Here is a 230686-nt window from a genome sequence, read left to right as displayed (position 1 = left end):
TCGATCCGTTTTATTATGAGCCAAAGAATGCTGAGGTTGATGAAGCATTTGAATCCATGTGTTCTTTACATGATGAACCGATTATTGGAAGTTCATATATTTCGCAATATTTTTTAATGCGTTTTATCCATCAACAGAATATCACAGTTGTTTTGGATGGACAGGGTAGTGATGAATATTTAGCTGGCTACAAACATACTCGATTTGCATTGGGCGGTGATTTGTTGAAGCAAGGCAAATGGCTGAATTATTTCAAATTTGCAAAAGAAATTAATCATTCAGTTGATCGGGTATCGTCGCTATCACTTTTTAAAAAATCTTTTGCTTGTTCCATATTTTCACCGAGTGAATTATTAGCATTAGAGTATAAATACAATTTGCCTTTTCTTCCATTAGAAAAACAGACCGTTATACAATCATCTAGTTATAATAAATCGGCATTTCAGGAACAACTCAAGCTCCAAATGCAAGTCAGTTCACTACCCAATTTACTGCAATTCGAAGATCGAAATTCAATGGCATTTTCTATTGAAAGTCGAGTGCCTTTTCTGGACCACCGACTTGTAGAATTCGCTTTCTCTTTAAATGCTGATGCTAAATACCATGAAGGTGTTTCAAAATATATACTTCGTGAATCACTCAAGCAAGAATTGCCAGATGCCATTTACAACAGAAAAGATAAAAAAGGTTTTGTAACACCCGGAGAATCCACTTGGTTGCGTCAACAATTAGCGCATCATCTAAATTTGGATTATAAAAATCTTGATTTCTTAGATATTGCTAAAGCCAAGAAAATCGTTCAGGACTATCAACATGGAAATGATGCTCAAGCTAAATTGGTTTGGCGTCTGATGGCGATCCATAAATGGTTGGGGAAGGTGAATGGATAATGCAAACATTTGTTAGGTAAAATGAGTATAATTATAAGGATAGTTTTATATTTGTAAATACATCACTCAGAAATAAACTTCATTTAGAATCAAAAATTCTTTCATATTAATTAATATTTTAATATATTAAAATATTTGATTAGTAAGGGATAACAATTAATTCGTTAAAACAATAAACCAATGCATATGAAATCTATTCAAATTAAATTACTGCTTTTAGCTGTTTTTTTTATCTGTAAAGCATTTACGTGTACCAAAAAAGCAGATTGTCATTCTTTTTCTATTCAGGTTACTTATGATGGAGTAGAAGATTTGTCGGTTCAACCAAATGGTGGTACAGCACCAATTAAGTATAATTGGTCCAATGGCTTAGGCAGTGCCACTACTGTTATTATACCCGGTCCGGGAACATATAGTGTTACAGCCACTGATTTCAACCAATGCATGGCGATATTCAATTATACTGTGAAGTAATATTTAAGTAATTAATTTGTTAAATTCCATAACCCAATGTTTTTGGAATTTTTAAGATTTTAATTCATTATTGAATTTCGGGAAACCAAGATAATACGTTAACGCTTAAAGGAAGTTTACAAATTGGATTTAAAATTATAAGTTCTGGTCCAGGGCATACACCAGGTACCATTTATTATTCAATAATTCAAAGCGGTACTCAGCACCAAAGCCAGAACCTTCGATCCAGAATTTTTGATAGAAAGTGGATTTTGATTTTTTATATTCTACTTTATATTTTTTTTTGTCAATGTCATAGATTTTAACTTTCATCATGAGCCAATTTTGTTTGGACCATTTGGTATCACCCGATTCATCAACCATCTTGCCTTGTAATGGAAATTTAATCCGGGACATTTGGAATGATTCATCTTTGTGAAATTTTGTATAGAAGGATTCAAAATCTTCAACGTTTGATTTTTTGTTTATAGATTTTTTACTGGAATGGCATGATACTAAGCTCAAAAGTAGCAAACTAATAAAGAGTGGAAGATATTTCATAAATTTAAGGATGTGGATTATTTGCCACTAAGGTACTATTATATTTAGAACCCATAAGGTATAAATTTTTTTAAATAAAAGTGAATTAACTTATATATTGAGTCACTTTTCGAAAGGAATTTTTATTTTTTATCGATCCATCCATTTATCAAAAATCCCCAAATGAAAATGTATTATTCCATCATATTCAAAGTTTTGAGTTGTTTATGCCTAATTGTATTTTATATTGATATTTCATTTGGACAAACCATTCGTTTGAAAAAATCAGAGGGTTTTATTCAAACCAATGATTATGTTAGATTGCATTATCAAATTTTGGGTGAAGGGAAGGATACCCTTCTGGTGATTCATGGAGGAACTAGTTTCGGTTCTAGTTATCTCATTCCGGATCTTACTCCACTTGCAGCACATCATACCTTGCTGTTTTTTGATCAAGCTGGGGCAGGTTATTCGTCAATCATTGAGGATACAGCAAGATATAACATTCAAAGAACCATTCAAGATATTGAAACCATCCGCAAACATTTTCGAATACAAAAGATCAATTTACTTGGACATTCCACAGGAGGTCTTATTTGTGGGTATTATGCCAGTCTCTACCCAGAGCGCACGCAATCTATGATTTTAATATCTCCATTGCCGCTGTCAGCCTCGTGGATGGCTAATTATAATACAGATAAAAAACATGATAGCACATCATTATTTATTCTAAGGCAAAATCGAAAAAAATACCGGTCATCACCAGTAGATTCTATAAAAGCATGTTGGGATTATTATGCTTTATGGGCGCGAGGTCAATTTCCGACCTATGCTCAAGCCAGAAATGCATGGGGTAATATATGTAATTGTAATCAAGCCAATTTATTAAGTCCGTTTAGTTATTATCTCCTCAAATCAATGGGTAATTGGGATATTGCTAGTCGATTAACAAAAGTAAAATCTCGAGTATTGATATTTGGCGGTGAGAAAGATGAAATTCCTTATGAATCATTTCAACAATGGAGTAACAGTTTTTCTAACAGTAAATTATTGAAATTTAAAGCTTCAGCACATATGCCACACATTGACGAACCTGAAGCGTTTTTTTCTGCCGTAGAACAATTTTTAATCAACAAATGGCCGAATGACACAACCATTGAATATCGAGGTTCAGGGGTCATTTTGCCTATGGATAATAAAGGTACAACATACATTAAATCAAGAGTACAAGTCATTGAAGTTGAAAATGAGTTGGTTCGATTAATCAACAACCAGAAATGGGATAGTGTAGCCAATGTTTATATTTCGGCGGGAGTAATATATCCGCCTGGAGCACCTCCAGTGATGGGACGTGAGGCTATTGCTACTTTTTGGAGGACCGTCTCATTGAGAGGCTTGCATAAACTAGAATTGCAATTAATAGATATCGAACAGTCGGGTGATCTTTTAATTTCTCAGGGTAAATATGTGATGAAGAATGCACAGATGGAAATTCTTGATATCGGTAAATTTATAGCCATTTATCGAAAAGAAAAAAATAAATGGAGACTGCAGACGGATATGTTTAATTCCAATTTAGAAACGAGATCACCTATTGAAATTCCTGATTATTTAATTTTGCCAGAAAATAAATAAAGTCTATTGTTAAAATGAATTGAATCGATTTTATTTAATTATGAATTGATTTATTTCATTTCATTTCATTGTTTTACTCTAAAATAATCTTCTAAATTTATCATTCAGATTCTGACTTTTTATTTCAAAAATGGATAAAGGCTGATATAAGGTAATAATTTGACCTATCTTAGCGCACAAAATAGATAAATGATGATTCGTGAAAATATGAAGTGTAAATTGGTCGGACTATTTTTTTTGATCTTCATAGGATATTCTTATGGTCAAGAAGCCTACAAACAAGCCATGTACGATGCCAATATTAATTTCTATGAAGTTTGTGATATGGCTGAGCAGTATTTCTCAACTATAGATCGGTTTAAAAAAGGTTCGGGATGGAATGAATTCATGCGTTGGAAGAGTGAAAATGAGGGTAAATATTTTCCAGATGGAAATCGTCAGCATGTCGATCCGCTCCTAGGTGCAAAAATATTTCAGTCGTTTAAAAAGAACCAGCCTTATCGTTCAGTTAATCTGGCATGGAAGGATCTGGGACCCTACAGTGCTGATCGGATAACTGAAGGGTACAACCCCGGTATTGGAAGAATAGAATGCTTTGAAGTCAATAGATCCAATACAGATGAAATCTATTTAGGTTCACGAAGTGGCGGATTTTGGAAAACCTTAGATGGCGGAAAGCATTGGTTGAATACCACAGATTTTCTGACTGCAACCGGTGTGAATACTATGGCTGCTGTTCCTGACCGGTTTAATGAAATTTTGATCAATGTTCGAAATGCGGCTAACGGATATTCTCATGGCATTTATCGAAGTATTGATTCAGGACTCAAATGGGAAGCAACAATATTAAATCCATCAAATGGTTTTGGTGGCTTGGGAACTAATGTGGCTGTAAATGTGATTCGATATCATCCATTGATTAAAGATTTGGTTTTTATTGGAACAAACAAAGGACTCTACAGGTCCACTGATAATTTAAAAACTCAGACTTTGTTGCTATCAGGAGCAAATATTACTGAAATAGCATTTCATCCTACGGATTCCAACGCTATGTATTTAATGAATACCACGCCGAGTGTTAAAGGTACAATTACACTTTCGATAAATGCGGGTAAAACATTTTTTCAATCAGCTCCTATGCCAGGATTTGACTTGAGTAAAAATATTGCTGGCTACATTGATGTTACTCCTGCTCAACCCAATAATCTATATTTCGCAAGTACCAATGATAAATTTATTTATAAATCTGTAAACAAAGGATTGGTGTTTGAAAAGATTGGTGCTATGTCAAATAATAGTATCGGGAATTTTGCCATTTCTGATCAAGATACCTTACACATGGTTTCAGGATATTTAAATTTAGAAGGATCAAGTAATGGTGGACTTAATTTTGTTGAAATTAATCGATGGAACACCGTAGAACCTGATGATACCTATACTCATGCTGACTTACGTGCTGCAAAATGTATTGATGGTGTTTTTTATATTGGAACAGATGGCTATTTATCCAGAAGTTACGACAACGGAGCTACATGGGAGCGATTAAATAATGGGACCGGAGTGCGGGAATTTTATAGAATTGGAATCAGCCAATCCGATCGTAACATACATATAGGTGGATCTCAGGATAATGGCACAAGTATACTCGATGAAGAAGGTTGGCTGGAATGGAACGGAGGAGATGGAATGGAAGCTGTAGTGCATCCTTTAGAAAAAAGTATCATGATGGGCAGTTGGCAATATGGATCCAGAGTATTGACACTGGATGGTGGGGAAACTCGTCTTGGATCTTCAAATCCTCAATCGGGAAGTACACAAGCAGATTGGATTGCCCCTTTAGTTATGGATCCATCAGATCATATGAATGTTTACCATTTTTCAGATAGTGTATTTATAAGCAATCGATTTGGAGAAGAAGGAAGTTGGAAATATTTGAGTAATCCAAATATAGGTGTCATTAGACATGCTGCCATTGCAGAAAATAACAGTGACATCATGGTTGTAGCTCAAAATGCAAGATTAAATTTGAGTACTGACAAAGGTTTGACCTGGAAATCTATATTCAATGGTCTTCCTTCATATGCCATTGCAGATGTGATATTCGATCCCAATGTGGATTCGACTATTTTAGTTTGTTTTGAACGATATGAAGCCGATAATAAGAAAATTTATATTTCTCACAATCTTGGGCGTACCTGGACTAACATCACGGCAAATTTGGGAAACATGCCCATTAGAACTTTAGCAATAGATCACACTAGAAACCGAAATATTTATGTAGGTGCAGAGATTGGTTTATTTGTAAAAGCTATGTCTGATACCACCTGGCGATTATACAATGAGCTATTGCCCAATGCAACTGTAAGAGATTTGGAAATTCATAATGGATCTAATACCTTGAAGGCGGCAACCTGGGGCAGAGGATTATGGGAAGTGGACTTAATCGACAGACTATCCTATCCAAAAATTAATACGGTACTTCCTAGCTTTAAACTTACAACTACTGGATTAGTTCCAAGAAATGAACCCATGAAAATAATGGCTGATATAGAATATTCAAAAAATTTAACTCAAGTCTATTTACTGTGGTCCCATGATACTAAATCATTAGATCAGAGAATAGAACTTACATATTCCAATAATTTATGGAATACGATTGCAGCAATTCCACCTAATGCCGTGAATCAACCCGTTTATTTCAAAGTTTATGCCATAGGAGAAGAAAAGGATACCACGGAGACTTATACTTACATGTACAAACAGGGCGCGTGCAAAAGTTCTACAGCTAATGTGAATATTAGGGCTTGCAATTCATATGTAATACAGAATGATACTATCAATACATCAGGAACTTATAAAAGAACTTATCAAGATCAGTATGGATGTGACAGTATAATCAATTACCGAATAACTATAGATCAAGATCCAATCCCTACAGTTATCTATGAGAACAATACTTTAAAAGCAGAAGAAGCTAATGCTAGTTCCTATCAATGGTTGGATTGCAATAATCAATTTGCGATTATTCCTGGTCAGACCCAACGCAATCTCACACTAAATCAATCCGGAAACTATGCTGTTGAAATCAAGAGAAATGCCTGTACTATCATTTCTGATTGTTATCAACTTATAGTGGTTGCTACTAAAGATCAAATCGTTTATGATGATATTACCATTTGGCCCAATCCTAATTCCGGAACTTTTGAAATTCATTCTGGAAATTCACTTGACAAATCCATATTAAAAATTCACTCTATGGAGGGAAAAGAATTATTTATGACCCAACTTCATACACATACAAATGATCTACAGGTGAATTTAAAATCCGGAATCTATTTTCTAACCATAAATACCAATGGGTATCAATATAGAACAAAATTAATGATTCACCAATAACCAAGATGTTGAGTGTATATAAATGGGCATTTATTATAGCCCTCGGATCTTTAATTATAAGTAGTTGTTATTGTTCAAAATCTAAATTGGTTTATGCACAATTGGATTTGCAACAGGTGACTTTACAAAAAATCATTCCGGGTGAACCTAATCAGGAATTCTATTGGCAGATCAAGTGGAATAGTCCTGATACTTTGTTTAATGCTGTATATTATAATGATTATTCCGGACTTATTAATAGATCAAAGGATCATAGTTATTCTGCTTATTTGCATTTAAATCAACATGAAAGGAATTCTAAATTAAAACAACTAATAAAAAAGCATCAACTTATTTTTGAGCACAATAACACTAAAGGAAGTGACTTTTTTATTATGAAAGAATTCACCATATTGGATCCTGTGTATTTACCAGTTGAAGAAATGAAAAATTAAATTAATAAACACAAATTTCAAAATGACCATTTACTTATCTTAAATAAACAATTCAATTTCTTTAAATAAGAGAATCAAATCTATTGGTAAAAAATGGGCTTACAGAATGTAAAATTCAAGATTAATTCAATTAAATATTCAATTCAAAATAATTGTTAAAATGAATTTTATTATCAGGCTTATCTCAATTACGTTTGTGTACTTCACTGTATCATGCACAAGCAATTCGCCAAAGCAAGTCAGCACTGAAGATGTCAAAATGGATACTTCAATTATTGTAAAAGTGGACCCTGAATTAAATGAAGTTGAATTGAAACTCTTTTTATATTCTATCGAAGGTACCTATGGATGGGCAACAAAATCTAACAACATCACTTTTGATTTTTTCACAGATGGCAGATTGCATATACAAGGTCCTGATGCTGAAGCTACGATGTGGCAGGGTAGTTGGAAACTGAAACAAGATCAATTGACCTTGGATCGTGTTGATTTGAATAGATTGGTTACATATAAAATGGCAATATTGGGTGATACTTTATTACTCGATACTACGGTGTATACTCGAATTAGATTGTAATTGAATTTTTAATAAAAGTATTATATTGAAAATTATTTATGGGTATCTGATTATAACGGAACAAAAAATAGAAGGTGCCATAAAAGACCATATCGGGATATAAAAAAATAAGTTGTTGTCAAATTTTTTTCATTCAAAATTAAATAAAACAAACTAACAATTAAAATGAAACCAATTTCTTTTAGTCAAAGAATCCGTTACAAATTTGATCAATTAATGAGCAAGGGACCAATAGCTATGATTGCATTATTGGCCATATTGTCATGCGTTGTTGTGGTCACAGCAGGTGCCGTGTTGGCACTTTTTCAAATTACACCAGAAGGATCTGAGCCTATGAATTTTATTGAAGGAGTCTGGCAAAGTTTAATGCGGACACTGGATTCTGGAACTATGGGCGGAGATGCTGGTTGGGGATTTCGTATTGTAGCCTTTATTGTTACGCTAGGTGGTATTTTTATTATTTCCACTTTAATTGGTGTTTTGTCTAGCGGTATAGAAGGTATGTTGGATGAATTGCGGAAAGGAAAAAGTTTTGTTATCGAATCCAATCATATTCTTATTTTAGGATGGTCCACAAAAATTTTTCCAATACTATCCGAACTGATTCTTGCAAATGAAAATAAGAAAAACGCTTGTATTGTCATTTTAGCAGATAAAGATAAGGTCGAGATGGAAGACGAGATCAGAAATAAAATGGATGACTTTAAAAATACAAAAATAATATGTAGGAGAGGAATCCCAAATGACTTGACGGATTTAGCGATTTCAAATCCATTAGAATCAAAGGCTATCATTGTTTTAGCTATGGATAGTGGTAATTCTGACCCTTTGGTTATTAAAACCATTTTAGCACTTACCAATAGTCCCGATCGACGGTCGACGCCATACCACATTGTCGCCGAAATAAAGGATAAAAAAAATCTGGAAGTGGCAAGAATGGTCGGTAAAGATGAAGTTGAATTAATTTTAACCGATGACATTATAGGAAGGATTATGGTGCAAACTTCCCGACAAAGTGGATTAAGTATTGTTCTTACAGAATTATTGGATTTTAATGGAGATGAAATCTATTTTAAACATGAGAACAGTTTAATTGGAAAAACTTTTGGAGAAGTTATTTTTAATTATGAAGATTCATTGGTCATTGGCCTACAATATAAAAATGAACAGGTTAAAATAAATCCGCCGATGGATTATGTCATTCAACAAGGAGATCAATTGATAGCCATTTCTGAAGATGATGATACGATATCAACAACCACAAATCCAAATTATGCAATCAATGATCTAGCAATAGTTGATATTCATTCAAAACAAATTCAAGCTGAACGGATCTTATTATTGGGTTGGAATGAGCGTGCCGCCATCATTATTCAGGAAATGGATCATTATGTGGGTCCCAATTCATATATGAAAGTAGTATCACATTATGATTATGTCCAAGATACCATAAATAGAATATCTGCAAACCTAAAGAATATTAGCTTGGAATTTCAACACGATGATACCACGTCCCGATCAGTTATCGATGGGTTGGATATAACATCTTTTGATAGTATCCAGTTATTGAGTTATAAAGATGAAATGGAACTTGAAGATGCAGATGCTCATACTTTAATTTCATTATTGCACATACGCCGAATTTCAGAAGAAACCGGAAAAGACATGAAGATCGTAAGCGAAATGTTGAGTTTGAGAAATCGGGAATTAGCTGAAGTTACCAAGGCTGATGATTTTATCGTTAGTGATAATTTGATTAGTCTACTGATGGCGCAGATTTCTGAGAATAAATATTTAATGCGCGTTTTTGAAGATTTATTTTCAGCAACAGGTAGTGAAATCTATTTGAAGCCTATGAGTGAGTATATTAAGGCAGGCGAACAAGTTAATTTTTACACCGTTCTGGAAAGTGCTAAGCGGAAAGGTCAAATTGCTATAGGTTATAGAAAATCTGAATGGGCGCATGATAGTCAACATGCTTATGGCATTGTTTTAAACCCTGCTAAATCGAAGGAATTACAATTTGGCAAAGATGATAGAATAATTGTGTTGGCGGAGGAGTAGGAAGTTGGTCAAATAATATTTGTCTCATCCCTGCTATTGATCTTGTTAGAAAGGCGGCATCAATAGTCTCAACCCCACAACGAATTCAATAGTTGCTACAGTCATTAATTGAGGATTAGCATCTCAGCCGTACATCGAGGGAGAAGCGACCGTAGATACTTGCTTGTGAGTTGTACTTAATTATTTGTAAAATTTGGCGTAATAACCTTATCAAAGGATATCACAGGAAATGAAATGACCTATACCTATGATCCAAAAGGTAGAGTGTTACAAATCAAGGGACCTAAGGATCCAACATATTCATTGAAATTTTCTTACACATTAAACACGAGTAGTAAATCGTTTGCAAAAACGGATCATTACGATGTTCAAAACCCTTCCAATGATTTACAAACAGTAACTATAGTCAATGGACTTGGCCAGCCTGTTCAAATTAAGAAGGATATAATCAAGTATGACAATGGTACTTTTGATGAAGGAGTAAGTATATCAGGTATAGTAACAAAAGATAAATTTGGAAGAGCAATAAAGCAATATCATCCCAAATTTGCTACATCAATGAGTTATGATTTTGATTCGTCTCCAAGCGCTACTGTTACTTCTGAGACAACGTTTGATGAAGTAGATCGCCCATTAACTGTGAAAGATGCGGATAATACAGTCTCTACCATCTCTTACGACATTGCAGATGGAGCACTACATACAGTTACTACAATACCACAAAATGCGAGTACTAATATTGTTAAAGAAAGTTATACTGACTTAGACAAACAAGTGGTTAAACAAAAAGATAATGGTAAGACTACTACTTTTGAGTTTGATGCAGTTGGTCAAATTCTAAATGTATTAGATGAAGATGGCAATACCACATCCAGTGAGTATGATCTTGCAGGTAGGCGGACGCAATGGATCCATCCTGACGCTGGAACAAATACTTATACATATGATAATCTAGGTCAATTAATGACTATGGTGACTCCAAATCTTGCCATTAATAGTGATGAAATAATTTATAAATCAGATGCTTTAGGTAGGATTAAATCGGTCACATATCCTGTTTATGCAAATTCTACACCGAATATCAATAATGTCAAATATGAATATTATCCTGCCACAACAGGAGGCATTGATAATAATAGAGGTAGATTGATGTTGGAACAAGATGCTACAGGATTAAGAAAATATGAATATGGTTCTCAAGGCGAAGTGGTTAAAGACATCAGAACAATAATTGCTCCGGGTCAGGATAATAAAACCTATGTTCACCGATTCCATTATGATACATGGAATCGTATTGATACTCTCATTTATCCTAATAAAGACACCTTGCTTTATAAGTATGATTTAGGTGGTAATTTAAACTTTATGAAAGCTGGAATTCAGGTTTATATAGATAGTATTGGTTACGATGAATTCGAACAAAAAGTATTTTGTAAATATGGCAATAGTACATCACAAACTTATACTTATTCCACAACATTGCGAAGACTTTCCAATTTGGTTTCCAAGGATCACTCTGGTACCAATATGTACAATTTGAGTTACACATTTGATAAGATTGGGAATGTAGATTCAATTCACAATTCAGCTGGTATCATTAATGAAATGGGTGGAACTTATTATCATAAATACACTTATGATAACTTTAACCGCATAGCTACAGCACATGGCAGTTGGACTGGAGATCCAAGCAACACATTGGGAAATAAAGCATCAAACTATACGCTTGAAATGGCCTATGAAAATATGCATAGAATTACAACTAAACAACAGGAACATATACGTGATGCATCTAATGTAGGTGAAAACACTTATGATAATTTATTCAAATATGAAGATGTCAATCATCCTAACGCAGTAACTTCCATAGAAAACCAATCAAACAGCGAGGTCGAGGAATTTAATTATGATGCGAATGGAAATGTATTACTCCATGAATTCGATAATGGAGATACCAAGAATATGTTATGGGATGAAGCGAATATGCTCAAAGCAATAAAAATATCAAATGCCGGAAGCTTCCAACACTACATTTATGATGCTAATGGTGAAAGAACATTGAAGGGATTAGGGCAATATGGCATAATGGATTTAAATGGCTTAAGCCAAACCGTTTCTACTATTGGAAATTATTCACAATATGTAAGTGGATACATGGTTATGGGATCTCATTACATGGTCACGAATCACTATTATTCAGGTACAGAAAGAATCGCCTGTAAATTAGTTGGTTCAGTAGATAGTAGTGTGGATAATAGTCTTGAGTTGTCGGGATCAGAAAAAGCTGGACTTCCTGATAGACAAGCAGAAGATCTAGAATTAGTCAGAACGGAATTTGGATTTGATACATTAATCATTGAAGATACTGATCCTGAGGAAGACGATTGTGAGGGTAATAACGATTGTCCAAATGTACTTTATTTCTTTCATCCTGACCATATAGGTTCAAGCACATTTTTAACGGATGAAGCTGGAAATCCTTATCAATTTATCCTATATTTGCCTTTCGGAGAAGGTATGGCTGAACAGAAAGCTGGGGGCTACTCTACGAAGTATAGGTTCACGGGTAAGGAAGTTGATGAAGAGACTGGACTTTATTACTTTGGTGCGAGATATTATGATCCAAGGATATCTCTATGGTATGGGGTCGATCCGATGACAGAGAAATACCCTGAATGGTCTCCATTTAATTATACTTTAAATAATCCTATTCTTTATACAGATCCTGATGGTAGAGAAGTAATTGTTACTGATGAAGAAGGGACCAAGCATATTTGGACGCCAGGAGCGACTTATGATGCGAAGAAGAGTGCTTTTGTTTCTAAGTCTTTTCAAGCAATGAATGAATTAACCTCTGATCCTAAATTGGCTACTTTGAAAACTCCAAATGCAAATGGGAATGTTATTCTTTCATTTGTAGGAAAAGATAACCCAAATGTTGAGATTTACAATACTGATGGAATTTCAGGAGCAAGTCCTGAAGGAACTCAAATAGGATGGAATCCAAATTTAGGTATAATGGTAGGTGGAGATTTAGGAAACAAAAATGTAAAAGGCGAAGTTTCTCCGACAACTTTACTTGGTCATGAATTTGGACATGCCTTTCTATCACGATTTGATAAAAAATTTGCTGACAAATTGGATGCTATGGATGACAGAATTGGGGTTTTAGGTGGGCAAGGAGTGGATAAAAACGAACATAATGTAGTTCAACCATTAGAAGTTAAGATTGCAAAATCAAGAGGAGAGGGTCAACGAAATGTAATTCGAGAAACAAAATCAGATAAAGCATCAATGCTCAAAAAATATCCAAATGGAAATGGTGATTACTTTACTAAGCGAAAATAAGAGTAGACTTTTTGGTTTTATAATTTTAATAATTATTAGTTTTTATAGTTTAGAATTAAATTCTCAGATTATAGGACTGGATAATGCTAATTGTTCAGGATTATTAAATATAAAAAATCCAAAATTTTATAACAAATATCCTTATATCAAATACTCTGATTTTATTGATAAGTATTTGAATGATTCATTTCCAGATTCAAAAAAATTTGCAGTTTATTCGTGTAAAGACTTAATTAATATTTCATGCAAAAGTTCTAGTCCAATTATTCAATCCTTTGAAGGAAAGATAGGAACTGATCTTTTTCAATTGAAATTATATTTTAGTCATCATAATGAAGTATTGGGGAACGACACTTTGATTAAAGATTTAATGTTTGATCCATTTTTATTTTTTCAATCTAAGAGGAATAAGTATATTTTAGGTGAAATTCCAAATGAAACTAGATTTCATTTGGAAAGACTTGATAGTGTTGTTTTAATTATGCATAAAAGTAAACATATAATATGGGCTTCAAATAAATATGAAATTATTAATATTAATAGAGAATATGAAGTGCCAAATTGCCCAAATATTAAATTACTTTACTCTAAAAATCATAAAAAGCTATTTTTATATTTTGCTTTTAAAAATTTCAATTATCATAATGAATATGAAAATAATTCCTATTATCCAGATACTGATTTTCCTAGTACTCGTTTTAAATTAATAATTGATCCATTTACGGGCAATTCCTCGAATATGTTTATTGGTGGTCAGTGGCTATATTTATATGGGTGGGATAATTGTCCAAATTTTTGGCCTTTTTGAATTTCTTTGTATGAATTTAAAATTGATGTTATTCGTACCCGAATTAGTTCAAGATTTTGCTTGAGAATACAGAGGGTATACATTTGAAAAAAAAGATTTATGAAAAACCCTCGTGTTAAAGCATATTGCAGGCATTAAAAAAGAGTGACCTAAAACTAAAGTATTATATGATATCAATTATGCTCCATGTCCAATAATACAATCAAGATAACTTTAACCGCATAGCCACAACACACGGCAGTTGGACCGGTGATCCAATGAACACATTGGGTAATAAAGCATCAAACTATACGCTTGAGATGGTCAATGAGAATATGCATAGAATTACAACTAAACAACAGGAACATATACGTGATGAATCTAATGTAGGCGAAAACACCTACGATTATTTATTTAAATTTGAAGATGTCAATCATCCTAACGCAGTAACTTCCATAGAAAACCAAACGAATAGTTATATCAAAGAATTCAACTATGATTCAAATGCATATAAAAAATAAATTATTTGAGACATTCAAGATTTAATAAAATCAAAATAAAATTAAATGTAATTATGAAAGATAAATTTATTATACTTTATAATTATTGCTATTCAAATAGAAACAAGTTTGGATGTAAAGCTAGAGGATTAGTAATAAATATAATTGAACAAATCAAAAGAAATTGAGTTGCAACAAGCATCATTTTTTCATTGTTAATTGAGTTTAATTGTAACCTTTCTAGGAATTTATTCCACATGAAATAAAAAACTACCCAAATACAACATTTCAAGTAGGACCAACTTGAGCATAAAAAATACTTCGAAATTCAACTTACAAAGTTTAGATATTAAATAGTTCAATTGCAGAGGTTCCCAAATTGTTAAAAACTTGTTATAGAACGCTATAAAAAATAATATCTTATACTTTACAATTTAATGAATTTTTCTACACAATATTCTTTTCTTAGCTCATCATAAATTTCAATGAAATAAACACCACTTGGAAAATCAATGGTATTTAGTTGGTAAGTGTTTTTATCCTTCAAAATAACAGATGTATATATTTTATGATTAATATCATATACGTTTAAATAACCTTTGGTTAAATTCTCGTTTATATCGATAAAAATTTCTTGATTACACGGATTAGGTCTAATTTGTGCATGTAACTGTTCTAAATGAATAGTCTGAGTCTTAATACGTAAATCTTCTGCATTAATTTTACAAATATATGCCCAACCTCCCAAAACAAAATTCTGGCCAGCAAATATAGAATCAAGGGCTACATAAAAACTTAGCACAATATCATTTTTTGGAGAAGATTTTACAAATAATGGAATAAATGCGAATTTAGAATCCCCCTGATTAATGAGTTCACCCGTTTTTCTGAAATTTCCAAGTGAATCTTCTAAATAAAAATAAATATTATTTTCTTCCACAAATCTGATAACATGCAATTTTTCCTTTAACTGATCAAAATCATTAGTAACAATATGCCCCACGTGTTTTCCATCAAAGACCATTGCTCGCTGATCTTTTACAAGCTTTCCATTTGAATCTAAATAAATATACCCTGCATTTCCTTGTTTAAAGTCCTTTAACCTTGTTAAAGTTTTTAAACGCATTAAGTTTCCAGATTTCTGATATCCTTGAATCGGATCTTGTTTATTTAAACCACCTAAAATGGAGCTTACATTAGTCAAATCAAAGAATTTTCCAGAACCATTGGTATGCCACATATAGTGAGTATACTCTTTTAAAGTATAATTATAAAATTGGACAAAGTAAAAATATTTTAACGAATTAACGGCAACAGGACCTCTTAATACTGGATCATAGGAAGTAGGCTCATAAAACTTAACTGCATATTCCGGCAGAATTCTTGATTGCAAGTTTTCATTCCAAATATAAGGCCAAATAGCATAGTTGTAATTACTATCTTTAGAAATTCCTGATCTGTAAAAAAAAGCAAAGTCTTGCCCTTCCAAATATATTGGAGGAATGGATTGCTGGAAAGAAACGCGATCATGAAAATCTTTATTTGTGTATATCTCTATATCATTACCAAATTCATCAATTACCCTTCTGCTTACATATCCTTTAGGAAAACTTCCTGATCCTTCTTTAATGCTAGCTTCACCAAAAAGTTCTAAATATGGAATCTGAATTCTAAAATCCCAATTATAATTATATCCTGCATTGTAATTCCAAGTATTATAGTTTTTCTGCCAAATACTATCTCCAGTATTTAAGTCGAAACATGCTAAAGTGCTTCCTATTTGTTCTTTAAAGCCTGTATTGTCTAGCAAATAATATATTTTATTATTAAAAATGACATGAGACAATCTTTGATACAATTGATCTTTATCATAAATTATTTCACCATCTAGGGAATTACTGATTTCTGCTACTCGTTTATTCCAACTTACCTTTGTTCCAGAAAAATTAAATGCAGGAGGTATATAGACATTTTGCGAAATAATACATGTTAAATTTATAAATTGAAGTACAAAAATTTTTATCGTTTTCATGGTAAGTAAATTTAGCTAAAATAAAAACTTAAATTATAAAAAGTTAATCCATTTCTTATTTTATCTAGTAATGGATTAACCTTGTATTTTAAAAAAATAAAAATTTTAGAAATCAAAGCTGCATTTATTTCTACATGAAGATATATAGATAGTATTAGGAGGACATGGCCTTCCATAACTTGATACTTGGAATATTCCTTGCTTGATATTGAATTTCATAATGTTTTACTTATTCAATGTATCCCGATTATTTAATACTATTTCTTTGATAGACTTGCCATCGATCATCACATCTTTAAGTACAGCCTCACCTGCTTTTATATTCACCAATCCATAAGTAATCAGGTTGGTATCCCGTAAGGATTCCAGATAGAGTCTTTCAGCATCGCTTGCTTTGGATTCTTCCATGTAATACCGATCGAAGGGATAAGATATCGTCAAATAATTATCTTCATTTTCCATTTTAGTAACATTAGACACTTTAGCTTTTACATAATCTTGCTGATCCATTGGCATCTCTTTAGATACTGAACTAATTTTTGCATAACCGTTTTCATCGGTTGTTAATGTAACAAAAATGATTTCATTGACTGCCCATTCTTCTGGATTGTAGATTTGGAATCTATTTTCACGGTAACTGAGCGTAATGTATTTACCCCGGAAAGGATCAGTAGGATCAATGGGTGTCGTTATGAATTTATATTCAGTTCCTTTTGCAATGATGGCTTCGGCATTATAAATCATACTCGCAGGAACAACTAATTGCACTGCTACCATGAGTATGAAGCCTAGCGTGATCCATTTATTTTGATTCATGTGATTTTCTTTTTTTAAGCATTAAATAATTGGTTATAAAAAATCCAACACCAAGTAATATAAATAATATTCCTTTGGTTACAAAGTCTAAATTTAAATCAACAAACTTGCAGCCGATTAATACCATAATGATAAGTAATCCAAAATTCAATACTCCCAAGTGTCCCATTTTGGATCCGTTTCTAATGGTAATGACTCCAATAATGAGGATCAAAATATTAATCAACAATACAGATAAATAAGACACGAAGCCTAGTATAAAGAGAAGAATGAATAGAATGAATGTGATTTCAAATGGATTGATATCACGCATTGTTTTATTTCTTTTTTCTATGTAAAGTAAACCTAATGCAATGATTGATATAATTAAGGAGACTATGAATTCTACAGAGCCTAAAATTTGATGTATGGATATATTCTTGGTTCGTAATTGTTCCCAGTACCAATCATAACTTAAAACAAATAATATCGAAATGGTGCCTAGGGCTCCAAGAATAAGATATCCGTTATTTCTTATTTTTTGATTTTTGAAATAGTCTAGATGTCCAATGATTGAAAACAAACTATAAAGGCTCATGTAGGCAACAAAGATTAGTTCTTCTGTTTGATATGCAATAGTTCCTAAAGTTATGGTGAGTGAAAGGGGAACCAACCAATGATGGTAATGTGTGAAGTTGCTATCAGGATTGTTTTTAGAAATGGAATAATAATGTGGCAGTGCTGCAATAAGTAACAACCAATATAAATAGGATTCATGGTTTGGATAAGACCAGTAGCAAGTTTCAGCAGCATAATAGGTAATGCCACACAGATATAATTGGGAAACTAGAGATGAACGCATAACATAGATAATAGGTAAGCCAAGCACCATCCATGTTAAAAGAAATAGACTTAAATTGCCATGCATATTATAAATCTGACCAACTAGGGAAATGCTGGAACCAATGGCAAAGAATAGAAAAGTTGAAGATGCTTCGCGCCAGGTTATATTGCCTGGTTTTTTAAATAACGCATACCCACAGAATCCTTGACCAATGATCAATGGAATAAAGGCAAAACAAGTTTTGACGCCACGAGATAAATCATCCCAATTATGTGCAACAATCATAATGATACCCAACCCAACCAGAAGCGCGCCTAGTATTCCAAAAGCAATGTTCAGTTTGTTTTTAGATTGGTCTTTTTTATGCTGGTAAAATTCGAGAATTTTGTTGGCTGTTTCATCAGAGATGATGCCAGCTTCAATAAGTTCAGTTAGATCTTTGATCATAAATCATACAAGTTAAATGAATAAAACTTATTTTTTAATATTAACAAATCCTAAGCTATAATACAGTGATCTTAAGAACCTTTTGAAATGACCAGGATATTGTTAAAATCAAATTTACAACATATTGAAACTATTTTAATCAATTTGTCTTAGGTTATTTATGGATTTGGCCTACTCGTAAAAATAATGGAAAAGTAACTTTTCTGTATTGTTCCAAACCCCATGTTTTTTCAAGTTCATTTTGAATGAGTGAAAGTGGGTTGTCACCAGTTGAATTTTTATAATGTTTTACTGCGGACCATGTTTCTAGATATCCTATGAATTGATCGAGTGTCCAATCAAAGCACATGTTTAATTTGGGGGCAATCCTTTCTTCAAAAGGGAAGGGTATTGTTTGGTATTGATGGTCAATAAATTTTCGCTCTTCATCCCAATATTCACCAATTCTATTTATATAAAAATCGTAAATGATTTGGTCAATTTCGGGAGAAATATTCAGCACGCCATAACCTATGACTGCAATCATTGCATTGGGTTTTGCTGTTCTGAATACTTCTTGATAAAATTTGTCAAAATCAAACCAGTGGATGGCTTGAGCAACCGTAATTAAATCAAAGGTGTTTGGTTCGAAATTGGTTTTTTCTGCTGCTTGTTGGGAGTAATATATGTTTTTACATTCTGGTGCATTATTCAGTTGATTTAAACTGATGTCAGTGGCATAGACTTCTTTGAATGAGGAGGCTAATGATATTGCTATCTGTCCATTTCCGGTGCCACAATCCCATGCCTTGTTTTTTTGAATGGGTAATTGATTTAAATATTCAAATAGAGCATCAGGATAAGTTGGCCTGAATTTAGCATATTGATCAGATTGTTTTGAAAAGAGGTCTTTCATGATTTTAAAAATTGTCTAACTATTTATTATTTTCAGGAGATGTTGTCCAAAGCAAACTTAATTAGTGTTTAAAATATTATTTTGGAAGCTTATATTTTTTTCTTTATTTTTAATTCTCGTTTTTATTACTAACTTTTTGTTTCCAATATTTTTGAACAGTGCAAGGAATTTTTATTTGCATTGTATTTTTTATATTAATGATTAATATGGGAACTCATATTAAATTCTACTTTTTATTGTATAATTAATTTACGGGATATTACGGTATTGTAATTTTCTAGTTTTAGTATATAGCAAGCTTTTGGAAAGGTAGACAGATTTAATTCAATCGAATTTTGATTTAAAACGATATTCGTTTCAAATAATAGATTGCCAAATAAAGAATACATACTTAATGTATAAGATTCATTATTCAACTTATTACTTGAAACTAATTTGAATATTCCGGAATGAGATGGATTGGGAATAACTTGTACATCGACTGGTGAAAAAATCAAATCTTCTTGATTGGTTTTAACAATATATTCGTCGGCTCCAATGTCTACCCCAGTTCCAAGTGGTCTTTTGTTTTGGTCTATATCATCTGTTATGTAAGGCATTAGATCTATCCCCTGGTCTACCACATTTGAAAGACTGGTAGCCAGATGCAAATCTCCTTGAGAAGTATTGACAAACCAATTTGCTTGAGCGTTACTTAAGTTATTTGAAACAGTTCCGGAGGCACCATCTCTGGCTCGAATTGATTTATTGGTTAAATTATTTTTGATGTCAACATTTGTTGTTCCTGTAAATCGATATTCTATGGCATTTTGATAAGATACGAAAATGGTATTGTTATAGACTTTTGTATTGGGGGAATTTTCTAAGCCAATGCCAACATCTGAAAAATTTCCGCCGCCATCATTGTAAATCATATTATTGCGAATAAGTCCGCCTTGACTTGGGCTATTACCTAATCCAAATCCAATGCCCCGATCACAATTTATAATCCAATTTCGTTCGATCAGATTGTCCGATGATTGATTCCAGAAATGAATCGCATGTTCTGCAACTGAACCCGATGGACTTTTAATATTTTTAAACATATTATCTCGTACGATCCAATTTGTTCCTTTGTGAATGTCTAAGCCTCCAGTATAATAATTGGGTCCAATCCCATTAGGATATTCAAACAAGGAACATTGCACAATAGCAGAATCAATGTAGTTTGCATCAGTTGCGCCCTTCAACATTTGTTCATAGGTATTTTTAAAATGTACATTATGAACCAATAAATGATGACCACTGACTTGAATTCCATGATCACCACAATCTTGAATGGTTAAATCCGCTATAGTAATATGATTTCCTGCAATGCCCAATACATTTTCAGTTGTACTTGTTGGTTTCATTCCGCCACCACTCAATATAACCTGATCTCTTTTTCCTGATACACTTCTAATGACAATATTATTTCCAGTAATGTATGGATAGGATGTTGTTGAAGCGATTTGATAATATCCATCTTCAATGAGAATGGTCATGTTGCCGCCAGTAGCATTGGCTTGATTGATAGCATTTCTTATTGCTGAAACAGTAGATACAGTTATGGTTTTTCCAATCGTTGAATTACAAGATGAAACTATATTTTTTTGAACTTCTTGAATGGTACAACCACAAGTCTGTGCATAAATTGGTACCGAATGTGGAAAGATACATAATCCAATTAAACAAATGAAGTGTTTAATTATTGAATTATTATTGGTATTGTGCATTTGCCTAGGATTGTTTATAATTTTAAAATTATTTAAAAACTAATGAAAAAATGTAACTATTCAGGTTACAATAAAAACGGTTTGTTTTTGTCATCATTTTTGCAAAATCAGGCAAAAATACCGCCAAAAACAATTTACATTTTATACCTACGACGGATTTTATCCGTCGCAAAAAATTGATCGTCCCTCCGGGACTTGTAACTGACTTGTAAGTGAAAAACATTTATAATTAACGATTAACAATTGCATAGATCATGATATCATTATTTTCATTTTATTACATTGTTTATCTATAAATTAATCTTTTATACATCGGACCGAAAGTCCATCTACTTTATAGTCTTCATTTTCTAACAAAAATCCGATATTGAAATCCAGATAATGATATCGAGCATAACTGATGTCAGATCCTGTTTCTGATCCCCACCAATAGCCATTGTAGCTAAGGTTGAAAAATGCACCTGTGCTGGAACGGAAGCCTCCGGGCAAACCGGTAAAGCCTGTTTCATTTGTTGCGGCAGTATTTGGACTTTGCCAATGAGTAAAATTTTTTTCTTTTAATTTTCCACCAGCTAGGCTTTCTTCTCCTAAGAATGCCTCTAAAATATTCCATTCTGCTTCAGAAGGAATATGCCATCCCGTAGGACATAATTGACCTGAATGAACCGCATGCCAGTTGTATAATTTACCATATGTTGCGCTATTTGCTGGGTTGTTATCATAATCGCAATAAGCTGCAGTAGATAAATTATACCATGCTGTTGGATCTGTGATATTTGGTATGGCATCTCCATTGCGGTAAGTAGTTGTTTTTAAATTTTCCGACATCCATATTTGGTTTCCTATTTTGATGGTGTTATATTTATTTCCATCTTGGTCGGTAACAATATCATTTGAATTTTCTTCATTTTTGGAACAAGCAATAAAGATAATAATAATGGCGCCTAATGAAATGAATTTAAAAATTGATTTAGCAATAATAGTTTTCATGATGGTTTATTTATTATTGTTGACGATTAATATAAAATATTTTCTTTGATTAATTATTTTTCATAAATAAATGACTCATATTTAAATTATTATTGTTCTACAAAATTCAAAGTTTTAATATCTTGATTTTCTAAAATAATTTGATCTTTTCCATAAATTCCAGCTTTGAACATGGCATCACCTAACACTTCAGATGTAATAGCGCCTTGTGGGTAAATACTTTTTATTATTGGATATAGTGTTCGCATAATTCGATATGAAAAATTGGGTTCAAGTCTTTTTTCAACAGGATAAATATAAGCTGGTCTGAAAATATACCAATGTTTAAATTGTTTTTGGATTAAATAATTTTCAGCCATGCCTTTATAACGAGCAAAAGAAAGGCGACTCTTTTCATTTAGGTCAGCTCCAGCCCCACTCAGAAAACAAAAGTTTGCATTGGGGCTTTGTTCTTTTATAACATCAATAAATGCTTTAGCATAATCTACGGTAATCATCTTAAACTGATCGTCTGGTACAGATCCGGTATACACACCGATACAAAAATAAGCTGCATCAAAATCTTTAAGTTGTTCTTGTTTATCAGAATAATTTGTAAAATCCTGCAATATGATTTCTTTTAATTTGTGATGCGATATTCCTAATGGTTTTCTTACTAGTGAAACTATTTCACTAATGGAATCAGATTCAAGTGCTTTTCTCAATACAAGGCCACCTATCATTCCAGAGGCACCAATAAGAATTATTTTTTTCTTAATCATTCTGAAAATCTTTTTTTAAAGTTTAACAAACGTTTTAATCATAGGGCCATATTTAAGAAAATATAAACCTGCTTTCAAGTCACTAACATTGATATCGATATTATTTAATTGATTTAGATAAGGTTTTTTAGAGATTACTAATTGTCCTAATTGATTATAAATATGAGTTGTTAAATCATTTATATTATAATTCGTACTCATTGTGATAACAGATGTGGCAGGATTTGGAACAATATCTAAATAATGTTGAATAACATGGTCAACATCCACTGGATTACCGATGATATTACCAATACTTATTGAAGCGCCATGACTTGTATTGAAATAACTCCCACTAGCAGATGTAGTCAATTTAACTGCTTTAACTTGGTAAAAGTTATTTCCATTGTTTGGAAAGCTATCTGTGAAATTTAGGGCTAATTGTGGATTTATATTTAACGGTAAGTACGTTCCAAATTGGTATTCTGAATGGTAAATATAATATCCCAAAATACCTGGTTCAATGCTAGGTAACCAATTCAACGTTACCATAGTATTATTTGAAATTGGGGTGGCAGTAACGTTTGAAGGTGGTGCTATCATATGAAGGCGAAGTGTAGGATCACCCATTAGTGCAATGTGTATGGCATTTGCTGCATCATTGTAGGTATAAGTGTTTAAGTTGTTTTGAGTTAGTTGTGCACTATATCCAACCGGCTCGCCCAAAGCCATAGAATGATTTTGCCAGTGTGGACGACCGCTCCAAGCATTGGTTAGACCATTTTCTTTGGCTGCAAGTGGTGCTCTCAGTAAATTATTTTTATTGTCCCAATCACCAAAATTACTACCAAATATCATATTGAAAATAGCTCCTTTGTGACGCAAAAAACTATCTGTAGAACATACTCTTCCACAATCTGTGTATGTTCCTCCACCGGCACCATATGCAAATAATAAATTTTGTGCATCACAATGTTGTAATAAATCCCCTTGAATGATTTGTTGTGGCCCGAACATAGCCGCAAAATTTCGCCATGCCTGACTACCATAGGCTCCTTGAGTGACGGCAAAGCGATCATCGATAACACCTTTTTCTATTGTCTTGGTTATTTTAAATCTAAAGTCATGTGCTTTTTTTATATATTGTTTTGTCAATTCAACTTCTGATAAAGGAAAGGCAGGAAGGTTGGAAAGATCAATGCGCCCCATTAAATAATTAACTTTTGCTGGCGTTCTGGTTTGATCCAATTTGCCATCACCAGGAATATTTTTGTTTTCGATTCTTGTGGCATCAATATTTGTTATAGTATCTGTCCATTGATCATAATCTACTGCATAATAAACATCTGCTGGCCAGCATCCGCTATGCTCTACATGCCCATCAGGTGGAAATCTAAAATGCTCTATTTTTCCAAAATTTCCAGAATAAGGAACAGGAATATGTCCTAATAGTATTAAAGCATTTATTCCGCCAACTTCAAGATCTATTCTTTTTATTTCGCGTTTTACTTTTTGAATGGAATCTGTTTTGGATACTTGAGTTGTAATCACTTCCCAACCATCGGCATTGATATCTGCCATTAAACTTTTTATTTCGTTAGGTATTGCTGAAGCCAATCCTGCTTCTACTACAATTAAGGCTTTCCCGCGAGAATGAACTACAGGAACTTCAATGCCACTCAGCAAGTAACTTATTCCTAATAAAGTGGTCCCATTTAATTTCTGAATATTGTATTCATAGTTCTCGCCAATTTTTACTTGAGTGTCTGTCCATATCGTATCGGTTCCTAGGGTGGATCCTAAAATGTTACCCCAACTTTGATCTGTTTTTTCCTTGCGATAAATATTGTAAGCTGTAACTCCAGTTGCTATTTTGGGCCATCGAATAGAAATGGAAGGTGGAGATGTATTAACCACAACCCTTGTTTGTACAGTATAATCACTATTGGTTTGAGCTTGTAAATGTAACATCAAGAAGGCAGCCAAAACAATGTTTAACAAGACGATCTTTTTCATGATATATTTTGGTTTAACGTAATTAATAGAAAACATTCCTAATCCAGAACTTTTAGATCACTATAATTACAATAATCAAACTTACAATAATTTATTTGAATCAAACAACATTTTATTTGGTACAATGTGTTGATATATGAAATGTAATGAATGCTAAGGTTGACGTTTTGTATTAAAATTTATTGTTGTTTTAACACCTTCTGGACATAGCTTGAATGAATCATTTGAATATATAAATAATACATTCCATCAGGCAGATTTGCAATAGAAAATTCATTTTTAACATGTTCTTGTAGGCGTGTGCCATAGAGGTTATAAATGGTGATTGTCTTTAATTTTTGTTCACCTAAATTGACATTTATATATCCTGTAGTAGGATTTGGAGAAATGGCGCATTTGTTGTTCGTGGTTGGTGTTTTAACATCTGTTGTTTTACAATTTGTTTGTAATATTTTATATCCTGTGTAATTGGAATGGGGTGGTGTAACAGGAGACCATATATATCCAATATGAACTTTATGATTGTAGAAGTCTAATCCCCATGTACCGTAATCGTCATCAGGCGTACCATATGTTTGGCATGTTTGAGGATGTTGAGGATCACTAACGTCAATGGCTACAAGATCGGATTTTCCAGCTGCAATATATATGATATTACAATCAGGATCAAAAGCCAATTCATTTGCATGACCTGCTGAATTAGACCACATGTTAAAATCATTAGTAGCCTCAGTCCAGGAATTGGGATGCCACCAACCAAGTTGAACAATGGACTTAGGATTTGTTATATCTAAAATTTCCATTCCATAATAATCAATACTTACAAATGCCCAATGATTATGTATCACTATATTATTGTATGCGGTTGCTTTGTCAATTAAAGCAGGGAAACAATATTGATTGATTTGAATGGGTGCATTAGCATCGGAAATGTCTATAATTCTCAGGCCGCCTCTATCAAAACATACATATGCAAAATGACCTTGAAGTGCTATTCCACGAGCATTATAAAGTGATGTACTTCCTGTTTTGGAATGAGGAAAATGTTGATCTAGTATTAACTTACTCTTGAATTGAATTTTATTTTTATTACTAATATCCAAAATGATGAGTCCATTTTGATTTGCAGCTAAATATGCGTAAGGACCCTGGATAGCTACAGCCCCAGATCCTCCTGTCAATCCTGGGTAAATATAATAGTCCATAATTTGTGGAGAAGATGGATTAGTAACATCTATTATGGCAAGTCCAGCCATTTCAGTGGTATCCCAAATATTCCCCAAGCACACATACAACCATATACTATCCTGATATAAATTAATGACATCCAAATTACCTAATTTGGATTTTGGAATGGTTGAAAGGAGTGTTGGATTTCCAGCATCGTTATTATTATAAATTTTTAAACCTCCTGATACACTGGCTACATATTCAAAGGGTCGGTTCAATTTATCGGCTTCAGGTGTTGTGCTAATTCCAAAAAAAGGATTGGTAAAGATAGAATCTGTAACTTGCAGTTGTTTCCAATCCGTACATTGTGCTTGTAGTGAAATTATAATCATATTTATTCCTGCTGCACAAATTAAAAACAATACTATTTTTTTATTCATTGATCTTTGATTGCAAAGTATAATTTAATATTGTAAGTAAAAGTACTTTCAACTTAGAATTGAAATATTGTAAATATATTATTTAGCCTTCCAATTATATTTAATGACAAAGATACTAGTAATGATGAATGGTAAGGTAGAAATGATTATTTTAAAATTGGTTGTCAGAAGACCAATAAAGAAAAGAAGGAGTAGAAATATACTCAAACATGTCAACCCAATGAGACTTAAGATTCTACTTGGTCTTTTTTGAAAGAGTGTATATAAAATAATCAGTTGACCCAACAGGGGAACCAGTATTAATGGATGGGTAAATCCTTCGGCATGATCTCTGGCTTTTAAAAACAATTCAGCTTCAATCTGGAATATAAAGGAATGCTGATTATTGCCCCATTCGAGATATCCAAAGAATGAAGACAATAACAAGACGGCATTTAAAATTTTTTTTATTAGTTCTGAAACCATCTAATAAGATTAATTTTTAAAGTTGATAAAAGGGGAAAATAAGATCTTGTATGTTTTAAATATTAAGTATCTAAATAAGTTTCTTGAATTATAATTAGATTTTGAAAAATAAATAAAGCCACCTCAATCATTTAAGTACAATAATGATTAAGGTAGCTTTATGTTTTAATTGAATTAAGTATGGTATATTTTATTGCTCTAAATTATTTTAATTTAAGTATGTTTTTCAACTAAAAATTAAAATTTAAATAAGCATTTAAGTTATGCTCCTTTAATCATTCCCATCACCCAGGCAATAATACCTCCAGTTAGTGCATAATAAACTGCACTTACAAGGATATCAACAAAAATGGGAGTCAGACTTGCATACATGGTACTCATGGAATAAAAACTGAAATCTATCGAAGCGGCAAAAAGTAATCCAACGATTGCTCCAATTTTTGCTCCGGCCATCATTCCTGAGGTATTGGACCAACTTAAAATTGTGGCCACCAATAACCCTGAAGCTAAACTAGAAACGATCATGGCCCACATAATCATATCAGTCATAGGTTTCGCCGCACATTGGTTGGTATTGGCAGCATAATAATCCGCGAGAAGGACGCCATAGATGAGCCACCCAAGGAGGAAAAAGGCTACCCCGCCAATCAGGCCTCCAATTAAAGTTTTGTTGTTTGTCATTTTGTTTGTTTTTAAAAAGTTGTTCCTACTCGTAAGGCTTTTCGGAAACGCCCCGTTTTTTAAAGTGGTTTCCGGACTCCACTAGACCTTATATAATTGATATTATAATTTGATCAGGTAAATACTTCAGACAAGCTTTAAATTGGTAAAATTCAATTCAATCTTGTCTTATTATATGACAATACAATAACTAACCGGTTTTTTGTGCGGGAAATGGTTGTGGGATGACTATTTATATCTTACCTGTTTACAAATTTAAACAAAAGAAATGGTGCAATGCAAGTTTTTTGGCATAAATATTTTAAATATTTTAAAGGGATAATTTTAGAAGTCCATAAATAGAACAGATATTGAAAAGAATTCAATATTTGGATAGCATTATCAATTCAAAGAATTCATTTCATTTACTAGAGTATAAAGTGAATGAATTTATAACAGGATCCATATAATTAGAAATGATTCAAATGGATTGATTGAATAAAAGTTTTTCTGAAGTTTTATTTTTTGATCATCCATGGAGGATTGGATTGAATGACATGATGATAAACCGGACAGTCTATAATATGTGAGCCATCAAGATATCCTGTACTCATTAAAAACTCGTTTACAATTTCCCCACCGGTAAATTTAAAGGTCTTTTTAAATATCTTCACCCAGGCTTCTTTTGTTAAGGGATGATGTTCATCCAGCCAATTCTTGAATGAACCAAAATCTTTTTGCAATTGCAATACGACTCCTGCATTGTAAATGGTAGCATCTATTTTCAATCGATTCCGGATTATTCCGGCATCATTTAAAAGCCGAGATCTATCTTTTTCGCCATAGGAAGCGACTTTCTTAATATTGAATTGATGAAATGCCTTTTTAAAGTGTACCTGCTTGTTTAGGATAGTGGTCCAACTCAATCCTGCCTGATTAATCTCTAAAATGAGTCTTTCAAATAGTTCGTCGTCATTATCTATTGGAAATCCATAAGAAGTATCATGATAGATTTTGTGGACATTTGTAGGTTCTAAATGTTTGACTACATCGCAATATGATTTTGGTTTTTCCATGGTTTTTAATTTTTAATAATACAGTTTATCCATTCAGTACTTTCAAAAAGCAAAAGCTGTTTTCAACATTGATATATGGCCCATAATTAGGAATTTTAGTATAATTGTTTTTTTCATATAATCGAATGGCCTCTGGTTGATTTATTCCAGTTTCCAACATGCATTTTATGTAATGCAGTTCTTGACACCATTGTTCCAATGCTTTTAAGATCAAGGAAGCTAAGCCTTGATTTCTGTAATTTGGCCTTACAAACATTCTTTTGATTTCCATAGTATCCTGATCATATTCTTTGATAGCACCGCAAGCTATCGGTAGTTCTTGATTATAGGCTACTAAGACATATTTTATGTTATCTGATTTATTATACTGTGCATAAAAGGTATGATCATCCCCATCACGTAATTTGAGTTCTTTGTCTAATTCGATAACTAATAATTTAAAATCTTCATGATGATTATCGGTTCGAATCAAATGGATCATTATTATTATTTTTTATATTGTAAAGTGATGAATTTATTGGTTTAAGGATTCATGTTTAGTATTATTCTATATTAAGCTCATTTATTTATATTCACAGTATAAAGCGCTCAGCTGTGGCAACTAAATTTCCTAACATATGCATCGTTATCGGAGTGTAAATGGATTTTGTTAAATGTCTGGAATAGCCATATAATATCGCATCTGTAAGACTTTGAATTATACCAATATGTGATGATAAAGTATTGTCATATGCGAAATTATGAAGTAGAACAAAAATTACAGCCTGTGAAAAAATGGCCATGTGGATGTTTAATTTTATTTTTTTTAAAAAATTAAGCAATACTCCCCTAAAAATAAGCTCTTCCACTATAGGAGCAAATACCAATGCACCCGTTATTCTAATTATGGAAGGGATGAGTGTATGGTTCCAAGAGTTGATTTCTAGAATCCCAAACCGATATAAAGCAAATTCTGAACCTACTATAAAGATTAAAAATCCGGTAATCCAAAGTAAATATGTTTTTAAGGATGCAGGTTTGTGAAGGTCTATTTCTGATTTGGATATTTTGTTTCGATGGATGGCAATGACTAGAAAGATCAATGCAATCATAAAGGGAAATACACGTAATAGAGCTGATTTTATTTCTGGATTCATATATTATAGTTGCAAATTGTATTGAATTATTGTTCCGATGTGCGTAATATCTTTAAGGATTCATAAAAAATTAGTTTCATTATTGCCAGCACAAAATAGTTATATTTTTTCTAAAAATTAGAAATGAAAATGTTCCAATTGTTATTAAAAATAGGGTATAAGATATTGAGCATATGATTAATCTAAGTTTTAGAATAGGATCATTTTATAACCGGTCTTCGGATAATTTGAAAATGAAATGTTCAATTTGTCTGCGATGTCTAAGAATATGTACTATAGCATGTTCCATTAATTGTTCTATGTCGTATTGTTGTCCCCATTTAACATTAATTTTTTTCAATGGGTCATGTTCTTCAATGACAACATTGGGATGCGATTTAAAACATTGTACACAATATTCAAACATTGCATTTAAGGCTTCAATATAAGGATTAATGGTTTCAAATATTTTTGGTTCTGGTCTGGTACTGTGGATCCCAATGAAATGTTCAATGTACACGGTATAAGAATATCCTGAAGCAATGACATGGGTGAGGATCGTTTGAATGGATCTACAATCCTGATCTTGAGTTTCATGATCTACTATTTTACAAAGTTGTTGATCAGATATATTTTGAATAACAAAAATAAGTTCCCGAATTGATTTTTGATATTCGTCCAGTAAAGCTTGGGTTGCTCTATTCATTCAATTATTTTTTATTATTGCATTTTTATAATTAATATTTATATAAGCTAGCTTAGTTATCCTTGTTTATACTTTTTGTAAAATGAATTTTTATCTCATTTTATTAATATCCTAGGTTTTCATCTTGCAATTATAATTTAAGCATTTTTCATTTCCAATTCTTCAATTTTCTTGACATGGATATTGATTTTTATCAATGGCATGATGATCCAGGCTAAAGCTAACATCACGCCAAATGAACATATGGTATACTCCCAACTCAACAAATTTTTTAAAGGGCCTAGTAGTTTTGCGCCTACAATTCTGCCCAGGTTTGCTATAGTCATGTACAATGTGAATTGACTTGCGGAAATTTTCTTCCAACAAAATTCCATGGCGCATGCAAATAATCCAATACTTGTAAATACATATAAAATTTGGTAGATAACCATGAAGCTGCTGATGACCCAATAATTTTTCCAATACATATTTAAAAATGGAAATACTGTGGTTAACATGATGAGAATAAAAAAATACACATTCAACATCCTGATTTTACCAAATTTGTCGATTAATATACCACCGATCAACATACCGCCTATACCACCGATGAGACTGGCTGTGGCAAAAAATTGAGAGTATTCTAAATTGGTCCAACCCAATGCTTGCACTGTAAATACTGGAAGTAAAGTGGCTATAAAATTAAAAGAAATTTGGGTGATGAACAACACACAAGCCATGAGTATACTATTGCGCAATAGGAATACACTAAACAGAGATTTAAAAATTTCAGTCCAGTTGGTTATTTGCATTTTTTCATTTTCTAAGGAAGTAGAACCTTTACTCCATGGAAGTAATTTTTCACCTGGTCTTTCACGTAGAAATAATGGTACAAACATGATAGCAAAAACCGCAACAGACAACATGAGGATAGCCTGTGAATATCCAAATTTATTAAGTAACCAGCTACCCAATGCTAAAGAGCCTGATATACCTACTATTTTTGCGCCCCACATAAATCCATTAGCTCTGGCTTGTTGGTTAATGGGTACAATATCAATAGCCATACCATCAGTTGCCACGTCCTGAAAAGCACCAAAAAATCCTACTGCAAATCCTGCCACCATAAATAAATTTAAGTTATTCAAAGGGTCTGGCACAAAGGCCATTGCAATAAAGCTTAAAATTAATCCCAACTGACCAAACAGTACCCATGGTCTTCGACGGCCCATTGGCAGATAACTAAACCTATCCATTAATGGTGCGACAATGATCTTAAAACTCCAAGGAAGTCCTACAGCTGCAACGAATCCGCCAATTTCTCCGGGGGTCTTACCATTCATGGCCATCCAAGCGGGAATCCCAAAAAATGCCATTCCTTCAGGAATTCCTTGGGCAACATATAAGGCAATAAAATTAAAATATCTTAAGATGGTGTGCTCTGATAATGCGGGTAAATTTTTGGAATGGGAATCATTTGATTTCATAAGATATTTTAGTGGAGAAGAGATTTAATAGGCTATATAAATGATATTTCAATAATCGTATAAATGTAAACCATTCATCTAAGAAAGCTAGTTATTATTCTTGGATTTTCTCATAAAGTATGCAACATTTAAGCCTCTCATTATTTAACAACTTAGGATGCTCAAATTCTCCAAGCTTTTTCATCCCAATTTTTTTCATGACATGTTCTGATTTTGTATTTATTTTTGGTGCAATGGCATAAATTTTTGGTATATTTAAATCATCCAAACCATATGCTAAACATTTTTTTGCACCTTCTGTAGCATAAGCTTTATTCCAGTATTTAATGCTTAGTCGCCAACCTATATCTACGCAAGGTGTAAAATCCGATTCAAAGTTTTGTTCTGAAAGACCAATAAAACCTATGAATTCATGGGTTGATAAAAGATCAACAGCGAAATAACAAAATTTTTTTTCAAGAAATTGGGTTTGCATCCGTTGTATAAAACTAATGGTATCTATCTCATGTATTAGGTTTGGAAAAAATTCCATAACCCTTTTATCCTGATTGATCTCAATCATTATAGGAACGTCACTTTCATTCCAATTTCTGAATCCTAATCTTTCGGATCTGAATAAGTATGAGTTATTGATATCCATCAATATTGAATACTGGATTGAACATATATAAACGATTCACAGATCTATGATCAATACTCAACAATAGATCCATGAATGTGTAGAATATCAGATATTTTTAATTGTTTTTCAGCATTAACTTACAAGCTAAATAACCCATCGGTAAATATGCGAAAATTAGATCTACAAGTGTAAACCAAATGGGAGAAGGGAGCATAATAATATTTATGATTCCACCAAGCAAGAACCATGCGCTTACAATCATGGCTAATCTCATCTTTTGAGTTGCGGCTAAACCTGCAGTAACCATTGCACCTAATAAAGTTCCAAGAGCGTGAGCTAAAAAAGGCATAAGAAAATGTTTGGGTTCCATGAGTGGCATAGCTGCTTTTAAGCCTTCCATCGTTTTAAGATCAGCGCCTTCAGGTGGAGGTATAACGGAACTGCTTAACATGATGATTCCCATGTTTAAAGCACCACCTATGATAACACCGGCGACTACTGCTAGAATGTTTTTGACTGTTGGATTCATATCGTTTGGTTTTGTTAGTTAGCTTATTATCTTAAATTTAATATCAATTAGAAGAATTTAGTGAACGCATTCACAATTGATTTTCAAAGTTAAAACAATTATTTTATTGGCTAAATATTTTTTAAAATGTATGGGTAAGTGCTATTCCAAAGTGGTTTCCATAGTAATTTGGCAGGACCATTGTTGAATGTAAATATTTTTTAGATTTGAATACATAATGATCTAAATATGGAAATATCCAATATGCCATTTTTGTACTCAGCATTCCAATACCTGCTCCCATAGCTACATCAGACAACCAATGACGAGCATTATAAATTCTAAACATTCCGGTACCCGTCGCAACAATATAGCCTGAGATTCCATACCATATGGATACATCCCTATATTCATGCCACAAGAATTCTGCTCCTGCAAAAGCAGTTGCGGTATGTCCGGAGGGGAAGGAATTATTTGAACTGCTATCTGGTCTTGTAATGTTTGTAGTGGATTTTAAAATACGAACACTTGTTGTCATCAATAAATAGGAACTTGCCAAAATAATACTTCTGTCCAAAAGATTATTCTTACCCTTTATTCCAATTGCATTGAATGCATAGACAGAAATGGCTGGCGCAAATTGGGAAAAATCATCAATGGTTATTCTTTTATCAATATGTTCACTCAGTTCATTTCGAATTTCGGTATTGATTAATTTTAAGTAATCACTTTCTAAAGCAATAACACCATAGGACATTAATGCTGCAGGTATAATGAATTGTTTAGTTATGTAGCTTATTTTCTATACGTTTGTATTTTGTACAGTATCCTTATTCGTACTGTTTTGAGAATTTACAAGATGAAGATTTACTAAAAAAAATAAAAGTAAAGAAATGTATTTAAAAAGATTCACAAGCTTTGATTCATTGTATTCATTGTTTTTAATTCAGTATTTTTTCAAGGATCATTTTTTCAGGATCATTTTTATTTTGTATCCATGCAAATGATTTTGTTGATCGCAACTTTGTTCATATAAATTACATATTACCATGGTCCACATCTTTGATAAATTGGATGACCCCGTTCATAAAAACTTGTTGATCATCCCACATCGATAAGTGACTTCCATTTGGACAATATAAATATCGACCACGTTTCACCATTTTACTTTGTTCCTCCATGGCTTTAGGATCCATTGTGTCGTATTGTGCACCGATCATTAAGGTAGGAACTTTTATTTCGTTAAGTCGATGTTTGATATCCCACTTTTCAAGACGACCACTAATACCAAATTCACTAGGACCCTGCATTAAAGTGTAGATATTTCCATTGATGTGTTTTATACTTCTATTAAGTCCATCAGGCCATTCTTGTAAGCGACAGATATGTTCATGATAAAAATTTGGAATGAGCAATTCCATGAATCTTGGATTATTAAAATCCTTTTTTGACTCAATAGCTCTTATTTCTTGAAGCACTTCTGGTTTCATTTGATTGGCAAGAACATCATTGGCATATTTTCCATATTCAGTAGAACTGGCTACCATGTTAGATATTAAAAGTCCTTTTAAATGTTGTTGATATTTCAAAGCATATTCCATTCCGAGTATGCCACCCCATGAATTACCTAGTAAGTAAAAATTGGAACTATCGGCCCCAATAGCTTGGCGCACTTGTTCCACTTCATCTACAAAACGTTCTGTTGTCCAGAGACTACTATCGGTTGGTTGATCGCTATAGTATGATCCCAATTGATCATATTCATAAAATTCAAAGCCTTCCCTTTGGAAAAAGGTCTCAAAACATTCCATGTATTCATGGGTCATTCCCGGGCCGCCATGCAACAATAATATTTTTATTTTAGGATTTTTACCAAAGCGTTTAGTCCATACTTTGAATTCACCAACAGGTGTTTTTATGGGAATCATTTTTACACCGGCAGATTCTATGGAATCGTTGTAGTTAAAATATTCTAATACAGATGTATGGGTTGGTATTACTTTTTCTTGGCAACCCAAGTGAAGGTAAATAATACCTATTAATAGGAAGAGACGCATAAGTTTGGAATTGAAATATTTATTTTTTTTAATGGAGAACTATTTGGATATGATATATCTATAAACGTAGTACAATAGCTTTAAAGAATTAGGTACCGAATCGTGTATTGATTATTTTTAATTTTTAAATTGATTATATGGTCAATTCAAAAAAAATTAGTCTTTTGCGAATGCTTAATATGGAATACATTTATTTTATTAAGCATTTAACAAAGCTGCTATATCTAATTTTTTCATTTTAAGCATGGCTTGCATGGCTATTGGGCCATGATCTTTGTCGTTCATAATTTCAGCTATATTATTTGGAATGATTTGCCATGATACGCCGAATTTGTCTTTGCACCAACCGCACATACTTTCGAATCCACCATCTGAAGTAAATTGATTCCAGAAAAAATCAATTTCATCCTGGTTTTGACAATTCACAACTAAAGAAACGCCTTCATTAAATGTATAATTATGCTCATTAGGTCCTTCCATGGCTACCATAGGATATCCATCTAGTTTGAATTCCGCGTAAGATAACTTACCGGCAAATGGAGATCCTTCAGGATAATAATTTTTACTATCTATCGAAGAATGCTTAAACAAGCTGGTATAAAAATCTAATCCTTCTTGTGCTCTACCTAATTGGTCAGCTGTAAATAACATAGCTGGCATCATGCGATCTTCAGTGCCCTTCATGATTTGCCAGGTGAAGCCGTATTTATCTTGAATCCAACCATAGAGTTCGCTCCACGGGTATGGGTTCAAAGGCATTAATACGGTACCACCTTCTGATAATTGATCCCATATTCTTTTACATTCTTCTTGAGTAGTGCAATGGATAAACATAGATATTGATGGATTCATTTTAAACACAGGTCCTCCATTAAGGCCCATTATTTTTTTTCCATTGAGCTCGAATAGAGCCACCATTGGATTTTCGGTCAGTATCCTTGAATGATTGAAGATTGAACAGTAAAAAGTAGCTGCTTCATGGGCTTTCCCATCAAACCACAGACAAGGATAGATTTCATTAGTCATCTTTGTATTTTTTTGCAATATAAAAGTTTCTTTTGGCAATTGTCATTTAAATGATTAGGTCAAAATATTTTTTTAGTTTAATTCGTAATTGATTTCCGTTCCCGTAATTTGTAATTGATCTTTCGTAATTGAATTATTTTCCCCAAAATCATCCCCTCGAAGCAACAAATTTACGTAACTTGGAGTCCTATGAGTGGTATGGATGAAAAAGCCTTGGTTCGGGACTGTCTCGCAGGAGACGAGTTGGCCTGTAAGCGGCTTTTTGATCAGTATTCACCCACGATGATGTCCTTGTGCAGGCGGTATGCTACCGAACAAATGGAAGCTGAAGATTGCCTACAGGAGGGCTTTATTAGGGTTTTTAAGTATTTGCATACCTGGAAGGACGAAGGACAACTGGGTGGGTGGATCCGACAAATTATGGTCAATGTATGCCTAAAACAGTTGGCTGATCTTAAAAAGCTGAAATTGTCCAGCGGGTATGATGAAGTGATTGAAGTGGCAGTAGATCCGGGGCCCATGCACAGTATGGATTATGAAAGGTTGTCAGAATTGATACTGACCTTACCACAAGGGTATAGAACGGTATTCAATTTAAGTGTTATAGAAGGGTATAGTTATACAGAAATTGCGACTATGCTTGAAATTAAGGAGGTGACTTGTCGATCACAATTGATGAAAGCAAAGAACTTCCTGGCTAATAAAATAAAAACAATGTATCCTGAAATGAGTATATAGTATGCAGAAAGATTGGTTAGATAATATCAGGGAATACGAAAGTAACAAAAAATCCACAGTTTCTCCTCGAGTTTGGGAAGCTGTGAAACCGCATATTCCTAAGAAAAAAGATCAAAACCGATGGCCATTTATATTCCTATTTGGTGGAATTGGAGTAGTGGGCGCCTTGGCTTTGGCCTTTTACGTGTATACTCCGAAAAGCCTTGAATTAAGCGAAAGCAATAAAACGGCAACATTTAATCAAAGTGTATCGACTAATAATATTTCTGAATCCAATGTAAGTGAGCCAAACATTGTATCTGCTCCAGCATCTCAAAAACATAATGAGCGCAATAGCTTAAATACTGAAAAAGCAAGCACACAATCCGTAGTTCGAAATATAAATACAACAAACCATACCAAGGCTAAAGTATCGGCTTCTGACCAATCTGCAAGTTCAAGTATAGCAGCAGCAACTGCTGAACCTTTGCTAAATGAACGGATAACTGAAACCCAAAATGCTGATTTGACGATGGATGATTTGAATCGCTCGCAAGCCATATATGAATTATTAGCTCCGAAGAATCTTCCACCGCTTAATCATGAACCAAGTGAAGTGAAGAAACCTGATCCAAAAGTGAATTGCTATCAATTCTTAAAAAAGAAACACTTTAGTTTATATCTGGAACCCTACGTAGGCCCTGGGTTGAATATGTATCAATTGACTGCGAAATCATCAGAGAATAATGCATATGCTGGTGCAAGATCTAAGTCGGAGACAGCGCAACTATCTGGTTTGGCGGGTTTAAGATTGGCTTTGCAATATCAAGCTCTAGTTTTAAAGCTTGGCATCCAATATCAATTAATAAATGAAAAGTTTACCTATACTAAAAATGGTGAAGTAAGGGTCACCGAAATCTATGAATACCCGGGTGGGCCGCTCTTGAGAACAGATACCATGGTGGGTTTACGAATCATAGAACACCATAATTACAGACATTTATTAAATCTTCCCATATCCTTGGGCTATATTAAGCATGGTAAATTATTAGATATAGGTGCTTCTGTAGGAACTGGATTGAATGTATTTGCCCAACATTCCGGACAATATTTAAACGATACTTTGGCACCAGTAAAATACAATAATATTGTTTCCAATACGAACCAAGGATTTAAACAATCTTTAGGTGGCTTTGTTACTTTGGACATTAATGTATCTAAAAAAATATTTAAGCGAAGCGAATTATTTATAGAGCCGGGATTGATTTATTATTTCAATTCGTTTACAATTGATTCAGATCCATTAAAACAAAAATATTTCTCCCCCCATATCAAATTCGGATTAAAGGTGCCTTTACTTTTCTAACGTTTGGTTCATTAATTTTTTTTCTTTTAATCAGAATTTAACATGAGTGTATTTAATTTTTTTAGTCGACTAACTTATTTGTCAATGAGCCCTATTGTTCATGGTTTAATTATTATTTCGTTCGTTTTTTCAATGAATACCTATTCACTCAAGGGACAAACACCTGTATTTGAATATGTAAAGGCTATGGGAGGCCCTTCTACTGATATTGGTTCATCGGTTTCTTTGGATGCTAGGGGTAATCTATATACGGCAGGATCATTTGAAGAAACAGTAGATTTTGATGCCGGACCCTTGAGTTATGTACTAAAATCAAATGGTGCCAGGGATATTTTTATCACCAAAATGGATTCTAAAGGTGAACTTATTTGGGCAAAAAATATAGGAGGTGACAAGTCAGACGATGGTCGGTATATGTCTACAGATGTATCCGGGAACATATATATTGCCGGGACTTTTCAAGGTACCGTAGATTTTGATCCGGGACCGGGTTTATTTCCGTTAACCAGTCAGAACAAGGATGATTTATTTATCTTGAAATTAAATGCTGATGGCAATTTTCTGTGGGCTTATCAGTTTAATGCTTCGACTTATATTGATATCAATGCTTTAGTCCTCGATGCCCAAAATAATGTATACCTGACTGGTTACTTCAATGAGCGGATTGATTTTGATTTTGGATCCTCAGAATATTATTTAAGTCCATTCGGACAAGAGGATATTTTTATTTTGAAAATGAATGCGTCAGCTGAGTTTTTATGGGCCCGACAATTGGGTGGGAAGTCCTTTGAATTGGTTAATGATTTAACTATAGATATTGAAGGAAATGTCATAACCACAGGACAATTTACGGGTACTACAGATTTTGATCCCGGACCAGATACATTCCAATTGACTACTAATGGGATAGCGGATGTATTTATTTCTAAAATAAATCCTTCCGGGAATTTTGTTTGGGCAAAAAGCATTGGAGGCTTGGCAGAAGAAAGCGGAAGAACACTTGTAACGGACCCCATGGGAAATATTTATTTGGCTGGCGAATTTCATGGACCTGTTGATTTTGATCCGGGATCAGGTACTAGAATCTTGACCCCAAAGGGAAGTAAAGATTTGTTTTTGCTTAAACTTACCGATGAAGGTAATTACATCTGGGCTCAACAGATAGGAAACAGTACTGCCAGATCTTCTGATGTTACCCTTGATAAAAAAAATGATCTATACCTTACAGGAATCATTGAAGGAATCACAGATCTAGATCCGGGAACAGGGATTTATGAATTAGGAGCGCCCAATACCTTCAGCATTTTTACCCTCAAATTAGATAAAAATGGAATATTTAATTGGGCCTATTCTATTGAAGCCAATCCTTCTGATGTTGGATTTCAAATATTGGTCGATCCTACATTAAATGTTTATCTGATGAGTTCTTTCACCGGGTATGTTGATTTTGATCCTGGGTCTGGAGTAGAAAACATAAGTACCAATGGATTTAACGATATCTTTTTGCATAAAATGAGTCAGCAGATCACAGCAACTAATGACTTTAGCACAATCAAGAAGTTATTCTCTTATCCTAACCCGATAAGCCAAACATTAGAAGTTAATCTTGAGTCTGAAGATACGCAATTGGACATTTTTAATGAATTGGGAACCGTTGTTCACTCGCATTATTATGAAAATAAGGGGATCTATCAAATCGATATGTCTAAATTTGTCAATGGCAACTACTTTATAATGGTCAAAGAAGGCAAGAAAGCCAAGGGTATGATTAAAATTGTTAAACATTGATTGTATAAAGGTCAGGTAAATAACCATTTATTTTAAAAAATTGAGCATACAAAGCAACAATAAACTATAAAATGATATCAATCAAGTATTAAGAAAGCACATAAATAAATAAAAATGCAACAATTATCTCGATTTATATTTTTAGCATCCTTGATGTTAACTGCTTGTAATAATATAGATGATTTTATACCATTTGAAAAAGCCAATACGATCCAATCCGAGCATCCTCTTTATAATAAAGGATTAGCTGAATTGCAACTCACACCTCTTGTATTGGAGTTTAATTCTGGAGATGCATTTGAATATGTTTTTGAAGATCTTTCAAAAATCAATATTCCGGCTAATGTTTTTGCCTATGACGGAAAGCCATTGCCCAATAAAAAAATTCAACTTAAAGTAACCAGAGTTAAGAATAAGTCAGACATGAGTAAGATGGGTCTGACTACCTATTCCAAAGGTCGTCTGATATCTTCCGGAGGCATGTTTTATTTAGAAGCTACATGGGAGGGTAAACCTTTGAATTTAATAGTTGGAAAACATTATGAACTAAGAATTGCTGAACCTAATCCTATTGAGGAAATGGAATTATTTTATGGCGAAGTCAACCAAGATACTCCTCTGGATTGGATTGAAGCGGATAATAATCCGAATAGTACCTCAAATGTAGGCACCGGAGAGTGGAGGGCTGGCAATCTAGCTACTTATGGCTATGTCTGTTTTCCAGAAAGACTGAAATGGATCAATTGTGATTATTTTGTAAATTTCACTGGTACTTTCGTAACACCATGTATTCAGGTGCTTAGCGATCCAAAAAATGATTCGATATCAACCAATATATTTTGTGTATTTAAAAATTTCAATGCGGTAACCAGTGTTAGTTTGGCGGCTACATCTGCGAATATGTATTGCTTCAATAAAGTACCGGCAGAACAAGAAGTTACCTATATCGTCATTGGTAAAGGAAAAAAAGATTTTTATATAGGACAAGTTCGTTCCAAAACTGCTGTAGGAAGTGCTATTGATGTTAAAATAGAACCTACAAGTCTTGAAAACGTTACAGCAATATTGAATAAACTCTAGCTTATTTTATTAGAAGGGAATAGATTCAGAACTCCTTTACCAACGTAAACTAGAAAAAAATTTAAAAAATTAATCTGGTTGTTTAACATTTTTACATAGTTTTAATTCTCGTTCATATTTTTAACCTTTTGTTCTTTTTTCATGAAAAATGATTGAGTGATCTTGCCTTAGCAAGAAATTTGTGATCCAAAATCACAAATTAACGAATGAACCGAAGCCTGTATCAGGCTGAGGGAAATCAAAAATTATTCATTCTCCATGCCTAAATAATTGGCTTCGAAGACTACACCAATTATTTAGGTTCACTTCACCAAAAGACATTCTGATGTCTTTTGGTTCGTTCATCCTTTAAGGCCGGTCCAAATTTCTATGACTACTTAATTATTTGCCCTTCCTCGAATGCATTTTGACAATTTGCTAGGCGAATGATCTTTTAATCAAGTGCAGGGTTAAGAGTCTGAATCTACTGCGATTATATTTTTACCAAAGTTTTCAATACCAATCCAGTTTCTGATTTTGCTTGCATTTGAAATAATCCAGATTGGATATGTTTGATGTTGATTTGTTGTGATGTAGCAGGAAGTATAATTTTATGACCTAGTACATCCGTTAGAATAATTTTTGAATCTACAGGTATAAAATTCAATTGTATCATATCACCAGCAGGATTAGGATAAACATTGAATGTAGTGTTATCCCCAGAATGCGATCCAGAACTTAGACTGTAGTCAAACACAAAATAACCCGGGCTTATACTGGTTGAAAATTGATTTACAAGTTCATATTGTCGGTCATAAATAAATACTTGGCCATAAGAGAAGAAATCTGTTTCACCACCATACAAGTATCCCGATTTAGGATCATAAGTTAGTCCATAAAAACTCTTACCAAAATCCTTTAATGTTTTGGTTTGATCATCAGTGAGACTATAACTGCCTACTACGGTCTTACCACTTTCCTGATAGATAATAGCTTGGTCTACCAATGCTGAAGTACCGCATAGGGAACTCACACCTGGTAAATTGGTAGTAGTAACATTTTGGGTTTGGTCGATTGTAATTTTAGATATTGAACTTCCTGTGTAATTTTTATTATTCAAACTATACAATGTGTTATTGGCCACCATTAGATTCTCCGGATTTTTTCCATCGATTCCTAATTCAATGGTTGATTCTAAACTTAAAGTTTTGAGATCAATGACCAGTAATTTTCCAACTTCTTCACCGAACACGAAACCATTATTTACGGCTACATACGCTTTATCATTATGGATACTAATATTTTCCGTGGTGAAAGGCTGAATAGATGAAGGTATGCTAAAAGCAACACTTAAATCTGATTTATTTAAAATTTGAACATATGAATCCAAGGTCTTATTATATTCTCCTTTGGTGACGATCACATAGTCCTGATAGAATTCTACCTTACGTACGCCTTCTACAATTTTTGATCTAATAAGCTTGTTGTCGCTAAGTTGATATTGATTTAAATATTGATCAGCAGTCACCCAAAATGTCGAACCATCTAATTTAATATCAGATGCAAATCGTGCATTTGGAATGTCAAATAAGGTCGTATATTGTTTACTTGTTGGATCGTATGAACCAACGGAAACCGGAACAATGATTTTATTGTTTACAAAATCGAAAGAACCTTCATTAAGTATGAGTACTTGTTTTAACGATTGTGCGTAAGTGCAATAGATAAACGAAAAAAACAAAACAACACTTGTAGTTAATAATTTCATATTCATTTTATTTAAATAGTTATTGTAAAAATTTAACTGGATATTTAGCATCACAGTTTCCTTTTCTAATTTTTTCTAATTTTCTTTGAATTAATTGTCGTCGGACGGGTTTGATTTTCTCAACGAATAATATACCTTCGATATGATCATATTCATGTTGAATGACACGTGCATTCATTTCATCAAAAACCATTTCATGTGCATTAAACTGTTCATCCAGATATTTGATTCTTAGATGAGTGGTGCGTTCTACCTCGGCATGAATGTTGGGAATGGAGAGACATCCTTCTTCAAAAGGCCATTCCGGTCCATATTCTTCAATAATGGTAGGATTGATAAACACCATTTTGATACCTTTTTCAGGATTTTTTTCTTCATAATAGGGCATCGTATCTACGATAAATAATCGAATTCCAAGACCGACCTGTGGAGCAGCTAGACCAACGCCTTTAGCGAAATACATAGTTTCCCACATATTGGTGATGACATCTTTGAGATTAGGATAATCCTTAGTTATTGGACTTGCTTTTTGTTTAAGCACGGGATATCCATACAAGTAAATGGGTAAAACCATTCAAATAGGCTTTTAATAATAGAAATTGTTCATTTAAACACAAATGTAAAGCATTGGTTGGTATTAATTATACCTTTTTACTTATCATTGCAGATGGGAATCTTGTCTGTTCTGGGAGCTTTATTTATGGGTTTGCTTTTGGGCCTGTTAGGTGCAGGCGGAGGTATCCTGACCGTACCCATATTGGTATACTGGGTTGGGGTCGATGGTTATACTGCGAGTGCTTATTCTTTATTTGTGGTTTTTGTTACTGCTTTTGTTGGAGCGGTAAGTCATATCATTAGAAAAACGATATTAATTCAAGCCTTATTCAAATTCGGAATACCATCTTTGGTAAGTGTATTTATAAGCAGAGCATTTATATTACCATTAATTCCAAATACCATTTTTTCTTTTGGTGATTGGGAATTTACCAAAAATCACTTAATTCTTTTTCTATTAAGCTTGGTGATGATTTGGTCTTCGGTTAGTATGATTCGATCTCAACCTGCCACATCCGATGGGAAAAAAGTGAGTAGCCTGAGAATCATAATGGCCGGTCTTGTAGTAGGATTGATTACAGGTGTTTTGGGCGCTGGTGGTGGTTTCGTGTTAATTCCTACGATGGTTAAATTATTGAATATTTCTATAAAACAAGCCATAGGTACCTCGTTAAGTATCATTTGTATCAATACCGGAATAGGTTTTTTTATATATTCCCGAACAGCACACGATATTGATTGGCATTTATTGAGTTGGTTTACCGCTTTGGCCATTTTGGGTATCCTCTTAGGTGGATATTTAGCAAAATGGGTACCTGATCAAAAATTAAAACCTATTTTTGGTTGGTTTGTCTTAACAGTGGGTATCTTTATATTCGTAAAAGAATTATTTTTGCAATAGAATTGTTAAAGTATAAATGCTTATTTAACATTAAATACAGTTGATTATGAAATGGATTTTATTTTTAATATTAGGCGGTGTATGCTTATATTTATTTTTTAATATGACAAATGTAACTGCACAGAATAAACCAGTAAATATGAAAGAATTATTAGCAAAAAAACCAGGAAAAGTTATTGACGTAAGAACCTTGGATGAGTATAATCAAGGGCACTATAAGGATGCTATTCATTTAGATTGGAATAATGGTGACTTTGAAAAAGCTTTACCAACATTTAAAAGTGATGAAACCTATTATTTATATTGTGCCAGTGGCGGAAGAAGTGGCAGAGCTGCAGCATTATTGCAACAAAAAGGTATTAAGAATGTCACCAATCTTGGTGGGTACAGTAATTTAAAATAAGGATGCATATTGAGCAATTGTATACAAAATGTTTAGCTCAGGGTGCCTATTTTATTTCAAGTGATGGTGAAGCAGCCATTATTGATCCATTGCGCGAGATAGAACCCTATTTAAATTTATTGAATAAAAATAAGGTCAAGCTCAAATATATTTTTGAAACGCATTTTCATGCGGATTTTGTTTCAGGTCATTTAGATTTATCAAAAAAAACCGGAGCACAAATTATTTATGGACCCACTGCACGTCCAGCATTCGATTGTCATATTGCGGCAGATAACGAGTATTTTTCTATCGGAAAACTCAAACTAAAAGTATTGCATACACCGGGACATACTATGGAATCTGTGTGTTACCTGTTGTTTGATGAATCCGGGCATGAGGTTTGTTTATTTTCTGGAGATACGCTGTTTTTAGGTGATGTCGGTCGCCCTGATCTGGCTCAGGCGGGTAGTGGATATTCACAGGAAGAATTGGCCGGTATACTGTATGATTCTATTTATCAGAAATTATTACCCCTTCCGGATCATATATTGATCTATCCGGCACATGGTGCAGGATCTTCTTGTGGAAAAAACATGATGCAGGAGACTGTGGATACCCTGAAACATCAGAAAGCAGTCAACTATGCATTGAATCAGAAAAGTAAATCAGATTTTATTCGGGAAGTTTTGGATGGTCTTGGTTCGCCACCACCATACTTTGAAATGAATGTAGCTCTGAATAAAAATGGGTATGAGGCCTATGACGAATTGCATCGTAAAAAAATGAAAGCCCTGGATATTATCGAATTTAGCGAACTACAAAAGCACAATGATGTGATTATCTTGGATACGCGAAGTGCAGATGAATTTTGTAAAGGATTTATCTTAGGTTCCATTAATATCGGCTTAGATGGGCAATTTGCTCCCTGGGTAGGAAGTATTTTAGCTAATGTAACTCAGAAAATTATTTTAATAACATGTAATGGTAGAGAAGAAGAAAGTATTCTAAGACTTGCCAGAGTAGGATTTGATCAGGTGCTCGGATATTTACAAGGCGGATTCCAAACATGGAATGATGCAGGTCAAAGTATTGAAACCATCCACAGAATTAATGCTTCATCTTTCGAACGTGAATACAATCAGGAAGATTCTAAGATCATAGATATTCGAAAAGAATCAGAATACAACAAGTCACATGTAGTTCATGCAGATTTCAAAACTTTAGATGAAATACCTCAATGGTTAGATACACTTAATGATTCGCAGCATCAATATATTTATTGCGGAGGTGGTTATCGTAGTATGATTGCCGCATCTATGATGAAAGCTAAAGGATTGCATAATTTTACAGAAATAGAAGGTGGTTTCGGTGCCATTGCAAAAACAAATATTCCTATATTTTATATAGCTTGATTTGTTTACTAAATTTTCCAAATTAACATAACGAAACCTATGAATTCATCCTGGAACAATGTCATTGAGAAAAAAGACGCAAAGAAAGATGTTGAAAAAGCTATCTTAGTTGGCATTATACTTCCAAATCAATCTGAAGCACTCATCAAAGAACACCTGGATGAATTGGAATTTCTAGCCTTGACCGCTGGTGCGAAAGTCATCAAACGATTCGTTCAGAAATTAAATGGACCTCATTCCAGTACTTACATTGGTAAGGGTAAGGTAGAAGAAATTGTGGAATATATGGAACATTTTCCTGCGGACATGGTCATATTTGACGATGATCTAAGTGGAAAACAACAAAATATATTAGAGGAAGCATTAAAGGTCAAAATTATAGACCGGAGCTTTATAATTCTGGATATTTTCGCGAGTCGCGCACAATCTGCCCAAGCCAGAACTCAAGTTGAATTAGCCCAACTTCAATACATCTATCCAAGATTGAGGGGAATGTGGTCGCATTTGGAACGACAACGAGGTGGAATCGGGATGCGCGGACCCGGTGAGCAAGAAATTGAAACAGATCGCCGGATCGTTAAAGAAAAAATTGCTTTCCTAAAAAAGAAATTAGAAAAAATTGATTTACAAAATGTAACTCAACGAAAAAACCGCGATGAAATGATTCGCGTTTCATTGATTGGTTATACGAATGTTGGTAAATCTACCTTGATGAATTTATTGAGTAAATCAGATGTGTTTGCCGAGAATAAATTGTTTGCCACATTAGATACCACAGTCAGGAAAGTAGTGATAAATGCCATGCCATTTTTACTTTCAGATACGGTAGGATTTATTCGCAAGCTTCCACATCATTTGATTGAAAGTTTTAAATCTACGCTGGATGAAGTTCGTGAAAGCGATTTGTTATTGCATGTTATTGATGTGTCGCACCCACAATATGTTGATCAAATCAATACCGTGTTGGAAACACTAAAAAGTATTGGCGTGAATGATAAACCGATGATCATGGTATTGAATAAAATAGATTCGTATCGTGAATTGTATTTCGATGACTTATTGGATCAACGCACTAAAAAAGAAATCGAACAAGAACTCATCACTAACCTTCAAATCAAATTCAGTTATCCCATTCAGATTATTTCTGCTAAGTCTAATGAAAATATCGATGCATTAACTAAGCTTCTAAAGGAACATGTAGCGAAATTGTATATGATTCGATATCCTTATAAAACTAAACAATGGTAATTGCAACTTTTCATTAAATCTTTAAATCATGAACTGGATAGATAAATATGGTGAATTATTAGCTAGTTATTCTTTGTATTTAAAGCCGGGAGAATTGGTGTTTGTAAGAGCCACAACATTAGCAGAGTCTTTGGTGAAATCTTTTTATAAACACGCCACAAAACTGGGAGCAATTGTTGAAGTGGAATGGATATTCGAAGGCCAACAAGATATACTTCTGGAATATGGAAATGAAGATCAATTGAAATATGTGAATCCGCGTAGTTTAGCATTGATCCAGGAATGTAATGCTTATATACTCATACGCGCACCATTCCAATCCAATAAGGATATGGCCGAGACTGATCCCAATAAAGTTCAGTTGTTGACAGAAGCAAATGCTGCCTTTAGTAAAATATATTTTGAGCGATTGGGTAATGGAAGTTTGAAGCGGAGTCTATGTCAGTTTCCAACCCAACAAGGAGCTGATCAGGCCAACATGAGTTTAGATGAGTATGCGACATTTATTCAAAAAGCTTGTTTTTTGGATCGTGAGCAACCGGCTGAGCATTGGTTGGATATTAGCAAAATGCAACAAGGGATTGTTGATTATTTAAATCCTTGTAAGGTGATGCGGTATGAGCACCAAAATTGGAGCATTGAATTTGGTGTAGAAGGAAGAACCTGGATCAATTCAGATGGGAAGTCCAATATGCCATCAGGTGAGGTATTCACGAGTCCTATTGAAGATTCAGTTAACGGTACGATTTATTTTGATTACCCTACATTAATGTTTGGCAAAGACGTTCAGGGTATAACTTTAGAAGTTAAGGACGGTGTGATTCAATCCTGGAGTGCCAACATAGGTCAGGAAGTACTAGATCAGGTTTTTGCTATAGAGGGTACCACGGTTTTTGGTGAAGCTGCCATTGGTACCAATCCGAATATTCAACAAGCGACAAAAAATATATTGTTTGATGAAAAGATTGGTGGAACTGTTCACATGGCTGTAGGACAATCTTATTATCAATGTGGTGGAAAAAACAAGTCAACCATTCATTGGGATTTAATTACGAATATGAAGAATGGTGGTAGTATTTTTGCTGATGGAAAAAAGATTTATGAGAACGGACAATTTTTAATACATTAATCCATCATATGAACCTTAAATTAATTATACTGCTCATTATATGCTCTAATTATCTTATTGCTCAAGGTGGTTTTGCAAATACTTATGTACTGAAATTTAACGATCGGATGGATATCAATTATTGGCCTAATTATATATCAGCATTAACTATCAGTCAGGACAAAATTTACACCTTTATTAAGGCAACTGATACTTCAAATTTTAATGGAAATAATATTTATGGAACGGGCTTTGGTGTCTTTGACCTCAATGGCAAGTTATTGAGTTACGATTATATTCCATATCAAGGGGAGCATAACTATTTCTATCCTGAGGATATGATCACGTATGATTATAGAACCTTTTACACATCGATATATCTAAAACCTAATCATGATGCCATTCTCAAATACAATGCTGAATCAGGAGTTACTCAATTTTTTTCTATTTACAATTCATTATGTCATGATGATACTTGTTCTATTAGATTTGGAGATATGGCCCAAGATGTCAATGGTCATTTGATCATTGCTTATGATATACGCGTTCCTGTGCCTAGTGATCCATTTGCTAATCAAGTTCAACTTGTCAAAATGGATACTTCTGGACACATAATATGGACTAAAATATTAGGCGGAATTACGAAAGATTATGCAAGCAATAGTTGTGAATCAGTCAGCGTCGATAATGAGGGTAATTATTATGTCGGCGTCAAGTATACAGATTATTTTAAATTCTTTGAAACGATATTATATAAATTGGATTCCAATGGAAATATTCTTGGTAAATATACTTCTGTCTATAAACTAATGACTGGCAATGTATTCGATATGGTACATAATGAAGATGGGTCCATTAGTTTATTATCCCAATGGTGTAAGAATGATTCGAAATTTGCATATGTTGACATTCAAGCACCAGCAATTACTATATTGAATAAGGATTTAAGCTTAAGAAAAACATTTCTAATTGGAGATTATTTACATTCAAGTTTAAATGCTGAAAAGCTTTTAAAAGCTAATCATTCAACCGATTTAGTAGCTATTTTTAATCGCTTTTATAATTTTAATTATTTGAAATATGATAGCTTGACAAACCATTTAGATACCATTAAGTCTTCTGCTCTGAAGGCAACTTTTGTAAGAGTAAATCTGAATGGTGATAGTATTTGGCAAAGAAAATACACAGTTCGAGAAGGAAAAGTGAATCATTGGACTGATGCAGAGGAAAGTCACGTTTATGACCTTAAAGCCCTTCCAGATGGAACCGGTTATATTATGGGTGGATATTCTTATCGCGATAATGCATATGAAGTACTAGGAGAAGCTTATTACGCTCCATTGCTTATAAGGGTAGATAATGACGGATGTATCATTCCTGGATGCAATCTTGTTAACTCAAATAAAGATGTGATTCATCCACAGATATCATATAGGGTATGGCCTAGTCCATTTAGTGATAATATAACAATCCAACATGATGCTAATCAAGTATTGTTTTACAAAATATATGACCTCACAGGTAAATTAATGTGTGATTATGTATTATCAGAAAAAGGTGAAAATTTAATTATTAGAGCTGGTCATTGGCCTGCAAATTTATATATTCTTCACGTGTCTGATGAATTGGGTAATTTGAGTATAAAGAATCTTGTGAAACCATAATGAAATAGCACAAGATTAAATATCATGCTTGAGCAAGTATTTATTGTACTACAAACTTAATTGCCCATCATTTTTGCACGCTTGATATATTTTTGCTAATTTCTATAAGATCGTATTTTCAAATACTGAATATTGATCAATTCTCAATTCTTCTTTACAATCTCGCTTTCTGGATACTTATCCGTTGAATGCTGCGATACTCATTTGATCTGAACTTATGGCGGTGCTTTTGAATTCGAGTAATGAAGTTTGAAGAGCTTTCGTTGTGAAGATGGGTGAACAAACAGAAGAATATTCAATGACAATATAAGATCTTCATTTGATATCAACCAAGGATTTGTACTTTAAAGATTGGACAAGATATCTTGGATCGGGGGTTTGTTAGGCTAGGGATACTGAATATTTGGTGCAGTCATATTTTTTATGAAAACAAATAATTATTTATTTTAAAAAACATCTAAAGGCAAACCTACGGTTCTACAATTATTTTTTGTTTTGCAGTTTCATATTTAGTTTTAATCGTTAAGTAGTACACTCCACCAGTAGAAAGATTTTCAATCTTTTTATTAAAAGTATGTTTGCCGGCAGGTAAATTTCTAAATATTTTTTCTTCTAGTTTTTTTCCATCATGATTGAGTAAAATCATTTTTACATCAGATGATTGAATCAATTGATATTCTATGATCATATGGCCATCATTTGGGTTAGGATAAACCATGAGTTTTAATGTGCCTGTGCTATGTTTATTGATATTATCTATGGCAGAAGTTTTATTTTTAATGAGATTAACTTTAAACAACTGACTGCTTGCTGAGCTTAGGTCACCTTCATTCGCCCAAAAAATATTTGCCGCAGTACTACTAATGCCACCAAAAATATATCCCAGTTGGGTAGTGTCATCTAGTAAATCATCCAATTTAATAACACCATTCGGATAAGTTGACAACTGTTCATTCGGAATAAACTCTGATCCTGCACCCAGTAAAGTAGGCATTTCAATTGGTAATTTATATTCTGCCATAGATCCATTAGCGTCTCTGGTAACTCTGGCGATGGTTTTGACAAAGGGAACATTATTGTCTTGAACTAATGTGCCGAGACTATCATAGTATTGGGCAATGCCTCCAAAAAAAAGATTATGCATTTCATGCTTGCCTGCGGCATACAATGGAATTTTAGCACAATGATAGTGATTATAATATTGGGTAAAATTCCGATTAGGCTGATAAGTTACACTATCAATATTTACACAATTCAGATATGGCAAATCTGCTTTAGTTTGAAAAACACCGGAAAAAGCAGTTAGACCTTCACCTCCATCCGGAAATATTTGGGGCACTACATTGAAATCTCGTCTGTGTAATTGAGCGGTATCAGTAATACTTGGTAAATGTTGAATATTTATTTTATCGCCATTATCATTGAGTATAAATTTTCGAATCTGGTTCGAATATTCTTGAGTAAAACCTGGTCCATGATCAGGACCCATAGGATTGTATAAACCCATAAATTTTTGACCACCTACCAAATAAAAGGTGTTGTTTATTTTTTCGAGTTGACCTCCGGTTACCTGAAACTGTGGGTCAATGATCTGTCTAAAATGTGGTGTTATCGATGAATGATTGATGACAGCTTGTATTACAGAAGCTACATCAATTGCTGTAAGTCGACTGTATGTAAAATGATCGTCGAACGTAGGACTGTATCCATAGCCTCCAATAAGATACAAATATTTTCCTTCCTGATAAAACTCCATATTGGTGGATGAGAGTTGATCTTGTAATTCTGTAGAAAGTGAAGTCAATGGAGATGTCCATTTTTGTTTTGTGAACGGATCAATGACAATAAGTTGGGTATTATGGCCTGCTTGATCAAATGATGCAAAGGGTTGTCGGCGATGCAAGCCATCCAATCGTCCACCCACTAAAAGCCACTTGCCATTGTGTTGACCAAATGCAAAAGATTGAAGTCCACCAAGTCCTTCGATGTTTATGGGTTCCAGTGAAATACGGAAGGGAGCTGTTTGTGAATAAACATTCTTGGAAATAAAACTTACTAGAATTAGAATAAGAAAATTGGTTATATTATTCATCATGATGTATTGTAATTCAAAGATCGGTATATTTTATACAACTATTATGTTACTTGTGTTACAGAATGTCTATTATATTATTTTTAATGCATAATATAATTGATTTAAGTAAAAATAGATAAAGATTTTTATTCGTGTTATTTCTAAAGTTTATATACTATGTTAGTGATAGATATATTCATAATAATACTGCTTGATTTAATATGAGAACTTTTTGTTTTTATTCATGTTATCATTTCAGAATGGACAGTGTTCTATTTATTTTACCAATTAAATCTTATACCTATAAAAAAATATCAATGAAAAATGTAAGTGTGTTATTCATCATTTTTAGCATGTGTTTTGGAATTGTACAAGCACAGGCGCCTTATAAAGTCCCTGAATTGGGTTATAGTTACAATGCCCTCGAACCCTTTATTGATGCACAGACTATGGAAATTCATGTGACTAAACATCATGCTGCGTATGTGAATAATTTGAATAATGCCTTAAAAGGTACTGATGCAGAAAATATGTCTTTAACGGATATATTAAAGAATACTTCTAAGTACAGTGCGGCTATTCGAAACAATGCTGGAGGACATTACAATCACAGTTTATTTTGGACCATACTTACGCCCAATAAAGGAACTAAACCTTCAGAAAGATTTGAAAAAGCCATTAAGGAATCTTTTGTGTCCGTAGATAGTTTAAAGACCTTATTAAACAAAGCTGCATCGACCCGTTTCGGATCAGGATGGGCTTGGTTGTATATTACACCCGATAACAAATTGGCAGTTTGTTCCACGCCTAATCAGGATAATCCATTAATGGACATTGCCGATAATAAGGGTATCCCCATTTTGGGTATAGATGTTTGGGAGCATGCTTATTATTTGAAGTATCAGAACAAGCGCGGAGATTATTTAAATGCTATATGGAATGTCATGAATTGGGATGAGGTCAGCACCAGATATGAGAATGTAGTTCCTAAGCCTAAAGGTAAATTTGATGATTGGCCGGAATTAAAATCTTTTCATGGAGTAATGTCTGAGACCTTTCATCCCAGTGAAACCGGAGATTTAAAACCAATCCGAGCAAGGAGTGCAGAAATGGCTGTAAAAGCTAAAGCTTTGTCTCTTTCTAAAATTCCAGCTGCATTCAATAATAAAGAGGTTCAAGTTGCTATAGCTCAATTAAAAACCGATAGTGATAAGTTGAATAAATTGATTAAAAAGAAAGGGAATGATAAATCTGTAACGGCTGCGCTCAGTGCATTACATGACACCTTTCATATGATCGTAGAACATTGTCATTAGTATCTACCTTTGATTGCAAACAAGTGATTTATTTATAGTTGAAATAAAACTATTGGATTGATCTAAATGAATTAATTTAGATGTGTGAATGGATATTATGGAGAACAAACATTTTGACTTAGGTAAAGTAATTGATCAAGCCATTAATGATGCTTTAAGCAAAAGAGGTGTCGTGAATATCCTTATTGCCGGACGCACTGGTGTAGGAAAAAGTACATTAGTCAATGCCATATTCCAAGGGAATTTGGCTACTACCGGACAAGGTAAGCCTGTTACTCAGAATACCAGAGAAATATCTAAGGAAGGCATTCCTGTCAATCTATTCGATACACGAGGCTTGGAACTGGAACATTTTAAAGCCACCATGAATGAATTGGAGGATTTGGTCAAAACCAAACGCAATGATGTTAATCCGCAGAACCATATTCATGCAGCGTGGATTTGTATTTCAGAAAACTCTCGTAGGGTAGAGGATGCTGAAATTGCTCTTTGTGAATTACTTGCACAATACATGCCGGTTGTTATCGTATTGACCAAATGCAGTTCGGATAATGGTTTTAGAAATATTGTACAAAGTCTTTTACCAAAAGCTAAAAATGTCGTTCGCGTCAATTCTATTCCTGAAACATTGGATGATGGACATGTATTAAAACCCTTTGGTTTAGTAGAATTAGTAGACCTTACCATGGAAGTTGTTCCTGAAGGTCAGCAAGCTGCTTTTGCGGCATCACAGAAGGTCAGTGTACAACAAAAAAAAACTAAATCCCACAAGGTAGTAGCTGGAGCGGCAACAGCAGCTATGACGGTTGGCGCGAGCCCTATTCCTTTTTCAGATGCATTTTTGTTGGTTCCTATACAAGTTGGTATGTTAGCAGGAATCACAAGTGTATTTGGTCTTGATTTAAAAAAATCTTTTTTAACTACACTGGTGTCATCTACGATAACAGGTGCTGGTGCTACGATTATCGGCAGATCTATAGTTACCAATCTCATGAAGCTGGTCCCGGGTATCGGAACGATTGCAGGCTCTGTAATTTCAGCTGGAACGGCATCTGCCATTACGGTGGCATTTGGAGAGGCCTATATTGCGACATTAGCACAATTGTTTAGTGTTAAAGATGCTGTTGATATTACCGGAGAAGATATCATTAAAGAATTTAAAATTAGGTATAAGTAACAAATCCAAGTTATCCAGTCGGTAAAACATTCATACTTATTTATTTTGTTTTGGCTACTTGATAAACACTAACTAAATTAGTGATTCATATATTATTTTAGTTGTTTTTATCTTCTCTTAAAGTTTTAAATACACGTTTATAGGTTAAACATTTTGTTCTTTTTTCATGAAAAAAAAGAACCAAAAATTCTAGGCTGTAAGGTCTAAGCCTAAAATGATTTCATGAAACCTAAATTCAAAAAACTCGCTTTTGGCCTTCTGTCTTTTACTTGGCTTTACACTTGCCCAGCTCGCATTTATGTCCATTTTTTTGTTTTATGTTGAGCTCATACAGTTTTGAATTTTTAACGGTTTCATTCCATCATTTTTTAACGGCTTATCCCTTAAGGCCGATCCAAATTTCTATTCCTACATTTGTAGAAAATCAATAATATGAATTTGAGTCTGGAATTATTTGTATGTTTAATATTAATACCAATTGATAAGAATTTTTTACATATATTGTGACTGCTATCAAGATTTGTATTTGAATAATAAATCCTTTTATATGTTTAAATTTTTTTACTATGATCTGTTGGGAATAACCATGTTGTTATTGTACAATTGTTTCAATTTATTTAGAATGCCAACGGGCTCAAAGGACGCTAGTTTAAATACCAAACTAACATTTGGAGGTATCACGATAGCATGTATACTCATTTCAGGATTGGTCTGGTATTTATCTAATAATAATCATCAGCGCTGGGCCAATATCACCTTGGGAGGATTTTATGGAATCATCATTTTATTTACCATCTATGCTGCGATGAATGTGCGGTGGAATTGAAATAAGGACTATAGTCTATACATAATGTAAGCTTAATGAAATGGCATTTGATTTATATCATTTGACCCATTTTAGGGATTGTCGAATATGGTTGTTTTGTAATTCTATAATATAAATTCCTTGTGGTAAATGTTCAAAAGGTCGAAGTGATATTTTATTTTCACCTACATGTATTGTTGACATAAACGATATTTCATTTCCACTTAGATGTATTACTTTGATGTTGATGTTGGAATCATTATTCGAAATTAAGTTTAACCAAGATTCATCATTGGACTCATTCGAATTTATGTAAATGTTAGAATAAAATGAATTACTTTCATTATGAGTCCCTCCGGTTAGATATTCCAGCAATATTTTTACTTTTCTTATATTTTCTTTATAAACGATTATTTGGGGAATAACTACTAAAAGATCTGCTTGAAGCTGAGATAATCCACTTTGTAAAACATTGCCGTTGTTTAAATCTATGACTCTCCATTCTAAGGTTCTGCCAGGAAAGGGTAGGAATTTTTGAGGTTTTCTGACTGCTAAATCTGCAGTTAATGAATTTTCAGGTGAATTATCATTCTGGAAAACGGCATTAGATTCAAGCCAAGCATCAACAGACCATTTATCATTTATATCTAATATGTTGTTTTGATCCCAACGATGATATCCACCCCAGCATCCCCAATCATCACCTACACCTTTAGGACCCGTACCAGGTGTTCCATCACCTGGATCATTATTTTTGGGATCTAAATGGTGATTAAAAAACGCTGGAAAAGATTGATTGCTGCGTATAAAAGTTTCTTCATATGAAATATCGTCTACGTGGGTTTGTAAATCAGGTGTATTCCCATTATGCCAATGATCATTGTGTTCAGGACCCGTCTCAATTCCATGCGCTCGTTCTCCCCAATATATTTGTGTTCCCCAGCCTAATGAATCTGAAGCGTAAAATTGTTTCACCACATAGTCATCCCATTTTGAACCACTATCAATATCATTTTTTGCATGAAAGACACGGAGTAAGGGTAGATCTCGTTGTGTAGCATTTCGATCTGTAATGTTCATTACATCTGTATAAGCTATATTTTTTCCATCTCTGTTGTATAAGTTTGTCGGAAAATGTAAAGCAGTAGGTCCAAATAAAATATCTATACCTGATGGTGGATCATCTTCAATAAATCCATTGTCAAAAATGGTAGCTGAAGCAAAATGATCCGGATAGGTTTTAGCAATAGCTGTTGCACCTTTTGAACCAAGACTATGGCCATTTATATTTATTCTATAAGGGTCTACATGCAATCTTCGGATCATCCATTCATCAACCCAGATGTATTTTCTTTGCGTATAATTAATTACAGTATCGACACTATTGGGTGCATTATTTTTTGAAAAGGGATCATAGTTTTTGCGCCAACCAAAATGATGGCTTGCAAATTCAAAACTTGCTAGATAAGAAAGTATATAACCAAATACATCATCATTATGAGTTACCAGTAGGCCCTCTTTTGGATTAATGTTTACTATTTTTTTTCCACCTGGAACATTTCCTCCTGGTCCACATTCACCACCATTCAACCAAATACTGCATGGTATGGGTTTAGTGGTATCCACTTTATTAGAAGCACTCACTAAAAACATTGAGGGCATTCCATTTTTAGCTTCGTTTGCCATAACAGGAAAATCTGGTCTGGCTTCCCAATAATTTTGGCGTCCATCGGCCCACAGGTAATAAGCGAAGGTCGTGTATCCAGGTTCAGTACTGTATGTTTTTTGTACATGACATTCGACAGGATCTTTAATTGGATCATAATTGAAGTCAATGGCTTTCTGAGTAATATGTTGATTGGGTAAAATATTAGTTTGTCCCCATGGAACTACAGCAAAAAATAATGATCCTTTTTGGTGGGGAGTAAATACAAATAGACCCTCATTGTTTTTAAGTTGGTATATGCCTCCCGAACCATTCGGAATGCGATAAGTAGCCATTGGATCTACATAATATTTTAATGCTCCAGGTAAATATTCTTCTTTGAATAATCGCCCAATTAAGTTTGCATTATTGATATTTGAAAAAGTTGAGGGACTTGCATAGATCGCAAATGTTTCTGGAAGGGAATCTTTTATTTCCCAAACGATCCAAACCTGACCTTGTGCATACCAAGCTTTGATTTGTGTTTGTGCAACCAAATCAGTCTTAACATCAATAAATAATAAACAAAAAAGAATAAAAATGATGTTGTTTTTGTGAAGCCATGAATTCATAAACGAAGATGTTTGGTTTAATGAAATAAATCAAATGGTTGAATTTCACTATTTGATACTCATCATTCGATCTTCCTGAAAATTTTGAAAATAGATAACAAATGTACACAAAATTAAATGTATTGGATTATCCTCCACTCACCCTTAAGGGTGAAATTCATAAAGACTGAACTTATATAAGTCTTTACAATATCAATGTTGGTTCTACTTTATTGAAAGTGTATATACCTTGTTTTTAATTTACTTTAAACCAACCTGTAATACTCATTCTTTGCCTGGTTTGGTAACTTGGCTTTAGCCAACAAAACAAAGAGACAAGCAACTGCATAAAGACCCAATTCAAAAAATTTAGTGCAATTTGTGGTATGCACATAGTGAGATAGCATATTCCAAATGTTTAATTTACTTTAAACCAACCTGTAATACTCATTCGCGGAACATGGGTCAACAAAACTTCGTGAACCAATTCATTGCTTTTGAAGAAAACACTCTTGCCATTAATGGGTGCAATGGATTGGATATGATCTGTGTGATGAATACATAATTCACCACCGTCTGAAACTTGCCAATCCGTATTTAGGTACATGATCATGGAATAAACGCGTCGGCTATCATTTTGAAATTGGTCGAGATGTTTTTTGTAGAATGAACCCGATTCATACAGTGCATAATGGAATTCATAGCCCGTAATTCCTGTATAACATGTGCTGTTTAGATATAAGACAAATTCATCGATCAGATCAAAAAAAAGATTTTCATGGATATTTTGATGTGATCGATCGAGCCAATAAATTTTATCTTTCCTGATGAGTAGATCATGATCGACGATCGTATTGTTTCCAATCCCGGCGGATAGTAGCTGATTGGTTGAATGGAGTCTCATCAAATTTTCTTTAAGTGAAGCGGCTAGGGAAACACCTATAAAAGAATTCGATATCCCAACTTTGTCTTCAAGGTAGGAATCAATTAGGGTATCAAAATTGAATTGTAAAATGGGATCGATATTTTTTTATTAGCTAAACAGGCTAATAACACAGTAAGATAGGTATTCATATCAACAATGTTTCATTTAATTCTTTTCAAGGTAGTTTAAGACCAATGGTGGGAGATGTTCAAAGATAAGATTGTAATTTTTATTAACCGTTTATTTAGTCCATTGATAGTATTAAATTATCTATAGTTTTTTATGATTCCATTGAAGTGATACAGAAAAACCAGTACGGGCAATATGCCACATATTCAGCTTGTTTTTTGACCCATTTGTCGTTTTTTGACCCTGTAGATGTTCAATTTTTAAGTATGGATTAAGAAATCTTTTTGAATAAGCCATCACATGATGCAATTTAATGAGGTGTGAACAGCTAACTTGTAAAGAGGAAATTAGCCTTCTCGTCTCGTCAAGAACGAGACGAGATTATTCGTGGATAATTCGTGAATTAGTCGTGGAATAGTCCTGGGATAATAGTGGAATTGGTCTTGTCAGATCTTGTCTCAGCACTTCAAAATAGATCCGAGACGAGATCCTTTAGATGAAGTATTGCTTCCAATTTTAGGTCAAAATCATACGTTCGTTTAAAAGTTCCCTGCGTTGGTACGAAAGGTCTTGACAATTACAAGTTAATATTTGATCTTTGGCTTAAGCTATTAAAGGATTAGAATTGAACATTAAAATACTTGAAATCCAATAAAGAATAGAATTTTAATCGTTTTTTAAAGAGCATAAATATATTATTTCTCGAAATTAAGTAAGGAATTAATAAAGAAATGTCCTTTTAAATTATAAAAATGATATAAATACTATATTGAAGGAAAACATTTATAAGACCGAAGATAGGAAATATGATCAAAAACCTAACTAGATAAAAAAGAACCTGTATATGGTGTAATTTAAAATTCGCTACTTTACTTATTTATAAAATGTTAAACTAACGGTGTTCAAAACCAGAAAGTGACACCTTAAACAAAATGAGTATGGCCCAAATCTGAACGGGTTAGTCAAGATAACACCTAACATAAATTTAAATTTATGAACACATTAAAGTATTTTTTTTTATTTTTGTCTATTGTGACTACATTACTTTTTTATTCTTGTAAGAAGGAATCATTAGATTTTAGTCAAAGTTTAAATCTTGACAATCGAACTGATGATCCAAATGAAGAGATTTCTCGTATTGGGAACCCCGAAGATACAATACCTTCGATTACCACTCTGGGAAATGTAAGAGTTAACCCTTATACTGTGCAGGTAATGACTCAAGCTTGGAATAATCTCTACCCTAACATGCAAAGAGCAAGTTTAAATCCAACTCACTTATATGTTAAATTCTCACCTCAGAATCCACAAGATTTAAATCTGTTAGATCAAACTGGACTCATGTTATTTGATTTTCCATTAGATAGAGAAGTTATCGAAATGGGAGATTATTATATCCAACCTGGAAAAGAAAGTCCAACAAGTATTCCTGATTTGTGGGCAGTTGTTTCTCCAGATTTTACTTCACCAATTTCAGGATTTCAAATTATTAGTTCCTTAGTCATTATCCCAATGAATACGCTGTTAGTAAAGGAAGCTTTTAGAATTACTGGAAATCCATACGATATCGGGGATAATCCTGAGTACATTAAGGATGACAACTGTTGTCCGGAATGTCCTAATTATCCAGAATGCTTAATTAATGTAACAATACCTTGTGGTGCTGAAGTAAATTGCCCACATGGAGATCCAGGTGGTGGGACTGGGGGAGGTGATCCAAATCCACATCCTGATGAAGTCCAATTCTGTAATTGTTGGGTATATAAAGAGCAGCTCAAACCAGGAGGTTGTGTAAGAGTTCAAGATATTCAGCATGAACAATTTGAAGGTGTTGAAGATGTAAAAGTTGTAATCTGGGATGGATGGTTCGGTGTATGGGATACTCAAACTGATGTAAATGGTTGTTGGAAAATAAATAATAAGCAATATGGTAAGACATGGATGTGGGTGAGATGGAAATCAGATATTACCAGAATCAGGGGCGCGCGGCAAGGGTTTTGGAGATTTTTTTACGATTGGCAATTCACAATGACCCATTATGTAGGAGCATTAAGAGGTCCAAAAGTGAATAATATCAGGGTAGAATATCCTATATGGACGGATCGAGGTTCTGCTGCCCATCTTCATTGGGGAGCTTCTACGGTTAATAATGCGCTTCATGATTTTCATCGGTATGCTGCTACATTGGGAATCAATACACCACCTTGGTTAGATATTAATGTTGCAAGAAATAGACGAGATGGGATATCCCTAATGAATACCTATCTGGGGAATGGTAATATTATTGCTGCTATTGGAAATTCCGGGTTTTTCCAAGATGCTTTACATGATATAATTCATCTACCTCCTAGTTCAGGGTTATTTTTACCAGACGTTCAGATTGGGATTGATTTTCGTAATTCTGATATTCTTAAAAGATTATCCTATCATGAATTAGCACATGCATCGCATTTTACCTTAGCCGGAGATAATTTTTGGTTAAATCTGATCAGACAAGAAGCACACAATGGGTCTATTCCTCCTTTTGATGATACATACAAGGACAATGGTGGTATTCATCAAGGACATATAACAATATCAGAATCATGGGCTGCTCACATTGAAAATACTTTCGCCCATTTAACATACTCTGGAAAAAATTCCAGTTGGAGAGGTAGAAACTGGAACGATTTTATTGAAGAAACAAGATTAAATCATCAAAACAATGGAATCCCAGAGGGTCTTTATCATGATCTGAAAGATGGCATTCGTCCAAATGAATCTGCTTGTGATTTAGAAGGTAATGCTTGTGGCCCTATTGATGACCAAGTAGAAGGTTTTAATGAAAATCAAATGTTTAATTTTTTAGATGGAGATACAGATTCTCCAAATAAATTTATTCTGAAATTTATTTACACTTATGCAAATGGAAACATAGATTTGGAGACCAGAATTGTTAACTTAGCCAATAGTTATTAATTAATAATTAGGAGGAAGTGACAAAAAGTTTGCTTCCTCCACATTTATTTTTGAATTATGAAAGAAAATAATTTTCCTTTAATCTGTCTTCTATTTTTCATTCTTTTATCTGGTATAAACTGCTTTGATAGAGATGATTGTCCAGATGACTTTCATGTTCCTGCGCAAATTATACCTTATCAATTAGAATATAAGGTGGGTGATACTATTCGTATGGTTTCAAAATTTCACAGAATGGTCCTCGACAAATCTACTGGTCGACAGTTTGATATGAATAACATTAATTGGCACCCAAATACTGTTGTTGATTTATTGGACACTATTGGATTTAGTAAAATAACGAACTATTTTAAGTTTATAAGTAATTCAAATTATAAGGAATATATTTTATCAAAAGGTTATAGCTTACTTGAGGGAGAATACACTTACAAGCAAGATACATATTACTTAGAATTTATTTTAATTCCTAAATATGCTGGAAATTATTTTTTATCACAAAAATGTGGCATAGGCCCTGGTGATAACAACCAATCTTTCCCAGGATTTTGCAGAAGGGTAGGATATTATGTGAGGGTTAATATGAATGCTGGAAAGAACGGCAATATTCAGCTACTCAAAGAGAGCAAGGATACTTTATATAATACAATAGATGCAAATTCACCAAATTGGCTTTTTTATGATAAAGGTGGATTTTGTTTTCGTGTAGTACCATAGCTTAATCTATTAAATCTATCAATACAATATTTATGAAAGCAAATACTATAGTACGGAATTTTCAAATAATTGACTTTTCCAAAATGCAATTTCTAAAAAAATGAATCAGATAAAGTTTTTATTAGTTTGTATTATATTTGTAACAACAATCAGTATGCAATGTAATGAAGAGTGTCCTCAAAGATTTCATGTGCCTGCGGAAATCATTCCATATCAATTAGAATACCATATTGGAGACACAATTAGATTTGTTTCTAAATTTGAAAAAAATGTTCATGAAATTCACACTGATATGAATTATGATATGAGTAAAATAGATTTTATACCAAACACTGTTATAGATTTCCTTGATACAATCGGTAGGAGTAAGATTTCAGACTATTTTATATTTTACAGTTATTCTCCAAATTATAAAGAATATATTTTATCGAAAGGGCAAAGCTTACTAGAAGGTCAATATGCTTTCCTTAATGATTCATTTACATTAGAATATATTTTAATTCCTAAATATCCTGGAAATTACTTTCTAACTCAAAAATGTGGAATTTGGGAAAATTTTCCAGGGAGATGCAGGCATGTTTATTATACTGTTGGTGTAGATATGAATTCAGGAAAGAATGGCAATATAGAGTTACTAAAAGAAAGTGAGGATACTTTATACAATAAAATAGATGCAAATTCACCAAATTGGCTTTTTTATGATAAAGGTGGATTTTGTTTTCGTGTAGTACCATAAGTTATTGCTATAACATTTGTTTTTACTGTAATTAGGAAGGTAACTGTCATGAGACTGAACATTCATTATTTTGGTCTTTCAAAGACAATGCAGGATTAATTATTTTAAGATTTCGCTGATAGCGTTTTCAATTACTGAGTAAATACGATTAGGTATCTTATTTTTTGCGTATTTTGCACCTTATTAACTAGCTTTTAAGGTGCAAAATTTATTTATTTTTATAACGGTATATATTCATGTCATAGGATTGGGTATCAATATTTTAATAATTCCTGATTTTGTAGATCCAAATGAATTTGCTTTCGATGAATGTAATTGCGGAATTGAATTTATTGAGGAAGGCTATTTTTTAATGATTTGAAAGCAAACATTAAATTTGACCTATAAATGTTTATTAATTTTTATAAATATGCCATAAAGCTATGCATTGAAGCAAAATATTTTTTTCTTGTTGCCAATAATGTGTTTATTATTTGAATGATTGATAAATAAAATTATAAAAGTATGCATTATAAATTAAAATGATTATCTTAGTGCATCATATTAAATAATAATAACTACTAAATTATGTTTCAAAAATTTCTAAATGTTGGTTGGGTTGTGATCTCATTAATATTGATTGTAAGTAGCTGTAATCCTGATGATCCGAAGCTTTTACCTTATGGTAAGGTATTTCATTTTAATCAAATTAAAATGATCAATAGTAATTTATTTCTTATTGAAGAGAATCACGCTTTTAGAAATATAGATCGATATGAAGGATCTTATAAAGAAGTAACAGATTCATTCATACTTGGTTTTATCAAATTACTATTTACTGATGTTGAACATATTGAATCATTTGAGTTTATTCAAAATGATTCATTGCGAGTTGGTTTTGGGATAACAAATACTTCTTTAGAATATGGAAATATTCCGATTACAATTGGCAGCAATAATAGAATTAATATTCAAGGCAATCCAGATATTTACATAGAGTGGGACAATGTCCAAGAAGTGATTAAAATTTGTCAGGAAACTATTTTTTACATTAAATATTTAGGAGTATTGGAGAAATATATTACATCAGATTGTGTCGATAGGAACCCTAACACAAGAATGGCTAGTTTAATTAATTTAAATAGCTATTCGAAGAGTGATAGTGTAGGATTGTACTATTCTGATGTTATATTTAAATAGAGGGTATTAAACTATAATGACGATTTAACCACATTATAATCTTTGTGCAGTATTTATTATTATGTGTAATCATAATGGCAATATTGTTATATTTTGTTCGTTGTGATTTGATTCAATCAAGTATTAATTATCAATTTATATGCGCTATATTTTTTGCCTGGGGCTGGTCTTGATTTATTATTTACCCTCAAATGCCCAACGGTATACTATTCATGGTACAGTAAGCGATTTAAGTTCAGGTGAATCGTTGCTTTCGGCTACTGTGTATGATCTAAATTCCCTTGAAGGGACCAATAGCAATGTTTATGGATTTTATTCATTATCTCTAAAGCCTGCAACAGTTAGAATTCGTGTTACATGTCTTGGCTATCTGGACGAAATTTTATCATTTGAATTAACAAAAGATACTACCCTAAACGTAAAGTTGGCTCAGGGCTTGGAATTGAAAGAAGTAGAAGTAACAGCAAGTCGAATCGAAAGGATAGATCAAACCACCAGAATGAGTACTATTGATGTGCCCATTGACCAAATCAAGAAGTTACCCGCTTTATTTGGTGAGGTGGATATTCTAAAGTCGCTCCAACTATTGCCAGGTGTAAGTGGTGGCAGTGAAGGCACAGCAGGATTATATGTAAGGGGAGGAAGTCCGGATCAAAATTTAATTTTATTAGATGGCGTACCGGTATATAATGTTTATCATTTAGGTGGGATATTTTCAGTCTTTAATGCAGATGCTTTAAAAAATGTTAGTTTAACGAAAGGAGGTTTCCCGGCTAGATTTGGTGGTCGCTTGTCATCTGTTTTAGAAATTGGAATGAAAGAAGGAAATGATAATAAATTTCATGGTGAAGGCGGTTTAGGAATCCTTTCATCTAGATTAACTCTTGAAGGTCCTATAATAAAGAATAAAGCTTCTTTCATGATTTCTGGTAGGAGAACATATCTTGATGTAATTGCCAAGCCATTGATCAAAAGAGCTGCAGAGCCTGGAGAGGAGATTGACTTGGGGATGCATTTTTACGACCTGAATGCAAAGGTAAATTATACTATTAATTCTAAACATCGATTGTTTGGTAGTGTCTATTCCGGAGAAGATCTTTTTTCATTGGGAATAAAGGATGTAGAACATGGGAATGATTATTCAAAAACAAAAGCTGGGGTAGATTGGGGAAATATTACTTCGGCATTGAGGTGGAATTATATTCTTTCTCCGAAATGGTTTGCGAATACAACTTTAACTTATAGCCGATATCGTTTTAACTTTCGGGCCTCATTGGAAGAAAAGACCAATAATCAAATTGAAAGTTTTTCTGCGCTGTACTTTAGCGGAATTGAAGATCTGGGAGCAAAATTAGATATGGATTATGTGTATTCACCTAACCACTGGTTTAAATTTGGAGGCCAGATTATAAATCATAAATATTCTCCGGGAGCCACCCAATTTAAATCCGATATTAGTTCAAATATTGATACAACTTTTGGCAGTCCAAACATAAGTAGTCTTGAAAGTGCATTATACTTTGAGGACGATATAAGAATGGGTGCATTAGGAATTAATGCCGGAATTCACGCCAGTTCCTTTTCGGTTCAGCATAAATTATTTACTTCATTACAACCCAGATTTTCTGCGAGATATTTGTTAGGCGGAGGATATACTGCAAAATTGAGTTTTGCTACAATGACTCAATATATAAATTTATTGACAAATGAAGGTTCAGGCCTTCCTTCAGATTTATGGGTACCTAGTACCAAAAGAATCGTTCCACAAAATTCAAGTCAACTCGCCGCAGGTTTGGTCAAAATTTTTGGGAATGATTACGAATGTAGTGTGGAAGCCTATTATAAAAAAATGAATAATGTATTATCTTATAAGGAAGGAGCAAGCTTTATTGGTATAAGTACAAATTGGGAAGATAAAGTATTACAAGGCAAAGGTGAAGCTTATGGTTTCGAGTTTTTTGTACAAAAAAAGAAAGGCAAATTTAATGGGTGGATCGGGTATACTTTATCATGGAACGATAGAAATTTTGATGATATTAATGGCGGAAAGACATTTAGATTCAAATATGACAGACGACATGATTTTGAATTGGTGGCCTCTTACCAGATTTCAAAAAAATGGCATGTCTCAGGATCCTGGCAATATGCAACTGGAAATGCAATCACACTTCCTATTTTAAAGTACAATGGAATTTATCCTTTTGCTCAATATGTTGACGAGATTCATATACAAGGCGAAAAAAATGCATACACCATGCCGCCATATCATCGTCTTGACCTCAGTTTTGAATACAAGCGATTTCATAAACGATATGAATCAGGTTTAGTTTTTGGAGTGTACAATGCTTATGCAAGGGCCAATCCATTTTATATTACTACAGATCGTGAATACATTGATGGTCAATATAGAGATGTTTTTAAACAGGTGGCGCTATTACCCCTGATTCCTAATATTTCTTATCAATTTAAATTTTAACTATGAATTTTAAATTATTTAGGGTATATCATTTGTTCATTGTATTACTCATTTTTACTTCATGCGATGGTTTTTTTTATAAAACAATTGAAGTGGAAATCGACGAATTCCCGCCTGGGTATGCAGTGACTTGTCTTTGGACGAACGAATCAAAAGTTCAGCAGGGATACATTTCAAAAACGGTAGGTATTTTAAAACCTGTTATCCCACTTTCTGACAAAGTAGATTTTTATCTAGTCAGCAACTTAAATAGAAATTGGAATGTCCAAACTCAGGACGGAATTGACTATAATGGTTCGCCAATATCAGCTGGTGAAATATTATCTATCCGGGTAAAAATAAATGGCGCAACAGATTTAGAAAGCACACAAACAATGCCTGATTCAATTCAAATTATCGAAGCCAGTTTAAAGCAAGCCAATAGATCATTAGGTTCAAATTTTGATAAACCTGATATTGTCAAAATAAAAATTAAAGATAATCCCAATGAAAAAAACTACTATGGGTTTAATGTTTTGTATATTGTAGAAGAGAATGGAAGTATTGATACCTTGATGAATTCAATTGGATCAAGTGATCCTGCTTTTGATATAGACTTTTCCTCATTCGCATTATTTAAAGATGAATTATTCAATGGCAAAGAATATACTTTAAGTTTAGAAGTTTTTCCAAGTAGGTGGGGTAGCACCCAGAACGTAGTAGGATTAATTATTGAAGCACATCATTTTTCAAGAGATGCTTATTTATATCTTAGTTCATTGGCTCGATCTTATTATTCAGATGGCAACCCATTTGCTGAACCCATAATTGTTCACCAAAATATTAAAAATGGGTATGGCATTTTTGGCTTAGCCAACGTAAATAGGTACTTTCAAAAGATATAGAGGATTTGTCTATTATGGGTAAGAATTATTTTGTTAATTGGTCCAACCGTTTAAATGTTTTAATTACATTTTTGCAACCCAGTCATTCAATATAAAAAATATTATTGGGATGGAGTAAAGCAATAAGCTTTTTCTTAAATCCAAATATTTTCTAAATGCGAGTAAGGAAATGGGTATAATGATGTTGGAAAAAACATAGAATATAAAAAGTAGCCAAGTATTTTCAATATTTGGGAGGGGTATGTGGTAATACCTTAGAAATATTATTTTTTCCATTAAATTAAAAAATAGCAATAATCCAATAATTGCAATGATCCATTTATTATATTTTAGCAAATTTGTATAAATGTAGTTCTGATAATTTATGGATATTAACAGAAGTATCACTTGAAGGAGACAAAGGAGAGGTAAGCCATGAGTTAAGATGTATTGAGTTATGTCTCCACTAGTATGCCAGCCGCTAGTAATTTCCCAGAATTTGATCATATGAGAAAATTCAAAACAAATTTTTTTATGTTTATTATATTAATACCTATAAATTTGATTTATATTTATTTGGATCATAAAATTTATTAAGCCTAGTTGTTAATTAGTATTTTGCCTTCAGCAATAAACATATTTTTTTCAAAGAGTTGAATGTGATAAATTCCAGAAGATAATTGGTCGCGTTGAATTGTTAAGGTCTTGCCAGAAATATTTTTTATAGTTTTAACTTTTATCCCGTACATATTGTAAAATATCAAAGTGCCATTTTCTAAAGTATGTTTAAGATCAATGGATGATGTAGAATGAAATGGATTAGGAGCTGCACAAAGTTCTAATAATTGTTTGCTTTCTTCATTTAATCCAGTTATTGTATTGTTAAGGCGTAATACAAAAATATCATAGCTTGACGGACTACTTGGTGGTGTTTGATTTCCAGATAATACTATTTTTCCGTCATTTTGTAAAGCTAATGAAGTGGGGTTCAACACTAGTGAATTATTAAATAAAGCAGCAGTTCCATTTACGCCAAAACTACTGTCTATAGTTCCACTATTATTAAATCTTTGGAGAAATAAAACAAAGTTAGGACTGATAAAACTTACTCCTGAAACTAGAATTTTTCCATCTTTTTGAATCGTCATTGAGCGTAGAAGAGTATTCTGCTTAGGACTAACTAAAGTCTTGATAATGCCATTTGTTCCAAAAGTACTGTCAATGCTTCCATTGCTGTTAATCCTGAGCAATGCAATATATAAAGGTTCTGATTCATTTTCAGAATTGCCAGCAATTACTATATATCCATCAGTTTGTACTTTTATTGTATAGTCTGCATCCCGTTTAGTTCCTATACTTGTTGACAATATTCCATTTATACCAAAACTACTATCTAAATTTCCATCAGTCCTGAATCGCATTATTAAAATGGTTGATTTATTATTAACCATATCTACTCCTGAAATTATTATTTTTCTATCAATTTGTAAATCGACGGAATAGGCCAAACTGTATGCTCGAATATTTGTTATTAAAATTCCATTAGTGCCAAAACTTGAATCTAAACTACCATTGCTGTTGTATCGATTTAATACAATCCAGTTAAATTGACTATCTCTCGCCGAGCCGACCGTTATAATTTTTTCATCACTCTGAGTGATTATTGTTGACAAATAGCTTGAAATAATATTTTTTTGAAATTTTGGAATTACAGTTCCGTAAATCCCAAAGCTACTATCTATTTTGCCATTACTTAAATAGCGTTCTAAATTTGAATTTTCTAAACCAACAATAATTTTACCATCTTTTTGTAAATTAACAGCTTTGGTAATTTGATTTGGGGAATTAATACTTTTAAGGAATATGCCTCCAACGCCAAAACTGTTATCAAGAGTTCCGTTTGGATTATAGCGAGACATAGCAAAATCAGGGGAACTACCATTAGTTGAAGTGCCTCCAACAACTAAGATTTTTCCATCTGGTTGAATGACCATTCCATTTGCAATGTCGGTTCTTTTTCCGTAATTCGTTATAACAAAGCCATCAACACCAAAGCTTAAATCCAGAGTTCCGCTTTGAGCATTGGCGTGAGAAATATAAAATGTAGCAACTGATATGCTATACACTGCAAATAATATATTAAGTTTGTAATTCATTGTATTAATATTTAACTATTTACGCTTCGAAGGACAATGCCCTGTCAATTTTATTTTTTAAATACTTAATGTGAAAATTTATTTCTATTTATTAATTGATTTTATTTATTTTGAAATTTATCTAAATTTAATTCAAAAATATTAAATGTCTTACTTATTATTGTATTTATTTAATTCTGTTTTTAGACCATCAATATATTCAGTATATTTTCCTTCTTGTTGTGCCATTTGTATAGCCATGTTTTGATATTTAAGAGCTTTCTTCTGATGGCCTAATTTGAATAATAAATGTGCATATGTATCTAATTTTTCAGAAGTCGAATTCAATTTTAGAGAAAATTTTGACCATGTAAGTGCATCTTTCAATTCATGATTGTTCTTAGAATATTTATAGTATGACCAAGATATTTCATTTAAATTTTTAGCTACTCTTTCATTATATTTATTGGTTTCATTTTCTATTAATATCGGTTTGTTGTTCAAATATTGTTGTTCTTTAGCTAATTTTTCTGAATCTGAATAGGATGGAATCGATTTTATAATTTTTAGATTTTCATCTAAAATTAAATTTATAAATTGTTTAAGTTTTTTATTGTATGATTGGTATAATAATGACGCAAATTCATTTCCATATTTAATTATATTAGAGGTATCTGAAATACTAAGATAGTAATTGAATCTATCTTCTAAATTATTTTCTTTAAGAAGTATTTGATTATTGGCTGGGTCTAATTTCGACCATTGAGGATACTTTTCTGCTTGGCTTTTCATTAATTTATTGGTATGTTCTTCAAACAAAAAAGTTGCTTTTTCGAACTCTGATTTGTCTGTATTGGATTTTGCCCTTTCTAAAATTGAGCCAATTAGTGCTACTTTGTAATAATCCCAACTTTCATCATTAGGCTTGTTTGATTCTAAAAAATAGGGAACCATAGCATCTGTTGTTTTAAAATCCTGATTTAAATTGTTCTTTGCAAATTCAGAATTTAATTCGACTTTTCTTAATGCATATTGATTATAATATTCAACTGATTTAATATTTAGTTCATTCCTTAATGTTATCAATTGAAATAGTTCATGATCTGAAATGTTATTTTTCTTAAATTTATCTTCTAATGTTAATCTTATTCTTAGGTCTTCTTTTTTTGATTGTATTGTATCTAAGAGTGATAATAAATTTTCAATTTTGAATTCGAAAGAAATTGAATTTTTAAAATCAATAAGGCTACTGTCAGGTGTAAATAGGATCAAGTTTGGAGTGTAATTACAAAAAAATTGAGAATAGAATAATATATCACTGTTTTGATTGGATTCATTATTTAAATGGTAAACTATAAAATTTGATTTAATGTAGTTTATAATTGAGGTATCCTTGAGAAGTGAATCTAATATATAATCATCAGAACTATAAGAATGATTTTCATTCCCATTAATTGATACTTGATTATATCGGATTATAAGTAGATTTTTATTTTGTATTCGCGATTGCTCAAAGGCTTTATCTAAGTTGTCTTCGTAATTGATTTGACCAAAAAGTAAGAAATTAGGCCAAATAGCCAATAATAAAAATAGTGATATGAGGTGGTTTAGCATAACATTTGAAAATTTGATTTAGGCTTACCTAATATAAAGAATGGCAAAATACAAATATTATTTTATTATTTCAATTCTGTATATGATATAATTAGAATTTTGACTAAATGGATGAATAGAAACCAATTTATAACTATACATTTATTGGTATAATTTACTTTAAAAGTTATTCTTCACATAAGTGTATTTAAATGTTTATATTTTTTTGGTAGATCATTTAATATCATTTTTTCGAATGCTTGATTGAAGTCGAGGCTGGTTTCAGATTCATGGCCACTAGTTATATATACGTATCACTTGAAGGACACAAAGGACAGGTAAAGAATTAGTTTAAATGTATTTAGTGTTGTGTCCACCAGAATGCCAGTCGCTGCTTAATTCCCAGAAGTTAATGCGCATTATATTGTAAATTATGAAATTTTAAAGTGTAATTTAGGTGTAAAATACAAAAAATGATTGTACTAATTATGTTTTAAGATACATATCTGGGGTCATAATATTGATTTTTGCTTTTTTAAAATCTTTGAGATTTCTGGTTAAAAGTGTAGATATTCTTGCTTGAATACATGTATAATATTGGATGGCATCTTCAAAATCTACAAAGTCAGATGTAAGTGCTAGTTCAATTACTTTACCAGTGACTGGAAGAACTTTGACTAGTGTTTTGAATTTGGAAAGAATAATTCTTACATCACGTATTTTGTAAGTAGATTTCAAAAATATAGTCTAGATTTGCAAAAGTTAATGCTGAGACATGTAATTGAATTGTACCCTTGTCAGCTTGAGAGAAAAGTAGTTGTGCCGCGTTAGAATACGGCATACGATTAGCAAGCTTGTCCAGACAAGCATCAGTATCAATGAAAAACTTGGACATGATTATGTGTATTTTTTAGTTAAGTGATCCCTGTACACTTTTTTCGAGTCAAGTTTTTTTGTTAAAATAATGCAACCCGTTAAAGATTTGACTAATGGAGTTATTTCATCCTGTGGCGTTTGACTTGATTCGGTAATTTTTTCAAGATAACTTTCAATGACCTGCGAAAGGCTGATTTTCTTTTTTTGTGCGTATCGTTTCGCTTTTATTATTACTTGTTTATCAAGCTTAAGTGTTAGTTTGGTATCCATGTTTTATTAACATACGTACTCATTTATTATATTTATACGTACAAATATAGGATCATTTTATTTAATTACTAACATATAGTTATAATTTTCCAAATGTTCATATTTTAGGAAAAATTGTGAAGCAAACTTCTGTTAATAATTAATTGCTTTTAGAAATTAATGATACATACCAAAACTTGTTTAAAAATACCAATTTCTTATTTTTTTTGTCCAACAAATCGTATCACAGAGCCTATTCCATTGTGAAACAGTCCTTCCTGTAATTCTATTTCCTTTTCTTCCAAGGTAATAATATGATACAAATCAAAATCGGATTGTATTTCGTCCATTGAAAACAATTGGTCTATATCTCTGGGCCCACCTACTTTTTCATTTTTTTGTATATAGTCAAGATGTTTTTTACTAAAAGCTTCGAAAATAATGATGCCATCTTTTTTTAAGTATGAGCTGAGTGTTTTGTGATACTTAGATTTGATGTCGGCAGGAAAGTGAGCATAGATTAGGGCGATCACATCAAATTGTTCGTTATGATAATTCATGTTTTCCAATAAGCCCACTTGGTAATCGATACTTACGTTGCAGGATTCTGCGAGTCGCATAGCTTTGTTTTTTCCTTCCATACTAATGTCAAAGGCAACAGTATGCCAACCTAATGAAGCTGCAAATACTGCATTTCGACCTTCACCTTCTGCAGGAAAGAGTATAGTGCCTACAGGTAATTTTGTGATTTCTTCTTTGAAAAACAGATTGGGAGATGTTCCATAAGCAAAGTCATGGCTACTATATCTTTCATTCCAGCGATCGGTCCAAGTGTCATTCATCAATTAAATGATTTTACTATTTTGTAATTATTCATATCTCAATAAGAACGGAATGTTTTTGTCATCATTTTTGCAAAATCAAGCAAAAATGCCGCCAAAAACAATAACTATTAATTTTTAGCGACGGATTTTATCCGTCGCTAAAAATTGATCGCCCCTACAGGGCTTTAACCAGTATTGGTAATTTATTTTTTTTATATGTTGGTTATACATATTGCTATTCATTCAATGGTAGATGTTTATATTTTTTTGGTATATCATTTAATATCAATTTTTCAAATGCTTGATGCAGGTCAATTCTAATTTCTGATTCATGAGCAGTAGTTAAATATAAATATCCTTTGAATGCTGTAATCGATAAAGTTTCAGATGCAAGAACAACGCCCCTATATCCAAGTATTGAAACTTGTTCAACATTCGTGTTGGATATAGGAGCGCAGTCTGCAATGGTTAATAATTTATCGACCAAGGATGATTTTGGAATCCATTGGGGATCTGGTCTGCCTGAGAAAATTAGCAGCGAACAATGCCATTTATTATTTGATCTTAGTATGTCCATGAAGTACTTGCATAAAGGTACAAAATTGAGTGTACATACCTCTATTGGCTGATCTTGGATCTAAAATAAAATGTCCTGCATTGTCTAATAAAGTTGCTTTTGTTCCGCCAGGTTTGTGACTCCATTTACCATCTTTGCCTTTTCGGTACCAATGGTAATCAAATCCCGGGGCAATAACCAGTGCTACCAAATGACCAGTACTTGGACATGCGTTATTGGCCAGTGGCGTATCAATTAAAGCATCGGCAACTGCTCCCATCTTGGCACTACGTTGACCTGCTGCTACAGTGCAACCGGATAAAGAAGTGTATTGTAATCCTGCTGCTCTGCCCGGTTGTGCGAAAGTGTCTGTCCGATAATTGGTAGCATAATTGTAACAGTTGTTTCCGCTTTGTCGCGGTCCGGCATCATTCCACCAAGCAATGTCTGGTAAAGGTGCACATTGACATGGATTGACTGGTGGAAAGAGGACAGGTGGGATAACAAGCGCTCTCAAAATAGCATCATTGAAATCTTTGAATTGTGACATTTCTGAAAGCAACATGGTTTTAAAATCTTTTTTATTTCCAGTGCCTTTGAATTTAGAAATAGCATCTATGATGCTTGATTCAAATGTTTCTGAATCGGCATCTGCATGTTGATCTCCTGAGAATAGTTGGTCCGGCGTGATTCTAAAGTGATCTGGAAAATCAGTTGCAGCACCATCTAATTGATCCACGATAATACCTCTATAGCCTAAGTGTTCAGGCTCTTTTTGTGTAGTATTGTCAGTTAATGAGGCATTGAGTTGAATTTGTTGGAGCAATTTTTTAGCTTCACTTCCTTCAATAATTCGAAATGGGTTGGGTCGACCACTAAAGATGTCGATGGTTACTTTAAGTTTCATAATATGATTTTTTAAAAATGAATAAATTATGGTTTAAGAAAAAATACTGTTTAATTCAAAAGGATTTCTAAATCTGTTATCAATCTCATAATTCCTTGCTTTTGCAAACTATAAAGGGTTGAAAAATTATCTTGGTTATATGACATTCTGCTAACTTTTAATTTTCGTATTGTTTAAAAACTTTTTGTTCTTTTTTCATGAAAAATGATTGAGTGATCTTGCATCAGCAAGAAATTTGTGATCCAAAATCACAAATTAACGAATGAACCGAAGCCTGTATCAGGCTGAGAGAAACCAAAAATTATTCATTCTCCATGCCTAAATAATAGGCTACGAGGACTTCGCCAATTATTTAGGTTCACTTCACTAAAACATCTCGTCGGTATGACGAGATCTTTTAGTTCGTTCATCTTAAGGCCGACTCGAATTTCTATAACTACTTATGCTTATATATTTTTACTCGATTTTAATTTACTAATTTGGGCAATGGATGATCATATATTCTTGAACAGGGCAATAAGTTCTGAACTTACAGCCTTAATGAAATGCAATAAAAGGATTAACTAAATCAGAAATAAATCTTAGTTGGATTTGTGATATTGAATCTTGCTTTGATGCTCATCAATGATTGTAATATCTTGTTTGTCTTTTGAAAATTTAATTCCATATGCTATGATTTTATCATTCGCACATGAAATTAATATTTTCGATTTTCCTTTGAATTCAAAAGTGCCAACATCCCAAATATAGAAGATTGATTCAGGTTTGTCAATAGCATGGAATAGTCCATTTTCTGTAAAGCTAATTTTCTCCGGATAGTTATGTTCGGATGTTTCATTAGAAGTTTTGGTCCAAACTCCGACTATTGATTTTATATGTGTAGTACTCATAAGAATTTCTTTAAGTGGCATGTTATTTAGAGGTGCAGTACAACTTTATACTGCACCCAAAATGTAACTTTTCAGGTCACAATAAGTACGTTATATTTTTGTCATCATTTTTGCAAAATCAGGCAAAAATGTTACCAAAAACATTATCTATTTACTTTTAGCTACGGATTTTATCCGTCGCAACAAATGGGTCGCCCCTACTGGGCTTAGACCTGAATAGTTACACCAAAATAACACTAATTTTAACAAACAAAACGATAATTATTTCTAAACTTTTATTTTGCATCAAGTATCGAGTTCACTGATTTTTTTGCAGGAGCTTCTAAATCTTTGAACAGTATTTTTGCTTTCGATACTTCTGTTTTGGACATTACCGTATCTGTAGTTATCATTTCAGCTGCTTTCTTAAGATCAGCTTTGCGTTTGAAGTAAGGCTTTGCAATTCGCTTAGATTCAGAATATGAAAAATGTGGCCTTAAAGTTTTGTTTTTCAAAGCTACATGCAGCGCTTCAACACCATCTTTTAAATGATCACCACCAAATGCAAGCGTTAATAAAAGATCTGGTGTAGATAAAGTTTTCATAGCAGCAATAGCATGCGCTTCATCGACTACAGGAGTAACCATTACCGTAGCACTTGATTTGATTTCTACTGGAAATCCATCAACATCCCAATGCAAAATAACCTGAATGGTATACATGCCGGCATTTGGAAATAAGGCACCTTCTTTACCTCTTAATAGAGTAAGATCTGATTGGATTGATTTTCCAACTTTTAAAATTTCCAGTTGCTCATCATCCATACAAATAATTATTGGAGAAAAAGTTCTTACCTGTCCATTGGATCCAACAACAGTTCCTTTAATATTTCCGCCTTTTAATGTTAAGTTTGAAGGAAGTAATAGATCCTGATCCATTCCATTTTTTAATTCAATATGAACACGAACTGGTGCACCTAATGGAATGGTTTCTAATAAGGGTGTAACCGTAAATTGAAGGCCATCTAAATTGAATGACTCATCTAATGGAGAAATCAATGGATTGGACATGCTCGCTGCTCCGAACGCTGTTCCACCTGGACGAACATGTATATCAGGATAATGGCGCAATCTTCTTTTGTCATCATCTGCGTATGAAAAAATAACATTATTCGGAAATGGATTCGCCGGAGGGGTTGCACTAGCAGCAATTACATCTGTGGTATTCATAAATCCATTATTAACCGTATTATGTAGTAAGCCCATGGCATGTCCTATCTCATGCACTGCGGTTCTGAAAAATGTTTTTGCTGAAGCACCAGAGCGTTGACCTGCCACCAATCCCCATTCAGCTGTGTTTGGAATGGTCCAGTGGCTGGCTATTCCGATACCTTCACGTGGGATATTGTTGGAATCGGTTCCACCATTATCATACATGATGCCTCTTGGGGTCGAATCTAAATTTTTGACAGATAAGATGTGATATCGCCATTCTTTGTCGAGATTTGCTGCATCCCTTTTAGCTAACATGGCTGTGTGCATTTCTGCATCAGACCAAGAATTTCCGCTGGCTTGTGCTACATTAGTGCTGCTGCAATAAGTGTGTACATCCCAACCCACTTCATTAAAGACCGTTGTCCAATCAACACCTGCAGCATTATTCAGAGGTGCTTCCGATCCACTCACCGTATCTATTTCTACGATGGCTTTTCTCAAATAATTGGAAATCCAACCCATTTTTAATCTTCCGACTACATTTCCTGCTGTGTTTTTTACATCGCCCTCTAAATAATTTTTAGGTGAAGGATATCCCGGAGGTGCGGTCATCCATACCATTTTTGCAGTGAAGGATCCTTCTTTAACCCAAGTGTTTGGAGCTGTATATTTATACAATTCGTATCCCAGATTAAATGAATTTAACGCAGTGGCGAATTCAAGAATGGACGTGATTCTTATATAATAAGTGTATTGATTTCTAGGCAGAATGGGAATGCCCTGAGCAGGATTAGGGGCAGAACCTAAACCAATGATAGGAGGTTGAGGAAAAGGGCGAGGGATAATTCGAACAGGTCTGTTATACAAATCACCACTTGCTGTTTTGCCATTGGTGTGTCCCTCCACTCGAATTGTTCCATCAAAGGCTTTGAGGGGATTGTTCAATGGTTTGTAGTTAACCAAATAACATCCGGCTTTTAAGGATTTAAAAACAAACTGAATAGGTGGACCTATAACCGGATCCAGTTGAGGTAGGCCATCTGCCAATTCGGAAGTGACGGAATTGGCATCAGTGGAGTTAACTGGTTCGGGGAGTGGCGGAAATACATCATTTCCGTCCAAGGAAACATGAGAGTCATTACACATATGAAATAGTTTTTAAAATGAATAAAAAATAATATTGCAAAGATGTCGCTACAAGGGTACTGGCTTCAAGAGGTTAAAGCCCTTATTATAATGATGAAATTCCTATGGTTTGAACAGGGAAATTGGTAAAGTAGTGGGGGTGTTTTTCCCCTTATTAGATGGAAAAATAAACTATGAACACTTATGTTGATTAATTTTAACCGTCAAATACGATAACTAACCAACTAAATCAAATTTTATGATGAAATCAACTTTTCTTAATTATGTATTTTATGTAATGTCGGGGTTTGTGGTCTTAACATTTATGGGATGTCCAGCTAATCCTTGTCCTCCTCTTCCTGTTGTTCAAAACGTACCATTGATTCCAGCAATGGATGTGGCCAAAATGGTATACAACTATAAAATGGAACGCATCAATGTAATCAATGGTAGAAATAGGGTTACACACGACACTAATTTTATAGATTCAAGATCTATTACTTTTAATGCAGACAGTGTGGTGAATTTTATTTCTTATATTAATAAAAAAATTATCGAAAATAATTTGGACATCAAACTCAAAGGCATTCGATGCATATATACAGTATATCCTCAAACACCTATCGGCGTTGCTGAATCAAGCTATATGCAACAAATTAGTCTAGATAAAAGAGGTTACCATGCATTAATTATAGCACCTACTTATATTGATAAGGCTGGTGTAGAGCAAGAATTTGATGTAAATTATTTTGACCCTCAAACACATAAGCCAAAACCTATTGATTTTAGCAATCCAGACATACTTACTCGTAGTTTAAGTTTTTTGAATATGGGTGGATTATGTCCTCCTGGATGCCAAACAGCACCAGTGATGTTCAAAACTATAGATAGTCTGGGAATTGGAGGTCAATTAAATCAATAGTCAATTGAATCTAGTGCTGCAGGAATTCATATTTGTATTGCAATTTTTAGTTGTATTGGTGTTTTATTATTTTAGGAGAACACTGATAGCAAATCAACATATTTTATTGTTGTATATTGCGCTATTTACATTTATTGAAGATTTTGGAGGACATGTATTAACTCGATATCAATTAATTAATAATAAGGCTTATTATAGTATACTTTCAACTGTAATTTTGTTTTTGTATTTTTATTTTTATTATCAACAAATTAAGAATGCCGCATATAAAAGAATCATCTTATATGCGGCCATTTTTTTGGGTATCTTCTCGGTTTTCAATATCATTTTTATTCAGCGAATATTCGAACAATTCACATCTTATAATTTTTGTATTGGATCGGTAATCATGTGTGTAATTATTTGTATGTATGTCATCGAAACCATGAAAAGTGATCTGATAATCGATTTAAAAAAGAATTTATTATTCTGGGTTTCTATTGGATTATTTTTTTATTATTTAATGAATATTCCTGTGATGGCAGGTTTTAATCATTTGGTTGAATCAGATAGTATTACCCTTAGAATAGTATATAAAGTGATCACTTATGTTGTATTATATATTCAGTACATTCTATTTATTATTGGTGCTATATGGATGAAGAAGACATAGTATTTGGAATTATATTGTCGTGCAGTGTTTTTTGTGCTTTAACGGTGGTTTTGGTTTTATTTTATTTGTACTACCAAAAAAATAAAAATAAATTTATCAAGGATAAGGAAGATGCAGAACTAAGACATAAAAATGCACTCATGCAATCTGAATTGGAGATCCAAGAACAAACCTTAAAGCACATCGGATACGAATTACACGATAACATTGGACAATTGATTACGGTAGCCAAAATTCACTCCAATGCTTTAACAAAATTACATCCGACAGAGCATAGCCTTCAAGCTTACGATGCTATCTCTCAGGCATTGGAAGAACTGCGTGCACTGTCAAAAGTATTGGATCATAGCCAATGGATACAGGAATCCTTTGAGCATATTTTATTAAGAGATCGAAGAAGGATCAATCAGTTGGGATCCATGGAATGCATCGTTTCAAAGGAAGGAGAAGAGCCGATTATAGATAGTAATATTAAAATTATCATTTATAGAATGATTCAGGAGATTATCACCAATGCAATTAAACACAGTCAATGCAGTGTATTAAACATCCAAATGATTTTCAAACCAGACCTTATTTGTTTTCATATTTCTGACAATGGAATTGGATTTGATATGAATGAAGTAAACAATAATCCAAATTCAGGATCTGGATTATTGCATATATTACAACGAATTAAAGTCATCGGTGGCTCCATTGACATCGTATCTAATCCTGAACAAGGAACTTTATTTAAAATTACATATCCAATTCATTAATTATGGCTTATCAAATTATTTTAGTTGACGATCACATCATATTGGCAAAAGCTATTCAATCTATTATTGAAAAGGATGATGCGTTCCATGTTACCCATGTATTAAAAAATGGGCGTGAGTTGATAGACTTATTGCCAGGCTTGGATGTGAAACCAGATCTCATATTATTGGATATCAACATGCCGGTCATGAATGGTATGGAAGTGGCCAAAGTTCTGCAACAACAATATCCAGAGCTTAAATTCTTAACGCTCACCATGAATGATGAAGAAATATCCATTATTAAAATGTTTAATCTTGGTGCCAAGGGATACTTGCTAAAAGATGCTGATCCCGAAGAATTAATGTTTGCCATGACCAGTATATTAAATAAAGGATTCTACTATTCTGATTTTATAGCCAGTGTCCTCATGAAAAACATCTCTGGAAAATCCGAATCATCAGATCCGAAGGTTTCAACTATTGTACTCAAGGATAGAGAACTGGAATTTTTGAAACACTGCTGTAGTGAAATGACTTATAAGGAGATTGCTGATGTGATGTTTCTGAGTCCTAAAACTATAGATGGGTATCGCGAGCATTTGTTTCAAAAATTAAATGTCAAGTCCAGGGTAGGATTAGTGCTTTATTCTTTTAGAAAGAATTTATTCAAGATTGGGTAAGATGGATCTTAGAAATGGTGAGTTAGTATTTTGTTTGAATTATTTTCTTAAGAATCAGAATTACCTGCCCAACATAACTAAATAATTGGTAAATCAGTCATTTTGGTTGTTTGGCATTATGTTATAGTTTTAAAACTTGTTTTTATGGACAACTTTTTGTTCTTTTTTCATGAAAAAAAAGAACCAAAAATTCTAGGCTGTAAGGTCTAAGCCTAAAATGATTCCATTAAACCTAAATTCAAAAAACTCGCCTTTTGCCTTCTTTCTTTTGCTTGGCATCACACTTGCTCACCTCGCTTTCCTGTTCTTTTGTTTTGTATACTGTTGAGCTCATACAGTTTTGAATTTTTAACGGTTTAATTCCATCATTTTTTAACGGCTTATCCCTTAAGGCCGATCCAAATTTCTATGACTACTATTTATAATCAAATATTAATTGAAATTAATTTAGGGATAGCTCAATAGATGTCCAAGTGATCTTGAACAGAGCAAGGAACTCTGATTATATACATCAAAGCATCCAAAGCAGGGGCTTATTGGCCCCTGATCGGAATGAATTAACCACAGTTAAAAGATGTAAGCTTAGCGAAATACGTTTGGGAATATGGCTATGTTCTGGTAGTACATTAGACTGAGTATGGTTAATTTGATGTATTATTTTTATCGATTCTACTTGTATCTATGAGCTAAAATCAAATTAATTTCGACACCATTTTAAATTTAATGGGTTATAATTTGTTGATGTAAAAGTAATGGCAACTGATAAATTATAAAAGGGGAAAAACACCCTTTTTATATATTCCTATTATAATGCTGATCAATTTTTATTTTTAAAACTTCATGATGCTATTATCTGGTTTTTGTAAATGGAATTGTAACATGTTCTAATCCATTTTCAATGCGTAACCAATAGTAACCTGACGAAAGAAATTCAACATCCCAATTCAAGTTAATGTCTTTTCCAAATGCTTGTTTGGTTGCTAATTTTATGCCATTAATGTCTGTAATAGAGAGTTGAAGTTTTTGTATTTCATCAAATGTTAGTTTTAAATTGAAGTGATTATTGGTTGGATTTGGAAAGAGTTTGTATGAAGTAAGATGTTGTAATTCATGAATTGGGGTATTTAAATTAACTGTACCACAATATGTCATGGTACAATTCATACAATCGCTTACTGTAAGACAATATGTTCCAGACGACAAGTTGGAAAGTTCAGATGTGGTTTCACCTGTTTCCCACAGGTAGGTATATGGAGCACATCCTCCAATTGGTATTATTTTTATGGATCCATTGGATTGACCTGCATTGGCATGTGTTATTTCTGACTCAATATGAATAGATGAGGTATCATTTACTATAGTGGTGATGACACCAGCACTCAAATTATAATAACTACCACTCCCTGTAGTTTTTAATGCAGAACACCTAACCATATAATGGATCAGACCTTTTTCAACACAAGCATCAATAAATGAAGTGTCATCTACTGCTTGTATATTGAGTAAATGATACACACTGTCGGAAGCATATTTTCTATATATAAAAAATCCAGTTGCTGCTTTTGGCGCTACCCAATCTAATCTTATTTGAAGGCCTTCTTGTCTTGCTTTGAAATGCTCTACTGGAGGCAACACATGCATCCGAATAGTCGGGTCACCCATAAGCGCCGTAGAAACATATCCTCCATAATATCGAGGAGTATAAAGACCTCTATTATTCATAGTAAGTTGTGTAGAATAGCCTATAGTTTCTCCTAGAGCCATGTGTTGGAAAAACCAATTTGGTCTATTGCCCCATGTACTGGCTAAGCATGTTTTTGATGCAATTGCACCACGTAAGAAATTATTTGGATAATCCCAATCCCCAAAATAGGAACCAAACAACATTGTGAAAATGGATAGCAGAGAATCTGTCGTAAAATTTGTAGTACTTGAAATGTCAGAGGCACTTTCAGGACCACCACCACCACAGCCATACGACCAGAGAAATGACTGCTTGGAAAGTGTCTGTCTGTATTGTAAATCTTTTACATTTGAAATTCCAAACATAGCTGCGAAATTCTTCCACCCAGATTGTCCTAATCCTTCTTCACTAGAAGGAAAATTATTATCCACAAGACCTTGTTCCATCATTTGCATTTTTCCAATTCGCCAAGCATGGTTTTTATCTAAATAACGTCTAAGCAGTTGTTCTTCTGATTCAGAAAATTTATTCATATTGCTAAAATCTACCCTTCCAATTTGTAATTGAACTTTTGATGGAAAAAAATTATTATCAAATTTTCCATCTCCAGGGATATTATCATTTCTTGAACTTGCTGCTGCTGTCGTTTTGACCGTTTGGTCAGTCCATAGGCCATCTATAGTGCCATAATATCCATCACAAGGCCATGCACCACGATGATCGCTATTATGTCCATCAGGAGCAATTTCGCCTGAATAGGGCACGGGTATTCGACCTAATAAGAATAATGTCTGATGGGTATCAGGATTTTTTTTAGCCCAATCAAGTATGCCATTTTTTACTTGATCAACAGCATCATTCTTATCTACAAAAACAGTGTCAGGAATCCAACCATCGTAAAGTAAATCATCCAATAAACGAGAAATTTCAAATGCAAGTGTATTTTTATAAGTGCGATCTATTACAACCAAACAAGCACCCCTATGATGTGTTGGAGGAATTTTAATACCTGAATAAATATTGCCTGCACCAAAGTTTTGACCGCCTTCGCCAGTTGGAAATGCAGGTAAGCTTTTCAGTACTTGATATTCATAACCAATACCTTGTTGTATTGAAGTATCTGTCCATGAAGTACTTTTAGAATTTAGATAAACTAGGCTATCACCCCAAACTTGATCAAGTATGGATTTTCTCCATATAGTGTATCCGCCATTAGCAGTATCTAGGACCCAGCTTAATTTAATTTGTGCTGGGCTATCTTGTACTACAGCTTGCATAATTACAGATTGTCTGGCATCATATATATTCTGTGCAATAATAGATGATTCGATACAACAAATAAGGAAAAATATAACTCCAATTAATTTCATGTTCAAAGTCATTAATTTGTTTATAAATTGATATTTAAAAATTATTGTAATATTTATTATTCTTAGATAATCTACGTTCATAAAAACTCATTTTTATTCATACGATTCATAAATTCCTTCTAGGAAATCAGCCATTTTTATGATGCCAAATTTTCAGAAATATATTGTCATTAGTAATCTATTTTGGATAGCGTTGTTGTCCAAAATCAATTGATGACCTATTGAATGATTCATGTTTCAATATTGTAATCTAAGATTGTCTGATTTTGTTGCTTTGCTTATTAGATATTTTTTATCTACCCAAAAAAGGATCATTTAAGCAGTTTGATATACTAGCTGAAATAAAACTTGCAATAAAGTGTCGTTTTCTATTATTGATACAAATAAGGTGCTTCAGAATATGCTAATTGCCTTATGTTTTTCAATACTCTTTTCATATAAATGCGCCAGAATATTTTGGTAAAAAGCCAATTTAGGGGATAGAGTATTGCAACATCGGAATGCATGGTATAGGTATATTTTATTAAGATTTTATTTGGTTCAAGTTCAGTTGTCTGCCATTCTCCGACAAATTTTGAAAAACCTAACATCCATGCTGTAAAATTACTGACTTCAATGCGCCAGTATTTATTTTCAATGCGTTCGATTACTTGATCACTTGATGCTTCTCCTCCTTTAAATGTGAAGGACTTTGCCGCATAAACTTTTTTACCAAATCCAGGTTTTCCCCAATTTGCATCTTCTGTGCAATGAGTTACTTTTGGCATGATTCCAAAGCCGGTATGAACTTTTGAGACATCACAGAGCATAGGAGTTTTGAAGGCGCGTTCTAATGAACAATTGAAGATGGTTTTTACGGTGACTTGAGTGGTCATACGGGATGTATTAAAGTAAAAAAAGATTTATAGTATAACTTAAGTTTCGCATATTTATTGATTTGTATAATTAGTGGGAATCCAGTACCAAAGTAAGCGAACCCATCCCCAGCCCTAATATTCGCTAACACGATCCTTCACTTAAAGTGTTGCCACACTTTATCCATCTCTTAACAAGAATGAGATGGAATCGTTCAGTCATCTTGAAAAGGGAAGGGAGCCTAATCTAATTTTATAAATAATTTCCAATTTTAACATGCTAAAATTAATTCAAATAATAAGATGTGGTAAATGAATTATTAGAAGTATGGTGACGCAGGTAAAACATACAAGGATGTTTCTTTATTAAAAATTTAATATTTATAGTATAAATACATGAAATGTAAAATGGTTCAAATGGATATCAATTCTAATTTCGAATTATTTATGGAATATGAATGTAATTCAAATAGGTTTCATAATTGACATATACCAAATGTTTTAAAGGATCATTTATTAATAACAAATGATCCTTTAAATTTTTTATTACTTATAGTGTGAAATGAATCTTTAAATCACATCATTTCTAGACATGGTTTATACTGGAGGCTTTTCATCAAAACTTACCATCCAATTGATTCCAAATTTGTCGGTGAGCATGCCAAAGTATGAACCCCAAAAAGTCTTGGCTAATGGCATTGTGATCTGCCCGTCTAGGGATAATCCGTTAAATAATTGATCGGCTTCCTGAGTACTTTCAGTATTTACAGAAATCGAAAAATTGTTCCCCATAGAAAAATGGGATGACCATTCACCTCCCGTATCGCTACCCATCAACATCGTTTCTTTACTAACAGGTAGTGAAATATGCATAATTTTTTCACCGTCTTCAACACTCATTGGCGGCATGCCTTCTTGAGATGGCATCTCATTGAATTTTCCAACATAAGGAAAATCTCCACCGAAAACTGATTTGTAAAAATTAAATGCTTCCAGGCAATTGCCATTAAATGTAAGATAAATGTTTACTGTAGCCATATTAGTTTATTTTTTATAGTTGAGAATTTTTTTTTATTCATTTAATGCTTTCGTAAAGCTTGGTCTATAAATACAATTCAAACTTTTTTAACATGGATTACCATGTATTGTATTTTGAACGAATATATTGTATGGATTCATTAATCAGCTTTTTAAGAACCCCTTGATCAATATCAGATAATTTATTGATATAGATACAAACTTTTCCCATTTTGAAAGTACCCAGATCATTCAATAAATATTCGTGTTCCGGAAGTCCTGAATAAACGTATAGGGAAATAGCAGCTTTACGTGGAGAAAAACCGATTAATGGGGCATCACCTTCATGCCCGCTTTTGTATTTGTAGTGATAGGATCCAAAACCAATGATACTGGGTCCCCACATTTTGGGTTCGAACCCTGTAAGGGATTGCATGAATTCTATCAATTCATAACTATCTTTTCTTTTCTGTTCTTTGTCGACGAATGAATTAATAAATTCAATTACGCTGTTGTTGGTTTCTGATGTTTTATTGGTTGCCATTTATCCAAATATTATGAGCGTACTCAGGTGGACCTATTACATAAAAATTTATAATCTAATGGTATAAATTCGTTCAACAGGCTTATAACCAGATACATGGGTAAAGATAATTAAAATCTTTTATTTGTTATTTAGTTCATCATTTTTTAACATTAGGTAGATAACACTAAAAGATCAATTTAAATGATCAATGATAAAGATTTAAGCTAAGTTCATATAAACCAAACTTTGATCCTACTGGTATTGTGATAATGAATCATTTTTGAATGGTATGGAGATAATTTATATTCAAAAAAAGTATCTGCTATATTTTTTAATTGACTTCATCATCATGGATGATCTACATTATTATAATCTGAATTGTTTGGGTTTAATCTCAAGACTGGCGTTTTCCACTAATTCAATGATTCTCTTTTGTCTGGTTTCAGGTCGTTTGGCAAGTTTTATCCATTGCAACATACTTTTTCTTACCGACTTACTTAAGCTGAGAAAATATTCCTTTGAACCTTCGCGAGTATTGAACTCCTTTTCAAGGTCTTCGGAAATTTCTAGTTTTTCAACATCATCCAAAATATTCCAAGTTCCATTTTGTTGGGCAATCATTATGCTTTCATAACCGTCAGGCATAAGCAGTCCTTCTTGTTTTAATCGTTCAATTTTTTCTTTGTTGATTTTAGACCATACACTCGTTGGTTTGCGTTTGGTGAAAAATTGAATAAATTTATCACTTTCAAGTGATTTTCTGGTGCTATCAATCCATCCGAAACAAAGTGCTTCGTCGACCGCATCACTCCAAGAAACGGATGGCATATTTGATTTTTTATTATAATGAACAAGCCAAATGGATTTTTTTTTATTATGATTTTCTAATAGCCATTGTCGCCATTCTTGTCTGTTAGTCGGATAAAATGTTTCTATTTCTTTTTTCTGCATATTTATTGAAATAAATTCTGTAATCATTAAAAGAAACTTACCGATCTATTTTTCTATGAGCGTAGTCCTTTCAATTATTTGAGCAAGTGAGATATTGAATTATAGTCAACCACAGTACTTAAAATAATGCATTATAAGTAAGTTTTCAAACCCTTAGAGATGCTCTGAATCCTCTTGCAGCATAGTAAGATTCTGCTCCGTTATGATACATAAAGATGGTATCATATCGTCGATCACAAAAAATGGCACCACCAAGTTCTCTAATCTTTTTTGGTGTTTTTACCCAGCTCGAAGTTTTTCTATCGAATGGACCTAATTCCTGTAAGGTTCGATATTGGTCTTCTGTTAGAAGTTCAATACCCATTTCTGTTGCCATTTCTACAGCACTATTTTTGGGTTTATTTTCTTTTCTGGATTGTAATGCATCATCATCATAACATAGACTCCTTCGACCGCTGGGGCTTTCCGCTGCGCAGTCATAAAAAATAAATTCACCTGTTTTTTTATCAAAATCTACAACATCTGGTTCACCGCCTGTTCGTTCCATTTCATACAGGGACCACATTTTTTGAGAATTGGCTTCTAATTTTGTTTGAACCTTAGACCATTCTAGTCCTTTATGACGATCGGTGTTTTTTAAAAAGCGTTCATTTAGAGTAGTAAGTAATTCTTTACTTAATTTAGATGACAATTCTTGTTTTTTCATTTATGCTTGAGGTTAAGGTTAGATCTAATCTTTAAAAATTATAATTGCATCATTGGTTTAAGAATATAAATGGGAATCAAATATTTGCGTTATAGATATTATTTTTTTTCGTAAACCTAATACATAGACTTGGTTTTTAATTTTATACCAAGTTTAATTGTTGTTCCTGTTTTTTAAAGTAATATCAATCATTTGTCTTAGAACTGTAAGATCGATATCGTCAAGTTTATTGATGTAAAGACATCCAACTCCGGTTTTATGTTTACCAAGTTTGGTAAGTGATTCGGCGTGCTCCTTGATACCTACACTAATATATAAAGAAAGGTTTGCCTTACGCGGTGAGAAACCAATGAGTAACCAATCGACTTCCCTTCCGGTTGCAGGACTTTTGTATCTTCTATTGCCAAATCCAATGATGCTGCTGCCCCATAATTTAGGCTCTTCACCACTTGCATTTTTAAATAATTCTATGAGTTTAAAACTGTCTTTGCGTTGTTGGTCATTCGCTAATTTATTTATAAAATCTTCAACACTGGCACTGGTTGGTTTGGTTTTAATCTCAACAAGTTTGGATTTTTTTTCAGCCATAGTTTAGATTTTATTATTAATTAGATATAAATCATTATTGAAAGAAACTAGGATCTAAGCAAAGGTAATATGTCAACCTTTAAATTTCTATACTAATACTAGGAGATAAAATATTAATTTTATTTAATAAATGATTTACAGTTTTTTTAGTCCAATTATATCCATTCATCAATCTGTAGGTTCTAGTTGGAAAATTATTTCTACGGCTGTTCCGAAGACGCTCGCCATTTTTAGTGCTAAAAGGGTAGAAGGTACAAACCTTCCCGTTTCAATAGCATTTATGGCTTGTCTTGAAACACCAATATGTGTTGCCAGATCTGCTTGGGTCCAGTTTTTCTTAGCTCGTTCCACTTTAATCGTGTTTTTCATGATCAACAAGGTATTTGCGTTTTGACATAAATAAACCGATGAAATAGAATGTTGCAAAAAGTGGTACTATATGCCTGTAACTCCAATCTTCTTTGTTTAAGGTTATAAAAAGATCTAAGAGCCCTAAGGTCATTAGTAACATCAAACCTAATGAAAAGGCGATGATTACTGCTTCCATTTGAATTTTTATTTGCACTTCATCCATAAAGAAAATGCTCCTGTAATATTTGTAAATGAAAACAGAAAAGGCCAGAATGGTTACAAAAGTCAGCACCAGTCCGACTTCAACGGGAAGATTGAACGATTTGAGAGTTAAAATGCTGCAAGTGTAACTTGCGATCCACAAAATGGCATAAACTAAAACCCGCTGGTTTATATGATTTCTACGAAGATCCATAAATTGATGTTTTAAAGTAAAATACAAAGATATGTAAGATTTACAAAATGTCAAGTAAAATTTACATTAAATCATGTAAAATTGTCATAATTTATTGAAAATCAAGTATAAATTTTTTTATAAAAAATTGGTTTACAAGTATATTTGAGCTGTTGTAACAAGTTTTATTACTTTAAAAATCACTCATGAATTAAGTATTGATACCATACTAAACATTAAGTAAATGGTTTGATTGAAGGATAAACCCCATTCCTTTATTTTTTAATAAAAGTAAAGAATGATTAAAATCGTAGTCTGTACTCCAGGTTTGTAATGAAACTTCTTGTTAATCCATCAGGTCTTGTATCTCTAACAATAAATGGAATTCCTGCATTAAATTGGATGGAATGTTTTGAATTGAGCTGATAATCAAGGTACAGATTTCCATTCAAGGTTAAACCTTGAGATCCAATAATTTCTCTTTCCACACCGCTTGTGTCTGTAAAATGATCATTTGAAAGGTGATAAATGGGTAAGACGCCAGGTGTCAAATGTAAATTCTTAATTAATTTAATTTTATATGAAAGTCTACACAATAGGTCTCCATTCCGTTTATATTTATTGGTCGTTTGAAATGTTCTCAAAATTGAATTTATGGACTGGTTTTCAGCAATGAATTCATTTTTGTTTTGGTTTAATGGTTGCTGTAATGCCAAACCAAATTGTACATTTTTTATTTCAAATCCAATTCCAACCAACAAATCTAAAGTGCCCAAACTAGATTGATAATCCATAGGCAGTGTCTTTTTGGAACTAATAAAGCTCTTACTTATTAATGGTATTTTTAATCCTAGGGTGAATTTTAAAAGATCAATGAACTTGTAGTTTCCTGATAAAAATAAATCACTGATTCCAAAGGCGTTTATTCCATTTCCATGTTGAGATAAGGTGGTGAGTTTGGCTCCAAAACCTAATTGTTGAGTTAATTGCCTTTGGTATTCTATATAATTTCCCCAAACTGTAATGGAGTGGTCAGCCTTTCCATAATATAAACCTATAGTGAATTGATTATTAGTGCTCGAATCGCTGTTTGAATTGGAAGGTTTAAAGCTTGCTATGGTACACATTCCAGCATCACTGCAACCTTGACCATAGGTATTAATGCTGTTTAAGCTTATTGTAAGTACTATCGCGATTAAAATTATTCTTAACATATATTATAAATTATTTAGGATTACCATTTCTATATATTCAACATAAATTAAGTCTAATATCGTAACCGTATTTAATTAGGAATAGACCATGTGAAAATAATGTAAATTATTATATTTTTAACCGATTCTTAGAATTGGTTTATTTCATCAATGAAAAGATAGTAAAATTTAAATACCATACATACTGCAAAAGTTAATGAATGATTAGCCATGTATGCTTTCTGATAATTAGCTTTTGTTTTTAAACGTCAAACCTGCTTCAGTTAAAGCAACTCTTAATTTTGGAATAGTGGTTTTTCCTATGCCATGAAGTTCCATGATTTCTTCCACGGTATAGCTTGAAAGTTGTTGTAAGGTCGTAATACCATTATTTTCTAATGCTCTTCTTGCAGGGGCCGCAAGTAATCCAAAAAAATGGTCTTTGGGTTTTCGTTTTACTTCGCAGATAGGACAAACAGGACAGTCGCTGGTTTTATAATATTGGTGTCCGTTTTTACAATTTCTTAAAGTTTTAATAGTGCCCAAAATGTGAATTTATAGATTTAATGATCACCTGTATATTTAAAATAAAGTTTTTTCCAACCTACTATAGACCCGATGATATATGAAATATGGATGGCTATTTTAAAAATTGGTGCTGGAATACTGGTTGGTCTAGTTATACTCTGTGCATTCATTTTCTTTGTGAAATAACACATTTTTGGAATATTAACAGTGCCATTTTTGGAAGTATCTCCATCAATAAGTAATCCACCAAAACATTGGAAAAACTTATAGTTGTCAAGTCCTGGTTTATATTCTACGATACTTTCTAATCGTTCAGGTTTGTTATTGTAGGCAAGATGCGGCGTACCTTTGGGGACAATAATGGATTCTCCTGCGGGGACAATATGTTCTTTGCCTTCAATGAGTATTCGCATTTCACCTTTCTTGATATGAAATATTTCATCTTGATTGAGATGGATGTGTTCAAATGGGACATAGCCTTCTGGTTCAACTAACCACTCAATAGTAAAAGCCTCTTTATTGTAAGAAAGGCATCGGAATGTTTCCCGTGCAATTTGATTGGTGAACCCGTCATAAACATTGACTGCCATATGACTTAACTTTTAATTGGTTTACTAATAAATATTCAATTCAAAACATAGTCAGTATCTATCCGACTACCAATTTGAAATCGCATAGGTATAAGACCTGCTAATTCATATCAAAAATATATAATCATTTTCAATACCTAAAATTTTTTATATAGTATTTTGGTTTTTTGTAACAAAATCAATTGGGCTTGATTCATTGATGCATATAAATAAGTTCAGTTTTGAAATAAAGTAGTAACGTTCAATTCTATTTAACTCAAATCGGAACAAAAGATCACAGCCATAAGTTAATCCCAAAACCAATATGGTTTTAACATGATTGATATTGCCTATTATGCCGATCTAAAAAGACCTAAAATTAGGCCGACTTACAAATGGAGAGAAGCTCCATGGAATAGATATCAGGATAATGATGAGCCCTATGGTAAACCAAATGGCTATAGTCTTAAATTTGTCCTGGTCCGTAGATTTTCGTTTAGCTATTACAGATCCAATTGTAATTAACACTATGGCCACGACCATCATGATGCTGTGTTCCATTCCGAAAAATCGAATTTCTTTTTGATGAACGGCATCTTTAAAGTTTTTCATAAAATAATCCATTGGCGGGCTGACAAAGTATAACCAAAGGCCAATCATGAGTTGTACATGCGCGATGGTAGCAGTCCAGTGTCGAATAGCATTGTCTTGGCTCAAAAATGGTTTTTTCAAGATCCAGCCTTTGTAAGCCTGGAATATTGCAATGACTAAGCTGATGAGTACAAGCCATCGAAAGATGGAATGTAGTGCTAATACTGTGGTATACATTTTGTGTGTGATTTAGAATTTAGAAAAAACATATGTTTCTGGTTATCGATTGAAATACCTTGAATATCCCTTCTTCAGGAAAAGAAATACACTAATATATCCGCAAAGTAACAAAAATTCTAATTTATATTCAAGTTTAGGATAGGTTCAATAATTTGTGATGTGACTTATAATATTTGATGCGTCGAAAGACTTTGAATGATGCAAGATCGAACAATTTTATAATTCGCGGTGTGTGGTTTATTAAAATATTTATATCATGAGCAAATGATACAACGCTAAACGGATTTTTACGTTCATGATTTTAAATATATTTATTAAGTCTTTATTTCAAAAGATTTGGAAAATCCATTTTTGATGATCTAATTTAATGTGAAATAGAGAACTATTGTAAGTTAAATTTTTGAAATGTGATTCCATTAAACTTGCAAATTCCGTTTTCATCTGTTCCGAACCAGAGTTGACCGTTTTTATCTTTATAAATCGTATTCACCGCGTTACTGGACAATCCATCCTTCATAGTATAATGAGTTAGGTTAGTTCCATCATATTTCCAAGCGCCAGCGTCTACAGTTCCAATCCACAGGTTTCCAAAGTCATCTTCATTTATAGAATAAATCCGAGCTAAGGTGTTTGTGTTCGAAGCCCCGGAAACTTTAAATTCATAATTCATTAGTTGTTTTTCTTCTGTAACATTTGTTAAGGTTTTTCCATCAAAACGAAATAATCCGGCGCCATTGTTTCCAAACCAAATGTTTCCTCGTCGATCTTCGAATATGCTAAGTACAGCAGAACCACTCAGACCTTTTTCAGTAAACCATGTAAAAGATTTGCCATTATAACGTAATACACCTTGAGCTTGTGTTCCTAACCAAACATTGCCTTTTTTGTCTTTGAGTATGCTGTAAACTGCAAATCGACTGAGCACAAAGGGTGACGTAAGTGATTGATCAGAAATGGATTTGGTTTCAGCTAAAGGTAAATATACGAATGATGTGTCATGATAATGATAAACGCCACCACCGGCATAAAACCATAAATCTTTCTGAACAATTTTACAATCTTTTTTAAAGTTTTTACTGAATTGCAATCGCTCTTTGTTTGTATAGGAAGTAAAAGTTTTACCATTAAATTTACTGACACCGAAAATACCTGTGCCAAACCAAATATTTCCAAATTGATCTTCTTGGATACTTAAAATTTGATTATTGGATAGTCCATCCTTCTCAGTAAATTGATTTAATTGTATACCATCAAAACGGTAGACACCTGCTCCATTAGTTCCAAACCAAAATATTCCCTTGTTGTCCTGGAAAATACTTCGTATATTTTGGTCTAGTGAAGTTGTTGATAAAGGATTTAAAAAATCACTTCTATGTTCTTTAAAGGGAAATGTAATTTCATTAGTAACAGTATTATTTGTTTTTTCTATTGTAGTATGTCGATTGCATCTTATTAGATATAATGATACGACTAGAATTGCAAAATATTTCATAAATAGTAGAAAGGTTGGAGTATTTTTCAAAATTTATATGAATTTGTAAAAGTGTAATAATTAAACTTATCAATCATTCATAAGGTTAACTACGGTATATTTATTTGGAGTGGGCATGGTATGACGATAACCATATGCTTAGTTAGGACGGATAAATAGGTTTTTACCATTATATTTTTTAAGATTTAAGGAAGTTAATTCCCAATTCGTTTTATAAATATTAGATTTATTGTATAAAGAAAAACCATATTGATCAGATTAATTTTCTTTTGGAAAGAATATGTAATCCGATACCACTTAAAATTCCCTGTATTATAAAAATTATGCCATCAAAGATCAAGAAAAAATTGGGATCTTCTAATTTCAATTCTAAATAACCAAATATTAGCCACAAAGTACTCATTATACCGCTAATAGTCAAACCAAATTTTATACCGACAACTATAGATTCGCCCGCATGTTTGAGTTGTGGGAACAAATAGCATAACAATATGGCTCTTAAAGAATCACTAATCATTCCAAGGACCATTTCTTGATTTGAAAATGTGGATACAGAAATGGGTGTAGTATTATTTTTCAAATGCTGTAGAAATTGGAAACAAGTATCTACCAAAACCACACTGATTAATAACAATAAAGTGATGATAACTGAACTTAAGATAAATTTAAGTGCATTCATTTTATCCCTTGTTACTGTTTGGGTATCCAATTAAGTAAGTTATATTCATACCCAATTTATTTCTAACCTTGCCTGATTTCCATATATAGTTATGATCTTCTACCTGTTTTGCGAACCCCAACAATTCGTTAGGGTTATATAAACGCAAGATAGAAACGCATCCATCCCACACTGTAGTTAATGGAATTAGGGGAATGATGTATGTAAAAAATAATCTTGATAATTTAAAGGGTTTAAAAAATGGCGTAAATAATATAAATGCAATAGGATGGAAGATGACAATGCCGAATATGGTAAATATATTCTTATCACCTCCATCAAAAAAACATATTCCTGCATTATGCTCAACTGAATTTTTTAAAATTTTAATAATGGTGTCGGGATCAAAATGATGTATGGCAGAGAACATAGTACGGAGTCCTTTGAGATCTTTTGGAACATTTTTAGCATCAATGGAATCATCTAAGAAATCAATTTGATTATTGTTTTTTTCTTTTAAATGTTTGTAGGCGTTAGTATTTGGAAATTTATCTGTAAGTGTTATCGTGATGGGCTCTTTTGTATTTTTTTGAAGTTCCTTATTGATTTGTTCAATAGCCCCACCGCCTCCTGAACACAAATCAATTATATGATGTTCCTTGATTTCGCAAAGGGTCTCAGAAATTAAAGGAATAATGGGTTTATAAAATTCAACAGCGTTCAAAAAATATCGAAGGTAATCCGTTCCGCCTTCTCTTATAGAATTCGGAAACCATTTTAAGTCTTCAAATTCAAATAAGTGATATCTCATTTTCTACTTGAGTTTTCTTTATTAAACTATTTTAACAAATATCAATATTTAATTTCCTCAATTTTAGCAAAAAATTATCTGGACCAAGAGGGATTTTTAACTAACCATGTATTTATTAGAAATACAATTCCTATTATTAAGTATTGACCATTGGTTTACTTTTCTCAAGGCAGGTACTATTTAGCTTTCATTTTATTACCCTTAGCGTCGTGAGTAAGCTCGGCTAGTCCTAGTTTTTCCATTAATGGTGGTATATACATTCCAAAACGTCCGCGAAGTCCTTTTTTAAGTCCATACCAACCTCCTGCAGGATTGTTTTCAGAGCGTCCCCATGCTTCTACAGTTCCTTCTTTGGCAGGTTTTTGTTCATCAGCACTGCCAAGTTCCATCCAATCCCCGTGTTTTTTTAACATGTTATGTAAATCATCCAGGCAGTTTATGTTGTAATGTAGGACCGTTTTGCCTACGGTACAGACTAGGATGTCCTTACCATCTTTTTGGTCCACGTGCATAGTATATTCACTGGTTAATGGCGGTGTTTTTAATAACATAGGTGATTCTTTGCTTCCGATTTTGTACTTCATTTTTATTTGTTTAGTTGATTATTTGTTAAATGCTATATTGCAGATCAAAGTTAACCATTCCTGAAACTTTTATGCTTCCTAATTAAAAAATTTTAGATGTGCTTTAAAAAAACCAAACTAAATAATTCATCTAAAACTTTTAGCACTATATCTGAAACTAAAATTGTTGAATTCAATTTTTGTAATATCAGTGGGGTTGTACTAAAAATAATTTAAAAATGGATGTTGAAAATAATGTAGATGAAAGTGATATATGGACCACACTTATAAAAAATTAGGATTCATTTGTCTTGATACGGGAAGTTTTTTTAATCGAATTCGAATGATTTAAGAAATGGGTAGCAATATTTAAAGGACGCATACTGTAGCGTTTTTTATGACGATGACCTCCGCTTTTGTTTAGGATATTTATTAAAAGTTTAATGGTGTCAACAATGTAATCTCCTTTGTTTAGCATTACGCATTCTGCTTTCGCAGCGTGGGCTGCATCAGTAATTTCGCTTCTAGTGGCAAAGCCAGATTTGCTATAAGTTTCTAAAACTTGAGTAGCCCAAATAACAGGAGCATGCGCAGCCTCACAAATCCATAGAATTTCGTCTTGAATTTCACTTAGTCTTTCAAAACCTATTTCGACAGCAAGGTCACCCCGAGCTATCATGACTCCAAATGATTCTTCTGTCATGGCTTCAAGTAATAAAGATGGTAAATTGATAACAGCTTCAGGGGTTTCGATTTTTAAAATCAGTTTTGGATTATTGTTGTATTTCTTAAGTTTATTTTTGATTAATTTAACATCTTTAGCGGTTCTAAGAAAACTACATCCTACAAGGTCTGCATTTTTAGCGATAAATGGAATTACTTTTAGGTCGACTTTAGTAAGTGCCTCTAAATTAATTTGGGTGTCAGGCAGATTTAGGCCTTTCTCTTTTTTAATAAATGGTTTCTTTGAAGAAATTCTTGTGATTTTTAGATGGTTACTTCCATTTTTATTGATTACTATTCCTTCAATTTTTCCATCATCTATAATAATTCTTTCACCATCTTTTAAATGTGTAAAAACCCCGTGTTCAAAACATGATATTACCTCTTGATTGCGTTCAATTTCTTCTCCGGATTCAACCAATAAAATTTCCTGCCCTATGGTTACTTTTAATTTACCTTTATCTTTGCCTTTGCCTGGCAAATCAACACGCATTTTAGGTCCTGCGATATCCATGTATATTTTGCATGCACGGCCGCTTTTATCAGATGCATTGTGTACTGCTTCAATCAAAGACCTCCAGTTTTTTTCATTCCCATGTGCACAATTAATTCGAGCCACATTCATGCCGGCCTCCATCAGGCTTCTTATCAATTGAGCATTATTTTCAAACGAGGTATCCAGCGTGACCATTATATGAGGGATAGAAGGATCTTTTTTAAATCCAAACAACTCGGTTGCGAATTTATTTAAAGTATTTTGAGCACCATAATAATCGATTTGTGAAATATCCTTTTCCTTTAGAGTGGCACCTAGAATCTCTCTAATGGATTGTATTTGTTTTAAAATATGACTTTCCGAACTTGCTAAGCTTGATAATCCAGCCTGATGTAATTTATCCTGTAATACGCGAATGTCCTCATTTCGCAGAGCTAGATATTGAATTAGGTTTGTGGCACTTTTTTGTTGTGTTTCATGCAGTGAACTGACGAGCTTTTTGTGATTTAAACCGGCATCGATAAGTTTCTTTTCGATTGCATGCATTTCAGCGTCAAGCCATTTTTTGTTTTCCATGATATGTTTAATAATCTGCAAACTTAATGGAATCTGTCTGTTATTTATTAGATAAAGATCGTATGATAATAAATTTAACAATAAGTTTATATTGGAATATTTAGGGTTACATTTTTTGCTATATTATATACTAATCCAATCAATTCCATGGGTGTATCATTTTAAAAAATAGTAGTGTACTAGAGCGTTTCAGTGGTTCATTTGCGAAATCTGACCAGATATGACAACTTATTTAAAGGTTGTGGCCAACCAATAAATGACACCTTGGAGTAGCAATATTCTTAGGATTTACAGTTAAGAGATTAAGGTGAGCCCACTCAAATTAGCCAGATTGCTTTTCAAGAATGCATAAGTTAGTTTATCCACCTTACAATCAATAAACCTCACCCGATTGAATTTCTTGTTGTTTTTAAAAAAGGTATTGATCAATGTAGCATTTTGGAACTTAACATTATAGAAAGTGCAATGTTCAAAAAAGCATCCTTCTATAATTCCATCAAAAACAACATCCTGGAGCTGCATCTCAACAAAAGTGGTACTTTTCCAAATAGCTTTAGTAATATTGTTTTCTCCAAAATTACTTAGTTTAAATGTGCTTTTAGTAAAGTCGGATTCAGAGAAATCACATTTACCAATATTACATTTTGTAAATTCAGTTTCTTTGAGCGAACATTTATTAAATTTAGTATTATCCAAATTAGAATTTTGAAATTGGCAATTGCTGATATCTGAGTCAGAAAAGTCACACCGATCTATATTATTGCTGTTTAATACTATTCCTGACATCTGTGAGCCGATAAATAAGCATCTTTGGATATTGGATGAACTGAATTTATCACGTAAGTTATTTAAACCTGAAAAATCACTATCCAACAGGTTTAACCTTGACATATCCCAGCTTTGTTTTTTATCAACTTTAGTATCTGATATCTTTTGACCGAAAGATTCTGACCCTGTTGATTTGTTGATTGAGAACTCATTGTGCATGTCTACTTTTTCTGACGATGGAAAGCGTTCAGAAAAATAGTTTAGATCCACTCCAAGGATTTCTGCTACACGATTTAATGTTGTGATATCCGGCAAAGATTCGCCGCGTTCCCATTTGCCGACTGCTTGTGAACTAATAGATATCTGCTGAGCAAGCTCGGCTTGTGAAAGATTAGCCTTCTTCCTAGCTTCGGTCATTTTATTACCAATTGATTTTGAATGAAACATATTGTAAGTTTTTGTTGATGCAAAGTTATCATGCCCTAGCAGCTTTGGCTAAAAAAAGCAGCTACTATTCGTTGTATACACACTACAATGAGTTGTTTTTTGACAACTTATGGTTGTTTTATGGATTTAAAGGGCATAAAACCTCAGTTAAAAAGTTGAAATTGTTATGGCGTAAATCTACTGGTATAAAATAAACAGAAAGTATACAATTAGGAGATAGTAAGCGATATTTTATCTTTGATTTGGTTTTATATTTTCGTATTGCCTAAGTTTCATTGCGAATTCATGACTATTAATGGGTTTAGAATAATGAATTGAGCTGGCTGGATATTTATCCAAAAGATGTTTAGGACGGGTTGGTCTTTTTTCAAAACCCCCGCCACAGTTTGGGCAAACATTATTTAGAATATGATCAACACAATCTCTACAAAAGGTACATTCAAAAGTACAAATCATGGCATTCGAACTATCGTTTGGCAAGGACTTCTTACAATGTTCACATATCGGCTTTATTTCCAACATCAGTATTAATATTAGCTGTACATTTATTAATGAAGATCTTTTTTAAAATAACGCCCTATTTATTGGATCATTTATGCCAAATAATGTATACATATTATCATTGATCTTTTGAATTTAGTTTGGCATTTTAAAAGCTGTATTGAATAGGCTGTTTGGTTTCAAATAGATATGGTCTTTTTTCAAATCTATTATAATATTAAATCGTTTAAGTAGGGCATTTCCAAAATAATTTATGGGCGCTGAACTTGGACCTTCATATCCAAGTATGGAACAAGGTATATGTTTAAGTTCAAATGTATTAACGGATAGCTTAGGTACGGATACCATGATGGTCTCGTATTTTTTGCCAGCACCATCACTAAAAGACGATTTTTTAACCACTTCTAAGGTATTCGGAAATTCTTGATTCTTCATCCAGGTTGGATGAATCACCATAGTGAGATCGGATCCGGTATCAAACAAAAAATCACCTATATATTTTTTGTTATTCAATTCAATAGCTGATTCAATACAAAATAAGGATTGAATGAATTTAATCTTGGATTTTTTATATCCTTTCATCTTTTTGGGCAAGGTGTTGTGAATGACGATAAATTTATTATCATAGTCAATTTCAATAATTTTTTCATCAAAAACGCGCCATCCAAATCTCCCATCCATACCATGTGATGCTTGATTTGCCGTTTGTATATTAGGCAAATTCCAAACAAGACTCCCTAATTTGAGTTGATTAATTCTTTGCGATTTATATCTACCTAATGTTTCTCTAGTTAATCGAAAATCAAGTGTTCCGATATCAAAATGTAAATTTATGGTGTCTGTACTATTTATTATGCCCTTGACATGAATGGCATCGAATTGGTTAAGCGTAAACGAGATAGTGTCTGATCTATTTTCAGAAGGTATCATGGAGTTTTTTATTGATTTGGAACTTACTATTCTTGTATAACAGGTATCATTTCCATTTAAAAGTATAATAAAATCAAAACTACCCCCGGGTTTAATTTTAACTTTTATAGAATCGATATCTGTATAAAAAACCACCCATTTGGATTTAGATGACCGATCTGCTATATAAATATCAGGTTTAGTCTCCGGTGACAATGACCAAGCATTTTGATCCAAAAATCCTCCATCATTAATGGATACATTTTTTGAATGAGCTTTAATTATGGGCAAGGTTTGTTGTCCAAAAGTTGATATTGAATTGAATATACTTACTAAGAGGAACACTTTTTTCATACTTAGAAAATTTAGTTTCTTTTAACATGAAGATAACTTGACAGAATATAAGTAATCATTTTTATTTTTTTATACTTTCTAAAAAATTACTTTCATACATTGATATTGTTTTTAAAATGTCTGGATCGTTTTTAAATTTTTGTTGTAATAATACGTAAACTTCTTTAGATTGTTCTAGTTTTAGCAGATCGATAAGTTGTACATTTTGGAAGATGTCATTGAGATCGTTGTCTTGTAATGATTTTTGGAATCGGTCAAAGATAATGGGGTAGGCTAATTCCGCTTTACCGAGTGCAACTAATGTGTTAATTGCAGTAAAAGGATAATCCCAGACTGGTGTTGCAAGGTACCAACGGGGGGATTGATTGTCCTTAATACATTCTATAATAAAATCTACTGTACTGGTATCTCCCAATTGTTCCAAACCATTTAATGAACTGATTCGACTTTGATTTTTCCAGGATGGCTTTTTGTCTAAGGCAATAAGTATTTCTTTAGCTTTAATGCTTTTGGTTTTGCCTAAGGCAATTGCAGCCGCATTAATCACTCTATCGCTGTTATCATACAGCGCCTTTTGATATATGTCAACATAGGTTTCATTTTTAGTGTTTCCTAGCATATTAATTGCTGAGGCTTTCAACCATGACTTTTCAGAAATGATTAGGTTTAGAAGCATAGTGGTAGTATAATCATCGTAAGGTAGGGTCAATATTTTGCGTAAGGAGACTAGAGCATATTGTCTGTAACGCCAATAACCATTTGATGTAATTTCTTGTTGAAATGCATGAATTATTTTATTTTTTGTCATTGGACTAGTGCTGGTATCCTGAGCTATCGCAACCAACTGGTCTAATGCTTTTTGTTTGGCTACTATATCATGACTTTGTGACAATTGATATAAATATTCGTGTGTCGATTGAAGGTATACCGTCTCACATATCCAGTTTTCTTCAAAATTGAAATTGACGAAATCCGGAGCTTTTGATAATGTAAAGTAGTATATATTCTCTTTCTTAGGTTGGATTTGAATGGGCATTATATTATGATCAATTTCAATATCCATTTTACCTTGAAAGAAATCTGCTTGCTCATATTCAGTGCTGCTATCTTTATTTTGAAGTTGATTTACAATTAATTTCAATTCTTTTTTTGAGGTGTTGTATTGTTTAGTTACTTTAAATCTTGGCAAACCCATTTTGTAAATCCATTGATCAAAAAACCATTGATAGGATTTGCCAGTGGTTTGTTCAATTGCTTGTTGAAAATCTTTAGTATTAATTTGTTTGTTCGCATTTGATTTTACAAAAAGCTGAACAGATTTCCACCAGTCGCTTTCTCCAATTTCTTTTTGTAACATCCGTAATACCAAGGAACCTTTATAATTGTTATCATTATCATTTGGTAAGTTTATTGGATCTTTTATATTCTGAGTAACCAATGGATGTTTATTTTTGGCGTTCCAATTGGCAAGAGCATTATTTTTTTCAAAGGGGAGGTAATAACTTAAATATTCTGTTTTGGAATTGTCTTTTATAGTAAACAATCCGGCAAAATACGGTCCAAAAGCTTTGTTGAGCCAAATATCATCCCAGGACTTGGGCATTAATAAATTCCCGAACCATTGATTTGTTAATGCTTGTACTGCAACACCATCCCACAAATATTTAAAATCTTTATGAACACCATAATCATCAATATAATTATCAGATATTATAGAAGCTCTATGTTGGCCAATTAATCCAGGAAATGGGTAGTCCTGTACGACTACTTGAGTGTAATGTGGATAAGGATATTTATAGGCTGTTTTTTCTTCTATAAATTGCATCATTTCAGGGAGTAGTTCGGTAGTAGCTTTTACTGCTTCAAATTCTTGAGGATATCCATAATTATGTATAGCAATTCCATTTGAATTTTGAAGCACGTCAACATATTCTCCCACCACTAATGATACTAAATAATTGGGAAATGGCATTTTTGAATTATAGTGATAAGTTCTCGTACTGTCTTTGTTTTCAATAGTTTCGATAAGATTTCCGTTGCTGATAACCATTAAAGGTTTTTCTACTGTAGCAATAAGTTCTATAGTATGAATATCAGCAATATCTTCATTACATGGAAACCAATATTTATTATAGTTGGGTTCACCACTACTCCATATTTGTTTGCGCTTGGTGGGTGAAGTGGAAGTTGGTTGCTGAAAGCGTAATCCTTTGCCAAAGCTTCCCCAAATGGAATTCGGATCAGCTTTGTTTTCGTACATAGTCTGATAATGGATGGTTAATTGAATGAAAGTATTGGGGGTATAGAATTGGTCTAGAGTTATTTCTAAATTATCATTTGTATCTCCACCAAGATAGTTGAATTTTAATGGTTTGTTAGTTATTAGGATGGAATTAATATTTAAATATCCTGCGTCTAAGAGTATTTTATCTGTTGTATGTAAAACAGAGAATGTAAGATCTGCTGTACCAATAGTTTGTCTTTTTTGCCAATCAAATTTTAGATTCAAGGTCAGATGTTTGGTATCTATATTTTGGGCTAATAGTATATTGGAAAGTAATACAAGTAAGATAAATTTTAAATTTATTTTTTTCATTTGTTATTTTTTAGGATTATAGTTTTTGTTTGGAATACGGTTGTTTATTTAATTTTTTAATTCTATTTTAATATCGCTGAATTGGTAGTCAATGATTTGATTTAATATTTTAATTAAGGAGAAGTCTTTTTCAGCGTTCAAAATGTCTTTTTTAGTTTTTGATTTTATTCGTTACGTACCTAAATATATTTAAGGATTATGTTTATTTCTTAACGATTTATTGATATTTGGTTAATTGTGATTTATTTATTTTATTTAATAATACTACTAAAATTGGGCCCCTGAATTGGATGGAGTGGAAGTTAGTATTACTGAATGTACTATTTTTTAACAAATGGAGTATCCTATTCATTAAGCAAAATTATCAAAATCAAAAAGATATATGCAGTCAAGAAAAGGACATATTGGGCCAAATATTGATACAACATACTGAATCATAATTTGTGCTAATTCAGTACAACTAGTTTTTTACAGAACTTGTATTGCAATAAGACAATTCTATATGCTATTCGTGCAGTGTGAAGCACACTCAGCTAAAATTTGTAACTTGACAATAAAGCAAACGTTGTAGAGACCTACACCTATTTATGGACTTAGATTTTTTAAGGATATAGATTAATGCTAAAATCAATCCAGTAGTTTGTAAATATATTCTTCAATTTCAGCTTGTCTGGCGTTGGCAAATCCGTGATCCTTTCCAATTTTTATAAAGCCGCATTTTTCTAAAACCTTTTGGGAGGCGTAATTATCGAATGCAACGCGACCTTTGATTGGTCTGGTATGTTCATTTTTCAAAAAGTCGTTCAACGCTAATGTTGCTATGCCTTTTCCCCAGAATTTTCTATCAATCCAATAGGTGATCTCGGCCTCATCTTCCAAGACAAATTTGGCTATACTGCCCACGATCTGATCATTGAAATTTATTGTTCTCATATTTATGTAAGGGTCAGCTATATGTTTTGTGAATTTTTCAATGTAAGCATTTTTATCAGATGGATCTTTCGGTGTAAATGCCGCTAAATAAATAGCTTCTTCGTTAAGCTGAAATTCAAACAATACGTAGAGATCTTCTTTTACAGTTTTGGTCAAAGTAATATTTGGGTTGGTCATGGTCTGGAAGTGTTGTAAGCTTTACTACTTATGTTATTTTTTCGTTCACAAAAGTATGTCGGGATCATTTAATTTTCATAACTTATTTTTCTGTCAACAGGTCTGAAATACCAAGATATAATAATAAAGATGGTTTGAAACAATGGTCCGAAAATAGCTTTTCCGGCATCTCCAATGGCTAAATGAGATAGTAAAGGCTCTGGTTATTAAAAAATAAGAATCCGGTGTATGCATATCCTTTGATAGATTCATTTAATTACAAATTTCAATATGCTTTTCGTAACATGTCAGCATAAGCATTGGGCAGTATACTAGCTTCTACAGCTTTTGCTGCTTTCTCTACATCATAGGCTACACGAATAAATTCAACTTGAATACTGTTTTTATCAAATTTACTGCTGTTGTCATTGATTGTGATCAAAACATAGCAAGCTCTGGGATCTCCATCTTTTGGTTTGCCAATTGAACCTAAATTGATAGCATGGCGAAATGCTTTTTGTCCCTCTATATCATATTCAAATATTCGGTGATAAGGTTTGTGCGTATGACCAAAAAACAACAGATCTGCATTCGAATGTTCAAATATACGGAGCATACTCTTTTGATCTCGGTCTTCAAATAGATATTCATTTATTTTTCGGGGACTTCCATGAACCATCAATAAAAATAATGACGCATTGTTAAGTTGATATTCCACTTGTAGATGTGCCGGAAGTGTTCTCAGGTATTGTCGTTCATCAGGTTTAATCAACTGATTGGTCAGTGCAATGGATTGAGCACCCATTTCTTTTTCTTCATTTGTTTTATAGGCGCAACCACAATCATCTGATGATCTACCAACACCAAAATCGTAATTTCCTGCAATCGTTGGTATACCTCTTTTTCTAATTTCTTGGATGACTTCATTGGGCCAAACATTATAACCAACCAGATCACCCAAACAAAAAACGGAATCGGGTTTTGTAGATTCAAGATCTTTAAAGAAAGCTTCTAATGCTGGAAGATTGGAATGTATGTCACTGAATAATGCAATTTTCATAGTATTGGATTGTCTTTTTGATTTAGAAATTTCCATATTGGAATGGCTAAAGCGGCGCCCAATATTGTTGCAGTAAGGTAAACCCACAAATGTTCCATATGGCCACTGACTATGGCCGGTGCTAATGATCTTGCAGGGTTCATACTCGCTCCACTAACAGGTCCTGCAAACATGGCTTCTAACAAAACAGTTGAGCCGATCGCAAGCCCTGCAAACATTCCTTGTTCTTTACTTCCTGTAGCTACATGGATGATGACAAGCATGAGAAAGAAAGTGAGAATACATTCCAATATGAAAGATTGCAAGGGTGTTCCCGAAGGGATGGTTGCTCCTAAAAATTCATTTGTAGGGAATAAATAGTTGAGCACAAAACTTGCGAGAAAAGCACCAGCTAATTGACTGATAATGTATGGTGTAACTTGTTTCGCTTTAAACTTTTTAGCCAATGTAAATGCAATGGTCACTGCTGGGTTTAAATGAGCACCCGAAATATGCCCTAATGCGTATATCATCGCCATAACAATAAGTCCGAAGGTAATGGCGATACCAACGTGGGTAATGGCGCCTGAAGATTGTTGGTTAATAATGATAGCACCAGTTCCACAAAACACCAACGCAAAAGTTCCTAAAATTTCAGCGATATATCTTTTCATAATTTGGTGTTATAAATTTCTAATAAACGGATTGGAAGATGTTTGTTATATCTGTTCATATATTTTCAAGATCAGTTTTTTCATAGGCATATTACTAACAATGCTAGTAAAAATGCATTAACATTTTTGAACTCAATAATCTGTATTTTTCAATAAAATCAAATGTTCTGTTGGTTTCAAATTGACCATCGACCTTAATTTCTACATCGTCTTTCTTTGGATTCTTAGATGGAAGGCTAATCTTATTGTAGCGTGAAACGTCGTTTTTCAATGAACTTTTTTTTTGCAATGAACTGTTAGCTGACCATTCAAAGTTTGATATAAATAAATCGCCAGTGAATCGATACCTATCTACTTTAATTATAGTACGATGCAACGGGTAGCAGGCAGATGATTCTATGGCGTGGAATAAATGTTCAGTTGAAGTAGTTCTTAGATAATTGTTCATTGTGAATAATTTCATATTACATTAATCAGGAGGATTAACAACATTTTTTATTCTTCTTGACTAATGTTGTGGAAATCATTGCGAAATAACTTTCTAGTTTGGTAATAGCTTTTTCGTCGATACAATAACAAATCGTATTTCCTTCTATGTCCCCTTTAATAAGTCCTGCATTTTTGAGTTCTTTCAAATGTTGTGAAACGGTGGGTTGTGCCAGAGGCAATTCGTTAACAATATCACCACAAATACAAGTATCTACTTTAAGTAAATAGTCCATAATAGCAACTCTTGCCGGATGCCCGAAAGCTTTGGTAAGTGTAGAAATTTCGTTTTGTTTGTCTGAGAAATGATCAGTTTTGGTAGCACCCATGTTCTTATATTTAGATTGCAATATTACGATAAAGATTTTATATGCACAAATTATTTTTTTGAATGGTGAATAACAACCCAGTGCTTTCGACTTTGGTTAATGGAACACAGCGATAGTAAATAGACAGATACCCGATAGTTTGAGGGTCTTGGATAAACTTAAAGGGCTATTGTAGTTCCAAATTATTTGCTGTAGACACCAGTTTAACATTTGTATCCATGAGTTATGCCTTACTCATGTTCTTTAAACGTAGCGTATTTACTATAGTACATAAAGAACAAGGGTTTAATAGATTCATTTCAAATAAGACTAACATAAGAATTCCATCAAGACATTGAAAATGAATGGTCTTCTTGACATTCTCAATATTTTATTATCCAGTTAAAGGTTTCAATTATTCGTGATCTGTTTTTCAAAATATGATTTGAGCAGAAGTCTTCTAATGCTTATAAGTGGTAAGGATTTTAGAGTACTTTAGAATTGCATTGGTATCATGCTATGTTTAGATAATATTAAATGTACCAAAACATACTACTTATGTAATAACTATCTTATGGTCATATGTAATTTAAGCTAAACGGTTCGTAAAATTTTTTCCATTTTCCTTCCTTTCGCTAGTTCATCTACTAGTTTATCTAAATATCTTACTTGTTTGGTAATTGGATTTTCCAGATCTTCTATTCTATAACCACAAATAAGTCCTGTTATGAGGTGGGCATTTTTATTCAATGTTGCTTTCTTGAAGAATGTTTCAAAAGTAGCTTTTTCCGCTATGAGTTCTTCCATTTTCTTAAGATCATAACCAGTCAACCATTCTATTACCTGATGCAATTCATCTTTTGTTCTTCCTTTGCTTTCAATTTTTTTAATGTAGAGTGGATAAACCGATGCAAAAGTTAATTTTGCGATTCGTGCATTATGCTCTGCTGTTACTTCCATATTATTTTAATTTTTCTAATTTCCCTTTTCTTTTTACTAAATTTTTGTAATCCCATTGTATATCTCTGGACTTCTTCAGCCAGCGTTTTAAGTCTTGTACATCAATTTCTGAAACCCTGTTGTAAAAAACAGAAGCATCTTTAAATTTCTTGCCTTTCACATTTAAATGTTCTTCATCAAAGTCAGCGCCGCTCCAAAACATGAGTCTAATTCCTGACTTTTGTTTACTATAACCAACTATTGGATTGCCTTCTAAAAACCAGACAGGATGGGCATGCCAAATTTTACTATCTGCAAGTGTCAACTCTTGGTCGATTGTATCAGCCAGTACGCTGCAAATGTTGTTGTCTTCTATAGATTGGTCCTGGTTATATTTTTTTATATCTTCGTTCATTTCTAAAACGATTTGTAATATTTATATTTTCTTAATTTATCTCCATCCATGAACAGAATACAGGCAATTACTATTATCAATTTCAAAATCTCAAAGTCAAATTTACAATAACAATTCATGTGAAAATAATTGATGAAGGACTATATTTAATAATGACTTCATTTACAATATTGCCTTTTTCAAATAAAATCGTAGAGTGAATGTGCACAATCAATATCTGGAACAATTATTTAAAATACTATATTATTTTTTCAAGTTTTTCTCATAAATATTGATCCAATCATTTACGCTCATTTTTTTCATTAATTCTCCTATGAGTTGGTATGGAATATCATCAAATTTCTTAAATCGAATACAGCTTTTTCCCATATCAAGTTTTTGCTTAGTATGTTTGGGAAATTCATTTACGAACCAATTCAATAATTTGGGATCTGAATAAATTCCCATGTGATAAAAATTTATAGAATTCTTTTGGGAAGCAAGTCCAGCGAATGGCAATGGTTCGCTGGGTTTGCAGTGGTACCCGGCGGGATAAAGTGAATGAGGAATAACATAACCTAATCCACCATAACTAATAGCTGCTTCAAACCCTTTGGGTAGGTTTTTTACAATAACATCGTGTAGTTTGTTAAATGGCTCTACTCTGTCTTGCGGTAAATTGATGAGAATTTCTTCTACTGTTTTGCCTTCAGCTTTCATATTTAATTGATTTTTGTTTGTGTTTTTTTATCCTCGATTATGATATTATTTATTTCGAACTATTAAATGACACATCAAATGAAGTGGATTTATTCTAAGGATTGGGGATTAAATAGTTTTAGCTTTTTTAATGCTGGTCAAAAGTAAAATTTATTGGTCAAAATTACAACTACTATAATTAAATTTATATTATATTTTGTGTTCACTTTTTCTCAATAGTTATAAATAAATAGTCGCCTAATTCATCGATGTATTGGTTTTTAACTGATTCAAACGATTGACTATCTATGTCATTTTTAAGTTGTGATAAACCTTGATTTACTTCTTCTTTGTTCGCCAGTGATGTAAACGATGATATTCCATTGCGAATTAATGGGTCAAAATACCGGTCTGGATTATTTTTACCTACATATAAAAAACAATCTTTAAGGTCGTCTTGGATCAAGTATTTTTCAATATGCGTTATTACAAGTCCTGTTTGACTAATGACTTCTTGTATTGTTGCAAGTGATGGCATTTGAGATATGGAAGAAAGTAGCATTTTAGGAAAATAGTGATTAAGCCAATAGGTCTTCATTTGTTCAGGTGTAGATGTAAACAAAATAATTTTACCATTGTCCTTGAGTACTCTGTTTAGCTCAGTAAACGCTTGTCTGAGGTCTGACCAGTGATGTATAGTCAGGGTGGCAATAATCCCGTCGAAAACCATGTCATCTGTTGGTATGTGTTCAGCAGTTCCTATAAGCCAATGGATTTGTTGATTTCGACTATTGGCTTCGGCAAGCATTTTTGCTGATGGATCCACTCCGGTACATTTTAAACCTTTATCAGCTAAGGCAATGGTATAATTTCCCGTTCCACAACCAATATCAAGATAGTGTCCTTCTCTATTTGGCTGTAAAAAATGAAGAAGTCTTCCAGATAAATAAGGGTCAGCTTGTCTCGTTGAATTATACCCTGTTCCTATCCTGTCATATTTTATATCCATTTGGGTCGTTCATTAAAAGTGATGAATAGGAAGAAGGGAAAAAAGCGAAAAAGAAAGTTTTTACGGACACAATAATACTTTTAACTTTCAATGGGTTTCTGTATTTATTTATTTTAAATCAAGTAATTAACATAACTAAACTTTCCGACATAAAGCACGATAGTTCTTAGTTGATTTAACATTTGTGTGGAATTATTAAGATGTTTATTAAAAAAAATATTCTTGATTACTGCTGGTATTTTTGATTGGGCACATTAAACATCCACCGAATTCCAAATCTGTCCAGACAAACGCCCCAGTAGCCCCAGAATTCATCATGTGGTGGAACGCAATCAGTGCCACCTTGTGACAGTGCATTGTAGATTCTGTCGGCATCCTCTTTTGTGTCGGGTTCTAAACTAATGGTTGTGTTGTTGCCTATAATTAATTTATGACCCATGCTTTCCAGCATGTCTGTACCCATGATGTTAATCCCGCCTAAAATTGGAAGAGATACATGCATTACCATCTTTTTTTCAGCTTCGGAAAGTTGAGGCATGCCTTCTTGGTGGGGCATATCTCCCATTCGCATAATAGGTGCAGCCCAATCTGTTTTGAAAACTGATTTGTAACAGTTGAATGCTTCTTCAGCATTACCTTGAAAGTTCAGGTAGATGTTTGTCTTTGCCATTTGATTTTTATGTTAAATTGTTATTGAGCTTGCAAATGTAAAATTTTTGGTCAGTTCATTTATAATAAAATGTTGTCTTTTTTTATTCAATTTGAGTATAAATATTATTTAAATATAATTCAGGTTATTTTAACTTCTGTTACACAATTTATTATTTAATTATCCTTTCATACCCGGTATATGGCCTTAACTCCATAATGTCAAATTGAATCTTACCGGATTTTACCAAGGGCAAAGTTTCAAGAAGGGTTAGTGCTGATTCCTTATCCGAAGTTTCCAATATTAAAATGGCATTTTTGTTTTCTGTAAAATATATTTCTCTTAATGAATCTGAAAGATATAATTGAAATATATGTTGAGCCTCGACCTTTAATAGATCATCTAAATCATTCCAATCAACGCCTTTCGATTCTTTTTCAATGGCAAGTATTTTCATTGTATTATATTTTTTTTATTTTAAGATATAATGTGTAGGATTTTTATACCAATTTATCATATTTCAATGAAGATCTTTCAAATCATTCCAGGTTAATTTCTCCTGTTAAATACAATTTTGCTTTACCTCCAATCAAACATCTGTCATTATTGAATTCACAGTTGAGTTGCCCACCTCGTTCCGACAATTGAAGTGCAATAAATTTGGTTTTCCCTAGTTTTTTTGCCCAAATGGGTAATAATGAAGTATGCGCAGAACCTGTTACAGGGTCTTCATTGATCCCTGATTGGGGCGCAAAGAAACGAGATACAAAATCTACTTGATCACCCTCCGAAGTAACAATGAGTCCTCTTGCATTAAGTTTAGAGATTTCTGTTAAATTGGGTATGAGATTTTTTAACACCTTTTCGTTATCAATAATAGCAATGTAATCTGTTTTCCCTTTGTACACCGCTGTGGGTTTTATTCCAATACAATACTCTATGGTATGTTGCATACCATTGATAAATTCCAAATCATCTGTTGGAAAATCCAAATACAGCATGTCTTCCATTTTCGTTACACTTAACCATCCACTTCTCGGAGCATAAAATCGGATTGTTGATTCAGTATAGCCGAGTAAATTAAATAGTACAAATGCTGAAGCCAGTGTAGCATGTCCACATAAATCAACTTCGGTTGTTGGTGTAAACCATCTGATTTCAAAGTCTTTTCCAATTGGAACAATAAAAGCCGTTTCAGCTAAATTGTTTTCATGAGCAATCGATTGCATTAAATCATCAGGCAGCCATTGTTCCAGAATACAAACTGCTGCAGGATTTCCTGAAAACAATTTATCTGTAAATGTATCAATTTGAAATATTTTTAGGTTTTGCATATTTGGTCTTGTCATCTGAAAATCATATTAATTTCTTCTGTAAGCAGGTTGACTTTTGAATTAGAAAACACTCCACTTGCATCAAAGTTTAATGAAACATAAAAATTTAAGTCAACCATGATTAGCATAATATGTATTGTCTATGATTTTGTCCTTCAATTTTTTAGTAAATGAAACAAAAGCATCCAAATTATATTTTGTGAAGACAATTCCTACAGATACCTTTTTAGCCCCTCCTATTTTTTATAAACTATTCGCAGAATCCATTCACTAAATTGAGATTGTCCGAACATTAAAGTTAGCGTCCAGCTTTTTAGGAAGAAAGTCAATCTGCATCAATGAAATGAAAAATCTAAGCATTTTGAGTAAAAAAACATTAAGCATCATTCGAAATGGAATAAGCTGATCTAAAAATCGAAGTACAAAGATCAAAAGACTTTATTCTCTTGATTATTTCTACTATTATTAGCTGCTTTTATAGCCAGGAATGATCAGCCGTTTATCAAACTGAGTTCCTCAAGAATTTTATACACGATATCAATCCTTGAATTGTCAAAAAGTATGGCTCGATTAACATCATTTAAAGCCTTGCTGTCCATTTGAACACAATTTGAGAAATAACAAACTTGACTTTTCGTTTCAATATAAAATATGTTGCTTATCCAAACATTTCATCATAGTTTTTCTTATTCATTTTTTTGATCTTCATTGAAATGTATGATATCGATTTATGTTTTTGAAATCTACTTTTTTAGTTGTAGCTATTTTTCATTGTTTATTAGCTCCCAAACATTATTGTTGTAATTGGCTTTAGTTATTCCTGTTAATTTTTCAAGGGTTTGATAATATTTTTCGTTACCTTTCTCAAAAGGTCCGACATTTAATAATTCCCAAACTCCTGAAAAACCTTTTTCCTTTTCTATTTTCTTAACCAATAAAGCATTTACAATATAGTCGGCTGGATTAGTATAATTTCCTGTTTTGAATGTAACAGGATTTTCTTTAATATCAGTCCAGTCTATACTTTTATTATTTGCTATTTGTTCTTTAAAAGCTTTAAAAATTTCTTTCCAACTCAGACCCCAACTTCCACCATATAAATAAGCACAACCCTCGTCAACCGGTTTGTTGACCTTGCTTCTTGGAATGACTAAACTTAATCTATCATGAAATAAATCGTGTGGATCAAAAACATCGAAGTTTGAATTATTATTGCCGAAGACAATGAGTTTTCTGTTGCCATAAGATGAACTCCAAACACTTTCACGCCTTCCATTGTAATCAGCTTTGTATTCCACTCCAATTAGTTTTTCAAGTTCTATAAGATTGTCGCAACAATAATAGTCTATTATTTTATTTGTTGATTTCAGTTTTCTATCAAATGTTGAAGTCAACTTATAGAATTCATTTACTTTGTCATTATTGATGGTGTTTTTATAATGAAAAATATTATTCCCAACTTTTTTGGTTTTCCAATTTTTTGTATTTTTCAAAAGTGGTGAAGAAAAGGTGAACGAATTACTAGTCTTGTGAGCAATGAACTCAAAACTAGCTCTTAGTAAGGCTGTATTTTCATTTATTCCAATATAGGATATCTGGATCAAATAGGTATAGTCTTTGAGTAAAACAATATTCGTCAAATAGGGTTTGTAGAAATAATCATCTTTGAATTTACCACTTTTTTCAATTCCATTAATTTCGTCAAGCTGAATAAAAGTTTCTATTTTTTCATGTTCAAAAATAAATTTATTATCTTCATTTGGTTTTTGTGCTGCAAGTAAGAAGTCGTTAAGTGAAGTAATCAATGCTTTACTTTCAATACTGTCAATAGGCAGAACAATATTTGGATTGATCCGTAAGCTGTTAATTTGTGCTTCTGCAAAAAGACTTATAAATAGCAGACTTGTTGTAATGTATAATTTCATATTCTCTTATTTTCAATTTTTTATAATCAGTTTGGATGTTTAAACATTTGAACCATAGCTATTTTTAACTATTTCCAGTTTGAGTTTTAAGTTATCGGTTTTTCTTTAAACTACTAATGTCCTATAGTATTACTAAATAGCAATTTAATTTTAATTTCTGATATGTTGTACATCCAATGTTGTCGGATCATATTTATTTTTTTTGTACCAATTCATCATTTCTTCTTTATAGCTTTCTTCACTTGTAGAGTCCGTAATTAAGTTTTGGTAACTCATTTTCTTTATGTCTAAACAATATTGAGTTAATATCCAATCATTGTAATATACTTTTGGTGTAATGGTGTTATCTTCAAAAGTTAGTTCCCATGAATTTACATCAGTTTGATTTTGACGATCAATATTGTTGATGAGGCTTTTTTGATTTGAATTTTGTCTTGAAATGTATTCCGCATAACCTTCCCATTTCCAATTTGGAATATCTGCTATGGGATTTGACTTAATCAGTCCTAATCGATCATACTGTATACAATGCATCATTTCATGTGCTATTAGTTGGATTAAATTCCAATGGTATCCGTTTAACTGTACAAAGTTCTCTTTGCATTTCATTTTACCATAGATTACTACTTTATTATAAAATCCCCATGCAAATGCTTGTCCTTGAATAGCTTTTATAATACTTGGGTATGACGAGCCATCATTTAAGCATATATCAAGTTTGAGATTATTATTATAAAACTCACTTCTTGTTAAAAGCATTGCTGCTGAATCAAGTGACGAGAATAATAGTGCATCAATGGGTTTATTATGGAAAATGGTAAATTTATTATGAGTCGTTTTGTTGGCGTATGTTAGGATTGGATTTAAAATAATGATCAGTAAAAGTCCTGCTAGGAGTAATGATGTTGCTGTAAGTCTAAATGTCCATTTTTTAATTTGTCGTTTCATATTCTTTTTTGTTTTAATTTGATTTCCAACCCAAATGGAAGTAAATTGCATCAAACAAATATAACAATAAAATATGATCTTTTATTGCTTATATTACTCTGTTTTTTGTTTCAGGAAGAATTTGGCAACGAGTGTCATTCATACACCAATATTGTTGGCATTTCTTACAATATTATTAGGAGGAGTCTTTTTTTTCCAGTATTATTAAGTAGTCGATGTAAATATTCAATCCAAATTCTAGAATTAGTTTTTAACTTTAATTAATTTCACTAATTCTTTGAAACATATCGTTTCATCATTATTTTCGCATTTCATTTCTATCAAATTAATGTTTATATTTTTTGTTTATTAATAAATCTAAATTTACTTTGAAAGAAAGTCCAATTGGTATTATGTGTTGCTTCATTTTTATTTCTGATTTATTGATCATATCTATTATTTCGGTATTCACAATAAATGATTTATGGACCTGAATGAAATAATCTGGAAGGATATTCAGTACTTCAGAAATGCTGTAGCGTGCCAGTATTTTGGAATTTTGAAGATTGAAGGTAATATAGTTTCCATCTTTTTCAAGATATAGTATTTCGTGTGGGTTGACTCGATGTATCTGCTGGCCACTTTTAACAAATAGGTTTTTTGGTATAATAAGATCTTCATGGTCTTGATTTGCTTTTCGAATCGCCCTAGCAAATCTTTCGAAGCTTATAGGTTTTAGTAAGTAATCCACAGCTTCAATATCGTAGCTCTCAGCGGCATATTCAGAATATGCCGTTGTGAATATTATTTTTGAATTTGTTTTCAGTGATTTAGCAAATGCAAGTCCTGATAAATGGGGCATATTGATATCAAGTAGTATTAAATCTACCGGATTGGATTCAACAAAGGCTAGTGCAGTAATACCATTGCGAAAAGTTCCAGCAATTTCTATATTTTCGAAGCGCAATATATAGCCTCGTAGCAAATCGATGGCTTTAGGTTCATCATCAACGATTACTACTTTCATCATTTGTCGTTATTTTTAATTCTACAATAAAGAAATCACTTTTTTTAATGTTTAATTCATGCTTATCTGGATATACAATATTAAGTTGCTCTTTTATTGTGTTAATCCCAGTACCATTTTTATTTTGCCAAATCTGATTTTGTAACATACGATTACTAATTCTAAAGAATACCTGATTGTGGATTTGAAGGTCAAAAAGTATTTCAATGGATGATTTTGCTTCGGGAATGGTTCCATATTTAAAAGCATTCTCGACAAATGGTAAAAACAGTCCTGGTTCTACTTTTTGTGAGGTATGTGCTCCTTCTATATTTATGATGCAATGCACTTCGTTTGAGTCATATCGAAGTTGTTGTAAACCAACATAATTACGAATGAATTCAATTTCATTTGCTACGGTTACAGTATTCTCTTTAGATTCGTCCACTACATACCTGAGTAATCCGGATAGTTTATGGATGGCATTAACCAGTTGTGGTGATTGTTTATGATCGACTAAAGCAAGTAGATTGTTCAATGCATTAAATAGAAAGTGTGGTTGCAATTGTCGGCGTAATAATGTCAATCTATATTGATTTTTCTCAGCTATCAAAATTTGTGTTCTATTTTCATTGATTACAAATAATTTTGATAATGCGTAAAGTGTAGAAATGGCCATGTAAAAAATGAATATTGAAATTCCTAAAATGATTGATACTTTAAGTGAATTTTTTGGAAAAATTAGCCATTGACTTGTGAAATAACCACCTATAAAAAAGATGAAAAGGGTTATTGATATTGCTATATACTTTAGTTTCTGCACATTTCGTTGCAAATGAACCAAAATGAAAACATTTAAATAAAAGAGAATGGCATTAAACAAGATGCAAACCAGTAAGGATTTAATCAAATCGGGATTACGGTTCACATATTGCGTTTCCTCTCCGTTGATCATATAAACTTCATGGGATTGAACAGAAAGACTAGATACGAGGAGCCAGCCGGACAATAACCAAAAAATGATATTGACTATAATTTCGAAGTATTTGATTTTCATTTGTCAAATTTAAGAGATTTATTTTATTTATTACGGGTGTGTTATGAAATACTGGTTTTGTGGTATAAACACCAAATAGTTGATAAGTTATTGATGTAAACGTACATTTGTAACAATTCAAATGGTTTTTGTACCATTTTTGATTTAATAGCATTAGGTAGGTATAATTTTGCTTTCTATAAAATGAATAGTATATGAAACACATTATGTTTTTTATTTTTATTGTGGTATTCTTGAATGCTGCATGTTTGGGTCAAAATGGAAAAAGCATGGGGTCCATAATAAAAGTAGATACTTCCAAAATATCCTCTAAAATGGATAGCTATATTAAGGGGTATACTGATCTTGACCTATTTTCCGGAGTCGTTATCATTGCATATGATGGAAAGCCAATTTACCATAAGCCATTTGGCCTGGCTGACCGGGAAAGGAACATTCGCGTAACACCTAACACAAAATTTCTAATTGGAAGTATGAACAAAACATTTACTCAGGTAGTCATACTGCAATTGGTCAGTGAGGGCAGACTTAGATTGAGTGATAAGCTAGTGGATCATATTGCAGGATTTCAACAACCTGATGCTATGAAAATTACTGTTGAGCATTTGTTGAATCATCGATCAGGTTTTGGAGATTATTTTGGTCCCGAGTATTTTAATCTTCCTTATGATAAGAAAAATATTCAAGGTATAATGGAACTACTTAAAGATCGAACCCTTGATTTTACACCTGGTGCCGGGGAACAGTATTCGAATGCAGGATACATATTGCTTGGGGCTATTATAGAAAAGGTGACAGGCCAATCCTATTCAAAGAATGTAAATGATAGGATACTTCGTAAGCTCAATTTGAAGGATATTTATACAGAGCATATTGATGCAATTCCTGATAAATCTATTGGCTATCTGAAAACCATAAATGGCGTTGAAGACAATATGGAGTTTATTACGGAACCAAGGAGTGATGGTGGTTTTTGGGCAACTGCCTCTAATATTTTGATTTTTTACAGAAATTTTTTTTATGGGAATACTTTATTGAGTGAAAAAATGAAGGAGCCATTGGAATTTTTTAAACGACTCAATCAGGTTCCGCCTGGTAAAGCTATAGGTATGGCAGGAGGAATGAACGGGATTAATACGATATATAGCGAAATGCCGAATGAAAAAATCAGCATTGTTGTAATGGCGAATATGGATGAACCTGTTGCTGAAAAAATAGCCAGCGGAATCAAACAATTAATCACATGTCAAACGCCTGATCCGGTTGCAATACCTGTGAAACTAGCTGTGTACAATGAATATAAATCAAATGGTTTCCAGTCACTAAAAGATAATTTTGAATCGCTAACATCCAATTTCAATCATCAGGAACCTAAAGATGCAATTTTGAATATGCTTGGATATGATTTACTCCTAAGTGGTCATTTAAAAGAGGCACTTGAACTGTTTAAACTAAATACTGAACTATTTCCTAATATAGCTAACTGTTGGGACAGCTATGGAGAGGCATTACTCAAGGGTGGAAATGAAAAAGCAGCTTTAGCTGCTTATGAGAAGGCGTTGAGTATCAATCCAAATATCCATTCTTCACAGAAGGCAGTCAAAATGTTGACGAAATGAGAAGGTGATTCACACCATAAGACAAAAGTTGTTTGTCTAAATTAATCAACTTTAAATACTCAACTTAAATTTTTAGAAATATCTTCTTTCGGATTTTGATTGTTTAGTAGTTTTACTGAATGGCTTTGAATATAAAAGAGTCAATGGTTATCTATAAATCAACAAATCCAAAGTTGTCAAATTTAAATTGAAATGAGAATTTGGTTATTGATTGTCGTTAGTTAAGAGATGTCAAATCAAGAATTTTTACATTAGCTAAGGTAGGTATTTTTTTATTATAATTTTTTTTCATCTAATTTTCTTTCGGTTAAGATTGTATATATGACTTAAAGTTGTATGTTGACTTTATTCATCTCATACTTCTGTTCCTTTAATTAGCATTGATGTCTTTATGGATTGTTCCTTTAAATGTAAAATATTTTTTCGTTCCTCGTCTTTCATAAAGTTGTCAAAGTCTTGTTGAGTTTCAAATTCTATGAGATGAATTTCATAGGGCTGATCCATATGAGTTTCTATGAAGTTGCTTGCTGTAGGTCTAACTCTCAATAGAAGCCTCCCGTTATATTTTAAGATAATCGGAATGGCTACGCTTTCAAATTCTTCAAAAACATTTTCCTGGCCTTCAATAATGTAGATGAGTTGAGTTATATATATCATTGTTTTATTAATTTGTCTAATTCGCTAATAAAATTTTTAAGTTCTGCTGATGTTTTTATGTTTAATAAATTGCTTTCGGAATCAAACTTAGCTTTTACACCTTTAATTAGCAAAGTCGTTTCCGAATTGAATTTCGCCATTACGGTCTTCATAATGAGTTGCAATTCTTCATATCCTTTTTCTCCATTAGCTGATGCGGTAATCAGACCACATGGTTTGTCTTCAAATATGGTAGTTGCAATACACCATTCTAATGCATTTTTTAGGCCGCTCGGAATACTAAATACATATTCTGGGGTGCAAATGATAATACCATCAGCGTGTTCAATTTTGTTTCTGAATTCTAGTATTTGTTTGGGAGGATTGTTGGCGGAAAGTTCGGGATCAAAATGAGGAAGTAATTTTAAATCATTGAATATTGTCAAATTAAATGTATCACCACTTAAAATTTCAATTTTTTCAACAAGTTTTAGGTTTGTCGAATTAGCACTCGCACTTCCAATAATGGCAAAAATATTTTTCTTAGCACTCATTTATAAGTTGTTATAGTTTTATATGGACTACACCATGCACAAAAGAAGGATGTAAAATTACCATTTATTTTATATCTTCTCCATTTCAATATTTTTGAAAAGATGATTGTGTTGTTTTTTAAAAATGCGGTGTATAATAGATTGAATAGGAAATGGTGATTGAATTTGAATATTTTCTTCAACAACTGTAAAGTCACTGTAGGCCTTTAATACAAATGTCATTTCAATTTTTGTAAATTTCAGAATAGTAGCACGCATTATTACAATTTTTTCAAAAGGTTTACTTTCAATGGTTACAGGATAAGTAAATGAACAGGGAATAAATAAAAATTTTAATGTCTCATGGATTATATAACTGTCATTGCCGTTAGAATCAATTTGAGTAATAATGGGATGTACCTTTAAAAATTTTTGCATATCAGTAAGATATTCATAAATAAAGGCAGATGTTTTTTGAATTGTAAATGATAGTTCAATGGGCATATATATGATATTTATTTATATATTGAATATTATATTTTCATCATACTATGAGCGTTACTTATAATGACCTATTATCACAAGTAAAAGCGGGATTGCTTTAAGATAACAATATGAAGAAATAGGATCAACTCAACTTCTCCAATCGAAGAATGGGTCTTTGCTATCCGTTAATACCAACTCAAGCTGCGTAATTCTAGGTCCTATGACTGATCATGCTCCTAGGTTCGTTAAAATATTCATTGAATGATCAAGTAACCAGTTATGGTAAACATTTCATAGAGTTGCTTGTCTTCATGTCTTATGCTTGGAGCGATTTTTGAAAATGCAACGAAATGTTAGTTGTATGCTGTTTTGTATCATTGCATTACTGTTCAATTATTCAACAATAAACAATTTATAAATCGCAAGTATAATGATTGAAAATGTTATAGTTTCTAAAATCAAGGCAACTTTTTTCATCCGGTGTTTATTTTCTTCCTTCATTTTTTATTTAATTTATTTGTGAGTTTGGATATGTATATCCAGTTTTTATTTCTTTTGTCTTAATGGGTCTAATTTCAATTTTCGCAGAAAGAAAACTCACAAATTCCGGATTGGACTTTGAGATTTTTATACCAGCTGCAAGATCGTCTGCCAACATGAGATAATAGCCGACTTGAGTGACCAAATCAGTTGCAATGTCATTTTGAGCCCAACCTGTTTCCGTTTTTATCCTTGACATGTTATATTGAATAAACGTTTTTATTGTGAAGTTCCATCCATTTGGAAGGGTCTGCGATGTCTGTCCAACCGAATTGATGGTACAGCCCATGTGCATCACCTGTGAGTAGTATCCAACGTCTTAGACCTTGTAGTTGCGGATAGTTCATAACGGTTTCTATTAACCACTTAGATAATCCTTGGCTCCTGTATACTTCTAAAATATAAACATCACCTAAATAGGCGACGGTTGCATAGTCTGTGATTATTCTCGCAAACCCAATTTGTCTGTTATCATCATAAACTCCAAAGCATAATGAATTTTCAATGGAAGTTTGTACTTTTTCTTTTGGAATATTTTTACACCAGTAAGCCTTGGTGGATAAAAATTCGTGAATGGCATCAAGATCTAGTTTTGTTTTGTCCGTTGATATACTAAATTCATCTTTGTAAATATTGAGGTCTACCATTGTTTATGTTTCATGTTTTGAAAGTATGGGTCAGCTGACACAAGGTAAAATTGATGTTGACATCTAAAACCAAGTTATTGGAATTTGAATTTACTGGCATCTAATATCGAAGATATTCCTTTATTATTTTCTATATGCGATATTTCGATCTTTAGTTGGGAAGCTGTTAAGAAGCTCATGGCTTTCATTTTTTTATTTTTATTATCGACTTGTATTGAATGTTATATCTATGCCTTAATGTTAACTGTTTGAATTTTGTGTTTTCAGATTTTCAAGGAGTAGTCTAATGCCTTCTTTGGGTGTTGTAGCTGTAATTCCAAATCGTTTTTCAAATTTGGTGCTGTCGAAAATATAATCTTGTTCATATTGATAGATCATCTCTGGAAACTCTCTCATAATTGGAATAAACCATCCAAGTATTTTAATCAACCAAACGGGTACAGTTTGAATCTTAGCTTCGACTTTTATTTCATTTGCAATTAATTGGATCCATTGCAGATTTGTTAATTTTTCTTTTGTAGTAGGAACATGCTATACTTGATTATATGCATCATTTGTATTTCCGAGTAAAGCAGTTGCCTTTGCGGCATCAGGTGTAAATGTATAAGTATGAATTTTGTTGACATTGCCAAATGCCTGTGCCTTTTTCCCTTTCATAAAATTATCAATTACCATCATATTGAGCGCACTGTTTTTATTGTCAGGTCCATAAAAGTCAGCAGATCTGGCTATAAGTGCAGTAAGATTATTGTTCTCCACTTCATTCATAATCATGTCGTGCAGTTGCTGTCTTACCGCCCCTTTTTTGCTGGGTGCAAGGATAGATGAAGTTTCAGTCATATGTGGAATTGCTGATTTATCATACATATAGACATTATCAAAAAAAACAAGTTTAACATGGTGGAGTTTACATGCATTAATTACTGTTTCCATAAACGTTGGCCAGGTTTTTTGCCAAACACTTAATTTATACTCGAATCCAATAACGACATATACGACCTCACTTCCTGATATGGCCTTTTCGATTTGACTTTGGTCATTTAAGTCAATTGGATAAAGCTCATCAGTTTCATTTACTTTTTTTGGATTTCTACTTACCAATCTAATTTTATTGGTATATTTTTTTAATTCTTTGGCTAATGGGATTCCAATGGCTCCGCCTGATCCTAAAATGGTTTGCATATTGATTATTTATTATTAATTTATAGTTGATATTTTTAAATGCTTGCTGGTTCTTCAATAGAAAGTTTATGTTTTCAAAAGGATACAATGTATAGCTTGAATCATATTTGTTCTTAAAATTTTATGGTTAGCATCTGTGAATCTTTGATTTAGAGTCTCGTTTATCAAGTGAAAAGTCCTGACTTTGAAGTTTTTAAATCTTGAAAGACGTTCATTTATTTTCTAATAATTATGGGCTTGGTTAAGCCTACATACTCGCTAAGATACAAAACTAGCTAGTTTTAATCTTGATTTAGGTATTTTTTTTACTTTAGAAGTGGAATTCAATAGAAGATATTGTATGTATTTTTTGAAAACTCAATTTGTAGAAGTAAGACATCATATAATACTACCAAACACAACTAAATCTAAATAGCACTTCATATCATTTTCATTTGGCAAGGATAATAGACATGAAATAATGACTTTTAAAAATAATTTTACTAATTTCAAATTTGATCCCTCTCAATGTTCTCATAATATTATCAACTCATTGATCCGCATTTTATTTTTTCCAGTTATGGCCCTCCAATTCAAATAATTAATTCAATGATTACTTTAACCAAAATAGCCTAATGATTTGATCCCAGTAATTGACAAATCTAATTTCAAGACATAGTTTACATAAACTTCATTCAAAAACTTTATATTTCAGTGCTGGCACTAAATTAAATCGGAAGAGAACTTATTATATATCTTTTAAATTAGTACTAGTGTTATGTTTTTAGTTGAATCTTATTTATTTTATTTAAGAGCTGAATCGCTTTTTTCTTGCTGTCATTTCTACTGTTTTGTGTAGCTCGATTTATAAAATCAATGGCTTCTTTGTTGTTCATTATATCAGAAATACATGATTTGAATACTTCCAGAACTTTTCCAATGGCAATGTTTTTACACTCGTTTGTATCAAAGATGTCCTGGTCTACTAACAACAATTCCTTGAATATTTTCTTTTTGAATTGAGGTTTGTTCTGAGCAATAAGACCAAGTGCAAATGTGGTGTGGTTGCAAGTAATAAGTTGACCACTATGAAGTAGTTTGACCAATCGTTGGATACAGTTGGCAATTTTGTTTTTTTGATCAACGGAAGATAAATAACCCATAAGATCTATACCAGTCCACTTCAGTATATTATTTTGTTCATTCAATAAGGTAAGTAGTAAGTCAAGATGTTTGTAAAGTTGTTGGGGATTTTCTGACCCAATATTGATCAACTCTTTTGCAAATCCATATTTTATTCTAGGGTCTGATGATTTTAATTTGTCAAAATCAATTGTACTTGTCATTTTTCTAATTTTGATTTCGTTGGTTCTGATGTTTTGTATTGTTATGTTTTTGATTGATAATTGACAGCTACTTGAAGGGAGGGACTTTTATAATAAGCTTTATTTTTTTTAGAAATCTAAGCTTTTATTAAACATTAATGCTGACTTTAGAACACGAAATCTCAGGGTTTGGTTTCTTTTGCTATGTATTATTTGTCTAATTATAGTCAGTTGTTTTTAATTTTTATTTTCTATTTGTCTCTTGCTGTTAGTACAAGATCAACAATGTCATGTGATAAATTTTCGTCTTGATATTTTCTTTCCATATCAATTGATTTGTCTGCTAGTTTAACAGCTTTTAATGCATATTTTACTGCTATCAATGAATGGTCAGCCATATGTGCGGTAGCAACTGCATGTCCTATTGAACGTGCTATTGCAATTTCAATTTGATCTTTCGATTCTTGTGCTACTTCAATTGCGTTTAATGATGCTTGTCTTGCTTGACCAACAGAAGCATTGTCTTTTGTCCAGTTTCTTGCAATTTCAAGTGCATATTTCAACCGTTTGTCAATGGTTTTGGTGTAGTATAGTAAAATATGTTCAACACATTTACAAGCCCATAGTATTAAATGTTTATGCTGCTCTTTTGTCAAAGATCCTCCTCGATGTTCTGCTATAAATCGTTTGTCTCTCATCTAATTATTTTCAGATATTTTATAGTTATGTTTTGTCTTTTTGCAATGACCATTAACATTTTATAGCTCTACGATAGTTGCGATTTCGAATGACAAATCGATCTGCCTGCATGGATTTTGAGCGGAAGTACAAAGAAACATTCAAGTATGAAAATCCATTTTTTACCACACGCATAATTGACATTTCTCTTTATTAGGTTGTCAAGGATTGAATTTTTCAAAAGTATTTCCATTAAATTTAAATGTTCCATTTTCTGGTGTTCCTAGCCATAGATAGCCTTGATTGTCTTTGTACATCGAAACCAACTGAACATCTTTGTTGTCATCTTTAACTGTATAATTTGTAATCGTTTTGCCGTCATATTTATATACACCTTTGTCCCAAGTCGTCAACCAAATAGTTCCATCATGGTCTTCTAAAATGTGGGAATAATATATGTATTCTTCTCCATCAAAAATTTGAGTATTTCCAATACCTTTTATTTTATGATATTGAAGTCTGTCGCTTTTTATTGTTTTTTCAAAATCGAACTTATACTTATGCCATGTGTTACACAACCAAAAATCGCCTTTTCTATCTTCAAAAATAGAGCGTATACCAAAAGTTCCACCATTGCTTGAAACTATTGTTAAATCCTCTTCATACATCCATTTTATGGATTGTCCATCATATCGGCAAGCACCAAAAACAGAAGTGCCAAACCACATGGATCCTTTTCGGTCTTTGTAAATGCAATAAACTTCGTAAGGACTAAAAAATGGATTAATTCCTCGATTTGTAATTTCATCGTGTAAGTAGTGTTTTGGAAATTCTAATTGATAGAGAATTTTTCCGTCATAGCGATAAGGACCGTGTTCTCCTCTTTTACCCAAAATATGAAACCACAAATCACTTTTTTCTAATTTCCATTCTTTGCTTTTTGTTGGTTGTAAAGTAGAGATTTTTTGACCATCAAATTTATTGATACCACCCAGCGTTGAAAAATAAATATTGCCAAATTGGTCTTCTTGAATTTGTCTTATACTGTCGTTGGCAAGTCCATCTTTGATAGTGAAATTAACTATAGTTTTTCCATCATAACGATATACTCCTTCGCCATTACTACCAAACCAATAGTTATTCCGCTTGTCTTGATACACATACCATAAATGATCACCAAGTTTCTTTACGGTATCGCCTAGTGCAATGTTTTTACTTAATACCTGGACTTTAGAATCACTATTTTTTGTATACCCAATACAGGATGCCAATATGGTCAGGATGCTAAAAAATATGCTTATTTTTATTTTCATTGTTTTTCATTCAAGGTTTTCACTATTGCCATTGTGTTACTCATTATTGTTTTGGTTTAGGCTATTCTGAATCCATAAAATGTCTGTCTCCATCAAAGTTTATTCATTGTTCAAAAGTTTATAATATCACTGCCTGTACATTAATTCAAAAACTCGTTTTAAAGGCCAAGCTTTTTTTAAAGTACTTCAGGGTTAGCAATATTTGTAGGTTTGCCATTGATATATTTCATAACGTTTTCAAATGCTTTCCCAAAATATAATTCATATCCGTTTTGTTCTACGTAGCCCAAGTGAGGTGTACAAACCACATTGGACATTTTAAGAAATTCAAAGTTTTTGTCATATATGGGTTCGTCTTCAAAAACGTCAAGACCGGCAAAAATAGGTCTGCCCATGATTAAACATTTCAATAGCTTCCCTTTTTCAATAAGCTCGGCTCTTGCTGTGTTTATTAATGTTGAATTTTCTTTCATGGATAACAAATCACTTTCTTTAACTATTCCAAAGGTTGTTTCATTCAGACGAAGGTGTAAAGTAATAATGTCTGCTGTTTTGAAGAACATTTCTTTTGACTCAGCCCTTTCAAAGCCATCTGCAACTGCCATCGCTCTTGATGGTTCACTTCCCCAAATAAGTACTTTAGCTCCAAAGACTTTGCCATATTGAGCAATCTTTTGTCCAATTTTTCCATAACCCCAAATCCCCAGAGTCTTTCCATGAATGGTCGAACCGATGTTAATCTGCCAGTTTCCATTCTTCATTCCTTCGATGGCTTGTGGTATTTGTCTGACCGTATTCATTAGCAAAGCCCAGGTCAATTCTGCCGGTGCAATGGGAGAGCCAATCCCTTCTGCAACTGCAACTTTATATTTCGTGCAATCCTCCAAATTTAAGTGATTTGAAATCTTCCCGGTCTGACTTATTAGTTTAAGTCTTGGAAGTAACGAAAGTAATGTCCCGTCAACTGCTGTGCGCTCCCTAGTCAATACAAGAATGTCTGTGTTGTGTAATTGTTGTGCTAATCTATTAATATCTTTTTCGGTAGTATTTATTATTTGTACATCCTGATTATTCAATAAAGCAAAACACTTTAATTTTGAAATAATATTTTGGTAGTCGTCTAAAATTGTTATGGTCATTTGTAAATGTTTTAAATAGTGAGCTTAATCATCAGGTCACTCTGACGATCTTGTTATTGAAGTTAAACTACCCAATCATAAATATTCGAAGACTATTAATACGCTTGCTTTTTCAAAAAAAAATTGAAAGAAAAAAGTTTTGAATAGAATAGGGTGAAGCTTCAATGTTGATCGGACTCCCTTGATTTTTTACTGGAACGCTATTTTCTCAACTTGGTATTTTTGGAGGTTCTTATAATAAGCCAACATTTCCTTTCTCCTTGTTTCCGCCTCTTTTTCAGAATAATAATAGTTTAAATCTGCAGTACAGCCTGAAGTATTTTTGCATTGCGTTTTTACCAATTGAGACCACTCCAAAGTTTTTTCTTTAATCAATTGTTCATCTTCATCTATCTTTATAATATCTGTGTAAAGTATATAATTTATTGTAGAATCTGGTGGTGTCCTTTTATGAGAAAGACAAAAGTAATAAACAGTATTATTAGACGTAGCTAAATCCTTGCTGCCAGCAAAGGTAAATAGCGTTAATAATGAAAATAATGCCAGAAGTTTCATATTGCAGCGTTTTAAATTAAATGCAAGATAATTAAAATATATATCCGTAATATAGCCTAGCTTAATTAATTTTTTTTGACAAGGATGGGTAAGCAATTATCTAAAAAGCCGATTTCGAAAAACTTACTTGCCAATCCTTTATCAATTTTAGAAGGCACCTGGCAGAAGGTTTAGCCAATGTTAAACCCATGGTAGCAGCTTGGGCTAACCAGCTGTCATCATTTCTGTTTGAGTAACCATGCGATTAACTCGTCATTATTTACTATGCTCCATGAATGAGGATGCCTGTTATTGCGAGGTTTTCTGAAACCTTTATTTTGGGTTGTAATCAATGCAGCTTTTTGGTTTCCAAGCCTGTTGAGTTCGTTTATCATTGCTGAACATTCTGTAGCGTTGATTTTAGTAAAGTCCGTTCCACGTTCTTTCAACCACCATTGAATATCCGGCTCTGTATATATTCTCAATGGTATATGGATTATCTTTTTAATGGCTGTTTGAGTGGTGTCAGAAAATGAGTAAGGTGAAAGTTTATAATATGCCGAAAGGTTTGTTGTGGGACTTCCTCCTGTTTCTTTTTCCAGTCTACCTATCATATACACATCCTCTTGGTTCACTTCAGTGCTTTTTGAGAGTCTTATATTTCTTGTTGCGGAATGATAAAATCTTTCAAAATCGAGTGGTGGGTCAATAGCAAAAACTGCTGTTGGTTGAATGGTCGAATGTTCAGCAAATTTTATCACACAACTCCCACCAATCGAAAATCCACCAACATATAATTTGAGATCTTTAAGCTTGTGTTTAGTATTTACATCTTTTATCATGTTAATTAAAGATTGTTGGCTTAAACTGTCCACACCAAACGAGAAAGTGCCATCTTGAAAAGTCGGAATTATGGTCAATATTCCATGTTGTGCTAACTTTTTTGGTAGCTCAGTCTGAAGTAAAACGTTTTCTACGGTTTCTCCAAAACCTGGAACAAGGAATAAATAGCCTTGCCAAGGTTGTATTGGTGGATATATTATCGTGTAACAGTTTTTTGTTGAGTCTGATTGGTCAAGAAAAATGTGATCCATTTTTGGGCTAGCTACTTTCTGTCCAACGCAATTCATCCCAAAAAGTGACAACGTCAGAATGATTATAATTAGTCTATTCATAAATGTCTAATCTTGATTGAAGTTGTTTTGTTTTACGCTTGAAGGTATGGATAAAGGACTATATGTTAGGATGAATTTTTAGTACTTAATTTTATAAGAAACCGAAAATTTAAATAACGTAAAAAGTGACAATCGTTGCACTATGTCACGCTCGAGGCATAACCTTCGTAGTTGAATGTTTTTTATTGTGGTATTGTTTCCACAAGGATTGCATTTCCTGCCTTGTCATAATAGGTACAGGTCATCTGGTCCATACTTATAGCCCATTTTTCAATGCCAAATGTAGCACACATTTTGATGAAGGTTAAGAAATCGGTTTTACCTTGTTGATGAGCTTTTAATTCCGTAATAAATTCTTCACCCTTTGCAGTGTCTCCAATGAATAAAGGTTCATACTTTACAGGAACTTTTGCTGTATAATCGTTGGCGCCATGATAATCAATGTGTCCGTCCGTTACATAGGCTTCGTAATGGGTAACACCTAATGATTTGATTTCTTTGATGTAAGAAGGGAAGTCAGCACCAGATTTTACTTTACTGTGAGCTGTTTTGATTTGTTCTACTGTAAACATTTTTTTGATTTTTAATAGTTAACGATTTTATGAATTCCATACAATCATATAATTTAGCCTCACGTTTATTATGTTTGAATTTAAACTTATATTATGCATGGTTATTTCAATACGATGCAAAGATACTCTTCCCAAAAACCCTGTCATTGTAAAAAATCGTTGTACTAGAGGAATCGTTTAAAGTTTTCGGGTGTGTCTCCTGTGAATTGTTTGAAGTCTTTGATGAAATGAGCTTGATCAAAGAAATGGTTTTCATAACAAATTTCAGACAGTGATTTCGTTTCATTCATATGGTCAAGAACCGAATTGAAACGCACAATGGAAGCAAATTTTTTGGCAGTTGTTCCTACTACTTTTCTAAACCGCTTTTCAAATGGACTTGGACTGATAAATAGTTTTTTGTTCAGTTCTTTTACTCGGATTGTTCCTTTACTTTGATATATCAGCTTAATTGCTTCAACAATGAGTTGGTCCGTTTGAATATTTTTCAACTGGGTCAGTAGAAACTGTTCAACTATTTTTATTCGGTGCTTGTCTGTGGAAGCTATCGCTAATTTTTCCTGTACTTCATGCACTTTGATTTTGTCAAAAATGTCGTCAAGGGAAAGATTTAAATTAAAAAGTTCGTAGGCAGGGTTTGAAGAAAAATGTGTAAATCCGATTTCGGTAAAATAAACCAAAACGGTTCCGATGTCAACCGAATTTTTGAACATGTTATAGCTGTCAGCAATTCCAGTAATACCTGCCGATGTGAGTTTGTTTTCTTTATTGTTTTTTATGGTAGCTAGTTGTCCTTTATACTGAAAACCAATAACAAGCCCTGGTGATGGTAATACTTTGTATTCACTTTCTATCTCATTCTCGGATACCACATAATATTTGATGTAGTCCTTTAATTGGTCTGTTGGAAAATATTTGTCAAATTTCATGGCTGTCTATCAGTAATGACCGAACGCTAAAATTGCTTAGATCGATTTCGGGTATTGCGTTCGGACTGGTTTTGGTGACCTGTCTTATTTGAATCAACTTTTACAACAGTACGATAAGTACAAAATGTTAAAAGATTATACCTCATCCTGTCTATTACAAAATCTGTAATGACAGTCCATAGTTTTCTTTTGATGGTTACTAGCATTATTTTTTTTCAGGTTTTTTGTTCAGAAATTTTTCAATCATAGGAACTGCAAGCTCACTTTCTTTAAAGTCAGGTGTTAGTGTAGTTATTTCACCAATATATTGTCCATGCCCTCCTGGAATGATCGCCAATTCAGAATTCGCTATTTGTCTATGAAGTTCAAGTGCATGTTCTGGATTAATGACATCTTTGTCGCCAATAATAATTAAAGTAGGTGCATTTATCTTTTTGATGGGTTCGTCTGGAATGTCTTTAAAATTGACCATACGTTTTGCATCTCTGTCGTGCATTATTTGTAATCCATTTGTGTCTGCTGCAACACGTTTATAAGCTGCTTTTAGTTGTTCAGGCATATTTTCCAATTTGGCTTGCGACATAAAACCCCAAAACCAATCAGGAACTCCGCTGCGCTTGGCAAGTGGAGAAGCTAAAATCATTTTGTCAATGATTTCCGCATGTCTAATGGCAATTTGCAAAGTTGTTGTCCCGCCGTTGCTAAAACCCAAAAAGTCAGCTTTATCTATGTTTAAGTTTTTAAGAAGCGTTGCAATATCATCCGCATCCTGTTCAAAACTTAGGTCTGCATTTCGGTCGTTAGTCCGTCCGTGAGCTTGTGATTCAACAGCAATGACCTTTCTGTTTTTTGAAAGCAATGGAATGAGTTTCTCAAAACTACTTTGTATGGTTGAACCGCCACCGTGAATTAATACGATTGGTTTTCCTTCTCCATAAATTTCATAATACATGTTAAGTCCGTTCACTTCAGAATATCCGCTTTTCATTTCTATTTTTTCTGTTGTAGAATTGGACAAATGGGTTGTAGGTTCTTTTTTATTATCGTTGCATGCTATCCAAGTCAAGATGGACAGTGTGAAGGAGATTATGTTTCTTTTCATTGTGATCCTAGTTTATGATGGTGTTGTTGTTTTCCAATGAGAGTCAAGTTTGAAGTTTTGTAAAGTATGTGAATTTAAAGTACATCTATTCGATTCTGTAAATAGGTGCTCCCGAATTTCAATGGTCAAATTTAGTATATAAGCAACACGATGCTTTTCAAATCTTACAGGTGCGTGATTTTTATTTTTTTATCAGTTTATATTTTATATGCGTTGTCAAGTCTGATGGAATAACTTCTGTTATTTGTAAGTCATATTTGTCTTTATCAATACCTTCAAATAATCGGATGCCACTTCCTAAAAAAACTGGAGCTATGTGAATAAAAAATTCATCCACTAGTCCGGCATTTAGAAATTGTTGAATAATGTTGGCGCCGCCTTGAATTCTAATATCCCTTCCATTTGCAGATTGTCTCGCCTTATCCAAAGCACTTTCTATTCCATCATTGATAAAATAAAAAGTTGTTGAGCCTTTTTGAACCCAGGGTTCTCTTTTAGTGTGTGTTAATACATATACGTCAGCTTTGTATAGATCATTTGGCCAACTGGCTTCGCCTTCCTCAAACATGCGTTTGCCCATAATGTATGCTCCCGTTCTTGCTATGGTCTCTCTAATGTATTTTCCGTCAGCACTGTCTTCTTTTCCTCCTTCCAATCCCAGGTGATCCCAAAATGCTTTCTGATTAAACATCCATGAATGAATTTGTCCTGAAACGCCTCCCATAGGATTTTTAGGGCCTCTGTTGTTGCCTGCGAAAAAACCATCCAGTGATATTCCACTATCAAAGATTATTTTACTCATAATGATCTCTCTTTTATTTTTTGTTTACTTGTTTAAATTGAAACACGAACATAACAATACCCGATACTTTTTGGGACTTATTCCTATGTAGGAATTGAAGAACCAAAAACTCGGTAAATATACAAAAGATCAATAAAAATATAGGTTAGAATTGCTACAAAGTCTGCAAAGCTTATGGCCCGTATTTAATGTTGTGATACCAAGCTGCCATGTTAGAATTTTTTAGATACATTGTATTCAATTTCGGTGATATTGAATTTTGCATAACTATAAGCTCCCTGTTCTAATCTCCTTAAAACATCAAAAGATGTTGGTACCCGAATATGGTTCATGGACTTATAATTAGAAGTTTTTATGACCCAGGTCTCTAAACCATCCTCGCCCATATATCTTTTTGTTTCCATCTCTCTTATTTCACCCATTTCGTTAACGGTGACAATGAAAAATAAAGAAAGGCCATTATTATCATAGTATTAAATTTATTAAAGTTGCATGAAATCACAATATTAAATTCTTACAGCACAAAATTGCAACTTCAAAACATAATTTATTTTTTACAAATCAATAAATAAGTAGGATAATATACACTTAATTTATATTTTATTCCTACTTAGTTATTTATAAAATATCAAACAGAAAGTTGGTTGACAGATTCAACTACCGGTTTGGGGTTTGTATTAGTGGCGGTATGTAACCATTAACCATTAACCATTAACCATTAACCATTAACCATTAACCATTAACCATTAACCATTAACCATTAACCATTAACCATTAACCATTAACCATTAACCATTAACCATTAACCATTAACCATTGACCATTATACATTCCATGCCCGTGGCATCTTTAGCCAATAATTGCGGCTTATTTTAGTTCTGAAAGAATGATCTTTTTCTGCTTCAGCGTATTCTGCATGGCCTTATCTCTAACTTTTGGGTCTTCGCTGTTTATTAGGTCGAAATATTCAACAGGCACCACTTGCCAGGACAAACCATATTTGTCTTTGCACCAACCACAAGAGCTTTCTTGTCCACCATTAGCAGTTAATGCACTCCAATAATAGTCTACTTCTGCTTGGTCTTTGCAATTGATAACAAATGAAACAGATTCATTAAACTTGAAGTAAGGGCCTGCAGCTAAAATATTAAATTCTATCCCATTTATTTCCATAATGGCAGTTTCAAAGTCTCCTCCTCCTGCTTCTGGTGGATTTTTATATTTGCGATGGTCTTTAAGTTTACCATCTTTGAAAATAGAAAGGTAATAATCTACTACTGCTTTCGCATCTGTTGTTTCAACCCAAAGTGAGGGTGTTATTTTTTGAGTTATCTTATGGTTGAGGGTATTGCTTGTGTCCTTTTTTGCAGAGTTTTGGTTGATTAACTTGTCAGAACTATTGGATGAACTTGAATTGGAACATGCTGTTGTTAGACTAATAACAATCATTCCAAGAACTATTAATTGATTCATTTTTATATTTTTTGAAATGTTTAAAAGGTTTGATTATTGGTTAAAGTTATCACTAATAATGGTTATACCAGCCTTTACATTGAAGTAACACTGCCAAATATTTACCGCCAAAATTAAAAATTAATTTGTCATTACCAGAAAAAATTAAATGAAAATGATTCTGGCTGACTGGCGGTGTTGATGATGTGCCATGTTGCAACCATTAATGCGGAGCACTAAACTCCGTCTATTGCAAATATGCTAGTGAAAGCTGTGTCTATTTTCAATTTCTTACCAGTATTTGTATTAAGCACTTTCGTCAAACATAATTTCTTCTGAACTACCTATTTTATATAATGGTTTCTCAATAGGTAATGTAAAATAAAAAGATGAACCTTCACCTTCAATACTTTCTACCCATATTTCACCGCCGTTTTTTTCTAAAAATCCTTTTACTAATAATAATCCAATTCCTGCACCCTTATCCTTTTTTCTTGTTTCAGTAAGAGTTTTTATTTGTGGCGTAAAAAGTTTAGCCATTATTTCTTTAGACATTCCAATTCCAGTATCCTTAATCTGAACAATAATTTTGTCGTCTTTGCTTTTTGCTGAAACTGTTATTTTACCTCCTTTTTCCAAGTGTTTTATAGCATTTGAAACGATGTTTTGAATTATGGAAATTAACATTTTACCATCTGCAAATACTGATGTATTCTCTTCAATTTCGTTATGAAGATTTATTGTGTTTATTGAAGCAGTTTCATTTAATGTTTCAAAAACTTTATTAATGTATTCTGTTAGATTTATTTTTGTCGGTGAAAATACCTCCGCTGCATATTTGATTCTTGCCCATTCAACCAAATAGTCTAACATCTCTAGTTCATCAGTTGATGATTTATAGAGTAAGTCAAGCATTTCCTGAACAGCATCAGGCTTCATTTTATGAAAATTTTCTTTCAAATATTTTGTGGTGCCAATAATAGCGGATAATGGACTTCTTAAGTCGTGTGAAAGTATTGCCAGAACACTCTCCTTATGTGTATTAAGTTCTTCTAGTTCTCTTACATATTTTTTTATTGCATCTTCCGATTGTTTCCTATCTGTTAAGTCACGTAAAATTTTAACGTAGCCCAATAACTCTCCTTCTAAACCGATAAGTGGAAAAACTAAACCGTAGGCGTAAAACAGGCTCTTGTCTTTAGCAATGTGCCATCTATTATCGGTTGCTCTGCCTTCTTTTAAAGCTGTTTCAATTTCTTTTTTTGGAACACCTTTTTTCAAATCCTCGTCCGTAAATATTAAATCGAAAGGCTCTCCAATATCTTCCTCCGTTTCGTAACCAAATATTTTTGTAGAGCCAGAACTCCAACTATTTATGATGAATTCTTTGTCTAACGTAAAAATCGAATAGTCCTGTAAGCTGTCAATGATTTGGCTATAAAATTCAGCAGTTGGTATATATTTATTTTTAAGAATTTTTGGCTTGTCTTGTTTATCTTCCAATGTTTTGTTTTAATTTTTTTTTTTAAAATATTATGGTTATGCGTCTATCGTCACTGCATATATCGATTTTAAGATTGATGCAGGTAGTCTATTTTAGTTGGGTATTGCATTTGCCTACATGCCCCCAAATTTACGACATTTTTCGAAATGAACACCGAATTGGTCTTTTTGAATCAAACTCTTGTTATTGGGCGTTACATTTTTTGCGCTTAGGAGGTCCTCAGGCGATTTAATAAGTTGGCAGCAAGTTTATTCAAAATCATCGATGCAACAATTCTAAGTAGATTTCCGTTCGCCGAAATGGTCGTCAACAGGATGTACTAAGCCTGTTCAGATTATTGAGTTCCTTATTTCTTTTCGTTCAATAGCTTTTCAAGTTTTAGTTTGGTCTCAGGAATGAACTTCAGGGACAACGTTTTTTTGAAACTTTCTATAGCATTTAATGGTTCCCCTTTTGCCAGATACAAATCTCCCAATCCATCATAACAATTAGCTGTTTCGGGGTAGTTTGAAATATTTAATTTAAACAATGCTTCTGCCTTAATAAATTGTTTTTGACTCATCATATAGTATCCAAGACCATTAACCTGATTTTCATCTGGTGTAATGAGATAGCCTATTCGCTCAGAGACCTCATGATAGTGTGTTATGAATAAAGAATCCAATTTAAAATTCGGATCTTCTAATTCACTATTATAAATTTTAAGTTTGTAATAATCAAAGATAAAACGAAGGGCATCATACTCACCGATCAATCGAACCGAACTGTGATCATCATTTTCATAATATTTATGTTGGAATCGCAATTGATTTGTTTTGTTTTTGAAAATATCTTTGATGAATTCGAGATTGCTGCGAATGAGTTCAGTACCCTCAGTAGTATCTTTTTGAACTTCAAGCGTATCCATGCCTCTTTCCAATCGGTTTGCCAATGCCATGAACAAAGTTTTCCCGTTATAATTTTTGTTTGCTAAAATCATCTTTGCTTCGGTTACGATGTGTTGATTGTTCCACCATAATGCACCATCAAGAGAGACATAGGCATTGAATAATTCTGGATTATACATTAAAGTATTCACAACCGTGAGTCCGCCAACGGAATGACCTATGAAAATCTTATAGGAAGCTGTTGGATAATTGGATTCGATGTATGGCATCAATTCTTTTTCGACATAGAGCATGAATTTTTCGCCTTTACCGACAATACCGGGAGTTTCCTTATCTGTGCCAAAAGTGAGATCCGTCATTCTGGAAGGATGAAGGATGCCGACTACAATCATCGGCGGACAGAGCCCAGTCTTACTCATGAATTCAGTTATACTAACGATATCATTAAAATTTTCATCTCCATCTAATAAATAAATGACCGGATATGGCTCATTGCCGGTATTTCCTCCATTGCTGTTTGGAATATGAATCCAAACTTTACGCTCTTGATTTAATATTTTTGATACGAAGCTTTTTTCAAATCCAATGGTAAAAGGCTTATTTTCCTGTGCTATGGCACTAAAAGAGGATGTTAATAAGATAAAAGAATAAAAATATGTTTTCATAGAATGTTTAAAATGTGCTTTAAAATATTGCTTGATGCCTTCCTCAGGTGTCATTATTACTGGTTTCATGAATCAAAGGAATCGTATTATTCTTGTATTCGAAGAAATATTATTCTAGCAGACCTGATTTATTGAATATATGTTACAATAGATGTGGGTCAGTTTGGGAATTGCCTTGAATATCCTGTCACTCGAAAGTGAATGGATTTAAGCTTGTGAGTTGTGTATAAACAATTTGAGATTGATTTAGACCGTTCATTTTAGATTGTTTTTGCTTTTAAGCATATGAAGTTAAAATTTACTACTTTCTTTCAAGATGAGACCGAATTGGTTTGTTTCAATCAACCATTTGTTTTTTAAGGTTAATTATATTTTTGATTAAAAAACTATCTACTTTAAGTACCTGAAGCCACGAATAAGGCATAATAACTAAATCAGTTTCTAACTCAAAACAAATTAAGCCATTCCTATAAAAATCAAGTTCATATTTGGGGATAAACTTATTAAATGCTTTTATATCTGTTGTATCCAGTATTTTGAGATTTTGAATGCTTTGAATGATGGTGTCAATTTGACCCTTCTGTGTTATCATTCTTATTTCATTATTACTAATATAGTTTACATACTTGCCTTTAAATTCTTCATTTATAACTGGTTTTAATTTAGTTATTCTAAATGAATCTACACTCACTAGGTCAGAATTATCTATAAGTCTTTCTGAGATTTTGAGATTAATTCTTTCCGAATCATTAATTAATTTGAGCAATTTATTTTTGATTTCTACAATATCACTACTATTTGATTCAGATCCATAATAGTTAAACCTCTTAACTAAAGTATCTTTGTAAAAAATACTTAAATTGGATTTTGAAGCATGTGTTATTATTATTCCTTCAAGTTCAAAGGTATCTGACAGTATGGTTTGAACATGTTCATTGATTAATTTAAATATTTGTTTTGATATTGAAGTTTGGGCATAATATTTGGGCCCGTATTCACATCCCATATAAGCATCACATTCACCACGTTCTAATTGTAATATTATTATTGAATCGTTAGTTACAAATAGTTGAATATACGAACTATCTGTATAAGTTGAAAGATGGATTTCATCAAATGATTTATTCGCTTTTTTACAACTTGTAAATATAAGTGTAAATAATATAATTATTTTTAATATAGCTTTAATATCACATAACGGAGAGGTACTTGCGACGTGCCGCCACTTGCACCAAAACCAAAAGTAAGAAATATTTTCATTAAAAGCCAATAGTGAAAATTTATGAAATTTGGCGGTTTGTTCGCAAGTATAATGTTAATGGCTGTTTGTATTAATATATTTAATATAATATTCGCTATTCTTAAATTTATTGACCTTATACGATTTTTTAATTTCACTAACTAGATCAATTTCATAATTCTTATTCAAAGTTGTACTTTCCTCATCAACAAGATTAAAATCCGCTTTAAAGTATTCCCAATAATCTTCGACAACAAATTTTGAAGGCACACTATAATAATTTTTCAATACTTTAATATTAATAGCAATAGTATTTCCATCTGGGCTAAAAAAATGCGTAGCTTCTATTTTTAAAGAATCTAATAATTGAATTTCTTTAATCAAAAGTGTGTTTTGCCAAACAAAATCAATAAATTTATAATATATCAGAATAGCATTTTCTGGAACATATAGATATGATAATGTTATAAATGTGTCAACTAAATTTGACTTATACATAGTAGTTATTTCTTTTTGTGTTGAATTCTCAGCAAAGGATAATTTATACATTGTATCAATTAAAAATACTTGAAATTTAATGGCTTCAATATTACCAGAATCAGCTAATACTTTGCAGGATATGTTTTGGTTAGAATTGTCTTGCCCAATTAAGTTTGGTGCAATCATTACTAATATTATCTTTAAAATATACTTGTATTTTTTCATTCTTTAAAAATTATATAATTGACATTAACATTTCGCTTACGAAATACAATCTGTGAGTTTCGTGAACATATCTTATATATTTTGGTGATTAAATGATTCATTTTTAAATATTTAATTATCAATTGTGTTAATGATTTTTTTTGATAACATTAATAAAGTATCGATAGGTTTCTTAGATTTATAAAGATACATGACCTAATAAATGTTGTATTTCACTAAGATCAGTCCCTTGCTCCAATCCTTGCGAAACACAACTATGGTGAAGGGTGTGAACTTTTGCATGAGGATTCACTTTTGTATCTTCTACTTTATTACGAAATAGCTATTGAACGAACCTCTCAATATATGTTCCACAACCCTGACCTTTGAATATCCATCACATAGGTTTGTAAATATCTATATAATCCATTAATATAAGGATATTTTTTTCTGATAAAATGGTCTTGTACTAAAATAGCTATACAGGTTAACAAATAAATCCTAAAATTTCTATACCAATTCAATAACGAGGCAGCGAAATTCAAAGATTAACACCCTTCAAAAGAACTGCATCAGTTTGTCGTTCAGGTCCACTTGAAATCAATCATTATATAAGTCCACATGAAAGAATCATTTTATAATTCACCGCTCCCAAAATCACCAAAACTTCTATTTTCTTTCATGATAATCCAAAAAGTTCCGTAGTTTTATCAATTGAATTTTTAATAACACGATTATGTTAAGACCCTTATTATTGTTGATTATTACTAGTGCTCTAAGCATTCTGGGAGGTAATATTAACGCTCAGGAATTAGCCATTGGATTGCGAACAGGCTTAAGTCTTGCTTCCTTTCATTCGAAGAATAATATCGATCTGGATTTAGAATACACCAAGGGGTTTTCTATTGGAATTCCCCTCTTGTATAAGTGGAGTGATATGTGGTCGTTTCAGACTGAACTTTCATGGATCCAGAAAGGAGCACACCTGACTAGTTTTAATCAGACGGAATATTATGATGAGACTTACCATCTCAATTACGTAGAATGGCCCCTCATGGTTAGGGTCCAGTTTGGTGCCCTGAATCCCCATTTCTTTGCATTTGGAGGATGGTATACGGCTTATGGTTTTGGAGGTAGATATCAACTGAATAGTTTGATCAATGGTAATTATACATCTGTGGATGAAAAGCTTGACTTTAAAGAAGATTATTTGGAGACTCTGGATTATGGTATTCACGGTGGGGTGGGCGTATGCTTTGAATTCGATCGTGGTCAGTTTTTTATCGACGGCCGTGGTCAACGAGGTTTGGTTAATCTGAATAAAGATAAACTCCAGCCCTTTTTATCCAACAAAGCATTGAGTCTTCACTTGGGATATTTGATTTATCTGAATCATTGATTCCGATTTTCGTTAACACTCTATTTGATTTATAAGACACTTATTGTAAGTACTTTTGCGCTGCCAAATTCATACCCATGGAAGCTATTCGTATCAACTCAGCACTCATTTCTGTTTACAATAAAGATGGCCTCGAACCCATCGTTCGTTTAATGCATGAATTAGGTATTGTTATTTATTCCACAGGAGGCACACAATCCTTTATAGAACAATTGGGAGTTCCGGTCATCGGGGTAGAAACCATAACAGATTATCCATCCATTCTAGGCGGTCGGGTGAAGACCCTGCACCCCAAAATATTCGGTGGGATATTGGCCATGCGGACAGATGAACACCTCAGTCAGTTGGTACATTATCATATTCCATTAATTGATCTGGTCTTGGTGGATTTATATCCATTCGAAGAGACCTTGAGAAATACCGATGAAGATGCCGAAATTATAGAGAAAATCGACATCGGTGGGATTTCCCTCATTCGTGCAGCAGCAAAAAACTTTAACGATATCGTCGTAATTGCTGCTAAAGAAATGTACGGAGATTTGACCACCATACTTCAAAATAATGGTATCAGTCAGTTAGCACACCGCAAGGAATTAGCCCGTCAGGCATTTCGGGTCAGCAGTTCTTACGATCACGCCATCTTTAATTATTTTGGTGGCGAGAAAAGTCAAGTACCCTTGCGTTACGGTGAAAATCCACACCAGAAAGCTTGGTTTGAAGGTGACTTAAAAGAGGTATTCGATATTTTACAAGGTAAAGAATTATCATACAATAATATTCTCGATGTTGATGCGGCATTGTTGGTTATGGAGGAATTTTATCAGGGAGATCCATGCTTTGCGGTATTGAAGCATACTAATGTATGCGGACTTGCGGTTAGAAGTGAATTAATTACAGCGTGGAAAGATGCACTGGCAGGGGATCCCATTTCAGCATTCGGTGGTATATTGATTTGTAATAAAATCTTGGATCTGAATACGGCTAAAGAAATCGATGGTTTATTCTATGAAGTATTAATCGCACCGGATTTCGAACCAGAAGCGATACAGTTGTTAAGCGCCAAGAAAAACAGAATTCTCCTGAGATTAAAACAATTACCGCTTCGAAAAATATCTTCCAGGACAGCCATTAATGGTATCTTACATCAGGAAATGGATCAGATGGCATTGGATATGGATCACATCAAAGTAGTGACTCATTTAGTTCCGACAGAAGACCAAAAACGAGATTTGATTTTTGCAGAACGCATCGTTAAGCATCTTAAATCAAATGCCATCACGCTCATTAAAAATAGCCAATTAATAGGTATGGGTTGTGGTCAGACTTCGCGCATCGATGCAGCCATCCAGGCCATTGATAAATCACGTAAGATGGGCTTCGATCCTGCCGGTAGTGTTATGGCCTCAGAAGCTTTCTTCCCATTTCCGGATTGTGTAGAAATAGCTGCTGCGGCAGGCATTAAAGCGATTATCCAGCCAGGAGGTTCGGTCAATGATGGTAAGAGTATTACCAAGGCTGATGAACTTCAGGTGGCCATGGTATTATCTGGTATCAGACATTTTAAACATTAAGTTTTATTTTGAATCTGGTTATAGATATAGGTAATTCAAGGATTAAGTGCGCACTGTTCGAGCACCATGAACTCTTATCATTACACAGGTTTTTACATACAGAATTAGATCAGCTTGAATTGTGGTTGGCCTCAATTCAATACGATCGCAGCTTACTATCTACAGTAGTTTCAACACAGGATGAACGTGTCAGACGCATCATATCTTTAACTCAGCCCTTGATTTTAGATTCAAGTCTTCCATTGCCCATCCATATCAACTATCATTCATCAGACACCCTTGGTCCGGATCGTATAGCTGCAGCTTGTGGTGCGGCACATTTATATCCCGAATCGAATGTATTGATCATCAATGCCGGCACCTGCATTACTTATGATAAGCTTACGGTCGATGGTGGATTTGAAGGTGGCAATATTGCTCCTGGGATGCACATGCGTTGGCAGGCCATGCATCAATTTACGTCCAGGCTTCCTTTGGTAGATGAGCACCAATGGTCATCAGACCATATCTTTGGACAAAACACCAGAGATGCATTACAACAAGGTGTGATTCGGGGAATTACATTTGAAATAAATGCATACATGGATCACCTCTTATCAAAATACAGTTCATTAAAATGCGTTATAGCTGGTGGTGATGCGGTTTTTTTGGGAAATCAAATAAAAAGAACCATTTTTACAGCACCAAATTTGGTCTTGACAGGCCTTAATCAAATTCTTATCAAACAATGAGGTATATTAGTTTATGTTTTTTTTCGGTTTTGATCTTATCCAAAACCTTTGCACAAAATATTGAATTTTCACCCTTGTCTAGATTTGGAATAGGAGACCTAACAAGAAATGAATCTCCTTTTTCTTCACAAATCGGACATGCAGGAATAGCATATAGTAGTGAAGAAGATTTTAATTTTATCAATGCCGCATCTTTAGGTTTTTTAAAAATTACCGATGCTGAGATTGGTTTTAATGGTAAGTATAAGGACGTACAAGATTATAAGAATCACAGAGCCTATGACTGGTCCGGGAATTTGAATCATATCCAATTGGGCATACCACTTCGCAATACCATTAATGAATTATTAGATCGCAAAGAATACAAAAGATCCTATGGTCTGAGTTTTGGTTTAAGTCCATATACATCGACCGGTTATCATTATGTGGTTTCTGATAGCTCAGTAAGTTTTGGAAAGACTTCAAGGACCTTAGACGGGAGTGGGGGAATTAATAAGTTTACCCTTGGATTCGGATATCGATACAAAAATTTAGGAGTGGGTATCAATTTGGGATACCTATTCGGCAATACTCGTTTCGAACAAGTCTATTCCTTCGATGATTTGACGGAGAGTGCCACCAATTATTTAGACGACCAATATCATGCTACAGGTGTAAATGCCGGACTTGGTTTTCTTTATAAAAAAGTGCTCAATACTGTTCAAATGAAAAAAGAAAAATCAGCCCGCGAAAAAGTACTACAATTCGGATTACAGGTTGGTGTACCTTCTAAGTTGAATTATAAAAACAATTCCCTACACCGTACCAAATTAAATCTAACCTCGAGTGATATAGACACCATTCTATTAATCACCGATCAAAAAAGTACTGCGGATCTTCCGCTTACCATTCAAGCAGGTGTGTATTACAACCACAAAGAAAAATCAGCCTTATTCGGAGATGTATTATTTGAGAATTGGGACGCTGTTGATTTATATGAAAATGCCAAAGGCACCTTAGCTAATGTAATCGGATTATCCATAGGTGGATGGATACGTCCGGATGCTACAGGATATGGTAAATTTCTGAAACGAAATCAATATCGTTTGGGCGCATTCTACCGATCAGGATATCTAACCAACAACGACAAAAATCTTAACAACATAGGAATTACGTTCGGGGTAGGCATGCCTTTTGTGTTCCAACGTCAGACCGCCATGGTACACCTTGGATTTGAAATAGGTAAAACCACCCTAGACCAATTCATCAAAGAAAATTATTTCAAAATCAATCTTGGATTTAGATTGAACGACAATGAATGGTTCCTTAAACGCAGATATAATTAGTCTGCAGTATTTTTTTCAAACACAATTCGTTAATCGTTCTGATTATTAACTTTGGCTTATAGCATTTCAGATTGAAATGGTTTAAACTAAGTTATATGGGACAATCACTTGTAAAAAATTATTTACACATCGTTTTTAGTACAAAACATAGGCTGCCTAACATACAAGCTCCTTTCGATAAAGAACTTTATGCATATATTGGGGGACTGTGCAATGCGTTGGAATCACATGTAATTATAGTCGGAGGTTATGTTGATCATATTCATATACTCTGTATGTTATCAAAAAAAATAGCGCTCATAAAACTTGTGGAAAAAATAAAATCCCATTCATCTAAATGGATGAAAACAAAAGACGTATCCTTGAAAAACTTTTATTGGCAAGATGGGTATGGCGCTTTCTCAGTAAATCCAAGAGATATTGATATCGTAAAAACTTACATTAAAAATCAACATGAACACCACAAAAACCAAACATTTCAAGAAGAATACAGACTATATCTTGAAAAAAATACTATTGAGTATGATGAACGATATATATGGGATTAAATATTGTATGGTATAGCCCTGAAGGGGCGTAGTATATCAGCGATGGGTGTTAGCCCATCAGCGATGGGTGTTAGCCCATCAGCGATGGGTGTTAGCCCATCAACAATGGGCGTTAGCCAATAGCATATTTACAAATTAATACCCCCACGACCCTATAATCGCCCCCATAATCGCCGCCGTCACCACAAAATAACCGGCATCGATAAGAAATAACCGGAACGATTTTCGCGCAAATAAATAATTGATCCCAATGCTAGTGCCTACGAATCCAGCACCGATATATATCCCATGTTTTATACCATCTGCCATACCGGATTTATCGGAAGTGATCATATTAAGGGATAATAAAACACAAAACATAAATGTAAGACCCAATGCAGAACCATATACTTGAGCCATGTTGGATTGCTTTAGGGTTTCATCACTAAGCCCATTTTCACGTTGCCAGGTTTTTCCAAACAGAGCTGGACCATACCAGAAATAACCCACAACAAATGCTGATAACGATGCGATAATGATGGCCAACCAATTCAAATGTCCCATTTTTTTTTATTTTATAGTTTCGATAAAATTGTCAACAAATCTAATACATTTTTTATGAATTGAATTGTTTGGTAACTTGGCTTTAGCCAACAAAACAAAAGTCCCAGTAGGGGAATGAAGACCTAATACACCATAAATAAGATATGAGACTACTGAGTGCCATGTTTAATTATGACACTACGGTTCCTATTTTTTTACCCTGAATGATTCCGATCAGATTCGATTCATCATTAATATTGAATACAATGATAGGGATATTATTTTCTTTACATATAGTGAATGCAGTCATGTCCATAACTTTGAGATCCATTCCGATGACTTGATCAAAACTCAGCACATCGAATTTTTTAGCATTGGGATTTTTCTCGGGATCGTGATCATAAATGCCTTCCACACGGGTTCCTTTGAGTATAGCATCCGCATTAATTTCACTGGCGCGAAGAGCGGCAGCGGAATCTGTCGTAAAATATGGATTTCCGGTTCCTGCAGAAAAAATCAGAACCCGTCCTTTTTCTAAATGGCGTATCGCTCTGCGTCTGATGTAGGGTTCTGCGATCTGGCGCATTTCTATAGCTGAAATGAGTCGGGTGAATACTCCTGCTGATTCCAATGCACTTTGTAATGCCATGCCATTGATCACGGTAGCTAGCATCCCCATATAATCACCTTGTACTCTTTCGATACTGGAATTCTTACCATTCATCCCTCGAAAAATATTTCCACCTCCGATGACTACTGCTACTTCAATACCTTCTGCGACGATATTTTTTATTTGATTGGCATAATTGACGAGCATCTCAGGATCTATTCCAAATTGTTGTTCACCCATCAACGATTCACCGCTAAGTTTTAATAAGATACGTTTGAATTTAAGCATGGATTGATATTTTATAATATGGAAAACTAAGATGTGGAATGAAAATCAAATATATGAGCAAAAAAAAAGCGAATGATAAATCATCCGCTTTTTCTTTCTAATTTTTTTTATCCTAACATAACGTGTTTGAACCCTGTTATGGTTAAATCTTTATCCTTCGATTTTAGATAACTACTAATCGTGTGACTTCCGTCTTTTACAAACTGCTGATTCAATAAAGTGCTGTCTTTGTAGAAACGCTCTAATTTACCCATTGCAATTTTTTCCAACATAGCTTCAGGTTTACCTTCAGCTCGTGCTTGTTCCATTCCGATTTCGATCTCCTTAGCAATAACAGTAGAATCTACTTGATCTTTATCTAAAGCTACAGGTTTCATTGCAGCTACTTGCATAGCAGCATCTCGACCAGCTTCTGTGAATTCTTCTCCACGTTTATTCAAGCCTATCAATACACCGGCTTTATTGCCCATATGAATATAGAATTCCACCTGAGGGGCTTCTAATCTTTCATAGTTAGCTACTTCTATTTTCTCTCCGATGGCAGCAACTAAATCGGTGGTTTTATCTCCGATGGTTACATTCCCTTCGAATGTTTGATTTTTAAGATCTTCCAAAGTAGCAGGGAATGTATTCAATGCTATTTCAGCGATTTTTTTAGCGTTATTGATAAAATCTTCATTCTTAGAAACAAAATCTGTTTCTGAAGAAAGTTTGATAACGATACCTTTTGTTTTGTCGGCATTAACCATAGCGATAACAGCACCTTCTTTGGCATCGCGATCAGCTCTTTTTATGGATAATTTCTGTCCTCTCTTGCGCAATACTTCTATGGCTTTTTCAAAATCGCCTTCAGCTTCTGTTAATGCTGCTTTACAATCCATCATGCCTGCACCTGTAGCGTCTCTAAGGTTTTTTACATCTGTAGCAGATAATGTAACACTCATTTAAATTTATTTTTATGTATAAAAAAAGTACCCGGTTAATTAATTTTCAGGAACAGCTTCTGCGCCTCTTTCTGCAAGACCTTCTTTGATGGCTTCTGCTATATATGCTGTAATTAAAGCAATAGATTTAGAAGAATCATCATTGGAAGGAATAGGGAAGTCCACTTTATTTGGATCCGAATTGGTATCCACCATAGCGAATGTTCTTACACCTAATTTTTCTGCTTCCTGAATAGCAAGATGTTCATGCATAATGTCAACAACGAATATCGCTGATGGCAATCTGTTTAAGTTAGCGATACCACCTAATACGCGATCCATTTTGGTGCGTTCACGACTTAAAGTTAATCGTTCTTTTTTAGTGATATTGGTAACGTTCACATCGGTAAGCATTCTTTCGATGTTGTTCATTTTTTTAACAGAACGACGGATCGTAGTAAAGTTGGTCATCATTCCTCCCAACCAACGATCGGTTACGAAAGGCATGTTGACACTTTGAGCGATCGTTGATACGATATCTCTGGCTTGTTTTTTAGTAGCTACGAACATGATCTTCTTACCAGACTTGGCGATCTGTTTGATAGCTTGGCCAGCTTTCTCAAGACTATCGGAAGTACGATTTAAGTCTATTAAGTGAACGCCTTTATGTTCTTTGAAGATGAAAGGACGCATTTTTGGATTCCACTTTTTCTTTAAGTGACCAAAATGAACGCCTGCATCTAACATTTGATTATATGATGGTTTTTCCATGATTTCTTGATTAATGTGGTAATGAAATTAACGCTTGCTAAATTGAGAAGAACGACGGGCTTTACGCTTACCGAATTTCTTACGTTCTACTTCTCGGGAATCTCTGGTTAAGAATTTTTTCTCTTTCAAAGGTCCTCTGAAATCTACGTTGATTTTACATAGAGCTCTGGAAATCGCCATTCGTATAGCTTCTGCTTGTCCTTTAAGACCGCCTCCGTCAACAGAGATTTTAACATTGTATCCAGCACCACCTTCGACAGTCATCATAGGGTCTAGTACTTTTTGTGCGATATCTTTAATTGGAAAGTATTCTGCCAATTGTCGGTTATTGATTAACACGGTTGGAGTGTCGCCACTGGATTTGGTAAGATATACACGAGCTACTGCCGCTTTACGTCTTCCTACTGCATTGATTATTTCCATAGGGGATTATAGATTTATAACTTCAGGCTTTTGAGCTTGATGAAAGTGCTCAGAACCTGCGTAAACAAATAATTTTTTATACATAGCATCACCTAATTTATTCTTAGGCAACATCTTTCTAACAGCGGTCTCAACAACTCTGGTTGGGATACGTGCTAATAACTCACGAGGTGTAGCTGATTTCTGACCTCCAGGATAACCGCTATAGGTTAAATAAGTCTTGTCATCTAATTTTTTGCCGGTAAAACGTACTTTTTCGGCATTGATAACAATGATATAATCCCCACAATCCACATGAGGCGTATAATCCGGACGGTGTTTGCCACGTAATATACTGGCTATATGTGATGACATGCGACCTAACACCAGGTTCTCCGCATCGATCACGAACCACTTGCGAACCACATCCTCAGGACGTGTGTGGCTTGTTCTGTAACTTAACGTATTCAATGGTAATAATTTTAAATGTTTTAAAACTGCTTTTTTATAAAGCGGGGCAAAGGTAAGTCAAGTACGGTCTTATTTTCAAATTTATTTTCATCTTTTTTTTATAAAAGCTTGAAAAAGAGGCCTTTTATGGACAAAATAAATTTATTGTGCGCCGGTAAAGCGCTAAAATAATGATCCATTACCCTTATTTATTTGGTTTTGGAGCACGAAAGTCAGTACTTTTAAAATTTTAGTTCAAAAATGGATGCATTCAATAAAAATCGTCTAGATTTGAGCTAATTAATCCTGAACAAGCAACCAATCCGCCACAATGGGTCATAAATCCTCATATTTCTTTTATTTTGTTGGTGGCTTGTTTATACTGTTAGTTGGTCCCCATTTGTTTGCCGACGGGATGTTTTTAGATGGAGTCACCTATGCGGCCATATCTAATAATCTGGCAGAAGGTCTGGGTAGCTTTTGGAAATTGTATTATACAGCAACCCTTTACCCTGAATTTTATGAACATCCGCCCCTGGCCTTATGGCTTGAAGGTTATTTGCATTTTGTCTTTGGTTCGAGTATTTACGTAGAACGCTGTTTTTCTTTTTTTACAGCCATTCTAACTGGATTAATGATCGTCCTGATATGGAGACAATTGGGACAAGCCTGGACTTTGGCGTGGGTGCCCTTATTGTTATGGTTGCTATTTCCTAAAGTGTCATGGTCGTATTCCAATAATATGCTCGAAAACACGATGAGTGTATTTTTGTGTGCTTCAGTATTTTTTTATTTGAAAAGTTTAACGGAAAGAAGAGCCTTATATATTTTACTGGCCAGTTTCGCTTTGATTTTTGGGTTTCTTTCCAAGGGTTTGGTAGCTTTTTTTATTCTAAGTGCACCCCTGTGGTTTTGGGCTATTATGCATAAGGAAACCTGGTCCCGGGCTTTCATCGATATAGGTGCTATTTTTATGGGGTTTGTTGGTTTTCTGGCCTTACTGTTTTGGATTGTTCCCGATTCGCTAAATGGTCTGGGCATGTATTTCCAGTTTCAGGTATTGCATAGTCTATCTGATGTGATTACGGTGAATAACAGGTTTCGAATTATCAAAGATTTTTTTAATGAATCCATTATCAATTTTGTAATACTTATCATCGGTATCGGTGTTTTTTATATCAAGTCAAAAACGCTTCTTGTATTTAAGCCATACCTCAGAACGGCTGTGGCATTTATTGCGCTGGGTTTATCCGGTGTGATTCCCATAATGATCAGTATGAAACAGAGCAGTTATTACATTGTCCCTGCTTTTCCATTTTTCGCTATGGGTTATTCCATATTGCTCGTTCCTGTAGCATCCCAAGTTTATAAATACATCATGGATCGCGAGGCATTTACAAGAGCATTGCGCATTATTGCGCTATCGCTATGCATAGGTGCTCTTGGTTTTACCGTATACAAAAGCCAAACTTTTGGTCGAGATGAGGCGAAGCTAACGATGATTTACCAGTTTTCTAAAAGCATTCCACCGAGAACTATAATTGATATGGAACCCGAGTTAAAAGAAGACTGGGGCCTCCATGCCTACTTTATGAGATACGGTTCTGTTAGTCTTGATGCGAAATCATTTCCACAGCGTACTTTTTATTTGTGTCGAAATTCAGAGGCCATGACAGATTCGACATACCTGCAGGTGGATGAATCCAACGGGTATTCCTTGTTTAAACGGCAGTAAAATTTGTAGCATTATAATTATTTATTTCATTTCATGGAATAATCATTGAAGTTATTTTAATAATTTACAAAATATTTTTATCTTTGAATGGTCGATATCATTTATTTTTTAATCTAATACTTAACCCTTATGAAAAATGTCTTAAAAATCTTATTACCCATTCTTGCATTATTCACTTTATCTCAATGCAACAAGGATGATAAAAACGAAAATGTACCCACCACAGTTGGATCCATTACTTGTAAAGTGGATGGTAAAGCTTGGAATTCCAAAGTTGCATCAGGATTAAATGCTTTTGGAATTTATCTCTTGAGTGGAACTTCTAGTGATGGAACCATTGTAGGAGTATCATTCCAAGGAACACAAATTGGAACTTATGATTTAATAAGTTTTGCATCAGATGATGGTACCTACTTAGTGCCGTCTACCGGCAAAAGCTATAGTACCCAAATTCAAACAGATAAGAATGTCAATAAATTAATTATAACCCAAATTGACTCGGTAAATCAAACCATAAGTGGAACCTTTCAATTTTATGCAACTGAAGATTCTGATGATAAAGACAAAGTGCATATCACAGAAGGTGTCATCAATAAAATATTTTATGTAAAATAAGACTTGCAGATTTAATTGAAGTTACATGTGAGCTGAGTTTATTTATTCATAGCAGCATTGAAAACTTATAGTAATACGTGCTATTAAATTTTGTTTAGATATTGACAAAAATAATATTTGTAATTTTAAATATTATTTTTGGCTTAAAGTTTTAACACATTAAATTGTTAGAATTTAATTTCAATTTTATTTGCAGGTATCAGTGATGCACTTTTTTATTTCTATCCAATTTTGATTATAAGGTGAATGCCCTTGAATGTCTGGATCGTTTTCTGCATCTTCAAAATACAAGATACTACGTGATAAGATATATAATTGATGTGCATCATATTTTTGGATAAACCATTGAAGTAATGTTCTCCAACTATATTTTTTTAATAAAACATAAACATCAAAAAAATCTTTCTTTTTACCTATGCCACAAACAGTATGTAATTTCATCGCCGCTATATCCGCGATACTATAATAGTTAACTCCATCCATGGTTTTAAAGGGCTCTAAAAGTCTTGCTGGATCATGAATAAAATCACACTTTATTTGGTTAATAAATCCAAAAAGCATTCTGCTGTTGTTCTCAGTATATTGAAATTGATATACTTGACTTGTTTCTAAAATAATTTCTAACTCTTTTACATTAAATTCATAAGGACAAAAGAAATCTAGATCTACTGATGTTCTGTGTCCTATTTGCAATGCCAATGAAGTTCCACAAGCCAGACCGAAATTGTTTTTAATAAATGACGTTTTAATAATTTCTTGCAGAAGATTGTATGTGGTCTTATCAACTGTAGTAAGGTGAAGCATTCAATTCAGTTATAGGTATATTATAAAAATGACTGCAAAAATGCACGGTTTTAGGGTCCAGCACTTTGCTTTTTTTCAATGCTGCAATGATTTCTTCTTTACTATATAATTGTTGTAAATAATAGAAATCTTCCAGTAAACCTCTACTGATAACTCGTTCAATAATGAAATTTTTGTGTAATTCAGTGTCTATTTTTTCAATAGAATAATCCCAAAACAAAAACAATGAAAATCTTCCCGCTTTAACTTTTTAGATAGAATTTCTTTGGATAAAAATTGATAATAACTTGTCATTGTTATTCTTTATGAATGGCAAAGATATCCCATTTTTAATTAATTCATCATAATTTAATATTAAGAAAGATTCATGTTAATTATAATTATTAACAAGTATAACTGAATCTATTTTAATAAGAAAAACAGGCTTTCATCTGTCTGTAAAATACACCTAAAATAAATGTGTTAAAATTTTATGAATACAATCTTTTTTAATAGCATATGGAATAAAATAGTCACTTCAACTTTTGATTACATTTAAAATTAAATAAATTATTTTCTTTTTATCCAATCTAATGGTAGAGTCTGACAATTTCTATTCATTGTAGTTTTATAGCAATAAAATTCTGCCATAGATTCGATTACACAGGAAGAGAAAGTTTCCATGTAAAAATATACCCCAACCATAAGATTGAGTATAATTTTGAATTTATCCTAGAATTATTAATGTAGCCTTTAGCCTAAGCAAATTGGTCTTTGATACTCTAATATCTTAAGTACTATGCCTTCTTAACCAAGCCGATAATAACCAAAACCAACAAGGCACCACACACTGAAGTAATGATCGTTCCAACAATTCCAGAAGCAAGATGAATGTTCAAAACACCGAACAACCATGACCCAACAAAAGCACCGATAATGCCTAATACAATATTGCCCAAGAGACCAAATCCGAAACCATCTTTGATTTGTCCGGCAATCCAACCCGAAACAGCACCAATCAAAAGCGTAACAACTAATGTAGTAACATCCATAATTTTTGGTTTTAATGTTTAAGAATGGATAAATATAATACTAATTTTTAATTAATGGTAATAAATATGATTGTAAGTTCAAGTTAATTCAATTCAATTGCCTTGGAGTAATTGGTAGATTGAAGACCTTAAGACTTTATGAGTTTCAGCATTTCTATCAATTCATTTTCATCTACCAGCTCCTCTTGGCCAAGCGCCAGTGTGCTTGAATGTTGAATGGATTTTTGTTTTAAGGATGCATGCACCCTTTGAGCTCCGGTATCATTGATGATGGCTTGTACGTTTTTGGTATGGATTCCACATCCAGGCATGATCCTAATTTTATCTTCATACGTGTCTATTAATTGTTTGAGCATCTCTCTCCCTTCCCATGCCGTTTTATGTTGACCTGAGGTCAGCAATCGATCTATTTTTAATTCCATTAAGTGATTTAGACTATGAAATGGATCAGCAACCATATCAAATGCTCTATGAAAACATAAGGTAATGCCCATTGAATTTGCAATGATTTCTTCCATAAATGCAACATCAATTTCATTGGTATCAGTAAGCGCACCAACAACTAAAGCATCTGCACCCAGATCAATGGCTACACGAATGTCTTCGAGCATTAATTGTTTCTCCATTGGGTTGTACACAAAATGTCCCAAACGAGGTCTGATGAGTATGGCCAATTCTTTTCCGAAGATTTTTCGCGCGCATTTTATATGGGAATAAGAAGGTGTAATGCCACCATGATTTAAGTCCTGACATAATTCAATAGCATCAACAGCATGATGATCCGCTATTTCTACAGATCTGATATCCGCAGCACACAATTCAAAAAGGATCTTTTTTTTCATAAGAATAAAAAAGGCTGCCTCGAAATCAGCAGCCATTATTTTTTAGATATAACTTAAATTACTATTTGAATTTGTGATATCGTTTAGCAACAGTTTCCCAATTAATTACATTGAAAAATCCATTGATATAATCGGGTCTTCTATTCTGATACAATAGATAATAAGCATGTTCCCATACATCTATACCCAGTACAGGCATCCCGCCACAGCCAACATTTGGCATTAGCGTATTGTCCTGATTGGGTGTAGAGCAGATCTCTAGTTTTCCACCCGGATGTACACACAACCATGCCCAGCCTGATCCGAAACGGGTAGTCGCAGCTGCTGCAAATTTTTCTTTGAAAGTAGCAAAAGAACCGAATGTTTCTTCAATGGCTTCTGCTAATTCACCGGAAGGTTCGCCACCACCATGGGGAGACATCAATTCCCAAAACAAACAGTGATTGTAATAACCTCCTCCGTTATTTCTAACCAGCATATTATTCATGTCCAATTGGCTCAGTAGGTCTTCAATGGACATGTTATCCAATGGTGTATCTTTTATCGCATTGTTCAAATTATTGGTATAGGCAGCATGGTGTTTTCCGTGATGGATTTCCATAGTGCGGGAATCTATATGAGGTTCCAAAGCATTTACGGGATAAGTTAACTCAGGTAATACAAATGGCATATTATGTGTTTTTAGTTAAAATACACAACACCAACTTAAAGGTTTAGTTCTAAATTGTGATTTATATTTGATTAAAATTTTGTCTCCTTCTATTGGTGTCGATCAATCCTTTATCTGACTAGAGTTAAATCACCATGCGCTTTCACAACTTCATCATCCAGAAATAAACCTTCAGCATACCAAACATATACTCCAGGAAGGGCTAATTGAGATTGTATGGTTCCATCCCATCCTGAAAAGGGGTCACTAGGTACTAAGTCTTTTTTATCAAAAACCAAACCACCCCAACGATCATAAATTTGTAAGCGCTTGATGGATTTAAGGGAACTGGTTCCAAAAATAGTAAAAGCATCATTAATATGATCCCCGTTCGGTGAAAAAACATTGGGAGCAAATATCCGTTTGTCTTTAATAACGATGACCGTAATGTAGGCTTCAGTACTGCAACCATCTTTGGAATAAACGGTCACTTTGTAGGTTGTATTATTAACGGGAGATGCCGTGGGATTAGCACAAGTATCGCAAGATAAGTGATCAGCCTTAACCCAAACTATTCGATCCAGATTTGTTGTGGTTTTAAAGAATAATACGGTACTGTCTCCGAGTTGTATTTCTCGTTCCAGATCCATAGTAATGCTTGGGATAATAGCCGCAATTAATTCAATAGAGTCGTATACTTCACATCCATTTTCATCTCGAAGTGTAAATTGGTATTTTCCTTCACCCAATGAATTGTATGTACGCACAGAATCTTTATTCACACCATCTAAAAAAATAGCATAGGGTTGAACCCCACCTGATAAAGATTCGATTTGGATACTCCCGGTTTCTGGTCCTGAACAATTGGGTGGTAGGCTTTTTAAGGAAAGTTTTAAAGGTTTGGGCTCAATCAACTCAATGTGGTCTTTTATGTCACAGCCATTATCGTCTGTAATCGTTATATCATAAATACCGGTTGAAAGATTTTGAATGGAATTGGTCACACTCCCATTAGACCATTGGTAATGATAGTTTCCTTGACCTCCGTTCGTTAGTGCTATAATCTGACCGGATTGATCTCCGGCACATTTTATTTGATAACCTTGGTAATCCTTGGATACCAATTTGCTTTGTAATATTGGGGGCTCATTGACTACAGCTTGGATCAATTTAATATTTCCGAAATTATCTTCTATTTTTATAGAGTATAGTCCGGCGGTAAGATTTTTAATCGTGTCGGATTGATTTAACTGGAGTAAATTTCCAGATCCCAGATAATTAGAATCATCAATTTTTTCGATGGTATAATGAAATGGCGGTGTTCCGTTATTGACCGAGATAATAATACTACCATTGGATTCACCAAAACATCTGATGGGGATGATTTGGGGTGTACTTTGAAGATTGCATTGTATCATGTTTATGTTAATCTTCAAAAGACTGTCGCATCCAAGAAAGTTATTTAAATGATGCTCATAAAGTCCACTGGTGGTATATATTTTATTGGCTAATCGCAAGGTATCTCCTTGACAAAGGTTGATAGAAAACGTAGTTGTATCCAAAGGATTTACCTTCAATTCTAGATTAACAGTGCTGTCACATCCATTGTCAGCAAGCAAGTGGATGTTATAAATTCCGGTTTTGCAAAAATTAAAAGTATCCACAGAATAACAATCACCGGAACATATATTGGGCTGTAATAAGGTTTTTTTAGTGGGAAGGACTTGGATGGTTTTGCAAGTGGGCAGAGCTTCACTACATGCATTGGAGGCTACCACGCACAATTGAAATTCACCACTGCTATTTGCTGCAATGCTCACTGAATCTCCGGAACCATAATATTTACCATCTATAGTCCAGGTGTAAATAATAGCCCCAGATACACCTTCACGTTTAAACGTATAGGTTCCTCCCTGACACACATTAAAGTCACCAAATATATCACCACTTACTGTTAATGGTGCAACTTTGGTTGAGCCTTTGGTAACGTGTACATAATAATCGCACATGTCAGCCATATTCCCATCGATCACGAAGTAATAATGTTGACCTACAATCAGCGGGACCGTATTTTTAAATATCCTAGTAGTATTTTCTCTTACGTCTCCATCACATTCTGAAACCAATTGAAAGGTTTTACAATCATTGCTTTTGTAAATTCCAATTTCAAGCCCAGCACCACTATTGCAATTGGAAACTGTAACCTCCAAAGTTAAATCAACAGTACCTGCTATAAAGGCTATCCACTGAATATTATGGACAGTTCCGGTACAAAATCCCGGAGGTGCCACTCCTTTTAGAAAACTGGAGTTGCGCCCTGTGAATCCATCGATATCACAAATAATACAAGCTTCTTGACAGGTCGGCGTCATCAATGCCGGATTACCACAAATCATAGGCTGACCAATACACGAGAAAGAAAATAATAAGAGAAAGGGAAGCTGTGTCCAGAAATTGTGGTTTTTCATGATGGCGTATAAAGATAGTCCAATGTACGAATTTTTACGAATTAGGGTTGCTTCAACTGGCAATAGATTAAAATAGGATGTCCATCCAGACATTTGATCCAATGATTTTATGCAAGCTCAGGTCAAATTCTTTAAAGTCTTTTCACTAAGGCTAAACATTCTTTTTAGATTGATGTTTGCCCAATATGAAAATATTATTTCATTATTTAAAACCTTATCAGGGTTTAATATTCATTACCTTAATACTTGCCGCGATCAATACAGGTTTCTCATTGTGTGATCCTATTATTTTTGGAAAAATTATAAATCTCGCCAACCAACATGCGACTAATCCTGGAGGTTCCTCTTCAGATAGCTTTTTTTATGCCTTTTCATGGTCGTCACCTGGTGTCATTTTTTTGTTGTTGTGTTCTGTTTCGGTTGCGATGATCAGTCGTATCGCTAAGAACTTTCAAGATTATTTTTTGAATGTGGTGGTGCAGAAATTTGGTGCACGGGTATTTACGGATGGATTACAACATGCCATGAAATTGCCCTACGCTGAATTTGAAGATCAAAGAAGCGGTGAGACTTTAAGCGTTTTACAAAAAGTTCGTACAGATGTAGAGAAATTAATTAATAATTTTATCAATATACTTTTTGGTGTATTGGTAGGTATCATTTTTGTCATGACCTATGCTTCTTTGTACATACATTGGAGCATACCGATTGCGTATTTTTTTGGGATGTTATTATTAACATTTATAACTAATGTTTTAAGCAAAAAAATTAAGCGAATTCAAAAAATTATTGTTGGTCAAACAACAGCGCTGGCAGGTAGTACGACAGAATCACTTCGCAATATTGAGTTGGTAAAAAGTTTAGGCTTGACGACTCAGGAAGTCGAGCGATTGAATAAGAATACGTACAAAATATTAGGTTTGGAATTGACCAAAGTGAAGCGCCTTCGAAGCATAAGTTTTATCCAAGGCACTGTAGTCAATACTTTAAGGCAAGTGATTATGTTTGTTCTGATGTATTTGATTTTTAAAGACCACATGAATGCGGGTCAGTTAGTCACGATGCAGATTTTTTCCTTTTTTGTATTTGGGCCATTACAGGAAATTGGCAATGTCATTTTATCTTATCGGGAAGCGGAAGCATCACTGAATAATTTCCACCTTTTAATGCAAAAAACCCCTGAATCTATGCCGCTTTTACCCGTGCATTTAGGTGAGATCAAAACATTACAATTTAAAAATGTAGCTTTTCAACATAGAAGTTCCAGTCATAAAGCCATCGATGGAATTAGTTTTGATGTAAAACAAGGTGAGACCGTAGCTTTTGTTGGTCCGTCAGGAAGCGGTAAATCTACCCTGATGAAACTGTTAGTAGGATTGTACCGACCCTTGGAAGGAAGTATATCTTTTAACGGAACGGATGAGCATTTAATCAACTTTGAAGAATTGCGCAATCAAATTGGATTTGTAACTCAGGATACTCAATTATTCTCTGGCACCATTCGCGAAAATTTACTTTTTGTTAATCCACAAGCCACAGATGCTGATTTAATGGATGTTTTGAATAAAGCGAGTTGCACCAATCTCATTCAACGAGCCGACAAAGGATTGGACGCTATGATCGGCGAGGGCGGGTTGAAATTATCAGGTGGTGAAAAACAACGATTGTCGATAGCTAGAGCATTATTGCGCAAACCCAATATATTGATTTTCGATGAGGCTACTTCTTCGTTGGATTCATTAACTGAAGAAGAAGTGAGTTCTACAATTAGAGAAATATCTTCATTGAAAGAGCAAATAACAATTCTAATTGCGCACCGATTGAGCACTGTAATGCACGCAGATCGAATATTTGTTTTAGAAAAAGGCAAAGTTGTGGAATCCAATAATCATGATCAATTACTTGTCGAAAAAGGTTTGTACTATGCCATGTGGCGTCAGCAAATAGGAGAGCGAAGAGTGTGACATTTTTGTAATTTGATATTTTTCAACTTGTTTATGAAAAATTTAGCTTAAGATGACTGTAATAAAAGTAAAATCAACTATTGATTTGATAGGGGAGTGCTTAGTTCATGTTCCAAGCTTTTAGCAAATTTATCTATAAGGTTTAATGAAATTTAAAATGTTAAATTTTTGAAATAGCCTAGGATTTATATACCAATTGTTAATAAATGATCTATTTTATCCTTACATTTGTCATTCATTGAAATTAAATACTTGTATAAATATGAAGAAATTTTACGTACTCCTAAGTTTTGTATTAATGGTTCTAGGACTGCATGCGCAGGACATAACCATTACCACTCAAAGATTAGAAAACAATCCGGAACTTGGACTCAAGTTCAGAAAATGTGAAGAATACCATGTCGACATTGCTTCCGTTCAGGCGGCAATTCAGCAAATCAACAAACCTGTAATTAAGTTTGAACTTGCCCTTTCAGATCGCAAGGTAACTATGGATTTTATTGAATATAATTTAATTAAACCAACAGCTAGGTTGAGAACCAACCTTCATCCAAACAGTCCTTCCGAAGTAATTAATCCATCGATCAGAACCTTTAGAGGTAATGTGTTAGACGCTAATGGTGGTTTTGCATCAATGACCATTGCTGATCAATATATCTTAATCGTTTACCAAATAGGAAAAGATGTGTTTTATCTGGAACCAACTGTGATTGGGGGCCAAACCAATTTAGATGGTAATCTTATGCTTTATAAAACTTCAGATGTTATCATATCAGAAGGTTTTAAATGCGCATCAGAACAATCCAGTCAATTCAAAAAAGAAAATGTTCCAACACAAAATGTAGACATTGCTTCTCGAAATGGTACTTGTTTTGAATTATCAATTTCCTTAGCGTGTGATTTTCGTTTTGTAAATCAACAAGGTGGAGTACCTGGGGCTCAGGCTTCAATGATTGCTTATTTGAATTTGGTATTGACAGATTGGGAGACTGTTGATCTTGGAACTGATTACTATTTTTTGCTTTCAGATATGTTTGTTCCGATGGATATTGCTTCAGATCCATTTTCTGCATCAACAGATTTTAATTCTATGTTATCCACTTTTCAATCAGTAGCACCTACCATTTTTACAGGACCTTTTAATGTAGCAACAGCATGGACGAATAGATTTGCCGGTTTAGGTGAAGCTTTTTTGTCTTCAGTTTGCATGGCTAATCCATTTAACGTTTCTTCAAGCTTTTATGGTGCAGCAGCCATTGCTCGAAACTCTCAATCCCATAATTTAGGCCATAATTTTTCTGCTGCGCATTCATCTGGTGGATATATAATGGATGCAGGCCCAACAGGTTCAATAGATTGGGACCTTAACGCTGAAAGAGCAATTGCAACTTATTCATTTTTACAAGCAGGGTGTTTAATTGAATGTAAATCTGTAAATCCTTTGCCGGATATTAAATTTATGGCTAAACCGGATTCTTTTGGTTGCGTGCCATTAACCGTACAGTTTAAGAACCTTACCACAGGTGGAACTATGTACAAATGGGAATTTCCCGGCGGTACACCGGCCACATCCACAGACGTCGACCCTATTGTAGTTTACACTAAAGCTGGGAATTATGATGTGACCCTTGAAGCTAAAAATCCAAGATGTTCTAGCAAATTAACTGTTTTACAATACATACATGCCAACGATGTTCCGGACCCCAATTTTATTTATGGTGATCCATTCAGAGATTGCGTTTTCGAATTTTTTGATCAGTCATTACGTGGCGAGGTGTGGAGATGGAATTTCGGAGATGGTAGTCCAATCGAAGAAGGTGAATATGTTACTCATGAATATACCAAAGAAGGTTTTTATGATGTAACGTTGACGGTAACTAATGCATGCGGCACCAAGTCGATTGTTAAGAAAATAAGATGCGCTAAAGTCCCAACTGCGGATTTTACTGCTGACACCACTTGGGGTTGCGCTTCTAAAACCATCCATTTCAAGGATCTTTCCAGTAGTAATGTACTCAATTGGACTTGGAGTTTTCCAGGTGGAACACCTAATGGATCAGCTGTTAAAAATCCTATAGTTACCTATACTCAACCAGGAGTGTATAAAGTTAAATTGACGGTCAATGGATCAGTATATAATGCTACTGAAACTAAAGAAATGTACATCACCATTGATAGTTTACCGATTGCAGATTTCTTAGTTAATATTAATGGTTTTGATGTTGATTTCACAAATCAATCCACTAATGCTCTTTCCCATACATGGAACTTTGGGGATGGAAGTAGTCTTAGTTCTGAAGCCAATCCGAAACATACTTATAAAGATGGAATTTATGATGTGACCTATACTGCTACAAACGCTTGTGGAAATACTGTCATTAAGAAATCAATCACCATTGTAATTAGACCAATCGCAAGTTTTAAAACTAAAACACAGACCGGTTGTGTTCCATTTACAGTAAATTTTGAAAATACGTCTACGATAACAGCTACTGATTTTATTTGGACTTTTCCTGGAGGAACGCCTTCCACAAGTACGGATAAAAACCCTGTAGTAGTATATAACACTGTTGGTAAATTTGATGTTAAATTGGTAGCAAAAAATTCACTTTCAGCCGATTCTCTTACCAGTTCAGAGTTTATAAAAGTTGAAGATAGACCCATCTCAGATTTCCAAAACAATGTCACTGGATTTGTTTGCTTTTTTACAGATAAAAGTATCAAAGCATCTAAATATTATTGGGAATTCGGTGACGGAAAGACCAGTACCTTGCCTTCACCAAGTCACAACTATGGTGTTGAAGGTGAGTTCGTTGTAAAATTAATTACTGAAAACTTTTGCGGCTTTGATACTTTAGAAAGAAGAGTTGCAATCTATTTGATTCCTAAAGTTAATTTTACTTCAGATGTTTTCAAAGGATGTGCACCGTTTAATGTGAATTTTCAGAATACCTCTTCCATAGATGTTAATGACTGGGATTGGCAATTTGAAGGTGGAACACCAAATGTTTCAAAAGATGCGAATCCATCTGTAACCTTCAAAAAACAAGGAAAATATACCGTTAAGCTTACGGTGAAGAACAATAACGGAACAAATTCAACTACTAAAATCAAGTATATTGAAGTTGTATCTCCGGTACTTTGCCCTGATAGACCAAATAAGAAGAAATTAAAAATACCCAATAATGGATTGTCTTCAGAGGAAGATCAATTATGGAATAGAATAAATGATAGTGAATCAACGATCATTTTTCCTAATCCTACGGATAATCTAATCAATATCAAGGGTTCAGGTCTTCAATCTTATGAATTGGTAGATTTTTCGGGAAAACAAATGAGTACGGGTTTGTTGACTGAAGGATTGAATGCCGTGGACGTTAAAAATATTGATGCCGGGGTGTATTTATTAAAAATCGTTAGTCAAAACGAAAGAACTGCTACTAAAGTTATTATTGCTAAATAATGTTGATAATTTTAACATAATATACTAATATATATAATATTATAAATTAGTATATTATGTTATAAGTTAAAATAATATTTACCTTATTATGTTTTTAAATAATTTGTTACCTTTAAACCTTTATAAAAAATAGTTAAAATTTAAATATGAAAAGATTAGGAACACTGTTATTAATGAGTGTATTAGTTGGTTTTCAGCTTAGCGCACAGGCTGTTTTGTGGGGTGGACCAAATGACCCAAATTCTACTTTTGCAAATGGCCTAGGAGCTTGGACAACAATAGAATTAGGTTCTTCAGCAGGTAAAGCACTTTGGACATATTCGGCATCCGGTACAAGTAAGGGTTATTATTCAGATTTGTCAGGAAGCATTATTTCTCCGAGTTCTGCAGATGGTGCAGCGATATTTGATTCTGATTTTTTAGATAATGGTGGTATTGCAGACAATGACGGTAATGGATCAGCACCAGCACCACACAAAGGTGCTTTAGTGAGTCCGGTTATTGATTGCTCTACATTTAGCAGTGTATCTCTTGCTTTTTACCAATATTATCAGAATTACACTTCTACATGTACTATAGAGGTGACTTCTGATGAAGGAAAAACCTGGACTTCATTTCCGGTTAATGAAGAAGTACGTTATGGTACGGGTACTTTTAGAAACAATAAGAGAGTGGTAGACATCACTTCTGCAGCAGCTCTTAAATCCAAAATGCAATTCCGATTTGTTTTTGAAGGAGATGGATATTTTTGGACAATTGATGATGTAACTTTAATTGAGCTACCGGATAATGATTTAGCGTTAATTACCCCATACTATTTCCCATTTACTTATGCGCAACCTAAATCACAAATTTGTAATGATGAGTTCAAATTTTCAACTACGGTTAGTAATTTAGGAAAATCAGCTCAAAAAAATGCATTATTCAAAGTTGAAATTCTGGATAAAGATAGAACTACCGTTTTGTTTACTGATGAAACGCAAGTAGCTAACATGGATCCTACTGATGATAATATCACCATTAAGACCAACAAGACTTTTATCCCAAATAATTTGGATTTTGGTAAGTATTACATTCGTTGGACTTTCAATGGTGGAAACACTCCTGATTATAATCCAAATGATAACGTAAGAACGGATTCATTTGAAATTACAGTAAATAGCTATAGTCGTGAACCAGGCATTCGCACAGGTGTAAGAGCTAATGAAAGAACAGCATTTGTAGTTGCCAGTCAATATAGAACTCCAAATTGTTGGACGAACAATGACAGATTTAAAGTGACCAATGTAGAAATGGCTTTTGCAGTAGGAAGAAAAGCAAGCATTAATGGTTATACTACCAATATTGGGTTTTATAAAATCAAGGATGAAGTGAGCCCTAATTTTTTAAATTTTGATAGAGAAAAAGGATTAGCCAGTACTTCAATAGAAGCTATAGCAAATCAAGCCTTTACCGGAACCAATGAGTCTTCATTTACCTTGTTTCAAGTTCCTTTGAAAAATGATCAGGGAACTGATATAGAACTTGCTGCAAATACCAGATATTTTTTAACATGTTCACATCCTGAAGAACCAAGTGATGATCCGGATAGTTGGCATTTTCACGCTGCTAGCTTAGAGAAAAATTATGAAGGACATCCTTTTGCTGTTCCTGTAATCGATAATGAAGGATATTGGTTAGAGTCTTGGCCTGATGGTGATGCACCAGTATTAAGATTGTCTATTGGTGTAATAACCAAAACTGATGATCATCCGTTAGATGAATCTGTGTTAAACATATCACCTAATCCAGTTCAGAATAATGAAGTAAAATTTAATGTAAAATTTGGAAAAGCTACTGATGCCAATATTACATTATTCGATATGAATGGTAAAGTATTGAATTTCGAACCTCACAAGAGTGTTTTGAATCAAACAATATCACTTTCTACTTTGAATTTGGCGTCAGGTGAATATTTTATCAGAGTTTCTACACAAGAAGGAACAAAAACAAAAATGTTCAGTGTGATTAAGTAAATTCTTGATACTTTGTATTTGAAAAATAAAAAAGCTTACCTCATTCAGGTAAGCTTTTTTATTATAAATAAATTGAATAGAAATAGAGATTAACTTTGAAAATGATTAAGTTTTAATTGAGTGGTTCTTAATAATATTTCATGGGTATAGTACGCTCGCAAAGTTTGCGCTCTTCCATATTGATTTACTTTGGAATGCTTATTGGGTATCTTAACCTGATCATTCTGATGCCGCGTTTTTTTACACCGGAACAAATAGGAATGACCAGAACCATCATTGTCATTTCATATGTGTTAACTATATTTTCAGATTTAGGAGCCACTCCAATCATGTATCGTTTCTTTCCAATCTACTCCAAAAGAAACGCTACGGATTTTTTATTCATCGTTTTATTGTTGCCCATGGCAGGATTTTTTCTGACTACAGGGATTACATTTATTTTTCAGGATGTTGTATTCTTTAGCATTTTTGAGAAATGTCCACCCTTTAAAGAATATTTATTTTTAATTTATTTAACTACATTTTTTACTTTAATTACAGGCCTGGGAACCAATTATTGCGCCTTGCATTTAAAAACGATCATTCCTCGATCTGTAGCAGAAATATTACCAAGGTTAGGAAATACGATCTTGATTTTATTATTTGCGTTTAATTTCATTTCCTTTAATACTTATTTTATACTTTTTGCCATGTTGGTCGGAATGGCTGCATTGTTTATTTGGGGATATGTGATATATATCCAGCAATTCAAGTTTGAATTTAAATTGAGCCCGATCACAAAAAGGGTCTATAAAAAAATGTTGATTTTTGGTTTTGTAGGTATACTTGGAAATTCTTTTTCGACCATAGTAAATTACATTGATACTTTAATGCTGGCAGGTATTAATGGCCAACAGGATGTGGCCATCTTTAATATAGGATATTACATCATTAGTATTATTTCAGTGCCTTATCTGTCTATAATGGCTGTTGTCACGCCTTTACTTGCTAAGGCCATTCGGTTTAAAAGATGGCACGAAGTCTTAAAATATTATCAACAGACTTCATTGAATAATATGATCATCGGCTCATTCATATTTGTTTTATTACTCATTAGTTTTGATGATCTGCTTCAGTTGTTGCCTGAGAATCAAGGATATGATAAAGCTATTTATATTGTTCTGTTCTTGGGTATCGGACGAATTATTGATATGATGACAGGTTGTAATTCTGAGATCATAGCTTATTCAAAATACTATTGGTTCAGTTTATATAGTTTGTTGATCGTGTCTGTCTTTTGTATTTTTTCAAACTATTTTTTTATCCTGCATTACGGAATTAAAGGTGTGGCCGTATCTGCATTTATAAGTTTGATCTTATTCAATGCAAGCCGTTTTATTTATATTTATGCAAAATTAAAAATTCAGCCATTTACGAATTCCACAGGTTATGCCATTGGGATCATATTGGTATCTTCAGGTCTGACCTATTGGTTAACACGTTTTATTAATGTTCACATAGAGGACCATAGTTTTGTATCTGCTGCTATAAATGTTACCATTAAAAGTTTACTATGGATGGTTCTGTTTTTACCACCCATCTTACTGTTTAATGTTTCAGAAGATATTAATAAATTTTATAATATGATTTGTGCTAGATTAACCGGTCTTATCCGATCTGTTAAACTTGGTTCATAATTTTAGAAATCAAAACTTATGCCTTGAGCCAGAGTTAGTTTCTTGCTATAACTAATGGTATTTGTTTGTCGTCTCATGTATGCTTTCCAGGCATCGGAACCTGATTCTCTACCGCCACCAGTTTCTTTTTCTCCTCCGAATGCGCCTCCAATTTCTGCACCGGAAGTTCCAATATTGACATTGGCAATACCGCAGTCAGAACCTGAGGCTGAAAGAAACATTTCCGCATCGCGCATATGTTCAGTCATTATAGCGGAAGACAAACCTTGAGGTACACTATTTTGGATAGATATAGCTTCATCTAAGTTGGTGTATGTCATCAAATATAATATGGGTGCAAAAGTCTCATGATGAACTATGGGTAAATCATGCGCAACTTCAGCAATACATGGTTTAACATAACATCCACTTGTATACTCTGGACCATCTAACACACCACCTTCTATAATAAATCGACCGCCTTGTTGTTTTATAGCCTCAATACTATTGAGATATAATTGAACTGCATGTTGATCAATAAGTGGCCCTAAGTGAGAAGTAGCAAGCAAGGGATTCCCAATGTTTAATTGTTGGTAAGCCTTAGATAAAACTAGTTTTACTTCATGGTATATCGAATGATGTATAATTAATCTGCGTGTAGAAGTGCATCGCTGTCCTGCAGTACCAACTGCACCAAATACGATAGCTGGTAAGACCAATTTAAGATCTGCACTGGGTGTAATAATAATAGCATTGTTACCACCAAGTTCTAATATTGATTTTCCAAAACGATTGGCTACTTCTACACCAATAGCTCGACCCATTTTAGTGGACCCAGTAGCAGATATCAGTGGAATTCGGGTATCCTTGGTCAGCCATTCACCAACGTGAAAATCTCCATTTACCAAGCTGCATAATCCGTCTGGAAGCTCATTGGCTTTTAGGATTCGATTGACTATTTTTTGAACTGCGATAGAACAAAGTGGTGTTTTTTCAGAAGGTTTCCATAGGACAACATTACCGCAAACCCAAGCCAGGGCAGCATTCCATGCCCAGACGGCAACAGGAAAATTGAATGCAGATATGATCCCTACAATTCCAAGTGGATGCCATTGTTCATACATTCTGTGTTCAGGTCTTTCTGAGTGCATCGTCAAGCCATATAACTGCCTGCTGAGTCCTACAGCATAATCACAGATATCAATCATTTCTTGAACTTCGCCAAGTCCCTCTTGAAGACTCTTGCCCATTTCATAAGAGACCAATTGACCAAGATGTTCTTTGTGCTTTCTGAGCTCATCTCCTAATTGTCTGACAAAATCTCCACGTTTTGGTGCAGGTATATTCCTCCATACTGAAAAGGCTTCTTGTGATCTGTTGATTATGTTATCATAATCTGAATGTTGACAAATGCCAACATGTCCAATGATTTTCCCATCAACAGGAGACATTGAAGTAATAAAATCAGTAGGGTGGTATGAAGTTGTACCACTCCAAGCTCCCGAATTTTTATTATCTAATTCGAGTTTGGACCATAATTCTTGCATGTTAATATTATTGGATGATGACTTTATGAACTTCCCTATGACCTGATTGGGTATAATATTTAAGACAATAAACCCCACTGTTTAAATTCGATACATCTATTCGATATTCATTTGATGAACCTTGACAATTTGCTCTTACACTTTTACCATCAAGTGTTTCTAATTGTAATCGGGTACAATCAATGGATCCACGGGTATGAATAAAAATTTGATGTCTTGCAGGTTGAGGATATAAACTAATAATTTCAGTATTTAAATCTGAGCTATTTGTCAACGATGTTGAGAATACCTTAATGTCATCTATGTAGAATCCATCATGTGGGAATTCGCTCTGATTGGTATTCATAATAATTTGAAGATAAATACTCTTCCCTTTATATTTATCTAAATTGATCCATTCTGAGACCCATTGTTTTTGAAGTCCAGTATAAACAGGATTATTTAAATCTTGAAAAGCGCCTCCTGCTACCGAATATTTTCCACAAACAGGATCAAAATTATCTCCATCAGCAGATACTTGAATTTGGGCAAAATCTCCTTCAATGTCCAAATCCCAGGCCGCATTAAAACTTAAGTATGCATTTTTAGCACGGGTCAAGTCGATTGGAAATACCGTTTTTAATTTGTATTTTCTATTTGGAATTAAATTAGAGCCGGGGCTATCAGTATAGGAACTGGGTGAAGATGTAAAATTTTTATTTGATAAAACAAATGGATTATTGCTTGGGGCATACCATTGATTGATATTTTCACATGATTCAGACCAAATAGGTTTGCCAACATATAATTTTTTTACAACCAAAGTTTTGGAAAAATTGCCGGTGGTAATTTTGAATGACAATTCGATACTGTCTCCAATATTTGGAGTCGAATTGAAGTGATAATTGATGTCCGTCATTTTAGAGCTGCCGGCATCTACATACATATCTATCGGATTGGTGTCAAAAACCAATCCTGAAAAATTAGATGTACAAAGTATATTGATAGTGGCATTTTCTATACCTGAACGTTTGACTAATAAATTCAAGGTGCCTGCATCCGTATTGAGGTTAGTGGGTGAGAAATCTTCTAGGTCAGCATATGCCCCTGCATTCCAGGCTGCCATGACATTCATGAATTGAGTTGATTTGTTCAATGGTAAAATATCAACTCTATTCGGCCAAAAAGAAGGACCAACCTCAGGTGTAAAAGCAAAAATTTTATTTTTTGTTTTAGTGTCACCATACATCCAATCATCAGAGACACCGTTTACCTCATAATTTAAAGTATTAAATGATGTACCTACAGTGAAATGATTATGTTGTGTAAATAATTGAGCTAATGCATTAAACTGTGAAGAATCTTGTGTGGATACGTTTGAGTAACCCCAAGGTATAATAAGTAGATTTCCGAATGTATGGTAATTCAATGCAATTTTAAATTCATGTTGTTCACACAAATATTTTATAGCTCTGGTTTCTACTTCTGAAAAAGAGCTTTCACCTCTAAATACATCAGAGGTTCCATTATTGGATGAGCCATTATTGTTAAATCCCCATTGGTATCCGTAATTTCTGTTAAGATCACTTCCTATCCCATCAAAATTAGGATTTCTGTTTTTTCTCCAATAACCTTCACCATCAGGATTGGTTTGCTCATTATATTCATATCCATCAGGATTTATACAAGGCACGAAATACAATGCTCTTGAATCTACCAGTGTTCGAATTTCAGGGTTGTATTCATAATTTTCTAATAAGTACCACATATAATACAACAACTGAGACATACTAAGTGGTTCTCGAGCGTGGTGCAATCCTGTGTACAAGATCTCCGGTTCGTCTTCTTCTAAAACATTCGGATTATCAGATATTTTTATAACATCAATTGTATGATTATTGAAAGTCCTGAAATTTCCAATCGGTTTTCTCTCGGAAATTAATTTAGGATATAATTCATGCATTAAGTCCAGGTTTTCATTCATTTCCTGAAGGGTTGGAAATCCCCCCATGGATCCATATGGATAATTTAATGGAAGTGGATAATTAGGTGTATTGGATATTTTAGGATCACAGGATACCGGAGATTGTCTTGGAGAAAGTATTTGGTCCAGAATAATTTCAGTTTGGAATCCTTGGGAGCTTAATTTTTCTAATTCTTCGTGACTAAAAATACCAGTAAAACTAACACCCGGAATATAAGTACCATGATCAAAGGCAATTCCTGTTTTTTGAAGGTCTTGTATCGTTTTTCCGTTAAGGTTTATTTTAGTTTTGTGGTTGTGGGATTGACTATTTATGAAAAAAGGAAATAATAGAAATAGGAAAAACCAGCTTGACTGAGACCTCATAAAAATATTTTACTTTTGCGACGGCAAATATAGTCATTTGTCCGATATAATAAAGTGAATTTAAAATCATATTACAAAAATATTACATGTGAAGCGGGTTGTGATGAAGCTGGTCGTGGATGTCTTGCCGGACCCGTAGTCGCAGCAGCAGTCATACTAAATCCAGGTCGACCAATTCTAAGGCTCAATGATAGTAAGCAACTCAATGAACAACAGCGGGATGCATTAAGACCTGAAATTGAAGATAAGGCGCTTTCTTATGCAGTTCAATTCATTGGACCTGGAGAAATAGATCTCATTAATATTTTGCAGGCTAGTTTAAGGGCTATGTTGTTAAGTGTAAGTCAACTATCCTGTTTACCTGCCCTGGTTTTGGTAGATGGCAATAAAACCATACCTCATCTAGAAATACCGCAAGTGGCAATTATCAAAGGAGACGCCCTGTATCAAAGTATAGCAGCTGCTTCAATTTTAGCCAAAACCTATCGTGATGAATTTATGAATACAATTCATCATGAATTTCCTTGGTATAATTGGAAAAAAAATAAGGGTTATCCCACTGCTGAACACAGATCTGCAATATTAATGCATGGATTTACCCAACACCACCGGATGACGTTTAAAATTAAAAACCCTAATCCTACCTTAAATTTGTTTTCATGAAAAAAATAATTATTGCTTACCCGGTGCAAGATTTGACTGTTGCACGTTATTTAGCTGCTCGGGATTTGGATTATATTGGAATTGATTTGGATAGCAGAGATGTTGTTCAAAATGAATATTTTATCAATCAATTGCGCAATTGGATTGAAGGCCCTAAGCTCATTGGATTCACAGAACATTTAGAGACCTTGCACAATCAATCTTACAGCATATTAGATGACATTTTTATCAAACCTTCTTTCTTGATATCCGGACCAAACCAAATTGATCTTGTAGATCATGAAGAAAATCCGTTTATTTTTAGGAAAACAAAAGAACAATTTGATCAATTGAGTGATGTGCAGAAAAAAGTAGCAATTGTTCTTGTTAAAGATGCATATCATCTTCATGAAATTAATGGAAATCTTGGATGGATGGTAGATCCCGGACACGAGGAAATCACTGGTATTTGTGATTTTGATGCCCTTGATGCATTGTTAGATGATTTAAATTAAACTTGAAACTCTAGTTTAACGTGAATTTCAGTAGTTATTACACCATTACTCAAATCATGTAATGAATTAACCTTTCTTGTTTAAATAATTTTCATTGAAATAAGCCTGATATTCTTTTACGGATTTGAGCCTGAGAATTTCTCTGTAATTATTTTGCGTTACAGCAAAAATTTCATAGTTAGTTATATTCGGAATAAATTCATTGGATTTACGTTGAACTCCATTGTAATACTTCATAGCTTGATTTCGATTGTCAAATTTTCTAATCAGTATAAGGCTGGTGTTTTTTTCAACATCAAATTCAAGGCTGGACATTTTTAAATTTTCCGGTTTATGGTATTTTTGGTGATAATCAGAAATGGCAATTTTTGCCTTATCGGTTTGCTTAGCTGGTGGATCGAATAATAAAACAAAAACAAAATGTACGTTTTCGTCTTCCATTTTGAATTGTGCTTTTTCGATTTCTTGACTGGTAACTGTAATAAAAGCATCTTGATCACCTTTTAAAAATCGAATCATTTCCTTGGCTTTGATTTCTTCTGGAGTCCCCGGGAACTGCGCTACAACGTCTTTGAGTGCATTAATATATACATCTTTATTTTGGTTGTTGTATACCGAGCAAAAAGCATTGAGCAAAGCTACCTTAGGCATTAATGGATGTCCTGGAGGCATTTTTGTTTTAATAATTTGCAATTCGGTAAAAGCCTGTTCATATTGATGATTGTTGTACGATTGATAAGCTTTTTGGTAACCATCTGCAATGACATCAACAGACACACTTAAGGCTTTTACATAATTCGTATCACTTAGCGACTTTGCGTAATTCGTTTCAGGAAACTCGCGAATGATTTTATCTGTATAGGATGCAGCGCATCCAGGATCATTGAGATCTAAGCAATTTAAATATAAATAATACAATACATCTGGTTTGCGCTCAGTCTTGGGATAACGTTCTAAAAGATCCGTGTGAGTTGTTTTGGATTTTTGAAAGTTTTCCAATTTTTCTCTATACAATACGCCTAATTGAAACATTGCCGATTGAATTTTGCCATGGGCTTCAGCAAGTTTTTTAGGATCATCGGGTATGTCTTTGAGTATATTGGCTAAGTCAGCTTCAAGTGAATCTTTTGTTTCCTCAGTGGTTTCTTCAGTAGCGGCTATATCAAAATTGAAAGAAGTTTTATTAGACCTCCTCCAATGGTCTTCTAAGGTTCGTTGGCCCCAATTTTGTTCGAATTCACCACGTCCTCGATTTAAAGTTCGTTGGTCATAAGCAAAAAAGTTACTCGCTTTTGGATTACCTGAATTTGGAGCATTGCCATTTCGGGTATCCTGAAAAGCATCAAATTTGTTATTCACTCCGTCAGCTCCAAAAGGCTGAAACTGATTAAATTCCATGGCTTGACGGTCGATTTGTGGTTTTACAAGTTTAGCCTTGGCTTCATTTTTTATTTGAATAGCTAATGCTCTGCGTTCTTTTACCGATAGCGATCCAATTTTAATTAATGAATCTTGCAAAGTAATGATTTCAATTTGTTTGGCTATATCATCCAAATTGTTCTTCATTTTGCTTACCAGCGATTTTCTTTCATCATTTTTTGGAAGTGATTGTAAAGTGCTGTCGTAATAATATTTTGATTTCAAATAATTTTGATTTTCAAAATTTATTTCTGCTAATAACAGATAAGATGAAGCTTTTTGATTTGGTTTTGCGGATGGATCCCAAAGTGAAGCATTGAGGTAATCAATTGTTTCAGGAAGCTTTTTTTCTTTATAATAGATCTGAGCAATTGTAAAATTAATTTCAGAAACATAATCAGTATTCTTGGAATCTTTTTTTAATTTATTGAGTTGACTGATGACATCCTCTAATGGTGTACCTGATTGAGCTTTATTTAATAATAGATTCATTTTTGCATGCAAATTCATATCATAGCTTGGTCTCAATTTAGTGCATTGAGTAAAGTACTCATCTGATGCAATTGGCCTACTGTTTTGTTGGTATAACTGTCCTAAAATGTAGGCATACCTGGCTTTAGTTTTTTTCGGTTTGGTATATTGAGTCGCTAAAATTAATGCTTCTATCGCTTGATCGAATTTTTTTTGACGAACGAAATTATTGGCTAATGTAGCATACAAATCGCCATATATTGATTTCGGTGTATTGGGATCTTTCGCGATATTTCTTAGAAGTTGTTCTGATTCATAATACTTTGCGCGTTCTGTTAAATTTTTTGCAGCCCAAATCGTGGCTTCCCAAAAAGCTGGAGTATGTGGAAAAAGTTTTGAGCCGACATTATTTAATTTAGGTTCTTTATCTTTTCTATCAACACTTGGTAAAGGTTCCGATATGGTTTCTATAGTTTCTGTTGGTTTGTTTGGAGTCTTATGATTTTTTTTATCTTTGAGTGCTTGTTTTTTAGCTTTTTCTCTGGCTTTTATTTTATCCTGAGCTTTTTTCTTAGCTGCCTCTTTAGCTTTTTTTTCTGCTTTCTTTTTATCCTCGCTCGTTTTCTTTTTGTCTTTAATTAAAGTCTTTTTTGACTTGTCTTTATTAAAAAGATTGTTGGGTGTGAATTCATCTAATACATATTTAAACGAACTTTCTGCAGTTTCATAGTCTTTTTTTAAGTATTGCGATTTACAAAGTAACAAATAGCAATCATCAGCCCATCGGCTCTTTTTGTGAAGGGTTATATCAATAGAGGCTTTTTGGATGATTTTATCTAAATTACTTTTTTCAGCATCTACATTTTCAACGGCATTGTATGGAAAGATGGGCAACAATTGTGCATAATTGTCTTTATGATTTTGGTTTAATCTTAAAATAGTCTCTCCAAGAAGTTCGTTGGCATTAAAGTAACCATTATATTTGGCCGTAGTGTTGTGATAGAATTTACTTAAACGAGAACTTTCGCCCTTTTTTTTGTGACTAACACAGGATATTAAGGCAATTAGTCCAATAATTAGAGTAAAGATGTATTTTTGAGATATTTTCATGTAATTCAGATCATTCAATATTAATAAAGACAGTATATAACCGATTTTGGGGCAAATTTATTTTAAAAATAGCAATAATAATAATGGTATTTGACTGGAAAAAGCTTAAAAAACAAATATTAGATCACTTGGCGAAGCGATTTTTGTTTATTCTTCGCAATGAGGATACTTTTGAGGAATTGGGTAGCTACAAAGTTACTTTATTGAATATCTATGTTTTAGCTAGTTCAATCGTCGTTTTTGTAGGAATATTATTGTTTTTATTAATCATCCTGACACCGTTTAAAAAATATATCCCAGGGTATGGAGATGTGAAGAATCAAAGTGAATATATCGTTCTGGAAAGGAAAATTGAGTCTTTGGAAAATGAAGTTCGATCTCAGGATACCTATATGGCAAGTATCAGACGCATGTTAACCGGAAATCCTGAATCCATCCAGGAAGCTACCAAGGATGTGAATATTAGACAAGAGGTGGCCAATCCGGTACAAAAAATTAAGGAAGATTCACTACTAAGAATTGCCTTTGAGACCAATAATAATAGTTCAAATCAAAAAGCCATACTTCCCAACCGCAACATCAGTATTCGTAAAGAACCCAATTTTGCTATGGCATTAAATGAAATCAATTTTGTAACACCCCTTCGAGGCACCTTAGGTGCTGCATATAAACCGGAAAAGGAGCATTATGGAATTGATGTCATTGCTCCCGCCAATTCTCCGATCAAAGCGACCCTAGCGGGATCTATTATTCAATCAGATTGGAGTGTTGAGAATGGCCATACCATTGCAATACAACACAATAATAATATTGTATCTATATATAAGCACAATTCGGCTTTGTTGAAAAGATTTGGGGCACATGTTAAAGCTGGAGAAGTGATCGCTATAATAGGTAATACTGGAACTTTAACGGAAGGCCCGCACCTCCATTTTGAGTTATGGTATAATGGATCATCGGTTAATCCGGTTAATTATGTCCGGTTTTAGATCCAAATTATACTTAGCTATACAAAGATTCAACCACTGAATCAGAAAAACCTTTATTTTAATTTTGTGTGATTTCATATTTGAACTTTAACTTTCAAATGTTCTATCCAATTTGTTCCAGGGTTCAATAGAATATTGCGATTCAGGGCCTAAAAGTGAACGAAATTTTTTAATTTTTTTATTGTCAAAATACATTAAATTTATTTTTAATGTATTTCATATTTGTTTGAAAATCAATACAATAAATATAATATTATTATTTTAATTATTTTTAAAAACAGGCTTGTTGGCACCAAATTTGCTTGTGGAGTACTAGTTAACTCCAATTCCATGAAACAATTTAAGTATACCATACTCATTTTTTTTGCATTATGTAGTATGTTGAGGGCTCAGATAACGGGTATCGTTTTTAGAGATTATAATGCCAATGGACTAAGAGATTCTACAGCAGAGTATTTTGAACCAGGTGAAAAGAACGTTGAAGTTCGTTTGACCGATCGGACCGGGGCAATTCTTTTAACAACATCTAACGCAAAAGGGTATTTTACATTAAATCCTTCAATTTCACAACCTTACAGAATAGAATTTAATTATTCTAAGGTCTTCGATTATGATGGCGCTGTGAATACTGTTGGAGTGGGGTCTAAATCCTCTGTTCAGTTTATTTATCAGAATAAGGAGTTCGTATCTTTTGGAGTGAATTATCCTCAGGATTATACTAAGAATCCTGAATTATTTGCACCGTGTTATGTCATTGGTAATCCTCAGGACCCTACTGCCATAAACAAAGATTTTGACGCATTCGTAAATTGGGATTATAACAATGGAGGTCAGAACTACAATAATATTGTACCTCTAGCACAAGGAGGAACAGCTAACAATCTAACTAAATTAGCAACTGGAAAACAAATCGGTGCATGTTGGGGTGTAGCCCACCAAAAAAACACAGATATCGTTTTTACGACAGCTATTTTGAAACGTCATGCAGGTATTGGACCTAAAGGATATGGGGGACTATATTTAATCCAAGGAAAAAAAGACAGTATCATTTTTTCAATGGATCTCAATACCATAGGGATTCCAAGTGGATCCTTTTTGAGTAATACAGCCAGGCATCTACCAACGAGTTTTCCATTATTATCCGCTGATTCGTTAGCATTTAGTCATATTGGTAAGATTGGTTATGGTGGTATAGATATTAGTGAAGATGGAAAAACGCTTTATTTGATCAGTTTGTATACTAAGAAATTATATTCTATTTTTATTAATAATCCATTTGAGCAACCTGATATCAATGATGTAGATTCATTTGCCATTCCTGATCCAAATTGTAACCGTGGTACATATAGACCCTGGGCCGTAAAAATGCATCGGGGCAAACTTTATGTTGGTGTAGTTTGTGATGGTTCTGGATTAAATGCCACCACTGCAGATCTTAATGCAAATGTTTATGAATTTGATCCGGCAGTCAAGACTTTTTCAAATGTATTGAGTTTTAGTTTGGATTATAAATCCTATGGTATAAAAGCAAGTTTTTTACCTTGGGTTGATACATGGGATCCTCTATGGCAACAAAGTAATTTTGGATACTGTGATCATGCCCAGGCTATTTTGAGCGACATCGAATTTGATGGTGATGATCATATGGTCGTAGGAATCATGGATAGATTAGGAATGCAAGGTGGATTTAATCAAGAAAATACTTCGGGACATCCTGCCTACTCTGTAATATCATTAGGTGACGTTTTGCGAAGTACCTATAATTCTGTAACACATAAATATGAAATCGAACAAAATGCATCTGATGGTGTCATACAAACAGATGGTAGAAACACTGGATTTGGACCTGATGGAGGTGAATACTATCACGGTGATAATGCCTTAGATATAAATGGTGCTACTTTAGAGGCAGAAAGTGCTAACGGTGCTTTGGCCTATAGTCCTGGATACGGCAATATGATTACATCAGCTATGGCACCCTATGGTTTTTTTAGTAATGGTGTATTGCATTTGGATAATAAAAATGGTAATTGGAATAAGCGTTTTCAAATCATTCCTCCAGATTTTACACTTTTTTTAGGAAAGTCAAATGGACTGGGAGACTTGAAAGTGCGATCTAAACCCGCACCTATTGAAATTGGAAATTATGTGTGGAAAGATCTCAACAGAAATGGTATTCAAGATCCTATTGAACCACCACTAGCAAACATATCGATACAATTGCTAAAAAATAATACAGTTATAGCATCAGCAATTACCAATAAAAATGGTAACTATATTTTTTCAAACGATAACAATCCCTCACAGAATGATTACCCGAATGCTTTTATTTATGGGATTAAGGATTTAAATGAGAGTGATACATTTAGCATCAGAATACCTAATTATGTCAGTCAAATGTCCAATGGAGCCTACCTGGTAAAAATGGCAGTTTCTCCTTATTTACATCTTCCAAAAATTGACAATAACGGGACGATTATAATTGGTAATGATATCGTCTCAACATTTCAAACCAATCTCAATGGATCCAATGATCATTCATTTGATTTTGGATTTTATTCATTGATTGATGGGCATTTTGAAAATCCTGTTTTGAATGTGGGCTCTTGTGATGCCATAACGAACAGTTTTAATTTAAGTCTTTCAATAAATGCCGTCAATGGTCCTATAGGAGATATTATCGTGGAATTGTCAACAGGTGAAAAAAGAAGATTCGCAGCAGTACCCGATGGCCCTATTCAAGTTGTTTTAAACAATATAGAAACCAAAGGCACACAAAACGTTAATATTAAAATTTATTATGTCAATGATCCATCAGTATTATTGCAAATTAATGACGCATTTAATCAACCAGCACCGTGTTGTATGAATGATTTTAGTATTTGCGGAAATAGAGAATCACAAGTTGAGTTTAATGCGGTTCCTAATCTCGTTTATTATGCATGGTATGATTCAACCACTCATACGCTTCAAGGGAATTTACAAAAACTAATTTTGGATAAAACATCCTTAGGGTTACAAGATTCCTATGAAGCCTATTATTTTATTGGAGTAAATGTTAACGGAGATACAATAAGACAATACTGTTATTTTAAACTTAAAGTCATTGACTGTTGTGCATTGAGTGTCAACCAATTTTTTCAAACAGAATGTAACAACAATGGTACATTATATAATACTCAAGATGATTATTTTGCAGTACTCATTAATGCTTCTAATCCTGAGGCTGGATTAAGTAATAATTATGAAGTTGTAGTTAATAATAAAATTATTGGAACACAACCATATGGAACTCCTATATTGGTTGGTGAAGGAGGCCCAAATGCAGATTTCAAATCAGATGGAGTATCGAAGTATAAAATTATTATAAGAGATGTTGATAATAAAAATTGTTTAGATTCCTTATTTACAACACCAACTACATGTCCGATACCAAGATTGACTGTAAAAAAAGTACTGCAATCGAATGCTATCCAATCTGATGCATCTTACAATATTGTATACAGAATAGAAGTAAAAAATGAAGGTACTGAAGTTGGTACTTATAATTTAATTGACGATCCGGGTTTCGATGATGATGTTAAAATCGGAGCAGCGTTTTTCACAACGAATATTCCAAATAAGGGAGGTAATGCATTAACAGGGTCAGGGCCATGGACTTTGGTTACAAATCAGAGTATTGGCCCAGGTGTGTCTCATGTCATTTTATTCACCATCAACATTTCTTTGGATTTTTCTTCTGAATCGTCTGGAAATAATGTCTATACAAAATGTGGATCCGCAAATTCTAATTTTTCTACTAAGGGTGAAGGATTATTTAACAGAGCCCTTTTGGATTTCGATGCGAATGGTTCCATCGATGTGATAGATACCAGTTGTACAGATATTCCATTTATTACCTTAGAAAAAATATTTCTAGGAAATACTCAGAAGGGTGTCAAATTACACAATATTAAATATCAATTAATAGTAAGAAATACAGGAGGTGCTGATGGGAATTATAATTTATTGGATAAACCTGGTTTTGATGATGACATAACGATTACTAACGCAAGTTATCAATCTAATGTAGGATTAAATGGTATACTCAGTAATGCAGTGCCATTAAATGGTTGGATTATTGCTTCTAATAGAACGATCATGGCAGGTAAAAAAGATACTTTTGTATTGAGTATTGATGTTGAATTAGATTTAGAAACTCAAAGTTTAGGTAATAATACCTATAGACCATGTGGATTTGTCAATCCATCAATTTCCAGATCAGGAGAAGGATTATTTAACGTAGGGTTTATAGATTTAAATAATGACTTTAGATCTGAAAGGCGGGATACCGTTTGTTCTGATTTACCTTACTTGACGCATGAAAAAACACTATTAAGTCAAAATTATTTAATTGACGATAGAGTAGAAACCAATTATTTAATTCGAGTTATCAACAAAGGAGGGTTACCAGGAACTTATCATCTAAAAGACAAACCAAGTTTTGATGATGATCTTGAAATAGAACACGCTGAATTCAGAATCAATAATGGATTAAATCTATTATTAAATAATAATCCTGGTCCGAATGGTTGGACACTTGCATCAAATAAAATATTAAATCCATTTTCTGTGGACAGTATTTTTGTTACTTTAGTAAGTCACATTGATCTGAATCCAGGAAGTTCAGGAGACCAAGTTTATCATGTATGTAAGAAAAATGCTCTTGGAGAATATGAGGCCGGAAATGGATTATTTAATGAATCACTTATGGATATCAATAATGATGGTATCGATGATCAGCGTGATACGGTATGTAGCGATTACGAAATTTATGATTTAGCATTGCGTAAAACCTGCCTATCTAATGTGCCGGTTCTTACAGGAGACAAGCTGGGATTTAGGGTGACAGTATTTAATCAGGGAAATCAAATGGCGCGCCATATAGAAATTGTGGATTATTTGCCAAAGGCGTATGTGTATGACACTATTCTAAGCACTAATTGGTCGAAAAGAAATGACAGTACCTTTGTATTTGTCATTGATTCTTTATTGCCACAAGATTCGATGAGTATTGATTTCATAGTTAGAGTCAATAAATATTTAAGCATTCGGGAATTTGCTATTAACAGCGCAGAAATTGCATCGTTTTTAGGTAATCAGGGCCAACAGGTTAAAGACTATGATTCGACTCCGGATGATAACAGAAGGAATGACAATGTAGTTAAACCCTACGAACTATTTGATGATTATCTTTTAGGAAGACGTAAATTTATTCCGGATGATGATGAAGATGATCATGATGTGGCTATAGCATTATTTTTTGATTTAGCATTAACTAAAAAAGTGGTGACCAAACCACCCTATTTTTATAATGATCATATTACGTTTTCAATTAAGGTTTTTAATCAAGGTAGTGTTGCTGCTAAGAGATTTAATATCGTCGATTACATTCCAAGTGGTCTCGAATTTGATCCATTGGATAATTTGCTATGGACAAGTAGTTCGGGAAAGGCATTTTATGATTTTCAAGGTAGTTTAAATCCAGGTGATTCGGTTGAATTATTTATAGTTTTGAAATTATTACCCAATAAGAAAGTAAAAGATTGGGTTAATGTTGCAGAAGTGGCAAGTGCATCCATTTTTACAGTACACAATGTAAATATTTCAATCATAGATTTTGATAGTGACGGCGATACCATACTCATTAACGATGCAGGAGGTATTGTGAATTCAATAACGGATGATCACACATTAGATAATGGTCATGATTTAAACATGGATGGGATAACTGATGAAGATGACCATGATCCTGCAGTAGTTTATGTCTGGGACTTGGCACTTAAGAAAATTCTAAATACACCACCTCCACATTTACCGAATCAAACATTGGAATTTGTAATTCGAGTTTTCAATCAAGGTACAGATACAGTCGGTTCCGTAAATATAGTGGATTATATTCCGGCTGGATTGGAGTTTAATATGGTCAATTCAAATTGGGTACTCAATGGCAATCAGGTTAATGGAACATTCAATGCCAGAATTCTGCCAGGCGACAGTGCACAATATCAACTATATCTTCGTTTAAAACCAGGAAATCGTCCATTACAAGAATGGATTAATTATGCAGAAATTGCCGGTTCAAAAAATTCTTTAAATCAGATTCGAACTGGATTTGATATAGATAGTAGGGAACTTTCGGATTCGCAGGCTGAGCGAAATGTTAAGCCAGGAAATCCGCAGGATAATGATATTTATTCTATAGATCGCGGTGGAGAAGAAGATGATCATGATCCTGCCAAACCTGTCATATTAGATTTGGCTTTGAAAAAAGTAAGAGCAAACCAAAATATAGTTCGATATGGTGATACAATAGATTTTAATATTACCATTTACAATCAAGGATTTATTGCAGTTTCACAAGTGTCCATTATAGATTATTTACCGGATGGTTTGAATTGGATCAATCAAAATAACTGGACCTATAATGCGATAAACAAAACGGCTCAATATATTTGGTCCGGAAAGCTATTACCATCGGATAGTGTGATTATTCCAATTAAGCTGGTAGTCAATACTCAATTTGGAGCTAACTTAGATTTGGTAAATTATTCTGAAATATTCCATGCAGTGGATACAGCCAATAGATCCCATACGAGAGACATAGATTCATTTTTTGATATTTTAAAAATCAATGATGTTGGAGGTAATGTCAACTCCAATTCGGATAATGCCGTTTCAGATGACGGATTTGATTCAGACAATGATGGGATAGCAGATGAAGATGATAGTGATCCTGCCATTGTTGAATTAGTAGATTTTGCATTGCGTAAAGAAATTGTAAATGCAGAAAAAGGAAATGCAGGAGATACTACCAGATTTAAAATCACAGTCTTCAATCAAGGGAATGTTACTAGCGGGGAGTTATCTATAAAAGATTATCTGAATAAAGCTTATCAATTTCTTCCAGCGATTAACACTAATTGGACCATATCTAATAAAGATGTAGTCTATACATTTAAAAAAACTTTATTGCCGGGTCAACGAGATTCTGTTTATCTTGATTTATTAGTCTTGCAAGATTCCAGTGTTGTTAATTCTTACAATTGGTCTGAAATCATTTCAGTTAAGGATATTAATTTAATTCCAATCGGAGATCAAGATGCAGATAGTAAGCCAGCATCTGATGCACCACACGAAAGAGCTGTTGTTCCCGGTAATCCCGATGATGATCGGATTAATGGCGGAGGATTGGTATTCAAACAAGATGAAGATGATCATGATGTAGCAGGCATTGATACTAAAGCAACTATTGGTGATATGGTTTGGCACGATAAAAATGCCAATGGAACTATGGATCAGGGAGAAGAGGGTATTGAAGGTATTCATGTTGAATTGTATAATGCTGCGAACAATACTTTGGTTAGATCTACTCAAACCAATAAACAAGGAAAATATTTATTCGATGGCGTAAAACCTGCTAAATATTATATCAAATTCATAATACCAACACCTTGGACCATAACTACAGCTAATGTTGATTCAGATACCTTGGATTCTGATGTTACTCACATTAATGGGAATGGAACGACAGAAATGACCATGTTAATGGGTGGAGAAGATGATCGAACATGGGATTTAGGATTGTATAAATGTGTGCCCATTTTTGGATATGTATTTCTAGATCTCAATAGAAATGGGATCTATGACTTTAATGAAAATGGTATCAATGGATTAACACTCTATATTCATGATGCAACTACTGGAGCTGTTGTACAATCGACACGAAGTTATTCCAACGCTACACGATTTATTCACGATGGTTATTACACGATGTGTTTAAAACCGGGTAAATATTACCTTCGAGTTCAATCATTAAGTGGGTTCTTTAGTTCGCCATACCACCAAGGTAATGATCCAATTTATGATTCGGATTTACAAGATATGTTCGGCTTGTACACCACAGGTGTTTTGCAAGGAGCTTCGTGTGATACTATTAAGGATATAGGAGCCGGTATATATCATAATTTTGTTACGACTACCATATTAAAAGAAAGGAATGATCAAATTTTTGAGTTAAATAATCAAGCAAATAATGCTATTAAATTATCAGGATTTAGAAAGCAGAATATTAATTATTTGAATTGGGAGTCTGATCAAAGTCTTTGTTTGAAGTTTGTAAAAATATATAGAAAACTGGAACAAGAACAACAATTCAAATTGATCAAAGTGCTCGCGGTAGATCAATTAACTACAGCCGATTATTTATGCGAACAAAGTTTTGAAGATGAATCGGTACCTGTTGGATCAGCGATATATACAGTTCAAGCCTTCGACGAACAATTTGAAAATATCCAAAGTAATCAACTGATATTGCAAGATGGTTATCAAACATCGAATGACCTTATTATTTCTCCAAATCCTGCACAAGACAAAATATTTGTACGATTAGGAATTGGAAAAGAGCCTTTGATTGCCTATCAAATCATAGATGGGTTTGGAAAATTGATTCGAAGTGAGGAATTCAATCATGGACTTAAGAATCAACATCCAATACAAATAGATATTCATAATTTAACTTCAGGAAATTATTTTTTCAAAGGCATTTCTAAGAATAAAATATATACTTCAGGATTTCAAGTTCAATGATGAATAGAATATCAATAAGTCATTCAATACAAAGAATGACTTATTGATTAAATCGGTTTTCTTGTTTTAAATATTGATAGATTTTTTTTGTTGCACCACTATGGTTATTCCAATAGATAGGAATCGCGGAAATGGTATTTTCATACCATGTTGCATCTAATACGAGTTTCATTAATGATGGTAAGGCTTGAAGGTGTTTTATTTCAAAACCAAATCCAGCATCAATGAATGCTTGAGCTTCTACAAATTTTTTGTGCGCTGGTCCGAAGGCCACAGGAATATGATGACCGGCCGGTTCGAGTATATTGTGAATATTTTTACCAAAACCACCACCAACATAAGCAAACTTAGCGTATTGATACAATGACGACAGAAGACCGATTTGATCCATTAATAGTATAGATCCTTTGGCTGATTTGATATTTTTAAATCTCGTAATAGGGTAATGATAGCTATTCTCAATTCGAATTAAATTACCTTCATCTACATGATGCGGTACTAAAATGATTACCCAGTTTTTTGCTATCTCAGAATCAATTAATTTCAACAAAAAAGGATCATCCTCAGGCCAAATGCTACCGGCAATAAATACATTTCGCTGGTTTATATAGGATTCAATTTCTTCAATGGGTTGATGTGTAGATACGATATCTGTTATTCTATCCATTCTGGTGTCGCCCGAACGTTGAATGTTTAAAAATTGCCGATGGGCTAAAAACTGATAGGTAAATTGATCTTGAACAAAAAGTTGATCAAACGCTTTCAATCGATTCAACAGTGAACCAAAAGGCCATTTGGTTAAATATGTTTTGGTATGAAATAACAGTGAAATATAATACATGGGAATTTTTCTCTGATGTAATATTTCAAATGTGTTAAACCAGAAATCATATTTTACAAAAAGAGCGCAGGAAGGATTGACTATATCAATGAATTTACGAACATCAGATTGCACGTCCGAAGGCCAATAACTGACTACATCAACAAATGGGTATTGTTTTCGGATATCATAACCGGAAGGAGAAAAAAAACTAAGCCAGATGAGTTGATCGGGATGATGTAATTTAATCATTTCAATTAAGGATCTTACTTGTTCGAACTCACCTAGAGACGAACAATGTATCCAAAAATATTTTTTTGAAACAGAATGGAAGGGTTTTATTTGAACCAATAAATGTTCCCTGCCATTGACCCATTTTTTAGCATCAGTTCTGAAATATGCTGCTAGATGAATTAAATTAAAATAAATGCGAATAGCCCAATCGTAAATCAGCAACATCGTTTAATATTCAATTTCGTCTACATATTTTCCAAAATAAAAAGGGAGGTACCAACCTATTTTAAAACTTAACAAAATGTCTTTCCGAGCAATGCCTATTTCAGTGGCATTTGTATCATAATTGTAAGATCTTCGGCTTTGTGTAAATCCTATTTGCGGTTCGAAGCCTGCATAAAGATTCACCTTACCGTTTACACCTAAATATTCATACCCAATGAAAGGAACTATTGAGAATCCTGAGGTTAACCGATCTAAGCCTTTTTTAAATTCTGTATTAAATTGGGTGACCGATCTGGAATCATCCTGAATTCTGATTTTATGGCTCAAATAGGCTACACCGAGTTGCCATTTTATACCATGTCGGGCTTTCAATTGTGAGCCCAATGGAATAATGGATCCCGTATAAAATTGACCATAGTACCCACGCATCTTCAATTGTACATCGGCTAAGTAGCCATCAGAACCTATTACTTGAGCTAACTGGCTGGTTCTAAAAGGTTTCAACACATCTTCCTTCACATCGCTTCCAAACAAATAAGAAAACTTTAGACCAAAAGTCAATCGGATGGATGAAGGTAGGTAAGAGATTCCACCTCCTAAAATTTGTGCTTGACCGAATCTGGTTTTTAAATCTGAGGCAGGAATTCCTGTTCCCAAATGAACATCAAATAGAATTCCAGATCTATCCTGAAATGATTTTGACTCTTGGGCATATGCATGGCCATATATAAGAAACAGGATAAAGAACTGAATGGTGATTTTCAAAGTTTTTATTTTAATTAAAAGTTTAACGTGCAAGTTAGAGGACTTGTTGATTTATTTAAACAAATGAATGGATATTTAACAAATTCACACAAAAACGCGCTTATTTCATCCAACAAGTATGGTTTTAATTATATTTATAAAATATACAAAAACAATGATTTATAAATATTTAAATATTTAATATGAATTTTTATTATATATATTTATCACTGATTATCAATATATACGTATTAAATATTAAATTTGCCTTTAATATGTATAAAGGCAAGATATTAATCACTGGAGCAGCGGGATTCATAGGGTCTCATTTAGCAGATCGCTTTATTGGAGACGGATATCAAGTTATTGGAATGGATAATTTACTTACAGGTAATTTGGCCAATATTGAGCATTTGTTTAAATTGAAAGAATTTGAGTTTCACCATCATGATGTCAGTCGATTTGTTCATGTACCTGGAAATTTGGATGCTATTTTGCATTTCGCTTCGCCGGCTTCTCCAATAGACTATTTGAAAATGCCGATCCAAACGTTGAAAGTCGGATCTCTGGGCACCCATAATTTGTTGGGATTGGCTAAAGAAAAAAAGGCTAAAATATTAATAGCATCCACTTCAGAAGTTTATGGAGATCCATTAGAGCATCCCCAAAGTGAAAGTTATTGGGGTAATGTAAATCCAATAGGCCCAAGAGGTGTTTACGATGAAGCCAAGCGATTTCAGGAAGCGATAACTATGGCTTATCATCGCTTCCATGGATTGCAGACTAGAATCATTCGAATATTTAATACCTATGGTCCAAGAATGCGAGTAGAGGATGGACGGGTGCTTCCTGCATTTTTTTCTCAAGCGATCCGAGGCGAAGCATTATCTATTTTTGGCGATGGGTCCCAAACGCGATCCTTCTGTTATGTAGATGATTTGGTGGAAGGGATTGTACGCTTATTACACAGTGATTATGTGTATCCGGTAAATGTGGGTAATCCGCAGGAAATTAACATGATTGATTTTGCGAAAGAAGTGATGACTTTAGTTGGAAATGATAAAGCAAGTATCAGTTATTTTCCATTACCTGAAGATGATCCTAAACAACGTAAACCGGACATTAGCTTAGCTAAAAGATTATTAAACTGGGAACCTAATTTTGATCGTGCGGCTGGTATGAAATTAACATACGAATATTTTAAAAAAGTCGTTTCAGTTTCTTAAGAGCATTTATGGACTTTACAAAAAAAATTTTAATTACAGGAGGTGCAGGATTTATAGGTTCACATTTGGTTCGACATTTTGTAAATAAATATCCGGATATCCAAATCATCAATTTAGATTTACTGACTTATGCCGGAAATCTTAATAATCTTACTGATCTGATTCATGCCCCTAACTATGTTTTTGTTAAGGCGGATATAGTGAATTTGGATCATGTTATGGAAATATTTGAGACCTATAAAATAACGGATGTAATCCATTTAGCTGCAGAATCACATGTAGATAGATCCATCTCAGATCCAACAGCATTTATCAAGACCAATGTATTGGGCACTACAAATTTATTAGTGCAAGCTAAAAAATATTGGATGAATGATGAATTATCACATCGATTTTACCATGTAAGCACCGATGAAGTTTATGGTTCATTGGGAGAAACGGGATATTTTACAGAACATACTGCATATGATCCAAGATCCCCATATTCAGCTTCTAAAGCATCTTCTGATCACATCGTTAGGGCTTTTTATCACACCTATCATTTCCCGATATTAATATCTAATTGTTCAAATAACTATGGACCCAATCAATTTCCTGAAAAATTGATTCCATTAATGATAAATAATATTAAGAACAATAAATCCTTACCAGTTTATGGACAAGGTACAAATGTTCGAGATTGGTTGTGGGTGGGAGATCATGTAGCAGCTATTGATACGATTTTTCACAAAGGAATCATTGGAGAAACCTATAATATAGGTGGAAATTCTGAAATGCAAAATATTGAATTAGTTCACCTGTTATGTGATTTAATGGATCAAAAACTAAATAGGTCTCCATATACTTCCCGGAATTTAATAACCTATGTCAAAGACCGATTGGGCCATGATCAAAGGTATGCTATTGATGCTACCAAAATTCAAACTCAACTCCATTGGTCACCTTCTGTAAAAATAGAAGAAGGATTAGAAAAAACAATAGACTGGTATTTAAACCATGAGGAATGGCTAAATGATGTAACGTCAGGAGAATATCTTAATTATTATGAAACTTATTATTCAAAATAAACGTACATGAAATTTTTTATCTTAAGTTTAAGTTGTTGGATGATTATTTTTCAACCACAGGTTATTGCACAAACCGCCAGGGACATGGAAGCTCAGTTTAGAAAAGAAATTGAGCAACGAGGTATTTCTGAAGAAGAATTTCAATCCAAATTAGATGAACGAGGAATTGACTTGGAACAATTGAAAGAACTTAGTATTCAGGATGCAGCAAATATGAAAGGTGAAATTGAAAGTATCATAAAAGAAATTGAAACTGAAAAATCCAAATTGCCAAAAAATAAAAAAGCAATGCCCACAGCTATTGATTCAAAAGCAATCAATAATGCAAAAATTTCTGTATCCAAATCTGCTGTAAAAGATTCATTAAATATTGAACGAAAAATTTCCAATCCACAAACCTCTTTTAATCGCGATAGTATAAATTTACCTGAATCAAAATCACCTGTTGAAATATGGGGTCAGGAAATATTTAGAAACAAAAGTTTAGTCGTGTATCATCAAGGTAATGATGTTAAGCCCCCGGATACTTATATTCTTGGAGTAGGCGATCAAGTTACTGTAGCCATCTGGGGTGTAAGTCAACTCAATGAAGTTTATGAAATCAATTCGGAAGGATATATCACTCCTGCTCGAATGCCGCGAATTTTTCTTAAAGGTGTGGCTTTGAGTAGAGCAAAATCTTTGATCAGCAATTACTTTAAACGATTTTATAGATTTAATTCCAATCAAATTGAAGTTGCATTGAACTATTCCAGGACGATAAATATTAATATTGTGGGTGAAGTAGTTCAGTATGGTGCTTATACTTTGCCAGCAATTAATACTGCTTTTAACGCACTCATTGCTGCCGGCGGGCCTACAAATATTGGATCGGTAAGAAAGATTAAATTAATTCGACGTGGTGTTGAAACCACAATGGATGTTTATAAATTTATTAATAATCCGGCAATAGATAAGAATTTTTATCTTGAGAATAACGATTATATTCAGGTACCTGTAGCTGGTAAAGTAGTCAGTATTACAGGAGCGATAAAGAGACCTTATAAATATGAATTGATAGAAGGTGAAGATTTAAATCAATTGATTAAATATGCAGGAGGATTGAATGATGATGCCATTCGAAAAATCATTCAAGTAGAGCGAATAGAAAATGATCGAAAAATAGCATTAGATGTACCCTATGAACAATTGGTCAGTAAAGGTGGAGATTTTGCATTAAAAAAGGGAGATAAAGTGGTTGTTTTCTCCATCAAAACTGAAGTTGAAGATCAGATTTTTGTCAAAGGTGAAGTCCGCGCACCATCGGCTTATAAATATTTTGAAGGAATGAAAGTCAGTGATTTGATTTCAAAAATTGAATTTACGGCACAATCCAATTTGCAAAATGTCTTTATACATCGTAGAAATCCAGATCAAACCATTAATGTTATACGATTAAATATTGTTAATGTAAGAAAGGGAATAGGCTCTGATAATATTGTATTACAAGCACAGGATGAATTGACGGTTTATAAATTATCCAATTATGTAGATAGAAGTTATGTCAATGCAACAGGATCAGTCAGATCGCCTGGAAAATTTACAGTGGATCCAAATGGGACTATGAATGTAAAAGATTTAGTTATGTTGGCTGGAGGTTTAAGGGCCGATACCTGGAGTAATGCATTTCTGTTCAGAAAAAATTCACCCAATCCAAATGACTTAGAAATTATAAGAATTAATATATTTAAGGCTATAAATGAAGATGTGTCGGATCAAAATATCTCTATCATGCCTTATGATAGTTTGGTTTTACTTTCTGAAATGAATTTTAGAGACTTTGCATTTATAGAAGTTTCAGGAGCAGTTAAAGAACCAGGTCGATTCCAATTTGGAAAAGGTATGAAAATTAATGATGTCATCTCATTAGCTCAAGGCTTTGCATTTTCTGCTGCAACAAATCGAATCGATATATTTAGAATTGAGATAAAGGATAATACCCCTACAAAGACAATAGTAAAAACCATACAAGTAGGTCGCGACCTGAAAGAATTCCAGGGAAATTCAGATTTTGAAATTGAACCCTTTGATTTAATTGTAGTTCGGAATCAACCAGAATTCGAATTACAACAAGTGATTAATATAGAAGGAGAAGTTCAATATCCAGGACCTTATGCATTAATCAATCCAAACGAAAAAGTGGTTGATGTGATAAAACGTGCAGGGGGTTTGAGTATGGAGGCTTTTCCGGAAGGCGCTACCTTGTATAGAGAACAAGATGGTATTGGATTTGTGGTATTAAATTTAACCAATGCCATGAAAAAAACGTGGTCTAATGATAATTTGATTTTAAAAGACAAGGATGCCATTTATATACCAAAGAAAAAAGATTTGGTTCGTATTTCCGGAGCTACTAATGCTATTGATTTATATCCCGACAAGTTATTAAGTTCTAACAACGCAATCAATGTAGCTTTTTATGAAGGTAAAAATGCCAGATTTTATATTGACCATTATGCTGCAGGAATTTCAAAAAATGGAGATCCTAACAAGATTACTGTGGAACACGCCAACGGTAGAATCGAAAAAACAAAAGATCATTTTTTCTTCAAAACCTATCCCAAAGTTTATAAAGGATCAATTGTCAATGTGGGATATAAAGATGTCAAAACAGAAAAGGAAAAGAAAACCAGGAAAGAAATTGATTGGGGCAAAGTTATGGCAGACTCAGTAGGTCAGGCAACAGCAATTCTGTCCCTCATTTTATTGTTAGAAAGACTGAATTAAGAAATCATTTATCCAAATTGGATTATCGCTAAGATAAAATCGCAGCAACACCTGGAAGTGTTTTGCCTTCTAATAATTCCAACATAGCACCACCACCTGTAGAAACATAACTTACATCTTCCTCTAAGTGATATTTATTGATTGCGGCAACTGAATCACCACCACCTATTAATGAGAAGCAACCTTTATATGTTGCTTCGGCTACAGCAAGTGCAATAGATTTAGTGCCTTGTTCAAAATTAGACATTTCAAAGACGCCCATAGGACCATTCCACACTATGGTTTTAGAGTCATGGATTATTTTGCTAAATAGTTTAATCGTCTTAGGTCCAATGTCTAATCCCATACATTGATCTGGAATGTTAACATCCGGGGTCACACCAATGGTTGATTCATTACTAAAAGAACTTCCAGTAACACTGTCTAAAGGAAGTATGAGTTTGACTTTACGATCATGTGCTTTTTGAATGAGTGATTTGGCTAGTTCTAATTTATCTAATTCACAAAGTGATGTTCCAATATGATAACCTTGAGCTGCGAAAAAAGTGTAAGCCATACCACCACCGATGAGTATCGTATCACATAAATCTATTAGATTAGATATTAATTCTATTTTATCGGACACTTTAGCGCCTCCAATAATAGCTGTTAAAGGATGTTCCGGGGATTCTGTAATTTTTTTGGAATGCTCCAGCTCTTCATCCATTAATAAACCGAAAGCTTTGTGATCTTTATCAAAAAATCTGGCAATGGTAGCGGTAGTCGCATGTTCGCGATGAGCAGCCCCAAAGGCATCATTGATGTAAAACGAACCCAGTTTTGATAGAGATTCTGCCCAGATCGCATCGCCCTTTTCCTCGCCTTTGTAGAACCGGGTATTTTCTAAGAGAAGAACTTCTCCTTCTTTTAAATGTTGGATCAGTCTTTGAGTTTCGGGTCCACCACAGTCGGTCGCAAATTGGACCTTATTTTTTAACCTTTTTTGGAGATTTTCGGCAACTGGTTTAAGCGAAAATTTGATTAAATTAATGTCTCCATTGGGCAATAGTTCTTTTAATGGTCTGCCAAGATGAGACATAATAACTAATTTGGCGCCTTGATCTAATAAATTCTGAATCGTTGGAATTGATTTTTCTATACGATTTTCATCTGTTATTTCTCCTGCTGAATTAATGGGAACATTAAAATCAACACGTAATAAAACTACTTTACCCTTTACAACTAATCTCTTCATATATAATTAAGCTAATAATTTGGCTAATCTGGAACACATATTGGCTAACCGATTGGAATATCCCGCCTCATTATCATACCAGGCCACTATTTTAATATAATTTCCCTGAGCCTCAGTTAATTCAGCATCAAAAACAGCACTGTGCGGATTGCCGATAATATCAGTTGAAACAACAGGATCCAAGTTAAATTCAATGAGTCCTTGGTGGGTAGTAGTGGAGGCAAGTTGAAAGCGATTGTTGATGTCTTGAATGGTGACTTCAGTATTTAGTACACAAAATAATTCAATGAGCGATCCTGTTATTACGGGTACTCTATATGAGGAAGCGAATAATTTGCCTTTAATGTCAGGATAAACCTGTTCTACGGCTTTAGCTGCCCCTGTAGATGTAGGTATAATGCTCATGGCTGCTGCACGGGCTCGTCTCAAATCCTTGTGTGGTGCATCCTGTAAGCGCTGATCTTGGGTATAGGCATGGATGGTATTCATGGTTGCCATTTTAATTCCCCAGGTATCATTGATGATTTTTATTAATGGTGACAAACAATTGGTTGTGCAAGAGGCATTTGAGATAATATCGGATGTGATATTTAATTCTGGATCATTTACCCCTAAAACAAAAATGGGAATACTTGAATCCTTTGGTGGGGCTGAAAGGATTACTTTCTTTGCACCTGCCTGAATATGTTGATGTGCTGTGTCGTGTGTAAGGTAAATTCCAGTACATTCTAGCACGATATCGATGTTAAGGTCTTTCCAAGGCAAGAGTAAAGGGTCTTTTTGAGCCAATGCCTTAATCTTCTGCCCATCAATTTCAATAAAATCAGTGCCAGCGTGTACTTCTCCCTGGTATTTACGATGGGCTGTATCGTATTTAAAAAGATGCGCTAAAGTAGGAATATCAGTTAAATCATTAACGGCAACTACTTCTATATCAGGATAATGTAATAATTGTCTGCAAGTCAATCTCCCTATTCGACCAAATCCATTAATAGCTACGCGTTTTTTCATAATAAACCCAAGTGATTGTGAAAGAATATAAATAAAATAGAAAACTTCATAAAAAGTTTATTAAAATTCTCAAAAAGTCTATCTTTGCGCTTCGTTTTAAAATCCGCCCCGTTCGTCTATCGGTTAGGACACCAGGTTTTCATCCTGGTAAGAGGGGTTCGACTCCCCTACGGGGTACAAAAGCTAGTTTTTACTAGCTTTTTTTATTTGATCTAATTTCATTGGTGTATTTAAATTGATGTTTCTATAGCAAACTCCCAAATGCTTAATTATCAATAAATCCAAATTTCTATTAATTTATTTTTATATTTACAGAATAAACCCATTGAACACTCTTGCCAATTCGTAGCCTATGAGAATGCAAATTTTCGTTATTCTATTAACATCCCTTCTAACTTTGGATATCGGATTATCTCAAGATATTCGTATTACGTATCAATTACCAGATCAACTGACCGTATGCAGTCAGGATACGTTTTGGGTGGACCTCGAAAACACAAGCAACCAAAATCTATCTGCTATTCTGGTCCAGGTTTCATTACCGAAAGGTGTGTTTTATCAAGCTGGCTCAATTATAAATGCTTCTGAACAAAATGTCTCCGACTTATCTAGCCCAGTATTTTTAGTAAGTCAAGTTCAAGGATTTACAAAAGTTAAGCTACACGTATTATTAACTGCAACGTGCGAATCTTATACCCAAATTAATCAGGGATTGAGTTTTCAAAATAAGATTGTCATTCAATATAATGGGCAACAAGATTCAACTCTGACCAATCCTCCTTACCAAATTCAGACACCTTTTCTGGTGATTACTGACGTGCCGGATCAAATCATCAATATAGGTACCAATGGCAAACGTACCGTTAAAATCACCAATACCCGACTCGGATCATGTCGTGAATTCATATTTGAAGACCGACATGTTAAGGCAGTAATTTCGGCACCAGGAAAACAGATATTAGTAGAAAACGATACTTTATTGAGGATTTTTTTTGGACCAAAGGATATTGTGTTAATTGGTGATAAAGACAGTTTGTTTGAAAAAGATGAAATGATTGTTTTTGAAGAATCGATTAAACCAATCGATTGTAATCCTTATTCCATCATTAGTTATTTTATGGCTTCATGGGGATGTCATCAGGAATATTGTCAGGAGTATTTAGAATCTGCAGGCGTTGAATTTGTTACCAATGATAAAAGAGCTATGCTCAATTTTATTCCTAACGCTAAAGCGCCAAAATGTATCTGTCAAATTTTTGGAGAAGAGCAAGAATTGATAGTCAAAAACATCGGTCAGAAAATTGCAGAACAAGTCATCATTGAAGTTCGTTCAGCGCCTCCAGGATCTACTACCAATGCTGGAATAATTAAAGATAGTATAACTGTAATTGGCAATGTAATCATCGATAGTATAATCTATTCAGAACGCAACACAAGTCCTATCTGTAGCAATCAGGAATATTATTATTCAGCAAAAGTTTATCTGCACGAATTGGATGTCAATCAAGAAGTAATTATTAAATTTAGATATGCTACTTGCGAAGGTACAGCACCTAGTGGCCCTAATGGAAAATTGAATTGGTATTATTCATATAATTATTCTTCTCAATGTGTGATTAATAGCCAAGTGGCAAAGGCTAATATTCCGGTAGATGTTAATTTGCCCATATTGGGAGAAGTTAAGATCAGTGGACAAATCGAAAACAACCAATCTGTATTATACAGTGATACAAAATATACATTCATTAGTTCAATGAATATACCTAAAGGGTTGACCAATGAAAAATTGATTGTAGAATTTCAATTACCATGTCCGCTTCAACTACAAGATAGTTTATTTCTAATTGAAGGTAAATCACCGATCGAAATAAATATAATTCATCCGACCCCTGGTTCCAGTACGGCGATAAAATTAATCTATCAGACCCCTTTTAACTCACAGGATTTGAAGTTAAGTTTTGATATCAAAGCAGATTGTAGTTTGCCATGTATAGATAGCATTAATAATTTACAAAAGATAAAATTTGTTTCTACTTGTAATCCTAAATTAAATAAAGCTAAAAATATTTTAGCAGAAATATGTTCTGCAGTCCAATTAACTTGTCCTGACGATTTAGGTAATTGTGGCAAGTCTAATTTAAGTAAATATGGAATTTCTTTTGAATGTGATACCGTAAATACCATAAATGATACCGTATCTGGCTATTTGAATTTTACTTCTGCGGCATATCGGTTTAATTATGGAAAAAAAGACAATGATAATGATCGTTTTCGCGAGACAGGTAATGTAGATTCTACACTCATTTTTAAAAATCACGTGATTACCGGAGATACGGTAGCGAATGAGTTGTTTTCTAAAATTGTAGTAGATCAAAAAGGTGCAAGTTTTGATTCACTATTGTTTTACGTTTCCACGGAGGTGACTATGGATCGTAAACATGCATTGATTGACTTATATGATGCCAGTGAACAGAAATGGTTTCATTTTGAAACGGATAGTATAGATGTGTTAGATTCAAAATCAAAATTGCCGGGTTGTGACCAACCCGTAGTCACAGATCTTGCGATAGGTTCTGGATATTACGTGTCACTTACCCCTGAGATGTTGCATCAATTAAATAAAGATCTTCCTGCTCATTTTAGATTCGAAGAAAATGATAGTTTGCATATCATTATTTTAGGTAGAATCATTTCTTTTGTTGGTGATCGCATAGCGCCAATTAATATGATCCATCATGTATTGCTTATGAATAGGGAGCGGGTAAAAGAGAATCCTTTCTACTGTAATGTGATTACCCATAAACTTCGATTAACCACCATGAATTTGCAGTTCGATGCTGTATCCAATGATGCTGTATTATGTGGTAATTTGGGTGTTTTACCTGCAATAAGTTTTAAGGGGTCAAAGTGGCTAAATAATTTTTTTCCTTATGAATTCAGATCATTTTATAAATTGGATTCAGCATTAATAAGCATTAGTCCCGGGCTAAGAATTGATAGCGCTGAAATTAATATTTTCTATTTTGACAGTACGGCCAAACGTCAAGTTGGAACATTTATCGTACCGACTTATTTTGATAATAGATGGAAGTTGGATTTAAATGTATTGAAACAAATAAGATTTGATGAGAATTATGAATTGCAAATGTTGTGCTATGTATCAACCGATGATTGTGAATTGATTAAAGACAAAAAAAATCTAAGTGCAAACGTTATTATATATGTATCAACTGATTTTGATGCTCAGTTTGCATTAGTGCCCATCTTTACTCAATTATATGGTTCGCATATTTATACTAAGAGTTTTACAATAAATTCATATAACGGAAATGCTTATTTAGATTTTGTCAACAAGTCATTAGTAACTTCTGATAAAAACATTGAGTGGAAGGCCAACTTAATTAAGCTACAAGAAACTGGATATTTTAAAATTAAAATAAAAAGTATCAAAGGTGAGATCTATCAATTTGGTCTAAAGACGATTCCAACAGTATCGGTTCAAAAATTAGATTCTTCAACATTTCTTGTCGGTCCGGTTCCCATCAATACAAATCTTGAATTTGTTTTTTCAGCAATTAATTCTACTTGTAAAATGGATACCATCGTCTTGGAATCAAGTTGGTATTGTGGTGCCATTGTAGATACGAGTATGAAGTCTTGTACGGTAAACCAATTTATAATTCCTGTGCAATCTGAACGCGCGGAATTAGAATTTGATATCATGCAGAACAGTAAAGAATCAGTATTGTGTGATACCCTGCCTGCGATAGAGCTTTATTTATACAATGCTGATAAGGGGACTGCCTATAATGTTTATGTGGACTTATTTATTCCTGATGGTATTATTATCGATGTAAATTCAATTCGAGTGGCATATCCTTCCAATGCTGCTTTTATCCCAATGGCAGCTCCAGTATTGATTTCAAAAGGACATTATCGTTGGAATTTAGCGGCATTAGTTCCTAGTATTAGCGCAAACGGATTACCCGGAGTGGAACATGCTCCTGATAACGGAGTGCGGATAAAATTCCAAGGTATCACAGATTGCAATTCAATCGTTAATGGAACGATCCAATTCAAAACCTCTGCATTTAATATTTGCGGTGAAATGACAAACGAGTTATCAAAAAACAGTCAACAAATAAAAATCAAAGGAATAACGACTCAGGGGGATTATAAATTAGAAACGATTCTGGATAATCATTCAGTATGTGAAGATGAACTTGATATTATTGTTCGAATCATAGGAAGTCAAATTTCAAAAGTGACGGATAGTTTTCGAATTATTTTACCGAATCCAATTCAAGTGATCAATGGTTCTTTGAAAGTTATTTCCAATATTGATATTTCTGGATACAGGATCATTCAATCCAACAATAGTTCTGAATTAATTGTGCCTATGGTCGATGGAATAATGCCTAATCAAGTCATCTCATTTTCGTTTAGATTGAGGAATTTTAAATTTTTGGAATGTGGGGAAGTTAATATTCCAAGTATTATGTATTCCAGACAAAGTGTATTCTGTAAATCTTCTCAAACCAATTGTGATGTTTATGTAGAAGGGGCGCGTGCGAATATACTATTCAATAAAGTAGCTCCAAGTCTATTTTTAGATTCAATGAACATTACATCATTACCCCTTTTAGATTCAACGACCATTCAAATCAATTATCATATTGCAAACATGAAAACATCGGTGGATTCAAGTTTTTGTATGGGTATTTATAATGATTCCAATCACAATGCACACCTTGATAGTAATGATCCTTTGATCAATATTTACGAATTTAAATATGGGACAGACGTCAGGGAAGGTAACAATGATTGGTTAGTAAGATTAGCAAATTCATCCATTAAGCAATGTGCCTTAATTGCTGCTATCATTCCGAAGTCTTGTTTGTGTGGGCTAGATACCCTTTACAAATCTTTGAATATGCCATTAAACTTTTATTATAGTGACAGTTTGTGTAATGGGGGAGGATTTCAGATTGGTGTTCCATCTGAAACCAACCACACGTATCGCTGGATCAAAGGGAACGTATTCTGTGATACCTGTTCAAGTAACATGGTTATGTTCCATGATACAAACCAAGTGACTAAAATTTTTGAATATTCGTTATCAGATACTCAAAGTGATTCTTGCAACAGACTTTATCATTATAGTATATTAATTCATCCCAATCCAGTTGGTAAGAAGTTCATGGTAGAGTCGTGTAAGAATTCCAGTCTTGATATTACAAGTGGGGATAGAGTGACTTTTAATTGGCGTGGACCGGGAATTGTGATTCCCAATCAATCCGTACAAAAAGTTGTAGCAGATACCAATAAAATGTATTTTTTAGATTTTTTAGATGTGAATCAATGTTCGGGTACGGATACATTTTGTGTAATCGTTTATCCCATATCACAAAGTGGAATCATTTCTGATGATACAACTATTGTTTATGGTAGTTACGCTGATTTATTCGTCCAGGGCGTGCAGCAAATTAAATGGTCCCCAATAAATTCGTTGGATTGTGGTACTTGTAAAACTGTTCGTGCTTCACCAAAAGAAACTACTACATACGAAGTTATGGGCGAGGATACCTTTGGTTGTCCGATCCTACTTCGAGTAACAGTATTTGTGATCGTGCCGGAATGTGATTACACCAAGGTATTTATTCCGAATGCTTTTTCTCCTAATGGGGATCATGCTAACGATGTGTTGAAGGTTTATGGAATAAATACCAACAAAATTCATCTGGTCATTTATGATCGCTGGGGGGAGAAGGTATTTGAATCATTTTCGACTGATGATGGATGGAATGGTATGTATAAGGGTAAATATTTAGCACCTGATGTTTATGGATATTATCTCGAAGCGGATTGTTTTGGAAAAATGGAATTTGTAAAAAAGGGGAATATTAGCTTGTTGAAGTAATGATGATATCTGGTGTTGCAAGATGATTGAAATTAGTGCTGATTTGGTATTTCAAAACCCATCCCCGACCCTAATATTAGCTAACGCGTTCCATCACTTAAAATGTTGTCACACTTTATCCATCTCGTGTGAAGAACGAGAAGGTATTGTTCAGTCATCTTAAAAAGGTAAGGGAGAAGGTACGTTCAGCTAGTTATTTGTTTAAAATAGTAGATGTTTAATTCAAGAAAATAGTTGCTACCAACGGCTTTTCTAGTAGTTGTGGTTGCTTTTTTTCCATTCCAGACGAGATCCTTGGTGCATTGTTCCATTGATCGAATCATTATTCATTTTCAGGTACTGAATTCGAGCAGGGATAGTAATGGAAAGACCGGAATCACGACGACGAAGGAGGAGTGATGAGGACTTGCAATGGATAGCCCGGCCCGCAGGGGCTCGCCAAAAATTTAACCAAATATAATTCGGTTTAGCATTCTACCAGATTGACTGAGAAAACCAAGGCTAGTCCACCATCAGCTGTTTCTTTGTATTTGGTATTCATGTCAATAGCCGTTGCCTTCATGGTTTTAATTACAGCATCGAGGGAAACGAGCGCTTTTTCGGGATCTGAATCCAAAGCAATTTGGCACGCTGTGACGGCTTTAATGGCGCCCATGGTATTGCGTTCGATGCAGGGTATTTGAACAAGACCGCCTATAGGATCACAGGTCATGCCAAGGTGATGCTCCATAGCAATTTCGGCTGCCATCATGGCTTGCTGGAAATCACCACCGAGGACTTCTGCCAGAGCTCCTGCAGCCATGGCGGATGAAACCCCAATTTCAGCCTGGCATCCGCCCATAGCTGCCGAAATGGTGGCTCCTTTTTTAAACAGACTACCCAATTCGCCGGCAGTCAATAAAAAGGTAATAATATCTTTTTCCTGGAAATGATCAGAGAAACATACATGGTACATTAATACGGCGGGAATGACTCCAGCAGCGCCGTTAGTTGGCGCCGTTACGATACGCCCGAAAGCAGCATTTTCTTCATTCACTGCAAGTGCGAAACAGCTCAACCATTTTAATGTAGAGTTAAAAGTATGAGGTCCTTTTTTGATGATCGCGATCCATTCATCTACATTGGAGTAGGTGTTATCTCCCATTAAATTAGCTGCCATTTGGAAAGCTCTTCGCTGCACATTAAGACCTCCGGGAAGGATGCCTTCGATATGGCAGGAAGTATAAATGCATTCTTTCATGACTTGCCAGATACGCATCAATTCATCGTGTATCTGAGATTCAGGCCGAAGGGCTAATTCATTGTGCATGACTATTTCGGAAATGGAATGATTCAAAGATTCACACCAGGATTTAAGATCTTCACCCGTATCGATCGGGTAGGGCATAACAATTTGAGATTTGGAATCTTCAACACCTTCTTTGACGATGAACCCGCCACCTATTGAATAATAAGTAGCACTATACGAAGTTTCATCTGTAAAAAAACATCTAAACCGAACACCATTGGCATGATAAGGAAGCGTTTGGTTCATATAAAAGATGATGTCCTCCTGAGGATTGAAAGGAATCCACTTTATATTTCCGAAATGTAAAGTCTGCGAGCGTTCTACTTCAGAAACTAAATAACCCACCTGATCAATGGGAATGGTTTCCGGATGATGACCCATCAAACCCAGAATAACCGCTACATCGGTGCCATGCCCTTTTCCAGTTTTGGCCAGTGAGCCATATAGTTCTACATGAACATGACTCAACTTTTCTGATTGATTACCTACTTCCTGGAGGAATTCAAGTGCTGCCTTCCATGGTCCCATGGTATGTGAACTTGAAGGACCTACGCCTATTTTAAAAATATCAAAAACACTAATTCGCTCCATATATTATTCAAAGGTAAGGAAGAATATGAGGATGGAGAAATTGGAATAAGGGATGATGAGTATTACAATTCAATCCACTTTGTTCTAACTAAATCGAATTTATGGTTCATTAGTGGGGGCTTGGTCCTGCAGCCGTATCTCGAGGGTAGTGCGACCGTAGATCTTTGTCTGGTCCACGACGAGATGAGTTGTACTTTAAGTATTTGAATAGAACCTTTATTTTCAATACTTAAAAAAACATTACAAAACCTTATTTTAATACCTCCTTGCTTTCGCAAGCTATATAAGCGATAAAATAAAAACATATTGGTCGATTGACATTCTCTTATTGTTTTAAAACTTGTTTTTACGGATTACTTTTTGTTCTTTTTTCATGAAAAAAAAAGAACCAAAAATTCTAGCCTGCCTGACTAGCCACGCAGGCAGGGCTTTAAGGTCTAAGCCTAAAATGATTTCATGAAACCTAAATTCAAAAAACTCGCCATTGGCCTTGTTTCTTTTGATTGGTATCACCCTTGCTCACCTCGCTTTCCTGGTCTTTTGTTTTGTATACTGTTGAGCTCATACAGTTTTGAATTTTTTCTTTTTATTTTCAATGCGGCTTCCTCCATGCCTAAAAAATTGGCTACAAGGACTTCGCCAATTATTTAGGTTCACTTCACAGAATGACATTTCTATGTCTTTCTGTTCGTTCATCTTAAGGCCGATCCAAATTTCTATGACAACTAATTGATAATATATATTCCTTTATTTTAATTTACGATCAAGCGCAAAAGATTTCCCAATATTCGTGAACTGGGCAAGGAGTTCTGATATTAGACTGGATTATGTTGTAGTGAGATATCATTCCATAAACCGCTTTATCAATACTTGATATAAAAGAATAAAAAAAAAGCCGAATCAGATGATTCGGCTTATAAAATAGTTATAAAACTTATTTTTTATTTTGTAATAATTACTTTAGTACTGAATAATTGATTAGAAGTATTACCATTAATCATATAAACACCTGATTGTGGAGCTTCGAATTCGAAGTAATCAAAACCACCGATATTAATACGTTTAGTTGGCATATTTACAATAGCTCCATTCGCATTATAGAAAGTAATATTTTTTAATTCACCAGCAGGTATATTTGTTTCAATGAATCCGGTTCCGAATGCATCCATTCCAGCTGTCATTTTATAATTATCAGATTTTGTATCATTAGTTCCAGTAATGGTAACCAATTTGATATTATCCAAATATAAAGCATCTCCATTGGCAGAAACACCTCTGAATCTGAAAGTAGCACCATCAATACCAGCAAGAGCTGGCATAGGAACTGTTTCAGTTTTCCAGTGTTCTTTTAATGGAACGAAAGGAAGGGTTGTATTACCTAAATCAGTTTTGGTAGTTAATGCTTTTCCAGTTTTTTTCCAAACTTGTTTCCAAGTTTTACCACAGTCAACTGAAGTTTCAACAATAAACTGATCGTTTTCAGTACCTAGGATTTGACCATACGCATAATCGAATTGTAATCCTGGTGCAGTATTAGTTGAGAAATCTAAATTTTCATACATCAAGATACCTTGTTGACCTTTGTAAGCCACTTGCCAGAATAAAAACCAGAATAAAACATCTGATTCTTCATAAGCACCAGCGCGTGTAGTAGATCCAAATTGAGCATTCATTTGAGCAGTAGAAAATGGCAACATAAAGTTATATGCCTGTTCAATTTCCAAAGTATGAGGAATGAATTGAGCAGAAGTTACATTTTCAAGATCTTCATTTAATACTTTAGAATATCCTTTGGAATCCATAGTAAAGAAAGTGGTTCCAGGAATAATATTATTTAATAGATTGATATCACGACTTCCATTTACAGATACAACTTGCATGCTGAATGTTTGTGTTCCACCTGGTGCTTTGGTAATTCCCATATCAAATTCAGTAGTTGCTCCAGGAGCTAAAGTTCCAGTCCAAGTATAATCTTTAGTTATTGGTCCAATTCCATCAAAAGTAGTACGAATGACAACTTCATTAACATCAGCTTTAGATTGATTGGTTATTTCTACTTTAGGATTAACGTCATTAGCGCAAAATCCTTTAGCTAAAGACGGAACTTCAGAAAGGTCAGCCAATGATATATCTCTAAAATTTGGATTGTTAGGTAAAGCTTTAGGAAGCGATATTTCTGATTGGTGAACTGTCTTATTGACTTTTGTTTGTACAAATGCAATTACAGCAATATTGCTTGGGTCATAGATATAATCAGGCATTGCCATTGCTATGGTAAATGGAAATTTCTTACCTGGAGTTATTGCTCCACTACTTAATGGAGATCCATCAGGTCCGTAAGCTAATTTTCTTACAACATCGCGGAATTCTGTTTCACCATTATTTCCAGGAGGATCATTAAATGCGATTAAATGTTCAACTAAAGCAACGTGTAATCTAAAATCTGAACCAGTTACAGAAGCTGTATTTACATTTTCAACCACACCAGTTATATATACACTGTCAAGGTTGAATGTAATATTATGATCAACTGTGATTTTAATACCTGTTGTTTTTGCTGATTCGGTGTTCATATAAGTTTGGGTAACAGCTCCAGGTTGACCTAAGCTTTTTCCGTTTCCTACAATGGTAGGAACCCCAGTAACATTGTAATAGGTTACCCGAGATGCAATTTCGGTAGGATTTTGCTCATTCATTGGATCATAACCAGGCCAAGACACCTGATACTTAAGCGTTAACCATTTTCCATCGTTGATTGGTTGATCAATTAAAGCGTGGAAACCCGGGTTTTGTGCGGCACAAGGACCACAAGAAGCTTGAGTAAAATGTTCAAATAAGATCTTTTTTGGTATAAGCTGACCAGAAAGACCTAATGAAATGAACATGAAGAGGAGAAGGTAAATGTTTTTCATTATAGATTTGTTTTATGTGTAAAAGATTTGTTTATAACAAGTTATGATAAAATTATACGTTTTAAATTCAAAAAAAACATTTTTTCTGAGAATTTCACCAAAGATACAATTTTCTTTTTATTTGGCAAACATTAATAATTTATTGTGATTTGATAGGTGTTTAACTTAAAAAGTACTAAAATCCACATTTGAATTTAAGAACACCGTTTTCTCTACATTTTGTAAAAACCAAGCCGCGAAGCCTCGGGAGACAGCAACTTAGTCTAAATGGAATCAACGAGTAACTTTAAGAAAAGCTGCCTGAAATTAAAAATTAATTTTAAATCATAAATTAAGCTTGAAATCGAAGTTTTGCAATGGATCAAATACAGATTAAATATATAAAAAAAATAATATGTTGTAGAGGATTTACAATTTCTGCAGTGCCTCAAACAATTTATCTTCATCTCCTGGCATATACCTTCTCGTATGATACAAGACGGTACCCTTATGATCCAGAACAAATAATTGGGGCAAGCCATTTAATTCGCCTGGCATGACCGATCGAAATTCCCGATGGATATCCATATAAGCCGGAAAAGGCCATTTACTTTCTTTGACCCTGGTGTTAAATTGTTCAACTCGATCTGAAAAATCGATGGATATAGCATAGAAATCAAAATCTGTTTTTTTCTTCCAGGTATCGAATTTGCCAGAGATGGCATTAAGTTCCATTCTACATGGTCCACATGTTGTCATCCAAAAAAGCAAAACCGTAGCGCGTTTATTTTTTTTGAATAGTTTGGATGAATTGACTACTTGTCCATCCGCATTTTTCAGATCGATATCGTAAGGAAATGTTTTATTGATCTTTTCTGTAGGGCGACTGGTTTCGGTGATGACGCGGGAGGGGGAGGGTTGTTGGGCTTGGAGGAAGAGACTTGATAAAAGTAAGATGTTTATGAATATATTTACGGATTTAAGCATAGTGCACAATTAGGATGCAAAGATAATCAAATCTCATTCAAGGATATGCTATGTCAAAGTTGCTATTAAAATAATTATTTCTCTTGTATTATATTGCAATAAAAATGCCGGCAACTTATAATATTAAATCATAAGTTACCGGCCATAATATGCTCATTAGAATTTAATGGGATTGTTTAATTAATTTGGTATAATGTGTTTTGTTTCCCATTTTAGTTTTTAAAATATAAAATCCAGATATGTAGTTTTTTCCAAAATTTAAATTGTGTTGTGTAGACGTAAGTTGGAATTGATCAACCAATTGACCCATTTGGTTATAAATAAATAATTCTGTACGTAGTTTCTGATCTGACGATTGACTGAATATAAATTCACTTTGTGTAGGATTTGGAAATACGGTAAATTGATATTTTGTATCTTCATTAGTTGATGTTTCTATTGTGCTTTGATCGATGCAAATATCAGTAATCTCCAATTCTGTGAGCGAATTTCTAAGATTATTTCCGATTTCATTTTCAACATAAATGATGACATATCCCTGTTTGCCCTCAAATGATAAACATTTCAACTCATTCTTCCATCTGGAAAGATTCACTGAAGTGGAATACTCGATCCATTCACCAATATGTTCAGGAATTTTGAAATTGGCTACATTAAATAGATTCATATTAGCAAATGGATTCTTATTGATAAATTTGTTGATAGGGTCAGAACTTAAGCAAATCTTTATTTTGGAGCCGTGTTTAAGATTTTCTGCAAACGGTATTCTGTATTTTAATCTGAGTTCAACATCATCTGATTCCAAACATATAGGTGACGAAGTGTATATCGCATCCGATCTATTTAAATTTCCTGCCAATTTTAAATACCATGAATTGGTTTTACCTGGATCATTTATTAATTTTGGTTCGCCAGAGATGGATGACCACAAGTCGGAATAGCCATCATCTCCAAGAATACCTGCTCGTAATTGAGTTCCAATATTGCAAGAAGAAATTTCATCCTTTTTATTTGGAGACCCAAAACAATTTACATTGATTGTGATTAATTTTTCAAAGTCATCACAAATCTGACCACCAGATTTTTTACGAATCACTTGCATTTTTATTTTATGATTACCTCCATTTGTGAATTTATGGCAAATCGTTTGATTGCCAAGACTTGTTGCAAATGGTGTATTCGGATTTGAAATTAAATACCAATTGACCATATCGCAATCTTGTAATTGTTTAGGTTGAAAACAAACTGTACAATTTGGCAAAGTAGTTATAATATCAATTCCTGCATTCACATCATTGATTAAATCTTGTGGATCACATGGACAAGGATCTGTGCATCCTGGCAGTATGAGATTGATTACACAAGGGCAATTATTTTGATCACAATGACCAGTTAGTATTAATTGATAATTTCCTCCGATGGCGACGATGTGTTGTGGAATGTAAATGCCAAAATTAGGATAGGTCATCGTTGTACCAGATGCGACAAGTATAAGTGTAGATTGATTCACTAATTTCCAATCCAGATTATTTGATTTGCAATCTCCTTTGCAATTGAGTTCACCTGTAAAGCTCCAAGCACAATCCATCGGAGGGCAAATCAAGGTTGCTGTTTCATTACACTTAACAGGAATATTATTGGTTTTATCCCAATGGAAACTTAAATTGGTAAAGCCATTGCATCTACATATACTATCACATGCATCTACTTTTACTGGCGTGCACATTTGTTTGACCCAACAAATATTATTTGTATCTCCATCATCGTATGCAAAGACATTAACACAAATATTGTATGTGCCGTTATGATTGTAGGTGTGTGTCCATGTTCCTGAAGGATTTGTTACAAGAGTAGGTGGAACAGGTCCATCACCAAAATCTGGTACTGATCCAAAGTAAAAACATTTTCCAAATTGAGGTGCGGTAACAGTAACTTCACAATCATTTACGACTAAATTAAAGCCTTGATTGATGAGTGATTTAAATTTTTTGTAATCTTTGTCATTACAACAATCTTCACATATTGGCGTGACAATTTTTCTTAAAGTGTAACTATTGCAAATTTTTCCATTGTCATCATACTCAACGACGTCTATAAAAATGAGATAACTCACATTGGCTGGGGCATAGGTATGCATGATCATATCGCCATTTCCATATGAACCGGTGCTCACTGATCCATCACCCCATTTAACAGATACTACTTCAATATTGCATTCTTGAGGTAATCCGCTAATGTTTATTTTAGCTTTACATATTTTGTCATCGAATGTTAATGAAATAGCTGATTCTACAAGTGCTGCAAACGTGGCTTTATCTTTACAACAGTCATTACATGGGACTATAAAAAATGGAATATTACAGATACAGGAATCCATACCGCAAATACCAATAAATTCAATTGTGTAAAGTGCGCCAGGATTGAATAATGTAAATACAAGTCCATTTATACCAAAGAAATTTGGAGAACTTGGAGTTGCAGAACCTTGTTGCACTGTGCCACCAGAGGCATCTCTAATAATATACTTCACAATGTTTTTACAATTGTCAGAGCAATTAAGTTGGCCTGTCACATTGAACGAAAGTTCATTAATAGGACATGGAATTTCAATTGGTTTTGTTTGATTGCAAGATGCTTGTCGATTGAATTCTGGATTGCCAAATACTATGTTTGAGATGGATTTGCATTCACAGGTGTCTTTGACAATCGCACAAGAGCTCAGACTTATATCATCTATTGCCAAATCAGCATAACCTGAAACTGCAACATTAAATATTGATATTGTAGACGGATTGGATCCTGCAACAAATTGAAATGTAATTGGAATCCAAGTATCAGGAAATTCAGGGATGGCTTGGGGACCAAAAACAGTAAGCCCATTTACACGAACTAAAATTACTGGATCAACACTGTTTAAATTTGGTCTAACCAAATTGTTAGCAAAAAAACAAAAAGAAAATGCTTCGCCATCAGTAAGCGAATAGGTTTGATACCAAACTGCATTTGCTGGACTTGGACCATCTGCTATGAGAAAGTTACCTAGAGGATCTCCATTGGTATGATCTTGACAAGACCACGATCCATTATACAATTGAAATGAATTGCGAATACCATATTGTCCTGGAATGATGGATGTGGGAGATGGAATAAAAACATAATCAGAGTTAAAACCAACATTGCCATCTTCAAAATCACCATTAACGACTATGTTTGGTCCAGAATTTCCGTTAGGACAAGGACAAGATTCGCAGTGAATAATTATTTCATAGCTACATTGAGCAGTATTGCCACAATAATCTATGGCAGTAAATAGTATTTGATGTACACCTTGTGTCAAGTTGTATATTGAACCGATGTTTACTACATGACCATCTAAATTACACATTATAGATTCGACACCATTATCATCGGTTACAGGAATGTTAGGAATAGTGTAATTGTATGAACAGTCACTATCTACAACATTTGTAGATTCTGATAACGGACAATCAAATATAGGTGGGGTGACATCATTGAATATTGGAATGGGTTCTTGAAAACAAATTTCATCAATTTGAATGGATGGTCCGTAATCTAATGGTGCTGCTGATGCGTTTTTGAAAAATAGGGAATAGGCATCGCTTGTGGGTGTGAACGTTAATGTATATTCTATCCAATTATTATTGGAAGTGAGAAGAATCGAAGTATTGATGGGTTCATTTTCGGTATAGACCAATAATTGACCAATGGTAGTGTAATCGACTGGATTTAATTTCGCACAAAATTTCATACAATAAGTCACTCCTTTTTTGAAAATGACATCAGGTCCGACAACACCACTAAAATAATATTCAACAGATGAACTCATTAGTCCTCTTGTTCCAGCGTAAAGAAGAAGACTTTGAGATGTGTTATTGCAGCCGCCAAATATTATAGTAGGTAAACCACTAAATGGATGCCAACCAATTTGTGTATGATTGACTAAGTTGCCTAAAGGTAAATCATCGAAGTGGTGTGGAGGATTATTAATGCAACAACTATAACCACATGGGCAAGGCTCTAAAAGAATACAAAACTCATTAGTATCAAGACAAGTCCCACGATTACTGAGCAAAAGAGCATTTTGGATGCAGATGGTAGTCGGAGTTAAAACAGGAATATTAGCGTATATTTTTACACATTGCACCGAGCTAGTTGCTCCAGGATTTAATACAGATCCAAACGTGATACTATAAGGATCATTAAATCCTGTGCCTGCACAATCATGCATGCCATATCCTGCACTAAGTATATCTAAACTGATACCGATAGCAGGTTCGGTGCTTTCATTTTTTACTTTAAATTTTAGGCAATATTCATTTGGATCTTCTGGATTACAAATAACACTTGACTCAACAATTTGCATACATCCTTTTGGTCGAATCGGAGCACAATTAGTAGTTATTGTATCCATACAAACAATTCGTTTACCACCATTAGGCAGCGCTTCATACCAACTAAAAACTATTTGTTGCGTTGTTGGTGCAACTGCTGATCCAGTTAAACAGAACTTCAAAAAATCGTTGGTTATTCCGCTTGGTATAGAAATTCCAAGAGGATAAATTGTAAAACTAGTAGCTGTTATTGCAAAAAGATTTATTCCACTTGAAGGAATTAAATTAGAAAAACTCCAACCAGCAGTTAATAAATGAACATCAGCATGAATAATATTGAAGCCCAAATTATTGGTAAAATTAGTGGTGTAACAACAAGTACTATCTACTGTTGAAACAGCAATTGCTTCAATGGAAATATTTTCGCAACATGAACTAACGGTATCAGCAGGACAAATACAAGAATATTTTGCAATGAAAATATCCGAGGAATTATTAGCTGAATAATTATTTGTAGCATCACGAAGTGGATCTGCATTAAAATCTGTTGATCCGGTTCTTCCAATAACTGCAAAACTATTTGGACTTGGAACTATGGACCAAGCATCGTCATTTTTATTTCCGTCAATTGAAAAAGATTTAATATTACAATCGAGATCTACTTTTGCTATAAAAGCATTTACAAATTCATATTCTTGATTACTACCATTAACTGATGTACCACCACATAAATAAGCAAATCCGCTCGGATCTACAGAAACTTCTTTGATTCTGTTACCTTTATCTAAATATTTAGGTATACAAGTTAATTCACCATTAGAATTGTATCTAGCAACATAAGATTTAACCAATCCTGGTGGATTTAGTATTGGTGTTGGGGTTCCACGAGGGTTGAATTCATAATTACTACCAAATTGAATGCTGTTTAAACCTATGATGAAACCATCATTATATGCCTCTATATCTGAAGCCTCACCCTGGTCACAACTCATACAAGATGAAAATAAAGTTGGGTTAATTATTGGGTACGCCCAGCTACATAATCCGTCAGTGTTAAATTTTGCTACAAAAGGTGCTGTAGCTCCGATCGGACCACCTGTTAATTCTAATAAAGCATTATTGTCAAAATCTACACTATTGGAAAACTGACCTACGACATAAATACTATCTATATTAGGGTCAATGCTAACACCTAAAGGGTATGCTCCTCCAGAGGTTGTAGCACTACTAAGGGTTTTGACCCATATAAGGTTACCAATTGCTTTATCATATTTAGCTAAATAAAAATCTTCAACTCTATTATTATTAACTGCTCCAATAGTATTGGTAATAGGATCAAAATTAATTTCATTTGTAAATACACCAATAATTACTGGATTGCCAGAATTGTCAATATCCAAATCAGATATCTGCATTCTTTGATCATTACCCATGTTTAATGACCATAACAATTGTACAGTTGTACCCAAATCTAAATACTTAGCCAAGAATACATTAGTCCCATTGCCCTTTCTTATTAATGTTGTGTTATAGGGCATTATGCTTGATGGGAAAGTAATACTTGAACTATTAAATATTCCAGCTACAAAAAATTCATTTGTGCTAGGACTCTTTTTTATAACAAGGCCTTGATCTAATTGATCACCTGTTATTGAAAAACTCCAAACCAAAGCACCATCTAATTCGTATTTATTTACGAAACAATCTGTAACATTTGGTGCAACAGCTGTTCCAGGAAAATCAGGAAGGTTCGTACTCGCAATTCCTTGATAATGCCCTGTAGTAAAATAATGTGTAGCGTCAGCATCAATATAAAAGTCAGACACATTAGCAATTGCAGGTTCTGAAGGATTTCCTGGATAGCTGGAATGACCAAATCCTTTAAACCAATTTAAAGAAAATTCTTTTTCTGTGCAGACACCGCATTCAATGCATACATTAAAACAAGTATCTTTTGAAAAACAAACAAGGCCATTAGGATCCAGTTCTTCAAACGTTAGACAGATATTGTAGTCTCCAGATTGTGAATAACTGTGACATTCATTCGGAGCAACCGTTAAAGGTCCACTTTCTTGCATATCACCCCAATCAATAATTAATTGCTGACAGCTGGTTAGTCCCGGATGACTAATACACAACCGGCATGAATCTCTGGTTATGATCAACTCTTGATTAACTGAAGCTTCTAAGGCATTGCTATTTACACAGCAAGTATCAGTTATACAGTTTCCAAAATTTAGTTGATTGATTACACTATAATTGTTAGTAACATCAACTATGTAATAACCTAAAGCTGGAAAACTGTTGGTGAATCCTGCCTGTTGAACTTCACAGACTTTATATGATCCGATAGGGACATTTGGAAAATTGTAAAAACCTAAATCATCTGTAATGGTCGTTGCAATCACATGGTCGAGATTATCTTTCAATTGTATAGTCCAGCCTTCACCTGGTAGATCAGAAGGATCTTGAATTCCATTGCAATTTTCGTCAATAAATTTTTGCCCCATTAAGAAATTAGTTTCTTCGCAACATGTGGAAGCCAAGAGACCTGCGCCTGATATACTTCCAACAATATTTAATCCCATGGCAACACCACTTAGATTTCTAAGATCTGCTCGAATGCAATATGTACCAGCATTTAAAATTAAAGTTTTCGTTGTTACATCAGCGGGAAGTCGAAACGCAGATGTGCTGCTACTAGAAATGTTTAATAAAGGACATATTAATGTACTTCCTTGGTATAAGTTGATATCAACTACGTTATCAACTAGCACACTCAAATAAATGGTAACCTGAGAGGAGTCTCTACAAATACAAAAACAATTTTGAAAGGAGTAAGGATTTTCGGGAAAAGGATTATTTTGATTTAAACTAGACATTGAATAGGCAGAAATCCATTGTGAGCTTGGTTGTGAATGCCATGATGGAAATGGTAGAATTACGGTAGATGGCAAGGGTAATGAGAGGCCAGCATCAGGTGATGCAACTAAAGTCCAAGCGCTTGAAGCCGAATTAATAGGAAGAACTGCTGAAGAATACGGATCATATCCAGTGTTTATAATCAGTGAGGAGGTGGCACAAGTATCACCACATCCACATGGCAAAATAATTACAGTATCCATGCATATTGCCTTGTTTCCACACATATCTGTTGCTGTCCAAGTGATGATTGTTGTACCAGAAGGATATGTTGCTGTAGCATTGGATGTATTGGTGACATTATTAGTGAGTGTAATTGAATTACAATTATCAGTCGCCGTAGGTGAAATGATATTCACAAATGCAGAACAATCAGTACCCACAGAAAGTCCAGGTACTGTGAATGATCTTCCACAATTTTGTATAGCTGGCGGTAATAAATCTTTCTTAATAATGATTTGATTACAGGAAGAAGTATTTCCACAACTGTCTGATGCAGTCCAGGTTCTAGTGATTTTAATATTGCATGGATCATCTGGGTTTGTGATATCTGAGTATTTGAAAGCAAGTATCGATTGGCAATTATCTGTAGCACTCGGAGAACCTGTAAGTGCAGGAAGCGGGTCTTCTTCGCATTTAATGGTAATATCTTTCGGACATTGAATTTTAGGTTTTTCAATATCTCGTTTAGTTATTTTCTGAACACAAGTGGATTTATTGCCGCAAATATCTTCTGCTGTAAAAGTTCTTTTAATTATTGAACCACATGGTTTGGTGTAGGATATTTGATCCGTATATGATATAATAATTTGTGATTGACAATCATCTGATGCGGTAGCGTTTCCTGTTAGTAAGGTTGATGGAACAAATTGGCAATCTATAGTAATATCTGCGGGGCAAATTATATTTGGTTTTATATTGTCTTTTTTAGCAATGAATTGTGTACAGGATTTTTTATTGTTGCACCGATCTATGACCAGCCATGTTCTTTTTATACTAGTGTCACAAGGAGAAGAACTCACGATTTGATCTGTGTAACTAATGACTGGGGATGGATCCAAATTATCTGAAACGAATGGATTACCAGTCACTATCGGCAAGATGGACTGCTTACATGAAATGGTAATATCCTGAGGACAATTTAAGTTTGGAGCTTGGTTGTCTACGCTCGAAACATTTATAATTTTACAATCTTCGCAAGAATTCACACCATCCTTAATGGTCACACAAACGGTGTAACTACCATTGTTTTGATATTGATGAATAGGATTTTGAATGACACTACCACAAGGTGGATTATCCCCAAAATCCCAACAGTAACTTAGGGTTCCAGTTTGATTGGTAGAAGGAAAGAACTGGATAATTCCGCAATTGCCTGGTTGAATTTCAAAACGAACATTACAAACAAAAGCACAAACATTTTTTTGATTGTATGTAGGTGAATTTGCATTTAATATGGATGGAGTTGGAGTTGCAAGATTATTGGTGCTTGGAAAGAATGTGGTGTTCGTTGAATTAAGAGGGCTGAGTTTTAAATTTAGTTTGAGCGTCAAGCAATTTTCAAAATCAAGATTGTCAATAGAAATGAATCCATCAGTACTTCCGAATCCATTGATGGCATTCTGGCGGCCTTCCGTAAAGGCGATTTGAGTAGTATTCATTAATCCTATATATCCAAAATTATAAAGGGAAGAATTATCAGAAAGGGTTTTTGACCAATCTAATGTTAATGAATTTCCGACTTCAGATAATGAAAGAACTACAGATCTGTTCGCACCGCGAATGGTTCCACGACCTAAGGCATAATAGCCTCCGCCCGGTTTAGGGATTATTTTAGTAATCGCATCGAGGCTATCGACCTTATAATTGTAAAGGATGGTACTCAAGCCATTTACTTTCATGAGTTGGGCTACTGTAGTAGCATTATTAGAACCTCCCAATAAGTGGCTATATCCTACTATAGGATTTGAATTGGATACAATAGTATTGAAACGCATGTTTTCATTATATTCTACACCATTGATTACTGTGCCGGATTTATTTATTTGCACCAAAGCAGCTTTACCTAAATTGTTACCTATTATTACCATATCACCGGTATTGCTTTGAATGGAGATATCTCTGTAGAATTCAAAATCTTGACTTGGATTATAAATGTTTTTTGACCAATTTATTGCTCCAATTGAATTTGCATTAATGATCAGAATATCATCCAGAGAAGAACCCCCTGAATTAGACACACCAATAATATAATAAGGGAAAGATGGATTTTCAGGATTGGGATTTAAATATATTTTTGTTAAAGATTCTCTATTGGAATAATTATATGACTTTACATTCATAATTCCGCTTAATGTACAAGTTCCAATCAAACTTTTAGCATTATTATCGTAATTACCATTGATGCCAACAAGTAATATTTCATTGTTAGTTGTTATGATCAAGTCATTCCATGCTGAAGTGATGCTTAATTCCCGAGTCCACATTACATTTCCTGCGTTTGAAATCCTAGTAAGAGAGGCTCTTCCAGTAGAATTACCAATAGCATAATAATCACCTCCAAATGTAATTACTTTAGTAAAATAATCAGCATTCGCACCTCCGAAATAAAATTTAAAATTCGGTATTAATAGTGGGCTTGATGATTGACATTTATAAGATTCACAATTGTTATTGCTAATGATCTTATAATGGGCATCATAAGCCCATTGAAATGTTTCTAATTTAAAGGAACATAACAAGATTAAGAAGAAGGGAAAAAGAAAAGTAATACTTCGTTTCATGATTAATGGTTTTATAGTTTAAAATTCATTTTAAAAGTTTGTATTAAAATGGTGATTTTTCTAATGTGTGTTATGGGTTTCCTATCGTCCATTTTTAGGTTCATAGTTAATCTTTTGTATATTTGAAATGAACTTGACATATTGAATTAAATTTATATTAGTTGCGTTCTAAAACGTCCTCTTGTTTGATTTTATATTTCATTATGATCAATGGCTTGGAAAATGTTACCCCACAATCAAAAAAATAGAAGTCGAATTTTAAAATGACTTGTTATGCAATGGAATTGAAAAAGCTCATCACATGCTCTTTTCTGCGGCTCGCAATCGGAAACTGTTGTCCATTGTCTAAAACTATAGAATAACCATCTGATTTTATGCATTTGTTGATGGCACATACATTAACCAGATGCGATGAATGAATCCGTAGGAACATTCCTGTAGGTAGTTTTTTCTCCAATGCATTGAGTGGTTTGCTAATGAGGATCTTAGCTCCATTAAAAAAATAAACGACGCAATAGGATCTCGCTGCTTCAATCCTTAGGATATTGATGATGTGGATTACTTCATATCCTTCCTTAGAAGAAATACTTATCCTTAAATCGTTTAAGTGTGTTATGATGTGGGTTAGTCTACTTATTTTGTGACGTAGTTGTTGAAGGTTGAGGTGCTGTGTTATTTGTAAAATGACGGTATGCATTTTTTCAAGATCGAAGGAATCACTAATCAAATGGTGGAAGGTTTGCTTGATATTTAATTTGGAATATTGTTGTTGTGTTCCAAACAAAATCAGACACACTTGAAATCTGGACAGTTGATCTAAGACTTGATTTACCTGGTCAACAGCTAAGTCCACAAATACCAAATCCACATTATTGTCCTGGACATATTGAATCATGAATTTATGATCCATATCCTTTTGAATCACCTTACATTCTGGATAGTAATTGGTGATAAATTTCTTACAAGGTAATTCTGTATTGGATTCTATTAATACCGCTTGGTGGCCTTCTTTAATCATATCTTAGATTTTTGTTTTCTAATGGATATGATTAAAGAAGGAGGGATTGTTACCCCTCAGGATTTTAAATAATTTGCATTGCTAAAGCTTTTTGCATTTAAAAATATTAAGTAAACATTTTTTCTTTTTAGGGCAGTCGCAATTACAAGTTGAACTTGGAATACGACACCAATTTATGTTAGAATTTGGTGTGATATTTATGGTATCTTTTATATTACTACGTCTTAGACTGTCGCAAGGCACTAGAATGTCTTCAAAATGATGAATATCATAATTTATAGGGTTAAAATCAGTTTCTGGTGAAATTAATTCCAAATTGGTTGAAGATAAACATGGATTAGTAGTGCCTTGAATTTTAACACAAAATTCTACCCATGCATATTGTTTTGGTGTTGGAATAGAATTTCCAATACCAGGCAAAGAACAATTACTGAATTTGAATTGAAATTCAACTTCATTGTTAGGTAAATCAATTTTTTTAACAAAATTACTATCTTCACCACATTTTGAACCGCAGTCAGCAAAATTCCAATTATAAATTTGAATAGAGTTCTTATCATAGAATGTAGGTAGTGTGAAACGTATATATGGATTTTCAACACCTTCATCGCCATCATTATAAAATCGAATATAATATTTTACCCAATATTTTCCATCATTATCTTTCCAAATACACTTTATTCTTACCAAATTTGGATCGTGGGATTGTCTTACGGCTTCTGTTAAGGATGCTATATCTGTATAATTTGAGGTGTTGCCAGTTTTACATTGTAAGATTACAGTGCATGTCATTGGCTTTGGAAAGCCAGGAATATTTGATTTTCCTTTCAGATTAATAAATTGATACCGATTACCTCCAAATGAAATCTTGTCAATTATACCAGAAAGCGTAGTTGGAATACAATTAAAACAGGTGCTTCCATCGAATATTGGTGATAATTCCAAGATATCTGTTGGATAGTTTAATCGTAAAGTATTTGTATCACAATTAGAATCTTTAATTATTTTCAATGGAATAATATAGGTAATATCATCATCAGGAACGATATCATGATTAGCAGTTAGAACTGAAGATTCTTGATTATACGTATCTATTGGCACAGAGGTTAATGCAGGAGAAGTTGGATTCGGATTAATTTTAATCAGGCCAGAAGGTGGATCATCTTCTTCATATTTATCAGTGAAGTATAAGTATTTAATATCTTTTAATGATGGTGGTGTAGAACCAAATGCCAAATCCAGATCCGCCAAAGTTAATTTATAACCATATCCACCTGGAAAACCATTAAATGGATTTGGATATCCTAAATACCTTGAATTAAAGTAATTTCCATTCCAAAATATAATAAAAACATCATTTGCGTATTTTTTCTCTGGATATGATAAATTATACTGTTTAGGATGACTAACACCGTTAATATCAAATGAAGAGTTAATTGAAGTAGAACAAGGAAGTCGAGAGAATGAGCTCTCTGGCAATCCTGTAATATAATTCCCATTCATTATAAACCATTTGTCTGGTTGAGCATTAATATAATTTAAACAAAATATAATAGGGATAATCGTTAATACATGTTTTAATAATTTCATATTAATTAATTTTTTCGTTTTGTAGTTAGATATATTATAGATATGATTAAAATTGTGCAAAACATTACCCCATTGACCCAATAATTTTGAAAAAAATGAAGTATAGGATTCGTATGTAGAATCGGTGCCATATCACCTGTGGCAACAAATCCTGCCCAATAAAAATTTTGTTTTTTATCTCCTGAAAATTCATTGATATAAGAAAGTTTGGCATTTCTAAGGGCTTCATCTTTTGCTTGACCTTTTGAAAGATATTGATAAAAATAGCCCATGATCTTCTGGGTTGAAATATCATTCATATTCCAAAGGCTATATACAACTGCACCAGTGCCTGATTCAATAAAGGCCTTTGCTAAGCTTTTGGATCCATCACCAGGATTCCATGCTCCAAGACCCGTTTCACAAGCGCTTAATACGACTAAATCCAAGTTATTATAATAATTACTGATATCTTCGTAGCGAAGATGCTCTTGATTATTAGCCAGGAGTAAATAGGAAGAATCATTACTAACTTTCCCATGTCCGGCAAAATGAAAGATGGAAGCATTGGTTAATGTGTCTAATAGATTATTTTTAGTAATATGTCGACTTAATGATTTCGCGTCAGGGTAATAATTCTGGATACTTTGACATTCTTCTAAAGAATGCTTAAGTTCATAAAAGGAACCTCTTTCTATTGAAGGTAAATTAAGGCAAGGGGGGTATTGAGGAGCTAGCGTAAATATCTCCTTTGAATTGGAATGGTCTTTTGATATTGAATTTCCATAAGTATGTGAATAACTGATCAAATGGTACTCAATTAAATTTTTATTAAATGGATCTTTTAAACAGTCGAATGGGATAAATGAAATATTGGCATCAGGAATAACTGTAAATTCATAGGGTAGAATGGAATCTATTCCCTGCAATAGGAAGTCAGATATTTGTTTGTAGATCGGAGCATCTTGGTTTGGATCTTTATTGACTAAAGTATCAATAAATATTTTAAATAAGCTGTCAAATTTAGCTGTTTCTCCAATTCGATCAAAATAGATCTTGTTATTTAATTGAGCTAATCTGTAAATATAATCCTGTTGAACCGAATATTCTATATAATTTTTTGGATAAATCTTGTTTAATATACTTTGTTCTAAATGTTTAAGAATGTTTTCAATTTCAAATTTAAATTGAATTAATCGAAGGTTTTGATCGTCCGTTTTCTCTTCCAGTGATTCAATTGTAATAATGCTATCATGAAGGGCTCTTATTTTTTCTTTTGTCTTAAAATCTTGTTTATCAACATCATGTTTATTTTGTATTTTAGTGTTGACTAGCTGTGACTTCGAATAATTGAAATAAGTTCTAATCAAGCTGTCGTTATCATTAATTGCCAAATTAAATAATAACTTAAATATAAATTCTAAACCCTGTCCTACATATAATTTACTTTGTGAAATAGATGATAATTTAGTTTCATCACTTAGTAAATCCTGCATTGTATTATTTAACATCCATAAAATGAGTTCATTATATTGAATTGCTTCTAGGAGGTAATTAATTCTTTTTTTTGCATCTTTTAATTGTGATTGATTGTATTGTTGATGTAATATTTTTGATTTTAAATCAAACAATTCAATAAATGTATTTTCAGGATATAATTGGTTGCGATTTTCGGGAAGTAATATATTAATTTTGTTAGGTATAAGAAACTGCATTCCGTTTTGATAATATATTTCTGCGGAATCAAGTTTATTTTGTTCAAAATAATTCATTCCCTGAACAAAACAGGATTTTGCAATTTCTCTTGATTTGGAATTGCCATTGTATTGTTCTAATAAAGTTGCAATTGATTTTCTGGACCAAATCCCAAACTGAGAGTAATCCTTTAATAATTTGTAATACTTTGATTTTTTATCCTCAAAATCAGACCTATATCCTAAATAATATTTATCATCCTCAAGAGACGGTAATTTTTTTTCTCCTAGATCTAAATAAAATTTGGCTGAATCTTTTTGATTTAATGTTAGATATATTTGGACCAAACCTTGAGAATTGGATAAAATTCCTCGATTATATTCATATAGGCTAGCTATATTAAGTCCTTCTAAGTAAATTCTTTTAGATTCTGATAAATTATTAGACCAATACAATCTGCTTCCTTCGTTTGAATAAAACCTACTTAAATTCTCCCAGCTTTGATAGTAGATCAAACTATTTTCAGTGAGTAAACTAAAATATTTTCCTGCTTCAAAATTACCTAATCGAGTATAAATATTGCAAATTTCATTTTCAATGAACCATGCAAATGTATCCAAACAATCTTTATCTTCAACTAAACTATGAGCAATTAAATAGTATTTTAAAGCCGTTTGATAATCACCCAATTTCTTATATATGAAAGCATGACGCATATTTGTTTTTCGCTTTTCAAATATAATATTTGGATCATTAGTAATAATTTGCCTTTCTACAAAATGAGTCATGTCTTCCAGATCACATCGGATATCATCTGACTTTGTATTTTTTTCTTCTGTTTTTCTAATCTTGGTAAGAAATGCAACATAATTTTTTTCTTTAAACAATTGATCCAGGGTATCCAAGGTCTCCGGACTAAGCTGTGCTGTCGAATGAAAAGGCAGTAGTAATATTAACAAGATAAAGACAATAGGTCTAATGCACATAAAATGATTCAATTTTTGATCCAAACCCATATTTGTCTAATTCTTGTTTTGACTTATCTGTGTTATATGTAGAATTTTAAAACAATTGTTACCATCAAATATAATAAATTTTTAAATCCGCAAAACTTTTTTTGTATTTTTACCCTCTAAAGGGTATCCTATTTGGAAATTGAGACATATCATAAATAATGACATTTGAGCATTGAGGAAGCAGTGAAGGCAATCAGACTGAATGAGGGGACAAGATCTCAAGTCATAAGTTCCATATATCATGATACCATGTTAAAAGGCACTGTCTGTAAGTATGTGATGAATCATCAAGGAAGCTTGGATGAAGCTTTGCTTGTTTTTAATGATATGATCGTACAGTTTGTTAAAACGGGATTTTCGGATCATTCTTCAACTTTAGCAGGTGACTTGAATCCGTATTTAATGGGTATCGCTAAGTATTTATGGTTTGCAGAATTGAAGAAGAAGCTGGCATCGCATTATGAGTCTTTTGATATGGACATTCATCAAGGGGTCACCAAGGAAGAACCCGAATCACTTTTTTTGACCAAGGAACGAAGGAAGGTACTGATTGAATTATTAAGCTTATTGAGGTCTAACTGTAAAGATGTATTGATGCATTGGGCTAATGGATTTTCAATGGTTGAAATCGCAGAGAAGTTGAATTATCAATCTGAAGGCATGGCCAGAAAGAAAAAAAGTCAGTGTTTCAAAGAATTATTAGACTACCTGCATGCTCATCCGCATTTAAAAGATCAACTGATTTGAACATGGATTATTTCGACCATATAGAAGATTATTTAAATCATAAACTCACAGACGAGGAGCGAACTTCGTTTGAACTTGCTATGCAAACTGACGAAACATTGGCAAGTGCTGTTCGCGATTATCCATTGGCACATACGATCGCGAAGTCATTTATTGAATTGGAAGTACGACAACAATTGGAATCGTTGAGCCAGAATAAGTCACAATCTATTGGAAGGAAATTGTTTTCCATTAGAAGGATTGCCGCTATTTTTATCATTGCGGTGGGAGGTTTTTTGCTTTATAAAATATTTTCGCCGGATCGATTTTCCCCTGATGAGATTTATGCAACGCTTAATGAAAAGCCATACAGCAATATCACACGTGCTGAGAAAGACTCATTGAGTTCTTTAGACAGTGCATTGTATTATTTTGAAGAAGAGCATTGGGAGGATGCCAAAATATTATTTACAAGATTATTAAATGTTGATAGTCTTGCCATGAAAAGTCAATACTATTTGGGCCATATTGCTATGGCATACAAAGACTATGCAGAAGCTAAGATAAAATTTGGACACATTGTTTCATTGGGAGACTCACAATTTCATGACCCTTCTTTATATCAATTAATGATTATTCATTTAATGGAAAAAAACAAGAATTTGGCAAAGCCCATATTCAAAGAATTGGAAGAGAAGGAATTCATAGCTAAAAATAAAGTAGATAAAATTAAAAGTTATCTCAAGTAATGTGATTAGTAATTGTGGATGTAACTCTATTTAATTTCTTAATTCTTCTTCATTAATTTCTTTTTGTTGGAAGACATAGGGTATAATAAAAATTTTATTTCTTATTTTTCTTTTTACTCTGTTTCGCTCTTGAATTAAATTCAAGACACAATCCTATCCAATAATCAAAATCTTTTTTGGATGCTCTTCCTTCCTCATTAATATAAACATATCCCTTCATGGGGCGATGTGTAAAATCCATGGGTCTGCATCCTGGTTTTTCGAGAACTTCATGATCTAATGCCGGATCGATGCGACACATCATATCGTCTTTTACGACTCCGACACACATTTTATCATTAACCATAAAACAGACACCTCCAAACATGTGTTTTTCTTCGACATTGGATAAATGTCCTAATGCAATTCTGATTCGGTTGGCTAAGGATTCGTTGAAAGCCATATGTATTTTTTTTAAATGTCGAACAAATTTAATGTTTTTATTGGTTAGGTGCTTATTACGAATAGGTAAAATGAATGTAGTTGGGAAAATCCTTTAGGTTAGTGACTTCCAAAAAAAATCAAAGCGAATCCATAACATGTTTTGTATACTTAACGCCCAAAAATGCACTTATTTGGACTATATAACTTCCAAAAATATATAGATTTGGTGGTTGGGATATTTACTCATAATTTTTTTAGGATTCGGGGCAAACTAAAGTGATCATTATATTTTGTTTTTGTAACATACCCGATGTAATTCTATCATTTCAATTATTTGCTATTACCAAATCAGCTTATAGTCTCACGTTTCCAGATAGTAGACGAAACAAATTTTATTTGGTTTTAACTTAAAGAACAATTTTTTCATACCTTTAGTGATCAAATCATGTGATTGAATGATATGCTCATGAATAAACAGACATTTATTAATGTATTTATCTTGAACTTGATCTGGAGTTTGTCTTTGTTAGGAGGACATTTGACGGGTAATTTGAATGCCATTACATCGGCTCCTTCAGCCCTTTGTTCATTAAACATTGACCGAGTCATCATTGGCGATTGTGAATACGGCGCACGTACTGGAAATCAATCCAAGGTGATTGTTGCCGTTTTTCTATCATGGACTATGGCAACACCAGGTGATAAAATTCAAGTTCGTCTTAAAGGAATGACCAAAATATTCGATCCGTTTTTAAAAGGTTGCCCTCCATATGTGCAGTTTATTTTAGATCCTGATGGTGCAAATTATACAATTGATGCTTCATTTGTTTCTGGTGCTTGTTCTTCTAATCCATATAATGTGATATTGCCTATACCTTGTGATCCGCCCATTTGTTTAGGTACTCAGGCTATTGGCGGAAAGGTGTTTTCAGACTTTAATAACAACGGAATTCAGGAAAGTTCTGAAAATGGCATTCAGGGTATTGAAGTGCGATTGTATAATGATGCAAAGCAACTTCAAGCTGTAACGACCACAAAAACCAAAGGGCTTTGGTCTGTAGAACAATTAACCGCAGGGCAAAAAATGAGAGTGGAATATCAGATTCCTTCAGGATTGTTCGATGCCAATCCTGGATTGGAAAATAAAACTCGAACCCAAATTGCTGCAGTAGGAAATTGTGCAGTCGATCTTGGTATTTTTCAATTGAATGATTTAATAGACCCACAACCTTGGATGGTTACCAGTGTTTTTGTCAAAGGAGATGCTCTTAACCCCATGAGTCCAGCATACAATGAACCGACTTTGGTCGTCAATCATTATTCTACTACTGAGGGTGGTCCACGTTTAGGATCCAATGGAAATTACTATGCTGCCAGTGCAGGTGAAACGGGTTCGATTTGGGGACTTGGTTTTCAAAAAGAAACGAGGATGTTGTATTCCGGTTCTTTTCTGAAACGAAATGCATCTTTGGGTCCCGGTGGTCTTGGCGCTGTTTATGTTACAGATCTAAATAATTTTCTACCCAATCCTCAAATGGCACCCAATTATCGGTATTATGGTAGAACAAAAATATTGCTTAATTTAGATTCATTTGGTATTCAAACAGGAGATGAATCCACATTATTTAGAAACCTGCCTTTTAGTCCAAATGATGCTTCACATGATTCCTCAACATTTGATAAAATTGGCAAATGGGGATTAGGTGATATTGATCTCAACGACGCAGGCGATACGCTTTATGTGGTTAATTTATATAATCGTTCTTTGGTCACGATCGCCATTGGAAATCCACTCCAATTACCCATAACTGCAGATCGCGTTAAAGAGATTCCAATACCAGATCCCGGTTGTTCGATATATGTTGATTGGCGACCTTGGGGACTTAAATACAGAGATGGAAAAATATTTGTTGGTGGAGTTTGCTCTGCTGAATCCACCAATAACAGTGACGATCTTAGAGCCACAGTTTATACTTATGCCAATGGTGGTTTTAAAAAAGAAGTTGAATTTGATTTAAATTATTTTAAAGGTTTTTTGAATGATAATTATTGTGGAACGTTTCGTCCTTGGAATCGCGATTTTTATAAATTCAGTATATTCAATGATGTAGTATGTGGACCGGTACCAGTGTTGTCTGATATTGAATTTGATTCTGAAGGTAACATGATTATTTCACTTGGTGATCGGTATGGTCACCAAACAGGAGGTCGTGATTATGGTACGAACACCAAAGATAATTTACGTTATATCACATTTGCGGGTGGGGATAATCTTAAATTATTCAAACTTAAAGGTGAATATTTATTGGAACAAAACGGGACTTCAGGATTTTACACTACTCAAGGCAAAAACAACAATCAGGGAGTTTGTGGTGGAGAATTTTATTTTCAAGATGGATTTTATAGTCATCAGGAAAGCGCACTTGGCTCCTTAGCCGCACATCCGAGTTATAATACCATCATTGCAACATTAATGGATCCTGCTAATGTGTGGTCCAACGGATGGAGTCAATTAGACAATTCATTAGGTACAAAAAAAGTTAACTATAATATTTACACAGGTGAATATGGAACCTTTGGAAAAGCCACTGGGCTAGGAGATATCGAATTACTGATAGCTGCTTCAAGTGGCAAAGGGATTGGCGTTAGTATTGGAAATTATATTTGGAATGATAAGGATTTGGATGGTGTGCAAGATCCGGGAGAACCATCAATGGCAAACATTCCAGTGTTGATATACAATCAAAAAGATTCTTTAATAAAGCAGACAGTTAGTGATACAAATGGTTTATATTATTTTAGAAATTTAGATCCCTATACTTATTATACCATTCAAATTGGTGCGGATAGCAACTACCTCAATAAACAACTCATTTTAAATAACAAAAGTTACACAACAACCAAGTTTCAATCAAGAGTGAATTTTGGAAATTCGGAAAACGATTCTGACGCATCCCAAACCTTACCATTATCTGCACGATATCAAGAAAAAATAGCACTTAATTATCTTAGTGGAAGAGATGGAGAAAATGATTTTTCATTAGACTTTGGTTTGTTATCATGCAATCAAATTAAGCCCGATACCGTAACCTATGTGTTATGTAATTATGATTCCATAAAAGTAGGGGGCACTTGGTTTTCTATTTCAAATCCAACAGGATTGATCAGCATGCCGAATACACGTGGTTATGGTTGTGATTCCCTAATTTTAGTCAACACTAATTTTTTAAGTCCAACAAATGCTAATTTGGATACGACAATATGCAAAGGAGAAAAATTGGTGATCCATAATCAAACTTTTGATGAAAACAATCCAACTGGAACTATTAAATTATTTGGTGGAAATCATAGAGGTTGTGATTCTACAATTCAAGTTCAATTAAATTTTTATCCAATCGCAGCGTCTCAACTGGATACTTCAGTTTGTACTGCAGGAAAAATCATAATACATAATCAGACTTTCGATGAAATGCATACCTCTGGTGTAATCCTGTTGCCAGGAGCAAATTACACTGGATGCGATTCTTCGATTCATGTTAATCTCAGGATACTTCCATTCTCACAGTCCAATCTGGATACGTCCATCTGTACCGGATCATATATTGTACTTCACAATCAACGCTTCGATGAAACCAAATTGAACGGTCAAATAAATTTAACTGGCGCCAATCAATTTGGTTGTGATTCTATTTTACATGTCAATGTGAATTTATTGCCACTGACCAAAGCTACCATCGATACTTCAATTTGTCCTGGTGATTTCGTAATGTTATACAATCAAAAATTTGATGAGTCAAAACAAAATGGTCAGATCATTCGATATGGAGCCAACGAATTTGGTTGTGATTCTATCATTGATATCCATTTAAGTGTGCGTCCCAATTCGACAGGAAAATTGGATACATCTATTTGTCCGGGAGGAAATGTTATCATACACCAACAAATATTTAATGAACAAAACAAATCGGCAAGTATTCTATTAAATCGTGCAAATCAATTCGGATGTGATTCCACATTAAATGTTAATCTTAGAATTCGACCAGAGTATCATCTACTTGATACCATTGAAAGTTGCGTGGAATACACCTGGTCAGTTAATGGAAAAAATTATCGTACAAGTGGAAGTTATCGCTTCGACACAGTGACTCATGAAGGTTGTGATTCCAATTACCTAATGCAACTTATCATACACCCTGAATACCATTTTAGTGATACTTTGTGTGCTTTGGGTAATTTTTACTGGTCAGCGGATCACCGTCGTTATGAAGAAAGTGGTGTTTATGAATTTAATCATCGCAGTTCATCCGGCTGCGATTCCATTGAATATTTGGTTTTAATGATAGCTCATGAAGGTGAAGTTTATGTACCCAATGTATTCTCACCGAATGGAGATCAGGTCAATGACAGACTCGTTGTATTTTCCAATGAAGATGTGCATATGATTGATCTGTTTGCTGTATATGATCGATGGGGTGAGCTCATGTTTGAACAAAAAAATATTCTTCCCAATGATCCACAATACGGATGGGATGGAATGTTTCGAGGTGTGCCAGTCAATCCAGATGTTTTTGTTTATATCGTCGAATGGCGTGACAAGGCCCGGGGATATCATAAAGTGACGGGAGATGCTACGTTGTTGAGGTAAAGGACGCTCGGCTTGTGAGATTGTGTTGTCAATAAATTATAAGTTTGTGAATGTCTGGTAATTTTACATTTGACCAAAATTGTAAAATCTCAAAGGGTTAAAACAATATATGTAATGTCAGTGGTTAAACAAAACTATTAATTTATAAAACAAGAATACAATTTTGAAATAGTAATTTCTTTATTATCTAGATTATACTAAGTCCATATAATGTTCCATTTTGTTGTTGACTAAGGTAAGTATTCAATTCTCGGAACAAATTTTGACCCACGCATCTTAGAATACATTTAAATTGTTATTAATTTTTTTCTTTAAAACGTTATTTACATTGGCTTGTGATGCATATGTAGTCCAGGATTTTATAATTGAATTCATTTCATCAATAATTTTATCACCTTTTTTGATGTTGTTATTTTTTGCTATGGTCATTAAATCCTCTTTTGTTATTTCTAATCTTTTTCCATTGATACTAAGGGTTTGTTTGTTCACCCAATGATTGGTTGGATCAAATGAAAAACATAAATCATAAGCAGGTGCCAGTCTCCATCGATCATCTTTTTTTAAAATAAATGAAAAGTTCTTTGTGTGATCATCAAAATTAGTTGCCAGAACATTAAATACCATTCTTCGAAACATTTGCTCTGCTTCAGGATAAGTCAAGTATAATAATCTCATGGTTTGAAAAACCTGTTCGTAACTATATCCATACATATCATTGAAATCATAATGTTGCATCCCGCAAAGGGATTGGGTGTGATGTTTAATATTTCCATCTCTATCAAAACGTTTGGTTATGAAATGTGCTCTTCCGTTTTCTTCTAATAAGCGACATTCACTTATTTCTATTTTGCAGTCTTTTGCCATAAGGTAATAGGCATATTCTACACGTCCCCATCCAGTACTCTCTCCAAATTGTTCTCCGCTAACACCATCTAATTTTAGTAACCAATGTTCGAATCCTTTGGGTACACTTCCCTGACCGGATTTTATTTCTCCTGTTTTGCGATTATAAGCAATTACGGCTTTAGGACGAGCACCTCCGGCTGAGGTTCCTATCTTTAAAATTTCCATCATTGCCTTCTCTTCATCTTTACTTAGGTGTGTTAAAAATCCCTCTCGTTCATGTAGCATTTTTTTGGCTAGTTCCACCAATCCATCAAATTCCAGGGAGAAGTTTCTTGTACTTGTTTTAATCGTTGCTGGTTCAAATTCTAATGCTCCCATACCTCTGGTACCGATGAAACACAATTTTTCGACCGGGTTCATACTATTTTCTGTACGGCCTTGTTGAGCTAGCCAAGTACTGATCAATCTATTCCCGTACTTATCTGGCAAAGCATCAGCCAATAGGCCTGGCAAACCTTTGAAAGTGTCTAATGTTTCGTTGCGCCCAATTCGAAGTTCCGGAAAACTATATATCTGTGTTCCTTGCGATAGGGGCATTTTGAGCGGTGATAAATCCCATCCTTTTTGAATAAACTTGGTATCATATTGGAAATAACCCAGCTGTTGTGATTCATCCCATCGAACGGCACCAACCCATTCGCCCCATATTTTAATTTCAGCAACATCTACCATTCTACATCTGTTTTCTTGTTGTTTTTGGTTTTAGGATTTGAAGCTTGTTTTCTTTGCTTTTTTTTAATTTTAGCATATTCAATAGGGCTAATTTCTTGTTGAATTTTAAACACATCCATGATATATAATAAATGAAGGACCCGCAAAACTTGGATCAGACTATCTATTCTAACCTTTTCGCCCCTTTCTAATAAGCTTAAAGTTGACCGGCTAATCCCTGCATCTTTTGCCACCTGGTCTTGAGTTTTATTTTGAGTGAGACGATGCGATTGAATAAAGTCTCCAATGGTATCCATCAGCGATTTATCTGACATTTCTGCCCACTTGGTGTATGCTTTATCATTCATATTTGGCATTTTTTGATTATAATGCATGCTATATCATGCAAAGATATTCATTCATCAAAAATAATTATCTATGAATGACATTTCATGCAAATATAACTTATTTTGACTAATGTGACTGGTTTATCATACTAAAATTTATAATTTTGGTCTCTTTTTCTCATTGCGAAACAATGTGGTTGGCATACCCCAAAGAATTTATAATTGGAGAATTGCCTAGAAATGAATCGAATGATTCGCCAACGGGACTTTAAATCCGAGTGTATTTCTATAAATAGTTAACTGGGGTAAAATAGGTGGATTTCAAAAAGATGGTTGGGGAATTAGAGGAGTTTGTGAAGGGAAAGAGCTGTATTATTTATTTGAATGATTTATTACCATTAATTAGGCAAAGAATAAAAAGAAGGACTTAATATTCCTATATACAATTAAGTAAACGATTAGCTAAATCAATCTGATTGAAAATAAGAATGAGTTAGAATCCATTTGTATTTTAATTACTGCTAAGAATTAAGTTTGTATTTTTTGTATTACCAGCCAAAATACTTGTAAATAATTCCAACTTCAAAAGTTAAAGGGTCTGGTTTTCTAAATTTAAAATATTCAACACTTTTTGGAATATTTACATAATAATTAGATCTTCCATATAGTCCAAAAAAATCAGTGAAGAAGTATTGATAGATTATTTGAGGACCATGTGCTCCTTCTAAGTCTATTCTATAACCCATAAGAATATCTGATTTTTTCAAATGCAGGTAGTTAGCCCAGTGGAAGTCTAATCTAAGATGTGCGCCTAATCTGTTAAGAAAAGAAAATTCTTCTTTATTTGGAATTTCTGGTGGATTAAAAAGATATTTAATATTTGCTCCTACTGATAAATAATCTGTAAGACCATAATCCAAACCTACTGTAAGATATTTATAATTACTTAATTCTCCACCAATATAGGAAACTTGGTTTTGTGCTCCATCAAATACCTGAGCAATCAAATCCACTTTTGTTGTAAATAACATCCATAATGTTATATAAAATACGCTTGCTTTTATTTTCATTTTTCACATTTTGACTCCAAATATTCAACCAGTTCTTCTTGTTTAACTTTCTTCTTAGAATTAATAAAAGCTAAGGCTTCTGGATCTTTTTCGTAATATTTTAATAAGAATTTTTTACGTTGTTTATCAAACGAACCTTGTGTTATCACTTTACCTAAAAAAACAATGCCCACTTCAGTTGGGAAATCTTCGGTACTTTGTTGTATTAAATACATGCCCATATTATCCAAATAGAATGCAAAAAAATCACCAACAGAATTAATATCAAATCCCTCGACTAACAGGAATGAATTAAAGTTTTTACAATTTATTTTTAGAAAGAGCCAATTTTTACCTTTGCTGAGTTTCTTTTTGGGATTATAGGTTTGAGTTCTTTTTAGTAAGAATGAATTTTCTTTAGAAGTAGTTATTATAAGATAATCAATCTCATCTGCTTTAATGGTTTCTTTTTCAGCATCTTCATTTTTTTTAAAAACGATTCTTGTGTGTTCGCTTAAGATTGGAAACTGTAATTTTCCTTCTTTGATTTCACCGGAAAGTAATTTAATTTGAACATCAGCATAACGGTGATTTCCAGCTTGACCTTGAGTTACGTATAATAAATGGATCAGAAATATAAGGAGAATAGATTTAGAGTTCATATAGCGTGCTTTTGTAACATAAAGTTAAAATGAATTTTTCAAAATACCAATTAAATTTGGAAAATAAATATTTTCACAAATAAAATCAAGTAAAATAATATCTCTTTTTTGTAATTATCGCGCCTGAAACGCGCCTTGAATTAAATGAAGAGTACCTAAGAATAGGTCTAATTGTGTTGTATTTTGTACCCGGGGCGGGACTTGAACCCGCACGAACATTACTGTCCACAGGATTTTAAGTCCTGTATTTATTGCATTTATTTGTATTTATATATGTGTATCATGCTGGTAATAAGTAAATTAATCTAAACTATAAACCAAATTAATACATATTAATCCATAAAATGTTTTACCTTTGTTCGACCTACAAATTATTAGTAATGGCATCTGTAAAGATATTACTTCGTAAAAAGATAAACAAAGATGGGCAATTTCCACTTTGTATTCAAATTATTAAAAATCGAAAAACTTCAATTATCCATGTAGGTCAATCCATAAATGTTCAAGACTGGGATGAAACTAGACAAAAAGTGCGTAAAACACATCCTAACCACAATCAACTTAATAATTTCTTAATTAAAAAGTTAACTGAAGCAAATTCAAAATATTTGGAACTTTCGACTGAAATGGGTTTAGTATCAGCGAGACGGATTAGGTCAGAATTGAAATCCGAAAAAGTATCAAGTTTTTTTGCTCAAGCAAATATTTATTTAGACGAGCTAAAGAAATCGGGTAAATATAATAGGTACTCGGCA

The 230686-nt window shown here is 33.6% G+C and carries 185 protein-coding genes, 1 tRNA gene and 1 pseudogene (2 of these 187 only partly in view); 59 read left to right on the top strand and 128 right to left on the bottom strand.

What is annotated here, in order from left to right; all coding sequences use genetic code 11:
- Together asnB and IPK88_01515 are read left to right on the top strand one after the other, a co-directional pair.
- Window positions 1-890, top strand: the final stretch of a protein-coding gene (gene asnB, locus IPK88_01520) for an asparagine synthase (glutamine-hydrolyzing) (protein MBK8242078.1). It extends 937 nt beyond the left edge of the window; 890 of the gene's 1827 nt are visible here — the last part of the coding sequence; its start codon lies off the left edge, out of view; its stop codon occupies window positions 888-890.
- A 186-nt stretch (window positions 891-1076) separates the two neighbouring features.
- A complete protein-coding gene (locus IPK88_01515; GenBank protein ID MBK8242077.1) occupies window positions 1077-1364 on the top strand; it encodes a hypothetical protein in 288 nt (95 codons plus the stop codon).
- A 135-nt stretch (window positions 1365-1499) separates the two neighbouring features.
- Here IPK88_01515 and IPK88_01510 read toward each other — a convergent pair whose 3' ends face one another.
- Window positions 1500-1760, bottom strand: a complete 261-nt coding sequence (locus tag IPK88_01510; GenBank protein ID MBK8242076.1) for a hypothetical protein — start codon at window positions 1758-1760, stop codon at window positions 1500-1502.
- A 306-nt stretch (window positions 1761-2066) separates the two neighbouring features.
- Here IPK88_01510 and IPK88_01505 point away from each other — a divergent pair, with 306 nt between their 5' ends.
- From IPK88_01505 to IPK88_01470, 8 genes are all read left to right on the top strand, one after another.
- A complete protein-coding gene (locus IPK88_01505; protein ID MBK8242075.1) occupies window positions 2067-3518 on the top strand; it encodes an alpha/beta hydrolase in 1452 nt (483 codons plus the stop codon).
- Window positions 3519-3725: 207 nt separating this feature from the next.
- The gene (locus IPK88_01500; protein MBK8242074.1) at window positions 3726-6914 is read left to right on the top strand and encodes a T9SS type A sorting domain-containing protein; all 3189 of its coding nucleotides are present in this window, start codon (window positions 3726-3728) and stop codon (window positions 6912-6914) included.
- A gap of 5 nt (window positions 6915-6919) precedes the next feature.
- A complete protein-coding gene (locus tag IPK88_01495; protein ID MBK8242073.1) occupies window positions 6920-7348 on the top strand; it encodes a hypothetical protein in 429 nt (142 codons plus the stop codon).
- A gap of 160 nt (window positions 7349-7508) precedes the next feature.
- A complete protein-coding gene (locus IPK88_01490) occupies window positions 7509-7925 on the top strand; it encodes a hypothetical protein (protein MBK8242072.1) in 417 nt (138 codons plus the stop codon).
- A gap of 165 nt (window positions 7926-8090) precedes the next feature.
- On the top strand, window positions 8091-9989 hold the full coding sequence (locus IPK88_01485; GenBank protein MBK8242071.1) for a potassium transporter TrkA: 1899 nt from the start codon (window positions 8091-8093) through the stop codon (window positions 9987-9989).
- Window positions 9990-10223: 234 nt separating this feature from the next.
- Window positions 10224-13337 (top strand): hypothetical protein, encoded by a 3114-nt coding sequence (locus IPK88_01480; GenBank protein MBK8242070.1) that lies wholly within the window; start codon window positions 10224-10226, stop codon window positions 13335-13337.
- Complete coding sequence (locus tag IPK88_01475) at window positions 13303-14145, top strand: hypothetical protein (GenBank protein MBK8242069.1); 843 nt, start codon at window positions 13303-13305, stop codon at window positions 14143-14145. The genes IPK88_01480 and IPK88_01475 overlap by 35 nt, the downstream gene beginning before the upstream one ends.
- A gap of 257 nt (window positions 14146-14402) precedes the next feature.
- Window positions 14403-14645 (top strand): hypothetical protein, encoded by a 243-nt coding sequence (locus tag IPK88_01470; protein ID MBK8242068.1) that lies wholly within the window; start codon window positions 14403-14405, stop codon window positions 14643-14645.
- 406 nt (window positions 14646-15051) lie between these two features.
- On the opposite strand, the gene IPK88_01465 is transcribed toward IPK88_01470, so the two are convergent.
- From IPK88_01465 to IPK88_01365, 21 genes are all read right to left on the bottom strand, one after another.
- A complete protein-coding gene (locus IPK88_01465; protein ID MBK8242067.1) occupies window positions 15052-16656 on the bottom strand; it encodes a T9SS type A sorting domain-containing protein in 1605 nt (534 codons plus the stop codon).
- Window positions 16657-16881: 225 nt separating this feature from the next.
- Window positions 16882-17472 carry a GDYXXLXY domain-containing protein gene (locus tag IPK88_01460; protein MBK8242066.1) on the bottom strand — a complete coding sequence of 197 codons (591 nt, stop codon included), beginning with the start codon at window positions 17470-17472 and terminating at the stop codon, window positions 16882-16884.
- The gene (locus tag IPK88_01455; protein MBK8242065.1) at window positions 17459-18742 is read right to left on the bottom strand and encodes a DUF2157 domain-containing protein; all 1284 of its coding nucleotides are present in this window, start codon (window positions 18740-18742) and stop codon (window positions 17459-17461) included. The genes IPK88_01460 and IPK88_01455 overlap by 14 nt, the downstream gene beginning before the upstream one ends.
- A 154-nt stretch (window positions 18743-18896) precedes the next feature.
- On the bottom strand, window positions 18897-19637 hold the full coding sequence (locus IPK88_01450; GenBank protein MBK8242064.1) for a class I SAM-dependent methyltransferase: 741 nt from the start codon (window positions 19635-19637) through the stop codon (window positions 18897-18899).
- 233 nt (window positions 19638-19870) lie between these two features.
- On the bottom strand, window positions 19871-21391 hold the full coding sequence (locus tag IPK88_01445; protein ID MBK8242063.1) for a right-handed parallel beta-helix repeat-containing protein: 1521 nt from the start codon (window positions 21389-21391) through the stop codon (window positions 19871-19873).
- A gap of 297 nt (window positions 21392-21688) precedes the next feature.
- Window positions 21689-22381: a fibrobacter succinogenes major paralogous domain-containing protein gene (locus IPK88_01440; GenBank protein MBK8242062.1), complete on the bottom strand. Its 693-nt coding sequence runs from the start codon at window positions 22379-22381 to the stop codon at window positions 21689-21691.
- A gap of 89 nt (window positions 22382-22470) precedes the next feature.
- Complete coding sequence (locus IPK88_01435; protein ID MBK8242061.1) at window positions 22471-23142, bottom strand: NAD(P)H-binding protein; 672 nt, start codon at window positions 23140-23142, stop codon at window positions 22471-22473.
- 15 nt (window positions 23143-23157) lie between these two features.
- Window positions 23158-25137, bottom strand: a complete 1980-nt coding sequence (locus IPK88_01430; protein MBK8242060.1) for a T9SS type A sorting domain-containing protein — start codon at window positions 25135-25137, stop codon at window positions 23158-23160.
- Window positions 25138-25316: 179 nt separating this feature from the next.
- A complete protein-coding gene (locus tag IPK88_01425) occupies window positions 25317-26747 on the bottom strand; it encodes a T9SS type A sorting domain-containing protein (GenBank protein MBK8242059.1) in 1431 nt (476 codons plus the stop codon).
- Window positions 26748-26825: 78 nt separating this feature from the next.
- Window positions 26826-27212, bottom strand: coding sequence for a hypothetical protein (locus IPK88_01420; GenBank protein MBK8242058.1), 387 nt, complete (start codon window positions 27210-27212; stop codon window positions 26826-26828).
- 261 nt (window positions 27213-27473) lie between these two features.
- The gene (locus IPK88_01415) at window positions 27474-27893 is read right to left on the bottom strand and encodes a hypothetical protein (GenBank protein ID MBK8242057.1); all 420 of its coding nucleotides are present in this window, start codon (window positions 27891-27893) and stop codon (window positions 27474-27476) included.
- A 497-nt stretch (window positions 27894-28390) separates the two neighbouring features.
- On the bottom strand, window positions 28391-28948 hold the full coding sequence (locus IPK88_01410; protein MBK8242056.1) for a DNA-3-methyladenine glycosylase I: 558 nt from the start codon (window positions 28946-28948) through the stop codon (window positions 28391-28393).
- A gap of 25 nt (window positions 28949-28973) precedes the next feature.
- Window positions 28974-29429, bottom strand: a complete 456-nt coding sequence (locus IPK88_01405) for a GNAT family N-acetyltransferase (protein MBK8242055.1) — start codon at window positions 29427-29429, stop codon at window positions 28974-28976.
- Window positions 29430-29520: 91 nt separating this feature from the next.
- Window positions 29521-30084 (bottom strand): CPBP family intramembrane metalloprotease, encoded by a 564-nt coding sequence (locus IPK88_01400; protein MBK8242054.1) that lies wholly within the window; start codon window positions 30082-30084, stop codon window positions 29521-29523.
- Window positions 30085-30289: 205 nt separating this feature from the next.
- Window positions 30290-30769, bottom strand: coding sequence for a DinB family protein (locus IPK88_01395; protein MBK8242053.1), 480 nt, complete (start codon window positions 30767-30769; stop codon window positions 30290-30292).
- Between the two features lie 137 nt (window positions 30770-30906).
- The gene (locus tag IPK88_01390; protein ID MBK8242052.1) at window positions 30907-32235 is read right to left on the bottom strand and encodes an MFS transporter; all 1329 of its coding nucleotides are present in this window, start codon (window positions 32233-32235) and stop codon (window positions 30907-30909) included.
- A gap of 94 nt (window positions 32236-32329) precedes the next feature.
- Entirely contained in the window at window positions 32330-32875 is a 546-nt protein-coding gene (locus IPK88_01385) for a GNAT family N-acetyltransferase (protein ID MBK8242051.1), read from the bottom strand.
- Between the two features lie 97 nt (window positions 32876-32972).
- On the bottom strand, window positions 32973-33386 hold the full coding sequence (locus tag IPK88_01380; GenBank protein MBK8242050.1) for a hypothetical protein: 414 nt from the start codon (window positions 33384-33386) through the stop codon (window positions 32973-32975).
- Window positions 33387-33507: 121 nt separating this feature from the next.
- The gene (locus IPK88_01375) at window positions 33508-34122 is read right to left on the bottom strand and encodes a phosphatase PAP2 family protein (protein ID MBK8242049.1); all 615 of its coding nucleotides are present in this window, start codon (window positions 34120-34122) and stop codon (window positions 33508-33510) included.
- Window positions 34123-34402: 280 nt separating this feature from the next.
- Complete coding sequence (locus IPK88_01370) at window positions 34403-35422, bottom strand: proline iminopeptidase-family hydrolase (GenBank protein MBK8242048.1); 1020 nt, start codon at window positions 35420-35422, stop codon at window positions 34403-34405.
- Between the two features lie 198 nt (window positions 35423-35620).
- The gene (locus IPK88_01365; protein ID MBK8242047.1) at window positions 35621-36448 is read right to left on the bottom strand and encodes a VOC family protein; all 828 of its coding nucleotides are present in this window, start codon (window positions 36446-36448) and stop codon (window positions 35621-35623) included.
- 189 nt (window positions 36449-36637) lie between these two features.
- On the opposite strand from IPK88_01365, the gene IPK88_01360 reads away from it, so the two are divergent.
- From IPK88_01360 to IPK88_01345, 4 genes are all read left to right on the top strand, one after another.
- Window positions 36638-37186: a sigma-70 family RNA polymerase sigma factor gene (locus IPK88_01360; protein MBK8242046.1), complete on the top strand. Its 549-nt coding sequence runs from the start codon at window positions 36638-36640 to the stop codon at window positions 37184-37186.
- Between the two features lies 1 nt (window position 37187).
- The gene (locus IPK88_01355) at window positions 37188-38531 is read left to right on the top strand and encodes a hypothetical protein (protein ID MBK8242045.1); all 1344 of its coding nucleotides are present in this window, start codon (window positions 37188-37190) and stop codon (window positions 38529-38531) included.
- Window positions 38532-38615: 84 nt separating this feature from the next.
- On the top strand, window positions 38616-40319 hold the full coding sequence (locus IPK88_01350) for a T9SS type A sorting domain-containing protein (protein MBK8242044.1): 1704 nt from the start codon (window positions 38616-38618) through the stop codon (window positions 40317-40319).
- Between the two features lie 114 nt (window positions 40320-40433).
- The gene (locus IPK88_01345; protein ID MBK8242043.1) at window positions 40434-41399 is read left to right on the top strand and encodes a hypothetical protein; all 966 of its coding nucleotides are present in this window, start codon (window positions 40434-40436) and stop codon (window positions 41397-41399) included.
- A gap of 472 nt (window positions 41400-41871) precedes the next feature.
- Here IPK88_01345 and IPK88_01340 read toward each other — a convergent pair whose 3' ends face one another.
- Both IPK88_01340 and def read right to left on the bottom strand, forming a co-directional pair.
- Complete coding sequence (locus IPK88_01340; GenBank protein MBK8242042.1) at window positions 41872-43146, bottom strand: T9SS type A sorting domain-containing protein; 1275 nt, start codon at window positions 43144-43146, stop codon at window positions 41872-41874.
- A 19-nt stretch (window positions 43147-43165) separates the two neighbouring features.
- The gene (gene def, locus IPK88_01335) at window positions 43166-43720 is read right to left on the bottom strand and encodes a peptide deformylase (protein ID MBK8242041.1); all 555 of its coding nucleotides are present in this window, start codon (window positions 43718-43720) and stop codon (window positions 43166-43168) included.
- Between the two features lie 93 nt (window positions 43721-43813).
- On the opposite strand from def, the gene IPK88_01330 reads away from it, so the two are divergent.
- From IPK88_01330 to IPK88_01305, 6 genes are read left to right on the top strand one after another with little or no spacing between them, the layout of a single operon-like run.
- Window positions 43814-44602: a sulfite exporter TauE/SafE family protein gene (locus tag IPK88_01330; protein ID MBK8242040.1), complete on the top strand. Its 789-nt coding sequence runs from the start codon at window positions 43814-43816 to the stop codon at window positions 44600-44602.
- Window positions 44603-44648: 46 nt separating this feature from the next.
- Window positions 44649-45005: a rhodanese-like domain-containing protein gene (locus tag IPK88_01325; protein MBK8242039.1), complete on the top strand. Its 357-nt coding sequence runs from the start codon at window positions 44649-44651 to the stop codon at window positions 45003-45005.
- A 2-nt stretch (window positions 45006-45007) separates the two neighbouring features.
- On the top strand, window positions 45008-46399 hold the full coding sequence (locus IPK88_01320) for an MBL fold metallo-hydrolase (protein MBK8242038.1): 1392 nt from the start codon (window positions 45008-45010) through the stop codon (window positions 46397-46399).
- A 39-nt stretch (window positions 46400-46438) separates the two neighbouring features.
- A complete protein-coding gene (gene hflX / locus IPK88_01315; GenBank protein ID MBK8242037.1) occupies window positions 46439-47647 on the top strand; it encodes a GTPase HflX in 1209 nt (402 codons plus the stop codon).
- Between the two features lie 28 nt (window positions 47648-47675).
- Window positions 47676-48776: an aminopeptidase gene (locus IPK88_01310; protein ID MBK8242036.1), complete on the top strand. Its 1101-nt coding sequence runs from the start codon at window positions 47676-47678 to the stop codon at window positions 48774-48776.
- A gap of 8 nt (window positions 48777-48784) precedes the next feature.
- Window positions 48785-50419, top strand: coding sequence for a hypothetical protein (locus IPK88_01305; protein ID MBK8242035.1), 1635 nt, complete (start codon window positions 48785-48787; stop codon window positions 50417-50419).
- 469 nt (window positions 50420-50888) lie between these two features.
- On the opposite strand, the gene IPK88_01300 is transcribed toward IPK88_01305, so the two are convergent.
- Entirely contained in the window at window positions 50889-52514 is a 1626-nt protein-coding gene (locus IPK88_01300; GenBank protein ID MBK8242034.1) for a T9SS type A sorting domain-containing protein, read from the bottom strand.
- A gap of 296 nt (window positions 52515-52810) precedes the next feature.
- On the opposite strand from IPK88_01300, the gene IPK88_01295 reads away from it, so the two are divergent.
- The 3 genes from IPK88_01295 (at window position 52811) to IPK88_01285 (ending at window position 55812) form a co-directional block, all read left to right on the top strand.
- Window positions 52811-53809 (top strand): superoxide dismutase, encoded by a 999-nt coding sequence (locus IPK88_01295; protein MBK8242033.1) that lies wholly within the window; start codon window positions 52811-52813, stop codon window positions 53807-53809.
- A gap of 97 nt (window positions 53810-53906) precedes the next feature.
- The gene (locus IPK88_01290; protein ID MBK8242032.1) at window positions 53907-54986 is read left to right on the top strand and encodes a 50S ribosome-binding GTPase; all 1080 of its coding nucleotides are present in this window, start codon (window positions 53907-53909) and stop codon (window positions 54984-54986) included.
- 547 nt (window positions 54987-55533) lie between these two features.
- Window positions 55534-55812, top strand: coding sequence for a hypothetical protein (locus IPK88_01285; GenBank protein MBK8242031.1), 279 nt, complete (start codon window positions 55534-55536; stop codon window positions 55810-55812).
- A gap of 57 nt (window positions 55813-55869) precedes the next feature.
- Here the strand turns inward: IPK88_01285 and IPK88_01280 are convergent, their stop codons facing one another.
- Together IPK88_01280 and IPK88_01275 are read right to left on the bottom strand one after the other, a co-directional pair.
- The gene (locus IPK88_01280) at window positions 55870-58068 is read right to left on the bottom strand and encodes a hypothetical protein (GenBank protein ID MBK8242030.1); all 2199 of its coding nucleotides are present in this window, start codon (window positions 58066-58068) and stop codon (window positions 55870-55872) included.
- 397 nt (window positions 58069-58465) lie between these two features.
- Window positions 58466-59062, bottom strand: a complete 597-nt coding sequence (locus tag IPK88_01275) for a 2OG-Fe(II) oxygenase (GenBank protein MBK8242029.1) — start codon at window positions 59060-59062, stop codon at window positions 58466-58468.
- A gap of 1032 nt (window positions 59063-60094) precedes the next feature.
- Here IPK88_01275 and IPK88_01270 point away from each other — a divergent pair.
- From IPK88_01270 to IPK88_01240, 7 genes are all read left to right on the top strand, one after another.
- Complete coding sequence (locus IPK88_01270; GenBank protein ID MBK8242028.1) at window positions 60095-62059, top strand: hypothetical protein; 1965 nt, start codon at window positions 60095-60097, stop codon at window positions 62057-62059.
- A 57-nt stretch (window positions 62060-62116) separates the two neighbouring features.
- Complete coding sequence (locus IPK88_01265; GenBank protein ID MBK8242027.1) at window positions 62117-62773, top strand: hypothetical protein; 657 nt, start codon at window positions 62117-62119, stop codon at window positions 62771-62773.
- Between the two features lie 100 nt (window positions 62774-62873).
- The gene (locus IPK88_01260; protein ID MBK8242026.1) at window positions 62874-63509 is read left to right on the top strand and encodes a hypothetical protein; all 636 of its coding nucleotides are present in this window, start codon (window positions 62874-62876) and stop codon (window positions 63507-63509) included.
- A gap of 199 nt (window positions 63510-63708) precedes the next feature.
- Window positions 63709-63870, top strand: a complete 162-nt coding sequence (locus tag IPK88_01255) for a hypothetical protein (GenBank protein ID MBK8242025.1) — start codon at window positions 63709-63711, stop codon at window positions 63868-63870.
- A gap of 206 nt (window positions 63871-64076) precedes the next feature.
- Window positions 64077-64688: a hypothetical protein gene (locus IPK88_01250; protein ID MBK8242024.1), complete on the top strand. Its 612-nt coding sequence runs from the start codon at window positions 64077-64079 to the stop codon at window positions 64686-64688.
- A gap of 139 nt (window positions 64689-64827) precedes the next feature.
- A complete protein-coding gene (locus tag IPK88_01245) occupies window positions 64828-67164 on the top strand; it encodes a TonB-dependent receptor plug domain-containing protein (GenBank protein ID MBK8242023.1) in 2337 nt (778 codons plus the stop codon).
- Window positions 67165-67166: 2 nt separating this feature from the next.
- Window positions 67167-68048, top strand: a complete 882-nt coding sequence (locus IPK88_01240; GenBank protein ID MBK8242022.1) for a DUF4249 domain-containing protein — start codon at window positions 67167-67169, stop codon at window positions 68046-68048.
- 578 nt (window positions 68049-68626) lie between these two features.
- On the opposite strand, the gene IPK88_01235 is transcribed toward IPK88_01240, so the two are convergent.
- The 9 genes from IPK88_01235 to IPK88_01195 all read right to left on the bottom strand — a co-directional run bounded on the left by IPK88_01235 (window position 68627) and on the right by IPK88_01195 (window position 78297).
- Window positions 68627-70183, bottom strand: a complete 1557-nt coding sequence (locus tag IPK88_01235) for a hypothetical protein (GenBank protein ID MBK8242021.1) — start codon at window positions 70181-70183, stop codon at window positions 68627-68629.
- Window positions 70184-70333: 150 nt separating this feature from the next.
- Window positions 70334-71776, bottom strand: coding sequence for a hypothetical protein (locus IPK88_01230; protein ID MBK8242020.1), 1443 nt, complete (start codon window positions 71774-71776; stop codon window positions 70334-70336).
- A gap of 465 nt (window positions 71777-72241) precedes the next feature.
- Window positions 72242-72493 carry a hypothetical protein gene (locus IPK88_01225; GenBank protein ID MBK8242019.1) on the bottom strand — a complete coding sequence of 84 codons (252 nt, stop codon included), beginning with the start codon at window positions 72491-72493 and terminating at the stop codon, window positions 72242-72244.
- A gap of 159 nt (window positions 72494-72652) precedes the next feature.
- Window positions 72653-72901, bottom strand: a complete 249-nt coding sequence (locus tag IPK88_01220) for a hypothetical protein (GenBank protein MBK8242018.1) — start codon at window positions 72899-72901, stop codon at window positions 72653-72655.
- 197 nt (window positions 72902-73098) lie between these two features.
- The gene (locus tag IPK88_01215; protein ID MBK8242017.1) at window positions 73099-73722 is read right to left on the bottom strand and encodes a class I SAM-dependent methyltransferase; all 624 of its coding nucleotides are present in this window, start codon (window positions 73720-73722) and stop codon (window positions 73099-73101) included.
- A 217-nt stretch (window positions 73723-73939) separates the two neighbouring features.
- Window positions 73940-74281 carry a hypothetical protein gene (locus tag IPK88_01210; protein ID MBK8242016.1) on the bottom strand — a complete coding sequence of 114 codons (342 nt, stop codon included), beginning with the start codon at window positions 74279-74281 and terminating at the stop codon, window positions 73940-73942.
- Window positions 74259-75167 carry a hypothetical protein gene (locus tag IPK88_01205; GenBank protein ID MBK8242015.1) on the bottom strand — a complete coding sequence of 303 codons (909 nt, stop codon included), beginning with the start codon at window positions 75165-75167 and terminating at the stop codon, window positions 74259-74261. The genes IPK88_01210 and IPK88_01205 overlap by 23 nt, the downstream gene beginning before the upstream one ends.
- A gap of 581 nt (window positions 75168-75748) precedes the next feature.
- Window positions 75749-76057, bottom strand: a complete 309-nt coding sequence (locus tag IPK88_01200) for a hypothetical protein (protein MBK8242014.1) — start codon at window positions 76055-76057, stop codon at window positions 75749-75751.
- Between the two features lie 275 nt (window positions 76058-76332).
- The gene (locus tag IPK88_01195; GenBank protein MBK8242013.1) at window positions 76333-78297 is read right to left on the bottom strand and encodes a hypothetical protein; all 1965 of its coding nucleotides are present in this window, start codon (window positions 78295-78297) and stop codon (window positions 76333-76335) included.
- 337 nt (window positions 78298-78634) lie between these two features.
- On the opposite strand from IPK88_01195, the gene IPK88_01190 reads away from it, so the two are divergent.
- From IPK88_01190 to IPK88_01175, 4 genes are read left to right on the top strand one after another with little or no spacing between them, the layout of a single operon-like run.
- Window positions 78635-79297: a hypothetical protein gene (locus IPK88_01190; protein ID MBK8242012.1), complete on the top strand. Its 663-nt coding sequence runs from the start codon at window positions 78635-78637 to the stop codon at window positions 79295-79297.
- A gap of 4 nt (window positions 79298-79301) precedes the next feature.
- A complete protein-coding gene (locus IPK88_01185) occupies window positions 79302-79949 on the top strand; it encodes a hypothetical protein (protein ID MBK8242011.1) in 648 nt (215 codons plus the stop codon).
- Window positions 79931-80707, top strand: coding sequence for a hypothetical protein (locus IPK88_01180; GenBank protein ID MBK8242010.1), 777 nt, complete (start codon window positions 79931-79933; stop codon window positions 80705-80707). The genes IPK88_01185 and IPK88_01180 overlap by 19 nt, the downstream gene beginning before the upstream one ends.
- Window positions 80707-81369, top strand: coding sequence for a response regulator transcription factor (locus IPK88_01175; GenBank protein ID MBK8242009.1), 663 nt, complete (start codon window positions 80707-80709; stop codon window positions 81367-81369). The genes IPK88_01180 and IPK88_01175 overlap by 1 nt, the downstream gene beginning before the upstream one ends.
- An 849-nt stretch (window positions 81370-82218) precedes the next feature.
- Here IPK88_01175 and IPK88_01170 read toward each other — a convergent pair.
- From IPK88_01170 to IPK88_00985, 38 genes are all read right to left on the bottom strand, one after another.
- A complete protein-coding gene (locus tag IPK88_01170) occupies window positions 82219-84423 on the bottom strand; it encodes a T9SS type A sorting domain-containing protein (GenBank protein ID MBK8242008.1) in 2205 nt (734 codons plus the stop codon).
- Window positions 84424-84794: 371 nt separating this feature from the next.
- Window positions 84795-85298, bottom strand: a complete 504-nt coding sequence (locus IPK88_01165) for a hypothetical protein (protein ID MBK8242007.1) — start codon at window positions 85296-85298, stop codon at window positions 84795-84797.
- A 576-nt stretch (window positions 85299-85874) separates the two neighbouring features.
- Window positions 85875-86315 (bottom strand): VOC family protein, encoded by a 441-nt coding sequence (locus tag IPK88_01160; protein ID MBK8242006.1) that lies wholly within the window; start codon window positions 86313-86315, stop codon window positions 85875-85877.
- Window positions 86316-86412: 97 nt separating this feature from the next.
- On the bottom strand, window positions 86413-86838 hold the full coding sequence (locus tag IPK88_01155) for a DUF1801 domain-containing protein (GenBank protein ID MBK8242005.1): 426 nt from the start codon (window positions 86836-86838) through the stop codon (window positions 86413-86415).
- Window positions 86839-87186: 348 nt separating this feature from the next.
- Window positions 87187-87771, bottom strand: a complete 585-nt coding sequence (locus IPK88_01150; GenBank protein MBK8242004.1) for a YdeI/OmpD-associated family protein — start codon at window positions 87769-87771, stop codon at window positions 87187-87189.
- A gap of 145 nt (window positions 87772-87916) precedes the next feature.
- Window positions 87917-88477: a DUF4256 domain-containing protein gene (locus tag IPK88_01145; protein ID MBK8242003.1), complete on the bottom strand. Its 561-nt coding sequence runs from the start codon at window positions 88475-88477 to the stop codon at window positions 87917-87919.
- A gap of 153 nt (window positions 88478-88630) precedes the next feature.
- Window positions 88631-89065 carry a DUF1801 domain-containing protein gene (locus IPK88_01140; GenBank protein MBK8242002.1) on the bottom strand — a complete coding sequence of 145 codons (435 nt, stop codon included), beginning with the start codon at window positions 89063-89065 and terminating at the stop codon, window positions 88631-88633.
- A 168-nt stretch (window positions 89066-89233) separates the two neighbouring features.
- Entirely contained in the window at window positions 89234-89434 is a 201-nt protein-coding gene (locus IPK88_01135) for a helix-turn-helix transcriptional regulator (protein MBK8242001.1), read from the bottom strand.
- The gene (locus IPK88_01130; GenBank protein MBK8242000.1) at window positions 89418-89831 is read right to left on the bottom strand and encodes a hypothetical protein; all 414 of its coding nucleotides are present in this window, start codon (window positions 89829-89831) and stop codon (window positions 89418-89420) included. Before IPK88_01130 ends, IPK88_01135 begins: the two co-directional genes overlap by 17 nt.
- Window positions 89832-90112: 281 nt before the next feature.
- On the bottom strand, window positions 90113-91024 hold the full coding sequence (locus IPK88_01125) for a hypothetical protein (protein ID MBK8241999.1): 912 nt from the start codon (window positions 91022-91024) through the stop codon (window positions 90113-90115).
- A gap of 228 nt (window positions 91025-91252) precedes the next feature.
- The gene (locus IPK88_01120; GenBank protein ID MBK8241998.1) at window positions 91253-91549 is read right to left on the bottom strand and encodes a hypothetical protein; all 297 of its coding nucleotides are present in this window, start codon (window positions 91547-91549) and stop codon (window positions 91253-91255) included.
- A 17-nt stretch (window positions 91550-91566) separates the two neighbouring features.
- Window positions 91567-92121 (bottom strand): cupin domain-containing protein, encoded by a 555-nt coding sequence (locus IPK88_01115; GenBank protein ID MBK8241997.1) that lies wholly within the window; start codon window positions 92119-92121, stop codon window positions 91567-91569.
- Window positions 92122-92463: 342 nt separating this feature from the next.
- Window positions 92464-92928, bottom strand: a complete 465-nt coding sequence (locus tag IPK88_01110) for a hypothetical protein (protein MBK8241996.1) — start codon at window positions 92926-92928, stop codon at window positions 92464-92466.
- A gap of 385 nt (window positions 92929-93313) precedes the next feature.
- The gene (locus IPK88_01105; GenBank protein ID MBK8241995.1) at window positions 93314-94423 is read right to left on the bottom strand and encodes a hypothetical protein; all 1110 of its coding nucleotides are present in this window, start codon (window positions 94421-94423) and stop codon (window positions 93314-93316) included.
- Between the two features lie 253 nt (window positions 94424-94676).
- Window positions 94677-95102: a hypothetical protein gene (locus tag IPK88_01100; protein ID MBK8241994.1), complete on the bottom strand. Its 426-nt coding sequence runs from the start codon at window positions 95100-95102 to the stop codon at window positions 94677-94679.
- 1 nt (window position 95103) lies between these two features.
- Window positions 95104-95892 carry a class I SAM-dependent methyltransferase gene (locus tag IPK88_01095; GenBank protein MBK8241993.1) on the bottom strand — a complete coding sequence of 263 codons (789 nt, stop codon included), beginning with the start codon at window positions 95890-95892 and terminating at the stop codon, window positions 95104-95106.
- A 176-nt stretch (window positions 95893-96068) separates the two neighbouring features.
- Entirely contained in the window at window positions 96069-96476 is a 408-nt protein-coding gene (locus tag IPK88_01090; protein ID MBK8241992.1) for a hypothetical protein, read from the bottom strand.
- A gap of 274 nt (window positions 96477-96750) precedes the next feature.
- Window positions 96751-98250 carry a pyruvate kinase gene (locus tag IPK88_01085; protein MBK8241991.1) on the bottom strand — a complete coding sequence of 500 codons (1500 nt, stop codon included), beginning with the start codon at window positions 98248-98250 and terminating at the stop codon, window positions 96751-96753.
- Between the two features lie 294 nt (window positions 98251-98544).
- Window positions 98545-99465, bottom strand: coding sequence for a pentapeptide repeat-containing protein (locus tag IPK88_01080; GenBank protein ID MBK8241990.1), 921 nt, complete (start codon window positions 99463-99465; stop codon window positions 98545-98547).
- 231 nt (window positions 99466-99696) lie between these two features.
- Window positions 99697-99987, bottom strand: a complete 291-nt coding sequence (locus tag IPK88_01075; GenBank protein ID MBK8241989.1) for a DUF1272 domain-containing protein — start codon at window positions 99985-99987, stop codon at window positions 99697-99699.
- Window positions 99988-100101: 114 nt separating this feature from the next.
- Complete coding sequence (locus IPK88_01070) at window positions 100102-101229, bottom strand: hypothetical protein (protein MBK8241988.1); 1128 nt, start codon at window positions 101227-101229, stop codon at window positions 100102-100104.
- Window positions 101230-101290: 61 nt separating this feature from the next.
- Window positions 101291-103825 carry a hypothetical protein gene (locus IPK88_01065; GenBank protein MBK8241987.1) on the bottom strand — a complete coding sequence of 845 codons (2535 nt, stop codon included), beginning with the start codon at window positions 103823-103825 and terminating at the stop codon, window positions 101291-101293.
- A gap of 627 nt (window positions 103826-104452) precedes the next feature.
- Entirely contained in the window at window positions 104453-104935 is a 483-nt protein-coding gene (locus IPK88_01060; protein ID MBK8241986.1) for a GNAT family N-acetyltransferase, read from the bottom strand.
- Window positions 104936-105200: 265 nt separating this feature from the next.
- Complete coding sequence (locus IPK88_01055; protein MBK8241985.1) at window positions 105201-105974, bottom strand: metallophosphoesterase family protein; 774 nt, start codon at window positions 105972-105974, stop codon at window positions 105201-105203.
- Complete coding sequence (locus IPK88_01050; GenBank protein MBK8241984.1) at window positions 105971-106627, bottom strand: MIP family channel protein; 657 nt, start codon at window positions 106625-106627, stop codon at window positions 105971-105973. Before IPK88_01050 ends, IPK88_01055 begins: the two co-directional genes overlap by 4 nt.
- Window positions 106628-106730: 103 nt before the next feature.
- A complete protein-coding gene (locus tag IPK88_01045) occupies window positions 106731-107075 on the bottom strand; it encodes a hypothetical protein (protein MBK8241983.1) in 345 nt (114 codons plus the stop codon).
- 34 nt (window positions 107076-107109) lie between these two features.
- Complete coding sequence (locus IPK88_01040) at window positions 107110-107442, bottom strand: winged helix-turn-helix transcriptional regulator (protein MBK8241982.1); 333 nt, start codon at window positions 107440-107442, stop codon at window positions 107110-107112.
- A 573-nt stretch (window positions 107443-108015) separates the two neighbouring features.
- The gene (locus IPK88_01035; protein MBK8241981.1) at window positions 108016-108381 is read right to left on the bottom strand and encodes a DUF2200 domain-containing protein; all 366 of its coding nucleotides are present in this window, start codon (window positions 108379-108381) and stop codon (window positions 108016-108018) included.
- 1 nt (window position 108382) lies between these two features.
- Window positions 108383-108775, bottom strand: a complete 393-nt coding sequence (locus tag IPK88_01030; GenBank protein ID MBK8241980.1) for a DUF1801 domain-containing protein — start codon at window positions 108773-108775, stop codon at window positions 108383-108385.
- A 243-nt stretch (window positions 108776-109018) separates the two neighbouring features.
- Entirely contained in the window at window positions 109019-109474 is a 456-nt protein-coding gene (locus IPK88_01025) for a DUF1801 domain-containing protein (GenBank protein ID MBK8241979.1), read from the bottom strand.
- 202 nt (window positions 109475-109676) lie between these two features.
- Window positions 109677-110462 carry a class I SAM-dependent methyltransferase gene (locus tag IPK88_01020; GenBank protein MBK8241978.1) on the bottom strand — a complete coding sequence of 262 codons (786 nt, stop codon included), beginning with the start codon at window positions 110460-110462 and terminating at the stop codon, window positions 109677-109679.
- 226 nt (window positions 110463-110688) lie between these two features.
- Window positions 110689-111132: a VOC family protein gene (locus tag IPK88_01015; protein MBK8241977.1), complete on the bottom strand. Its 444-nt coding sequence runs from the start codon at window positions 111130-111132 to the stop codon at window positions 110689-110691.
- A gap of 151 nt (window positions 111133-111283) precedes the next feature.
- Entirely contained in the window at window positions 111284-111568 is a 285-nt protein-coding gene (locus tag IPK88_01010; GenBank protein ID MBK8241976.1) for a superoxide dismutase, read from the bottom strand.
- An 82-nt stretch (window positions 111569-111650) separates the two neighbouring features.
- Window positions 111651-112445 carry a PhzF family phenazine biosynthesis protein gene (locus IPK88_01005; protein MBK8241975.1) on the bottom strand — a complete coding sequence of 265 codons (795 nt, stop codon included), beginning with the start codon at window positions 112443-112445 and terminating at the stop codon, window positions 111651-111653.
- A gap of 761 nt (window positions 112446-113206) precedes the next feature.
- Window positions 113207-114370 carry a hypothetical protein gene (locus IPK88_01000; protein ID MBK8241974.1) on the bottom strand — a complete coding sequence of 388 codons (1164 nt, stop codon included), beginning with the start codon at window positions 114368-114370 and terminating at the stop codon, window positions 113207-113209.
- A gap of 150 nt (window positions 114371-114520) precedes the next feature.
- Window positions 114521-115318 (bottom strand): hypothetical protein, encoded by a 798-nt coding sequence (locus IPK88_00995; protein ID MBK8241973.1) that lies wholly within the window; start codon window positions 115316-115318, stop codon window positions 114521-114523.
- A gap of 325 nt (window positions 115319-115643) precedes the next feature.
- Window positions 115644-116327: a response regulator transcription factor gene (locus tag IPK88_00990; protein ID MBK8241972.1), complete on the bottom strand. Its 684-nt coding sequence runs from the start codon at window positions 116325-116327 to the stop codon at window positions 115644-115646.
- Window positions 116305-117360 carry a histidine kinase gene (locus tag IPK88_00985; protein MBK8241971.1) on the bottom strand — a complete coding sequence of 352 codons (1056 nt, stop codon included), beginning with the start codon at window positions 117358-117360 and terminating at the stop codon, window positions 116305-116307. The genes IPK88_00990 and IPK88_00985 overlap by 23 nt, the downstream gene beginning before the upstream one ends.
- Before the next feature lie 194 nt (window positions 117361-117554).
- Here IPK88_00985 and IPK88_00980 point away from each other — a divergent pair, with 194 nt between their 5' ends.
- The gene (locus IPK88_00980; GenBank protein MBK8241970.1) at window positions 117555-118979 is read left to right on the top strand and encodes a serine hydrolase; all 1425 of its coding nucleotides are present in this window, start codon (window positions 117555-117557) and stop codon (window positions 118977-118979) included.
- Window positions 118980-119333: 354 nt separating this feature from the next.
- Here the strand turns inward: IPK88_00980 and IPK88_00975 are convergent, their stop codons facing one another.
- From IPK88_00975 to IPK88_00865, 23 genes and pseudogenes are all read right to left on the bottom strand, one after another.
- On the bottom strand, window positions 119334-119636 hold the full coding sequence (locus IPK88_00975) for a DUF1330 domain-containing protein (GenBank protein MBK8241969.1): 303 nt from the start codon (window positions 119634-119636) through the stop codon (window positions 119334-119336).
- The gene (locus IPK88_00970; protein MBK8241968.1) at window positions 119633-120169 is read right to left on the bottom strand and encodes an NAD(P)H-dependent oxidoreductase; all 537 of its coding nucleotides are present in this window, start codon (window positions 120167-120169) and stop codon (window positions 119633-119635) included. The genes IPK88_00975 and IPK88_00970 overlap by 4 nt, the downstream gene beginning before the upstream one ends.
- A gap of 69 nt (window positions 120170-120238) precedes the next feature.
- Window positions 120239-120652, bottom strand: coding sequence for a hypothetical protein (locus tag IPK88_00965; protein ID MBK8241967.1), 414 nt, complete (start codon window positions 120650-120652; stop codon window positions 120239-120241).
- A gap of 490 nt (window positions 120653-121142) precedes the next feature.
- Window positions 121143-121373 carry a hypothetical protein gene (locus IPK88_00960; protein ID MBK8241966.1) on the bottom strand — a complete coding sequence of 77 codons (231 nt, stop codon included), beginning with the start codon at window positions 121371-121373 and terminating at the stop codon, window positions 121143-121145.
- A 1-nt stretch (window position 121374) separates the two neighbouring features.
- Complete coding sequence (locus tag IPK88_00955; protein ID MBK8241965.1) at window positions 121375-121821, bottom strand: GNAT family N-acetyltransferase; 447 nt, start codon at window positions 121819-121821, stop codon at window positions 121375-121377.
- A gap of 240 nt (window positions 121822-122061) precedes the next feature.
- Window positions 122062-123003, bottom strand: a pseudogene (locus IPK88_00950) (NAD-dependent epimerase/dehydratase family protein).
- A gap of 755 nt (window positions 123004-123758) precedes the next feature.
- Window positions 123759-124328: a hypothetical protein gene (locus IPK88_00945; GenBank protein MBK8241964.1), complete on the bottom strand. Its 570-nt coding sequence runs from the start codon at window positions 124326-124328 to the stop codon at window positions 123759-123761.
- A gap of 230 nt (window positions 124329-124558) precedes the next feature.
- Window positions 124559-125005 carry a hypothetical protein gene (locus tag IPK88_00940; protein ID MBK8241963.1) on the bottom strand — a complete coding sequence of 149 codons (447 nt, stop codon included), beginning with the start codon at window positions 125003-125005 and terminating at the stop codon, window positions 124559-124561.
- A gap of 201 nt (window positions 125006-125206) precedes the next feature.
- Window positions 125207-126298, bottom strand: a complete 1092-nt coding sequence (locus IPK88_00935; GenBank protein MBK8241962.1) for a hypothetical protein — start codon at window positions 126296-126298, stop codon at window positions 125207-125209.
- A 176-nt stretch (window positions 126299-126474) separates the two neighbouring features.
- A complete protein-coding gene (locus tag IPK88_00930; GenBank protein MBK8241961.1) occupies window positions 126475-127437 on the bottom strand; it encodes a D-2-hydroxyacid dehydrogenase family protein in 963 nt (320 codons plus the stop codon).
- Between the two features lie 189 nt (window positions 127438-127626).
- Window positions 127627-127992, bottom strand: coding sequence for a hypothetical protein (locus IPK88_00925; GenBank protein ID MBK8241960.1), 366 nt, complete (start codon window positions 127990-127992; stop codon window positions 127627-127629).
- Window positions 127993-128210: 218 nt separating this feature from the next.
- Window positions 128211-129101, bottom strand: a complete 891-nt coding sequence (locus IPK88_00920; GenBank protein ID MBK8241959.1) for an alpha/beta hydrolase — start codon at window positions 129099-129101, stop codon at window positions 128211-128213.
- A 227-nt stretch (window positions 129102-129328) separates the two neighbouring features.
- Window positions 129329-129718: a DUF1398 domain-containing protein gene (locus IPK88_00915; GenBank protein ID MBK8241958.1), complete on the bottom strand. Its 390-nt coding sequence runs from the start codon at window positions 129716-129718 to the stop codon at window positions 129329-129331.
- A gap of 164 nt (window positions 129719-129882) precedes the next feature.
- Complete coding sequence (locus tag IPK88_00910) at window positions 129883-130647, bottom strand: AraC family transcriptional regulator (GenBank protein ID MBK8241957.1); 765 nt, start codon at window positions 130645-130647, stop codon at window positions 129883-129885.
- Between the two features lie 205 nt (window positions 130648-130852).
- Window positions 130853-131749, bottom strand: a complete 897-nt coding sequence (locus IPK88_00905; GenBank protein MBK8241956.1) for an alpha/beta hydrolase — start codon at window positions 131747-131749, stop codon at window positions 130853-130855.
- Between the two features lie 181 nt (window positions 131750-131930).
- Window positions 131931-132551, bottom strand: coding sequence for a dihydrofolate reductase (locus tag IPK88_00900; GenBank protein MBK8241955.1), 621 nt, complete (start codon window positions 132549-132551; stop codon window positions 131931-131933).
- 212 nt (window positions 132552-132763) lie between these two features.
- Window positions 132764-132955 carry a hypothetical protein gene (locus tag IPK88_00895; GenBank protein ID MBK8241954.1) on the bottom strand — a complete coding sequence of 64 codons (192 nt, stop codon included), beginning with the start codon at window positions 132953-132955 and terminating at the stop codon, window positions 132764-132766.
- A 463-nt stretch (window positions 132956-133418) separates the two neighbouring features.
- Entirely contained in the window at window positions 133419-134000 is a 582-nt protein-coding gene (locus tag IPK88_00890; protein ID MBK8241953.1) for a VOC family protein, read from the bottom strand.
- A gap of 309 nt (window positions 134001-134309) precedes the next feature.
- Window positions 134310-135506 carry a PAS domain S-box protein gene (locus tag IPK88_00885; protein MBK8241952.1) on the bottom strand — a complete coding sequence of 399 codons (1197 nt, stop codon included), beginning with the start codon at window positions 135504-135506 and terminating at the stop codon, window positions 134310-134312.
- A gap of 347 nt (window positions 135507-135853) precedes the next feature.
- Window positions 135854-137128, bottom strand: coding sequence for an alpha/beta hydrolase (locus tag IPK88_00880; protein MBK8241951.1), 1275 nt, complete (start codon window positions 137126-137128; stop codon window positions 135854-135856).
- Between the two features lie 268 nt (window positions 137129-137396).
- Window positions 137397-138329 carry a hypothetical protein gene (locus IPK88_00875; GenBank protein MBK8241950.1) on the bottom strand — a complete coding sequence of 311 codons (933 nt, stop codon included), beginning with the start codon at window positions 138327-138329 and terminating at the stop codon, window positions 137397-137399.
- 45 nt (window positions 138330-138374) lie between these two features.
- A complete protein-coding gene (locus IPK88_00870) occupies window positions 138375-139004 on the bottom strand; it encodes a hypothetical protein (protein MBK8241949.1) in 630 nt (209 codons plus the stop codon).
- A 178-nt stretch (window positions 139005-139182) separates the two neighbouring features.
- Window positions 139183-139296, bottom strand: coding sequence for a hypothetical protein (locus tag IPK88_00865; GenBank protein MBK8241948.1), 114 nt, complete (start codon window positions 139294-139296; stop codon window positions 139183-139185).
- A 423-nt stretch (window positions 139297-139719) separates the two neighbouring features.
- On the opposite strand from IPK88_00865, the gene IPK88_00860 reads away from it, so the two are divergent.
- From IPK88_00860 to tnpA, 5 genes are all read left to right on the top strand, one after another.
- Window positions 139720-140382: a PorT family protein gene (locus IPK88_00860; protein ID MBK8241947.1), complete on the top strand. Its 663-nt coding sequence runs from the start codon at window positions 139720-139722 to the stop codon at window positions 140380-140382.
- 77 nt (window positions 140383-140459) lie between these two features.
- Window positions 140460-141953 (top strand): bifunctional phosphoribosylaminoimidazolecarboxamide formyltransferase/IMP cyclohydrolase, encoded by a 1494-nt coding sequence (gene purH, locus IPK88_00855; GenBank protein ID MBK8241946.1) that lies wholly within the window; start codon window positions 140460-140462, stop codon window positions 141951-141953.
- 8 nt (window positions 141954-141961) lie between these two features.
- Window positions 141962-142684 carry a type III pantothenate kinase gene (locus tag IPK88_00850; GenBank protein ID MBK8241945.1) on the top strand — a complete coding sequence of 241 codons (723 nt, stop codon included), beginning with the start codon at window positions 141962-141964 and terminating at the stop codon, window positions 142682-142684.
- Window positions 142681-144009 carry a hypothetical protein gene (locus tag IPK88_00845; protein MBK8241944.1) on the top strand — a complete coding sequence of 443 codons (1329 nt, stop codon included), beginning with the start codon at window positions 142681-142683 and terminating at the stop codon, window positions 144007-144009. Before IPK88_00850 ends, IPK88_00845 begins: the two co-directional genes overlap by 4 nt.
- Before the next feature lie 95 nt (window positions 144010-144104).
- Window positions 144105-144557: an IS200/IS605 family transposase gene (gene tnpA, locus IPK88_00840; GenBank protein ID MBK8241943.1), complete on the top strand. Its 453-nt coding sequence runs from the start codon at window positions 144105-144107 to the stop codon at window positions 144555-144557.
- 135 nt (window positions 144558-144692) lie between these two features.
- On the opposite strand, the gene IPK88_00835 is transcribed toward tnpA, so the two are convergent.
- The 6 genes from IPK88_00835 to rplM all read right to left on the bottom strand — a co-directional run bounded on the left by IPK88_00835 (window position 144693) and on the right by rplM (window position 148544).
- The gene (locus tag IPK88_00835; protein ID MBK8241942.1) at window positions 144693-145100 is read right to left on the bottom strand and encodes a DUF1761 domain-containing protein; all 408 of its coding nucleotides are present in this window, start codon (window positions 145098-145100) and stop codon (window positions 144693-144695) included.
- A 169-nt stretch (window positions 145101-145269) separates the two neighbouring features.
- Window positions 145270-145977 (bottom strand): UMP kinase, encoded by a 708-nt coding sequence (locus tag IPK88_00830; GenBank protein MBK8241941.1) that lies wholly within the window; start codon window positions 145975-145977, stop codon window positions 145270-145272.
- Window positions 145978-146084: 107 nt separating this feature from the next.
- On the bottom strand, window positions 146085-146921 hold the full coding sequence (locus IPK88_00825) for an elongation factor Ts (protein ID MBK8241940.1): 837 nt from the start codon (window positions 146919-146921) through the stop codon (window positions 146085-146087).
- Between the two features lie 39 nt (window positions 146922-146960).
- Window positions 146961-147671, bottom strand: a complete 711-nt coding sequence (gene rpsB, locus IPK88_00820) for a 30S ribosomal protein S2 (GenBank protein ID MBK8241939.1) — start codon at window positions 147669-147671, stop codon at window positions 146961-146963.
- A 27-nt stretch (window positions 147672-147698) separates the two neighbouring features.
- Window positions 147699-148094, bottom strand: a complete 396-nt coding sequence (gene rpsI, locus IPK88_00815) for a 30S ribosomal protein S9 (GenBank protein MBK8241938.1) — start codon at window positions 148092-148094, stop codon at window positions 147699-147701.
- A gap of 6 nt (window positions 148095-148100) precedes the next feature.
- Window positions 148101-148544: a 50S ribosomal protein L13 gene (gene rplM / locus IPK88_00810; protein ID MBK8241937.1), complete on the bottom strand. Its 444-nt coding sequence runs from the start codon at window positions 148542-148544 to the stop codon at window positions 148101-148103.
- 538 nt (window positions 148545-149082) lie between these two features.
- On the opposite strand from rplM, the gene IPK88_00805 reads away from it, so the two are divergent.
- Window positions 149083-150258 carry a glycosyltransferase family 39 protein gene (locus IPK88_00805; GenBank protein ID MBK8241936.1) on the top strand — a complete coding sequence of 392 codons (1176 nt, stop codon included), beginning with the start codon at window positions 149083-149085 and terminating at the stop codon, window positions 150256-150258.
- A gap of 129 nt (window positions 150259-150387) precedes the next feature.
- On the top strand, window positions 150388-150873 hold the full coding sequence (locus tag IPK88_00800) for a hypothetical protein (GenBank protein ID MBK8241935.1): 486 nt from the start codon (window positions 150388-150390) through the stop codon (window positions 150871-150873).
- 186 nt (window positions 150874-151059) lie between these two features.
- Here IPK88_00800 and IPK88_00795 read toward each other — a convergent pair whose 3' ends face one another.
- The 6 genes from IPK88_00795 to IPK88_00770 all read right to left on the bottom strand — a co-directional run bounded on the left by IPK88_00795 (window position 151060) and on the right by IPK88_00770 (window position 156667).
- A complete protein-coding gene (locus IPK88_00795; protein ID MBK8241934.1) occupies window positions 151060-151677 on the bottom strand; it encodes a nucleotidyl transferase AbiEii/AbiGii toxin family protein in 618 nt (205 codons plus the stop codon).
- Window positions 151655-151903, bottom strand: a complete 249-nt coding sequence (locus tag IPK88_00790) for a hypothetical protein (protein ID MBK8241933.1) — start codon at window positions 151901-151903, stop codon at window positions 151655-151657. Before IPK88_00790 ends, IPK88_00795 begins: the two co-directional genes overlap by 23 nt.
- Before the next feature lie 550 nt (window positions 151904-152453).
- Window positions 152454-152708 carry a GlsB/YeaQ/YmgE family stress response membrane protein gene (locus IPK88_00785; protein ID MBK8241932.1) on the bottom strand — a complete coding sequence of 85 codons (255 nt, stop codon included), beginning with the start codon at window positions 152706-152708 and terminating at the stop codon, window positions 152454-152456.
- A 128-nt stretch (window positions 152709-152836) separates the two neighbouring features.
- On the bottom strand, window positions 152837-153550 hold the full coding sequence (locus tag IPK88_00780; GenBank protein ID MBK8241931.1) for a copper homeostasis protein CutC: 714 nt from the start codon (window positions 153548-153550) through the stop codon (window positions 152837-152839).
- A gap of 61 nt (window positions 153551-153611) precedes the next feature.
- Window positions 153612-154220, bottom strand: coding sequence for a superoxide dismutase (locus IPK88_00775; GenBank protein ID MBK8241930.1), 609 nt, complete (start codon window positions 154218-154220; stop codon window positions 153612-153614).
- A gap of 110 nt (window positions 154221-154330) precedes the next feature.
- The gene (locus IPK88_00770) at window positions 154331-156667 is read right to left on the bottom strand and encodes a gliding motility-associated C-terminal domain-containing protein (GenBank protein MBK8241929.1); all 2337 of its coding nucleotides are present in this window, start codon (window positions 156665-156667) and stop codon (window positions 154331-154333) included.
- A 185-nt stretch (window positions 156668-156852) separates the two neighbouring features.
- Here IPK88_00770 and IPK88_00765 point away from each other — a divergent pair, with 185 nt between their 5' ends.
- The 4 genes from IPK88_00765 (at window position 156853) to IPK88_00750 (ending at window position 165785) form a co-directional block, all read left to right on the top strand.
- Entirely contained in the window at window positions 156853-158631 is a 1779-nt protein-coding gene (locus tag IPK88_00765) for an ABC transporter ATP-binding protein (protein MBK8241928.1), read from the top strand.
- A 262-nt stretch (window positions 158632-158893) separates the two neighbouring features.
- The gene (locus IPK88_00760) at window positions 158894-162094 is read left to right on the top strand and encodes a PKD domain-containing protein (GenBank protein ID MBK8241927.1); all 3201 of its coding nucleotides are present in this window, start codon (window positions 158894-158896) and stop codon (window positions 162092-162094) included.
- A gap of 146 nt (window positions 162095-162240) precedes the next feature.
- Window positions 162241-164109 (top strand): T9SS type A sorting domain-containing protein, encoded by a 1869-nt coding sequence (locus IPK88_00755; protein MBK8241926.1) that lies wholly within the window; start codon window positions 162241-162243, stop codon window positions 164107-164109.
- A gap of 140 nt (window positions 164110-164249) precedes the next feature.
- On the top strand, window positions 164250-165785 hold the full coding sequence (locus IPK88_00750) for an oligosaccharide flippase family protein (GenBank protein MBK8241925.1): 1536 nt from the start codon (window positions 164250-164252) through the stop codon (window positions 165783-165785).
- Between the two features lie 2 nt (window positions 165786-165787).
- Here IPK88_00750 and IPK88_00745 read toward each other — a convergent pair whose 3' ends face one another.
- The gene (locus IPK88_00745; protein MBK8241924.1) at window positions 165788-167311 is read right to left on the bottom strand and encodes an aldehyde dehydrogenase family protein; all 1524 of its coding nucleotides are present in this window, start codon (window positions 167309-167311) and stop codon (window positions 165788-165790) included.
- Between the two features lie 7 nt (window positions 167312-167318).
- The gene (locus IPK88_00740; protein MBK8241923.1) at window positions 167319-169640 is read right to left on the bottom strand and encodes an immune inhibitor A; all 2322 of its coding nucleotides are present in this window, start codon (window positions 169638-169640) and stop codon (window positions 167319-167321) included.
- A gap of 54 nt (window positions 169641-169694) precedes the next feature.
- On the opposite strand from IPK88_00740, the gene IPK88_00735 reads away from it, so the two are divergent.
- Complete coding sequence (locus IPK88_00735; protein ID MBK8241922.1) at window positions 169695-170303, top strand: ribonuclease HII; 609 nt, start codon at window positions 169695-169697, stop codon at window positions 170301-170303.
- Complete coding sequence (locus tag IPK88_00730) at window positions 170300-170797, top strand: hypothetical protein (GenBank protein ID MBK8241921.1); 498 nt, start codon at window positions 170300-170302, stop codon at window positions 170795-170797. The genes IPK88_00735 and IPK88_00730 overlap by 4 nt, the downstream gene beginning before the upstream one ends.
- Window positions 170798-170863: 66 nt before the next feature.
- Here IPK88_00730 and IPK88_00725 read toward each other — a convergent pair whose 3' ends face one another.
- A complete protein-coding gene (locus tag IPK88_00725) occupies window positions 170864-173797 on the bottom strand; it encodes a hypothetical protein (protein ID MBK8241920.1) in 2934 nt (977 codons plus the stop codon).
- A gap of 83 nt (window positions 173798-173880) precedes the next feature.
- Between IPK88_00725 and IPK88_00720 the strand changes: the two genes are divergently transcribed.
- Together IPK88_00720 and IPK88_00715 are read left to right on the top strand one after the other, a co-directional pair.
- The gene (locus IPK88_00720; GenBank protein ID MBK8241919.1) at window positions 173881-174786 is read left to right on the top strand and encodes a M23 family metallopeptidase; all 906 of its coding nucleotides are present in this window, start codon (window positions 173881-173883) and stop codon (window positions 174784-174786) included.
- 330 nt (window positions 174787-175116) lie between these two features.
- A complete protein-coding gene (locus IPK88_00715; GenBank protein MBK8241918.1) occupies window positions 175117-183414 on the top strand; it encodes a hypothetical protein in 8298 nt (2765 codons plus the stop codon).
- Between the two features lie 40 nt (window positions 183415-183454).
- Here the strand turns inward: IPK88_00715 and IPK88_00710 are convergent, their stop codons facing one another.
- Together IPK88_00710 and IPK88_00705 are read right to left on the bottom strand one after the other, a co-directional pair.
- Window positions 183455-184693: a hypothetical protein gene (locus IPK88_00710; GenBank protein ID MBK8241917.1), complete on the bottom strand. Its 1239-nt coding sequence runs from the start codon at window positions 184691-184693 to the stop codon at window positions 183455-183457.
- Between the two features lie 3 nt (window positions 184694-184696).
- A complete protein-coding gene (locus tag IPK88_00705) occupies window positions 184697-185458 on the bottom strand; it encodes a hypothetical protein (protein MBK8241916.1) in 762 nt (253 codons plus the stop codon).
- Between the two features lie 254 nt (window positions 185459-185712).
- Here IPK88_00705 and IPK88_00700 point away from each other — a divergent pair, with 254 nt between their 5' ends.
- The 3 genes from IPK88_00700 to IPK88_00690 are packed head-to-tail and all read left to right on the top strand — an operon-like array spanning window position 185713 to window position 190496.
- Window positions 185713-186663 carry an SDR family oxidoreductase gene (locus IPK88_00700; protein MBK8241915.1) on the top strand — a complete coding sequence of 317 codons (951 nt, stop codon included), beginning with the start codon at window positions 185713-185715 and terminating at the stop codon, window positions 186661-186663.
- An 8-nt stretch (window positions 186664-186671) separates the two neighbouring features.
- Window positions 186672-187730, top strand: coding sequence for a dTDP-glucose 4,6-dehydratase (rfbB, locus tag IPK88_00695; GenBank protein MBK8241914.1), 1059 nt, complete (start codon window positions 186672-186674; stop codon window positions 187728-187730).
- 6 nt (window positions 187731-187736) lie between these two features.
- The gene (locus IPK88_00690; protein MBK8241913.1) at window positions 187737-190496 is read left to right on the top strand and encodes an SLBB domain-containing protein; all 2760 of its coding nucleotides are present in this window, start codon (window positions 187737-187739) and stop codon (window positions 190494-190496) included.
- A gap of 28 nt (window positions 190497-190524) precedes the next feature.
- Here the strand turns inward: IPK88_00690 and IPK88_00685 are convergent, their stop codons facing one another.
- Together IPK88_00685 and gap are read right to left on the bottom strand one after the other, a co-directional pair.
- Complete coding sequence (locus IPK88_00685) at window positions 190525-191730, bottom strand: phosphoglycerate kinase (GenBank protein MBK8241912.1); 1206 nt, start codon at window positions 191728-191730, stop codon at window positions 190525-190527.
- Between the two features lie 6 nt (window positions 191731-191736).
- Complete coding sequence (gene gap, locus IPK88_00680; protein ID MBK8241911.1) at window positions 191737-192744, bottom strand: type I glyceraldehyde-3-phosphate dehydrogenase; 1008 nt, start codon at window positions 192742-192744, stop codon at window positions 191737-191739.
- Between the two features lie 102 nt (window positions 192745-192846).
- Between gap and IPK88_00675 the strand changes: the two genes are divergently transcribed.
- A tRNA-Glu gene (locus tag IPK88_00675) sits at window positions 192847-192918 on the top strand.
- Between the two features lie 175 nt (window positions 192919-193093).
- Window positions 193094-198661 carry a gliding motility-associated C-terminal domain-containing protein gene (locus IPK88_00670; GenBank protein ID MBK8241910.1) on the top strand — a complete coding sequence of 1856 codons (5568 nt, stop codon included), beginning with the start codon at window positions 193094-193096 and terminating at the stop codon, window positions 198659-198661.
- Between the two features lie 466 nt (window positions 198662-199127).
- On the opposite strand, the gene IPK88_00665 is transcribed toward IPK88_00670, so the two are convergent.
- The 7 genes from IPK88_00665 to IPK88_00635 form a co-directional block, all read right to left on the bottom strand.
- Entirely contained in the window at window positions 199128-200540 is a 1413-nt protein-coding gene (locus IPK88_00665; GenBank protein MBK8241909.1) for an L-serine ammonia-lyase, read from the bottom strand.
- 941 nt (window positions 200541-201481) lie between these two features.
- A complete protein-coding gene (locus IPK88_00660) occupies window positions 201482-203452 on the bottom strand; it encodes an Omp28-related outer membrane protein (protein MBK8241908.1) in 1971 nt (656 codons plus the stop codon).
- Between the two features lie 408 nt (window positions 203453-203860).
- The gene (locus tag IPK88_00655; GenBank protein ID MBK8241907.1) at window positions 203861-204418 is read right to left on the bottom strand and encodes a TlpA family protein disulfide reductase; all 558 of its coding nucleotides are present in this window, start codon (window positions 204416-204418) and stop codon (window positions 203861-203863) included.
- A gap of 163 nt (window positions 204419-204581) precedes the next feature.
- Entirely contained in the window at window positions 204582-214475 is a 9894-nt protein-coding gene (locus IPK88_00650; GenBank protein MBK8241906.1) for a PKD domain-containing protein, read from the bottom strand.
- 271 nt (window positions 214476-214746) lie between these two features.
- Window positions 214747-215493 carry a LytTR family transcriptional regulator gene (locus IPK88_00645; GenBank protein ID MBK8241905.1) on the bottom strand — a complete coding sequence of 249 codons (747 nt, stop codon included), beginning with the start codon at window positions 215491-215493 and terminating at the stop codon, window positions 214747-214749.
- Between the two features lie 81 nt (window positions 215494-215574).
- Entirely contained in the window at window positions 215575-217083 is a 1509-nt protein-coding gene (locus IPK88_00640) for a hypothetical protein (GenBank protein ID MBK8241904.1), read from the bottom strand.
- Window positions 217084-217088: 5 nt separating this feature from the next.
- Window positions 217089-219716 (bottom strand): CHAT domain-containing protein, encoded by a 2628-nt coding sequence (locus IPK88_00635; GenBank protein MBK8241903.1) that lies wholly within the window; start codon window positions 219714-219716, stop codon window positions 217089-217091.
- A 222-nt stretch (window positions 219717-219938) separates the two neighbouring features.
- On the opposite strand from IPK88_00635, the gene IPK88_00630 reads away from it, so the two are divergent.
- A complete protein-coding gene (locus IPK88_00630) occupies window positions 219939-220520 on the top strand; it encodes a sigma-70 family RNA polymerase sigma factor (protein MBK8241902.1) in 582 nt (193 codons plus the stop codon).
- A 2-nt stretch (window positions 220521-220522) separates the two neighbouring features.
- Entirely contained in the window at window positions 220523-221248 is a 726-nt protein-coding gene (locus tag IPK88_00625; protein ID MBK8241901.1) for a hypothetical protein, read from the top strand.
- A 94-nt stretch (window positions 221249-221342) separates the two neighbouring features.
- Here the strand turns inward: IPK88_00625 and IPK88_00620 are convergent, their stop codons facing one another.
- Window positions 221343-221690 carry a TfoX/Sxy family protein gene (locus IPK88_00620; GenBank protein ID MBK8241900.1) on the bottom strand — a complete coding sequence of 116 codons (348 nt, stop codon included), beginning with the start codon at window positions 221688-221690 and terminating at the stop codon, window positions 221343-221345.
- Window positions 221691-222137: 447 nt separating this feature from the next.
- Here IPK88_00620 and IPK88_00615 point away from each other — a divergent pair, with 447 nt between their 5' ends.
- Complete coding sequence (locus tag IPK88_00615; protein ID MBK8241899.1) at window positions 222138-226316, top strand: gliding motility-associated C-terminal domain-containing protein; 4179 nt, start codon at window positions 222138-222140, stop codon at window positions 226314-226316.
- A gap of 276 nt (window positions 226317-226592) precedes the next feature.
- Here IPK88_00615 and IPK88_00610 read toward each other — a convergent pair whose 3' ends face one another.
- The 4 genes from IPK88_00610 to IPK88_00595 form a co-directional block, all read right to left on the bottom strand.
- On the bottom strand, window positions 226593-227894 hold the full coding sequence (locus IPK88_00610; protein MBK8241898.1) for a type II toxin-antitoxin system HipA family toxin: 1302 nt from the start codon (window positions 227892-227894) through the stop codon (window positions 226593-226595).
- Window positions 227888-228241, bottom strand: coding sequence for a helix-turn-helix transcriptional regulator (locus IPK88_00605; protein ID MBK8241897.1), 354 nt, complete (start codon window positions 228239-228241; stop codon window positions 227888-227890). Before IPK88_00605 ends, IPK88_00610 begins: the two co-directional genes overlap by 7 nt.
- 527 nt (window positions 228242-228768) lie before the next feature.
- Complete coding sequence (locus IPK88_00600; protein MBK8241896.1) at window positions 228769-229290, bottom strand: hypothetical protein; 522 nt, start codon at window positions 229288-229290, stop codon at window positions 228769-228771.
- Entirely contained in the window at window positions 229287-229931 is a 645-nt protein-coding gene (locus IPK88_00595) for a hypothetical protein (protein MBK8241895.1), read from the bottom strand. The genes IPK88_00600 and IPK88_00595 overlap by 4 nt, the downstream gene beginning before the upstream one ends.
- Window positions 229932-230311: 380 nt before the next feature.
- Between IPK88_00595 and IPK88_00590 the strand changes: the two genes are divergently transcribed.
- Window positions 230312-230686, top strand: the 5' end (the start) of a protein-coding gene (locus IPK88_00590) for a site-specific integrase (GenBank protein ID MBK8241894.1). The gene runs 843 nt beyond the window's last position; 375 of the gene's 1218 nt are visible here — the first part of the coding sequence; it begins with the start codon at window positions 230312-230314; its stop codon lies off the right edge, out of view.

It is taken from the genome of Candidatus Defluviibacterium haderslevense (assembly GCA_016712225.1).
GTDB lineage: Bacteria > Bacteroidota > Bacteroidia > Chitinophagales > Saprospiraceae > Vicinibacter > Vicinibacter haderslevensis.
Note: the sequence above shows the minus strand (reverse complement) of the source record. Positions and strands in the feature narration are given on the sequence as shown.

Bases quoted from the DNA above. Each gene is read 5' to 3' on its own strand.
- IPK88_01515 (MBK8242077.1), top strand. From the start codon at position 1,077: ATGAAATCTATTCAAATTAAATTACTGCTTTTAGCTGTTTTTTTTATC.
- IPK88_01510 (MBK8242076.1), bottom strand. From the start codon at position 1,760: ATGTCCCGGATTAAATTTCCATTACAAGGCAAGATGGTTGATGAATCG.
- IPK88_01505 (MBK8242075.1), top strand. From the start codon at position 2,067: ATGAAAATGTATTATTCCATCATATTCAAAGTTTTGAGTTGTTTATGC.
- IPK88_01500 (MBK8242074.1), top strand. From the start codon at position 3,726: ATGAAGTGTAAATTGGTCGGACTATTTTTTTTGATCTTCATAGGATAT.
- IPK88_01495 (MBK8242073.1), top strand. From the start codon at position 6,920: ATGTTGAGTGTATATAAATGGGCATTTATTATAGCCCTCGGATCTTTA.
- IPK88_01490 (MBK8242072.1), top strand. From the start codon at position 7,509: ATGAATTTTATTATCAGGCTTATCTCAATTACGTTTGTGTACTTCACT.
- IPK88_01485 (MBK8242071.1), top strand. From the start codon at position 8,091: ATGAAACCAATTTCTTTTAGTCAAAGAATCCGTTACAAATTTGATCAA.
- IPK88_01480 (MBK8242070.1), top strand. From the start codon at position 10,224: ATGACCTATACCTATGATCCAAAAGGTAGAGTGTTACAAATCAAGGGA.
- IPK88_01475 (MBK8242069.1), top strand. From the start codon at position 13,303: ATGGAAATGGTGATTACTTTACTAAGCGAAAATAAGAGTAGACTTTTT.
- IPK88_01470 (MBK8242068.1), top strand. From the start codon at position 14,403: ATGAACACATTGGGTAATAAAGCATCAAACTATACGCTTGAGATGGTC.
- IPK88_01465 (MBK8242067.1), bottom strand. From the start codon at position 16,656: ATGAAAACGATAAAAATTTTTGTACTTCAATTTATAAATTTAACATGT.
- IPK88_01460 (MBK8242066.1), bottom strand. From the start codon at position 17,472: ATGAATCAAAATAAATGGATCACGCTAGGCTTCATACTCATGGTAGCA.
- IPK88_01455 (MBK8242065.1), bottom strand. From the start codon at position 18,742: ATGATCAAAGATCTAACTGAACTTATTGAAGCTGGCATCATCTCTGAT.
- IPK88_01450 (MBK8242064.1), bottom strand. From the start codon at position 19,637: ATGAAAGACCTCTTTTCAAAACAATCTGATCAATATGCTAAATTCAGG.
- IPK88_01445 (MBK8242063.1), bottom strand. From the start codon at position 21,391: ATGCACAATACCAATAATAATTCAATAATTAAACACTTCATTTGTTTA.
- IPK88_01440 (MBK8242062.1), bottom strand. From the start codon at position 22,381: ATGAAAACTATTATTGCTAAATCAATTTTTAAATTCATTTCATTAGGC.
- IPK88_01435 (MBK8242061.1), bottom strand. From the start codon at position 23,142: ATGATTAAGAAAAAAATAATTCTTATTGGTGCCTCTGGAATGATAGGT.
- IPK88_01430 (MBK8242060.1), bottom strand. From the start codon at position 25,137: ATGAAAAAGATCGTCTTGTTAAACATTGTTTTGGCTGCCTTCTTGATG.
- IPK88_01425 (MBK8242059.1), bottom strand. From the start codon at position 26,747: ATGAATAAAAAAATAGTATTGTTTTTAATTTGTGCAGCAGGAATAAAT.
- IPK88_01420 (MBK8242058.1), bottom strand. From the start codon at position 27,212: ATGGTTTCAGAACTAATAAAAAAAATTTTAAATGCCGTCTTGTTATTG.
- IPK88_01415 (MBK8242057.1), bottom strand. From the start codon at position 27,893: ATGACAAACAACAAAACTTTAATTGGAGGCCTGATTGGCGGGGTAGCC.
- IPK88_01410 (MBK8242056.1), bottom strand. From the start codon at position 28,948: ATGGAAAAACCAAAATCATATTGCGATGTAGTCAAACATTTAGAACCT.
- IPK88_01405 (MBK8242055.1), bottom strand. From the start codon at position 29,429: ATGATCCATTTGATTCGAACCGATAATCATCATGAAGATTTTAAATTA.
- IPK88_01400 (MBK8242054.1), bottom strand. From the start codon at position 30,084: ATGAATCCAGAAATAAAATCAGCTCTATTACGTGTATTTCCCTTTATG.
- IPK88_01395 (MBK8242053.1), bottom strand. From the start codon at position 30,769: ATGAATAGAGCAACCCAAGCTTTACTGGACGAATATCAAAAATCAATT.
- IPK88_01390 (MBK8242052.1), bottom strand. From the start codon at position 32,235: ATGAAATCAAATGATTCCCATTCCAAAAATTTACCCGCATTATCAGAG.
- IPK88_01385 (MBK8242051.1), bottom strand. From the start codon at position 32,875: ATGGATATCAATAACTCATACTTATTCAGATCCGAAAGATTAGGATTC.
- IPK88_01380 (MBK8242050.1), bottom strand. From the start codon at position 33,386: ATGAATCCAACAGTCAAAAACATTCTAGCAGTAGTCGCCGGTGTTATC.
- IPK88_01375 (MBK8242049.1), bottom strand. From the start codon at position 34,122: ATGTCCTATGGTGTTATTGCTTTAGAAAGTGATTACTTAAAATTAATC.
- IPK88_01370 (MBK8242048.1), bottom strand. From the start codon at position 35,422: ATGCGTCTCTTCCTATTAATAGGTATTATTTACCTTCACTTGGGTTGC.
- IPK88_01365 (MBK8242047.1), bottom strand. From the start codon at position 36,448: ATGACTAATGAAATCTATCCTTGTCTGTGGTTTGATGGGAAAGCCCAT.
- IPK88_01360 (MBK8242046.1), top strand. From the start codon at position 36,638: ATGAGTGGTATGGATGAAAAAGCCTTGGTTCGGGACTGTCTCGCAGGA.
- IPK88_01355 (MBK8242045.1), top strand. From the start codon at position 37,188: ATGCAGAAAGATTGGTTAGATAATATCAGGGAATACGAAAGTAACAAA.
- IPK88_01350 (MBK8242044.1), top strand. From the start codon at position 38,616: ATGAGCCCTATTGTTCATGGTTTAATTATTATTTCGTTCGTTTTTTCA.
- IPK88_01345 (MBK8242043.1), top strand. From the start codon at position 40,434: ATGCAACAATTATCTCGATTTATATTTTTAGCATCCTTGATGTTAACT.
- IPK88_01340 (MBK8242042.1), bottom strand. From the start codon at position 43,146: ATGAAATTATTAACTACAAGTGTTGTTTTGTTTTTTTCGTTTATCTAT.
- def (MBK8242041.1), bottom strand. From the start codon at position 43,720: ATGGTTTTACCCATTTACTTGTATGGATATCCCGTGCTTAAACAAAAA.
- IPK88_01330 (MBK8242040.1), top strand. From the start codon at position 43,814: ATGGGAATCTTGTCTGTTCTGGGAGCTTTATTTATGGGTTTGCTTTTG.
- IPK88_01325 (MBK8242039.1), top strand. From the start codon at position 44,649: ATGAAATGGATTTTATTTTTAATATTAGGCGGTGTATGCTTATATTTA.
- IPK88_01320 (MBK8242038.1), top strand. From the start codon at position 45,008: ATGCATATTGAGCAATTGTATACAAAATGTTTAGCTCAGGGTGCCTAT.
- hflX (MBK8242037.1), top strand. From the start codon at position 46,439: ATGAATTCATCCTGGAACAATGTCATTGAGAAAAAAGACGCAAAGAAA.
- IPK88_01310 (MBK8242036.1), top strand. From the start codon at position 47,676: ATGAACTGGATAGATAAATATGGTGAATTATTAGCTAGTTATTCTTTG.
- IPK88_01305 (MBK8242035.1), top strand. From the start codon at position 48,785: ATGAACCTTAAATTAATTATACTGCTCATTATATGCTCTAATTATCTT.
- IPK88_01300 (MBK8242034.1), bottom strand. From the start codon at position 52,514: ATGATGAATAATATAACCAATTTTCTTATTCTAATTCTAGTAAGTTTT.
- IPK88_01295 (MBK8242033.1), top strand. From the start codon at position 52,811: ATGAAAAATGTAAGTGTGTTATTCATCATTTTTAGCATGTGTTTTGGA.
- IPK88_01290 (MBK8242032.1), top strand. From the start codon at position 53,907: ATGGAGAACAAACATTTTGACTTAGGTAAAGTAATTGATCAAGCCATT.
- IPK88_01285 (MBK8242031.1), top strand. From the start codon at position 55,534: ATGTTTAAATTTTTTTACTATGATCTGTTGGGAATAACCATGTTGTTA.
- IPK88_01280 (MBK8242030.1), bottom strand. From the start codon at position 58,068: ATGAATTCATGGCTTCACAAAAACAACATCATTTTTATTCTTTTTTGT.
- IPK88_01270 (MBK8242028.1), top strand. From the start codon at position 60,095: ATGAACACATTAAAGTATTTTTTTTTATTTTTGTCTATTGTGACTACA.
- IPK88_01265 (MBK8242027.1), top strand. From the start codon at position 62,117: ATGAAAGAAAATAATTTTCCTTTAATCTGTCTTCTATTTTTCATTCTT.
- IPK88_01260 (MBK8242026.1), top strand. From the start codon at position 62,874: ATGAATCAGATAAAGTTTTTATTAGTTTGTATTATATTTGTAACAACA.
- IPK88_01250 (MBK8242024.1), top strand. From the start codon at position 64,077: ATGTTTCAAAAATTTCTAAATGTTGGTTGGGTTGTGATCTCATTAATA.
- IPK88_01245 (MBK8242023.1), top strand. From the start codon at position 64,828: ATGCGCTATATTTTTTGCCTGGGGCTGGTCTTGATTTATTATTTACCC.
- IPK88_01240 (MBK8242022.1), top strand. From the start codon at position 67,167: ATGAATTTTAAATTATTTAGGGTATATCATTTGTTCATTGTATTACTC.
- IPK88_01235 (MBK8242021.1), bottom strand. From the start codon at position 70,183: ATGAATTACAAACTTAATATATTATTTGCAGTGTATAGCATATCAGTT.
- IPK88_01230 (MBK8242020.1), bottom strand. From the start codon at position 71,776: ATGCTAAACCACCTCATATCACTATTTTTATTATTGGCTATTTGGCCT.
- IPK88_01220 (MBK8242018.1), bottom strand. From the start codon at position 72,901: ATGGATACCAAACTAACACTTAAGCTTGATAAACAAGTAATAATAAAA.
- IPK88_01215 (MBK8242017.1), bottom strand. From the start codon at position 73,722: ATGAATGACACTTGGACCGATCGCTGGAATGAAAGATATAGTAGCCAT.
- IPK88_01210 (MBK8242016.1), bottom strand. From the start codon at position 74,281: ATGGACATACTAAGATCAAATAATAAATGGCATTGTTCGCTGCTAATT.
- IPK88_01205 (MBK8242015.1), bottom strand. From the start codon at position 75,167: ATGAAACTTAAAGTAACCATCGACATCTTTAGTGGTCGACCCAACCCA.
- IPK88_01200 (MBK8242014.1), bottom strand. From the start codon at position 76,057: ATGAGTACTACACATATAAAATCAATAGTCGGAGTTTGGACCAAAACT.
- IPK88_01190 (MBK8242012.1), top strand. From the start codon at position 78,635: ATGATGAAATCAACTTTTCTTAATTATGTATTTTATGTAATGTCGGGG.
- IPK88_01180 (MBK8242010.1), top strand. From the start codon at position 79,931: ATGGATGAAGAAGACATAGTATTTGGAATTATATTGTCGTGCAGTGTT.
- IPK88_01170 (MBK8242008.1), bottom strand. From the start codon at position 84,423: ATGAAATTAATTGGAGTTATATTTTTCCTTATTTGTTGTATCGAATCA.
- IPK88_01165 (MBK8242007.1), bottom strand. From the start codon at position 85,298: ATGACCACTCAAGTCACCGTAAAAACCATCTTCAATTGTTCATTAGAA.
- IPK88_01160 (MBK8242006.1), bottom strand. From the start codon at position 86,315: ATGGCTACAGTAAACATTTATCTTACATTTAATGGCAATTGCCTGGAA.
- IPK88_01155 (MBK8242005.1), bottom strand. From the start codon at position 86,838: ATGGCAACCAATAAAACATCAGAAACCAACAACAGCGTAATTGAATTT.
- IPK88_01150 (MBK8242004.1), bottom strand. From the start codon at position 87,771: ATGCAGAAAAAAGAAATAGAAACATTTTATCCGACTAACAGACAAGAA.
- IPK88_01145 (MBK8242003.1), bottom strand. From the start codon at position 88,477: ATGAAAAAACAAGAATTGTCATCTAAATTAAGTAAAGAATTACTTACT.
- IPK88_01140 (MBK8242002.1), bottom strand. From the start codon at position 89,065: ATGGCTGAAAAAAAATCCAAACTTGTTGAGATTAAAACCAAACCAACC.
- IPK88_01135 (MBK8242001.1), bottom strand. From the start codon at position 89,434: ATGAAAAACACGATTAAAGTGGAACGAGCTAAGAAAAACTGGACCCAA.
- IPK88_01130 (MBK8242000.1), bottom strand. From the start codon at position 89,831: ATGGATCTTCGTAGAAATCATATAAACCAGCGGGTTTTAGTTTATGCC.
- IPK88_01125 (MBK8241999.1), bottom strand. From the start codon at position 91,024: ATGTTAAGAATAATTTTAATCGCGATAGTACTTACAATAAGCTTAAAC.
- IPK88_01115 (MBK8241997.1), bottom strand. From the start codon at position 92,121: ATGGCAGTCAATGTTTATGACGGGTTCACCAATCAAATTGCACGGGAA.
- IPK88_01110 (MBK8241996.1), bottom strand. From the start codon at position 92,928: ATGTATACCACAGTATTAGCACTACATTCCATCTTTCGATGGCTTGTA.
- IPK88_01105 (MBK8241995.1), bottom strand. From the start codon at position 94,423: ATGAAATATTTTGCAATTCTAGTCGTATCATTATATCTAATAAGATGC.
- IPK88_01100 (MBK8241994.1), bottom strand. From the start codon at position 95,102: ATGAATGCACTTAAATTTATCTTAAGTTCAGTTATCATCACTTTATTG.
- IPK88_01095 (MBK8241993.1), bottom strand. From the start codon at position 95,892: ATGAGATATCACTTATTTGAATTTGAAGACTTAAAATGGTTTCCGAAT.
- IPK88_01090 (MBK8241992.1), bottom strand. From the start codon at position 96,476: ATGAAGTACAAAATCGGAAGCAAAGAATCACCTATGTTATTAAAAACA.
- IPK88_01085 (MBK8241991.1), bottom strand. From the start codon at position 98,250: ATGGAAAACAAAAAATGGCTTGACGCTGAAATGCATGCAATCGAAAAG.
- IPK88_01080 (MBK8241990.1), bottom strand. From the start codon at position 99,465: ATGTTTCATTCAAAATCAATTGGTAATAAAATGACCGAAGCTAGGAAG.
- IPK88_01075 (MBK8241989.1), bottom strand. From the start codon at position 99,987: ATGTTGGAAATAAAGCCGATATGTGAACATTGTAAGAAGTCCTTGCCA.
- IPK88_01070 (MBK8241988.1), bottom strand. From the start codon at position 101,229: ATGAAAAAAGTGTTCCTCTTAGTAAGTATATTCAATTCAATATCAACT.
- IPK88_01065 (MBK8241987.1), bottom strand. From the start codon at position 103,825: ATGAAAAAAATAAATTTAAAATTTATCTTACTTGTATTACTTTCCAAT.
- IPK88_01060 (MBK8241986.1), bottom strand. From the start codon at position 104,935: ATGACCAACCCAAATATTACTTTGACCAAAACTGTAAAAGAAGATCTC.
- IPK88_01055 (MBK8241985.1), bottom strand. From the start codon at position 105,974: ATGAAAATTGCATTATTCAGTGACATACATTCCAATCTTCCAGCATTA.
- IPK88_01050 (MBK8241984.1), bottom strand. From the start codon at position 106,627: ATGAAAAGATATATCGCTGAAATTTTAGGAACTTTTGCGTTGGTGTTT.
- IPK88_01045 (MBK8241983.1), bottom strand. From the start codon at position 107,075: ATGAACAATTATCTAAGAACTACTTCAACTGAACATTTATTCCACGCC.
- IPK88_01040 (MBK8241982.1), bottom strand. From the start codon at position 107,442: ATGGGTGCTACCAAAACTGATCATTTCTCAGACAAACAAAACGAAATT.
- IPK88_01035 (MBK8241981.1), bottom strand. From the start codon at position 108,381: ATGGAAGTAACAGCAGAGCATAATGCACGAATCGCAAAATTAACTTTT.
- IPK88_01030 (MBK8241980.1), bottom strand. From the start codon at position 108,775: ATGAACGAAGATATAAAAAAATATAACCAGGACCAATCTATAGAAGAC.
- IPK88_01025 (MBK8241979.1), bottom strand. From the start codon at position 109,474: ATGAAAGCTGAAGGCAAAACAGTAGAAGAAATTCTCATCAATTTACCG.
- IPK88_01020 (MBK8241978.1), bottom strand. From the start codon at position 110,462: ATGGATATAAAATATGACAGGATAGGAACAGGGTATAATTCAACGAGA.
- IPK88_01015 (MBK8241977.1), bottom strand. From the start codon at position 111,132: ATGGCAAAGACAAACATCTACCTGAACTTTCAAGGTAATGCTGAAGAA.
- IPK88_01010 (MBK8241976.1), bottom strand. From the start codon at position 111,568: ATGAAAATACTTGCCATTGAAAAAGAATCGAAAGGCGTTGATTGGAAT.
- IPK88_01005 (MBK8241975.1), bottom strand. From the start codon at position 112,445: ATGCAAAACCTAAAAATATTTCAAATTGATACATTTACAGATAAATTG.
- IPK88_01000 (MBK8241974.1), bottom strand. From the start codon at position 114,370: ATGAAATTATACATTACAACAAGTCTGCTATTTATAAGTCTTTTTGCA.
- IPK88_00995 (MBK8241973.1), bottom strand. From the start codon at position 115,318: ATGAAACGACAAATTAAAAAATGGACATTTAGACTTACAGCAACATCA.
- IPK88_00990 (MBK8241972.1), bottom strand. From the start codon at position 116,327: ATGATGAAAGTAGTAATCGTTGATGATGAACCTAAAGCCATCGATTTG.
- IPK88_00985 (MBK8241971.1), bottom strand. From the start codon at position 117,360: ATGAAAATCAAATACTTCGAAATTATAGTCAATATCATTTTTTGGTTA.
- IPK88_00980 (MBK8241970.1), top strand. From the start codon at position 117,555: ATGAAACACATTATGTTTTTTATTTTTATTGTGGTATTCTTGAATGCT.
- IPK88_00975 (MBK8241969.1), bottom strand. From the start codon at position 119,636: ATGATATATATAACTCAACTCATCTACATTATTGAAGGCCAGGAAAAT.
- IPK88_00970 (MBK8241968.1), bottom strand. From the start codon at position 120,169: ATGAGTGCTAAGAAAAATATTTTTGCCATTATTGGAAGTGCGAGTGCT.
- IPK88_00965 (MBK8241967.1), bottom strand. From the start codon at position 120,652: ATGCCCATTGAACTATCATTTACAATTCAAAAAACATCTGCCTTTATT.
- IPK88_00960 (MBK8241966.1), bottom strand. From the start codon at position 121,373: ATGTCAAGGATAAAAACGGAAACAGGTTGGGCTCAAAATGACATTGCA.
- IPK88_00955 (MBK8241965.1), bottom strand. From the start codon at position 121,821: ATGGTAGACCTCAATATTTACAAAGATGAATTTAGTATATCAACGGAC.
- IPK88_00945 (MBK8241964.1), bottom strand. From the start codon at position 124,328: ATGACAAGTACAATTGATTTTGACAAATTAAAATCATCAGACCCTAGA.
- IPK88_00940 (MBK8241963.1), bottom strand. From the start codon at position 125,005: ATGAGAGACAAACGATTTATAGCAGAACATCGAGGAGGATCTTTGACA.
- IPK88_00935 (MBK8241962.1), bottom strand. From the start codon at position 126,298: ATGAAAATAAAAATAAGCATATTTTTTAGCATCCTGACCATATTGGCA.
- IPK88_00930 (MBK8241961.1), bottom strand. From the start codon at position 127,437: ATGACCATAACAATTTTAGACGACTACCAAAATATTATTTCAAAATTA.
- IPK88_00925 (MBK8241960.1), bottom strand. From the start codon at position 127,992: ATGAAACTTCTGGCATTATTTTCATTATTAACGCTATTTACCTTTGCT.
- IPK88_00920 (MBK8241959.1), bottom strand. From the start codon at position 129,101: ATGAATTGCGTTGGACAGAAAGTAGCTAGCCCAAAAATGGATCACATT.
- IPK88_00915 (MBK8241958.1), bottom strand. From the start codon at position 129,718: ATGTTTACAGTAGAACAAATCAAAACAGCTCACAGTAAAGTAAAATCT.
- IPK88_00910 (MBK8241957.1), bottom strand. From the start codon at position 130,647: ATGAAATTTGACAAATATTTTCCAACAGACCAATTAAAGGACTACATC.
- IPK88_00905 (MBK8241956.1), bottom strand. From the start codon at position 131,749: ATGAAAAGAAACATAATCTCCTTCACACTGTCCATCTTGACTTGGATA.
- IPK88_00900 (MBK8241955.1), bottom strand. From the start codon at position 132,551: ATGAGTAAAATAATCTTTGATAGTGGAATATCACTGGATGGTTTTTTC.
- IPK88_00895 (MBK8241954.1), bottom strand. From the start codon at position 132,955: ATGGAAACAAAAAGATATATGGGCGAGGATGGTTTAGAGACCTGGGTC.
- IPK88_00890 (MBK8241953.1), bottom strand. From the start codon at position 134,000: ATGATTGTTATTAGTCTAACAACAGCATGTTCCAATTCAAGTTCATCC.
- IPK88_00880 (MBK8241951.1), bottom strand. From the start codon at position 137,128: ATGAAACCAGTAATAATGACACCTGAGGAAGGCATCAAGCAATATTTT.
- IPK88_00870 (MBK8241949.1), bottom strand. From the start codon at position 139,004: ATGAAAAAATACAAGTATATTTTAAAGATAATATTAGTAATGATTGCA.
- IPK88_00860 (MBK8241947.1), top strand. From the start codon at position 139,720: ATGTTAAGACCCTTATTATTGTTGATTATTACTAGTGCTCTAAGCATT.
- purH (MBK8241946.1), top strand. From the start codon at position 140,460: ATGGAAGCTATTCGTATCAACTCAGCACTCATTTCTGTTTACAATAAA.
- IPK88_00845 (MBK8241944.1), top strand. From the start codon at position 142,681: ATGAGGTATATTAGTTTATGTTTTTTTTCGGTTTTGATCTTATCCAAA.
- tnpA (MBK8241943.1), top strand. From the start codon at position 144,105: ATGGGACAATCACTTGTAAAAAATTATTTACACATCGTTTTTAGTACA.
- IPK88_00835 (MBK8241942.1), bottom strand. From the start codon at position 145,100: ATGGGACATTTGAATTGGTTGGCCATCATTATCGCATCGTTATCAGCA.
- IPK88_00830 (MBK8241941.1), bottom strand. From the start codon at position 145,977: ATGCTTAAATTCAAACGTATCTTATTAAAACTTAGCGGTGAATCGTTG.
- IPK88_00825 (MBK8241940.1), bottom strand. From the start codon at position 146,921: ATGAGTGTTACATTATCTGCTACAGATGTAAAAAACCTTAGAGACGCT.
- rpsB (MBK8241939.1), bottom strand. From the start codon at position 147,671: ATGGAAAAACCATCATATAATCAAATGTTAGATGCAGGCGTTCATTTT.
- rpsI (MBK8241938.1), bottom strand. From the start codon at position 148,094: ATGGAAATAATCAATGCAGTAGGAAGACGTAAAGCGGCAGTAGCTCGT.
- IPK88_00800 (MBK8241935.1), top strand. From the start codon at position 150,388: ATGAAAAATGTCTTAAAAATCTTATTACCCATTCTTGCATTATTCACT.
- IPK88_00795 (MBK8241934.1), bottom strand. From the start codon at position 151,677: ATGCTTCACCTTACTACAGTTGATAAGACCACATACAATCTTCTGCAA.
- IPK88_00785 (MBK8241932.1), bottom strand. From the start codon at position 152,708: ATGGATGTTACTACATTAGTTGTTACGCTTTTGATTGGTGCTGTTTCG.
- IPK88_00780 (MBK8241931.1), bottom strand. From the start codon at position 153,550: ATGAAAAAAAAGATCCTTTTTGAATTGTGTGCTGCGGATATCAGATCT.
- IPK88_00775 (MBK8241930.1), bottom strand. From the start codon at position 154,220: ATGCCATTTGTATTACCTGAGTTAACTTATCCCGTAAATGCTTTGGAA.
- IPK88_00770 (MBK8241929.1), bottom strand. From the start codon at position 156,667: ATGAAAAACCACAATTTCTGGACACAGCTTCCCTTTCTCTTATTATTT.
- IPK88_00765 (MBK8241928.1), top strand. From the start codon at position 156,853: ATGAAAATATTATTTCATTATTTAAAACCTTATCAGGGTTTAATATTC.
- IPK88_00760 (MBK8241927.1), top strand. From the start codon at position 158,894: ATGAAGAAATTTTACGTACTCCTAAGTTTTGTATTAATGGTTCTAGGA.
- IPK88_00755 (MBK8241926.1), top strand. From the start codon at position 162,241: ATGAAAAGATTAGGAACACTGTTATTAATGAGTGTATTAGTTGGTTTT.
- IPK88_00750 (MBK8241925.1), top strand. From the start codon at position 164,250: ATGGGTATAGTACGCTCGCAAAGTTTGCGCTCTTCCATATTGATTTAC.
- IPK88_00745 (MBK8241924.1), bottom strand. From the start codon at position 167,311: ATGCAAGAATTATGGTCCAAACTCGAATTAGATAATAAAAATTCGGGA.
- IPK88_00740 (MBK8241923.1), bottom strand. From the start codon at position 169,640: ATGAGGTCTCAGTCAAGCTGGTTTTTCCTATTTCTATTATTTCCTTTT.
- IPK88_00730 (MBK8241921.1), top strand. From the start codon at position 170,300: ATGAAAAAAATAATTATTGCTTACCCGGTGCAAGATTTGACTGTTGCA.
- IPK88_00725 (MBK8241920.1), bottom strand. From the start codon at position 173,797: ATGAAAATATCTCAAAAATACATCTTTACTCTAATTATTGGACTAATT.
- IPK88_00720 (MBK8241919.1), top strand. From the start codon at position 173,881: ATGGTATTTGACTGGAAAAAGCTTAAAAAACAAATATTAGATCACTTG.
- IPK88_00715 (MBK8241918.1), top strand. From the start codon at position 175,117: ATGAAACAATTTAAGTATACCATACTCATTTTTTTTGCATTATGTAGT.
- IPK88_00710 (MBK8241917.1), bottom strand. From the start codon at position 184,693: ATGTTGCTGATTTACGATTGGGCTATTCGCATTTATTTTAATTTAATT.
- IPK88_00700 (MBK8241915.1), top strand. From the start codon at position 185,713: ATGTATAAAGGCAAGATATTAATCACTGGAGCAGCGGGATTCATAGGG.
- rfbB (MBK8241914.1), top strand. From the start codon at position 186,672: ATGGACTTTACAAAAAAAATTTTAATTACAGGAGGTGCAGGATTTATA.
- IPK88_00690 (MBK8241913.1), top strand. From the start codon at position 187,737: ATGAAATTTTTTATCTTAAGTTTAAGTTGTTGGATGATTATTTTTCAA.
- IPK88_00685 (MBK8241912.1), bottom strand. From the start codon at position 191,730: ATGAAGAGATTAGTTGTAAAGGGTAAAGTAGTTTTATTACGTGTTGAT.
- IPK88_00670 (MBK8241910.1), top strand. From the start codon at position 193,094: ATGAGAATGCAAATTTTCGTTATTCTATTAACATCCCTTCTAACTTTG.
- IPK88_00665 (MBK8241909.1), bottom strand. From the start codon at position 200,540: ATGGAGCGAATTAGTGTTTTTGATATTTTTAAAATAGGCGTAGGTCCT.
- IPK88_00660 (MBK8241908.1), bottom strand. From the start codon at position 203,452: ATGAAAAACATTTACCTTCTCCTCTTCATGTTCATTTCATTAGGTCTT.
- IPK88_00655 (MBK8241907.1), bottom strand. From the start codon at position 204,418: ATGCTTAAATCCGTAAATATATTCATAAACATCTTACTTTTATCAAGT.
- IPK88_00650 (MBK8241906.1), bottom strand. From the start codon at position 214,475: ATGAAACGAAGTATTACTTTTCTTTTTCCCTTCTTCTTAATCTTGTTA.
- IPK88_00645 (MBK8241905.1), bottom strand. From the start codon at position 215,493: ATGATTAAAGAAGGCCACCAAGCGGTATTAATAGAATCCAATACAGAA.
- IPK88_00640 (MBK8241904.1), bottom strand. From the start codon at position 217,083: ATGAAATTATTAAAACATGTATTAACGATTATCCCTATTATATTTTGT.
- IPK88_00625 (MBK8241901.1), top strand. From the start codon at position 220,523: ATGGATTATTTCGACCATATAGAAGATTATTTAAATCATAAACTCACA.
- IPK88_00620 (MBK8241900.1), bottom strand. From the start codon at position 221,690: ATGGCTTTCAACGAATCCTTAGCCAACCGAATCAGAATTGCATTAGGA.
- IPK88_00615 (MBK8241899.1), top strand. From the start codon at position 222,138: ATGAATAAACAGACATTTATTAATGTATTTATCTTGAACTTGATCTGG.
- IPK88_00610 (MBK8241898.1), bottom strand. From the start codon at position 227,894: ATGGTAGATGTTGCTGAAATTAAAATATGGGGCGAATGGGTTGGTGCC.
- IPK88_00605 (MBK8241897.1), bottom strand. From the start codon at position 228,241: ATGAATGATAAAGCATACACCAAGTGGGCAGAAATGTCAGATAAATCG.
- IPK88_00600 (MBK8241896.1), bottom strand. From the start codon at position 229,290: ATGAAAATAAAAGCAAGCGTATTTTATATAACATTATGGATGTTATTT.
- IPK88_00595 (MBK8241895.1), bottom strand. From the start codon at position 229,931: ATGAACTCTAAATCTATTCTCCTTATATTTCTGATCCATTTATTATAC.